At 40.8% G+C, this 186,555-nt stretch carries 179 protein-coding genes, 1 tRNA gene, 1 pseudogene and 1 riboswitch; of the genes and pseudogenes, 156 read left to right on the top strand and 25 right to left on the bottom strand.

The window, feature by feature from the left end:
- The coding region (locus G585_RS16950) for an IS3 family transposase (RefSeq protein WP_034481091.1) at window positions 1-288 on the top strand (288 nt) is incomplete at its 5' end.
- A 737-nt stretch (window positions 289-1,025) separates the two neighbouring features.
- Here G585_RS16950 and G585_RS0103050 read toward each other — a convergent pair.
- Genes G585_RS0103050 through G585_RS0103065 form a run of 4 tightly spaced genes read right to left on the bottom strand, consistent with a single transcriptional unit; the run spans window position 1,026 to window position 4,954 of the window.
- Window positions 1,026-1,829, bottom strand: a complete 804-nt coding sequence (locus G585_RS0103050) for an ABC transporter ATP-binding protein (RefSeq protein WP_022772894.1) — start codon at window positions 1,827-1,829, stop codon at window positions 1,026-1,028.
- Window positions 1,829-2,863: a FecCD family ABC transporter permease gene (locus tag G585_RS0103055; RefSeq protein ID WP_026663741.1), complete on the bottom strand. Its 1,035-nt coding sequence runs from the start codon at window positions 2,861-2,863 to the stop codon at window positions 1,829-1,831. The genes G585_RS0103050 and G585_RS0103055 overlap by 1 nt, the downstream gene beginning before the upstream one ends.
- Window positions 2,860-3,876: a FecCD family ABC transporter permease gene (locus G585_RS0103060; RefSeq protein ID WP_022772896.1), complete on the bottom strand. Its 1,017-nt coding sequence runs from the start codon at window positions 3,874-3,876 to the stop codon at window positions 2,860-2,862. Before G585_RS0103060 ends, G585_RS0103055 begins: the two co-directional genes overlap by 4 nt.
- The gene (locus G585_RS0103065; protein WP_022772898.1) at window positions 3,851-4,954 is read right to left on the bottom strand and encodes an ABC transporter substrate-binding protein; all 1,104 of its coding nucleotides are present in this window, start codon (window positions 4,952-4,954) and stop codon (window positions 3,851-3,853) included. Before G585_RS0103065 ends, G585_RS0103060 begins: the two co-directional genes overlap by 26 nt.
- Window positions 4,955-5,407: 453 nt before the next feature.
- On the opposite strand from G585_RS0103065, the gene G585_RS0103070 reads away from it, so the two are divergent.
- From G585_RS0103070 to G585_RS0103155, 18 genes are all read left to right on the top strand, one after another.
- The gene (locus G585_RS0103070) at window positions 5,408-6,109 is read left to right on the top strand and encodes an ABC transporter ATP-binding protein (RefSeq protein ID WP_022772899.1); all 702 of its coding nucleotides are present in this window, start codon (window positions 5,408-5,410) and stop codon (window positions 6,107-6,109) included.
- A 44-nt stretch (window positions 6,110-6,153) separates the two neighbouring features.
- Window positions 6,154-7,794 (top strand): efflux RND transporter periplasmic adaptor subunit, encoded by a 1,641-nt coding sequence (locus tag G585_RS0103075; protein WP_022772900.1) that lies wholly within the window; start codon window positions 6,154-6,156, stop codon window positions 7,792-7,794.
- A gap of 37 nt (window positions 7,795-7,831) precedes the next feature.
- Window positions 7,832-9,040, top strand: a complete 1,209-nt coding sequence (locus tag G585_RS0103080; RefSeq protein WP_022772902.1) for an ABC transporter permease — start codon at window positions 7,832-7,834, stop codon at window positions 9,038-9,040.
- 10 nt (window positions 9,041-9,050) lie between these two features.
- Window positions 9,051-10,262, top strand: a complete 1,212-nt coding sequence (locus tag G585_RS0103085) for an ABC transporter permease (RefSeq protein WP_022772903.1) — start codon at window positions 9,051-9,053, stop codon at window positions 10,260-10,262.
- 85 nt (window positions 10,263-10,347) lie between these two features.
- On the top strand, window positions 10,348-13,938 hold the full coding sequence (locus G585_RS0103090; RefSeq protein WP_022772904.1) for a DUF5717 family protein: 3,591 nt from the start codon (window positions 10,348-10,350) through the stop codon (window positions 13,936-13,938).
- A gap of 6 nt (window positions 13,939-13,944) precedes the next feature.
- Entirely contained in the window at window positions 13,945-15,246 is a 1,302-nt protein-coding gene (locus G585_RS0103095; protein ID WP_022772906.1) for a DUF5716 family protein, read from the top strand.
- A 12-nt stretch (window positions 15,247-15,258) separates the two neighbouring features.
- Entirely contained in the window at window positions 15,259-16,101 is an 843-nt protein-coding gene (locus tag G585_RS0103100) for a hypothetical protein (protein WP_022772907.1), read from the top strand.
- Window positions 16,102-16,117: 16 nt separating this feature from the next.
- The gene (locus tag G585_RS0103105; RefSeq protein ID WP_022772909.1) at window positions 16,118-17,311 is read left to right on the top strand and encodes a hypothetical protein; all 1,194 of its coding nucleotides are present in this window, start codon (window positions 16,118-16,120) and stop codon (window positions 17,309-17,311) included.
- Between the two features lie 97 nt (window positions 17,312-17,408).
- Window positions 17,409-18,854, top strand: coding sequence for an amidophosphoribosyltransferase (gene purF / locus G585_RS0103110; RefSeq protein WP_022772910.1), 1,446 nt, complete (start codon window positions 17,409-17,411; stop codon window positions 18,852-18,854).
- Window positions 18,855-18,883: 29 nt separating this feature from the next.
- Window positions 18,884-20,317, top strand: coding sequence for an adenylosuccinate lyase (purB, locus tag G585_RS0103115; RefSeq protein WP_022772911.1), 1,434 nt, complete (start codon window positions 18,884-18,886; stop codon window positions 20,315-20,317).
- 11 nt (window positions 20,318-20,328) lie between these two features.
- Window positions 20,329-21,192 carry a methylenetetrahydrofolate reductase [NAD(P)H] gene (gene metF / locus G585_RS0103120; RefSeq protein WP_022772913.1) on the top strand — a complete coding sequence of 288 codons (864 nt, stop codon included), beginning with the start codon at window positions 20,329-20,331 and terminating at the stop codon, window positions 21,190-21,192.
- Window positions 21,193-21,214: 22 nt separating this feature from the next.
- The gene (locus tag G585_RS0103125; protein WP_022772914.1) at window positions 21,215-22,210 is read left to right on the top strand and encodes an AAA family ATPase; all 996 of its coding nucleotides are present in this window, start codon (window positions 21,215-21,217) and stop codon (window positions 22,208-22,210) included.
- A 16-nt stretch (window positions 22,211-22,226) separates the two neighbouring features.
- On the top strand, window positions 22,227-23,126 hold the full coding sequence (locus tag G585_RS0103130; protein WP_022772915.1) for a DUF58 domain-containing protein: 900 nt from the start codon (window positions 22,227-22,229) through the stop codon (window positions 23,124-23,126).
- Window positions 23,092-23,592 (top strand): hypothetical protein, encoded by a 501-nt coding sequence (locus tag G585_RS16955; protein ID WP_026663743.1) that lies wholly within the window; start codon window positions 23,092-23,094, stop codon window positions 23,590-23,592. The genes G585_RS0103130 and G585_RS16955 overlap by 35 nt, the downstream gene beginning before the upstream one ends.
- Window positions 23,583-24,680 (top strand): VWA domain-containing protein, encoded by a 1,098-nt coding sequence (locus G585_RS0103140; RefSeq protein ID WP_022772918.1) that lies wholly within the window; start codon window positions 23,583-23,585, stop codon window positions 24,678-24,680. Before G585_RS16955 ends, G585_RS0103140 begins: the two co-directional genes overlap by 10 nt.
- Window positions 24,677-25,639 carry a vWA domain-containing protein gene (locus G585_RS0103145; RefSeq protein WP_022772919.1) on the top strand — a complete coding sequence of 321 codons (963 nt, stop codon included), beginning with the start codon at window positions 24,677-24,679 and terminating at the stop codon, window positions 25,637-25,639. Before G585_RS0103140 ends, G585_RS0103145 begins: the two co-directional genes overlap by 4 nt.
- Before the next feature lie 2 nt (window positions 25,640-25,641).
- Complete coding sequence (locus G585_RS0103150; RefSeq protein ID WP_022772921.1) at window positions 25,642-26,469, top strand: tetratricopeptide repeat protein; 828 nt, start codon at window positions 25,642-25,644, stop codon at window positions 26,467-26,469.
- Window positions 26,470-26,593: 124 nt separating this feature from the next.
- Window positions 26,594-27,643 carry a hypothetical protein gene (locus tag G585_RS0103155; RefSeq protein ID WP_022772922.1) on the top strand — a complete coding sequence of 350 codons (1,050 nt, stop codon included), beginning with the start codon at window positions 26,594-26,596 and terminating at the stop codon, window positions 27,641-27,643.
- Window positions 27,644-27,687: 44 nt separating this feature from the next.
- On the opposite strand, the gene G585_RS0103160 is transcribed toward G585_RS0103155, so the two are convergent.
- The gene (locus G585_RS0103160; RefSeq protein ID WP_022772923.1) at window positions 27,688-28,551 is read right to left on the bottom strand and encodes a class I SAM-dependent methyltransferase; all 864 of its coding nucleotides are present in this window, start codon (window positions 28,549-28,551) and stop codon (window positions 27,688-27,690) included.
- 546 nt (window positions 28,552-29,097) lie between these two features.
- On the opposite strand from G585_RS0103160, the gene rpsJ reads away from it, so the two are divergent.
- From rpsJ to G585_RS0103320, 32 genes are all read left to right on the top strand, one after another.
- Window positions 29,098-29,409 (top strand): 30S ribosomal protein S10, encoded by a 312-nt coding sequence (gene rpsJ / locus G585_RS0103165; protein ID WP_013279995.1) that lies wholly within the window; start codon window positions 29,098-29,100, stop codon window positions 29,407-29,409.
- 143 nt (window positions 29,410-29,552) lie between these two features.
- On the top strand, window positions 29,553-30,236 hold the full coding sequence (gene rplC / locus G585_RS0103170; protein ID WP_022772925.1) for a 50S ribosomal protein L3: 684 nt from the start codon (window positions 29,553-29,555) through the stop codon (window positions 30,234-30,236).
- 26 nt (window positions 30,237-30,262) lie between these two features.
- Window positions 30,263-30,886 (top strand): 50S ribosomal protein L4, encoded by a 624-nt coding sequence (gene rplD, locus G585_RS0103175; RefSeq protein WP_022772926.1) that lies wholly within the window; start codon window positions 30,263-30,265, stop codon window positions 30,884-30,886.
- Entirely contained in the window at window positions 30,886-31,185 is a 300-nt protein-coding gene (gene rplW / locus G585_RS0103180; RefSeq protein ID WP_022772927.1) for a 50S ribosomal protein L23, read from the top strand. The genes rplD and rplW overlap by 1 nt, the downstream gene beginning before the upstream one ends.
- A gap of 97 nt (window positions 31,186-31,282) precedes the next feature.
- Entirely contained in the window at window positions 31,283-32,125 is an 843-nt protein-coding gene (rplB, locus tag G585_RS0103185) for a 50S ribosomal protein L2 (RefSeq protein WP_022772929.1), read from the top strand.
- Window positions 32,126-32,136: 11 nt separating this feature from the next.
- Window positions 32,137-32,427 carry a 30S ribosomal protein S19 gene (gene rpsS, locus G585_RS0103190; protein WP_022772930.1) on the top strand — a complete coding sequence of 97 codons (291 nt, stop codon included), beginning with the start codon at window positions 32,137-32,139 and terminating at the stop codon, window positions 32,425-32,427.
- A gap of 36 nt (window positions 32,428-32,463) precedes the next feature.
- Window positions 32,464-32,853 (top strand): 50S ribosomal protein L22, encoded by a 390-nt coding sequence (gene rplV / locus G585_RS16960; RefSeq protein WP_026663744.1) that lies wholly within the window; start codon window positions 32,464-32,466, stop codon window positions 32,851-32,853.
- A gap of 19 nt (window positions 32,854-32,872) precedes the next feature.
- A complete protein-coding gene (gene rpsC / locus G585_RS0103200) occupies window positions 32,873-33,544 on the top strand; it encodes a 30S ribosomal protein S3 (protein ID WP_022772933.1) in 672 nt (223 codons plus the stop codon).
- Entirely contained in the window at window positions 33,544-33,981 is a 438-nt protein-coding gene (rplP, locus tag G585_RS0103205; RefSeq protein ID WP_022772934.1) for a 50S ribosomal protein L16, read from the top strand. The genes rpsC and rplP overlap by 1 nt, the downstream gene beginning before the upstream one ends.
- Complete coding sequence (rpmC, locus tag G585_RS0103210) at window positions 33,971-34,180, top strand: 50S ribosomal protein L29 (RefSeq protein WP_022772935.1); 210 nt, start codon at window positions 33,971-33,973, stop codon at window positions 34,178-34,180. Before rplP ends, rpmC begins: the two co-directional genes overlap by 11 nt.
- A 32-nt stretch (window positions 34,181-34,212) precedes the next feature.
- The gene (gene rpsQ / locus G585_RS0103215) at window positions 34,213-34,467 is read left to right on the top strand and encodes a 30S ribosomal protein S17 (protein ID WP_013280005.1); all 255 of its coding nucleotides are present in this window, start codon (window positions 34,213-34,215) and stop codon (window positions 34,465-34,467) included.
- A 21-nt stretch (window positions 34,468-34,488) separates the two neighbouring features.
- Window positions 34,489-34,857 carry a 50S ribosomal protein L14 gene (rplN, locus tag G585_RS0103220; RefSeq protein ID WP_013280006.1) on the top strand — a complete coding sequence of 123 codons (369 nt, stop codon included), beginning with the start codon at window positions 34,489-34,491 and terminating at the stop codon, window positions 34,855-34,857.
- Window positions 34,858-34,869: 12 nt separating this feature from the next.
- A complete protein-coding gene (gene rplX, locus G585_RS0103225; protein ID WP_022772937.1) occupies window positions 34,870-35,199 on the top strand; it encodes a 50S ribosomal protein L24 in 330 nt (109 codons plus the stop codon).
- Window positions 35,200-35,221: 22 nt separating this feature from the next.
- Window positions 35,222-35,761 (top strand): 50S ribosomal protein L5, encoded by a 540-nt coding sequence (rplE, locus tag G585_RS0103230; RefSeq protein WP_022772938.1) that lies wholly within the window; start codon window positions 35,222-35,224, stop codon window positions 35,759-35,761.
- Between the two features lie 21 nt (window positions 35,762-35,782).
- Window positions 35,783-35,968, top strand: coding sequence for a type Z 30S ribosomal protein S14 (locus G585_RS0103235; protein WP_022764364.1), 186 nt, complete (start codon window positions 35,783-35,785; stop codon window positions 35,966-35,968).
- A 132-nt stretch (window positions 35,969-36,100) separates the two neighbouring features.
- Window positions 36,101-36,502: a 30S ribosomal protein S8 gene (rpsH, locus tag G585_RS0103240; RefSeq protein WP_022772940.1), complete on the top strand. Its 402-nt coding sequence runs from the start codon at window positions 36,101-36,103 to the stop codon at window positions 36,500-36,502.
- A gap of 15 nt (window positions 36,503-36,517) precedes the next feature.
- The gene (rplF, locus tag G585_RS0103245; RefSeq protein WP_022772941.1) at window positions 36,518-37,057 is read left to right on the top strand and encodes a 50S ribosomal protein L6; all 540 of its coding nucleotides are present in this window, start codon (window positions 36,518-36,520) and stop codon (window positions 37,055-37,057) included.
- A gap of 21 nt (window positions 37,058-37,078) precedes the next feature.
- The gene (rplR, locus tag G585_RS0103250) at window positions 37,079-37,447 is read left to right on the top strand and encodes a 50S ribosomal protein L18 (RefSeq protein WP_022772942.1); all 369 of its coding nucleotides are present in this window, start codon (window positions 37,079-37,081) and stop codon (window positions 37,445-37,447) included.
- 18 nt (window positions 37,448-37,465) lie between these two features.
- Window positions 37,466-37,975: a 30S ribosomal protein S5 gene (gene rpsE / locus G585_RS0103255; RefSeq protein ID WP_022772944.1), complete on the top strand. Its 510-nt coding sequence runs from the start codon at window positions 37,466-37,468 to the stop codon at window positions 37,973-37,975.
- A gap of 14 nt (window positions 37,976-37,989) precedes the next feature.
- On the top strand, window positions 37,990-38,178 hold the full coding sequence (gene rpmD, locus G585_RS0103260) for a 50S ribosomal protein L30 (RefSeq protein ID WP_022764368.1): 189 nt from the start codon (window positions 37,990-37,992) through the stop codon (window positions 38,176-38,178).
- Window positions 38,179-38,295: 117 nt separating this feature from the next.
- A complete protein-coding gene (gene rplO, locus G585_RS0103265) occupies window positions 38,296-38,736 on the top strand; it encodes a 50S ribosomal protein L15 (RefSeq protein WP_022772945.1) in 441 nt (146 codons plus the stop codon).
- Window positions 38,736-40,055, top strand: a complete 1,320-nt coding sequence (gene secY, locus G585_RS0103270; protein ID WP_022772947.1) for a preprotein translocase subunit SecY — start codon at window positions 38,736-38,738, stop codon at window positions 40,053-40,055. The genes rplO and secY overlap by 1 nt, the downstream gene beginning before the upstream one ends.
- A gap of 108 nt (window positions 40,056-40,163) precedes the next feature.
- Window positions 40,164-40,808, top strand: coding sequence for an adenylate kinase (locus G585_RS0103275; protein WP_022772948.1), 645 nt, complete (start codon window positions 40,164-40,166; stop codon window positions 40,806-40,808).
- Complete coding sequence (gene map, locus G585_RS0103280; RefSeq protein WP_022772949.1) at window positions 40,801-41,559, top strand: type I methionyl aminopeptidase; 759 nt, start codon at window positions 40,801-40,803, stop codon at window positions 41,557-41,559. The genes G585_RS0103275 and map overlap by 8 nt, the downstream gene beginning before the upstream one ends.
- A gap of 23 nt (window positions 41,560-41,582) precedes the next feature.
- On the top strand, window positions 41,583-41,801 hold the full coding sequence (gene infA, locus G585_RS0103285; RefSeq protein ID WP_013280019.1) for a translation initiation factor IF-1: 219 nt from the start codon (window positions 41,583-41,585) through the stop codon (window positions 41,799-41,801).
- A 302-nt stretch (window positions 41,802-42,103) separates the two neighbouring features.
- Entirely contained in the window at window positions 42,104-43,189 is a 1,086-nt protein-coding gene (locus G585_RS0103290; RefSeq protein WP_022772951.1) for a TRAP transporter substrate-binding protein, read from the top strand.
- A gap of 18 nt (window positions 43,190-43,207) precedes the next feature.
- Window positions 43,208-43,732 (top strand): TRAP transporter small permease, encoded by a 525-nt coding sequence (locus tag G585_RS0103295; protein WP_022772952.1) that lies wholly within the window; start codon window positions 43,208-43,210, stop codon window positions 43,730-43,732.
- Complete coding sequence (locus G585_RS0103300) at window positions 43,732-45,027, top strand: TRAP transporter large permease (RefSeq protein WP_022772953.1); 1,296 nt, start codon at window positions 43,732-43,734, stop codon at window positions 45,025-45,027. The genes G585_RS0103295 and G585_RS0103300 overlap by 1 nt, the downstream gene beginning before the upstream one ends.
- A gap of 21 nt (window positions 45,028-45,048) precedes the next feature.
- Complete coding sequence (locus tag G585_RS0103305; protein WP_022772955.1) at window positions 45,049-45,519, top strand: YcxB family protein; 471 nt, start codon at window positions 45,049-45,051, stop codon at window positions 45,517-45,519.
- A 79-nt stretch (window positions 45,520-45,598) separates the two neighbouring features.
- Window positions 45,599-47,119 carry a sensor histidine kinase gene (locus G585_RS16965; RefSeq protein ID WP_022772956.1) on the top strand — a complete coding sequence of 507 codons (1,521 nt, stop codon included), beginning with the start codon at window positions 45,599-45,601 and terminating at the stop codon, window positions 47,117-47,119.
- Complete coding sequence (locus G585_RS0103315; protein WP_022772957.1) at window positions 47,112-47,897, top strand: response regulator transcription factor; 786 nt, start codon at window positions 47,112-47,114, stop codon at window positions 47,895-47,897. The genes G585_RS16965 and G585_RS0103315 overlap by 8 nt, the downstream gene beginning before the upstream one ends.
- Window positions 47,894-48,910, top strand: a complete 1,017-nt coding sequence (locus tag G585_RS0103320) for a TRAP transporter substrate-binding protein (protein WP_022772959.1) — start codon at window positions 47,894-47,896, stop codon at window positions 48,908-48,910. Before G585_RS0103315 ends, G585_RS0103320 begins: the two co-directional genes overlap by 4 nt.
- 30 nt (window positions 48,911-48,940) lie before the next feature.
- Here the strand turns inward: G585_RS0103320 and mgrA are convergent, their stop codons facing one another.
- Complete coding sequence (gene mgrA / locus G585_RS0103325; RefSeq protein ID WP_022772960.1) at window positions 48,941-49,930, bottom strand: L-glyceraldehyde 3-phosphate reductase; 990 nt, start codon at window positions 49,928-49,930, stop codon at window positions 48,941-48,943.
- A gap of 191 nt (window positions 49,931-50,121) precedes the next feature.
- On the opposite strand from mgrA, the gene G585_RS0103330 reads away from it, so the two are divergent.
- The 7 genes from G585_RS0103330 (at window position 50,122) to G585_RS0103360 (ending at window position 55,306) form a co-directional block, all read left to right on the top strand.
- Window positions 50,122-51,504 carry a uracil-xanthine permease family protein gene (locus tag G585_RS0103330; RefSeq protein ID WP_022772961.1) on the top strand — a complete coding sequence of 461 codons (1,383 nt, stop codon included), beginning with the start codon at window positions 50,122-50,124 and terminating at the stop codon, window positions 51,502-51,504.
- Window positions 51,505-51,689: 185 nt separating this feature from the next.
- Window positions 51,690-51,803 carry a 50S ribosomal protein L36 gene (gene rpmJ / locus G585_RS0103335; protein WP_013280022.1) on the top strand — a complete coding sequence of 38 codons (114 nt, stop codon included), beginning with the start codon at window positions 51,690-51,692 and terminating at the stop codon, window positions 51,801-51,803.
- Between the two features lie 188 nt (window positions 51,804-51,991).
- Window positions 51,992-52,360: a 30S ribosomal protein S13 gene (gene rpsM, locus G585_RS0103340; RefSeq protein ID WP_026663745.1), complete on the top strand. Its 369-nt coding sequence runs from the start codon at window positions 51,992-51,994 to the stop codon at window positions 52,358-52,360.
- A 100-nt stretch (window positions 52,361-52,460) separates the two neighbouring features.
- Window positions 52,461-52,871, top strand: a complete 411-nt coding sequence (rpsK, locus tag G585_RS0103345) for a 30S ribosomal protein S11 (protein WP_022772964.1) — start codon at window positions 52,461-52,463, stop codon at window positions 52,869-52,871.
- Window positions 52,872-53,011: 140 nt separating this feature from the next.
- Window positions 53,012-53,605 (top strand): 30S ribosomal protein S4, encoded by a 594-nt coding sequence (rpsD, locus tag G585_RS0103350; protein WP_022772965.1) that lies wholly within the window; start codon window positions 53,012-53,014, stop codon window positions 53,603-53,605.
- A gap of 45 nt (window positions 53,606-53,650) precedes the next feature.
- Window positions 53,651-54,607: a DNA-directed RNA polymerase subunit alpha gene (locus tag G585_RS0103355; RefSeq protein WP_022772967.1), complete on the top strand. Its 957-nt coding sequence runs from the start codon at window positions 53,651-53,653 to the stop codon at window positions 54,605-54,607.
- A gap of 162 nt (window positions 54,608-54,769) precedes the next feature.
- On the top strand, window positions 54,770-55,306 hold the full coding sequence (locus G585_RS0103360; RefSeq protein WP_022772968.1) for a bL17 family ribosomal protein: 537 nt from the start codon (window positions 54,770-54,772) through the stop codon (window positions 55,304-55,306).
- A gap of 98 nt (window positions 55,307-55,404) precedes the next feature.
- Here G585_RS0103360 and G585_RS16970 read toward each other — a convergent pair whose 3' ends face one another.
- The gene (locus G585_RS16970) at window positions 55,405-56,253 is read right to left on the bottom strand and encodes a M15 family metallopeptidase (RefSeq protein ID WP_022772969.1); all 849 of its coding nucleotides are present in this window, start codon (window positions 56,251-56,253) and stop codon (window positions 55,405-55,407) included.
- A 76-nt stretch (window positions 56,254-56,329) separates the two neighbouring features.
- Here G585_RS16970 and G585_RS0103370 point away from each other — a divergent pair, with 76 nt between their 5' ends.
- From G585_RS0103370 to G585_RS0103440, 15 genes are all read left to right on the top strand, one after another.
- Window positions 56,330-57,187, top strand: coding sequence for an energy-coupling factor transporter ATPase (locus tag G585_RS0103370; RefSeq protein ID WP_022772971.1), 858 nt, complete (start codon window positions 56,330-56,332; stop codon window positions 57,185-57,187).
- Between the two features lie 38 nt (window positions 57,188-57,225).
- Complete coding sequence (locus G585_RS0103375; protein WP_022772972.1) at window positions 57,226-58,077, top strand: energy-coupling factor transporter ATPase; 852 nt, start codon at window positions 57,226-57,228, stop codon at window positions 58,075-58,077.
- Window positions 58,071-58,877 carry an energy-coupling factor transporter transmembrane component T family protein gene (locus G585_RS0103380; RefSeq protein ID WP_022772974.1) on the top strand — a complete coding sequence of 269 codons (807 nt, stop codon included), beginning with the start codon at window positions 58,071-58,073 and terminating at the stop codon, window positions 58,875-58,877. The genes G585_RS0103375 and G585_RS0103380 overlap by 7 nt, the downstream gene beginning before the upstream one ends.
- A gap of 24 nt (window positions 58,878-58,901) precedes the next feature.
- On the top strand, window positions 58,902-59,684 hold the full coding sequence (gene truA, locus G585_RS16975) for a tRNA pseudouridine(38-40) synthase TruA (protein WP_022772975.1): 783 nt from the start codon (window positions 58,902-58,904) through the stop codon (window positions 59,682-59,684).
- A gap of 240 nt (window positions 59,685-59,924) precedes the next feature.
- Window positions 59,925-60,353, top strand: a complete 429-nt coding sequence (gene rplM / locus G585_RS0103390) for a 50S ribosomal protein L13 (protein ID WP_022772976.1) — start codon at window positions 59,925-59,927, stop codon at window positions 60,351-60,353.
- Between the two features lie 26 nt (window positions 60,354-60,379).
- Window positions 60,380-60,778, top strand: coding sequence for a 30S ribosomal protein S9 (gene rpsI / locus G585_RS0103395; protein WP_026663746.1), 399 nt, complete (start codon window positions 60,380-60,382; stop codon window positions 60,776-60,778).
- 209 nt (window positions 60,779-60,987) lie between these two features.
- Window positions 60,988-62,052, top strand: a complete 1,065-nt coding sequence (locus G585_RS20045; RefSeq protein WP_022772979.1) for a DUF3795 domain-containing protein — start codon at window positions 60,988-60,990, stop codon at window positions 62,050-62,052.
- Window positions 62,053-62,227: 175 nt separating this feature from the next.
- The gene (locus tag G585_RS0103405; protein WP_022772980.1) at window positions 62,228-62,674 is read left to right on the top strand and encodes a GNAT family N-acetyltransferase; all 447 of its coding nucleotides are present in this window, start codon (window positions 62,228-62,230) and stop codon (window positions 62,672-62,674) included.
- A gap of 85 nt (window positions 62,675-62,759) precedes the next feature.
- Window positions 62,760-63,203, top strand: coding sequence for a GNAT family N-acetyltransferase (locus G585_RS0103410; RefSeq protein WP_022772982.1), 444 nt, complete (start codon window positions 62,760-62,762; stop codon window positions 63,201-63,203).
- A gap of 61 nt (window positions 63,204-63,264) precedes the next feature.
- Window positions 63,265-64,059, top strand: a complete 795-nt coding sequence (locus G585_RS0103415; protein ID WP_022772983.1) for a class I SAM-dependent methyltransferase — start codon at window positions 63,265-63,267, stop codon at window positions 64,057-64,059.
- A gap of 95 nt (window positions 64,060-64,154) precedes the next feature.
- Window positions 64,155-64,628 (top strand): hypothetical protein, encoded by a 474-nt coding sequence (locus G585_RS0103420; RefSeq protein ID WP_022772985.1) that lies wholly within the window; start codon window positions 64,155-64,157, stop codon window positions 64,626-64,628.
- Window positions 64,625-64,864, top strand: coding sequence for a helix-turn-helix transcriptional regulator (locus G585_RS0103425; protein ID WP_022772986.1), 240 nt, complete (start codon window positions 64,625-64,627; stop codon window positions 64,862-64,864). The genes G585_RS0103420 and G585_RS0103425 overlap by 4 nt, the downstream gene beginning before the upstream one ends.
- Window positions 64,865-64,926: 62 nt before the next feature.
- Window positions 64,927-65,337 carry an ATP-binding cassette domain-containing protein gene (locus tag G585_RS0103430; protein ID WP_278246657.1) on the top strand — a complete coding sequence of 137 codons (411 nt, stop codon included), beginning with the start codon at window positions 64,927-64,929 and terminating at the stop codon, window positions 65,335-65,337.
- Between the two features lie 5 nt (window positions 65,338-65,342).
- Window positions 65,343-66,005: an alpha/beta hydrolase gene (locus G585_RS0103435; RefSeq protein ID WP_022772989.1), complete on the top strand. Its 663-nt coding sequence runs from the start codon at window positions 65,343-65,345 to the stop codon at window positions 66,003-66,005.
- A 50-nt stretch (window positions 66,006-66,055) separates the two neighbouring features.
- Entirely contained in the window at window positions 66,056-67,405 is a 1,350-nt protein-coding gene (locus G585_RS0103440) for an MATE family efflux transporter (protein ID WP_022772990.1), read from the top strand.
- A gap of 90 nt (window positions 67,406-67,495) precedes the next feature.
- On the opposite strand, the gene G585_RS0103445 is transcribed toward G585_RS0103440, so the two are convergent.
- Entirely contained in the window at window positions 67,496-68,548 is a 1,053-nt protein-coding gene (locus tag G585_RS0103445; protein ID WP_022772991.1) for a LacI family DNA-binding transcriptional regulator, read from the bottom strand.
- 198 nt (window positions 68,549-68,746) lie between these two features.
- On the opposite strand from G585_RS0103445, the gene G585_RS0103450 reads away from it, so the two are divergent.
- The 5 genes from G585_RS0103450 to G585_RS0103470 all read left to right on the top strand — a co-directional run bounded on the left by G585_RS0103450 (window position 68,747) and on the right by G585_RS0103470 (window position 75,023).
- On the top strand, window positions 68,747-69,667 hold the full coding sequence (locus G585_RS0103450) for an ABC transporter permease (protein ID WP_022772992.1): 921 nt from the start codon (window positions 68,747-68,749) through the stop codon (window positions 69,665-69,667).
- 12 nt (window positions 69,668-69,679) lie between these two features.
- The gene (locus G585_RS0103455; RefSeq protein ID WP_022772994.1) at window positions 69,680-70,597 is read left to right on the top strand and encodes a carbohydrate ABC transporter permease; all 918 of its coding nucleotides are present in this window, start codon (window positions 69,680-69,682) and stop codon (window positions 70,595-70,597) included.
- Between the two features lie 180 nt (window positions 70,598-70,777).
- Window positions 70,778-72,430: an ABC transporter substrate-binding protein gene (locus G585_RS0103460; RefSeq protein WP_022772995.1), complete on the top strand. Its 1,653-nt coding sequence runs from the start codon at window positions 70,778-70,780 to the stop codon at window positions 72,428-72,430.
- 141 nt (window positions 72,431-72,571) lie between these two features.
- The gene (locus tag G585_RS0103465) at window positions 72,572-74,062 is read left to right on the top strand and encodes a glycoside hydrolase family 32 protein (protein WP_022772996.1); all 1,491 of its coding nucleotides are present in this window, start codon (window positions 72,572-72,574) and stop codon (window positions 74,060-74,062) included.
- The gene (locus G585_RS0103470; RefSeq protein WP_022772998.1) at window positions 74,055-75,023 is read left to right on the top strand and encodes a carbohydrate kinase family protein; all 969 of its coding nucleotides are present in this window, start codon (window positions 74,055-74,057) and stop codon (window positions 75,021-75,023) included. Before G585_RS0103465 ends, G585_RS0103470 begins: the two co-directional genes overlap by 8 nt.
- Window positions 75,024-75,162: 139 nt before the next feature.
- On the opposite strand, the gene G585_RS0103475 is transcribed toward G585_RS0103470, so the two are convergent.
- On the bottom strand, window positions 75,163-76,878 hold the full coding sequence (locus G585_RS0103475; protein WP_022772999.1) for a methyl-accepting chemotaxis protein: 1,716 nt from the start codon (window positions 76,876-76,878) through the stop codon (window positions 75,163-75,165).
- A gap of 251 nt (window positions 76,879-77,129) precedes the next feature.
- Here G585_RS0103475 and G585_RS0103480 point away from each other — a divergent pair, with 251 nt between their 5' ends.
- Entirely contained in the window at window positions 77,130-78,416 is a 1,287-nt protein-coding gene (locus tag G585_RS0103480; RefSeq protein ID WP_022773000.1) for an adenylosuccinate synthase, read from the top strand.
- A gap of 8 nt (window positions 78,417-78,424) precedes the next feature.
- Window positions 78,425-79,309 (top strand): HAD family hydrolase, encoded by an 885-nt coding sequence (locus G585_RS0103485; protein ID WP_022773001.1) that lies wholly within the window; start codon window positions 78,425-78,427, stop codon window positions 79,307-79,309.
- A gap of 78 nt (window positions 79,310-79,387) precedes the next feature.
- On the opposite strand, the gene G585_RS0103490 is transcribed toward G585_RS0103485, so the two are convergent.
- Entirely contained in the window at window positions 79,388-80,287 is a 900-nt protein-coding gene (locus G585_RS0103490; protein WP_022773003.1) for a LysR family transcriptional regulator, read from the bottom strand.
- A gap of 190 nt (window positions 80,288-80,477) precedes the next feature.
- Here G585_RS0103490 and G585_RS0103495 point away from each other — a divergent pair, with 190 nt between their 5' ends.
- The 5 genes from G585_RS0103495 to carB all read left to right on the top strand — a co-directional run bounded on the left by G585_RS0103495 (window position 80,478) and on the right by carB (window position 90,119).
- Window positions 80,478-80,948 (top strand): hypothetical protein, encoded by a 471-nt coding sequence (locus tag G585_RS0103495; RefSeq protein WP_022773004.1) that lies wholly within the window; start codon window positions 80,478-80,480, stop codon window positions 80,946-80,948.
- A gap of 39 nt (window positions 80,949-80,987) precedes the next feature.
- Window positions 80,988-81,584, top strand: coding sequence for a TetR/AcrR family transcriptional regulator (locus G585_RS0103500; protein ID WP_022773005.1), 597 nt, complete (start codon window positions 80,988-80,990; stop codon window positions 81,582-81,584).
- Between the two features lie 77 nt (window positions 81,585-81,661).
- The gene (locus G585_RS0103505; RefSeq protein ID WP_022773007.1) at window positions 81,662-85,465 is read left to right on the top strand and encodes a phosphoribosylformylglycinamidine synthase; all 3,804 of its coding nucleotides are present in this window, start codon (window positions 81,662-81,664) and stop codon (window positions 85,463-85,465) included.
- Window positions 85,466-85,641: 176 nt separating this feature from the next.
- The gene (locus G585_RS0103510; protein WP_022773008.1) at window positions 85,642-86,853 is read left to right on the top strand and encodes a carbamoyl phosphate synthase small subunit; all 1,212 of its coding nucleotides are present in this window, start codon (window positions 85,642-85,644) and stop codon (window positions 86,851-86,853) included.
- Window positions 86,853-90,119 (top strand): carbamoyl-phosphate synthase large subunit, encoded by a 3,267-nt coding sequence (carB, locus tag G585_RS0103515; protein ID WP_022773009.1) that lies wholly within the window; start codon window positions 86,853-86,855, stop codon window positions 90,117-90,119. The genes G585_RS0103510 and carB overlap by 1 nt, the downstream gene beginning before the upstream one ends.
- A gap of 101 nt (window positions 90,120-90,220) precedes the next feature.
- On the opposite strand, the gene G585_RS0103520 is transcribed toward carB, so the two are convergent.
- The 3 genes from G585_RS0103520 to G585_RS0103530 form a co-directional block, all read right to left on the bottom strand.
- Window positions 90,221-90,880 (bottom strand): DUF1961 family protein, encoded by a 660-nt coding sequence (locus G585_RS0103520; RefSeq protein ID WP_022773010.1) that lies wholly within the window; start codon window positions 90,878-90,880, stop codon window positions 90,221-90,223.
- Between the two features lie 545 nt (window positions 90,881-91,425).
- The gene (locus tag G585_RS0103525; protein ID WP_022773012.1) at window positions 91,426-91,830 is read right to left on the bottom strand and encodes a PaaI family thioesterase; all 405 of its coding nucleotides are present in this window, start codon (window positions 91,828-91,830) and stop codon (window positions 91,426-91,428) included.
- A 75-nt stretch (window positions 91,831-91,905) separates the two neighbouring features.
- Complete coding sequence (locus G585_RS0103530; protein WP_022773013.1) at window positions 91,906-92,346, bottom strand: type II 3-dehydroquinate dehydratase; 441 nt, start codon at window positions 92,344-92,346, stop codon at window positions 91,906-91,908.
- A gap of 188 nt (window positions 92,347-92,534) precedes the next feature.
- A riboswitch (TPP riboswitch) is annotated at window positions 92,535-92,639 on the top strand.
- 121 nt (window positions 92,640-92,760) lie between these two features.
- Between G585_RS0103530 and thiW the strand changes: the two genes are divergently transcribed.
- The 13 genes from thiW (at window position 92,761) to G585_RS19465 (ending at window position 104,673) form a co-directional block, all read left to right on the top strand.
- Entirely contained in the window at window positions 92,761-93,294 is a 534-nt protein-coding gene (thiW, locus tag G585_RS0103540; protein WP_022773016.1) for an energy coupling factor transporter S component ThiW, read from the top strand.
- Window positions 93,294-94,127: a hydroxyethylthiazole kinase gene (gene thiM, locus G585_RS16985; RefSeq protein ID WP_022773017.1), complete on the top strand. Its 834-nt coding sequence runs from the start codon at window positions 93,294-93,296 to the stop codon at window positions 94,125-94,127. Before thiW ends, thiM begins: the two co-directional genes overlap by 1 nt.
- 26 nt (window positions 94,128-94,153) lie before the next feature.
- Window positions 94,154-94,795, top strand: a complete 642-nt coding sequence (gene thiE, locus G585_RS0103550; protein ID WP_022773019.1) for a thiamine phosphate synthase — start codon at window positions 94,154-94,156, stop codon at window positions 94,793-94,795.
- Window positions 94,792-95,577, top strand: coding sequence for a bifunctional hydroxymethylpyrimidine kinase/phosphomethylpyrimidine kinase (gene thiD, locus G585_RS0103555; RefSeq protein ID WP_022773020.1), 786 nt, complete (start codon window positions 94,792-94,794; stop codon window positions 95,575-95,577). The genes thiE and thiD overlap by 4 nt, the downstream gene beginning before the upstream one ends.
- Before the next feature lie 83 nt (window positions 95,578-95,660).
- Window positions 95,661-96,965 carry a phosphomethylpyrimidine synthase ThiC gene (gene thiC, locus G585_RS0103560; protein WP_022773021.1) on the top strand — a complete coding sequence of 435 codons (1,305 nt, stop codon included), beginning with the start codon at window positions 95,661-95,663 and terminating at the stop codon, window positions 96,963-96,965.
- A 135-nt stretch (window positions 96,966-97,100) separates the two neighbouring features.
- Complete coding sequence (gene efp / locus G585_RS0103565; protein ID WP_022773023.1) at window positions 97,101-97,658, top strand: elongation factor P; 558 nt, start codon at window positions 97,101-97,103, stop codon at window positions 97,656-97,658.
- Window positions 97,659-97,788: 130 nt separating this feature from the next.
- Entirely contained in the window at window positions 97,789-98,688 is a 900-nt protein-coding gene (locus G585_RS18710; RefSeq protein ID WP_022773024.1) for a DUF5688 family protein, read from the top strand.
- 45 nt (window positions 98,689-98,733) lie between these two features.
- Window positions 98,734-98,805 (top strand) — tRNA-Arg (locus G585_RS0103575).
- Between the two features lie 48 nt (window positions 98,806-98,853).
- A complete protein-coding gene (locus G585_RS0103580) occupies window positions 98,854-100,143 on the top strand; it encodes an SH3 domain-containing protein (RefSeq protein WP_022773026.1) in 1,290 nt (429 codons plus the stop codon).
- 27 nt (window positions 100,144-100,170) lie between these two features.
- On the top strand, window positions 100,171-101,316 hold the full coding sequence (locus G585_RS16995) for a Gfo/Idh/MocA family protein (protein WP_022773027.1): 1,146 nt from the start codon (window positions 100,171-100,173) through the stop codon (window positions 101,314-101,316).
- A gap of 12 nt (window positions 101,317-101,328) precedes the next feature.
- Entirely contained in the window at window positions 101,329-102,810 is a 1,482-nt protein-coding gene (locus tag G585_RS0103590) for a cell wall hydrolase (protein ID WP_022773028.1), read from the top strand.
- A 189-nt stretch (window positions 102,811-102,999) separates the two neighbouring features.
- On the top strand, window positions 103,000-104,346 hold the full coding sequence (gene gdhA / locus G585_RS0103595) for an NADP-specific glutamate dehydrogenase (protein ID WP_022773030.1): 1,347 nt from the start codon (window positions 103,000-103,002) through the stop codon (window positions 104,344-104,346).
- 168 nt (window positions 104,347-104,514) lie between these two features.
- On the top strand, window positions 104,515-104,673 hold the full coding sequence (locus tag G585_RS19465) for a hypothetical protein (RefSeq protein ID WP_022773031.1): 159 nt from the start codon (window positions 104,515-104,517) through the stop codon (window positions 104,671-104,673).
- 56 nt (window positions 104,674-104,729) lie between these two features.
- Here the strand turns inward: G585_RS19465 and G585_RS0103605 are convergent, their stop codons facing one another.
- Window positions 104,730-105,866 carry a DUF4317 domain-containing protein gene (locus G585_RS0103605; protein ID WP_022773033.1) on the bottom strand — a complete coding sequence of 379 codons (1,137 nt, stop codon included), beginning with the start codon at window positions 105,864-105,866 and terminating at the stop codon, window positions 104,730-104,732.
- Window positions 105,867-105,901: 35 nt separating this feature from the next.
- Window positions 105,902-106,447, bottom strand: a pseudogene (fliY, locus tag G585_RS0103610) (flagellar motor switch phosphatase FliY); the annotation flags it as partial.
- A 345-nt stretch (window positions 106,448-106,792) separates the two neighbouring features.
- On the opposite strand from fliY, the gene G585_RS0103615 reads away from it, so the two are divergent.
- The 9 genes from G585_RS0103615 to G585_RS0103655 all read left to right on the top strand — a co-directional run bounded on the left by G585_RS0103615 (window position 106,793) and on the right by G585_RS0103655 (window position 118,647).
- On the top strand, window positions 106,793-107,539 hold the full coding sequence (locus G585_RS0103615; RefSeq protein WP_022773035.1) for a DeoR/GlpR family DNA-binding transcription regulator: 747 nt from the start codon (window positions 106,793-106,795) through the stop codon (window positions 107,537-107,539).
- Between the two features lie 16 nt (window positions 107,540-107,555).
- Window positions 107,556-108,461 (top strand): 1-phosphofructokinase, encoded by a 906-nt coding sequence (pfkB, locus tag G585_RS0103620; RefSeq protein WP_022773037.1) that lies wholly within the window; start codon window positions 107,556-107,558, stop codon window positions 108,459-108,461.
- Window positions 108,462-108,479: 18 nt separating this feature from the next.
- Entirely contained in the window at window positions 108,480-110,399 is a 1,920-nt protein-coding gene (locus tag G585_RS0103625) for a PTS fructose transporter subunit IIABC (protein ID WP_022773038.1), read from the top strand.
- Between the two features lie 79 nt (window positions 110,400-110,478).
- Complete coding sequence (locus G585_RS0103630) at window positions 110,479-110,742, top strand: HPr family phosphocarrier protein (protein ID WP_022773040.1); 264 nt, start codon at window positions 110,479-110,481, stop codon at window positions 110,740-110,742.
- Window positions 110,743-110,838: 96 nt separating this feature from the next.
- A complete protein-coding gene (gene ptsP / locus G585_RS0103635) occupies window positions 110,839-112,545 on the top strand; it encodes a phosphoenolpyruvate--protein phosphotransferase (protein ID WP_022773041.1) in 1,707 nt (568 codons plus the stop codon).
- 116 nt (window positions 112,546-112,661) lie between these two features.
- Entirely contained in the window at window positions 112,662-114,281 is a 1,620-nt protein-coding gene (locus G585_RS0103640; RefSeq protein ID WP_022773043.1) for a clostripain-related cysteine peptidase, read from the top strand.
- A 142-nt stretch (window positions 114,282-114,423) separates the two neighbouring features.
- On the top strand, window positions 114,424-114,903 hold the full coding sequence (locus tag G585_RS0103645; RefSeq protein WP_022773044.1) for a MarR family winged helix-turn-helix transcriptional regulator: 480 nt from the start codon (window positions 114,424-114,426) through the stop codon (window positions 114,901-114,903).
- 46 nt (window positions 114,904-114,949) lie between these two features.
- Window positions 114,950-116,704 (top strand): ABC transporter ATP-binding protein, encoded by a 1,755-nt coding sequence (locus G585_RS0103650; protein ID WP_022773046.1) that lies wholly within the window; start codon window positions 114,950-114,952, stop codon window positions 116,702-116,704.
- 2 nt (window positions 116,705-116,706) lie between these two features.
- Complete coding sequence (locus G585_RS0103655) at window positions 116,707-118,647, top strand: ABC transporter ATP-binding protein (RefSeq protein WP_022773047.1); 1,941 nt, start codon at window positions 116,707-116,709, stop codon at window positions 118,645-118,647.
- A gap of 69 nt (window positions 118,648-118,716) precedes the next feature.
- Here G585_RS0103655 and G585_RS0103660 read toward each other — a convergent pair whose 3' ends face one another.
- The 8 genes from G585_RS0103660 to G585_RS0103695 all read right to left on the bottom strand — a co-directional run bounded on the left by G585_RS0103660 (window position 118,717) and on the right by G585_RS0103695 (window position 123,947).
- Window positions 118,717-119,079: a response regulator gene (locus tag G585_RS0103660; RefSeq protein ID WP_022773049.1), complete on the bottom strand. Its 363-nt coding sequence runs from the start codon at window positions 119,077-119,079 to the stop codon at window positions 118,717-118,719.
- 176 nt (window positions 119,080-119,255) lie between these two features.
- Entirely contained in the window at window positions 119,256-119,666 is a 411-nt protein-coding gene (locus tag G585_RS0103665; protein ID WP_022773050.1) for a hypothetical protein, read from the bottom strand.
- A 3-nt stretch (window positions 119,667-119,669) separates the two neighbouring features.
- Window positions 119,670-120,191, bottom strand: a complete 522-nt coding sequence (locus tag G585_RS18715; RefSeq protein WP_022773052.1) for a hypothetical protein — start codon at window positions 120,189-120,191, stop codon at window positions 119,670-119,672.
- Window positions 120,192-120,686 (bottom strand): DUF4860 domain-containing protein, encoded by a 495-nt coding sequence (locus G585_RS18720; RefSeq protein WP_022773053.1) that lies wholly within the window; start codon window positions 120,684-120,686, stop codon window positions 120,192-120,194.
- Window positions 120,687-120,699: 13 nt separating this feature from the next.
- Entirely contained in the window at window positions 120,700-121,041 is a 342-nt protein-coding gene (locus G585_RS0103680; RefSeq protein WP_022773055.1) for a hypothetical protein, read from the bottom strand.
- A gap of 4 nt (window positions 121,042-121,045) precedes the next feature.
- Window positions 121,046-122,101, bottom strand: coding sequence for a type II secretion system F family protein (locus tag G585_RS0103685; RefSeq protein ID WP_022773056.1), 1,056 nt, complete (start codon window positions 122,099-122,101; stop codon window positions 121,046-121,048).
- A 10-nt stretch (window positions 122,102-122,111) separates the two neighbouring features.
- The gene (locus tag G585_RS0103690) at window positions 122,112-123,104 is read right to left on the bottom strand and encodes a transglutaminase-like domain-containing protein (protein ID WP_022773058.1); all 993 of its coding nucleotides are present in this window, start codon (window positions 123,102-123,104) and stop codon (window positions 122,112-122,114) included.
- A 9-nt stretch (window positions 123,105-123,113) separates the two neighbouring features.
- Window positions 123,114-123,947, bottom strand: coding sequence for a histidinol-phosphatase HisJ family protein (locus G585_RS0103695; protein WP_022773059.1), 834 nt, complete (start codon window positions 123,945-123,947; stop codon window positions 123,114-123,116).
- Between the two features lie 197 nt (window positions 123,948-124,144).
- On the opposite strand from G585_RS0103695, the gene gap reads away from it, so the two are divergent.
- The 11 genes from gap (at window position 124,145) to G585_RS0103750 (ending at window position 137,051) form a co-directional block, all read left to right on the top strand.
- Window positions 124,145-125,170 (top strand): type I glyceraldehyde-3-phosphate dehydrogenase, encoded by a 1,026-nt coding sequence (gap, locus tag G585_RS0103700; protein WP_022773061.1) that lies wholly within the window; start codon window positions 124,145-124,147, stop codon window positions 125,168-125,170.
- Window positions 125,171-125,240: 70 nt separating this feature from the next.
- Entirely contained in the window at window positions 125,241-126,479 is a 1,239-nt protein-coding gene (locus G585_RS0103705) for a phosphoglycerate kinase (RefSeq protein ID WP_022773062.1), read from the top strand.
- A 177-nt stretch (window positions 126,480-126,656) separates the two neighbouring features.
- Complete coding sequence (gene tpiA / locus G585_RS0103710; protein ID WP_022773064.1) at window positions 126,657-127,403, top strand: triose-phosphate isomerase; 747 nt, start codon at window positions 126,657-126,659, stop codon at window positions 127,401-127,403.
- Window positions 127,404-127,465: 62 nt separating this feature from the next.
- Window positions 127,466-128,251, top strand: coding sequence for a histidine phosphatase family protein (locus G585_RS0103715; RefSeq protein WP_022773065.1), 786 nt, complete (start codon window positions 127,466-127,468; stop codon window positions 128,249-128,251).
- A gap of 129 nt (window positions 128,252-128,380) precedes the next feature.
- On the top strand, window positions 128,381-128,881 hold the full coding sequence (locus tag G585_RS0103720; protein WP_022773066.1) for a shikimate kinase: 501 nt from the start codon (window positions 128,381-128,383) through the stop codon (window positions 128,879-128,881).
- Between the two features lie 45 nt (window positions 128,882-128,926).
- Window positions 128,927-129,910: an acyltransferase family protein gene (locus G585_RS0103725; RefSeq protein WP_022773068.1), complete on the top strand. Its 984-nt coding sequence runs from the start codon at window positions 128,927-128,929 to the stop codon at window positions 129,908-129,910.
- A gap of 39 nt (window positions 129,911-129,949) precedes the next feature.
- Entirely contained in the window at window positions 129,950-133,024 is a 3,075-nt protein-coding gene (locus G585_RS17010) for a DEAD/DEAH box helicase (protein ID WP_022773069.1), read from the top strand.
- Window positions 133,025-133,154: 130 nt separating this feature from the next.
- A complete protein-coding gene (locus G585_RS0103735) occupies window positions 133,155-133,463 on the top strand; it encodes a hypothetical protein (protein WP_022773071.1) in 309 nt (102 codons plus the stop codon).
- A gap of 56 nt (window positions 133,464-133,519) precedes the next feature.
- Window positions 133,520-134,548 carry an extracellular solute-binding protein gene (locus G585_RS0103740; protein ID WP_022773072.1) on the top strand — a complete coding sequence of 343 codons (1,029 nt, stop codon included), beginning with the start codon at window positions 133,520-133,522 and terminating at the stop codon, window positions 134,546-134,548.
- The gene (locus G585_RS0103745) at window positions 134,541-136,250 is read left to right on the top strand and encodes a sensor histidine kinase (RefSeq protein WP_022773074.1); all 1,710 of its coding nucleotides are present in this window, start codon (window positions 134,541-134,543) and stop codon (window positions 136,248-136,250) included. The genes G585_RS0103740 and G585_RS0103745 overlap by 8 nt, the downstream gene beginning before the upstream one ends.
- A 48-nt stretch (window positions 136,251-136,298) precedes the next feature.
- A complete protein-coding gene (locus G585_RS0103750; RefSeq protein WP_022773075.1) occupies window positions 136,299-137,051 on the top strand; it encodes a response regulator transcription factor in 753 nt (250 codons plus the stop codon).
- Window positions 137,052-137,125: 74 nt separating this feature from the next.
- Here the strand turns inward: G585_RS0103750 and G585_RS18725 are convergent, their stop codons facing one another.
- On the bottom strand, window positions 137,126-139,693 hold the full coding sequence (locus G585_RS18725; protein WP_022773077.1) for a bifunctional diguanylate cyclase/phosphodiesterase: 2,568 nt from the start codon (window positions 139,691-139,693) through the stop codon (window positions 137,126-137,128).
- A 196-nt stretch (window positions 139,694-139,889) separates the two neighbouring features.
- On the opposite strand from G585_RS18725, the gene G585_RS0103760 reads away from it, so the two are divergent.
- The 17 genes from G585_RS0103760 to G585_RS0103840 all read left to right on the top strand — a co-directional run bounded on the left by G585_RS0103760 (window position 139,890) and on the right by G585_RS0103840 (window position 158,522).
- On the top strand, window positions 139,890-141,062 hold the full coding sequence (locus tag G585_RS0103760; protein WP_022773078.1) for an ABC transporter substrate-binding protein: 1,173 nt from the start codon (window positions 139,890-139,892) through the stop codon (window positions 141,060-141,062).
- 64 nt (window positions 141,063-141,126) lie between these two features.
- Complete coding sequence (locus tag G585_RS0103765) at window positions 141,127-142,833, top strand: ABC transporter permease (RefSeq protein ID WP_022773080.1); 1,707 nt, start codon at window positions 141,127-141,129, stop codon at window positions 142,831-142,833.
- Window positions 142,834-142,901: 68 nt separating this feature from the next.
- Window positions 142,902-143,963 carry an ABC transporter ATP-binding protein gene (locus tag G585_RS0103770; protein ID WP_022773081.1) on the top strand — a complete coding sequence of 354 codons (1,062 nt, stop codon included), beginning with the start codon at window positions 142,902-142,904 and terminating at the stop codon, window positions 143,961-143,963.
- 129 nt (window positions 143,964-144,092) lie between these two features.
- Window positions 144,093-144,791 (top strand): MgtC/SapB family protein, encoded by a 699-nt coding sequence (locus G585_RS0103775; protein WP_022773083.1) that lies wholly within the window; start codon window positions 144,093-144,095, stop codon window positions 144,789-144,791.
- Between the two features lie 154 nt (window positions 144,792-144,945).
- Window positions 144,946-145,497, top strand: a complete 552-nt coding sequence (locus tag G585_RS0103780; protein WP_022773084.1) for a TetR/AcrR family transcriptional regulator — start codon at window positions 144,946-144,948, stop codon at window positions 145,495-145,497.
- Window positions 145,494-146,432, top strand: a complete 939-nt coding sequence (locus tag G585_RS0103785) for a MurR/RpiR family transcriptional regulator (RefSeq protein WP_022773086.1) — start codon at window positions 145,494-145,496, stop codon at window positions 146,430-146,432. Before G585_RS0103780 ends, G585_RS0103785 begins: the two co-directional genes overlap by 4 nt.
- 11 nt (window positions 146,433-146,443) lie before the next feature.
- Window positions 146,444-147,700, top strand: a complete 1,257-nt coding sequence (locus G585_RS0103790; protein ID WP_022773087.1) for an NAD(P)/FAD-dependent oxidoreductase — start codon at window positions 146,444-146,446, stop codon at window positions 147,698-147,700.
- A 28-nt stretch (window positions 147,701-147,728) separates the two neighbouring features.
- Window positions 147,729-148,394 (top strand): (d)CMP kinase, encoded by a 666-nt coding sequence (cmk, locus tag G585_RS0103795; RefSeq protein ID WP_022773089.1) that lies wholly within the window; start codon window positions 147,729-147,731, stop codon window positions 148,392-148,394.
- Window positions 148,395-148,430: 36 nt separating this feature from the next.
- Window positions 148,431-149,285: a 4-hydroxy-3-methylbut-2-enyl diphosphate reductase gene (gene ispH, locus G585_RS0103800; RefSeq protein WP_022773090.1), complete on the top strand. Its 855-nt coding sequence runs from the start codon at window positions 148,431-148,433 to the stop codon at window positions 149,283-149,285.
- Window positions 149,266-150,405, top strand: coding sequence for a 30S ribosomal protein S1 (gene rpsA / locus G585_RS0103805; protein WP_022773092.1), 1,140 nt, complete (start codon window positions 149,266-149,268; stop codon window positions 150,403-150,405). The genes ispH and rpsA overlap by 20 nt, the downstream gene beginning before the upstream one ends.
- A gap of 161 nt (window positions 150,406-150,566) precedes the next feature.
- The gene (locus tag G585_RS0103810) at window positions 150,567-151,352 is read left to right on the top strand and encodes a CheR family methyltransferase (RefSeq protein WP_022773093.1); all 786 of its coding nucleotides are present in this window, start codon (window positions 150,567-150,569) and stop codon (window positions 151,350-151,352) included.
- Window positions 151,353-151,500: 148 nt separating this feature from the next.
- Complete coding sequence (locus G585_RS17020) at window positions 151,501-151,890, top strand: NusG domain II-containing protein (RefSeq protein ID WP_022773095.1); 390 nt, start codon at window positions 151,501-151,503, stop codon at window positions 151,888-151,890.
- A 31-nt stretch (window positions 151,891-151,921) separates the two neighbouring features.
- Window positions 151,922-152,416: a Gx transporter family protein gene (locus tag G585_RS0103820; protein ID WP_022773096.1), complete on the top strand. Its 495-nt coding sequence runs from the start codon at window positions 151,922-151,924 to the stop codon at window positions 152,414-152,416.
- Between the two features lie 220 nt (window positions 152,417-152,636).
- Entirely contained in the window at window positions 152,637-155,147 is a 2,511-nt protein-coding gene (locus tag G585_RS0103825; RefSeq protein ID WP_022773098.1) for a hypothetical protein, read from the top strand.
- A 106-nt stretch (window positions 155,148-155,253) separates the two neighbouring features.
- Window positions 155,254-156,543, top strand: coding sequence for a GTP-binding protein (locus tag G585_RS0103830; protein WP_022773099.1), 1,290 nt, complete (start codon window positions 155,254-155,256; stop codon window positions 156,541-156,543).
- A gap of 20 nt (window positions 156,544-156,563) precedes the next feature.
- The gene (locus G585_RS0103835) at window positions 156,564-157,523 is read left to right on the top strand and encodes a TIGR03943 family putative permease subunit (protein ID WP_022773101.1); all 960 of its coding nucleotides are present in this window, start codon (window positions 156,564-156,566) and stop codon (window positions 157,521-157,523) included.
- A gap of 21 nt (window positions 157,524-157,544) precedes the next feature.
- Entirely contained in the window at window positions 157,545-158,522 is a 978-nt protein-coding gene (locus G585_RS0103840; protein ID WP_022773102.1) for a putative ABC transporter permease, read from the top strand.
- A gap of 81 nt (window positions 158,523-158,603) precedes the next feature.
- Here G585_RS0103840 and rpsT read toward each other — a convergent pair whose 3' ends face one another.
- Window positions 158,604-158,867 (bottom strand): 30S ribosomal protein S20, encoded by a 264-nt coding sequence (gene rpsT, locus G585_RS0103845; RefSeq protein WP_022773104.1) that lies wholly within the window; start codon window positions 158,865-158,867, stop codon window positions 158,604-158,606.
- Window positions 158,868-159,146: 279 nt separating this feature from the next.
- On the opposite strand from rpsT, the gene lepA reads away from it, so the two are divergent.
- From lepA to msrA, 21 genes are all read left to right on the top strand, one after another.
- On the top strand, window positions 159,147-160,955 hold the full coding sequence (gene lepA / locus G585_RS0103850; RefSeq protein WP_022773105.1) for a translation elongation factor 4: 1,809 nt from the start codon (window positions 159,147-159,149) through the stop codon (window positions 160,953-160,955).
- Between the two features lies 1 nt (window position 160,956).
- Window positions 160,957-162,123 carry a radical SAM family heme chaperone HemW gene (hemW, locus tag G585_RS0103855; protein WP_026663755.1) on the top strand — a complete coding sequence of 389 codons (1,167 nt, stop codon included), beginning with the start codon at window positions 160,957-160,959 and terminating at the stop codon, window positions 162,121-162,123.
- A gap of 24 nt (window positions 162,124-162,147) precedes the next feature.
- Window positions 162,148-162,741 carry a 5'-deoxynucleotidase gene (yfbR, locus tag G585_RS0103860; RefSeq protein ID WP_022773108.1) on the top strand — a complete coding sequence of 198 codons (594 nt, stop codon included), beginning with the start codon at window positions 162,148-162,150 and terminating at the stop codon, window positions 162,739-162,741.
- A gap of 73 nt (window positions 162,742-162,814) precedes the next feature.
- Window positions 162,815-163,876, top strand: a complete 1,062-nt coding sequence (locus tag G585_RS0103865; RefSeq protein WP_022773110.1) for a type IV pilus twitching motility protein PilT — start codon at window positions 162,815-162,817, stop codon at window positions 163,874-163,876.
- 173 nt (window positions 163,877-164,049) lie between these two features.
- Complete coding sequence (locus tag G585_RS0103870; RefSeq protein WP_022773111.1) at window positions 164,050-165,618, top strand: YifB family Mg chelatase-like AAA ATPase; 1,569 nt, start codon at window positions 164,050-164,052, stop codon at window positions 165,616-165,618.
- 4 nt (window positions 165,619-165,622) lie between these two features.
- Complete coding sequence (dprA, locus tag G585_RS17025) at window positions 165,623-166,804, top strand: DNA-processing protein DprA (RefSeq protein WP_196802884.1); 1,182 nt, start codon at window positions 165,623-165,625, stop codon at window positions 166,802-166,804.
- Window positions 166,805-167,022: 218 nt separating this feature from the next.
- Window positions 167,023-168,354: an extracellular solute-binding protein gene (locus tag G585_RS0103880; protein ID WP_022773114.1), complete on the top strand. Its 1,332-nt coding sequence runs from the start codon at window positions 167,023-167,025 to the stop codon at window positions 168,352-168,354.
- A gap of 106 nt (window positions 168,355-168,460) precedes the next feature.
- A complete protein-coding gene (locus G585_RS0103885; protein WP_022773116.1) occupies window positions 168,461-169,858 on the top strand; it encodes a carbohydrate ABC transporter permease in 1,398 nt (465 codons plus the stop codon).
- Complete coding sequence (locus G585_RS0103890; protein WP_022773117.1) at window positions 169,858-170,721, top strand: sugar ABC transporter permease; 864 nt, start codon at window positions 169,858-169,860, stop codon at window positions 170,719-170,721. Before G585_RS0103885 ends, G585_RS0103890 begins: the two co-directional genes overlap by 1 nt.
- 147 nt (window positions 170,722-170,868) lie before the next feature.
- Window positions 170,869-171,867 carry a LacI family DNA-binding transcriptional regulator gene (locus tag G585_RS0103895; protein WP_022773118.1) on the top strand — a complete coding sequence of 333 codons (999 nt, stop codon included), beginning with the start codon at window positions 170,869-170,871 and terminating at the stop codon, window positions 171,865-171,867.
- A 16-nt stretch (window positions 171,868-171,883) separates the two neighbouring features.
- Entirely contained in the window at window positions 171,884-174,064 is a 2,181-nt protein-coding gene (locus G585_RS0103900) for a beta-galactosidase (protein WP_022773120.1), read from the top strand.
- A gap of 76 nt (window positions 174,065-174,140) precedes the next feature.
- Window positions 174,141-174,401, top strand: a complete 261-nt coding sequence (locus G585_RS0103905) for a hypothetical protein (protein ID WP_022773121.1) — start codon at window positions 174,141-174,143, stop codon at window positions 174,399-174,401.
- Between the two features lie 20 nt (window positions 174,402-174,421).
- Window positions 174,422-176,374 (top strand): EAL domain-containing protein, encoded by a 1,953-nt coding sequence (locus G585_RS0103910; RefSeq protein WP_022773122.1) that lies wholly within the window; start codon window positions 174,422-174,424, stop codon window positions 176,372-176,374.
- Window positions 176,375-176,376: 2 nt separating this feature from the next.
- The gene (locus tag G585_RS18730; protein ID WP_022773124.1) at window positions 176,377-178,332 is read left to right on the top strand and encodes an EAL domain-containing protein; all 1,956 of its coding nucleotides are present in this window, start codon (window positions 176,377-176,379) and stop codon (window positions 178,330-178,332) included.
- A gap of 78 nt (window positions 178,333-178,410) precedes the next feature.
- On the top strand, window positions 178,411-179,676 hold the full coding sequence (gene hisS / locus G585_RS0103920) for a histidine--tRNA ligase (protein WP_022773125.1): 1,266 nt from the start codon (window positions 178,411-178,413) through the stop codon (window positions 179,674-179,676).
- 65 nt (window positions 179,677-179,741) lie between these two features.
- Window positions 179,742-180,056 carry an L-rhamnose mutarotase gene (rhaM, locus tag G585_RS0103925; protein WP_022773127.1) on the top strand — a complete coding sequence of 105 codons (315 nt, stop codon included), beginning with the start codon at window positions 179,742-179,744 and terminating at the stop codon, window positions 180,054-180,056.
- Window positions 180,057-180,068: 12 nt separating this feature from the next.
- Window positions 180,069-181,349, top strand: a complete 1,281-nt coding sequence (locus G585_RS17035; RefSeq protein WP_022773128.1) for an HlyC/CorC family transporter — start codon at window positions 180,069-180,071, stop codon at window positions 181,347-181,349.
- A gap of 81 nt (window positions 181,350-181,430) precedes the next feature.
- Entirely contained in the window at window positions 181,431-181,577 is a 147-nt protein-coding gene (gene scfA / locus G585_RS17040; RefSeq protein WP_013281386.1) for a six-cysteine ranthipeptide SCIFF, read from the top strand.
- A 106-nt stretch (window positions 181,578-181,683) separates the two neighbouring features.
- The gene (gene scfB / locus G585_RS0103940) at window positions 181,684-183,114 is read left to right on the top strand and encodes a thioether cross-link-forming SCIFF peptide maturase (RefSeq protein ID WP_022773130.1); all 1,431 of its coding nucleotides are present in this window, start codon (window positions 181,684-181,686) and stop codon (window positions 183,112-183,114) included.
- Between the two features lie 31 nt (window positions 183,115-183,145).
- Entirely contained in the window at window positions 183,146-185,434 is a 2,289-nt protein-coding gene (locus tag G585_RS0103945) for a protein translocase subunit SecDF (protein ID WP_022773131.1), read from the top strand.
- 113 nt (window positions 185,435-185,547) lie between these two features.
- Complete coding sequence (gene msrA / locus G585_RS0103950; RefSeq protein ID WP_022773132.1) at window positions 185,548-186,033, top strand: peptide-methionine (S)-S-oxide reductase MsrA; 486 nt, start codon at window positions 185,548-185,550, stop codon at window positions 186,031-186,033.
- The last annotated feature ends 522 nt before the right edge of the window (window positions 186,034-186,555 follow it).

A 186,555-nucleotide genomic window follows, 5' to 3' on the forward strand; every position in this document is an offset into this window, starting at 1 on the left:
GTTCCATTTAGGAAAATAGTCAATGATTATGGTTTACGTCAATCAATGTCTCGCCGGGGTAACTGTTGGGATAACGCACCACAGGAAAGTTTTTTTGGACATATGAAACAGGAGCTTGGCATAAAATCACGTAAATGGAATTCTGTAAATGACATAAGAAACGCCATAGATGATTGGATTGACTACTACAACAATGACCGATATAAACTTAGTCTTAATAAACTATCACCAAATGAATACTACAGATACATAAAAACCGGAGAATATCCAAAGAAGATGCTGGTCTAAAAAATGGGTGTAAATTTCAAATACTGTCCTTGACATGGGTAGTAGTTTACTATGATGAGGGGTGGCTGCAAGCTCGATATCATGCTATATGCCCAAAGCCGGGTGGACGAGCTATCTAAACATGACCTAGGCTTATGAAATCTGTTGATTAGGTCATGGATTCTGTAATCGCGGGGCGATATCATGACAAAAAATATGACCTAGACTTATGAAATCCACTGATTAGGTCATGGATTCTGTAATAGCAGAGCGATTCCATGATAAAAAACATGACCTAGACTTATGAAATCCGTTGATTAGGTCATGAATTCTGTAATCGCAGGGCGTAGCATAATAAATTGTCACAGTGAAATGAGCATATAGCCCTGCACACTCTTGAAAGTAGCCGCCCCTACTGTTCTCGGAATTGGATCCTGAGGCATAAAAACCAGCCACACCGTAGGTGCTTGCCATTGACGGGTTCTGAGGAAAACGCTACAATACTGAATCCGACGGTGAGATAAGATCTACTGTTCCCATCATCCTCACCGTCGGCGAGGTATAGACGGCGTTTTCCTCAGGTTCAGTCAATGGTGGCGTACTCAGCCGCAATCTAAGCTTTTCTTATAATAATAGAATCGTCCCTCTGTCCACATTTACTTACGCATATACAAAAAGAGAGTATCCTGATGTATGCTTATCGTATTCAACAGAATACTCTCCCTAATCTCTTCAATTTAAATAACTTGGAGATACCCTTAACTTGCCTTGCTTCTTGGGATCACATAAGGATCACCGGTTTCAGGGTCAAGTATGATGGAACTGTCCATTCCGTATATTTCCTGCATGAGTTCAGGGGTTATGATATCTTTTGGGTTACCGCTTGCTACAAGCTTTCCCTTTTTCATAGCAAATATGTGATCAGCATATCTGATTGAGAGATTAATGTCGTGCAGTATTGCAACGATTGTAACTTTCTTTATCTCATTTAGCTTGGCAAGACAGTCAAGAATTTCTACCTGATATGCAATGTCAAGATATGTGGTAGGTTCGTCAAGCAGCAGTATATCTGTGTCCTGGGCAAGGGCAAGCGCAATCCATACACGCTGTCTTTGTCCACCTGAAAGAGAATCTACCTGTTTATCTGCAAGTTCTGTTATTCCCATTGCACACATTGCTGAGGAGATGGCTTCATAGTCAGCCTTGGTGAGCTGGCCAAAAAGATTCTGATAGGGAAATCTTCCTCTGGCAACAAGGTCAGCTACAGTTATTCCTGCAGGAACGATAGGTGACTGTGGTAGAAGACCAACTTTTTTAGCAAGCTGCTTTGTGGGGAGTTCGCAGATTGGATTTCCATCAAGAAGGATATTTCCCTTTGAAGGAGACAGAAGCCTTGCAAAACTCTTAAGCAGCGTGGATTTGCCGCATCCGTTGGGACCGATCAAAACGCTGAACTTTCCTGCGGGAATGCTCAAATTCATATCTTCTATAATTAGTTTATTGTCATAGCCTGCATATATCCCATTTGCAGTGAAAGTGTGACTTTGTGCGATCTTACTCATCAGATCTTTTCTCCTTTTTTATTGATATTAAGTAAAAGCAGTAGCAGGTATGGGGCTCCCAAAAGTCCTGTTACAACTCCCACAGGGTAGCTGGTTTCAAAAAGATTTTTGCCTATAAGCTCGGAAGCGTAAACAAGTATTACTCCAACAAATCCGGAAGTCAGCATTGCAATAGATCCATTCCTTGTTAGTTTTGTTGCTATAGGGCCTGATAAAAAAGCTACAGAAGCAATAGGACCTGTTGCGGCGGTTGCTACAGAGGATAAGAGCAAAGCGCAGATAAGGCAACATATCCTGATAATATTTATCGATGCACCAAGAGTAGTAGCATATTCGTCTCCAAGCTGCATGATCCTGAGTTCTTTGTTGCAGAATAGGAGAGCTCCACCTGCAAGAACAGTCATTATTGTTATAGCCGGAACATCAGACATCTGAACGGGATTGAGACTTCCACGCAGCCATCGAAGCGCTGTTCCTACATCGTATTCAGAACCAACAAGAAGCATCCAGGAAATAAGGGCATTCAAAACTGCTTGAAAACCGATTCCTATGAGGATCATTCTGCTGCTGAAGGCATTTCCTTTACCGGATAGTAAAAGAATAAGTCCGGTAACCAAAAGCCCTGCAACTACTGAGAATACCGAAGCAACGGCTCCACTGATACCAAGTATCAGAATGCAGAAGACTGCAGCGGCAGAGGAACCTGCGGTGACTCCGATAATGTCAGGAGACGCGAGAGGATTCCTTAAAAGGTTTTGAAAAGTGTAACCTGCAAGTCCAAAAGAAAAACCGGCAAGACCTCCAACAATAAGCTTTGGAAGCCTTAGACTTTTTATTGTGTAGGCAGCCCCTTTTGTCTCATTGCTTAGAAGTGCATTTATAACTTCGCTCAGTGAATAATTTGTATTTCCTATTGTCATCATGAGGACTGCGAGAATAGCAATGATAACAATGAAGAATAGAACACATGCGATATTTCTTTTTCGCTGCTTTGAATATATATTTTTTAAATCTGTTTCTAGTTTGGTCGTCATATATTTTTGGCCTTTGTCATCCATACAATTGCTACAAATACCGGTGCACCAAGGATGGCTGTGATGATTCCAACCTCAAGTTCTCCCGGACTTCCAAGAATCCTTCCTAAAACATCCGAAATTGTCAAAAGAGCTGCTCCACCTATTGCAGATAGCGGAACGATGATTCTCATGTCATTGTCAAAAAGCTGCCTTATAACATGGGGTAGCATGAGCCCCACAAATCCAATGGGCCCTGCAAGGGCGGTTACAGATGCACAGAGAAGAACTCCTGCAAATGCGGATACTATCCTTATCTGTCCGACTTTTACCCCCAGTGAGATAGCCATTTCATCGCCAAGTGACAATGCATTAAGTGGTGATGAACAAAATAAAGAGAGGATAAGTCCTGCCAAAAAGAAAGGAAGGAGCAGTTTTACATTTTCCCAGCTTCCACCACTGATGCTTCCAACCTGCCAGAAGCGAAATTCCTTCATGACCTGTGAGTCAGGGAGCATGATAGTATTAACAATGGCTCCAAGGGCAGTTGACACGGCTGTTCCAGCAAGGGCCAGCTTTAAAGAAGTTGCTCCGCCATAGCCTACGCTTGCAATTCCGTAGACAAAAAATGCAGTGGCCATAGCCCCTACGAAAGATAGCCCTATAAGCCCAATTCCGGAAGAAATATTAAGGTATGCAATGCCTATGACTACCATGAGAGAAGCGCCTGTGTTTACACCAAGAATGCTTGGGTCTGCTATTGGGTTCCTTGTGATAGACTGCATCATTGCACCGGAAACGCCAAGGCAGCCCCCGGCTATGAGGCCGAAGACTGTCCTTGGAACTCTGGCAGCAATTACAGCTGCAATGAACTTATCTGTTTCTTTTCCGGCAAAATAGCTGACTATATCAGCAATGGGTACGTTCTTACTGCCATATACTATTGAAAGAATGGCACCGGCAATTGTCAGAATGATCAGTATTATTGTTCCTATGATTAGTTTTGTATTACTGTATCTTTTTTGCTGCTTCATTTAACACTTCCAGATAGTCATCAATTGCATAAGGGATAGAAAGAACTGTTGGTGTGCTTGCTGCTGCAAGGGCGTCATTTGAGTCAAGTAAAACAAATGCGCCGTTGTTTACAGCAGGAATATTTGAAAATCTTCCATCGTTTTGCATAGCTGTAACTAAGGATTCTGTTCCATATGTGATGATGATATCAACGTCGCTAAGAACATCAGCATTTTCAGCACTTACTGTTATTGAAAAAGCATTTGGATCATCAATAAGTCCAGTTACGCTCTCTGGAGTTACAAATCCAAGATCTCCAAGAAATGCTGCTCTTGGATCATTGTTTGTATAAATATAGAAGGTTCCAAGGTCATCTTCTGAGAGCCAGAAAAATGCAACTCTTTTTCCATTGAGGTCAGGATACTGTGAAAGCTTGTCGGAAATAAGCTGTTCAACATCAGCAACAAGGGCTCTTCCTTCAGCTTCAAGGCCAAGGGCTGTAGCATCATTTATGGTCTCTTCCTGCCAAGTAGTTGTCCATGCGATTGTAGGATATGCAACAACAGGAGCAATTTCGCTGAGTCTGTCATATTCTTCCTGACTAAGTCCTGAGTAAGCTGCAAGGATTACATCAGGCTGGCAGTCTGAGATAGCTTCGTAGTCCCATCCGTCTGTATCATCAAATACATTAGGAGTAGCACCGAGATCTTCAAATGCTTTTGCTGTCCATGCAAGAAGGCTGTTTTCATCCCTTGGTCCGAAATTTGCTTCTGAAATTCCAACAGGTACAATTCCAAGAGCGAGAGGAACATCAGGATTTCCCCATGCAATTGCTACAACGTTTTCAGGCTTTTCCTCGATAACGGTCTCACCAAGTCCATGAGTGATCGTGAGTGGGAAAGTTGCATCGCTATTAGAAGCGCTGTCTTCAGAAACTGAAGAAGATCCTTCTGTTGATTCTGATCCGGAAACAGTTGCTGCTTCTGAACTGTCAGTTGCTACAGTATCTACTGTGGCAGTTTCGGATGTTGTTCCACAAGCCACAACGCTAAGGCCAAGGAGGCCTGCGAATAAAGCTGAAATAAGTTTGTTCTTCATAATTTTACTCCTCTAGTGTTATTATAATTAGCTGCTGCTAACGTAACGTTAGCAAGTGCTAACAATAATCTCATAGAAATCACGAGTTGTCAACAATTAAATCTAATAAAATCGATTAACCGGGATAAAAAATATTTGAGGAGTACGGCTCGCCAAGAATTTATTCAGGAAAAGATTGTAGGAAAAATGGATAGAGCAGAAAAGTACTGGAAAAAGATTTACAATAGCAACAAATAAAGTGTAAAACAGGCCTGATTAAGTGTAATCAGGCTTTTTTTTTAATTGTGTGGTATATTTCGAAAAGTGTTTCGACTTTATGTTTACTTTATTAAATTTTTATAATTTAAATTGTTAAAGCTTGATTTTAATTGGCAATTAGCGCATGATAAAGAGTGACGTGGGATTTAATTGTGCAAAAGAGGCGTAAGAAAGATTCTTACGTTGAGGGATGTTATGAAAAAACTAGTAGAGATCAAGGATGTATGTAAAATATATAATCCTGGTGAAAATGAGGTAAGGGCGCTTAATCATGTTAACCTTACTATCGGAGAGGGCGAATTTGTCGCCATAATAGGTCAATCCGGTTCCGGAAAATCTACCCTTATGAATATGCTTGGGTGTTTGGATACGCCAACCAGTGGGAAATATTATCTGCATGGTCAGGACGTTTCTCATATGACAGATGATGAGCAGTCTGACGTGCGTAACAGGGAAATTGGTTTCATATTTCAAGGGTTTAACCTGATACCATCTCTTACAGCTTTGGAAAATGTGGAGCTTCCACTTATCTACCGCGGAGTTGGTAAAAAAGAAAGAGACAGGCTTGCCAATGCTGCTTTAAACAGCGTCGGCCTTGAAAAAAGAAAGACTCATAAACCCAATGAAATGTCAGGTGGTCAGCAGCAGAGAGTTGCTATAGCCAGAGCTATTGCGCAGGCACCTCCGATTCTTTTGGCAGATGAGCCAACAGGTAACCTGGATACAGCTTCAACCAAAGAGATAATCAGTATTATCAAGAGGCTATATAAAGAAGGAAGAACTGTAATAATAATCACTCATGACCCGGGAATAGCAGAACAGGCAAAGAGAATAATCACAATCTCAGATGGTCAGATAAAGAGTGATGTGATCAATAAGAATTATAAGGATGATTGATCTGCTTTAATAAAAACCGATATTGAAAAGTATGGAGGAGAAAAATGTCAGAGAACAAGAAAGACAAAAATCTTGAAGAAAATAAAGAAGTTGTGACAAATGAAGCTGTTAAGGAAGATGCAGCTGAAACTGCAGTTATAAAGGAAACAACAGGAAGTACTGCAGCAGAGGTTTATGATGATTATGAGGAGGCAACACCTCCTGAAGAAGTTACAGGTAAAAAGAAATTCAAATTAAAGAAAAGATATATAGTTGGCGGCGTGGCAGCTGTTTTGATACTTGGCGCCATAGGAAGACAGTTCCTTGTTGGACAGAATCAGGTGACAATGGTTGAGACTTCACCTGTTGTACTTGGAAACATAGAAAATGTTATTTCTATTTCAGGAACTGTTCAGAGTGCTGAGACAAAGACTTACTTTTCAGAAGTAGCTGCACCAATTGAAACTCTTGATATCAAGGTTGGTGATAAGGTGTCAAGCGGCGATCTTTTGTATACATATGATACAGAGGCACTTGACCTTGCCGAGAAAACAGCGCAGCTTGCAATCACTCAGGCAAAGGGCAGTTATAGTGCGCTTTATTCAGCTGTTGGGGCTGCAGACAGAAAATATGCTGAGGGCATGACTGCTCAGCAGATCAACGACAGACTTGATGCTATCACTGCAGAAATTGATTCTCTTAATAACAAGATTACCGAGAAGACAAACAGGATCAATCAGACTCTCAAAGATATTCAGAATACTCAGTACGACATAAACCAGAACAGTATTGATGATAAATATGAGGGATACTTTGACGCCGGAAATAATACTTATATTACAAGAAATGAATCCGGAGATAAGAAGGATGGTGCGTATAAAGAGCCATCTGAGAGCGATAGACAGATGATCCTTGCTCTTGAGCAGACATACAATGATGTTTCATATGCTCTTAAGACTGATGCCGAGATCAAGTCATGGAATGACCAGATCACAGCCCTTAAAGAGGAACAAAGTCACCTTTCATCTGCTAAAGCGGCACAGGTAAATGGAGGATCTGCAGCACAGGCGAAGGCTTCATATGAGTCAACTCAGCTTACTCAGCAGGACACAATTGATAAGCTTGAAGCAGCAAAAGATGGCGTGAAGGCTGACTTTAATGGCGTAGTTACAGAGGTTGCTGTAGTAGAAGGCGCCACAGTTACTGCAGGAGCCAAGATGATCACAATGGCAAATCTTGAAGATGTTCAGGTTGCTCTTTCTGTTTCAAAGAGTGATCTTCCTAAGATTGCACTTGGCCAGAAGGTTGATATTACTATTAACGGAAAGTCATATAACGGCGAAGTTACCAAGATTTCAGGTAATGCTACAAAGAATAGCAATGGCGTAGCAGTAGTAGAGACAATCATAAAGGTTACCAATCCGGACAATGACATAATCCTTGGTGTTGAAGCAACAAATAAGATCCATGCTGAAAAGGCCGACAACACTATCGTTCTTCCATATGAATATATTCAGACAGATGCAGAAGGCGACTATGTATATGTTGTTGAAAATGGCGTAGTAACAAGAAAGAATGTAACAGTTGGTATTTCAACCAGCACAGAGGCACAGGTAATTGAAGGATTATCTGAGGGGGATGAAGTTATCTCATCAGATGTATCAATTCTCACAGAAGGCATGGCAGTAGCTGTTAATAATATGTAATAAGAATGTTTTAACAGAGATGTTTGGATAAAAGATAATGGGACAGTTTGGTGAATATTTTAAAAGTGCGATCAAGCAGATAATAGGCAACGGCTATCGCACTCTTATGACGATGCTTGGAATTGTCATAGGTATAGCAGCAGTAATTGCTGTTGTTGCTCTGGGAAATGGCATGACTGAGTTTGTACAAAGTCAGCTTAACGGAATAACGGGCAACTACGGAATAATCAGTATAAATACAAAGAAAACCTCTGATTTTTTTACCACAGAAGATATGAAAATTGTTGAGGATGAGCTTCCTGATATAAAGGGTGTATCTCCTGAGTTTTCCGGATATGGAAAGGTGAAGGCGAAAAAAGGTACTTTTGAAGCAAATGTAAGTGCCGGAACAGAAGCTTTTGAATATGCTCTTGGAAATGGAATTGTAAAGGGGTCTTATTTTACAAGGCAGCAGGTTGAAGGCGGACAAAGAGTGTGTGTCATGCTCATAGATGATGCTATAAAACTCTTTGGAACAGATGAGTGTATTGGCAATGAAATAGAGATAACCTTGTGGGGGAAGACTGCAACCTATACTGTTGTAGGGCTTCGTGATCACATGAATGAAATGTATACTTTTCTCATGGAGGGGCAGGACTACTACGCTCAGATAGAAGCTCCATATACAGCATTTTGCGCGGATTTTGATTATGAGGCAGATAAGCTTTATAGTCTGGTTCTTTTTGCTGATCAGGGGATACTAAATGACAGAGTTACAGAGGCCAAAAATATCCTTATGAACACTCATGGCCTTAGGGGAACTAATGCCATATCAGGATATAGTATGGCTGATTTTTCAAAACAGCTTGATCAGATTCTTGGCTATGCATCTTCGTTTCTTTTACTGGTTTCAGTTATTTCCCTGGTAGTTGGTGGAATTGGCGTAATGAACATTATGCTTGTTTCTGTAACGGAGAGAACAAGAGAAATAGGCATAAGAAAATCTATTGGTGCCAAGACTGCAGCTATCATGTCGCAGTTTCTGTTTGAGGCGTCTATCCTTACTTTCCTGGGAGGAATAGTTGGGATTATTTTGGGAATAATTCTTGCGCATATAATATGCACTGCTATAGGATTTAACGTTATCATTACACCTTCATCAGTACTTGGAGCAGCGTTTTTCTCTATTTTAGTGGGACTGTTTTTTGGACTGTACCCGGCAAGAAAAGCTGCCAAAATGAAGCCAATCGATGCGCTGAGATTATAAGGAATATGAAATGGGAACTTTTGGAGAATATATAAAAAGTGCGCTTTCAAGCATAAGGAATAATAAAGGAAGATCTTTTCTTACAATGCTTGGAATCATAATAGGAATTGCAGCTGTTTTGACCGTTCTGATCATCGGAGATGGTATGAAGGCTACGGTAAACAGTGAGATGGATTCTATTGGAGCTACCACAATAACTGTATCTTTGGATAACACAAAGACTGACAAGCTTTTTACAAAAGATGATTTAGACAGGATAGAAGCAGGACTTGATAATATTTATGGTGTATCTCCCAGCATCAGTATATGGGGAGAAACAATGGTACGTGGCGAGAGCTTTGACATGAATTTAAGCGGCGGAAGCCAGGCAATGGAATATGGTGCCGGTGTAAAAATGGTTCATGGCCGTTACTTCAATGCCGCAGATGTGGAAGATGGTAAAAAAGTCTGTGTACTTAGCCAGTCTGCTGCGAAAAAGCTTTTTGGATATGAAGAAGCAATAGGAGAGACTGTTACTATCACTGCTTATGATCTTACCGGAGAGTTTTTGGTAATAGGAATAAGAGAAGATACATCAATGGACATAGCTTATGCAAGTTTCGGTGATGAGCCTGTGTATATGGGGGATGTTCCCTATACTGCAGCTGCTGGTGTATACAGTCTGAATCTGGATACTCTGGAGAGCTTTACAATTTATCTTGACAGTGAGTACAAAAATGCTGTTTTGTCTCAGGCAAGGTCGGTTGTTGAAAATGTCATGGGACTTAGAGGCGAAGGTGCTGTAAAGGTGTCTTCCGGTTATGGATTTGATCAGACTACAGATACTATTCTTACGATCATCACCTCTGTTGTTGCCATAATTGCTGCCATATCTCTTTTGGTTGGAGGTATCGGCGTTATGAATATCATGACTGTTTCTGTTACAGAAAGGACAAGAGAGATCGGTATCAGAAAGTCTCTCGGAGCCCGCACATCATCAATACTTACACAGTTTTTGGCGGAGGCATCCATACTTACATTTACGGGTGGTATCATAGGCATTATCCTGGGACTTTCCCTGGCGTACCTTATCTGCACGGTGATAGGATTTGCGTTCTCTGTAAATCCGCTGTTGGTGCTGCTTGTAGTAGCTATTTCTACAGCTATAGGTCTTTTCTTTGGAATATATCCTGCAAAGCGCGCTGCTGCGCTTGATCCAATTGAAGCCCTTAGAACGGAGTAAAGTTAGTTTCACTGTCACTCCATGAGTACTAAAAACAGCCTTTGTGTGATATACTAGGTAGTAAGAATGTTTTTGGGGTGAGCTTGTGAGAGAGATAGTGGAGAGACTCCTTAAGGGGCAGTTTGAATATGATGATAAGAGCCTGGATTTTTCTGTGCCCAGAGTTGAGATCGCTTTGGGCCCGGATGAAGAAGTCGAAGGCTCTTTTACTATATTCGGACCTGAGAACAGGTTTGTCACCGGCAGGATCTCCTCTACAGATCTTAGGATGGAGGTCATAACTCCTGAATTTTCAGGTTCACCATATGAAGTTTCTTACAGGTATGATGCAAGAGGTCTTTCCAAGGGCGATGTTCACCAGGGGGATTTCAGGATCATATCCAATCAGGGAGAGTATGTTCTTCCGTTTGTAGTCACTGTAAAGCATGATCATATAGCATCAAGTCTTGGTGATATCAAAAATCTTTTCCATTTTGCAAATTTAGCCAAAACAGATTGGAAGGAGGCAGTTGACCTCTTTTATTCCAAGGATTTTATAAGCGTTTTTCAGGGGAATGACAGCCAGTACGAGAGTCTTTACAGAGGCCTTTCTGTGGGTGGGGTCAATGAGCAGAACGTAGAAGAGTTTCTCATAAGCATCAATAAAAAACAGCCTGTCGAATATATTATCGATCAGGAAGAGATACATATCGATTTTACAGGCACACTTCATGACTATGGAATCCTCATAACAAGAAATGGTTGGGGATATACTGATCTTCATGCAGATGTGGATGGGGATTTTATAAGCCTTGATAAAACAGATTTAAATGATGAGAGTTTTAGCGGAAGTTCATGCCATATAAAAATAAGGCTAAGGACTGAGATGCTCCATGAGGGCAATAATTTTGGCAGGATTACTTTCAGAAATGCCTTTTTTAAGACGGAACTTCCTGTAACTGTGGCAGTTGAACTTACCGGCAGGCACCCTACAGCGGACTACCAGGAAAAGAAACAGCTAAAGGTTGACCTTGTAAAGGCCTATGAGAATTACAGATGTAAAAAGATTACAGCCAGAGCCTGGGTTTCAGATACCGGCAAGATAATTGCCAAGATGAATGCGATCGATGATAAGGACCTGGAGTTCAGACTCTATACGGCCCATTACTATATTACGGCAGGAAGAGTTAATGAGGGCAAGTGGATCCTTGACAGAACGGAAAAAGAGGCCCTTGATTCGCCCGGAGATACACTATATAGCTACTTTCTCTATCTCTCTACTCTGTGTAGTAAGGAAGAGAGCTATCTGAATGATGTGGCTGAGAGACTTGAGGGGATCTTCAGGCGCAATCCAGACAACTGGCGTATTGCCTGGCTTATTCAGTATGTGGCTGATGAGTATGCGTCATCAAGCCCCAGAAAGTGGATGAGTATCGAAGAACAGTTTGCACTTGGATGCAGGAGTCCGATACTTTACCTCGAAGCAATGGGGCTGCTTAATGAGACGCCTTCAATCCTCACAAGACTTGAGGATTTTGAACTATATGTTCTTGAGTATGGCGCTAAAAAACAGATCATAAGCCTTAATCTGATAGACCAGATAGTATATCTTTCAACTCGCGTTCGCGGCTATAGCGACAGGCTCTACAGGATTTTGAAGGCCTGCTACGAGGTAAAAGAAAATGATCTTGTCCTTGAAGCTATCGTATCTCTTTTGATAAAGGGAGGTAAGACTTCAAAGACAGCTTTTGAGTGGTATGTTCTTGGTGTTGACAGACAGCTTCGCATAACAAGGCTCTATGAGTATTACATGATGTCCATCTATGTAACTGATGAGGGAACTCTTCCGTGTGAGATCAGCAAGATGGTGCTCATGTACTTCTCTTACCAGAGCGACCTTGAATATGATAAAAACGCTATTCTTTACAGATATATCCATGAGAGAAGGCAGGACTACCCTGAGCTCTACGAAACTTACCTGCCACAGATCGAGAAGTTTCTTATGGCTCAGCTTGACAGGGGCAGGGTCAATAAGGACCTTGGATATCTTTACAAGAATCTGCTCACAAAGCAGATGGTTGATGCAGCCAATGCACCAAAAGTTTTGTATGTCATCAACACTGCTGAGATAAAGACCGCAGATAAAAGAGTCAACAGCGTCTGCGTTATTTACGACAAGTGTGCAAAGGAAATGCGTTATCAGGTAACTGATGGCAGGGCTTATGTTCCTTTGTATGGCAATGATTACACAGTTCTTTTGACAGACAGGGATGATAACAGGTACGCGACTACAATTCCCTATACCAATATCAGAATGATGATACCCGGGAAGCTGACAGACTACGCGATTCCTTATATTCAGAAGGGAAAAGAGAACCTGGATCTGTTTTTGTGTGATCTTGGCAAGAATGCTTACACCATCGATATGGACAATGTGAGCAGATACAGAGATCTTGCTGATTCAGAGTATGTCAGAAAAAAGGTAAAGAATGAGATAAGAAATAATCTTATCAGGTTCTACTATGACAATGATTTTACAAGGCAGCTTACTGAGTATCTTGTGAATATCGATCCGCTTGATATAAGCACCACGGAGCGCGATGAGCTATTGGAGCTTATGGTAATGGCAGGACTTTACGATAAGGCCATGGAGTGGATAAAGACCTATGGAACCTATTCACTTGATCCTAAGGTTATCCTTCGCATGTGCTCAAGGATGCTTGACAGGGATATATATGACAATGGACCACAGGAAGTTGAGATAGCTTATTATGCCTTTTCCAAGGCAAAATATGATGAGCAGCTGTTAAAGTATCTGGTGGCAAACTTTAACGGTACCATCAAAGAGATGAGGGATGTGTTCAGGGCAGCGCAGTCTTTTGGCCTTGATACCTATCCACTTGCTGAGCGAATGCTTCTGCAGATGCTCTATAGCGGTTCCTTTGTAGGTGAAAAAATCGAGATCTTTAAATCCTATGTAAAGAGCGGAGCCAGCACTGATATTGAGGTTGCCTTCCTTTCACAGTGTGCATATGACAGTTTTGTTCGTGGAAAAGTCACCGACGGATTTGTCTATCAGAGGATAGAGAGTCTTGCTCTAATGGGAGTTCCACTTCTTGATGTGTGCAAGCTGGCATATCTTAGGTATTACGCCAACGAGAAAAAGACTGGCGAAGAATATAATCAGGATGTGGCTATAGCATTCCTCAGAGAACTTGTGGATAAAAATACATATTTCCCGTTCTTTACAGAGTATGAAGAGCTTCTTCCTGAAATGGTGCAGTTTACCGATAAGACCATGCTTGAATACAGGACATTGCCGCAGAAGCACTGCTATGTCCATTACAGACTTGCAGGGGATGAGGACAATGAGTACAAGAGCATGGAAATGCACGAGATGTATGAAGGAATATTCGTTGCTTCTTTTGTTCTTTTCTTTGGAGAACAGCTCCAGTACTACATCACAGAAGACTCAGAAAATGGAGAGGATGTTCTCACAGAGAGTGGAACCATTCAGAAGAGCGATATTATCAAGACTCATACAGGCAGCAGGTTCAGCTATATCAACGATATCATGATCGGAGAGACTCTCCAGGATTATGACACTGTGGATAAGCTTCTTTTGGAGCTTGGTAAAAAGAGATTTGTTTGTGACAGGCTGTTTACGGCCTTTTTAGATAATGGCGAAGAAGGATGATAGGATATGCTTTTTGGTAGTTCGGATGAAAAGCGCTTTGTGCTGGGATATGATTTGGGCGAGAAGGTTTCGCAGATAAGCTATCTGGCTTCTGACGCGGATATGCCTGAGACTCTCTCAGTACTGGCCGGAGCAGAACTGTATAATATTCCTACCGTGCTGTGCAAAAGAAATGATGTAAATCAGTGGTTTTATGGAAAAGAGGCAGTGCGCCATATTCAAGAGGGGGATGCAACTGCTGCTCCTGATCTTTTGGCATCGGCAAGGGCTGGTAAACCTGTTATGGTGGCAGGGGCTGAGTATGACCCCATAGCTCTTTTGACCCTGTTTGTCAAAAGGAGTTTGTCTCTTTTATCTATGGAGCTTTCACTTGATAATGTGGATGCCATAATGATAACAACAAGTAGCCTTGACCACAGAATGGTGCAGGTTCTAAATGCTGTTACCTCAGCTCTTGAGCTTAAGACAAAGAACATTTTTTATCAGAGTCACCAGGAGAGCTTTTATAATTACATGCTGTACCAGCCGGATGAACTGATGCATCATGTGATCCTTGCCTGCGACTACGACATGGAAAAACTTCGTGTCTATGAAATGACTCTAAACCACAATACAACGCCTATTGTGGCAACTATTGAAGACAGCTCTTTTGACAATTTAAGGATTGATCCGGCTGGATTTCCCAAGGAAGCTGCTTTGTACCACAAGACCTGCGAGAGGCTTGATGATGAGTTCCTTACGATAATGCAGAAGGTCTGCGGTGAAAAAATCATATCTACTGTGTTCCTGCTAGGGGACGGCTTCAGGGACAAATGGGCAAAAAGGTCTTTGGAGTTTTTGTGCAGGACAAGAAGGGTTTTCCAGGGCAATAATCTCTTTAGCAAGGGAGCCAGTATTGCAGCAAGAGAAAGGATAAAACCTTCGGAGCATTCCAAAAAATATGTATTCCTTGGAGAGGATAAATTAAAATCCAATCTCGGAATGAAGCTGATGAAATGCGGAACAGAAGTGTATTGTGCACTTCTTGATGCGGGAACCAACTGGTATGAAGCAGAGGTTTCTATCGAGATAATCATGGATCCAAGTGGAATACTTAATGTTGAAGTTACTCCGCTCACAGGAAAGATGCCCAAAATGGTGCAGCTTTATCTTGACGGTCTTGAAAAACGACCTGAAGGAACAACGAGACTTAGAATTTCCATGAAGATGAACTCTGTAAATGAGGTTGGCGTCAAGGTTCAGGATTTGGGCTTTGGAGAGCTGTTCCCATCTTCGGGAAAGACCTGGGAGCAGATAATTGAACTGTAATGAGGCTATGTTATGAGTAAACCAATTCTTTGTATCGGAACATATGCGAAGACTCCCTTTCATATAGAAAAGGTGGGCAAAAATGTCTACTGCATTGAGGAACTTTGCTACATACTTGTAAATAATGCTTTCCTTTTGGATGAGGACAGCTTTGGAAATGACCTTTTTGACTGGATCGAGAAGGAGTGTTCTCTTGAGAGGCTATCGGATGAGCTTCGGAGCATGTACATGAAGAAGTGCTCGATTGCTTCTCTTGCAGGAACCATTCTTGACTATGTTGGCTATAACAGCAAAAAGGAAGTTGACAGGACTGAAGAGATACTCAGAGCCAATGCAGGAATGGATGTCTACAGGAAAAAGATGGCCCGTGCGGATTATCTTTTGAAAAATAACCGCTATAGCATGGCATTCAAGGAATATGAATTTCTTTTAAATAATACGGACGAACTTGATAAGAAGACGAAAGCAAAGATAGAACACAATGAAGGCGTTATGTATGCTAGACTCTTCCTCTTTGAAAGAGCAGCGGATATGTTTCTAAAAGCCTACAGGGATGGTGGCGATGAGGCTTCGCTTATTCAGTATCTTGGTGCTGTGAGAATGAATCTTTCCGACAAGGAATATGTTTCATTTGTGGCGGATAATGAAGATATGTATGAGGCTTCAATGGTTCTTGAGAAAAGAGTAAATGAGCTTGAAGAACTGTTTGGAAGCAGCAAGTCCAATCTTGCGGTGGGAACTCTTTCTGTCTACAAGGCAGAGGGCAAGATGGGCGAGTATTATGATGTAGTGGGGAAGATCACAGATGAGCTGAAAACCGAGTACAGAGATCTCGTCAAAAGTAAAGTAGGATAAGCTGGGGGACTTACGTATGGGACTTTTGGATGACATTTTTGGAAGAAATAAACCAGATGACAGGGTGATGCAGGAAGAACTTCAGGACTGGAATGATATTGTCTATACCAGAAAAGACCTGGATATGGACGACCCGGTTCAGAGAAGAGAGTATATAGGGAGCTGTCTTCAGCAGATGGAAGAAGCATCCAGGCAGCTTGATGCCCTTGAAGTAGAATATGCAGATGTTACCAGCCATTTGAGGGATATGGAGGAAATTGATTCACTTCCGCCTGAACAGAGGGCTGAAGTCACTGATTGTGCCCAGAGAATAATCGAATCCCAGGAGCAGCAGGAAAAATTTGTAAAGCGCAAGAGCAAAATGAGCGATGAAGACTTTGAACATATGGAAAGGCTTCAGGCTCAGGCACAGATCGGAGCAGAGAAGCTCCTTGAAGCAGAAAGCTTTCAAAAGAAGATAAAGAATGATCTAAAGAGGCTTGATTCAGAGCATCAGGCATATCTTTTCAGAGAAGAGGAACTTGAGAAAACTATCGAGAGTTCCAAGACCCTTACTATAGTAATAGGAGTAACTCTCTGTCTTATAATTATTTTTTTACTGATATTACAGTTTGGACTTAAGCTTAATGTTACCTATGGCTTTATGATAAGCATTCTTTTATCTGCCATAGTGATAACTGTGCTGTATGTTCAGAGTACCGGAGCGGTGGTTGAATTAAAGGGCGTAAAAAAGTCTATTTCAAGGCTTATAATGCTTCAGAATTCAGTAAAGATAAGGTATGTAAACAATACCAATCTTATAGATTATCTCTGTATGAAGTACAGAGTTATGAATTCTTCAGAGCTCAGCGGCATGTACGATAAGTACCTTAAGGAGAAAAAAGAGCGCGAGAAATACGAGGACTCAAGAAGAAGCCTTGATGCCAACCAAAAGGATCTTATTTATATCCTCAGGCACTACCGGGTAAAAGATCCTGATATATGGGTTCATCAGGTGGAGGCTCTTATAAGCCACAATGAGGAGGTTGAAATAAGGCACAGCCTCAATGTACAAAGACAGTCACTTAGAAAGCGAATGGAATACAACAGAAATATCGTAGCAGGTAATGCCAAAAGAGAAATTGAAGACACTGCAAAGCTTTATCCGCAGTATGCTCAGGAAATACTTGATATGGTTTCAAGATACGAAGAAATGTACCCAAATGTGTAAACATTTGGGTATTTTTTTCATTGTCAGCAAAAAAGATAGATGGTATTATTTTGGTGTTTGAGCATTCATTACGTATTTAGTATTTGAGGAGAACCAAATGGTGGGAGAAAACAGATTGGAGAATTACAAACACCTCGGCGAAGAGTGCGGTGTCTTTGGCATGTACGATTTCGACGGTGGTGATGTAGCAGAATCTATCTACTATGGGCTCGTTTCGCTCCAGCACAGAGGACAGGAAAGCTGTGGTATTGCTGTGAGTCAGACAAATGGCCCCAAAGGCAAGGTTTCCAGCTATAAAGACATGGGACTTGTCAACGAAGCGTTTACGCCGGATATTTTAGATGGGCTAAAGGGTGATATTGGTGTAGGTCACGTCCGCTATTCTACAGCAGGAAGCAGCACCAGAGAAAATGCTCAGCCCTTAGTTCTTAATTATGTAAAAGGTACCCTGGCACTAGCCCATAATGGTAACCTAGTCAATGCACCGGAGCTGCGTCAAGAGCTCGCTTATACAGGTGCGATTTTCCAAACAACTATTGATTCAGAAGTAATTGCATATCATATTGCACGAGAGAGGCTTGTTTCAAACTCGGTAGAAGAGGCAGTGGGAAAGGCTATGCTCAAGATAAAAGGCGCATACAGTCTTGTTATCATGTCTCCGAGAAAGCTTATCGGCGCAAGAGATCCTTATGGATTTAAACCTCTTGTAATAGGAAGAAGAGATAACTGTTATGTACTGGCTTCTGAGACCTGTGCCCTTGACACAATAGGAGCTACATTTATCAGAGATGTTGAGCCGGGTGAGATAGTTACTATTTCTCCTGAAAAGGGAATTGTTTCTGACAAATCAATGTGCATCGAGAAGGAAAAACATGCCAGATGCATATTTGAATACATTTATTTCTCAAGACCTGACAGTTCAATAGATGGAATCAGCGTCTATGATGCCAGGATTGCAGCCGGAAGATTTTTGGCCAAGGATTCACCTGTTGACGCAGACATGGTTGTAGGCGTTCCTGAATCAGGTAACGTTGCGGCCCTTGGATATGCCATGGAATCAGGAATTCCATACGGACAGGCCTTCGTCAAAAACTCTTATATCGGAAGAACATTCATCAAACCAAAGCAGAAGAACAGAGAGTCCAGCGTTCAGGTTAAGCTCAATGCGCTGACAAGCGGAGTTAAGGGTAAGAGGATCATCATGATAGATGATTCAATCGTCAGAGGAACAACATCTGACAGGATTGTGAGAATGCTTCGCGATGCAGGAGCAAAAGAGGTACACATGAGAGTAAGCTCACCACCATTCTTGTGGCCGTGCTATTTTGGAACAGACGTACCTGCAAGAGATCAGCTTATAGCTTACAACAGGAATGTTGAGGATATCTGTAAGATAATCGGAGCAGATTCACTAGCTTACCTTAAGATTGAGAGATTAGAGGAGATGGTCGGCGGGAAGCTTGGCATCTGTAAGGGATGCTTTACAGGCAAATATCCAATAGAACCACCAAAAAATGATATTCGCGGAGACTACGAGCGATAAAAATACCAGGATTGATCAGGAGGAATAAAATGAATACAGACAGATACACAAGCCCATTATCAGAGCGTTATGCAAGTAAGGAAATGCAGTATATCTTTTCACAGGATATGAAGTTTAAGACATGGAGAAAACTGTGGATCGCTCTTGCGGAGATAGAGAAAGACCTGGGACTTAATATTACTCAGGAGCAGATAGATGAACTTAAAGAGCACCAGGATGACATCAACTATGATGTTGCAAGAGCAAGAGAAAAAGAAGTTCGTCATGATGTTATGAGCCATGTATATGCTTATGGTCAGCAGTGCCCAAAGGCTAAAGGAATCATTCACCTTGGCGCAACAAGCTGCTATGTTGGTGACAACACAGATGTTATTGTCATGACTGAGGCTTTAAAGCTCGTGCGCAAGAAGCTTGTAAATGTTATCTATGAGCTTTCTAAGTTTGCTGACAAGTACAAGGATCTTCCAACACTTGGATTTACTCATTTTCAGCCTGCACAGCCAACAACTGTAGGAAAAAGAGCTTCTCTCTGGCTTCAGGATTTTACAATTGATCTTGAGGATCTTGACTATGTCATTGATAATATGAAGCTTTTGGGGTCAAAAGGAACAACAGGTACACAGGCTTCTTTCCTTGAGCTCTTTGACGGAGACCTCACAAAGGTTGATAAGCTTGATCCTATGCTTGCTGAAAAGATGGGATTTAAGGGCTGCATGTCTGTTTCAGGTCAGACCTATAGCAGAAAGATAGACATGAAGGTTATAAATGTTCTTGCAGGTATTGCATCATCTGCAACAAAGATGGCACAGGACATCAGACTCCTTCAGCATTTAAAAGAAGTTGAGGAACCATTTGAAAAGAGCCAGATCGGTTCATCAGCTATGGCCTATAAGAGAAATCCTATGAGAAGTGAAAGGATATGTTCTCTCTCAAGATATGTTATAATAGATACTCTTAATCCTGCTATTACTGAAGTGTCACAGTGGTTTGAAAGAACACTTGACGATTCAGCAAATAAGAGACTTTCAATTCCTGAAGGATTCCTTGCAACAGACGGTATCCTTGACCTTTGCCTCAATGTAGTGGATGGTCTTGTAGTTTACCCTAAGGTTATTGAGAAGCATCTTTTGGCAGAGCTTCCATTCATGGCTACAGAGAATATCATGATGGATGCTGTTAAGGCAGGCGGAGACAGACAGGAACTCCATGAAAAGATCCGTGAGCTTTCTATGGAAGCCGGAAAGACAGTTAAGGTTGAGGGTAAGGAAAACAACCTCCTTGAGCTTATAGCTGCTGATCCTGCATTCCATCTTTCACTTGATGATCTCAAGGCATCAATGGATCCTAAGAAATATGTTGGATGCAGTGCACATCAGGTAGAGAAGTTCCTTGCAGAGGTAGTTAACCCTATCATCGAGGAAAACAAAGATCTTCTTGGAGTTACAGCTGAAATTAATGTATAAAGGGCGAAAATATGAAGATTACAGAAATTTTTAAAGAAAAGGAAGTGACCCTTTCATTCGAGGTATTTCCACCAAAGACAGATAATGGATATCCCGCTGTCGAGAAGGCTGCAGCTGAAATTGCAGCCCTCGGCCCGGATTTTATGAGCGTAACTTACGGAGCCGGCGGCGGAACAAGTAAAAACACAGCAAGTATTGCGGCAGATCTTCAGGATAAATATCATGTGCCGGTACTTGCTCATCTGACTTGCGTTTCATCGGACAAGGACCATGTGAGGTCAATGATCAATACTTATAAGGAAAAAGGTATTGAGAATATCATGGCGCTTCGAGGTGACATACCTAAAGAGGGAAGAACTCATTTTGATTACAACCATGCGACAGAGCTTATCTATGACATTAAGTCTATAGATCCGGATATCTGTATTGGAGGAGCGTGCTATCCTGAGGGACATGTGGAGTGCGCAAGACAGTCAGAGGATATTCAGCACCTGAAAGAAAAGGTTGAGGCCGGATGTGACTTTTTGACTACTCAGATGTTTTTTGACAACTCCACTCTTTATCAGTTTTTATATCGCATAAAGGATAAGGGCATTGATGTTCCTGTAATTCCTGGTATCATGCCTATCACTAATGAAAAACAGGTAGCCAGAAGTGTGGCTCTGTCAGGATCAACTATTCCACAGAAGATGAAGATCATGGTGGACAGATTTCAGGATAATCCTGAAAAGCTTAAAGAGGCGGGAATTATCTATGCATGTGATCAGATAATTGATCTTATTTCAAACGGCGTTAGCCATATTCATGTTTATTCCATGAATAAGCCGGACATTGCAGCAGGCATAATGCGCAATCTAGGGGCTATCATAAAGTAATATTGTTAGGGGAAAATAAAAAATGAACATTCAGAACAACATAAACCAAGAGGACTTTGACTATTCACAGGATGTAATAAAAAAGCTTTCTGACTATTTTGATTCAAAAGTTGTAGGTCAAAAGGGGCTTAAATTCTCACTTATCGCATCAATCATTGCGGACGGACATATTCTTGTAGAGTCAGTGCCTGGTCTTGCAAAGACTACAGCAGCAAAAGCTATTTCAGATGCTGTAGATGGCAAATTTGCAAGAATCCAGTGTACACCGGATCTTTTACCGGGTGATATTGTAGGTACTCAGATCTATAATCAGGCTACACAGAAGTTTGAAACAATCCTAGGACCTGTATTTGCTAACTTCGTTCTTCTTGATGAGGTAAACAGATCAAGTGCCAAGACACAGTCAGCCATGCTTGAAGCCATGCAGGAGAAGCAGGTCACTATCGGTGGCAAGGCTTATCACATGCCTGAGGATATCTTTATTGTAATTGCTACTCAGAACCCAATTGAGCAGGAAGGTACATATCCTCTATCAGAGGCTCAGACAGACAGATTCCTGATAAAAGAGGTGATCACATATCCTACAGCTGCTGAGGAAGTAGAGATACTTAGCAGGATCGAGTCAGGAACTATCTCAAGAGTTGATCCACCTGTTCTTACGATCAAAGATGTTGATAAGGTTCAGGATATTGTGGATAAGGTTTATGTAGACGATGCCATTAAGTGGTATATATCAAGTATTGTTGTTGCCAGCAGAAGAGCAAATCAGATCCCTGATTTTGAACTTGGTAAATATGTAAGAATCGGTGTCAGCCCTCGTGCTTCCATCGCTTTCCTTAAGATGTCCAAGGCAGCAGCACTTATGCAGGGAAGAACCTATGTTACTCCTGAAGATGTCAAGCTTGTTCGTCATCAGGTATTAAGACACAGAATTGGTCTTAACTATTCAGCAGTTGCGGACAATATTTCTGTTGAGATGGTAATTGACGGAATCGTTAATTCCGTAAAAACTCCATGATAGAGAGCTGACAAAAATGAACATAGATTATGAGTATTTATCAAGAATAAGAAGGGCGGTAGCTCTTTATACCACAAAGAAGACCTCCAATATTCTTGAGGGAGATTTCCACTCTATCCATAAAGGAAGAAGCATGGATTTTGAGGACCTTAAGGAGTACACTCCGGGCGATGAAGTCCATGATATAGACTGGAAGTCATCTTCTAGAATGGGGACAATCCTTGTGCGAAGATATATGACCGACAGAAGGCACAATATGATGTTTGTGTGCGACAGTGGTCTTAAAATGAAGGGCGATACTCCTTGTGGGGATTCAAAAAAGGAGATTGCCCTTATGACATTTGGAACTCTTGCATATATCGCCGGAAGAAACGGCTCTGATTTTGCCATGGCTTATTCTAAGGCAGATCAGCCAAGTATTAGTCTCTTTAAGTCGGGTCCTGACCATCTTGAGGGACTTTTGTATGAGTATGAAAAGCATATCTGCGAGGACAACCAAAGGACAATAAGCCAGACTCTGATGGACGTTGTAAGCATGGTCCATAAGAGGATGATCATCGTTCTTATTACAGATATGGAGGGGCTTGCCGGCATAAGCAAGGATACAGTCAGAGCAATAACGAAAGATCATGATCTCCTTGCTTTTGGAATTGAGGATGCGTCTTTATTTGGAGAGAACGTATATGATCTGGAGAGCAGCCGGTATGAGAGATTTTTCTTTTCCCACAGCAGGAAGTTAAAAGAGTTTGATAAAGAGCTGAGGAAAGAGCTGGGAGATCAGGTGCATGATACCTGTAAGCAGAGCCGCGTGGCAGCAGTATCCCTTAAGACCGAAAGTGAGATAATAGACAAGGCAATTGTTCTGTTTGAAAGGTATAGACATGGAAACTACGGTTACATTACAACCACCCTTTGAGTATGAAATATGGGTGCTTGTAGTTTTTAGCATCTTGTTAGTGGCAGGAATAGCAGGAGTCATTTTTGCCATTATTAAAATGAAAAACAAGGATACTGTCCGTGAAGTAACTTCTGAAGAAAAGGCTGTTTACAAGAAAGCCGGACAGATTACCCTTTATAATGCAAAAAGAAAGTATGTTTTGCAGACACAGCGCTTAATTGCTGATTATAAAGCAAAAAGAATCTCAAAGAGAGATGGCTATCAGAAGCTGAGCCTGATAATCAGGGGATTTGTGTTTGAGACAACTACGATAGATGTCACAAAATACACATTAAGAGATTTGAAAGAATTAAAGCTTTCTAAGCTGGATACTCTTATTGAGGAATATTATGTGCCTGAATTTGGTGAGGATGAGAGATCAAAGAATATGAATCTTGAAGCTTCATGCAACAGGGCAATGGGAGTGATCAAAACATGGAACTGATGTATGGAAAGGTGGTTGTCTTTGGCTTAATAGCCGTTGCACTTTTTGTAGCCGGGCTTTTCTATATAAAGAGGAAAACGAGTTTTATATATGCCACGGGGATCAAGGCAGCCAACACCAAAAGATTAAAGCAGTCAAAGATATATAAGAGACTTGAACAAAGGTATCTTGTGCTCAGATGCATTCTTATAGCGGGGATAATTGGAAGTATTGTTTCATCTTTGGTTCTTATAGCAAGACCTTACAAAAAAGATGATATATATAGTGGGGTAAAGAAAAGAGATATTATTCTTTGTTTGGACGTATCCTATTCTCTTTATGATCTTAACTATGAGATAACAGATTATCTTAAGGAAGTGGTTAAGGGACTTGAAGGAGACAGGATAGGAATAAACATCTTTAACACATCTACAGTCACATATGTCCCTTTAACTGATGATTATGAATATGTTCTTCAAAAGCTCGATGAGCTTAGTGAGTACTTTGCGCTTCAGAAGGAATATCAGGATAAGTACGGAGAGTACATGTATATTCCTGACGAGTTGTATGAGGAGTATAAAGAACTGGCTTTTAAGCTTGATTATTATGATGCGGGAACTCTTTACAATAATCAGAGCAAGGGTTCATCCCTTGTGGGTGAAGGCCTTGGAACAGCTCTGTATTCATTCCCTTATCTTGGAGAGTCTGACAGGACCAGAGTTATCATCATGTGCACGGACAATGAGTTAAATGCCAGAAAGCAGCAGATCATGGATCTTGATGACGCAGCTAAAGCCTGCGCTCAGAATAAGGTTACTGTGTTTGGAATATTCCCAAGTGAAGAAGCTTTCTATGCTCCTGATGAATATAATTATAATTCCTGTAAGGAAGAGTTCAAAGCAGCTGTTGAATCAACCGGCGGCAAGTTCTATGTCCGCACGCAGGATCAGGCTGTATCAGAGATTGTAAAAGATATACAGAAACAGGAAGCAATGCTGGTTAAGGTTGTTATGTCCAGGCAGTATGTGGATCTTCCTTACATTCCGTTTACTATTTTAATAATATGTCTGGCACTTGGATTGTCAGCAGGATTGGTGTTACAAAGATGAGTATTAGGCCTATATTTCCAGTTGTAGTTATGGTGTTTGTTCTTCTTGTGGTAGCAGCAGTTACAATAACCATAATTTCCAGGAATCCATTAAAACTAAAAGATAAGATATTGACCATTATCAGGCTTGGACTTATATATGCTTTGGTCTTTTGCATAGGGTTAAGGCCTGTAACTACGGATGATGAATATGAATTCTCAACAAAGAATCTCGATGTTCTTTTTGTTGTGGACACTACCATAAGTATGTGGGCTTGCGACTACAACGGGTCAAAAGAAAGAATGGATGGAGTTATTGCCGATGCCGGATTCATAATAGATGAACTTGCAGGCTCTAATTTTGCACTGGTCACCTTTGATGATCAGGCCCATGTACTTGCTCCGTTTACACAGGATTTTCAGTATATAGAGAATCTGTTTGAAACGTTTTCTTCTCCTGACAGCACAATGGCAACAGGAAGCGACCTTTCTCTTCCATATAAGGATATTGAGTCACTTCTTTTGTCATCATCAAGAAAAGAAAATAGAAAGACCATAGTCTTTTACATAAGCGATGGTGAGATAACAAACGGCACAAAACTTTCTTCATATAAAGATCTTGCCCAGTATGTGGATGGCGGTGCTGTCTTTGGATATGGTACAGAAGCCGGCGGCAAAATGAAGGACGGCAGTTGGGGTTATATCTATGATTATGATACTCATCAGGATGCAATATCCAAAATTGATGAGGCTAACCTGAAGCAGGTAGCAGAGGATCTGGGAATAAATTATTACAATGTAAATGATGGTAATGCTGCAATAAAGGGTGAGATAGAACTGATCAAGCAAAGCAGCAAGACTATTGTTGAAAAGGGTATGGGAGCTGAAGCTTTTCAGGATACATATTTTTACTTTGCTATAGCTTTGGCACTTGTTCTTCTTTGGGAGCTTTTTGTAATTATAAGGAAAGGGAGGCTCTGATCATGAAAAAGACACCTATAAAGTATCTTGCGATACTTATCGTATCAGTGGCTGTCGTGGTTATATCAGTTTCAGCTCTGGCCAGAGTCTTTGTGAATAAAGGGTTTGTTGTTTCCTATGAACAGGGAATATATGATACTTCAAAAGAAAAGACACTGTTTTTGATGAATTTTCCTCAGGGGTATATTCCTTATTATAATGTGGGAAATGCTGCATATCAGCAAAGTGATTACATTAGTGCCATAAGCTATTACTATGATGCTCTGAAATTTAATCCAAAGGAGCCATGGGACTGTCAGATAAGGATCAACCTTGCTCTTGCGCTCCTTCATATGATTGATTTTGAAAACCTTGATTCTGAAGAAAAAGTACAGAATGCTCTTTCTGTTTTGTATCAGGCAAGAGGTGTGCTGATAGAACATGGCTGTGCTGAAGATAAGGGTGAGAATGGCCACAATAAAGATGCGCAGCAGTTAAAAGACGATATCGACAAGATGATCGAAAAACTTCAAAAGAATGGTTCTGGTGATGGAGAAGGTGAACAGGACCAAAATGAATCAGAAGGCGAAGATAAAAAAGAACAGTCTGGTGGTTCATCTGATTCCAATAAGCAGAAGCAGCAACAACAGGCTCTTGAGCAGAATAAAAAGAATGCTATGCAGGAGAGACAGGAAGAAATAGATCAGCTAGAGGAGCATGAAAAGTATTCTGGCAAAAATTCAGGTAGTGGAGAGTCAGGAGACGGCGACGCGGAGAATGGTGATGGCAACGGCGGTTCAGAAGAAGGAGATGGAGACGGCTCTTCTTCAGGACCCAAGCACCCTTGGTAACTCAAAATCTTTGAAAATTCTGTTAAATCTGAGGCTTTGACGCTTGAAGATACTTTGAATTGCATACAAGATGATGTATAATATATCTTGAAAAAGTGAATATATTGTGTGAAAGGGGAAAACTATGAAAAAAAGTTTGTCAGCTACTTTAGGCGTGCTGCTTACAATGATGCTTGTAGCTATCATGGGGCTTTTAGTTCCTAGTGTTTCAATGGCTGCTGAGACTACATTTTCTGGTACTGTTTCCGATAAAACAACAACAGATCTGCTATATTTGTCCACTAGCGGTGGAACAATGGAAGTAAAGATAGACAGCAATACTACGATCAGTGGCACAAAGCTTATTCTTCCGGGAACTACAATTAGTTGTTCCTGTTATAGAGGAAGCGATGAGTATTGGCATGCATCTTCTATCTCTGGAACGAGCCAGGTTGGAAAAGTAACTTTGGATGCTTCTACAAAGGCAACTGTCACAGGAAGTATTGCGAAGGGCACTTCAGAGAGCCTTTTATACCTTGTCACTGACAATGGAACAATGCAGATAAAGATGGATGATGATACTGACCTTAGTGGTGTTACGATGCTTATAATTGGCCAAAAGGTAAAAGTTGTTGTTGAGAGAGGATCTGATGCTTATATGCATGCAATTTCCATTACGGATACTTCAAACGGTTCATCTTCAACAACATCTACAGTGACAACTACGAGTACTTCTTCAGGAAACAGCGTAACGGGAACTGTTGAAAAAGGAACAACATCTTCAATACTATATCTGACAACTTCAGCTGGAACAATGGAGTTTGTCCTGGATCTTGGAACTGATGCCAGTGCATGCAGAGTACTGGTACCCGGGCAGAAGATAACAGTAAGCTTTTATAGGGGCAGTGATGCGTGGAACCATACATCAAAGCTGGTTAATAATACAGATAGCGCATCTGCTACAGCAACTTTGGACTCATCAACTCAGGCTACTATTACAGGTACAGTTGATGGTGACACTGATGAGGGAATGCTGTTTTTGGATACTAACGATGGTTTGATGGAAATCAAGCTTGATTCCAATACTAATTTTTCAAAGTGTCCGGTACTTTTACTTGATAAGAAAGTTACAGTAGTTGCCCAACGTGGTAATGATGCATATTATCATGCAGTAACAATAACAGCGAATTATTAAATAAAAAAGCAATGATCAGAAGATCATTGCTTTTTTTTTTTTTATTATTTAGCAGTCCAGCGTCCGCTTGCACCGCAAGGAAGGACGAGACCATTTCCTTTTACAGGAAGACCAATTTCATTTGCCTCTACAGTACCTTTGTGAATAGGATCAAGAACTGTGTGGAGCATATAAGAAAGAACCGCTGGCTGTAACCCTGTTGTATAAGAATTAATAAGGAAGAAAAGAGGATCATCTGAAAGAAGTTTTGATGAAAGCTGTATAAATGGAAAAACAGATTCTTCAATCTTCCATATTTCTCCCTTTGGACCTCTTCCATATGAAGGAGGATCCATTATGATTCCGTCGTACTTGTTACCTCTTCTTATTTCTCTTTCTACAAACTTAACGCAGTCATCAACAAGGTATCTGATAGGTGCATTAGCAAGACCTGAAGAAGCAGCATTTTCTTTTGCCCATGCGACCATACCCTTCGCAGCATCTACGTGTGTTACGCTTGCTCCAGCCTTAGCTGCTGAAATAGTAGCGCCACCTGTATAAGCAAAAAGATTGAGAACTTTAATCGGTCTGTTTGCGTTCTCTATTAATGAAGAGAACCAGTCCCAGTTAGTAGCCTGCTCAGGGAAAAGACCTGTGTGCTTGAAACTAAATGGCTTAAGATTAAATGTAAGTTCATTATAATTAATGGTCCATTCTTCCGGAAGCTTATGAAACTCCCATTCGCCACCACCTTTATTACTTCTATGATAATGTCCGTTTGGCTTTTTCCATCCAAAGTGTTTTTTCTCTGTATTCCAGATAACCTGAGGATCAGGACGAACAAGGAGGTAGTCTCCCCATCTTTCAAGCTTCTCGCCGCTTGAAGTGTCCAGAACTTCATAGTCTTTCCAACCATCTGCAATCCACATATTATTATGCCTTTCTTCTATATATTAATTTGTAATGCATAAAACATGCATTTATAGTTCACTTTTTTACGCAGCCCAGCAGCACAGTGCTGGCTGCTGAATGAATAGTAATCATTGTACTACAGCAATCAGTTTTTCGTCATCATAATAGCATAAGAGATTAAAAAACATCAAGAAAAACAGTTGAAAAAGGCTGATTTCACGATAAAAGTGATTAATTTTAAAAAAGTGGTTGCATTATAAAATAAAATGCTTTATAGTAACATATGCTGTGACATGATAGCTATGAAGCGTGAGGTTGCTGCTTTATCCAGTTAAGCAGGTTTTCCGTGGAGCGAATGTCTAGAGGCCAGTTGCTTTGGCCAACCAAACTGACGACAAGTCACTGTACAGTTAATTCAATGTCTGCCGACTAACCCAAGGCAGAAACGACGTGTAGAGATCCAGGACCTTATTATGTATTTGAGGTTAGGACACACACGGGAGAGTGTACAGTCACCGCTTGTCGTACTTCATTAAAAGTGCGAAAAGGAGGCGACTTTTTTTATGGCAAATCAGGTAATGAGAATTACACTTAAGGCATATGATCATCAGCTCGTTGATGCATCTGCCAAGAAGATTATCGAGACAGTCAAGAAGAACGGTTCTCAGGTAAGTGGACCAGTACCTCTTCCTACAAAGAAGGAAGTTGTTACTATTCTTAGAGCGGTTCACAAGTACAAAGATTCTAGAGAACAGTTCGAGCAGAGAACACACAAGAGACTTATCGATATCATCACACCTACATCAAAGACAGTTGAGGCTCTTCAGAGACTCGAGATGCCAGCAGGTGTAAACATAAACATCAAGATGAAATAATTAAAATTGATTCACCTCTACTAGTATGATGCGAGACGCATGATGCCGTGACTAACTGGATAATTGACACAAAGGTGCAATTTAAGCGACATTGCGAACGAAACAAGCATCCGCTGTAGACGTAATAAGGAGGTAAAACAAACATGAAGAAGGCTATTTTAGCTACAAAAGTTGGAATGACTCAGATCTTCAAGGAAGACGGTTCATTAGTACCTGTAACTGTTCTTCAGGCAGGTCCATGCGTAGTAACACAGGTTAAGACTGTTGAGAACGATGGTTACAGCGCTGTTCAGGTTGGTTTTGTTGACAAGAAGGAAAAAGTTGTTAACAAGGACAAGAACGGAAGCAAGACAATTTACCACCGTCACGGTGCTACAAAGGCTGAGCAGGGACATTTCAAAAAGGCTGGAGTTTCTTGCAAGAGATATGTAAGAGAGTTCAAGCTTGAGAACGCAGCTGAGTATGCACTTGGTGCTGAGATCAAGGCTGATATCTTTGCTGAAGGCGACAAGATTGATGCTACAGCAATATCAAAGGGAAAAGGATTCCAGGGTGCTATTAAGAAAAACGGTCAGCACAGAGGACCTATGGCACACGGTTCTAAGTTCCACCGTCATCAGGGTTCTAATGGTTCAAGTTCAGATCCTAGCCGCGTATTTAAGGGCAAGGGAATGCCTGGTCACATGGGCAGCGTAAAGGTAACAGTTCAGAATCTTGAGGTAGTAAGAGTAGATGCTGACAAGAATCTTATTCTTGTTAAGGGTGCTATTCCAGGACCTAAGAAGGGACTTGTTACTATCAAGGAAACAGTTAAAGTGGTAGGCTAATAGAACGCGAAAGGAGGACCATACAGATGGCTAATGTATCTGTTTATAATATGGAAGGCAAAGAAGTTGGCAAGATCGATTTAAGCGATGCTATCTTCGGAGTTGAAGTAAATGAACATCTCGTACACATGGCAGTTCTTCAGCAGCTCGCTGACAAGCGCCAGGGTACACAGAAAGCAAAAACACGTTCTGAAGTTTCCGGAGGCGGAAGAAAGCCTTGGAGACAGAAAGGAACCGGTCATGCAAGACAGGGTTCTATCAGAGCTCCTCAGTGGAAGGGCGGCGGAGTTGTATTCGCTCCAGTTCCAAGAGATTATTCTTTCAAGATGAACAAGAAGGAAAAGAGAGCTGCTCTTAAGTCTGCACTTACAGACAAGGCTCAGGCAGGCAACATCATCGTTGTTGATGAGCTCAAGTTTGATGAGATCAAGACAAAGAGATTCGCAGAGGTTATGAACAACCTTAAGGCAACACGTAAGGCTCTTGTAGTACTTGCTGATAACGACAAGAACGTAGTTCTTTCAGCTAGAAATCTTGTTGAGGCAAATACAACACTTACAAATACACTTAATGTATATGATATCGTAAACGCTAGAACACTCGTCCTTACAAAGGATGCAGTTGCTAAGATAGAGGAGGTGTATTGCTAATGGCAGCATTACAGTATTATGACGTAATCCTTAAGCCAGTTCTTACAGAGAAGAGCATGGCAGGCATGAGCGAGAAGAAGTACACTTTCCTTGTTAATCCTGAAGCTAACAAGACACAGATCAAGGAAGCTGTAGAGAAGATGTTCGAAGGTGCTAAGGTTGCTAAAGTTAACACAATCAACGCAGCTGGCAAGATGAAGAGACGTGGAATGACAGTCGGATTCACAGCTAAGACAAAGAAAGCAATCGTACAGCTTACAGAAGATAGCAAGGACATCGAGATCTTCCAGGGACTCTAATTTAGATAATGATGATTATACGTGCGAATCCAATACAGAGTCCGGGATTCAAGTGAAAGTTCACTAGTCACGTGATAAAGAAAAAGGAGAAAAAATCATGGGAATTAAGAAATACGGCCCATATACCCCATCCAGAAGAAACATGACTGGATCTGATTTCTCAGAGATTACGAAAGCAACTCCAGAGAAGTCACTTGTTGTTTCAAAGAACAGCAAAGCTGGTCGTAACAACCAGGGTAAGATCACTGTTAGACATCGTGGATGCGGCGGCAGAGTTAAGTACAGAATCATTGATTTCAAGAGAAATAAGGACGATATGCCTGCAAAGGTTATCGGAATTGAGTATGATCCTAACAGATCAGCTAATATTGCACTTATTCAGTACGAGGATGGCACAAAGGCTTATATCCTTGCACCTAACGGTTTAACTGATGGAATGACAGTTATGAACGGAGCAGGCGCTGAAATTCGTGTTGGTAACTGCCTCCCACTTTCAGAGATTCCTGTCGGTGAAAACGTACACAACATTGAGCTTTATCCTGGAAAGGGCGGCCAGATGGTTCGTTCAGCAGGAAACGCTGCACAGCTCATGGCTAAAGAAGGAAAGTATGCAACACTTCGTCTTCCTTCAGGTGAAATGAGAATGGTTCCTATCGAGTGCAGAGCAACAATCGGTGTTGTAGGAAATGGTGATCACAACCTTATTAACTATGGTAAGGCCGGAAGAATTCGTCACATGGGTATCCGCCCAACAGTTCGTGGTTCTGTTATGAACCCTAATGACCATCCACACGGTGGTGGTGAAGGTAGAGCTCCTATCGGACGTTCTGGTCCTAGCACACCTTGGGGTAAGCCAGCTCTTGGTTATAAGACACGTAAGGCTAAGAAGGCTTCTAACAAGCTCATCGTAAGAAGAAGAAACGGTAAAGCCATCAAATAAGGAGGAATAAAATGTCTAGATCACTTAAAAAGGGACCTTTTGCAGACGCAAGCCTGCTTAAGAAGATAGATGCTATGAACGCTGAGGGCCAGAAGCAGATAGTTAAGACATGGTCACGTCGTTCTACAATTTTCCCGTCTTTTGTTGGACACACAATCGCTGTTCATGACGGAAGAAAGCATATTCCTGTATATGTTACTGAAGATATGGTTGGACACAAGCTCGGTGAGTTTGTTCCTACAAGAACATTCAGAGGACATGCTGGAAATTCTCCCGCTGAGAGAAAGAGCAGCATAAACTAATTATTCGTTCGATGAAAGGAGGAAATTTCCATGGAAATGGAGATCAAGCATAGATCAAAGATTAAAAGAGAAAGAAATCGTGACAATAAAGAAACAAGACCTTTTGCAAAGTTATCTTACGCAAGAATACCAGTTCAGAAGGCATGCTTTGTCATGGATGCTATCAGAGGAAAGGATGTTGAGACTGCACTTGCAATCCTTCAGTACAATCCTAGATATGCTTCAAGCGTAATCTACAAGCTCCTCAACAGTGCTGTAGCAAACGCTGAGAACAACAAAGGTATGAACAGATCAAACCTCTACATTGCTGAGTGTACAGCTAGCAACGGCCCTATTATGAAGAGAATTCAGCCTAGAGCACAGGGCAGAGCGTACAGAATCAACAAGAGAATGAGTCATCTGACTGTTATTTTGGACGAAAGATAATTGAAAGGAGAACCTAAGAATGGGACAGAAAGTTAATCCTCATGGCCTCAGAGTTGGTGTTATCGCTGACTGGGATTCCAAGTGGTATGCTGAATCTGGCGATTTCGCCAATAATCTTGTAGAAGATTATAATATCAGAAAATTTCTGAAGAAGAAGTTATATGCAGCTGGTGTTTCAAAGATTGAGATCGAGAGAGCATCAGATAGAGTTAAGGTTATCGTTTACACAGCTAAGCCTGGTGTTGTAATTGGTAAGGGCGGCGCTGAAATCGAGGTAACTAAGAAAGAGCTTTCAAAGCTTACAGACAAGAAAGTTCTTGTTGATATTAAAGAAATCAAGAAGCCTGATAAGGATGCACAGCTTGTTGCAGAGAATATCGCTCAGCAGCTTGAGAACCGTGTATCATTCAGAAGAGCTATGAAGTCATGCATGAGCAGAACAATGAAGACAGATGCACTTGGTATCAAGGCATGCTGCTCAGGTCGTCTTGGCGGCGCTGATATCGCTCGTTCAGAGTTCTACAGCGAGGGAACTATTCCTCTTCAGACACTCAGAGCAGATATCGATTACGGTTTTGCTGAAGCAGATACAACCTACGGTAAGGTTGGTGTAAAGGTATGGATCTACAAGGGTGAAGTACTTCCAACTAAAGCAGGTGAGAGTTCAGATAAGGAAGGGAGCGATAAATAATGTTAATGCCAAAGAGAGTTAAGCACCGCAAGCAGTTCCGCGGTTCAATGGCTCATAAAATTACTCGTGGTACCACAATCACTTATGGTGAGTATGGAATTGTTGCGCTTGAGCCTTGCTGGATCAATTCAAACCAGATTGAGGCAGCCCGTGTAGCTATGACACGTTTCATCAAGCGTGGTGGTCAGGTTTGGATCAAAATCTTCCCTGACAAGCCTATCACTTTGAAGCCACTTGGAACTCGTATGGGTTCTGGTAAGGGCGCAGTTGATAGATGGGTAGCTGTTGTTAAGCCAGGTCGTGTAATGTTCGAAATCGGCGGAGTTGCCGAGGCCGATGCAAGAGAAGCACTTCGTCTTGCAACACATAAACTTCCTTGCAAGTGCAAGATCGTTTCAAAGGCTGATTTGGAAGGCGGTGTATCTAATGAAAACTAATAAGTATGTAGAAGAGCTTCTGGCAAAGTCTGCTGATGAACTTCAGACAGAGCTTGTTTCAGCTAAAAAGGAACTTTTCAACTTAAAATTCCAGAACGCTACAAACCAGTTGGATAATACAGCAAGAATTAAAGAAGTAAGAAGAAATATTGCAAGAATCCAGACTGTAATCACACAGAATGCAAAGGCAGCTAACTAAGCACTTTGTTTAATCTAAAAGGAGAAAAGATCGTGGAAAGAAATTTAAGAAAAACGCGTGTTGGTAAAGTAACAAGCGATAAGATGGACAAGACCATCACAGTTTCCATTGAGGACCATGTTAAGCATCCTCTTTACAAGAAGATCGTAAAGAGAACATATAAGCTTAAGGCTCATGACGAGAACAATGAGTGCCGTATTGGTGACACAGTTAAGGTCATGGAGACAAAGCCTATCTCCAAAGATAAGAGATGGAGACTTGTATCCATTATTGAACGTGCAAAGTAATTCGAAAAAAGGAGAAATATCATGATTCAGCAGGAAAGTAGACTGAAGGTCGCTGATAACACTGGTGCTAAAGAGCTCCTTACAATTCGTGTTATGGGTGGATCTACAAGAAGATATGCGAGAATCGGCGACACAATCGTTGCTTCTGTTAAAGAAGCAACACCCGGTGGAGTTGTAAAGAAGGGTGATGTAGTTAAGGCTGTTGTCGTTCGTACAGTAAAAGAGACACGTCGTAAGGACGGTTCCTACATCAGATTTGATGAGAACGCTGCTGTTGTTATCAATGAAGATGGTACGCCTAAGGGAACACGTATTTTTGGACCCGTAGCTAGAGAGCTTCGTGAGAAGAAATTCATGAAGATCCTTTCTCTTGCTCCGGAAGTATTATAAGGAGGCGCCCAGATGTCAACAAGTAAGATTAAGAAGGGTGATATGGTTAAAGTTATCGCCGGAAGAGAAATCGATAAAGAAGGAAAGGTTCTTTCTGTTGATACTAAGAACGGAAAGGTCGTTGTTGAGGGCCTTAACAAGGTTACAAAGCACGAGAAGCCTTCTGCTAAGAATCCTAATGGCGGTATTGTAGAGCGCGAAGCTGCTCTTGATATCTCAAACGTTGTGTATCTTCATAACGGACAGCCTACCAAGATCGGATTCAAGGTTGAAAAGGATGAGAATGGTAAGGTTGTAAAGAAAAACCGCATCGCTAAAAAGACTGGTGAGGTTATCGACTAATTTAGGAAGGAGGTATTAAGCGTTGAGTAGATATAAAGATTTATACAAGAACGAGATCGTTGATGCAATGACAAAGAAGTTCGGTTATAAGAATGTAATGGAAGTTCCAAAGCTTGACAAGATCGTTATCAATATGGCAGTTGGTGAAGCAAAAGAGAATGCTAAGCTTCTTGAGAATGCTGCTAACGATATGGCTATTATTTCAGGTCAGAAGCCTGTTTACACAAAGGCTAAGAAGTCAATCGCTAACTTCAAATTAAGAGAGGGTATGCCAATCGGATGTAAGGTTACTCTTCGTGGCGACAAGATGTACGATTTCCTTGATCGTCTCGTAAACCTTGCTCTTCCTCGTGTACGTGACTTCAGAGGAATCAACCCTAACTCTTTCGATGGAAGAGGAAACTATGCTCTTGGTATCAAAGAGCAGCTTATCTTCCCTGAAATCGAGTATGATAAGATTGACAAGACAAGAGGTATGGACATTATTTTCACAACAACAGCAAAGACAGATGAAGAGGCTCGTGAGCTTCTTACACTGTTCAATATGCCTTTTGCAAAGTAATTAAGGAGGGAATAGGACAAAATGGCTAAATTATCCATGAAGTTAAAACAGCAGATGAAACCAAAGTTCTCTACACGTGCATACAATCGTTGTAAGATCTGTGGTCGTCCTCATGCTTACCTTAGAAAATACGGAATCTGCAGAATTTGCTTCCGTGAACTTGCATATAAGGGCGAAATCCCAGGTGTTCGTAAGGCATCTTGGTAAACATCGTTTGCTGATAAGTGGTCCGGGATGGGGGCCACGAAATATTAAAATGATTCCATTGCGGCTTCGTGTCTCTGCTCAATTTGGGGAGTAGTAAGGCGAAGCAAGAATAATTAAGGAGGCAATTATAAAATGGCAATGAATGATCCTATTGCAGATATGCTTACAAGAATTCGTAATGCAAATACTGCTAAGCATGACACAGTTGATGTTCCTTCATCAAAGATGAAGCTTGCAATCGCAAACATTCTTCTTGAAGAAGGTTATATTAAGAAGCTTGATGTTGTAGAAGATGGTGTATTCAAGACTCTTCACATCACTCTTAAGTACGGTGCTGACAGAAATGATAAAGTTATCACAGGTCTTAAGAGAATCTCAAAGCCTGGTCTTCGTGTATACGCAGGCAAGGATGAGCTTCCTAGAGTATTAGGCGGTCTTGGTATTGCAATCATTTCTACAAACCAGGGCGTTGTAACTGATAAAAAAGCAAGAGAGCTCCAGGTTGGTGGCGAAGTTCTTGCATTCATTTGGTAAATTGGAGGTACGGGCATGTCACGAATCGGAAAAATGCCAATCGCAATTCCTGCAGGCGTAACTGTAGAGGTTGCAGAAAATAATAAGGTGACTGTAAAGGGACCTAAGGGCACTCTTACAAGAGTTTTCCCAGCTGAGATTATCTTCTCACAGGAAAACGGACAGATCGAGGTTAAGAGACCTGACGATCAGAAGAAGACTAGAGCTTTACATGGTCTTTCAAGAAGCCTTCTTAACAACATGGTTATTGGTGTTACAGATGGCTATGAAAAGAAGCTTGAGGTTAACGGTGTAGGTTACAGAGCTGCTAAGAATGGTAAGACACTCTCTCTGACACTTGGTTATTCACACCCTGTAGAACTTGTTGATCCAGAAGGAATCGAGACAGTTGTTGAGGGTCAGGTAATTACAGTTAAGGGAATTGATAAGGAAGCAGTTGGACAGCACGCTGCAATCATCAGAGAAAAGAGAGCTCCAGAGCCATATAAGGGCAAGGGTATCAAGTACGCTGATGAGGTTATCAGACGTAAAGTTGGTAAGACTGGTAAGAAATAATTAAGATAAGGAGAGTGCAAAATGGTTAGTAAGGAATCAAGATCAAAAATTCGTGCTAAAAAGCACATGAGGATTCGTAATCGTTTCAGCGGCACAGCTGAAAGACCACGTCTCGCAGTTTTTAGAAGCAATAATCATGTATATGCACAGGTTATTGATGATGTAGCCGGCAAAACAATTGTATCTGCTTCAACTCTTGAGAAAGATATCAAGGCTGAGCTTAAAAATACAGATGACATTGATGCTGCTTCAAAGGTAGGAAGCGTTGTTGCTCAGAGAGCAATGGAAAAGGGTATCAAAGCCGTTGTATTTGACAGAGGTGGATATATCTACCACGGCAAGGTAAAAGCACTTGCTGATGCTGCCAGAGAAGCTGGCCTGGAATTCTAAGAAGGGAGAAAACACATAATGAAGCGTACAATCGTAGATGCTAGTCAGCTCGAATTGACAGATAAAGTTGTAACCATCAAACGTGTTACAAAGGTTGTTAAGGGTGGACGTAACATGAAGTTCACAGCACTTGTTGTAGTTGGTGACAACAATGGACACGTTGGTGTTGGTCTGGGCAAATCAACAGAAATCCCAGATGCTATCCGTAAGGGTAAGGAAGATGCTACAAAGAACCTTATTACTGTTCCTCTTGATGAGAACAACAGTATTACACATGATTTCGTAGGTAAGTTCGGTTCAGCCGAAGTATTACTTAAGAGATCTCCAGAAGGTACTGGTATCATCGCTGGTGGTCCTGCTCGTTCCGTATGTGAGCTTGCTGGAATCAGAAATATCAGAACTAAGTCACTTGGTTCAAACAACAAGCAGAACGTTGTTTATGCTACAATCAATGGTCTTGCTCAGTTAAAGACACCTGAAGAAGTTGCAGCAAAGCGCGGTAAGTCAGTTTCAGAAGTAACCGCATAATAGGAGGAAGAGTGATGGCAAGCGAGAAGAAACTTAAAATCACATTGGTTAAGTCCACAATCGGTGCTGTACCTAAGCAGGTAGCAACAGTAAAATCAATGGGATTCAAGAAACTTAACAGTTCTGTTGAACTTCCTGACAACTCAGCTACTAGAGGTCAGATTCAGCAGATCAGACACCTTGTTAAGGTTGAAGAAATCTAATAAGGAAAACGAAACATAAAATGTAACTGGAGCTGTATTACGTACGCGCGAGTGGTGTATAATGATTATATGCTGCGCATAGCGGTATAAGCTCCAGTATTTATAAGGAGGAATATCATGGAATTATCCAACTTAAGACCTGCTGAAGGTTCAGTTCAGAGCGATAATTTTAGAAGAGGCCGTGGTCATGGTTCAGGAAACGGCAAGACTGCTGGTAAGGGACACAAGGGTCAGAAGGCTCGTTCAGGAGCTCCAAGACTTGGTTTCGAAGGTGGTCAGATGCCACTTTTCAGAAGACTTCCTAAGAGAGGCTTCAAGAACATCAATCGTAAGAATATCGTAGGTATCAACGTAAGCGTACTTGAAGTATTCGACAACGGAGCAGTTGTTGATGTTCAGGCACTTAAGGATATGGGCATCATTAAGAAAGAGCTTGATGGTGTAAAGATTCTTGGAAATGGTGAATTTACTAAGAAGCTTACGGTTAAGGCTAATGCTTTCAGTGCATCAGCTAAAGAAAAAATCGAGGCACTTGGTGGAACAACAGAGGTGATCTAATGTTTAAGTCCCTAATGAATGCATTAAAAGTAAAAGAAATTCGTTTGAAAATTCTATTTACTCTTGCAATGCTAGCCCTGATCAGACTTGGTTCTGCAATTCCAGTACCTGGAATGAATACATCAGTATTTAGAAATTGGTTTCAGGGTTTGACAGAGAGTGATGCATTTGGCTTTATGGATCGATTTACCGGTGGATCATTTGAGAACATGTCAATTTTGGCACTCAATATCACACCATACATTACATCTTCTATCATTATTCAGCTTCTCACAATTGCTATTCCTAAGTTTGAGGAGTGGCAGAGAGATGGTGAAGATGGAAGAAAGAAGCTTACAGCTCTTACAAGATATATAACTGTAGCTTTAGCACTTATCGAATCCATCGCAATGTCAATCGGATTCTACAGAAATACAGGCTTCTTAACATCACAGTCTATTTTCCTTGTAGTTCAGATTGTAGCAGCACTCACAGCTGGTAGTGCATTCCTGATGTGGATTGGTGAAAGAATCACAGAAAATGGGGTTGGAAACGGTATATCAATAGTTCTGACTATCAACATTCTTTCAAGAATGCCGTCAGATATTAGCTCACTTTTCGGTCAGTTTGTGAGCGGAAAGCCTATTGCAAGGGGAGTAGTATCAGCAATTGTTATTATTGCAGTTATTATTGCAATGGTAGTATTGGTCGTTCTTCTTAATGGTGCTGAGCGCAGAATTCCTGTTCAGTATGCTAAGAAGATCCAGGGAAGAAAAACTTACGGTGGAAGCCGTTCAGAGATTCCTCTCAAGGTCAATACAGCAGGCGTTATGCCTATCATTTTTGCAATGTCACTCTTCCAGTTCCCTATCATTATTAGTCAGCTCGTTGGCTATAATGGCTCAGGATTCTGGGGACAGTTTATTGCATATTTAAACCAGAGTAACTGGTGCAATCCTAACCATTGGAATTATTCAATTGGTTTGGTTGTTTACATTTTACTGCTTATCTTTTTTGCATATTTCTACACATCAATCACATTTAATCCGATTGAGATTGCAGATAATATGAAAAAGCAGGGCGGCTTTATTCCTGGAATCAGACCAGGTAAGCCTACAAGTGATTACCTTACAAGCATTCTGAACTATATCATTTTTATTGGAGCATGTGGTCTTACAATCATTGGTGTATTACCTATCTTCTTTAATGGTATGTTCGGTGCAAGTGTTTCATTTGGTGGAACAAGCCTTATCATCGTGGTAAGCGTTATCTTAGAGACAATCAAGCAGATTGAATCTCAGATGCTTGTACGTAATTACAAAGGATTCCTGGAAGATTAATTGGTAACTTAAAAGAGGTCGCAGGGGAGCATATGCGCCCTTGCTGCCTCTTATTTGTCTTTAATCAGAAAATAATGATATCATTTAACATAAAAAGAGGGTCATGGTATGAAGATAATAATGTTGGGCGCACCAGGCGCAGGAAAAGGCACACAGGCTCAGATGATTGCGGATAAGTTCAATATTCCACACATCTCAACCGGTGACATTTTTAGGGCAAATATTAAAAATGGAACAGAACTTGGCAAGAAAGCAAAAGAGTTCATGGATAAGGGACAGCTTGTTCCGGATGAACTTACAGTTCAGCTTCTTCTTGACAGAGTAGCAAATGATGATTGCAAGAATGGTTATGTACTTGATGGTTTTCCACGTACAATTCCTCAGGCAGATGTACTTGACAGTGAACTTACAAAGCTTGGTGATAAAGTTGATTTTGCAATTAACGTAGATGTTCCAGATGAGAACATTGTTCGCAGAATGTCAGGCAGAAGAGCTTGCCTTAAGTGCGGTGCTACTTATCATATTGAGCATATACCTCCAAAGAAAGAAGGAATATGTGATAAATGTGGAAGTGAGTTAGTTCAGAGAGAAGATGACAAGCCTGAGACAGTACAGAACAGATTGTCAGTTTACCATGAGCAGACTCAGCCTCTTATCGATTACTATGATAAGAAGAATATTCTTAAGACTGTTGACGGTACAAAGGATATGCAGGAAGTATTTAGCAATATCGTAGGTATTTTGAATGCGTAAAGTTATTACAATTAAGACTGATGAAGAAATTGAGCTTATGAGGCAGTCGGGACAGCGACTTGCAAAAGTGCATGAGGCACTTCATGATGCGCTTAAACCCGGAATTTCTACATTGGAACTTGATCAGATTGGAGAAGATACTATCCGTTCTCTTGGTGGAATACCGAATTGCAAGAATTATGAAGGTTTTCCAGCTTCCGTGTGTATTTCCGTGAATGATGAAGTCGTTCATGGAATTCCTAGTGCTGATAGGATCCTGCAGGAGGGTGACATTGTTACCTTTGATACAGGGCTTATATATAAAGGGTATCATTCTGATGCTGCCAGAACATGGGGCGTTGGTAAGATAAGTGATGAAGCACAAAAACTTATTGATGTTACAAGAGAGAGCTTCTTTGAAGGGATAAAAAAGGCCAAAGCCGGACATAGGCTGCATGAGATATCAAGAGCAATTGATGACTATATAAAACCATATGGATATGGTATAGTAAGAGAGCTTACAGGTCATGGAATTGGCACTAGCCTTCATGAAGAACCAATGGTACCTAATTATAAAAAGTTGTTGCCCGGGGTAAAACTAAAGAAAGGCATGACAATATGTGTTGAACCTATGATAACCATGGGGGAAAGATATGTTGGTTGGCTTGATGATGATTGGACAGTGGTAACTGTAGACGGTTCCCTGGCTGCACATTATGAAAACACTATCGCTATAACAGATGGCGAACCAGAGATATTAACTATTATTTGATAGTAAAGGATAGGAGGAAAGAAATGTCTAAGGCTGATGTAATTGAAATTGAAGGAAAGGTTATTGAGAAGCTTCCTAACACAATGTTCCAGGTTGAGCTTGAGAATGGTCATGTTGTTCTTGCTCATATCAGTGGAAAGCTTCGTCAGAACTTCATCAGAATCTTACCTGGTGATAAGGTAACTCTTGAACTTTCACCATATGACCTTACAAAAGGAAGAATTATTTGGAGAGACAAATAATTTTGAAATCGTCCGTGGCAAATTTGCCACGGATTTTTTTTGCCACATGTTTTTCTCCTTCGTATAAATAATCAGAAAACAAAAATCACTCATGAAAAGGAGGATAACAATATGGTAAGTTTAATGGCAAAAGCATTTATAATTGCAACGTTAGTATGTGAGGTTATCCTCGTGTTAAAAATATGCTAGTCAATGATAATAATGTCCGATTTTACTGCCTCCCGCGGTAACATATAATGGCATTGTCGAAAAGACAATGCCATTTTTTTAGTTGATTTTCAAGAAAACGGGAGGTTACACAAATGAAAAAAAGAGTTGTATCAGTATTTATGGCACTGGCAATGGGGCTTTCTATTGTTGCATGTGGAGTAACAGCGCCAGAGGCACCTGCTGCAGAACCAGCAGCTGAGCAGAAAGAAGAAACTGCAGCTGAGCAGACTAAGGCACCTGAAGCAGTTACACCTGATGCAGATGCTATCACACTTGTTATGGCAGAGGTAAACCCTCTTGATACCATAGTAGGTATGACAGATCAGAAGTTTAAAGAAGAAGTAGAAGCTAGATCTAACGGATCAATCATTATTGATCTTCAGGCTAGTGGTGTTCTTGGCTCAGAGAACGATGTTCTTGACACAATGCTTGGTGGTGGCGGAACAATTGATATGTCCAGAATCTCAGCTTTCGCTCTTACAAGCTATGGCGGACAGAAGTCAATGCTTCTTTCACTTCCTTATATCTTTACAAGCCGTGATCATTTTTGGAATTTTGCTACATCAGACCTTGCACAGGAATTCCTTCAGGAGCCTTCAGAGAACGGTAGTGGTGTAAGAGGTCTTTTCTACGGAGAAGAAGGATTCCGTCATTTCTTTACAGTTAATGAAATCTCAGATATCAATTCATTCAAGGGAATGAAACTTCGTGTTTCAAATGACCCTATCATGAATGGTCTTGTAGAAGGACTTGGAGCATCTCCTACAGTAGTAAGCTTTGGTGAACTTTATTCAGCACTTCAGACAGGAGTTGTAGATGGCGCTGAACAGCCAATTGCAAACTATAAGTCAAATGCATTCCCTGAGGTTGCTCCTTATATGATCCTTGATGGACATACTCTTGGTGCTATCCAGGTAATCATCACAGATGAAGCTTGGAATAAGCTTTCTGCTGAACAGCAGCAGGTTCTTGTCGACGCAGGTAAGGCTGCTTCTGAGTACAACCGCTCAATCTCAGAAGAAAAAGAGAATGCTGTATTAGAAGAACTTAAGGCTGATGGAGTTACAATCATTGAGGTTGAAGATATCACACCTTGGCAGGAAGCAGTTAAGCCTGTAATTGAGGAAAACATTAAAGGTCTTGAAGATTATTACCAGAAGTTAGTTGATATGAAGTAATAAATATAAAGGGGAAATATGGAATCATTTTTTAAAACAGTTGATAGTATTAAGCCTTTATATGATGTGACATACAAGATTATGCTTGTGATATGTAAGATTCTTCTTGTGGCAGACATCATTATCACAAGTATGAGCGTTTTTGGCAGATATATCCCTTTTATCCCGGATCCATCCTGGACAGAAGAAATAGTTCTTACCCTGATGGCATATATGGCAGTGTTATCTGCAGCCCTTGCCATCAGGAGGGGCGCTCATATCAGAATGACAGCCCTTGACAGATATCTTCCAACTAAACTCATTAAAATATTAGATCTGTTATCTGATGTATGCATCATGTTTTTGGCTTTTGTAATGCTTATAGTTGGTTGGCAGTATGCTTCTACCATTGGAAGTAAGGGTGTATATGTATCTCTTCCTAAATTATCAAGATTTTGGATGTATTTTCCAATTCCTGTGGCTGGTCTTGCTATGATCATTTTTGAACTTGAAGCAATATACAACCACATCAAAGGATTTTTTGTAAAGGAGGAGAAAAACTGATGACTGCTAATTCTACAGCAATTGCTATATTGCTAATTAGCTTTCTGGTCATGATCTTTTTGAGATTCCAGATAGCGTATGCAGTAGCATTATCCTCAATCCTTTGCCTTTTGTATCAGGGACTTCCTCTTACAACTGTTTGTCAGCAGATGGTAAAGGGAATAAGTTCTTTTTCACTCATGGCAGTACCGTTCTTTATAACCATGGGATGTATCATGGGAAGTGGAGGAATTTCTGAAAAGCTGATTGCTTTGGCCGATGCCTGCGTAGGCTGGATGACCGGCGGTATGGCCATGGTAAACATAGTTGCTTCCTATTTCTTTGGAGGAATTTCTGGTTCTGCAGCAGCAGATACTGCCTCTCTTGGAAGTATTTTGATCCCTATGATGGTTGATCAGGGATATGACGATGACTTTTCAACTGCGGTAACAATTACTTCATCTTGCGAAGGTTTGCTGGTTCCTCCCAGTCATAATATGGTCATTTATGCGATGAGTGCAGGTGGAGTCTCCGTAGGAAGCCTGTTTTTGGCAGGTTACATTCCCGGAGCACTTCTTGCAGCTTCACTTATGATAGGCTCTTACATTATTTCAAAAAGACGCCACTATCCAAAAGGTGAGGCATTTAGCATAAAGAAATTTGGAAAACAGCTCGGAATATCTTTCTGGGCCCTTGCCGCAGTAGTTATCGTTGTAATTGGTGTTGTTGGAGGTCTTTTCACAGCTACTGAGTCTGCAGCTGTCGCAGTAATCTACAGCCTTATAGTCAGCGTATTTATCTATAAGGGCCTTGACCTTAAAGGAGTATGGAAAACTCTTGAGCAGTGCGTAGACACACTTTCAATAGTTCTTATCCTTATTTCAACATCAAGCATTTTTGGTTACTGCCTTACAACCCTTCATGTACCTGATCTTGCAGCTAATGCAATCATAGGACTTACAAGAAACCCAATACTGATCGCGCTTTTATTGAACTTAATCCTGCTGGTACTTGGATGTATCATGGATATGGCGCCGATCATTTTGATTGCAACACCAATTCTTTTACCTATTGCTACATCAATTGGAATCAATCCGATACAGTTCGGTATAATGATCATCTTAAACTGCGGTATTGGACTTCTGACACCACCTGTTGGAGCAGTTCTTTTCATAGGCTCTGCGGTTGGCAAGGTAAAGATGGAAAAAGTAGTAAAGGCTACATTGCCATTCTATCTCTGCATGATATTAGTTCTTTTACTGCTTACCTTTATTCCAGAGATCAGTATGTTCCTGCCGAACCTGCTTATGAAATGATCGTTATTTGAAAGGCTTTTTATGGAGTATAGATATAATTGTGATGTTAAAACTTCAGACATATGGAAAATGGCTATGCGTCGTACTTACAAGTCATTTGTTGGCATTATAAACGTTGTGTTTACGGTTGCAATGATCCTTTTGACTATCAGATTCTGGGGTGCTTCTTCAGGATTTATAAAAAGTCTCATGATCTTTGGATGCACTCTTTTTCCTGTGATCCAGCCTCTTGCAACATATGGCATGAGCGCAAAGCAGCTTGAAAATCTGCCCAAGGACATGGTACTAACATTTAATGATAAGGGCGTTTTGGTGGAAACCGGAGGCAGATTTGAGAACATTAAGTGGAAAAATATATCAAATGCCATAAAAAGAAATAATATGATCATTGTTATGTCAGATGACAGACATGGTTATATGATCACTGACAGAGTATTGGGCAAGGAAAAAGACTTATTTTTTGATTATCTTTGCTCAAAAATAACAGCTTAGTTTGAATAGTTTTTTTAAAGAGGCGGCGCTATAATTATAACAATAACTATAACGAAGCCTCTTTATTTTTTACCCATTTATGAATAAAATTAGACAATTCTGGAATAATCTCAAGATCATAAACAAAATAAAAGTTTTTACAGGCAGCGTATTTTTTGCTATTTTGGCAATTCTTCTTTTTGATGTCTGGATCATTAAGCTCTTTATGATGGATTTCAATGACATTATGGAGGATAACTCCAAAAGCGGTGAGGTAATAAGCGCTCTGAATAAGGAAATAGAAACATTTGATATGTACGTTCACAGTGCAGATCCTTCCAATAAAACGGAATGGACCACGTGTGTCAACGAAAGCGAAAAGACTCTGAATAAAGTACCACTTGATTATGGGCGACTTGGGCAAGAGCGCTATGCGCTTATGTTTTCCTTTAAGACTGCTTATGGCGAATATAGCGTGGAAAGAGATAAGGTCATAGAGGATTTTCAGGATGGAAACGTTCTGATAGCAGATCTTTACAGGGTATATGGAATGCAAAAGTATCTGCTTCAGTACGCGCAGCATTTTGTTGACGTGACAATGAAGGAAGGCAATGCCAATTACCAAAAGCTCATGCCCGTCATCATAAGTGTCCCATTTTTGGTTTCAGCTATCGGCATCGTGGTATTTTTTATAATATTTGAAATCTCAAAGATCGTGAACGCGTCAATTACCACTCCTGTGCTGACTCTTGCAAACGCTTCACGTAAAATTGCTGCAAATGACTTTTTTATTGATGACATTGAAGTCAGCAGCCAGGATGAGATTGGCGAGCTCGTAACTGCTTTTAACAAAATGAAATTTGCTACAGGCGAGTATATAAAGGCATTGGAAGACAAGCGAGTAGCGCTTGATCAGCTTCATGAGCAGGAGATGGAAAACCTAAAGATTGAAAAGCAGCTTGAGACAATGAACCTTGAGCTTTTGAAGAGCCAGATAAACCCGCATTTTCTTTTTAATACACTCAATGCTATAGCGGGAACCGCGAATCTGGAGGATGCGCCTACCACAGAGCAGATGATAGAAGCCTTAAGCTCATTGTTTAGATATAACCTAAAGACCCAGGCAAAAGAAACTTTGCTTTCGCAGGAACTAAAAATATCAAAAGATTATATGTATCTTCAGAAAATGAGATTTGGTGAGAGAGTTCAATTTGAAATTGACTCAGAGGTGGATGAAAATGCAGTTATAGTGCCAACTTTCACCTTTCAGCCTCTTTTGGAAAATGCAATTATTCATGGCATATCCAAGAAAGTTGAGGGAGGAAAAGTGACCATAAAGATACGGCATGTAGGTGGAAGGCTGCATATAAATGTGGAAGATACCGGAGTTGGCATGGATGAGATAACTCTGTGGAATATAAATAAGCAGCTCTATGATCAGGAACGTGATAAGAATCATGAAAAATCAGTGGGAATTGGACTTGGTAATATATGTAAGCGCATCAGAGCGATGTACAGCGATGGACATTTCGAGATTACCAGTAAAGAAGGAGAGGGAACAGTGATCTTCATAGACATTCCTTTCTTATACCCTCAGATGCAGGTGGATAGCAATGTATAGAATATTAGTGGCAGACGATGAACCAATTGAACGACAGGTTATTAATAAGAAGATAAAAGCTTTTTTTCCGAATCTGGTTGAAGTTTTTGTGGCTGAGAATGGAATTGAGGCTGTGAAGAAATATACCGAGAATATGTGCAATATAGCTGTTCTTGACATTGAGATGCCTGGAATGAACGGACTTGAAGCAGCAACGCAGATCAGAAACCTTGATAAAGACTGTAGCATTATCTTTCTCACGGCATTTGATGAATTCAGCTATGCCAAAAGAGCTATTGAAGTAAGGGCCCTGGATTATCTTTTAAAACCTGGTTCTGATGAGGAACTGATCAATATTTTGGAAGAGGCCTTCAGAATTTGCGATAGTAACAGCAAAGCCCCCAAAGCAGAGGTTTCTCAAAAGGATTCAGAATCAACGCCTTCCTTGGAATATAGCGAAGTTGATATACATAGCAATACTCTCATCAGGGATATTACCGGGTATATAGAAAGCCATTATATGGAAGACATAGCTCTTCAGGATATCGCAGGATATCTGAATTATTCCGACGTTTATTTCTGTAAACTTTTCAAACAGAACTTTGGTAAGAATTTTATTACTTACCTGAATGAGTTCAGAATGGCCCGGGCAAAAGATCTTTTGGCTGATCCAGGAATCAATATAAAAGATGTCGGATATAAGGCGGGATTTAGAGATCCCAACTATTTTACCAGGATATTTAAGCGGATGGTTGGGATGACACCAAGCGAGTATAGGAGCGGAGCTTTGGAAAAATGACAAAGAGATGGATATATGGCCTAGTGCTGTCTGTTTTGGGAATCATAGCTGCTGTTGCAGGCTTAAGGCTATTGCTTGTGCTTAGCAGTGATCATATGAATAAAGAGCCGGAGTTTGTTCTTTTGTATGCGGAAAATCAGACTGAGGATTATCCCACTACCCTGGGGGCCTGGAAGTTTGCGGATCTTGTTTACGAGCGGACAGATGGAAGGATAAAAATACTTGTTAAGTATGATGCTGAACTTGGAAGTGAGATGCAGGTTATAGAGCAGATGAAGTTTGGAGGAATTGCATTTGCAAGAGTGTCTCTGTCACAGCTTGCTGAGTTTGCTCCGGCGCTTAATGCTCTGCAACTTCCTTACTTGTACAGCGACTCGCAACATATGTGGAGAGTCCTGGATGGAAGTATCGGCGATGAATTCCTTAATAGCGTTGAACCTCGGGGAATTGTCGGGTTATCCTGGTATGATGCTGGGGCAAGGAATTTCTATAGTACAACTCCTATAAGAAAGCTGGAAGATCTTCAGAATATGAATATAAGAGTGCAGGAGTCAGATATGATGGCTGATATGGTTTCAGCTCTGGGCGGCAATCCTGTAAAGATAGTTTATTCTGATGTGTATTCGGCTTTTGAACAGAAAATAGTGGATTGCGCAGAAAACAACTGGCCTTCCTTTGAGGCAATGAAGCATTATGATGTGGCAAGGTATTATACATTGGATGAACATACACGAGTGCCGGAACTACAGATATGTTCAAAGGTTATCTGGGACAAGATAGATGAAAGAGACAGAGATATAATCCGTGACTGTGCGAAAGCGTCAGCAATTTATGAAAGACAGCTCTGGCAGGAAAGAGAAAAGTCATCAAGGGAAGTTGCTGAAAAAAGAGGGGTCACAGTGATAGAACTTTCGGCAAACGAAAAAATAAGATTCAGGGAAGCTGTTTCTTCGGTATATGAAAAATATGGCGGAGATCAGATGGATATCATTAAGAGAATAATGGAGTACTAAAAAAGGGAGGTTTGATCCTCCCTTTTTGAATTATATTGAATATTTATCTATTTCTTTTAACTCATCTTCTGTAAATGTGGTGTTCTCGATGGCTTTTATATTATCAAGAATCTGAGAAGATCTGGATGCGCCGATGATTACGGAAGTTATATAGTCATCCTTAAGGTTCCATGCAAGCGCCATTTCAGCAAGTGTCTGACCACGCCTTTTGGCAATTTCATTTAAAGCCTTTATATTGGCGAGCTTTTCTTCTGTGAGCTGACCTTCCTTAAGGAAACGGCCATCAGTGCGGATTCTGCTGTCCTCTGGAATACCATTTAGATATCTGTCTGTTAAAAGACCCTGCGCAAGAGGAGAGAAGCAGATGATTCCGGTTCCCACTTCCCTGGACTTTTCTTTCAGACCGTTTTTCTCAATTGTTCTGTCAAAAATATTGTAGCGGTTCTGATTGATGATGAATGGAACATGAAGCTCTTTTAATATAGCGTGAGCTCTTTCAAGAGTAGGTCCATCATAATTGGAAATACCAACATAAAGAGCCTTGCCGCTTCTTACAATCTGGGCAAGAGCCTCCATTGTCTCTTCTAAAGGTGTCTCGGGATCCATTCTGTGATGGTAAAAGATATCCACATATTCAAGTCCCATTCTCTTAAGTGACTGGTCAAGGCTTGCAATAAGATACTTGCGGCTGCCCCAGTCACCATAAGGGCCTGGCCACATATAGTATCCGGCTTTTGTTGAGATGACCATTTCATCTCTATAGCTCTTAAAGTTTTCTTTAAGTATTTTACCGAAGTTTTGCTCAGCAGCTCCGTCTGCCGGTCCATAGTTATTGGCAAGATCAAAATGTGTGATGCCGTTGTCAAATGCGGTCTTACACATGTCCACCATGTTGTTGTAATCGGAGTTATCACCGAAGTTGTGCCATAGTCCAAGAGATACGGCAGGAAGCTTCAGACCGCTTTTTCCACAACGATTGTATGTCATGCTTTCGTAACGAGTAGTATTTGCAGTGTACATATAACCCTCCCTAGATAAAACTTTGTTATAGTTTAATACATTTTTAGGAAAAAAGCACAGAAAAAAAGCGCGATTTCTGTTAAAAAACAATCATATTTTTTAGTGAAAAATTAATGCACATAATGTGACATCATGCTATAATTCACTTTGGTAAAAAACAACCTTTCAGGTTAATAAAACGGAGGAGAAAAATGGGAGAAAAACGACAGGCTATCTATGATGCCACGACTCTGGGGAAACCCAAAATGGCGCTCTTGGGATTGCAGCATATGTTTGCAATGTTTGGGGCGACGATCTTAGTTCCAATTTTAGTTAATGGTTATTTTAATGGGGAAGGACTTTCCGTTCAGGTCACACTTTTCTTTGCAGGTATTGGTACACTTCTTTTTCATCTTTTTTCTAAATTCAAGGTTCCCGCATTTCTGGGATCATCATTCGCATTCCTTGGTGGCTTTGCTACCGTAGCTAATTTAAATTCAGGTAAGTACGCTGATATGACATATGGAGAAAAACTTCCTTATGCTTGCGGTGGTATTGTTGTTGCAGGACTTCTTTATCTTATCCTTGCAGTAGTCATAAAGCTTGTAGGAGTAAAGAAGGTTATGCATTTCCTTCCTCCTGTAGTAACAGGACCTATTATTATCTGCATTGGTCTTTCACTTGCACCATCTGCTGTTTCTAATGCTTCAGCGAACTGGTTCCTTGCTCTTGTAGCACTTTCAGTAGTTGTTATCTTTAATATCTGGGGCAAAGGAATGTTCAAGATCATTCCTATCCTTATGGGAGTAGTTATTTCATACTGTGTTGCCCTTATTATGAATGCGATAGGCTTTACAAATGCAGATGGCAGTGCAATCCTTGATTTTGCGCCTGTTGCTGCAGCTAATTGGGTTGGACTTCCTCCTTTCCAGTTCGCAAAATTTGATCTTACAGCGATTCTTGTTATGGCTCCTATAGCAATTGCAACTATGATGGAGCATGTTGGTGATATCTCAGCTATTTCAGCTACTACAGACAAAAACTTTATCGAAGATCCGGGTCTTCACAGAACACTCTTTGGAGATGGACTTGCAACAGCAGTTGCAGGACTTTTCGGAGGACCTGCAAATACAACTTACGGAGAGAACACCGGTGTTCTTGAGCTCTCTAAGGTATATGATCCAAAGGTTGTTGAAATCGCAGCTGTATATGCTATCGTAGTAAGCTTCATTCCTAAGATTTCAGACATCATTGGCACAATGCCAACAGCTATCATCGGTGGTATAAGCTTCATATTATATGGAATGATCTCAGCAATTGGTGTTAGAAATGTAGTAGAGAACAATGTTGATTTCACAAAATCAAGAAATCTTATTGTTGCAGCAGTTATCCTTGTATCAGGACTTGGATTCTCTGATGGTATTACATTTACAATTGGAAATACTCCTGTAACTCTTACATCTCTTGCTATAGCAGCTCTTCTTGGAATCGTGCTTAATGCAGTATTACCTGGAAATGATTATGACTTCGGTGTTAATCATAAGGGCGACATCAATAGGGGCGTAAGCTTCAATAATCACGAAGAAGCAGGCTGATAAACGTGTAATATCCTACCAGGATTTCGGTAAAAGATTTTATCGAAATCCTGGTATTTTTTTTGTAAAAACCTGTTGATTATTGATTTGATATATGCTATGATGTTAAATGGTCTTTTTAGGAAAAGGGATATTTGTGCCCTTTTTCAGGCATTATTCTGTTACCATGCAGGAAAGGAGAAACAATGAAAGTTAGGTCTTCTGTTAAGCCTATGTGCGAAAAGTGCAAGGTTATTAAGAGAAAGGGCGTTATCAGAGTAATCTGTGACAACCCTAAGCACAAACAGAGACAGGGTTAATTCGAGCCGTTTCGGATTACTTTTTGATACCAATAATGAATTGAGTATTGGAAAGATCGGATTAAGTACTGTCCGATTGGGCGTTAGATGCCCCAATCAAACAAGTAACAGCTCTGGCAAAAGTCTGGAGCAAGAGGAGTAAAGCTTCTCATTAAACTATTATTTATTTGTTAAATGGAGGAATTAAAATGGCTCGTATTGCAGGTGTAGATTTACCTAGAGATAAGCGAGTAGAGATCGGTTTGACATACATCTACGGTATCGGTAGAACAAGCTCAAACAAGATTCTTGAAGCAGCAAAAGTAAATCCGGACACACGTGTTCGCGATCTTACAGACGAAGAAGTAAAGAGAATTGCCGAGATCATCGGTAACGACTACGAAGTAGAGGGTGACCTTAGAAGAGAAGTTGCTATGAACATCAAGAGACTCACTGAGATCGGATGCTTCAGAGGAATGCGTCACAGAAGAGGACTTCCTTGCCGTGGTCAGAGAACTAAGACAAATGCAAGAACAAGAAAAGGACCAAAGAGAACAATCGCTAATAAGAAGAAGTAATTCTTTCCAGAGGCTATTGGGACCAGTTGAATTTGTGCATGGCGAATTCATAAGTAACATTATAACTAGTATTTATAGGAAGAAAGTAGGTTAGTTTAAAATGGCAAATCAGAAATCAGCTACAGCTGCAAAGAAGGCAGCTGCAAAAAAGCGTGTCAAGAAAAACGTTGAACACGGACAGGCACATATCCAGTCATCTTTCAATAACACAATCGTTACATTGACAGATGCTGCAGGAAACGCTCTTAGCTGGGCAAGTGCCGGCGGTCTGGGATTTAAGGGTTCAAGGAAATCTACTCCTTATGCTGCACAGGTAGCTGCAGAGACAGCAACTAAGGCTGCACTTGTACATGGCCTTAAGACTGTTGATGTATTCGTTAAGGGACCAGGATCAGGAAGAGAAGCTGCTATCAGAGCTCTTGCTGCAAGCGGTCTTACAGTTACATCTATCACAGACGTAACACCTGTACCACATAACGGATGCCGCCCACCTAAGCGTCGTAGAGTATAATCGCTGGTCTAAGATCACGATTATAAGCAGTTATTTGTGCATATATAAATGTAAACAATAACTCGTTGGACGAAGGTGCTTAACACTGTAAACAACATCAGAATGTGAAAACAATCTGAGAATAAGAAAGGAGCCAAAAAATGGCAGTAAACAGAGTTCCCGTATTAAAGAGATGCAGATCACTTGATTTGGATCCAACATTCCTTGGATATGACAAGAAGTCCAAGAGAACATCAGCTAGAGCTGGTAAGAAAATGAGTGAGTATGGACTTCAGCTCCGTGAGAAGCAGAAGGCTAAGTTTATCTATGGCGTTCTTGAGAAGCCTTTCAGAAATTATTATGTTCGTGCTGATAGAATGAAGGGTCAGACAGGTTCAAACCTTATGACAATTCTTGAGAGCAGACTTGACAACGTAATCTTCAGAATGGGATTCGCTAGAACAAGAAGAGAAGCTAGACAGGTTGTTCTTCATAAGTTCATCACAGTTAATGGAAAGATGATCAACATCCCTTCATATCTTATCAAGGCTGGCGATGTAATCGAAGTTAAAGAAGCAGCTAAGAATATCCAGAGATTCAAGGATATTTCAGAGATCACAGCAGGAAGACTTGTTCCTGAATGGCTTGATGTTAACAAGGAAGGCCTTAAGGGTACAGTTAAAGAACTTCCTTCAAGAGAAGTTATTGATGTACCAGTTGACGAAATGCTTATCGTCGAGTTGTACTCAAAATAATGATATAATTAACTTGTTAACAAACCACTTAAGGAGGGTATATCAGTGTTTGATTTTGAAAGACCAAATATTGAAGTTGCTGAAATCTCAGATGATAAGAAGTATGGTAAATTCGTAGTAGAGCCTCTTGAGAGAGGATACGGTATTACACTGGGCAATTCCCTTCGCAGGATTATGCTCTCTTCATTACCTGGAGCAGCAGTGAGCCAGGTTAAGATTGAAGGCGTTCTGCATGAGTTCAGTTCTATTCCTGGTGTTAAGGAAGATGTAACTGAGATCATTATGAATATCAAGAATCTTTCAATTAAGAATTCTTCTGACACAAACGAACCAAAGACTGCTTACATAGAGTTCAATGGTGAAGGTGTTGTGAAAGCTTCTGATATTCAGGTAGATCAGGATATCGAGATCATGAATCCTGATCAGGTAATCGCTACACTTTCCGGAAAAGATGCTAAGCTTTACATGGAGCTTACTATCACAAAGGGAAGAGGTTATGTAAGCTCAGACAAGAATAAGACTGGCGATCTTCCAATCGGAGTTATCGCTATCGATTCTATCTACACACCTGTAGAGAGAGTAAACGTAACTGTTGAGAATACTCGTGTAGGTCAGGTTACTGATTTTGATAAGCTTACACTTGATGTTCACACTGATGGAACACTTGCTCCAGACGAGGCTGTAAGCCTTGCTGCAAAGGTTCTTTCAGAGCATCTTAGCCTCTTCATCGATCTTTCAGAGAATGCCAAGACTGCAGAAGTTATGGTAGAGAAGGAAGATGATGAGAAGGGTAAGGTTCTTGAGATGTCAATTGATGAACTTGAGCTTTCAGTTCGTTCATTCAACTGCCTCAAGAGAGCTGGAATCAATACAGTTCAGGAACTTGCTAACAAGACTCCTGATGATATGATGAAGGTTCGTAATCTTGGCCGTAAGTCACTTGAGGAAGTTCTTGCAAAGCTTGACGAGCTTGGACTTTCACTGAGAGCAGATGGCGAATAATTACTAATATCATTCAAATGAATATCCGGATCAGGTAAAGCCGATGTGTACTGATCCGGGTTCTCATATGTAACATTTACAGCATCTGGAAAGTAAGACCGATGGGCATTTCCTCATGTTAACTGGCAGGGGAATCCTGCAGATGAGAAAGGAATTAAAACAATGGCAATGTACAGAAAGCTTGGAAAAGCAACAAAACCTAGAAGAGCACTTCTTCGTAACCAGGTAACAGCACTTCTTTACAATGGTAAGATCATTACTACAGAAGCAAGAGCAAAAGAAATCAAGAAGATCGTAGAACCTATGATCACTCTTGCAGCTAAAGAGAAGGACAACTTCGAGACACTTACAGTTGACTGCAAAGTTCCTGAGAAGGACAAAGACGGCAGAAGAGTAAAAGAAGTTGTTGATGGCAAGAAGGTTACAAAGTATACAACAGTTAAGAAGGAAATCAAGAAAGATATGCCTTCACGTATGCACGCAAGAAGACAGCTTCTCAAGACTCTTTATCCTGTAGTTGAAGTTCCACAGGAGAACAAGGGAAGAAAGAGAAACACAAAGGAAATCGATCTTGTAGCAAAACTTTTCGATGAGTATGGTCCTAAGTATGCAGACCGTAAGGGTGGATACACAAGAATCATCAAGATTGGTCAGAGAAAAGGCGATGCAGCAATGATGGTTGTTCTTGAGTTAGTATAATTCAGAGCTTTTTAAAAGGGATTAGCATTTTGCTAATCCCTTTTATATTGCTTATGGCTACGCCATGCGTTCCACTCGAAATTTTTATTGCGCATGGCTCATTTTGAACGCTCAAAGTGCTGATAATCTTTTACTGAATTCCAATTGCCGCCCCATGTAAAACCATGCTCTTTAAAAAGTTTATAGGCAAGGTCATTTTCATCAATCTTATATGGAAAACTGGAACTTCTGTCTGCAAAGGCTTCACTTCCTTTGGGTGAGATATTTATAGAACCGTCTTTGTTGTATGTAATATAAGGGTTGTAAAATGGGTTTAGATCAATAGCGAGCCCTTTTGCGTGATTTGAAAGTCTTGTTGTGCCCTCAACGACGCGGTAATTGAAACAGGAAGTGTTGTTGGCAAGCATTGATGCTGTATCATCTCCGTTATACTCGTCAATGAGCTTAATGCTCTCAATCTGGTAACCGTTTTGATATAATTCGCAGAATATTTCCAATAAATCCTCTGCTATGGTCTTGTTACAGATTATCTCACCTGTCTGCGTATCACCGTTAAAGTCATTGTATAAGAGGCTGAGATACATGAGATCATCTAATGGTACTGAACAGTCTACAGGATAAGAAATCCCGGAAATTCTTTGGAAAATCTCATTTGAAATTGGTTCGTAGTAGAAACCATCCTTATATACAAATCTGTCTGCGGAGTCATCTGACAGAGCCTGCGTATCTTCCTGCGATGATGCTAAAGATGCTTCCTTATTAGAATTTTTAGAAGAAATGACTGAGTCCGCATCTGATGAAGCTACTGCGGAAACTTCAGGCAATTTATCATTTTTTTGTGCATATTCTTCCAAAGTTTCACCTCCGGCAAGGATTCGCGCAGCAATTGCGCAGAATATAATTACGCCGCCTAAAAAAGCAAAATCTTTTAAATATTTCTTGTTCATTTGAATAAACCTCGCATATAATACATAAATGATATCACATTTGTGATATACTGTTGCAGTATGGTAGGTAAAAAACATGATACGTACTGATAATCTTGTATTTGAATATATTAGAAGAGATGAAGAAGGCAATGTAGAGGGCATTACAAGGGCGATTGATAACGTTAACCTTGATATAAAGCCCGGACAGTTCATTGCCATTCTCGGACATAACGGCTCAGGTAAGTCTACTTTGGCCAAGCATTTTAATGCGCTTTTATATCCTACTGAAGGACAGGTATTCGTGGATGGCATGAATACTGAGGATGAGTCACATCTTTGGGACATCAGGCAGGAAGCTGGAATGGTATTCCAAAATCCTGATAACCAGATAATCGGGCAGGTCGTGGAAGAGGATGTTGGATTCGGACCTGAAAATATGGGCGTTCCGACTGATGAGATATGGGAAAGAGTGGAAGAGAGTCTTCGCACTGTGGGGATGCTCAAGTTTAGAAAATCATCGCCCAATCATCTCTCTGGCGGTCAGAAGCAGCGAGTGTCCATAGCAGGTGTAATAGCGATGCATCCGAAGTGTATTATTTTCGACGAGCCCACAGCCATGCTTGATCCTAATGGCCGTAAGGATGTTATCAGGGCTGCAAGAGCGCTTAATAGTGTTGAAGGAATAACCATAATACTTATTACACACTATATGGAAGAAGTAATATATGCCGACAAGGTCTTTGTTATGGATGGCGGCCATATAGAAATGCAGGGAACACCAAGAGAGATCTTTTCACAGGTTGATAAGTTAAAAGAACTTCGATTGGGGGTTCCGCAGGTTACTCTTTTGGCACATGAACTTAAAAAGAGCGGTTTGCCACTTCCTGATGGAATACTTTCAAGAGAAGAACTTGTTGATGAATTGAAAAAACTGAAACTTCAGCAGGGATAACTTTTTCATCAATAAGAGAATGAGAGAAACATATAACTATGTCGATAATACTTGATCATGTTAATTACATATATGATGAAGACACTGCCATGGCTCATGCAGCGCTGATAGACGTCAATCTTGAAATCCCTAAGGGGCAGTTTATCGGCCTTATTGGTCATACAGGGTCAGGAAAGTCTACACTTATCCAGCACATGAATGGACTTGTTAAGCCAACAAGCGGCAATGTTTATTTTGATGGAAAAGACATTTTTGATGCTGATTTTGATAAAAAAGCTTTAAGAGCCAAGGTTGGTCTTGTGTTTCAATATCCTGAACATCAGCTTTTTGAGATGGATTGCTTTAAGGATGTGTGTTTTGGGCCTAAGAACCTGGGACTTCCGCAAAAAGAGGTAGAGCTTAGAGCTTACGAGGCTTTAAAACAGGTTGGCTTTGATGATGAGTATTTTTATCAGTCACCATTTGACCTCTCTGGTGGACAAAAGAGGCGTGTGGCAATTGCAGGAGTACTTGCAATGAAGCCTGAAGTGCTTATCCTGGATGAGCCGACAGCGGGACTTGATCCAAAAGGCCGTGAAGATATACTTGGACTTATTTCAAAGCTGCATAAAGAGATGGGAATTACAGTTATTCTTGTAAGCCACAGTATGGATGATGTGGCGGATTATGTTCAGCGAATAATCGTAATGAACAAGGGAAAAGTAACCTTTGACGGTGAACCCAAGGCAGTATTTAAGCACTACAAAGAACTTGAAGAAATAGGCCTGTCAGCCCCTACTGTTACTTATGTGATGCAGGAATTAAAAGCGGCAGGATTTGATGTTGATACAGAGGCTACCACCATTGAGGAAGCCAAAAATGAGATACTTAAGGTGTTTGGAAAATGTTAAGAGACATTACGCTTGGACAATATTATAGAACAGACTCGGTGATACACAGACTTGATCCAAGGGTTAAGCTGGTGGCGACATTTGCGTTTATCATATCTCTTTTTCTGGTGAAAAATGTGTGGGGATATGTTATCGCTGCAATATTTTTAGGAGCATGCATTGCGCTTTCAAATGTCCCTGTAAAGTTCATGTTCAGAGGAATGAAGACTATCTTTTTCCTTTTGATCATAACTATGGTGTTTAACCTGATTTTGACACCAGGAACGCCGATTGTGAGCATTTGGAAAATAAAGATCACCTACGAGGGACTAAGGCTTGCAATTTTGATGGCTATAAGGCTTGTTTTTCTTATAACTGGCTCATCAATAATGACACTTACAACTACGCCAAATAATCTTACAGATGGCTTGGAAAGCGTGTTAAAACCTCTTAAGGTTCTTCATGTTCCGGTACACGAGATAGCAATGATGATGTCTATTGCCCTCAGATTTATACCGATTCTTTTGGAAGAGACAGATAAGATCATGAAGGCACAGATGGCAAGAGGTGCTGACTTTGAGAGCGGCTCGCTTATAAACAGAGCTAAGAGTCTGGTGCCCTTACTTGTTCCTCTTTTTATATCTGCATTCAGAAGAGCTCTTGACCTTGCTATGGCTATGGAGGCAAGGTGCTACCGTGGCGGCGAGGGAAGAACCAAGATGAAGCCGCTTATCTATCAGAACAGAGACAGAATTGCTTATGCGATTTTGGTTATATATCTTGTGGCTATAATTGTGTTTGGCAGACTACTGTTTAGGTAATAATTTGGTTTTTAGGAGAGATAGTTGAAAAAACGCAGGATAATGCTGGTTGTTTCCTATGATGGAACAACTTATAACGGATGGGCGCTTCAAAAAAGTACCCATAATACAATTGAAGAAATGCTTAACAGGGCAATTCATGGACTGACCGGTGAGGAAGTGGAAGTTATCGGTGCAAGCCGCACGGATGCAGGAGTTCATGCCTATGGAAATATCGCGGTTTTTGATACTTCATCGTCAATTCCCGGGGACAGGTTCTCGTATGCGCTTAATCATATTCTTCCGCAGGATATATGCGTTACTGAGTCAAGAGAGGTACATCCGGATTTTCATCCAAGGCACTGTGATACCCTTAAAACATATGAGTACAGGGTGATGAATTCTAAGATGCCTGTTCCGACAAGGCGCTTTTATACTTATCATTTTAGTATGCCTCTAGATATTGATGTTATGAACGAGGCAGCTCATTACCTCGAAGGAGAGCATGATTTTACCAGCTTTTGTAATGTTGAATCGCAGGCAGTCAGTCATGTTCGTACCATAAAAAAAGTTGAGGTATTTCGTCATGGTGATGAGGTGGTTATAAGGGTTATCGGAAATGGTTTTCTTTATAACATGGTAAGGATAATTGCAGGTACTCTTTTACAGATTGGACGAGGAAAAGGGAAACCATCAGATATTAAGGAAATGATCGATAAAAAGGATAGAAAAGCAGCAGGGCCTACTGCTCCGGCATGTGGCCTTTTCCTGATAAAATATGAGTTTTTGGACGGGATTCCCGGACCGGAAACAACTGAAGATGACTGAATAAAAAATATAGATGTTTTATTCGAAAAAGAGGCAAAACATCTTGACAAATCTTTTGTTTGCGTCCTATAATATCTTACTGTGTGACAAAGTTTATTCTATAACTATGCCCACAAAATTGTAAGTGACATATTGATGTCCCGGTAAGCTTCAATATGTTCATATATATACTGCAGGATCAGGTGAAGGGTTTTGCAGAGGTTACAAATTAAGTATTAGTTTTAATTTGGAGGAAACATAATGAAAACTTATATGCCTAGTGCAACTACAGTAGAGAAAAAGTGGTATGTAGTTGATGCTACAGATATGACACTTGGACGTCTTGCTTCTAACGTTGCAAACGTACTTAGAGGAAAGAACAAGCCTATTTACACACCTAACATCGACACAGGTGATTATGTAATCGTAATCAATGCAGAGAAGATCAAAGTTTCTGGTAAGAAGCTTGATCAGAAGATGTATTGGCACCACACAGATTATGTTGGACATCACAAGGAGTTCTCACTTCGTCAGATGCTCAACGATAAGCCAGAGAGAGTTATCGAGCATGCTGTAAAGGGAATGCTTCCTAAGGGATCTCTTGGTAGAGAAATGTACACAAAGCTTCACGTATATGCTGGTTCAGAGCATCCACACGCAGCTCAGAAGCCTGAAGTATTAACATTTTAATCTGGTAAGTGAAGGAGAATAATAAAATGGCAAAGTCAGCTAATTACTATGGAACAGGTAGAAGAAAGAAATCAATCGCTAGAGTATACCTTGTTTCTGGAAATGGAAATATAACAATCAATAAGAGACCTATCGATGAGTATTTCGGACTTGAGACACTCAAGGTTATCGTTAGACAGCCTCTTGTAGCTACAGAGACAGCAGATAAGTTTGATGTAGTTGTTACTGTAAGAGGTGGCGGCACAACAGGTCAGGCTGGTGCTATCAGACACGGTATTTCAAGAGCTCTTCTTCAGGCTGATTCAGATGAGTACAGACCTGTACTTAAGAAGGCTGGATACCTTACAAGAGATCCTCGTATGAAGGAAAGAAAGAAGTACGGCTTAAAGAAAGCTCGTCGTGCTCCACAGTTCTCAAAGAGATAATCATCTGCAGTTGCAGATTTCAGAAGACTCGGTACATTGTACCGGGTCTTTTTTGCGCCCGAAAGTGGACTAGGGGGACGGGGTTAGTGGTCCACTTTTGGGCTTAAAGATTAAGGATAAGGCTTGCCTATTTTGATATGACTTTATTAAAATGTAAGAAAGCAATATGGAATAATAATGCCGGATTAACCGATGAGAGAAGATAGATTATGGACAAATCATGGTCAGAAAACAATAAAGAAATACAGAAATTGCTGACGAAGGAAGCAACCTTTAAAGATGCTATTCAGAAGCTTTTGGCTTTCCGCGAGGAAATGTTTGAGCAGATTACTCAGATTGTGAGTGGATACCCGGATGAGGCCTTTGCCAAAATGCCTTTTGCGGGTGCAGATGGATATCACAGTAAAACCCTTGCCTATTCTATCTGGCATATTTTCAGGATTGAAGATATAGTTGCCCATGAGATGATAGCAGGGGATAGTCAAATCCTTTTTACACATGACTTTCATAATCGCATTGGCGCACCTATTATTACTACGGGTAATGAACTTCAGGGAAACGAGATTGCAGAGTTTTCAGAAAAACTGAATATTAAAGAACTATATCTGTATGTAAAAGCTGTAAAGGAGTCTACGGATCAGATTCTTGGAGATCTGACATACAAGGATTTAAAGCAAAAATTCGGCGACGATGTAAAGGAAAAACTTATCCGGAGTAAATGTGTCAGTGAGAATGAGAATGCCTTTTGGCTGATTGATTACTGGTGCGGTAAGGATATAAAAGGACTGATTCAGATGCCATTTAGCCGTCACTGGATCATGCATATCGAAGCCATGCGCCGCATCAAGAATAAACTCTGCAAGATAGCACGAAAGGGTGTTGATCCTGTTGCTTATTGTGGCTTTTCCTGTAATCACTGTTTCCTTTCAGAGTGGTGCGGATCCTGCAGAACGGAGTACAATGTCTGCTCTTTTGCCACCTGTGCTGAGGACAGAATATGTCCGAATGTGAAATGTTGTAAGGAAAAAGATTTTGACGGATGTTATGAGTGTGATGAGCTCGAAAATTGCAATAAAGGATTCTATATTCCATCAAATGACGGAGCAAATGCAGCAAAGGCTCAGGCAATATATATAAGGAAATACGGAAAGAAAGAGTTCTTAAAGGTTCATGACAGACTACATGAGAAGTATGACTTCCAAAAGACACAGGAAGTTTTGGGACAGGATTATAAGGAAGGACTGAGAATTCTGGAGGAAAGCTATATGGAATAAGGAATGTGGAAAAGGAGTTAAGATAATTAACGTTCAGGATAAATGACTGAGGAGATAAAATGACAAAAATATACTTTGTTTGGCATGCAGCAAGGAAACTGCAAAAAAACTGTTACAAAGAAAAATTAAAGTATTTATTACGATGACAAAATGATGTTGACAGAGGAGACTGGACATGAATATAAGGCAAGCTAAGCCATCGGATGCTTCTAGAATTGCAGAAATGATTGTTACAAATTATAGAAAGAATTTCTTTCCGATATTTAAAAATGAGCAATTTTATTTTGGGGAGTTAAATGTTGTTGATGTAGCTAAAGAGTACATTGATAACAAGAAAATACTGCAGGATACGTATGTATATGATGATGGTGCTGTTAAAGGAGTTATTCGATTAAATCATGATGAAATAGTAAAGCTTTATGTTGAACCCCAGTTTCAAGGGGAGAAGATTGGCAGTAAATTACTAAACTTTGCAATCTTAGACAAAGGAGCAAAATGGCTGTGGGTTTTAGAACAAAATGAGCGAGGCATTAAGTTTTATAAGAAAAATGGATTTGATTTTACTGGCGATACAATGATAGAGGACGAATGGATCCCATTAAAGAAAATGTCGATTGAATGAAAACTATGTATTTGTAGGGTAATGCGATATGAAGATTTATAATGGCATTAGGAAAATGATTGAGATTTAAGGCGGATATAGAAACGTGATAAGAAAAGCAGAACCGAAAGATATATCTAGAATTGCTGAAATCCTGGTGTTTACAAAAAGAATGAAGTACAGAGCAATATTTCACAATGATGATTACTCTTTTAACGAATTGCAGGTAGTAAAGGTCGCCAATGAATTCAAGGATCCTGAACTTCTCAATAAAGTTTGGGTATATGATGATGGTATAGTTAAGGGAATGATGCATCTGGAGGGAAAAGAAATTTCGGAATTATATGTAGATTACTTCTTTTGGAACCAAGGCATAGGAGCCCAATTGATAGAGTTCGCAAAAGAAAAATATGATTGCAGATTTCTATGGACTCTGGAGAAGAACAAAGAAGCTATTCAATTTTATAATACACATGGTTTTAAGCTCAACGGAAAAAGACAATTAGAAGAAGGCACACCTGAATATATCGTGATGCTAGAGCGAGACTGAAACTAGGATCTTTTGATTCGATACATTGAATGAGAGATTATATATAAGGAGAAAATTTAGTATGAAAATGGGTAGCAGTAACGATAAAGAGGCAGTAAAGGCACAGTATGCATCATCCAAAAGCCTTGATACCAGAATCAACTTCCATAATATGTATTCAACAAACAAGATGGGGTTTGGCCCCTGGCTTATATCTAATTATGAGATTAAAGAGGGCATGAAAGTACTTGAGATTGGATGCGGAACAGGCGATATGTGGAAAGGGCACGGCGATCTCATCGTAAAGTGTGATAAGCTTGTTCTATCTGATTTTTCTGAAGCTATGCTTGACGCTGCAAGGAAGAACGTTGGAGAGTTTTCAAACATAGAATACAAGCAAATCGATGTTCAGAATATACCTTTTGAAGACAGCTCTTTTGACATAGTAATTGCAAACATGATGCTCTATCATGTGCCGGATATAGATAAAGCAATCAGTGAGGTCAGAAGAGTACTTAAGGATGATGGTGTTTTTTACAGCGCTACATACGGTGAGCACAATTTCAATGATGTTATTGCTGAATGGTTTGGACTTGTTGGCAAGAACTATGATCCTAACCATCTATTTACCCTTCAGCACGGAGGAGATGTTCTGGGAAAAGAGTTTGCGGATATAGAGGTGCGCCGATACGAGGATTCTCTTCATGTTACAAATATAGATGATCTTGCAGATTACCTTCAGAGTCTGAAGGCTCTTCATGGCATTGGAACTATGGAAAGAGAAGAGATTCTTAATATGCTGCTACCTCATGTAGAAGGTGGCGCCATCAATCTTCAGAAGGAATATGGAACTTTCATAGCACAGGGGATAAAGTAAGTGGACCTGGGAGCAAAAGGTACTATATCTTTTCTGACAAGTTTGTGGTAGGGTCAAAGTAGGTAAAGTTATTCGCATTTGAAAGGAGACCTGCCATGAAGAATATAAGACTGGTTCTAATCGGTGAATTGCTACTGTTCATTGCGGTATTTATGATGACTGTATTAGGGGGAAGCTGGGGGATGTCTGCTGTCTTATGGTTCCTTGACTTGCCATCGATACTGCTTATAGTACTAATCTTTGTTCCGGGATTACTTATCATGGGGGAATGGAAGAATTTCTTAAAAGCATTTTCAGTTGGCATCAGGCCATTTAGTCTGTTGGAACTGAAAAATATAATAGGCGCTGTCGATGCGGCACAGAAGCTTACTATATATGCAGCTCTTTTTGCAATAATCATATCAGGGGTTCTGTTGATGGGGCGATTAGACGATCCATATACGATAGGTCCCAATTTGGCAGTCTGTTTTCTGGCCGGATTATATGCAGTTATTATTGAGTTTTTGCTTCTTCCACTGAGGCTGAATGCAGAGCGGAAGATGAATGAAGAAATGGATCTGGGAGAATGACGAAAAATGAGATAACAAAACAGCAGTATCTCAAAGTTGCTCAGAAATACAGCTTTACTAGACGTGAACTGGAGCTGGGCTTTCTGAAGGTCTCCGGTTTTTCAAATAGAAGAATAGCATTTATGCTTGGAATTTCGGAGCAGACTGTTAAGAATCATTTTACGCATATTTATGAGAAAGCGTGGGTTCCGGGAAGAAAGGAATTCCATGAATTGTTTGTAAATAATCAGGACTAAAGATCACTGAAAATGGAAATAGATATGAGGGTAAGAAACGTATCGGACTGTGCTACATGGTGATGCAGGATGTGAATCATCAGCTGTTTACTGATAGTGTTGAGGCGGAAGTACTTCTTTCAATGAAGGACGAGGATAAAGAAAAATGTTCTGAAATACTTGATTCATTGGGACTGCTTAAGTATAAGGATAAACACCCGATGGATTTGTCTGGGAGCCAGAAACAACGTGTTGCTATAGCATCCGCTATAGCTGCAGATGCTAAGATTCTTTTGTTTGATGAACCAACGTCCGGACTTGACTATTCACATATGGTGAAAGTATCTGAGCTTTTGAAGTCTCTTGCAGAGGCTGGAAGAACAGTGTTTGTTTCTACACATGATCCGGAATTGATTGAGCTTTGTTGTGATCATGTGCTGACTATTAGTAATGGAAAGGTATTTAGTCTGGTAGACAAGACTGGAGCGGTATAACGAACATGATAGTTGAAGGAAAGCATATCTATATACATGGAGACAGAGAGAAATCTGCGCCACTTATTGTCATGAATACATTTCAGGGTGATGGAAGTAATGTTTATAGTGCGCTTTGTACCATAACGGAAAAAGAGCTGAATCTTGCTGTTATTAGTGATATCAACTGGAATGATGAGATGTCTCCCTGGGAATGTGCACCTTTGTATAAAAATGACAGTCCTTACACGGGCGGAGCCGACAGATATCTTGAGAAGCTGACTGGGAGCATAATCCCTGCGATAAAAGATGAGCTTGGCGCAGAACCTGAATATACGGCCATTGCAGGCTATTCACTTGGGGGATTGTTCGCCATTTACAGCTTGTACAGGACTGATGTGTTCTCAAGAGCAGTAAGTGCATCAGGTTCCATGTGGTATCCATCATTTTCAGAATATGTAGAAAAAAATGATTTTTGTAAAATGCCTTCAAAAGTATATTTTTCCCTTGGTGATAAAGAGGCGCGCACTCGCAACGCGCTTCTTAGTACAGTTGAAGATAAGACCGGAAAAGTTTATGATCAATACAAAAATAAGGGCATAGAAACTACGTTTGAAATGAATCCGGGAAATCATTTCAAAGATGCAGATTTGCGTCTTGCAAAGGGAATAGCCTGGATACTTAAATGATCTTAACTATTAAATAATTAACATCAAGAGAAAGACTAAAGAGAGCGGCCATGAAAAATACAGAACAGACCACACAAAATATGACCTCAGGAAACAGTATGAAACAGATCATACTGTTCTTTTTGCCCTTATTATGGGGAAATCTTTTCCAACAACTATATAGTCTTGTGGATAGCATTATAGTTGGCAAAGGAATCTCGGATCAGGCGCTGGCTGCTGTTGGGGCAACCGGGACACTTAACTTCCTTATACTTGGATTTGTTGTAGGAATGACAAGAGGATTTGGCATAACCTTTGCACAGAGCTTTGGAAAAAATGATATGGCTATGCTAAATGCATACATCAGAGCTGCCAAGAAGCTCAGTATCACGTTTGGAATTGTCTTTACTGTTGTATGCGTTTCTTTGCTCAATAAGATGCTGACGTTCTTGAACACTCCTGAAGATATCTATGACGATTCATATAGATATTTTGCGGTGATCTTACTGGGAATTGTAATGACGGTTATGAATAACCTTGAGATCACAATTCTCCAGTCAATGGGAGATTCCAAAACGCCCCTTACTGCTATGATCTGTTCCTCACTTGTGAACATCATGCTTGATATTATTTTCATAATGGCCTTTGGAACAGGTGTGGCCGGGGCGGCAGTGGCAACAGTGGTTTCTCAGTTTGTATCATACCTTTTGTGCCTTAAAAAGCTTAGAACCATCAATTTTATGATGCTGGGAAAAGATACATTAGAAATAGCAGATGAAAAGAATTTACTGGTTGAACTGATGAAAATAGGACTTCCTGTGGCACTTATGAATTCGGTCACAGCTGCAGGTGCTATGGTTCTGCAGTACTTTGTAAATCTTATGGGAAGCGCATATGTAGCGGCGTATTCAGCCTGCATGAAATTTGCATCTCTTTTTGAGCAGTTCGGAATGTCTGTGGGCCTATCGATGATGACCTTTGTGGGACAAAATCAGGGCGCCGGCAAATATGACAGGATACGCACCGGTGTAAGGCAGGGCCTTATGCTTTCCACGGTGGTGAATGTGCCTATATCGCTCCTTATGATATTTGTGCCCGGAAGCCTGGCAAGGATGCTGCTGACTGACAACATGATAATCGGTTATTGTACCGATTTCATGCCGATCATGGGAATAAGCTTTTTTGCCCTGGGCTGGCTTTTTGTATACAGATACTCTGTGCAGGGATTGGGCAATACCTTTATACCAATGCTCTCAGGCGGCCTGGAAGTTATTATGAGACTGATCTTTGGCTTTTTGGTAGGAAGGAACGGATTTAAGGGCATTGCCGTTTCTGAAGTATCTGCATGGATAGGCGCTTTTCTGATGCTCATGGTGACATACTATTGTTTAATTGGTAAAAGAACTAAAGCAATAGCCTAAAGTGGTAAGAAAAAGAGTCCCTGGATTTTATCCAAGGACTCCTTTTTTAGCATTGGAAAGAACGAGAACATCTGACTCCCAATTATTCTTTTACATTTTTGTAGATTCTCTATAGATCAGATCTGTTTCTGTATAAGTGATGCGGTAGTTAAGATCAGGCTGTTCAATCCTTGACATGACCATGTTGGCAGCAGAATAGCCTATTATTTGGCTGTGTATATGGCTGGTTGAAAGAGATGGTGTCATTATCTTTGACTCAGGTGAGTCGTCAAATCCAAACAGTTTAATGTCCCTTGGACACTCAATGTTTAGCTTTCTAAGCCCGTATAAAAGATCCAGTGCAACGAAGTCGTTGGCACAAATAAACATCTCCGGAAGTTCTTCCATGTTCTGAAGAGCCTTGAATAAATAATCTTTATAATGAGAATCATGACTGTGAACTTCTGAAAGACAGTATTTTTCATTGAATTCCAGGTTATTGATGTACAGTGCTTCCCTAAAGGCAGTAAATCTCTCATAGAATGAACGACAGTGAGTCACCTGGCCTACGAAGCCTATTTTTGTCATACCCTTTTTGCTCATATCGTTTATTACTGTGTAAATGCTTGTAGAATTGTCCATAAGCAGGATATCTGCATTCAGCGGCTTCCAGTAGCTTGCAACTGGAGCATCGATCATAAGTACCGGAATATCAAGTCCGCACAGCATCTCGCAGTAGGGATGATTGAACATCTCAATACATACGATAGCCTTAGTGTTGTCAGGATTAAATGAAAGCGGGAGACTGAGCTCTGCCAGATTGTTCTCGTCTACTCTGTGCATTGTAAGGCTGTATCCAAGAATCGATATCTCATTCTGAAACTTGTCGATCATAGTGGAAGCAAAGTGAGAGTTATTAAGAAGTCCTCCTGTGAAAAGAGCTATCTCTCCGGCAGCTTTATTTCTGGTAAAAGAAGGATTCTTGATATCAGCTACAGAGTTTGCGTATGAAAACTGCTTGTATCCCATAGCTATAGCTTTTTCTAAAACCTTTTGCCTCGTTGACTCAGCTAAAACACCTGTATTATTGATCGCTTTTGAAACTGTATTTCTGGATACTCCAAGAGCATCTGCTATATCCTGAAGTGTAACTTTGGTTGCCATTGTAATCTCCGTCCTTTAGTGCTTTTTCTTATGCATAATACCCATATCATTATAAAATGTAAAAACCATTGTGTCAAATGTAAAAAGAAAATGTTGCAAATGTAAAAGTAATATATTGACAGTGGATTTTACCTATGTTATATTTTACATACGCAAAAGATAATGTTACAAATGTAAAACAAATGGGGAGGAAGCGTTATGAATGCAAAAGCAAAGGACAACAGCTTACACAATACATTCATATACATTAAGCAGCATTGGCAACTGTACGTATTCTTTTTGGGGCCTGCACTAATCCTTACAATCGTGTTCAGGTATGTTCCTATGGGAGGCATTCTTATCGCATTCCAGAAATATAACCCTTTCAAAGGAATATTGGGGAGCGAGTGGGTTGGTTTTAAATATTTCAGGCAGTTTTTATCTTCGCCTGACTTCTTCCAATATCTTACCAATACATTAAAACTTAGTATTTTCGGTCTTCTTTGGGGCTTCCCAATGCCGATCATATTGGCACTCTTACTTAACAGAGTAACAAGTAGCAGTATCAAGCAGAAAATCCAGCTGGTTCTCTACATGCCAAACTTTATCTCAGTCATCGTTCTCTGCGGTATGGTCAGAATTCTTCTTTCAGTAACAGGACCACTTAACCTTTTGCTTGGAACGAGCATAAACTTCCTTACGATCCCGGCAGCTTTCAGACCGATCTACATCATAAGCGGGATCTGGCAGGGAGCAGGTTGGGCATCGATCATGTACACAGCGGCTTTATCCAATGCCAGCAAGGAGTTAAAAGAGGCAGCGCAGATCGACGGAGCTAATATCTGGCAGCAGATAAAGGCAGTTGAGTGGCCTGCGATCAAGGATATGGTTGTTATCCAGTTCATACTTCAGGCCGGAAATATCATGAGCATAGGCTTTGAGAAAGCTTATGCATTACAGTCAGATATGAACCTTGCTTCATCTGAGATCATAGCAACTTATGTTTACAAAAAAGGTTTGCTTAATGGTGATTACAGTTATTCCACAGCGGTAGGTCTTTTCAATACTATCGTCAATGTCATTCTTCTTATCACAGTTAATAAAGTAGTAGAGAAGCTCAATGACGGACAGGGATTATAAGGAGATATCAAAATGGAAAAATCACTTTCAATCAGGAAAAAGAGCGAATTCGCAAGGGCTTCTCTTGGAGATAAGACATTTCTTCTTGTTGGATATATTATCCTTGCAGCATTTGTACTGGCTATTATAGGCCCCATGATCTATATCATAATTGCTTCATTCATGGATCCTATAACACTTCAGAATAAAGGAATAGTCTTTGATCTTAGCAAGTGGACACTCACAGCTTACGAGAGAGTAATGACAAACCCACAGATCTGGACAGGATTTTTCAACGCAGTACTTTATTCAGTATTGTTCGCATTCATATCAGTTTTCGTTACACTGCTGTGTGCGTATCCAATGTCACGAGATGATTTTAAGGGTAAAAAAATCTTCAACACAATTTTTATCATAACAATGTTCTTTGGAGGCGGCCTTATTCCTACATACCTTCTTGTCAGCAACTTAGGACTTCTAGACAGCATGTGGGCAGTAATCCTTCCTGGATCATTTAGTGTTTGGAACATGATAATTGCAAGAACCTATTACAAAGGAATTCCAAGTGAACTCAGAGAGGCAGCAGACGTTGATGGAGCCAATGAGCTTGTATTCTTCTTCAGAATACTTCTTCCTGTCTGCACACCACTTATTGCAGTTCTTATTCTCTGGCAGTTTGTTGGAATGTGGAACAGCTACTTTGACGCAATGATCTATCTTAACTCTGCAAACAAGCAGCCGCTTCAGCTGGTGCTCAGAGCAATCCTGATCCAGAATGAGCCTGATCCAGGAATGATCGCAGACATGCAGAGCACAGCCCAGAGAGCACAGCTTGCAGAACTTTTAAAATATGCAACCATCATAGTTTCAAGCTTACCACTTATAGTTATGTACCCATTCTTCCAGAAATACTTTGATTCAGGAATTATGGTGGGTTCGGTGAAGGGTTGAGCAGAGCACTTGCTGAGGTATTATCGAAGCTAGTGCGAGCCATGGGTGAACACTTGACGAGGTATTTTCGAGTCTAGTGAGAATCCCAGAGAGCGAGAGCAGAACTTCCTTATGAGATCAGAACTCCCTTAAAAAGGAGTTTATAAATAATGTAATGTTAGAGGGAAAAGGAGAGGAAAAATGAAAAAGAAAGCATCAAAATTTTTAAGTGCTGCACTTGTACTTGCACTGACTGCAGGCATAGCTACAGGTTGTGGTAACGGGGCATCAGGCAGCGGATCAGCCAGTGTATCAGCAGATGATCTTAGCTTCCCACTTGAGAACAAGGTAACAATCACAGGTATGATCAGCTATCCATCAGGAACTGAGTCAGAACCTAACAACAGAACAATCTTCAAAAGACTTGAAGAAGAAACCAATGTACATGTTGACTGGACCGCTATTTCAAGCGATCAGTGGGGCGATAAGATCCAGCTTAGCATGGCAAACAAGAACACTCTTACAGATTTCGTTTTCAATGCAGGATTCAGCAACTCTGATCTTATCAGATATGCAGATCAGGGCGTGATCATTCCTGTGGAAGAGTACATCGATAACTACATGCCTAATCTTAAGGCCGTATTTGACAAGTATCCTGAATACCGCACAATGTGTGAGGATTCAGAGGGACATATCTGGGCACTTCCTTGGATCGAGCAGCTTGGTTCAAACAAGACAGCTATCCAGACAGTAGGTAACAACTTCACATACATCAACAAGAAATGGCTTGATTTCCTTGGACTTCAGACACCTACAACAGTTGATGAGTTTGAAGAAGTACTTAAGCAGTTTAAGGATCACGCAGCAGACCTTCAGAAAGAATTTGGTATCGAAGGCGATATCATTCCTATGTCATGCATCATGAACGATCAGGATCCAAGCCTTCTTATCAACGGTTTTGGCGAGGGCTACGGCGATAACGACATAGGACAGCACATTGCAGTTACTGATGACAAGAAGGTCATCTGCACAGCTACTCAGGAAGGCTTTAAGTCTGGTATGCAGTGGCTCCATAAGCTCTATGAAGAGGGCCTTATCGATCCTGAGTGCTTTACACAGGACTGGTCTACATATGTAGCAAAAGGAAAATCCCACAGATACGGCGTATGCTTCACATGGGATGTTGCCAACATCGATAACCTTGAAGACTTCGTTCCACTTGCAGCTCTTCAGGCAGATACCAAGAACGTAACACCTTTAAATGCTTCATTCACATCAGGTTTTGACCGCGGCAGATGCGTTGTAACATCAAAGTGCGCTAACCCTGCATTCGTATGTGCTTGGCTTGATCTTATGTATGATCCATTCCAGTCACCACAGAACAACTGGGGAACATATGGCGAAGACGATGAATTCGATATCTTCGAGCTTTCAACAAATGCAAATGGTGAAAAGATGCTTAAGCACGCACCTCTTGGAGATGCATCACCTGTAGAAGTTCGTGAAGCTGAGTGCGTAGGCGGACCTCTTGCAATCCTTGATGAGTACTATGGCGTATACGTAACATGTCCTGATGATGCACAGTATCGTCTTGACTGGATAAAAGAGTACTACACAGATGACATGCACTGCCAGTACGTATATCCTAACGTATTCATGACAGCAGATGACACAGAAAAGCTTACAACTATCCAGACAGATCTTATCAGCTACATCAACTCAAGCAGAAGTAACTTCGTAATGAACGGCCTTACAGATGCTGACTGGGATGAGTACATCAAGCAGGTCAATGCATATGGTCTTGATGAGTACCTTTCAATCTATCAGAAGTATTTTGATGAGTTCTACAAGTAATTAAGAATGTTTTTTGCATTATGAAAGGCGAGGGGGAGGAGAATTAATTTATCCTCCCTCTTTTATGGAAAAAAACTGTTTACCAGATCTTTCATCAGCCGGAAAAAGAAATACAGGATTTATTTAAGTGAGGAACAAAGAATGAGTGATAAATTAAACAAAGCCAGAGAATATGAAGTAAAGAAGGAAAAGATGATCCCGGAGGAGCAAAGGCCTCTTTTTCATCTTACTCCCAGATGTGGCTGGATGAATGATCCAAACGGTTTTAGTATCTATAAAGGGGAGTATCATCTCTTTTACCAGTATTATCCATATGATACAGTATGGGGACCTATGCACTGGGGACATGCAAAGAGCACTGACCTTATAACATGGCAGTACCTTCCTTGCGCAATAGCGCCTGATGAGGAGCATGATAAAGATGGATGCTTTTCAGGAAGTGCTATTGAGATGGAAGATGGCAAGCAGCTCCTTGTCTATACAGGTGTTGAAAAGAAAGAAGATGAAGAGGGTAATATCAGAGAAGTTCAGACTCAGTGCATTGCTCTTGGAGATGGAACAGATTACAAAAAGTATGAAAATAACCCTGTAATTGACAGCACCACCTTGCCTGAGGGGGCAGGAAAGTACGATTTCAGAGACCCTAAGGTTTGGAGAGAAAATGGCAAGTACTATCTTGTAGTAGGTAATAAGACAGAAGATAAAGATGGACAAATTCTAAAGTATGTGAGCGAGGATGGAATCCATTGGGAATATGACAAACTTGTCATAAAGAACAACCGCAGATTCGGTGTAATGTGGGAATGTCCTGACTATTTTGAACTTGATGGCAAACAGCTTCTTATGACAAGCCCACAGGATATGCTTCCTGAGGAACTTGAATTCCACAATGGTAATGGAACTTTGTGCGTGATTGGCCATTTGGATGAAAATGGCGATTACTGCGAAGAAAATTTCCAGGCAATAGACTACGGAATTGATTTTTATGCACCACAGACAATTCTTGCTGCTGACGGCAGAAGAATCATGATCGGCTGGATGCAGAACTGGGACACATGCGGGATCAGACGCGATGATTTCCCATGGTTTGGACAGATGAGCTTCCCAAGGGAAATCTGGCTTGATAACAACAGACTTATGCAGAGACCTGCAAGAGAAATAGAGAATTACTACGGAAAAAGAATAAGCAGACAGAATGTTCTTATATCTGACAGCGCATCGCTTTCAAGCATTGAGGGGAGATGCATAGATATGACAGTAAAGGTCAGACCAACAGCGGACGACCTTTCATATAAAAAGTTTGAGATAAGATTTGCAGATAACGGCAAAGCATTTTCAACAATTGAATACGATCCGGAAATGAACATTGTTAAGATCGACAGAAAACATTCCGGCAGCAGAAGAGCTATAGTTCATCAGAGAAGATGCAAAGTGGCTAATAATAAGGGACAGATCACACTGCGCCTTGTTCTGGACAGATACAGCATGGAGCTGTTCATAAATGACGGCGAGCAGGCTATGTCAATGGTCATTCTTACAGATGTGAAGGCTGAAGGAATCAGCTTTAAAGCTCAAGGGGAGCTATTGATGGACGTTACAATGCACGAACTTGTGAGGGGAAAAGATGAATAAAAAAATAGATGTTGTTGCTCTTGGGGAGCTTTTGATTGATTTTACAGGCAGTGGAGAGAGCGACCAGGGAAATCCTTTATTTGAGGCCAACCCTGGCGGAGCGCCATGCAATGTCCTTTCAATGCTTCAGAATCTTGGAAACAGTACTGCTTTTATAGGAAAAGTTGGAGATGACTTCTTTGGAAGACTTCTTGCTGAGAGGATAAGCAAGCAGGGCATAAGCACAAAGGGACTTACCTTTGATAAGGAAATACACACTACACTTGCCTTTGTAAATAAGCTTCCAAACGGCGACAGGGATTTTTCTTTTTACAGAAAACCCGGTGCTGATATGATGCTGAGTATTGATGATGTTCTGGCAAACAGAGCGATTATTGAGAGCGCAGATGTATTTCATTTTGGGACTCTTTCAATGACAGATGAGACTGTGCGAAAGGCAACAGAGCTTGCTGTTGATATAGCTAAAAAAGCGGGATGCCTCATTTCTTTTGACCCCAATTACAGAGCACCCCTGTGGGAGTCGGAAGAAAAGGCGTTAAAAGCCATTGAATATGGACTAAGTAACTGCGATATCCTTAAAATATCAGATAATGAAGTGGAGCTTGTTACGGGAATATCTGATATCCAGGCAGGTGCTGAGAAGATAAAAAGAGATTTTTGCATTTCTCTTGTCTTTGCAACTCTTGGGCCCAATGGCAGCATGGCCTTGTATAAAGATATGGTTGTTAAAAAGGAAGGATATCTGAATCCTGACACTATAGAAACCACAGGTGCCGGAGATACCTTCTGTGCCTGCGCAATTGACTATGTACACAAAAAAGGCATAAACAGTCTTACAAAAGAGGAACTTTTTGAGTGTCTTGATTTTGCGAATGCTGCAGCTTCAATAATCACAACGCGCAAAGGAGCGCTTTCCGTAATGCCTTCAAAAGAGGAGGTTGAAGCCTTCTTGTGTAGGTGAGCTAGGGGGACGGGGTTTGTGGGCCATTTTGGCTGGCCCAAATGGCCCACAAACCCCGTCCCTATGGTTCATTTTGGCAAAAAATAAAGCCCCTCACGCAGGATCTTGCCTACGCAAAGGGCTTATTAGCTAAAATGTATTATTCGTTAATTGTAAACTGTCCAATGAGATTATTAAGCGATTCAGACTGCTCCGAAAGCTCCTGGGAAACAGCACTTGATTCTTCAGCGGTAGCGGAGTTGTTCTGAACTACATTAGATATCATCTCAATTCCCTTATCTATCTCATCCATGCTCTGAGCCTGCTGTTCAGCAAGGTCACCTGTCTGGATGATCATTTCTGTGATCTCTTCTACGCTGTTTTGCATAGCGTCAAGAGCTTCTGTTGTTTCAGCAACTACTGAGTTACCATTGTTGATCTCATCCATAGTATCAGCAATAAGCTGGTGAGTGTTCTTGGCAGCTTCACTTGACTGATCTGCAAGTTTTCCAATTTGATCGGCTACGACTGCAAAGCCTTTTCCTGTTTCACCTGCTCTTGCAGCTTCGATAGAAGCGTTGAGGGCAAGGAGTGAAGTCTGTTTTGCAATGGCTTCGATGGAGTTCGTTACCTGCTCAATTTCAGCGGAAGCCTCTGTGATCCTTGTCATGGCGTCTGTAACAAGATGCATCTTTCTGGCACTTGCTTCAGCATTATCTCTGACTTCTGTAGCCATTTCCTTACTCTTTTCAGCCACTTCTGCAAGCTGCTTGGTCTGCTCGTTAATGGAATTAACTGAAGCTGTGAGCTCTTCAACTGCAGCAGCCTGATCTGTAGAACCTTCTGCAAGGTCGTTAGCGCCCTGTGACATGTTAACAGCGCCCTGAGAAACCTGCTGTGAAGAATTCTTAACTTCCGAAAGAGTACTTGAAAGGTTGTCGGAAATATCAGCAAAAGCTCTTCTGATTGCTTCATAGTCGCCTATATAAAGCTTTTCGTTCTGTGAACCAGATGAGAAATCACCTGATGACATTCTCTTAAGAGTTTCATCAATATCTCTAACAATATTCTCAATAACGTCTGTGGCTTCTGTGATATCATCAGCAAGTCTTCCCAGTTCATCTTCTGAATCTGTTTCAACTTTGATCTCAATTTCACCTTTGGCCATTTTGTCTGCTGCTTCGGCAATAGCATTTATCGGCTGCAGGATGCTGTCTGTAAGAGCTTTTCTTGCTTTTAATGAGTACATAATCGCATAAACAACAACTATGAGAGAGATTAAAGTCATTACAAGTACGCTGATAAGAGCGAGGATGTATGCGGAAGATGCCTGAGCTTTTGCTGAGATTCCAATTTCCTTAAAGTCTTTTACAACGACTTTGATAGCTTCGTTTACAGTTCCTACATAGTAATCATATAACTCCTGGTTTGTTGCACCATTTGAGAACATCTGAATAAGGGTATCATCGGCCTTGTCTATGTCACTTATATGCTGATAAGCAGTGGACAGATCACCTTTATATACTTTACTAAGTGTATCAAGACCATCATTCAGCTCCTGGATCTTTTCCTGAGCACCTTCAATCTGTGTCTTGATGTCATCAGCATCCTTAGCAGCAAGTGCCCACAGATAATATTTCGCCAGAGCCTGAATAGTTATTCGTACTTCACCCTGTTGAGTGTTCTGCTCGTAGTAAACCGCATATATGTTATGCAGGTTAAATAGAGCAACAACATCGATCAGAATGATAACTACGAATATTACGATAAGATTAGTCTGGAATTTATTAAAAACCTTTTTGAATTTGTCAGCTACGGGAAGCTTCTTAAATGAGCCAGACGTAAATTCATTGTTAACTGCCGCTTTCTTAGCCATGATAACCTCCTATCATTTTCCATACCTAAAAAGGCACAAACCTTATTCTGAATGTTTTATCGACAAGATATATATATTATTTTAGTGTTAAGGCGTAAAAAAATACATATTTATACGTAAATTTATAAATATTTCAGATATAAGTGCTACTTATGACAAATATAAAAAATATTGATTTTACTTATGTATGCCATAAGAGTACTATGAATATGCATTGAAAATGCTATTAAGAAAAAAGTGAGGGTTAAAAAATGGTTAAAGCAGTAGTAGGCGCAAACTGGGGAGACGAAGGAAAAGGCAAGATCACAGATACTCTTGCAGATAATGCCGATGTTGTTATTCGCTTTCAGGGAGGCGCTAACGCAGGCCACACTATAGTTAATGATTATGGCAAGTTTGCACTTCACACTATGCCATCAGGTGTTTTTCATTCACATATAATGAACATCATCGGAAACGGTGTAGCTTTTGATATAACAAAGTTCATGAAAGAACTTAATGAGATCACTTCAAAGGGTGTTCCAATGCCACAGATAATGATCTCAGACAGAGTTCAGGTAATGATGCCTTATCATGTACTTTTCGATACTCTTGAGGAAGCTCGTCTTGCAGGAAAGAGCTTTGGCTCAACAAAGTCTGGTATTGCTCCTTTCTATTCAGATAAGTTTGCCAAGATTGGCTGGCAGATCAACGAGTTTTACCAGGATGATGAGGTTATTAAGGAGAAGATCGCCAGAATAGCTGAGATAAAAGACGTGATCTTAAAAAATCTTTATCACGCAGATCCAATCGATCAGGAAGCGCTCTTTGAGCAGATTGTAAGTTGGAGAGAGCAGGTTAAACCATATATTGGAAATGTAGCTCTTTATCTTGATCAGGCAATCAAGGAAGGAAAGACAATTCTCTTAGAGGGGCAGCTTGGAACAATGAAGGATCCTGACCACGGAATCTATCCTATGGTTACATCTTCATCACCTCTTGCTGCTTATGGTGCTATTGGAGCAGGCATTCCTCCATATGAAATCAAGCAGATTGTTACAGTATCCAAAGCTTATTCTTCAGCAGTAGGTGCAGGAGCATTTGTTTCAGAGCTCTTTGGAGATGAGGCAGAAGAACTCAGAAGACGCGGTGGTGACGGCGGGGAGTACGGCGCTACTACAGGAAGACCAAGAAGAGTTGGCTGGTATGACTGCGTAGCAAGTAAATATGGCTGCAGACTTCAGGGTACAACTGATGTTGCATTCACAGTACTTGATGTGTTAGGATACCTTGATGAAATACCTGTTTGCGTAGGATATGACATTGACGGTGAAGTGACAACGGAGTTCCCTGTTACACACCTTCTTGAAAAGGCTAAGCCTGTATACGAGGTACTTCCTGGCTGGAAGTGCGATATCAGAGGAATAAAGAACTACGAAGACCTTCCTGAGAACTGCAGAAAATATATTGAGTTTATCGAGGAGCACATCGGATATCCAATCACTATGGTCAGCAACGGTCCTGCAAGAACAGATATAATATATCGTAAAAAAGGATGATATTTATTATGGAAAAAACTCCTAAGTTTAAGAGAGTTCTTGCACTTGCAGCACTTGTTCTGATTGCTGTTTTGATAGTGGCATTTTTACTTGTGGCTTTGTTTGGCGGTCCTGAGTCAAAAGATCTTTTTATGGGCCTTGCGGGAGCTGTAGTAGCGGTGCCGATTTTGACTTGGCTTTTGATATGGTCGATCGGAGCTATCACAGGTAGACATACAATTGCTTCACTTGATGCTATGAGCAGCAATAAAAAGCACGACAAATACGGGAATGTTATTCCTGACGGCGAAGTCGACACAGTAGTATTTGATATAGGTAATGTCCTTACAGATTTTGCTTGGGATAAGTTCCTTGTATTCAAAGGCTATGATGACAAAATGGTAGAGCGTATCGCCAAGGCAACTGTTTACAGTGATGACTGGGTGGAATACGACAAGGGAAACCTTACTAATGAAGAGATAATTGCAAGATTTGTGGAAAATGATCCTGAGATCAGGTCAGATATAGAGGATTCTTTCAAAAATATCGATGGAATCATCTTAAAGCGTGAAAAGACAATTCCATGGATAAGAGCCCTAAAGGCAGCAGGTTACAAGGTTTTATATCTTTCAAATTTCTCAAAACAGGCTCTTGAAGGATGTCCTGATGCTATGGCCTTCTTGGATGAAACAGACGGTGGAATCTTAAGCTACCGCGAGCATGTAGTAAAGCCTGACCCGGCAATCTACAACTTATTGGTAAGCCGTTATAACCTGACTCCATCCAAAACAGTATTTATCGACGATACACCGATTAACATCGAAGCAGCCCAAAACCTTGGCTGGAAAGGAATAATCTACCGCGATTACAATCAGGTAGTTGATGAACTTGCAACTATTGGTGTGAAGTTCTGATAAAAAGTCACAGAAGTCACAGGGACGGTTCTTTTGACTTATTGTTCACAATAAGTCAAAAGAACCATCCCTGTGACTTTAGGCTTGGGAAAAATTGTTTTTGATCAATTGAATGAGCTTGTCTGCAGCTATGGACAGGGAGCGTGATGTGTCGGTGACGACGCAGATCTGGCGTTTTGGGATCATCTTGTTAAAGCGAAGTTCGAATAGAACGCCGCTGTCCAGATACTCTTTTGCAAAGTCTCTTACGACGCAGCCAACGCCCAGGCTTCGAAGGGCAAACTGGACTATCATATCGCTGGTTGCAAGCTCAAATTCCGGATGAAGAGTAGTATTGTGCTTTTCGAGGAATGAGTGGATATAGTCCGTTGTGCTGGTTTTGCCTTCAAGGAAAATCAGGGGCATTGATTGTAGGTCTGAGAAATCAAGCATCCTGTTCTTATACGGGATAAACTTTCTTCCCGCCACAAAGGTGTCCTGAATGTCTGAGACAGGGAAAAAAGACAAATTGCTATCTTCTGTAAATGGGCTTGAAACCACGCCGAAATCAATTCGATCATCTCTTAAGTAAGAGAGCGTCTCAGGGGTCGGGCCGTTTGTTACAGTTACTTTTATACCGGGATAGAGTTCATGGAATTTTTCAAGGTAGGGCAAAAGAAAGAATCTGAGGGTCATGTCACTGGCACCAATCCTTACCTCTCCTGCATCAAGATGAAGGAGCTGTTTTAATCTTTGCTCTCCGAGGTCAATCTGCTCATAGCCTTTTTCAACATATCTATATAGAAGACTTCCTTCAGATGTGAGTTTCATTCCCTTTGAAGTCCTTTGGAACAGTGTACATCCAAGTATGGATTCCAACTGATGTATGGACTGGCTCACGGCAGGTTGCGATATTGACAGCTCTTTTGCCGCAGCGGTTATACCATTATATTTGCCCACATAGTAAAAGACTTTGTAGTATTCGAGATTACTTATCATTGCATGCTCCTTCATAAGTATTGCTTATATCACGAGATATTATATCATCTTTTATTTTCATAATAAATTCTCATAAAATATTCTGTACTTTTTATGACAGCCTTGCTATAATTTATCAAGGAATTTGGTAAAAGATTATTGAGTTTAGGCAGAGGGATGACCTTCAAAGCCTTTAAAGGAGCGCCTTTCAATGGATATTCAAAATGACGGAAGTGTCAATGAGAACAGTGTTGAGGACATCGTTTCCAGATACCGTCCGGAAGTGGATAAGTTATTACCATATGTCAGATGGCTGCAGGACAATGCTAAGTCAGAGGTTGCCCAGAGCTATTCTAATAGCGACCTTAAATCTATGCCATTTCCAGTTTACGATTCAAATTTGCTTATGTTTGTAAAAGCGGCTCAGAATACTAATCTTATTGACCGCAATTATGTCTATGTTTATTCCAGGAATCATTTAAATAGTGCTAAAGATGAGCTTATGTTTATCAGGGAAGCTCAGATAATGGATATGGATGACCTTGCAGGTATTCTTTCCAAGTACATTCTTACTGGAATGACAAAAGGAACAGTGTGGGCAGAGGGAGTCTACAACGGAGTACTGTTCCAGGTAGTCAGCAAAATGGACGAGCTTTTGAATTATTGGTCTTCCAAGGCCTGATAGCTGAACTACTTTATTAAATGTTGGTAGGAGTGGAGAATGGGAGAGAAGTCTGCCAAGAAGAAACAGTATATTCTTGACAAAGCCAGAGTGGTTTTTTCTGAAAAAGGTTTTAAGAATGTAACTATGAAAGACATTGTAGATGCCTGTGACATAAGTCGTGGGGGTCTTTATCTCTATTTTTCCAGTACCGAAGATATTTTTCTTGAAGTTCTTTCAACTGAGTCCGATGAGGACGATGACGAGGCTATTGGTGCAGCGTTATCGGGTGATGCATCTGCAGGTGATATGCTTGCTCTTTTCCTCAAGGAACAGAAAAAAGACATCCTTAGAAAAAAGAACAATCTGACTGTCGCTACATATGAGTATTTTTCCGTTAAAAAACAGTCGGCAAAAGATAATCCTTTAAAGGTTAAGTTTGATACATCTGTAAGAATTGTTGAAAAGCTCATTGAAAATGGCGTTGAAAATGGTGAATTTGTTTGTGAGAACCCTTTAGGCTGTGCTCGCAATCTTATGTACGTGGTGGAAGGTCTTAAGATTTCTTCCAAGACTATTGGTATTTCCGAAGAAGCCATTGATAGAGAATTAATGTACGTTCTTGAGGGATTAGTGTCTGATGAATTAAATAGTTAGTTTTAAATAAAGAGTGCTTTCCTTAGCACTCTTTATTTTTAAACAATAAACAATATTTTTTTGAACGAGGAGATATTATGAGCAGTGTAAGACGAATCTATGTTGAGAAAAAGCAGCCCTTTGCTGGAAAAGCAAGAGAACTCAGGCATGAGATTAAGAGTTATCTTGGAATTGAAAGCGTATCAGATGTAAGAATCTTCATCCGCTATGATGTAGAGAATATTTCTGATGAGGTTTTTGAGAAGGCCTGCAGAACTGTTTTCTCAGAGCCTCCTGTAGATATTTTATACAGAGAGAATATTGAAGTGCCAAGTGGAGCTGTAGTATTCAGCATCGAAGCACTTCCGGGACAGTTTGATCAGAGAGCTGATTCCGCAGAACAGTGCGTTCGTTTTATAAAAGGTGATGAAGAGCCTGTTATTAAAACAGCAGTTACCTATATGCTCATTGGAAATATGACTTCTGAGGAAGTTTCAAAGATCAAGGAATACACAATGAACCCTGTGGATTCAAGGATTGCAGATGAGACTAAGCCAGAGACTTTGGTAACAAATTATGACGAGCCTGAAGATGTGGCAGTTCTTGATAACTTCTGCACAATGTCAGATGAGAACTTTGAAAACCTCTACAAGTCACTTGGTCTTGCAATGACACTTAATGATTTCAAGTGGATCAGACAGTACTTTAATGATGACGAGCATAGAAATCCTACAATGACTGAGATCAGAGTTCTTGATACATACTGGTCAGACCACTGCCGTCATACAACATTCGGAACAGAGCTCAAGAACGTTGAGTTTGGTGAGGGTGACTACAGAGCACCTATCGAGAATGCTTATAACGACTACCTTGCTGCAAGAGATTCACTTTATCAGACAGAAGAAAAAAAGAAAGAGAAATTCATTTCCCTCATGGATATCGCCCTTATGGGAATGAAGAAGCTTAAAAAAGACGGAAAACTCACAGATATGGAGGAGTCAGAGGAAAACAATGCCTGCACGGTTGTAGTTCCTATCGATGTAGACTATGGCGAGGGTGTAAAGAGAGAAAACTGGCTTGTGTTCTTCAAGAACGAGACTCACAACCATCCTACAGAGATCGAACCATTCGGTGGCGCTGCAACATGTCTTGGTGGTGCTATCAGAGATCCTCTTTCAGGAAGAGGCTATGTTTACCAGGCTATGCGTGTAACAGGTGCAGCTGATCCTACAGTTCCTGTAGCTGAGACCATGAAGGGCAAGCTTTCACAGAAAAAGCTCGTAAGAGGCGCTGCTTCAGGATATTCATCATACGGTAACCAGATCGGACTTGCTACAGGTTATGTAAAAGAAATCTATCATCCGGGCTATGTAGCTAAGAGAATGGAAATTGGTGCGGTTATGGGAGCTGCTCCTCAGGAGCATGTTATCCGTGAGAGCGCTGATCCAGGAGACATCATTGTGCTTCTTGGTGGAAGAACAGGAAGAGATGGCTGCGGCGGAGCAACAGGTTCATCCAAGGCTCATGATTCAAAATCTCTTACAAGCTGCGGAGCAGAAGTTCAGAAAGGTAATGCACCTACAGAGAGAAAGCTTCAGCGACTCTTTAGACGTCCTGAAGTTAGTGAACTTATAAAGAAATGTAATGACTTTGGCGCTGGCGGAGTTTCAGTTGCTATTGGTGAGCTTGCGCCTGGTCTTGATATCAATCTTGATCTTGTACCTAAAAAGTACGCAGGTCTTGATGGAACAGAGCTTGCCATTTCAGAGTCACAGGAGAGAATGGCAGTAGTTGTAGCTCCTAAGGATGTGGACAAGTTCCTTGGATATGCGGGAGAGGAGAACCTTGAGGCAGTTAAGGTTGCCGTAGTTACTGAGGAGCCAAGACTTGTACTTAACTGGAGAGGTAAGAAGATCGTAAATCTTAAGAGAGCATTCCTTGATACCAACGGAGCTCACCAGGAGACAAACGTTAAGGTTGAGATTCCTTCAAAGGCTGACAACTATCTTGAGCAGACAGCTTCAGAGGGCGTAAAAGAAGCTCTTTCAAAGGGAGATGTAAAGAAAGCATGGCTTTCAGTATTAAATGACCTCAATGTATGTTCTCAAAAAGGTCTTGTTGAGATGTTCGACTCATCAATCGGAGCAGGTTCAGTCCTCATGCCTTATGGTGGAAAGAGACAGCTCTCTGAGACACAGACTATGATCGCAAAACTTCCTGTTTTATCAGGAAAGACAGATACAGTAACAATGATGAGCTATGGTTTTGATCCATATCTTTCAAGCTGGAGTCCATACCACGGTGCTGCCTTTGCTGTTACAGAGTCTGTATCAAGGATTGTTGCAAGCGGCGGAGATTACAAAAAGCTCCACTTCACATTCCAGGAGTACTTTAAGAGAATGACAGAAGATGCAAGCCGTTGGAGCCAGCCATTCACAGCTCTTTTGGGAGCATATGAAGCTCAGATGAAGTTTGGTCTTGCTTCTATCGGTGGAAAAGACTCTATGTCAGGCTCATTTAACGAGATAAACGTACCACCTACACTTGTTTCTTTTGCAGTAGATGTTGCACAGCTTTCAGATGTAGTAACACCTGAACTTAAGAAGGCAGGAAATAAGCTTGTTCAGTTCAAGCTTCCAAGAGACAGCTACGATCTTCCTGATTATGAAAAGATCATGGCTCTTTACGAGAAGATAAATGCTCTTATGAAGAAGAAAGCAATCGTTTCAGCATATGCTGAGGACGCATACGGAATCGCTGCTTCAGTTTCCAAGATGGCCTTTGGTAACGGTCTTGGAGTTAAGATTGATGACAGCATCAGTGCAAAAGAGCTCTTTGCAAACGATATTGCAGATATCATCGCAGAAGTTCCTGCAGAGTTTGTTTCAGATGCAGTAAATGCAGGAGCAAGAGTTATCGGTGAAGTTACAGATGATAGCACATTCACAGCTTGCGGCGTAAGCTTCTCAGAAGAAGAGGCCCTTGAGAGCTGGAAGGAAAAACTTGAGAAAGTATTCCACTCAACAGTTAACGAGGAGAAAAAAGCTGTAGACACAGGTCTTTTCAAGGCTGACGGCATATATGTATGCAAGAACAAGGTTGCAAAGCCTACAGTATTTATTCCGGTATTCCCTGGAACAAACTGCGAGTATGACAGTGCACAGGCCTTTGAAAGAGCCGGTGCAAATACAAATATTAAGATATTCAGAAACAGAGATGCTCAGGATATCAGAGAATCAGTTGAAGAGTTCAAAAAAGCTATTGAGCAGGCTCAGATCATCATGTTCCCTGGCGGATTCTCAGCCGGTGACGAACCTGACGGAAGTGCTAAGTTCTTTGCTACAGCCTTCCAGAATGAGGAGATCAAGGCAGCAGTTGAAGACCTCTTACAGAACAGAGACGGACTTGCACTTGGTATCTGTAACGGTTTCCAGGCTATGATCAAGCTCGGCCTTGTACCAAACGGCAGAATTACAGGACAGGATGAGAACGCACCTACACTGACATTTAACACAATTGGAAGACATATTTCCAAGATGGCTACAATAAAGGTTGTTTCCAACAATTCACCTTGGCTTCAGAATGCAAAGCTTGGCGGAGTATACACAAACCCTGCTTCACACGGTGAAGGAAGATTTGTTGCACCTGAAGATGTACTTGATAAGCTCTTTGCAAACGGACAGATTGCAACACAGTACTGCGACCTTGATGGAAACATCACAATGGATGACGAGTGGAACATCAACGGCTCCTACAGAGCAGTTGAAGGTATCCTTTCACCTGATGGAAGATGCCTTGGTAAGATGGCTCACTCAGAGAGACGCGGCGACGGCGTTGCGATCAACATCTACGGCGAGCAGGATATGAAGATATTCGAATCAGGAGTACAGTACTTTAAGTGATATAGCAGACCAAAGTCAACTTGTCATGTGTTTACACAAATGACAAGTTGACCTTGGGATGCGAACATACATGAGGGAAAAAGCACGAAGTGCGATTTCCGAATGTATGTAGGATTGCGAGAGTGAAGCGGAGCAATCCGTATATCACTCAAGCCACATGTACAGAGGAGTAATTCATGAAAGCATTTTTAATATTGGAAGACGGAACCGTCTTTGAAGGAAAGCATATTGGTGCTGATAAAGATGTAGTAAGCGAGATCGTTTTTAACACATCAATGGCAGGATATACAGAAGTTTTTACAGACCCATCCTACGCAGGACAGTCTGTTTGTATGACATATCCTCTTATAGGAAATTATGGCGTGTGCCTGGATGACATGGAATCAGATAAGATCTGGGTTGACGCAGTTATAGTAAGAGAGCTTTCTCATATTCCTTCCAATTTCAGATGTGATATGTCAATTCAGGAATTTCTTGAAAAGTATGATATTCCTGGAATTGAGGGTATAGATACCAGAAAGCTTGTAAGGATCCTTAGAGAAAAAGGAACTATGAACGGTTTTATTACAACCAACGAAAGTCTCAAGTATGAGGATGTAAAAGATAAGCTTCACGCCTATACAACAGGGGATGTGGTAAGCAAAGTATCCTGCAAGGAAAAGAAGTTTCTTAAGGGAGTGGCAGATATTTCTGAGAACGGACCACTTTCAGGCAGTGCTTCTTTTAACGAGGATGATTACAAGGAGAGCCTTAAAGGTGACCTTTCAAAGAGAGAAAAGAAGCCTGCTATCGTAAAAGAGCTTAACGGAAAAGGCCTTAAGATCGCGCTTCTTGACTTTGGTGCAAAAAGAAACATTGCAGCATCACTGGCCTCCAGAGGGTGCGACGTAACAATCTATCCTTCAGATACAACAGCAGAAGAAATTCTTAAGGATGCGCCGGATGGAATCATGCTTTCCAACGGCCCTGGAGATCCAAAAGAGTGCACACAGATCATTAAAGAGATCAAAAAACTCTATGATTCAGAGTTGCCTATTTTTGCCATCTGTCTTGGACATCAGCTCATGGCACTTGCAACGGGAGCTGATACCTTCAAGATGAAGTATGGACACAGAGGTGGTAACCACCCTGTAAAAGACCTGTCAAATAACAGGGTTTATATCTCATCACAGAACCATGGATATGTGGTTGATATGGATAAGCTCGATCCAAATGTGGCAAAGCCTGCATTTATAAATGTTAACGATGGAACAAACGAGGGACTTGCCTATGTTGGAAAGAATATCTTTACAGTTCAGTTCCATCCTGAAGCATGCCCTGGGCCACAGGACAGCAGCTATCTGTTTGACAGATTCATTTCAATGATAAGGGAAGGAGGCAGAGACTAATGCCAAAGAATAAAGATGTAAAAAAGGTACTGGTCATCGGCTCCGGTCCTATAGTAATTGGTCAGGCTGCAGAGTTTGACTATGCCGGAACTCAGGCCTGCCGCTCACTTAAAGAAGAGGGAATTGAGGTTGTACTTGTAAACTCAAACCCTGCTACGATCATGACTGATAAGGACATTGCTGACGAGGTTTACATTGAGCCTCTTACAGTGAAGACCCTTGAGCAGATCATAGAAAAAGAAAAGCCGGATTCAATCCTTCCAACTCTTGGTGGACAGGCCGGACTTAATCTTGGAATGGAGCTTGATGAGTCAGGATTTTTGAAATCCCATAACGTTAAGCTTCTTGGAACTACAGCTGAGACTATCAGAAAAGCTGAGGACCGCCAGGAATTCAAAGATACAATGGAAAAAATCGGTGAGCCTTGTGCGGCTTCACTTGTTGTACATAACGTAAAAGACGGTGTGGATTTTGCAAACAAGATCGGATACCCGGTAGTTCTTCGTCCTGCATTTACACTTGGCGGATCAGGCGGCGGAATAGCCTACAACCAGGTACAGTGCGAAGAAATCCTCGAGAACGGACTCAGACTTTCAAGAGCCAGTGAGGTTTTGGTTGAAAGATGTATCGCTGGTTGGAAAGAAATCGAGTACGAAGTAATGCGTGACAGTGCAGGAAACTGCATCACAGTCTGCAACATGGAAAACATCGACCCTGTTGGTGTTCACACTGGTGACTCAATAGTTGTGGCTCCATCACAGACTCTTTCTGATAAAGAATACCAGATGCTCAGAAGCGCAGCTCTTAATATCATCGATGAGCTTCAGATCACAGGTGGCTGTAACGTACAGTTCGCCCTTCATCCAACAAGCTTTGAGTACTGTGTAATTGAGGTTAACCCACGTGTAAGCCGTTCTTCTGCGCTTGCATCAAAGGCTACAGGATATCCTATAGCAAAAGTTGCAGCAAAGATCGCCCTTGGATATACCCTCGATGAGATAAAGAATGCGATCACAGGAAAGACCTATGCAAGTTTTGAGCCTACTTTGGACTACTGCGTAGTTAAGTTCCCAAGGCTTCCATTTGATAAATTCATTACAGCCAAGAGAACACTTACAACACAGATGAAGGCAACAGGCGAAGTTATGAGTATCTGCACTAACTTTGAAGGTGCAATGATGAAGGCTATCAGATCTCTGGAACAGCACGTTGACTGCCTTACAAGCTACGATTTTTCAGAGCTTGATGACGATGAGCTTTTAGAGAGACTCAAAGTAGTAGATGACCAGAGAATATGGGTAATTGCTGAGGCTCTTCGCCGCGGTATAAGTCATGATCAGATCCATGACATCACAAAGATCGATCTTTGGTTTATAGATAAGCTCCACACCCTTGTAAAGATGGAACTTAAGCTCCTTAGGATAGGTGAAAAGAATACAGAAGGTAAGCAGGGAACAGTGGAAGATGCTAAGAAGATCATTTCTTTTGACACACTTCTCGAAGCTAAGCGCCTTGAGTATCCTGACACAGTTATCAGCAGACTTACAAGATTCTCAGTTGATGTTTTAAAGCAGCTCCGTGAAGAACTTGGCATCAAGGCCACATTTAAGATTGTTGATACCTGCGCCGCTGAGTTTGAAGCTGCAACGCCTTATTACTACTCAGTTTACAACGGTCCTGACTCTGAGGATGAAGCTGCGCTGTCAGCAAATAATGGCAAGAAAAAGATTTTGGTTCTTGGTTCAGGTCCTATCAGGATCGGCCAGGGTATCGAGTTTGACTACTGCTCAGTTCATGCTACATGGGCGTTTAAGAAGGCAGGTTATGAAACAATCATCATAAATAACAACCCTGAGACAGTAAGTACTGACTTTGATATTGCTGATAAGCTTTATTTTGAGCCACTTACTCCTGAAGATGTTGAGAATATTGTTAAACTTGAAAAGCCTGACGGAGCAGTAGTTCAGTTCGGTGGACAGACTGCCATCAAGCTCACTCAGGACCTGATGAAGATGGGCGTTAAGATCTACGGAACTGATGCAAAAGACGTAGACGCTGCAGAGGATAGAGAAATCTTTGACCAGATCCTTGAAGAGACTCAGATTAAGCGTGCTCAGGGAGCAACAGTTTATACAGCAGAAGAGGCAAAAGAGGTTGCTAACCGCCTTGGATATCCTGTGCTTGTTCGCCCTTCATATGTTCTTGGTGGACAGGGCATGCAGATAGCTCTTTCTGACCAGGAGATCGAGGAGTTCATGAACATTATCAACAGATATGCTCAGGATCATCCTATCCTTGTTGATAAGTACCTTCAGGGAATTGAGACAGAAGTTGATGCTGTGTGTGACGGCGATGACATCGTTATCCCTGGAATCATGGAGCATATTGAGAGATCAGGTATCCACTCAGGAGATTCAATCTCCGTTTATCCTGCACAGTCTCTTTCTGACAAGGTAAAAGAGACAATTGCTGAATATACAAAGAGGCTTGCAAAGGCACTTCATGTAATAGGCCTTATCAATGTTCAGTTTATCGCTGTAGGTGATGAGGTTTACATCATCGAGGCTAACCCAAGATCTTCAAGAACAGTTCCTTACATCAGTAAGGTTACAGGTATTCCTATCGTTGATCTTGCAGCTAAGGTTATGATGGGACATAAGTTAAAAGACCTTGGATATACACCGGGACTTCAGCCTGAAGCAGGTTACGTTGCTATCAAGATGCCGGTATTCTCTTTTGAAAAGATCAGAGGAGCTGAGATCAGCCTTGGACCTGAAATGAAGAGTACAGGTGAGTGCCTTGGAATAAGTAAGAGCTTTAATGAAGCCCTTTACAAAGCCTTCCTTGGAGCTGGCGTAAACCTTCCTAAGTACAAGCAGATGATCATTACTGTTAAGGATTCAGATAAGGGAGAAGTTATTGAGATAGCACGTCGCTACGAAAAGCTTGGATACATTATCTACGCGACCCGCTCAACAGCTGATACTCTCAATGAGAACGGCGTTAAGGCCAGAAAGATAAACCGTATCAATCAGGAATCTCCTACAGTCATCGACCTTATCCTTGGTCATAAGATCGACCTTGTAATTGATACTCCTACACAGGGAAGAGATAAATCAAGAGACGGATTCCTTATCCGCAGAACTGCCATAGAGACAGGTGTTAATGTCATTACAGCACTTGATACAGCAAGAGCGCTTGTAACAAGCCTTGAGACAAAGGCAACTGAAGAAAATCTTGAACTTGTAGATATTGCAAAATTGTAAAAGGCAAAGAACTAAGGGGACGTGGGTGGACCTTGGGGACGGGGTTGTAGGGCCATTTTCAGAAAATGGCCCTACAACCCCGTCCCCCTAGTCTCTTTTTTTCAAATCCATGTTGCCCGAAGGTTTCTGTATTCTGCGACCATAGGAGCCAATTGTCTGAATCCAATGTGTCCGCCTGTCAACAGGTCGCCATAAGTGTGACCGTCATCAACGAATTCAAATATCTGTAAGTCGTTAACATAGAAATTGACTTTATTCTTATTCTTTATCACTTTTATTTTGTACCATTCAGATTCCACTGATGCATCAGGAATAGGATCTGCTCCCTGAGCTACCAGGTGGAAACCATAGCTTTTTCTTAGATTACAGGTGTGGAAGGCCCTTTCATCAGGCTCTTTTCTCCTGAAATAAGAAACGTGAAAAGCATTTATGTCGCCACTGTGATACTGCTTGTATTCACCGGTTCTTTTGCTTAAAGACTCATCGAATATGCTTCCGCCACTTCTGGCTTTTGCAGCAAAGAACATAATGGCCAGTCCCGGCTCTTTTAATGGGCGGAATTCCCATTCAATCTTCACATCAGAAGGAAAAGCTTCAGGACACCATAAAACGTAGTTTGCCTTCTGGCCTTCACTGGCAGACAAGGCATTCTCAAGCCTCATTGCCCCATCAGGAAAACTGATCTTGGCACTGCCTTCAAGGATGAACTTTGAAATGTCCTCCTGACATGCAAGCGGATTTTCATAAATTAACTTGCTCATTTTGTAACCCCCAACGAATGTTTAATACACTACATTGCCTATTATAGCAGATGGGTAGGCGGTTTGGACCTTTGTTTTTTATCTGAATATGATTTTCATCAGGAAAAAGAAATAGTGAAAAACACATTCTAAAAACCATTAATTTAATAATGTTTTAATAGTTTGCTAGAGCTATATGCCCAGATCAACATTTTTACACCATTATATGTTCTGTATCTTTTTGCTGATATCTTTTGGGGAGAAAACATCGAATAAAGATGTATGTCTAAAAAAAATCCGGTACTTTTGGGGGTACTTTTGGCGATGTACGGATAAGAATGCCGATAAAGTGCAATCTTATCCGTACAATCTGTCATTAGACACTTCATATTTCGCGTGACATACGGATAAGACAGCATACAACATGCAATCTTATCCGTAAAAGGAAAGATCATTGAGCAAAAAATGACCATATTGTACGGATAAAAATAAAGAATAGTGCTGAAGTTATCCGTACGATGGGATGAAAAGGAGAAAATCTACAAGTATCACTTTAAATGAGTGGTTTATTTAAATGGCACATGAGCGCCAGTGAATGAAACTACTGCGACTAGTTTGTCGAGGTCGTCTGTCACAGTGACTTCGAAGAAGCTGTTCCTTTTGCCGTCTTTTAAGAGCCTGGCTTCTGCAAAAAGCTTGTTTCCTTTGGTTGCTGACATAAAGTTTGCCTGACCTACAAGGCTGACAGTAGCATATTCTTTTTCATAGTTGGATGCAACCGCAAAAGCAAAATCAGCCAGTGTATAGATGGCGCCGCCCATTATGCCACCATAGGCATTCTTGTGTTTTGGAGTAAGCTCCATACTGCATTTGGAATAGTTTTCACCTATTTCATCTATTACTGCACCGGAAAGCTCTGTGGCATACAGATCTTTTGAAAAAACTTCTCTTGCATCTTCAAGTGTTCCCATGTTATATCCCCAATTAGTTGTTGATTATCAAGTAAAATTGCCTGGGGCAATTTTAAGTGTAAATCAATATTAGTATTATTTTGAAAGAGTTTCTTTTATATAATCCATGGCTTCAAGGTATCCATTTAGCCCGTGTCCATATATTTGTTTGTCGCAGGCCGGAGCAGTTACAGAAATCTTTCGGAATTCTTCTCTGGACTGGATATCTGAAATATGTACTTCTACCTTTACGATTTGCTCGATGCTCTTTAGTGCATCATGGATAGCGTAGCTGTAATGTGTATAAGCTCCAGGATTAATTACGATTCCCTGAGTGCCATCGCTATAGGCTTCCTGTATTCTGTCTATAATAGCGCCTTCATGATTGGACTGGAATATTATGACTTCATCACCGTCTGCTGCAGCTTTTTCTCTTATCATGTTGCAGAGATATGCATAATCCTGATTTCCATATATAGCCTTTTCTCTTATTCCAAGGAAATTGAGATTTGGTCCGTTGATTACAAGAATTTTCATGTTCTTTCTGCTCCTGTTTCCAAATTTATCATGTTAAAAAAGATTATAAATAATGAGAAGGCAGAATAAAAGGAAAAAATACTCATTCAGAAAAAACAAATGTGAAAATAGGGGTCAGAAAAATGCAAAATAAAAACAAAATTCCCCTTGCACCTGCTATTGAATTGGTGTATAAAGAGAAAGGAAAATTTAACAGACGGGAGCTTGTATTACAGGCTGAGAGGAAGGTGTGACCTTCGACCGAGAACCTGATTTGGATAATGCCAACGTAGGGATGCCTGATACATAGGAGAATATTCGCGGAAGCAACCAAACAAGGTTACTTCCGCTTTGTGCGTTTATGGGAAAAACGCAGAGCGGATAGGAACCTTGTGAATATTATGAGCAAAACCGTCTGAGAAAAGGAGAAAAGGTATGAAAAAAAGTAACTGGTTATTAAGGATGGTAATGCTTGCAATGTTCGTTGCACTCGGGGTGGTAATATCACCGATCCTGAGGATTGAGGGAATGTGCCCAATGGCGCATCTTATCAACATCACCTGTGCTGTGTTTATGGGACCTGCCTATGCATTTTTGTGTGCAATCCTGATCGGAGTCATCAGAATGATGATCATGGGCATCCCTCCGCTTGCTCTTACAGGAGCTGTGTTTGGAGCAGCGCTTTCCGGTATTTTCTACAAACTTTCTAAAGGAAAGATCATCGCAGCTGTTCTTGGGGAAATCATTGGAACAGGAATCATAGGCGCAATTGTTTCTTACCCGGTAATGACATATATCTGGGGAAAACAGGGACTTACATGGTTCTTCTATGTACCATCATTTATCTGCGGAACCCTCATTGGAGGAAGCATAGCATTTTTGCTTCTTAACAGATTGGAGGCAGCAGGTGCTCTTTCAAAGATCCAGAACAGTTTAAAAGACATTGAAACAAAGGAAAAGGCGGCATAATGGCTGATTTGATCCATTGTATTACCAATCCAATATCTATGATGCAGTGTGCCAATGCGGTTTTGGCTCTCGGTGATAAGCCCATAATGGCTGAGCATCCATTGGAGGTAAAAGAAATAACAGATGATGCATCAGCGCTTCTATTAAATCTTGGGAATATATCTGATTCAAGGATGGAAGCTATGAAAATATCATTTGAGGCAGCTCTTTTTAAAGAGCTGCCTATTGTGCTTGATGCGGTTGGAGTTGCGTGCTCGGAGCTTAGAAGGAAATTTGCTTTGGAACTTATTAAGGAAAGAGAAGCTCTAATGCGCGATGAGAGCAGGGACTTCAAAGGATTCTTTTTGATAAAGGGCAACAATTCAGAGATAAAGGCGCTTCTTGATGAAAACTATAGGGGGCTTGGCGTTGATGCTGATGAACGCTTAAAAAAAGAAGACTCAATCAGTGCTTCAATAAAGCTTGCTGCAAGTTTAAATGCAACTGTTTTGTGCAGTGGCGAAACAGACATGATAACTGATGGGGAAAAGACATTCCTTATATCGAACGGAGTCTCGGAAATGGGGAATATAACCGGTACAGGCTGTATGCTTGGAGCTGTGTGTGCAAGTTTTCTGGCCCATGAAAAGAGTATTCATCAGGTTGTAAAAGCTTGCGCGTTTTTTGGAATTGCAGGCGAGATTGCAAGGGAAGAACTATTAAAGAATCAAAAGGATATGAATGAAAGAGTCAGCCCAATAGGCTGTGGAAGTTTCCTTATAAAACTTTTGGATGAATTATCAGTTGTAAACGAAGATATCATAGAAAAACGGATTAATTTAGATTACATATAACATATGAAAGAAGCAGGAAAAATTAAATGAGCAGAATAGACAGAGAGCAAATGAAGCTGTATCTGGTGACAGATAGTACTAACCTGCCTGAAGAGATTTTTTTAAAGAAGGTAGAAGATGCCCTGCGAGGCGGGGTGACCATGCTTCAGATAAGGGAAAAAGACAAGACTACAAGAGATTACATTGAACTTGCCGCAAAAACTCATGACATAGCTAAAAAATACAATGTGCCTCTTATTATCGATGACAGAGTGGATGTTGCCATGGCTGTAGACGCCGAGGGAGTTCATCTTGGACAGAGCGATATGCAGGTGGATAAAGCAAGAGAAATCCTGGGTGAAAAGAAAATAATAGGCGCCACCACAAAGACTGTACCCCAGGCTCTTGAGGCATACCAAAACGGTGCAGATTATCTGGGAGTTGGAGCAATTTATCCGACAACTACCAAGGTAAAAACGGTTCTCACCTCTGTGGAGACTCTGACTGACATCTGCAATAGCGTGCCTATTCCTGCTAATGCCATAGGTGGTCTTAACAAAGGCAATATTGATGTGTTGAAAGATGCTCCCATCGCTGGAATATGCGTGGTTTCTGCAATCATGAAGGCAGAAGACTCATACCAGGCAGCAAAAGAGCTGCTTAAGGCATACGAGGAACTAAAAGCATGAAAACAGTACTTACAATAGCGGGAAGCGACTGTTCAGGCGGAGCCGGGATCCAGGCGGATCTTAAGACGATTGAAGCTCATGGACTGTACGGCATGAGCGTTATCACGGCTCTGACTGCACAGAACACACTTGGAATAAGCGGAATCATGGTGGTGGGAGCTGAATTTGTAAAAATGCAGCTTGAGGCAATATTTGATGACATAAGGCCTGATGCCATAAAAATTGGAATGCTTCCTGATGCAGATGTTATGAAGGCTGTAAGGGACGTGCTTGTTGCTTATAAGGCATCAAATATCGTACTTGACCCTGTTCTTGGCTCAACATCAGGGACAGAGCTTTCTAAAAAGGCAGCGAGAGAGTTCCTTAAAAATGAGCTCTTTTGCCTGTGTGATCTGGTAACCCCTAACATTCCGGAAGCAGAGATACTCAGCGGAAGGAAGATAGGCTCAAAGAAAGATATGGAAGATGTAGCTGCGGCTTTATCTAAAGAATATGGCTGCAGCTTTTTGATAAAAGGTGGACACAGCTCTTTTGGCAGAGAGGATGAAGCTTGTGATTGCCTGTATCAAAAAGAAGCTGCTTTTATAGAAGGTAAGCGAATAGACAATCCTAACACTCATGGAACAGGATGCACCTTGTCGAGCGCTATTGCCTGTAATCTGGCTTGCGGCCTTACCATGGAAGAGTCAGTAAAAAGAGCTAAAGAATATATTGGAAAGTGCATATCGGCCAGGCTTGATATCGGCAGAGGCAGAGGCCCACTTTTACATAATTTGAGGTGACTGTTCAGAGCCGGAACCCGGAAACATAAATGTTTTCGCTTGACTCTGAATATTTACAAAATAAAAACTTGAGGAGAAAAGGTATGACAAATTACACAACACAGATGGATGCTGCGAGGAAGGGGATCATAACACCTCAGATGGAGGCTGTTGCAAAGGACGAGTACAGATCAGCAGAAGAAATAAGAGATCTTGTAGCAAGGGGACAGGTAGCAATCTGTGCTAACAAGAACCATAAGTGCCTAAAACCTAAGGGAGTAGGCTCTATGCTAAAAACAAAGATAAATGTAAATCTTGGAGTTTCAAGAGACTGCAAGGATTATGATGTTGAGATGGAAAAAGTGATGGCGGCTGTAAACATGGGTGCTGATGCCATTATGGATCTGTCTTCTCACGGAAACACACAGCCTTTTAGAAAAAAGCTTGTTGAAGAATGCCCTGTAATGCTGGGAACAGTGCCGGTTTATGACAGTGTGATCCACTATCAGAGGGACCTTTCCGAACTTACAGCCAAAGATTTCATCGATGTTATAAGGCTCCATGCTGAGGATGGTGTTGATTTCGTGACACTTCACTGCGGAATAACCAGAAAGACCATTGATCAGATAAAAAGACATAAGAGAAAAATGAATATTGTATCAAGGGGCGGTTCGCTTGTTTTTGCATGGATGAGCATGACGGGAGAAGAGAATCCTTTTTATGAGTACTTTGACGAAATCCTTGAAATATGCAGAGAACATGATGTGACAATCTCACTTGGAGATGCCTGCAGACCGGGATGTCTTGCGGATGCAAGCGATGTGTGCCAGATAGAAGAGCTGGTAAGACTTGGAGAACTGACAAAGAGAGCCTGGGAAAAGGACGTTCAGGTTATGGTTGAAGGACCGGGACATGTGCCAATGGATCAGATCGAGGCAAACATGAAGATGCAGCAGACAATCTGCATGGGAGCTCCTTTCTATGTACTTGGACCTCTTGTTACAGACATTGCTCCCGGATATGACCATATTACATCTGCAATCGGTGGTGCGATCGCAGGGGCGGCAGGTGCAGCTTTCCTTTGCTATGTGACACCGGCTGAGCACCTTGCTCTTCCAAACGTAGACGATGTTAAACAGGGTATAATCGCTTCTAAGATTGCAGCACATGCTGCTGATATAGCAAAAAAGATCCCGCATGCCATGGATATCGACAATGCGATGGCGGATGCCAGAAAGAATTTTGACTGGGACAAACAGTGGGAGTGTGCCATCGACCCTGAAACTGCGAAGGCTATAAGGGCCGACAGAGCACCTGAATTTGATGATACCTGCTCTATGTGCGGTAAATTTTGCGCTGTCAGGAGCATGAACAAAGCACTTGCTGGAGAACATATTGACATATTATAATTAGATAGACTATCCCGTAAAAAAATAGTTGAAAAAAACAAGTCTATAGTTTAAACTATACTAGTTGTTTGATGTAAAAATTTATATTGTTACTTTCTTAAACGCAGATAGTGACGTTTTTTAGGAGGATTTTTTATGATTTCTGCAAGTGATTTCAGAAATGGTATGACCATCGAAATCGATGGCAACGTATGTCAGATTATTGAATTCCAGCACGTTAAGCCTGGTAAGGGCGCTGCTTTCGTAAGAACAAAGCTTAAGGATATCATCAATGGCGGTGTTAAAGAGACAACATTCCGTCCTACTGAGAAGTTCCCAGCAGCTCGTATTGACAGAAAAGATATGCAGTATCTCTATCAGGATGGCGATATTTACAACTTCATGGATTCAGAGACTTATGAGCAGATCGGACTTACATCTGAGCAGGTTGGCGATTCTCTTAAGTTCGTAAAAGAGAATGAAGTTTGTAAGATCAATTCTTATAATGGAAATGTATTCGCAGTTGAGCCTCCAATGTTCGTAGAGCTTGCAATCTCTGAGACAGAGCCTGGATTCAAGGGCGATACAGCAACAGGTGCTACAAAGCCTGCAACTGTTGAGACTGGTGCAACTGTTTATGTTCCTCTCTTCGTTAACGAAGGAGATGTTATCAAGATTGATACAAGAACAGGTGAGTACCTTTCAAGAGTTTAATCTGTATACAACCGTATCTGATTCATTTAGATCATAATTTTATAGAAACGAATGTAAGACAATAGTTTATTTGAGCTATTGTCTTATTTTTTTACTTTTATCAAAAAATTGAAATGGAGAGGATATGAAAATGAATATATTAGAATTTGGAAAGATAATGACAGAGGAAGTAAAGGATGCGCTTGGAAATGCTGTAGATGTAGAATTTAAGGAGATTACCAAGAATAATGGTATAGTCAATCACGCACTTATTATCAGAAAACAGGCAGAAAATGTAGCTCCTACAATCTACATCGATGATCTCTATGATAAATTTAAGGATGGGAAGGTAATCATGAGTATTGTGAATGAGATTGTTGAGCTGTATAACCAGTATGCCCCAGGGGAAAGCGTTGATGTGTCATTCTTTACTGACTTTTCGAAAGTGGCAGGTCTTTTGGCATTTAAGGTTGTTAATTACTACAAGAATGAAGAAGTCCTTAGAGATATTCCTTATAAGAGATTTGCAGACCTTGCCATGATTCCGTTTTGCCTTGTTCACGATGAAAGGCTTGGAAGGGGAATCATTACTATAAAAAATGAGCACTTGAAGGAGTGGGAGGTATCCTTTGATGAGCTATGGGAGAATGTCTATGAGAATGCACCCAAAATTCTGCCGCTTACTTTCGGTAATATGGCAGAGTATGTACCTGCTCTGAAAGAAATGCCCCTTGAAGGAGTCCTTCCTGAAATGTTCGTCTTTTCCAACAGTTCAAAGATTAACGGAGCAGGAGTCTTTTTGTATCCGGGGGTAATGGAGGCGACTTCCAAAGCCCTGCAAAGCAGTTTGATCGTAATCCCTTCATCTGTGCATGAGGTGATAGTTATTCCTTCTGAGAAGATGGCAGTAGATCCGGAATATCTTTATAAAATGGTAAAAGAAGTAAATCGTACTGTTGTGGAGGATGGAGAAGTGCTAAGTGACAACGTTTATTATTATGACAAAAACACAGGTAAAATGGGGATCTTACAAGAGGAGATGGCTATTTAAATTGGACTTTAAGGTGCGCATATGATATTATATTCGGGTATGTATGCACCCGTAGTCTAATGGATAAAACGTAGGCCTCCGACGCCTTTGTTGCTGGTTCGAGTCCAGTCGGGTGCATGTTTACTAGTATAGTGGGGACTATTACTTATTCAGAGGTTTTTTATAATGAAAAAGAAAAATGACTTTAATTCATGGAGAAATGAAAAAAAGGATATATTTGCAATTCTAGGCGACAATAAAAAGATTCTCATGCCTGTTATCTTGGTACTTGCTGTTGCTATTACTGTCGGTATTGCTATCAGTGCAAACCGCAGGGCTGCGATGCTTGCTGAAGCTCCGGCCGATTCTGACGTGGCAGCGACTTTTGAAATTCAGGATGTAACTATGGAAGAGAATGCATATCCTGATGTGAATGCTCTTGTTGATACTTATTACACTGCAATGGCTGAGGGTGATTCAGAGACTATCAAGTCTATCTACAAGGGACTTGATGAGACAGAAGCTCTTAAGGCAGTTGCAGCTGCAGATTATATAGAGGATTTCGAGAATATCATTGTATATACAAAACCCGGTCCATTGACCGGAAGCTATGTGGCTTACGTATATAACGAGGTTAAGCTATATGAGTATGAAAAAGCCATTCCCGGACTTGAGACTATGTACATCTGTACTGATGAGAATGGTAGTCTTTATATCAATGGAGACATTGCTGATGCCAACGAGATTGAGTATATAAAGAACGTGAATGTGCAGGCTGATGTTATTGACTTAAACAACAAGGTAGCATCAAGCTATAATGAGATGGTCAATTCTGATGAAGCGCTTGCAGAGCTTTTGACCAAGATGAGATCTGGAATTCAGGTATCAGTAGGAGAGGCTCTTGCATCTTCTGAGGCAAGCTCATCAACTGCAGATGATGCAGAGGCAAGTGATGAGAGCTCAGAAGAAGTCAGCGAGGCAGCACAGGAGACAGAGCCTGAGACAACGACGGTTCGCACTATTAAGGCAACAGACGTAATAAACATCAGAAAGTCTGATAGTGAAACAGCAGATGTCCTTGCCAAGACTTCAAAGGGAGAGGAATTTAAGGAGCTTGAAGCTCTTGCGAACGGATGGAGCAAGATAGAATATAATGGCGGAGTTGCTTACGTAAAGACTGAGTTTTTTGAGGTTGTAAGTGAAGAAACTGTCACAGTTGATAATAAAGAGACTGAAACAGAAACTGAGACAACAACAGAGGAGGCAACTTCAACAAAGGACACTTCTGCCAAGACTGGCAAGATGACTGTAAAGGATTCAGTAAGACTTCGTAAGTCTGAGAGCACAGAGGCTGAGATCATATCAATGATATATGCTGGTTCAACAGTCAATGTAGTGGAACAATACGCTAACGGCTGGGCAAAAGTAGAGTATAATGGAAATACAGGATATATCAAATCTGAATTTTTAGAGTAATCAGACCCGAATAAGGAGGCAAGCTATATGTTTGGACGAACAAGAGTTGCTATTATGGGGACTGGCAAAATTGCAGGAGTTATGGCCAAAACCCTTAAAAATACCAAGGGAGTTGTCTGCTATGCAGTTGGTTCAAGGACTGAAGAGAAGGCTAAAGCATTTGCATCCCAATATGGAATAAAGAGATATTATGGATCTTATGAAAGTCTTGTGGCGGATCCAAAGATTGACCTTGTTTATATTGCAACTCCGCATTCTGAGCATTTTGATAATGTGAAGCTGGCCCTTTTAAATGGCAAGCATGTTTTATGTGAAAAGGCTTTTATGCTGAATGAACAGCAGGCTAAAACCATATTTGATCTGGCTGAAGAGAAAAATCTCCTTGTAGTAGAAGCTATGTGGGTAAGATTTATGCCTATGAGAAATAAGCTCATGGAGGTTCTGGCCGGAGGTGTTATTGGCGAGCCTACGATGCTTACAGCCAATTTAGGGTATAACATCGCGAATAAAGAGAGAATTGCCAAGCCTGAGCTTGGTGGTGGGGTTCTCCTTGATCTTGGCGTATATGTTCTTAATTTTGCGTCAATGGTATTTGGAAATGATGTGACAGATATTGTTTCCATGTGCTCTTTTAACAATTTTGGGATGGACCTTCATGACAGTATTACGCTTAGGTACAGAGATGGCAAAATGGCCGTGCTTAATGCGTCAGGTCTTTCTGTAAGTGACAGAAGCGGTGTTATCTATGGAACAAAAGGATATATTGTTGTAGATAATATAAATAATTTTGAGGGAATCACGGTTTACGACTCTGACCACAAAAAGACTGCTTATTATAAACGGCCTAAGCAGAAGACGGGTTATGAGTATGAGGTTGAGGCATGTGTGAGAGCGCTTAATGAGAAGTGGATTGAGTGTCCTGAAATGCCACATTCTGAGAGTCTTAAGATCCTTAATATGATGGATTTTATCAGAAAGACTAATGGAATAGTATTTCCTATAGAGAAGGAAACAGATGTTACAGTTACAGATGCGATAGAAACGGCTATTACTACGGAAGAAGTTGAGGGAACTTCTGAAGAAAAACAAATTGAGGGAACTTCTGAAGGAACGCAAGTAGCGGTAGCTTCTGAAGAAAAACAGGATGAGAATGCGGGGGCTGTAGAAGAGTAAGACGAGGAGTTTATGCAAAAGAAGTATTTATTGGGAATTTTGCTCATAGCGATAATAGCAGGAAATATTCCGTTCATCAGTTATGCTGATGAATATGAAGATACTATCGCTGCAATGCAGCAGCAGGAAGCACAAACTCAGGCGGAAATTTCTGATCTTGAAAAGCAGACTAAGGAAACACAGGATGCTATCAGCGCTCTTCAGGGACAGAAAGCTCAGACTCAGAACAACGTATCTAACCTGGAAACTCAGAGTAGTGCGTTGCAGAGTACAATTAATGGATATTCCAATAAACTTAATTCGCTTAACGAAGAGATTTCTGAAGCAGAAGTGGCAATGGCTGAAGTGTCTTCAGAAATCGTTAAGCTTAATTCTGAACTTCAGCAAGCTAAGGCTGAGGAACAGGACAGATATAATCTTTTAAAGAAACGACTTAAGTCCACCTACGAAAAAGGGTCAGGTGCCGGACTTCTTCAAATTCTTTTGGAATCAGGTTCAATCCAGGAATTTCTTACAAAATTTGAATATTTAAATGCCATCATCGAATATGATCAGAGAAAGATCAGTGAATATCAGGAATTGCAGGCTGATATTGAGAGTAAAAAAGCTGTGGTGGAAGAAAAAGAAGCAGAACTTGATGAGTATCAGACACAACTTGATGAGAAACATGATGAACTGGCTGATCTTACAGATACAGTAAGAGGACAGCTTAGCAATACCAAGAGTACTCTTTCTTCTGAGAAAAACAAACTTGCTGATTATGACAAACAGCTTACTGAGCTTGATGCCAAGATGAAAGCCCTGGAGGCTAAAACGGCAGCGGCACAGGCAGCTCTTGCTAAACAGATAGCCGAGAGACTTGCAATGACTAAGGAAGATACTTCAGGTTCTTACGCTGCAAGTGCGGATGAGCTTACCTGGCTGGCGGCAACAATACAGGCCGAGGCAGATGGAGAATCCTATACAGGTAAGCTGGCAGTAGGCTCTGTGATCATGAACAGAGTTAAGAGTTCTGCTTTCCCGAGCACAGTTGTGGGTGTAATAACGCAGAATATGCAGTTTGCATCCTATCGTTCCGGTAAGGTTGAGCTTATTATATCAAACGGTCCCAATTCCACATGTATACGTGCGGCTCAGGAGGTTTTGGATGGAGCCCGTGTAGGTGATTATCTCTTTTTCATGACCAGATACTGGGCAGATTATTATGGAATTGCCGAATATGAGATGATTGGTAATCATGCATTCTTCTATCGCTGGATCGTAAAAGAGAAAGAAGAGGAAGAGGAGCAGGAAGTCGAGGAATCTGACAGCAGCTCTGAAAACAATGAAAGCGAATCATCTTCAGAATCTGAAAATGAGGAGAATTCTGAAGAATCCGAGGAGAATTCAGAGGAGTCAGAAGATAATTCAGAAGACAATTCTGAGGAAAACTCTGAGGAAAATTCCGAGGAAAACTCTGAGAATAGTGGAGATTCAGGTGAAGGCGGCGAGTAAGGCTATCTGAAAGACTATTTCAAATAGTTGAAAAATAATTAGATTTTACTATTGCACTTTAAATTACTAAAATGTATAATCGTATACATGCAGTGATGTCTGCGCAATGGGGCGTAGAGACCTTTGGTTTCTTACGCCCCTTTTTATTACATTGTTTTTATGTGCCAAGGCACAGGAAGGAGAATGAAAATGTCATACGTTGATGAGATCTACGATTATGTCGTAGAAAAGAACCCAGCTCAGCCAGAATTCCATCAGGCAGTTAAGGAGGTACTTGAGTCACTCCGTGTTGTTATTGAAGCTAACGAAGAAGAATACCGCAAGGATGCTCTTTTAGAGAGACTTGTTACTCCTGAAAGACAGATTCTTTTCAGAGTTCCTTGGGTTGATGATAAAGGACAGGTTCAGGTTAACAATGGCTTCCGTGTTCAGTTCAATTCAGCAATCGGACCATACAAGGGTGGTCTTCGTTTTCACCCTTCAGTAAACCTTGGAATTATTAAGTTCCTTGGATTTGAGCAGATCTTCAAGAATTCTCTTACAAGCCTTCCTATCGGCGGTGGTAAGGGTGGTTCTGACTTTGATCCTAAGGGCAAGTCAGACAGAGAAGTTATGGCTTTCTGCCAGAGCTTCATGACAGAGCTGTTCAGACACATCGGTGCTGACACAGACGTTCCTGCCGGAGATATCGGTGTAGGTGGACGTGAGATCGGTTATCTTTATGGCCAGTACAAGAGAATCAGAGACGTATATGAAGGAGTTCTTACAGGTAAGGGACTTACATACGGCGGATCACTTGCTCGTACACAGGCTACAGGTTATGGACTCGTATATATCACAGAAGAACTTTTGAAGGATCATGGCAAGGATATGGCTGGTAAGACAGTTGTTGTATCCGGTGCAGGAAACGTAGCAATCTACGCTATTGAGAAGGCTCAGCAGCTCGGTGCAAAGGTTGTAACATGTTCTGATTCTACAGGTTGGATTTATGATCCGGAAGGAATTGATGTTGCTCTTCTTAAGGAAGTAAAAGAGGTTAAGAGAGCTCGTCTTTCTGAGTATGCCGCTGCCAGAAAGTCTGCAGAATATCATGAGAAGAAGAACGGTGAGCATGGCGTATGGAACGTTAAGTGTGATGTAGCTCTTCCTTGTGCAACACAGAACGAGCTTGATCTTGATGATGCTAAGGCTCTTGTAGCAAATGGCGTAATCGCTGTTTGTGAGGGTGCTAACATGCCTTCAACAATTGAAGCTACAAAGTACCTTCAGGACAATGGAGTTCTCTTTATCTGTGGTAAGGCTTCTAATGCCGGTGGTGTTGCAACATCAGCTCTTGAGATGAGCCAGAATAGTGAGAGACTTTCATGGACATTCGAAGAAGTTGATAATAAGCTCCAGGGCATCATGGTCAACATCTATAAGAGCATTTCTGAAGCAGCAAAGAAGTATGGCAAGGAAGGCGACTATGTTGCAGGTGCAAATATTGCCGGATTCCTTAAGGTTGCTGAAGCTATGAAGGCTCAGGGTATTGTTTGATAATTACAGGTGAATAAAAGATTCATTATTCTGGTCGAAGACTGTTTTTGTTTTTCGAGGACACACTTATTTCACACTTTTTTGTGTAAAATGACATTGCAAAGATTATGAAAAACAGATAATATAAATCACGCTACTGTTGTTGGTCTTTTATACGGAGGCGACGATATGGGTGAATGGAAACAGGTCTTTGACCGAGTGATGGATCAGTTATATAACCATCCTGAAGAGATGCGTGCCAGACTTCTTAATAAGTATGATAATAATAAATATAAAACTGAGGAACGTCCTCAAACTGCTATTGAGATGCTTCGAGGTATGCACTGATTAAAATAGTAAAATAAAGGCGATGAAATGATCTTCATTTCATCGCCTTTTGTTCTTTATTTATTCATAAATGTTCTAACATTGATCCCGTTTACTTCAATATGATCATCTACCGCGATAACAAGGCACTGTCTGCCGTCAACTATTTTGGATTCTACAAGATCTGTGCGGTCTGGTTTAACCTTGATAACTACGTCAGGTGTTTCAATGTCGAATTTCTTGGTATTGGCAATGTTGCTTGCAAGAAGAGGGAAGTCCTCATCACCTGCGCATTTTGTGTAGTTCTCCTCGAAATATCCAAGTCGCTCTTCAGATACGCCACTATCCTGAAGGAGCTGCTTGACGTCTTTTTTGGAAAGCTCAAGTGGTTCAGGGTCTTCAGCGTGATCTTCGATCATATCGTTTAAGTTATCATGAATGTTCTTCATGATGTCATAGTCAGCATCCTCGCCGATAGTGTTCTGGACAACCGCATCGAAGATGTCCTTCTGCTCCGGAGCGGATATAGGAGCTCTTCCACCGAACATGGCCTCCACAAATTCTGGCTGAAGATCATCAGGTTTTTTGGTGAAGTAGAGCATATTGTGGATATCCATATCTCTTTCTATGAAAGCAGGGAAAAGAAATCCCTTTGTAGGACCCTCTACAATCCAATCGCGGTATCTGTCCTCTATAACATTCTTGGATTCATTGTAGCCAAGACCTGCCTTTGAAAGCTTTACAGGGCAGATGCTGCAAAGAATGTAGTCATAGATCTTGTCGGAAGCATCTTCCATTTCGATTCCGTCATTTGTGACACCGGGAATATCGTAAACTGCGTGAACTACGATTATGTAATAGTTTTCTCCGTTGATGTAATTGGCTATGATCTTGTCGTAGAATTCCTCTAAGAGCTCATCATCTTCAAGCCTTGAATTACGGAGAGTCAAAAGAAAGTCCTGAGTTCCTCCCGGCTGTTCCTGGTCAAGAGGAAACTCAAGACTGATCAGATTCTTGCCAAATGTTCCTGCAAGTGTGTGCTGGAAAATATCCAGATATTTAAACATTTCTTCCTCTGGGATCTGTCCAAAGGCCTTTCTGAAAGTAAGTCGCTTGTTTTTTTCATGATCAACATAGCATCCGCAAATGTGATCGATAGTGCATCTGTCTGGTGTGAACTGCTTCTTGATTTCTAGTGTTTCTGCCTTATTCATTATAAATATTATTTTCCTTTATCCATAAATTTTTGGCACATATCCTCAGCAAACTGTACCGGATATAATTGTACCATAACGGAATCAATAAGGTCACCTATCGTCATCCTAAATGCTATTTTAACAAATTTATCGTAGGTAGTATCAAACATTTTTTCAAAAACTTTTATGCTCTCTACGTCAATCTGATTGACGATAGGAGTACTGATATCAGTTGCAATTCCCAGCATTGAGGACAGACTTGTGGCGCTTGTACCCATCATCTGGTTCATTGCTTCAGAAGCGGCTGACAAATGAAGCTCTGTGATCTCACCTGAGGTATTTGTTCCATCGCCGCCCATCATAAGGTCGGTCATGACTTTAACATCGTGTTCTTTCAAAACGAGCACGTTATTGCCCTGAAGGCCTTTTACATAATGGATCTGTACAAATATACAGGTCTTTTCGTAGTCATCAAGGGCTTCACTTCTCTTAATGACTTTAACATTCGGGGTAGTGATATCTACCTTTTTATTTACCATCATACTCAGAGTGGTAGCGGAATTTCCCATGCTTATATTGGCAATCTCACCTAAGATATCAACCTGCTCATTAGTTAAGCTCATTCCTTCCAAGACAGTTACCTCCATGATTTAATATGAAATCTACTAATATTTTAGTTTATTTAACGCATTTTTGTAAAGGAAGATTTACGTAATAACCTTAAGGTTTATTCTTTTTTAAGAATATATTTATAACCTTTAGTTTATAATATAAGAAGTGGAAGTATTTGTTCAGATTTGGTCACAAAAATTACATATTTTGATCGTTTGTGCTTATTTTGTGAGTATCTTACAATATTAGCGGTGATTAATTGTGATTAATATTGATTGAAATTGATTGAGTATGATGATATTATTTATTCAATAAAAAACAAAGAGGGCAATATGCTTACACAAGAGCGTCGTGATCTTATAGTTTCATATGTTAATGATAACAATGCAGTTACAGTAGCAGAGCTTATGGAGAAATTTGATGCTTCCGCTGCTACGATTCGTCGTGATCTTTCTGTCCTTCATGATGAAAAAAAGATACTTAAGGTATTCGGTGGTGCAACATCTGTTATGTCCGGTGATGTGACAACTTTTGAGCCGCCAGTATCAGCTAAGGCCTCCCTTAACAGGGAAGAAAAAGATGCGATAAGTAAATATGCAGCATCTTTAATATATGATGATGACTTTGTTTATATAGATTCAGGAACAACGACACTTGAGATGATCAAGTATATAGAAAACAGCAAGGCCAAGTACATTACAAACGGAATTGTACATGCCAAGAAGCTTTTGGAAAAAGGCCTTAATACCATGATCATCGGTGGAAGATGCAAGGCTTCAACAGAAGCGATCATCGGTCCTGATTGTATCGAGGGCATCAGTAAATATCATTTTACTAAGGCTTTTATGGGAACAAACGGCATTTCAATCCCGGCAGGCTTTACAACTCCTGATGTGGATGAAGCCCTGGTAAAGCAGGAAGCTGTCAAACATGCGTATATCTCCTATATTCTGGCAGATCATACCAAATTTGGTCAGGTTAGTTCAGTTACTTTTGCAGACATAACAAGCTGCTGCATTATAACGGATAAAGAGCCCAGTAAGAACTATAGTAGTAAAACAATCGTGAAGGTTGTATGAAGTAAGGAGGAAACACATGATCTATACGGTTACTTTTAATCCGGCAATTGATTATGTAGTCAGAATGAGCGATTCTCTTTTACCTGGAATGACAAACCGCTCAGATTCTGAGGAATGTTACTTTGGTGGAAAGGGAATCAATGTATCAACTATTCTTAAGAACTTGGGAATAGACAATACAGCTCTTGGTTTCGTTGCAGGTTTCACCGGAGAAGCAATCGAAAAGAGTGTAAATGAGAGAGGAATTAAAGCTGACTTCATAAAGCTGAGCGATGGAATCTCAAGAATCAATGTAAAGATAAAAGGACAGGCTGAAACAGAGATAAATGCCCAGGGTCCCAAGATTCCGGCAGATGCTCTGGACAAGCTTTTCTCCCAGATAAAAGAGCTTAAGGATGGCGACATTCTTATTCTTGCAGGAAGTATTCCAAATTCACTTCCAAGTGACGTTTATGAAAGAATTATTTCTTTTGTCTGCGATAAGAAGATCGAAGTTGTTGTTGATGCCACAAAGGACCTTTTAAAGAACGTCCTTAAGTATCATCCATTTTTAATAAAGCCAAACAATCACGAACTTGGTGAGATGTTTGGAACGGTTCTTAAGACCGATGATGAGATTGAGGAACATGCTAGAAAACTTCAGGAGATGGGCGCCAGAAATGTTCTTATTTCCATGGCTGGTGACGGTTCAATGCTCATTACTGAGACCGGTGAGAAATACCGCGTAGGTGTTCCAAAGGGGAAGGTTAGAAATTCGGTAGGTGCAGGCGATTCAATGGTCGCTGGCTTCATCGCCGGATATCTAAATAAAGGGAGCTACGAAGAGGCTCTCAAAATGGGTACTGCTGCTGGAAGCGCCACAGCTTTTTCAGACGATCTGGCAACAGGAGAAGCAATACACGAACTATATAATAGCCTATAAGGCATACAAGGAGGGACTATGAAAATCACAGATTTACTAAAGAAAGAGGGTATACTCTTGAATTGCCCTGCTACTGACAGGGAAAGCGCGATTGATGCACTCATCGACCTGCATTCAAAGGTTGGTAATCTTAATGATGCAGCAGCATTTAAAGAAGCAATTCTTGCGCGTGAAGAGAAGGGGTCAACTGCAATTGGTATGGGAATTGCTGTTCCTCATGGAAAGTCAGCAGCAGTAAAGACAGCAGGACTTACAGCTATCACAATTCCAAGCGGAATTGATTACAAATCACTTGATGGAAACCCAAGTAATCTTTTCTTCATGATCGCTGCACCTGATACAGCAGCTGATACACACTTGGAAGTTCTTTCAAAGCTCATGACTCTACTTATGGACCAGTCATTTGCTAAAAAGCTTGTTGAAGCAAAAACAGCTGATGAATTCCTTAAAGTAATCGACGATAAGGAAGCAGAAAAAGACAAAGAGACAAGCGCAAAGGCTGCACCTGCAGCAAAACCTTCTGTAAAGAAGCTTGTTGGTGTTACAGCTTGTCCTACAGGTATCGCGCATACATTTATGGCTGCTGAAGCTTTAGAGCTTAAGGCAAAAGAGCTTGGAATTGATATCAAGGTTGAAAAAGACGGTTCAGCCGGAGCAAAAGATGTTCTTACTGCAAAAGAGATCGAAGAAGCAGACGCAGTTATCGTAGCATGTGATAAGAATATTGATATGGGCAGATTCAATGGAAAGCCTGTTATCATCACATCTACTAAAGAAGCTATACACAACCCTGAAAACCTCATTAAGAGGGCAACTGACGGGGATGTTTCAATTTATCATCACTCAGGAAAGATCTCAGCTTCATCAGAAGCTACTAATGAATCAGCAGGCCGTCAGGCTTACAAGCACCTTATGAATGGTGTATCACATATGCTTCCATTCGTTATTGGTGGTGGTATCCTTATCGCTATCGCTTTCCTTTTGGATGATTTCTCAATTGACCCAAGTAACTTTGGTAGCAACACTCCTGTAGCTGCATGGTTTAAGTCAATTGGTGGTACAGCATTTGGATTTATGCTTCCAATTCTTGCCGGATTTATTGCACAGAGTATTGCAGACCGCCCAGGTCTTGCAGTTGGTTTTGTAGGTGGTGCACTTGCAAGCACAGGTGCTACTTTCGTTTCACCTGGCGGAGATGTTCCTTCAGCTTTCCTTGGCGCTTTGGTTGCTGGTTTTGCAGCTGGTTACCTTGTACGCTTCATGGAAAAGATCTGTGAGAAACTTCCACAGGCACTTGAAGGTATCAAACCTGTACTTATCTATCCTCTTTGCGGTATCTTCATCATCGGTATTGTTATGTGTGCGATCAACCCTATCGTTGGTGCTCTTAACGCATGGATAACAGCTCTTCTTGAAGGAATGGGAACAGGTTCTATGGTAGTTCTTGGTATCCTCCTTGGAGCAATGATGGCAACAGATATGGGTGGCCCTCTTAATAAGGCTGCTTACGCATTTGGACTTGCAAGTCTTGCTAACCAGAATGAGACAGGTCATATGATCATGGCTGCAATCATGGTTGGTGGTATGGTTCCTCCAATTGCAATCGCTCTTGCAACTATTTTCTTTAAGAATAAGTTCACTCCAGCAGAGAGAAAGTCAGGACCTGTTAACTTTATCATGGGTCTTTGCTTCATCACAGAGGGTGCTATCCCATTTGCAGCAGCTGATCCTATCAGAGTAATACCATCTCTTATGGTTGGTTCAGGTGTTGCCGGAGCTCTTTCAATGGCATTTAAGTGCACACTTAGAGCACCTCACGGTGGAATCTTCGTATTCCCTGTAGTTGGTAACGTAGCAATGTATCTTGTAGCTCTTTTGATTGGATCTGTTGCAGGATGCTTTATGCTTGGTCTTCTTAAAAAGAATATTGAAGACTGATATAACACAAATTGATGATGTACAGCTGCTTCTTTAAGTGGCTGTACATCAGGTTTTCATTTTAGAAAGGATTTAAAAAATGGTATCACAGGTAGTAAAAGTAACAAATGAACAGGGAATGCACATGCGTCCGGCAAGTCTTTTTTGTCAGACAGTAACTCCTTTTAGCAGCGACGTTAAGGTTGTTTTCAACGGAACAGCTTATGATGCTAAGAGCGTTATGATGCTTATGAGCGCTTGCATCAAGTGCGGTGCCGAGATCGAGATCCAGTGCGATGGTCCTGATGAAGCAGAAGCTTTAAAGAAGGCTGTTGAACTTGTTGAGAGTGGATTAGGAGATTGACCATGACTACTTAACGAGGTTTTATCGAGTTTAGTAGGCATGGTCGTTCTGGCGAGGATTGAAAATCCGAGAGCAGAACTTCATTAGGAGGTACGCATGTATAAAGGAATCGCCGCATCACGCGGTATAGGAATCGGAAGTGTCTGCGTTATTGTTGAGCACGATCTTAAATTTGAAGCGAAAAAGATTGAAGATATACAAGCTGAAAAAGAACGTTTTAATAAAGCTGTAGAGGAATTCATAACCGAAACAACTGCTCAGGCTGAAGACATCAGGAAAAAGATTGGCTCAAAAGAAGCTGAAATCCTCGAGGGCCATATAGTTATGATTTCCGATCCCTCCATGGCCGGAGAGATGACCAAAATGATCGATTCAGGCCAGTGTGCCGAGTCTGCTGTAGAAGCAGTTTGTGACATGTTTATTGGCATGTTCTCAAAGATGGACGATGACATGATGCGTCAGAGAGCTTCAGACATCAGCGATGTTAAGATCTCTATGCTCAAAATTCTCCTTGGTATAAAGGACATAGATATAAGTAAGGTGGCTCCGGGAACAGTTCTTGTGGCTAAGGATCTTACTCCATCAATGACATCTCAGATCAACAAGGAAAACGTTGTTGGTATTCTCACAGAGGTGGGTGGAAAGACTTCTCATTCAGCTATTTTGGCAAGGGCGTTGGAAATACCAGCAGTTCTTTCTGTTCCTGATATTACAAAGCTTGTTAAGGATAAAGACACTGCAATAGTAGATGGTACAGAGGGCAATGTATATATTAATCCTGAGGGAGATGTACTTTCACAGTACATTTTGAAGAGAGAAGAGTTCATCAAAAAACAGTCTGAGCTCAAGGGTTTCCTTGGAAAAGAAACTAAGACTCTTGATGGTGACACTGTTGAACTTTTCTGTAATATCGGTACTCCAAAGGATGCTAAAAAAGCCATTGAATGTGATGGCGAAGGAATAGGTCTTTTCCGTTCAGAGTTCTTGTTCATGGATAACAATCACATGCCTACTGAGGATGAGCAGTTTGCTGCTTATAAAGAGGCGGCTGAGACCATGGGTGGAAAGCCTGTGATCATCAGAACTCTGGACATCGGTGGAGATAAAGATATTCCTTATCTCAACATGAAAAAAGAAGAGAATCCATTTCTTGGTTACAGAGCTGTAAGATACTGCCTTGGAAACAAGGACAGCTATATGATCCAGCTCCGCGCAATAGTCAGAGCAAGTGCATATGGTAAAGTTAAGATCATGATCCCTCTTGTAACCTGCGTTGATGAACTTAGAGCGGTTAAAGAGCTGGTAGAAGAGATTAAAAAGGATTTCGATGAGCAGGGAGTTGCCTATGACAAGGACATTGAAGTGGGCTGCATGATCGAGACTCCTGCTGCTTCACTTATAGCTGATATTCTTGCTAAGGAGGCAGATTTCTTCTCAATCGGAACTAATGATCTTACTCAGTACACAATGAGTGTTGACAGAGGAAATGCTGATGTTGCATACCTTTATTCAACCTTCCAGCCATCTGTGCTGCGTTCAATAAAGAACATTATAGAATGCGGGAGAAAGGCAGGAATTCCTGTAGGAATGTGTGGAGAAGCTGCAGCTGATCCTATGCTGATTCCTCTTCTTATATCATTTGGACTTACAGAGTTCAGCGTTAATCCTGTTCTTGTTCTTACTGCAAGATGTGTTATCTCTAAGTGGAGCAAGGAAGAGGCCGATAAATTGGCTGAAAAGGTCATGGCCCTTGATAACGAAAAAGAAATCGCAGCTCTTTTGAAAGAGTCTGCAAAAGAATGATGGTATTAGATTATTTATATAATTAGATAACATAAATATATGGTAAAATGAAACTGCCAGGATACAGAGCGTATTCTGGCAGTTTTTCAGTTATGTTGAAGTGTGGGGAGGACTTGATGTTTAAAAAGATAGGAAAAACTATACTGATACTTCTGGCAATACTGGGAATCTTGTTTATTGTTATCATGCTAATACCTACAGGAGATGAAAAAACTGATACGGTACAGACAGGTAATGATTTGACAGAACAGCCACAGGAAAGCAGTTACACGAATCCTTATGCTGATATCGATGTGGTATCTGTGGATACTGACGCAAAATCAGCCACAATAATGATCTACATGAATGGATCAGACCTTGAGTCAGAGGCAGGGGAGGCTTGTGAAGACTTAGAGGAGATGCTTGCCTCCGGCATAGGGAAAAATGTAAATGTCATTATTCAGACCATGGGGACAAAAAAGTGGCATGGTTTTGGGATATCTTCACAAACGGCACAGACATACAAAGTAGATAACGGAAAACTTGTTTTGGTGAGAGATAATCTGGGACAGCTTGACTGCACAGCAAAAGATACGTTATCGGAATTTGTGGGCTTTTGTAAAACAAAGTATCCTGCTGACAGATATCTTTTTGTATTTTGGAATCATGGCGGCGGCCCGGTTTATGGATTTGGCTATGATGAGTGGCAGGATGAGGAAGAAAGTCTCACCATTGATGAGATGGCGATGGCTTTTTCCGAAAATAGTGACATTCAATTTGACATGATCGGAATGGACTGCTGTATTATGGCCAGCATGGAAACCTGTTATGCCCTTTCGCCTTATTGCAAATATGCTCTTCTTTCAGAGGATTTTGAATCAGGACTTGGTTGGAACTACAGCAGGTGGATGAAGTCTTTTGAAGAAAATCCCGGAATGGCAACACCTCTTTTGGGAAAATACATTATTGATGACATTATAACAGACAACGAAAATGAAGATGGCGGTGATTCAGCCTGTCTTGCTCTTTTTAACGTATCGGTTGCCACAGATCTGTTCAATGCCTGGAAAAATTATGCATATAAAAATGAATATAAGCTTCTTGACAAGAATTACAGCAGGAGCCATAAGGCTAAAGGAAGAGCAATAGAAGATTGGGACCTTTGGGAATCTGATGGTAGCGATGTAACTCTTTCAGATTATTACATAAGCGACATACTGGCCCTTATGGAAAGTGTGGATAACAACAGTGATGAGGCCAAAAAACTTATGTCTGTGCTTAAGGCTTCTGTGGCATATTATGGGCACACTTCAGACAAAAATGAGCTTACAGGCCTTTCAGTTTCGCTACCTTATGGAGACTCTGACTTTTATGACAAGTTGAAAGATGTCTTTAAAGGCATATCTTTAGACAATGAGTATATCGAATGGCTGGGATCATTTGTTTCAAGCGACGGATATGATGACTACTACGATTATGGTGGTTTTGAGGATGATTGGAGCGGCTGGGGATCCTACGAAAGCGATTATGGTTTTAACTACAGCAGCGGTGGCTCGGGGCAGTATTTCTTTGATGGCGATGATTATGAAAATGACTGGGTATATGATCACGAAGAAAAAATCTGGTACATGTATGAAGGAGATGTCCTTTATCTATATGATGACGAGACCAATACTCTGTTCTATTACGATGACTATGAGGACAAATACTACTATTATGATGAAGATCAGGATGACTGGTTTGAAGTAGAGGAATAAGTAAATATGAAAGTTTTATGAAGTTGGTTTTGACTTATTGACAACATGTAGCTAGCTACGTATTATATAACATGTAGCTAACTACATGTTTTCTTTTTGTGGAAAATCATTCCATCGAAAAGCACTGAAAAGAGAGGAATAAATGAGCTGCACAGACGAACAAAATGAATTTTTTAGGGATCGTGAACATGAACCTATAGGTTTTAAGTTCAAACTTATCCATGAGGGCTTTGTTGCAATGTTCAATAGAGAACTTAAGGAAGATGATATAACTTTTTCTCAGGTTATGGTGATCTCGTATCTTGATGAACACAAAGATAAAAAGGTAACTCAAAAGGATATCTCTGAAGCCCTTCATATTAAGCATCCGACTACGATAGGTCTTTTGAAGAGGCTGGAAGAAAAAGGCATGATCACAAATGTGACAGATCCTGACAATCGCAGGTGCCGAAATGTCACTCTTTCAGAAAAGGGCCTTAAGTTTGTTGATAAACGAAGGGAACGAAGGAAGAACACGGACTATTATCTGGTAAATGGAATGACAGAAGATGAGATTGCATCATTGAGAAAGCTTTTGGATAAAGTTATCGATAATATGGGCTCGATTAATACCAGATGTTAATTATGGGGTTTTTACCCTGATTATTTTATAAAGTAGGGAGAATTTTATGGTTAAGACATTACTAAAAGAAATAAAGGAATTTAAATTTCCTTCCATAATGACTCCGATCTGTATGATTGGAGAAGTTATCTGCGAAATGGTAATTCCGATCCTGATGGCCAGAATTGTCGACTTAGGTATATATGGCGGCGATATGGCGCTTATCTTTAGAACAGGTGGCATGATGGTCGTGATCGCAATATTGGGACTTCTTGCCGGCCTTGGTGGAGCCTATTTTGGAGCTAAGGCATCAGCAGGTTTTGCCAGAAACTTAAGAAAGGCTATGTTCGATAATATTCAGACATTTTCATTCTCGAATATAGATAAGTTCTCAACTTCAGGTCTTGTAACAAGACTTACGACAGATGTAACAAATATCCAGAATGCCTATATGATGACACTCAGAATGGCTATGAGAGCACCTTCATCTCTTATTATTGCCATGATCGCAGCATTTACCATAAATGCTGAGCTTGCTTCTATTTATCTGGTTGCAGTGGCTGTTCTTTCAGTCATCATGGTATATATCATGAACAGAGCAACTAAATATTTCAAAGAAGTATTTGAAAAGTATGATGCTCTTAATGAGAGTGTTCAGGAAAATGTATCTGCTATCAGAGTAGTAAAGGCCTATGTAAGAGAAGATTACGAGAACAATAAGTTCAAAAAAGCTGCTCTGAATATTTACAACATGTTCGTAAAAGCTGAGTCCAATGTTGTTTTCATGAGCCCTATCATGACAGGAACAGTATATGTATGCATTCTTCTTATCAGCTGGCTTGGTGCACATATGATAGTCGGTGGAAGCCTCACAACAGGTAATCTGATGAGTCTTTTGACCTATTGTATGACAATCCTTATGAACCTTATGATGCTTGCTATGATCTTTGTTATGCTTACAATGGCTTCAGCAAGCGGCAAGCGAATCGCAGAAGTTATTGAAGAGAAGACAGATATCACAAATAATGACAAGGCTATTAGAGAGGTACCTGACGGAAGCATTTCTTTTAATCATGTAAACTTTGCTTACAATCAGACTTCAGAGGAGCCTGTGCTTAAAGACATCAATCTTGAGATAAAGTCCGGCGAGACAATAGGTATCATAGGAGGAACAGGTTCTGCCAAATCTTCTTTGGTAAACCTGATAAGCAGACTCTATGATGTTACAGGCGGATCTGTGAAGGTTGGCGGCATTGATGTAAGAGATTATGATCTTGAGACTTTAAGAGATCAGGTTTCTGTAGTTCTTCAAAAGAATGTGCTGTTCTCTGGAACAATCCTTGACAACCTCAGATGGGGTAATAAGGATGCAACTTTGGAAGAATGCCAGAGAGCCTGCAAAATGGCCTGCGCTGATGAATTTATAGAAAAAATGCCGCAAGGCTATAACACAGAGATCGAGCAGGGAGGAACCAATGTTTCCGGCGGACAGAGACAGAGACTTTGTATTGCAAGAGCTCTTTTAAAGAAACCAAGGATCCTTATCCTTGACGATTCAACAAGTGCTGTTGATACAGCTACAGATGCCAGGATAAGAAAAGCTTTTGCAGAGGAAATACCAGGAACAACAAAGCTTATCATTGCTCAGCGTATAAGCTCAGTTCAGGGATGTGACAGAATAATTGTTATGGACGATGGTAAGGTGAACGGATTTGGAACACACGATGAACTTCTTAAGTCCAATGATATTTATAGAGAAGTATATGAGTCACAGACAGGAATGAGCGGCGACGCAGATTTTGATGAAAATAGAGAGGTATAAAGATGGCAGATACAAAACAGGTTAAAACAGGTCCCGGCGGTGGAAACAGACGTGGAATGCCAAGACCTAAGGTGCAAAACCCCGGTGCTTTATTTAAGAGAATTATGGGATATGTTTTTAAATACTATCCTTTACATATGATAACAGTGCTTGTTTGCATACTGTTAACAGTATTTTCAAGCGTTCAGGGAACTCTTTTTACAAAGACACTTATTGATTCCTATATCCAGCCTATGCTTGATAGCGGAAATAGTGACTACGGTCCACTTCTTGCTGCGATGGGAAGAGTTGCAATATTCTATGGAATAGGTGTGATCGCAGCTTTCGTTCAGGCGAAGGTTATGATCTACATTAACCAGGGAACATTAAAAAAACTCCGTGAAGAGCTCTTTGTCCATATGGAGAGTCTTCCTATAAAGTACTTTGATACAAATGCCCATGGCGACATCATGTCAATCTACACCAATGATATTGACACATTAAGACAGATGATAAGCCAGAGTATTCCACAGATGCTCAGCAGTGCGATCACAATCGTGAGTGTTCTGATCTCTATGGTCGTGCTCAGTATTCCATTGACTCTGATTACTCTTTTGATGGTTGGAATTATGCTGTTTTGCTCAGCTAAGGCCACAAAAGCTTCAGGTAAAAACTTCGTAGCTCAGCAGAAGAACATTGGCTCATTAAATGGTTATATCGAAGAAATGATGACTGGTCAGAAGGTAATCAAAGTATTCAATCATGAGCAGGAAGCAATCGAAAAATTCGATGAGCTAAATCACCAGCTTTATGAGAGTTCATTTAAGGCTAACGGCTTTTCAGGTGCTCTTGGACCTATTAATGCCCAGCTTGGTAATACCAGCTATGTTATCTGCGCTATGATAGGTGGAGCGATAGCTCTTTCTGACTCAGTTGCGGTAGGCTTCACTGTTGGTGGTCTTGCAAGTTTCCTTACTTTCAATAAGAGCTTTTCAATGCCTATCAACCAGGTGAGCATGCAGTTCAACTCAATAATCATGGCTCTTGCAGGTGCAGAGCGTATCTTCAGACTCCTTGATGAAAAGCCTGAGACAGATGAAGGATACGTAACCTTGGTTGATGCAGAAATCAAGGAAGGACAGGTTGTTGAAGCAGATCATCACACAGGTCACTGGGCTTGGAAGCATTATCACAAGGCTGACAACACTACAACCTATCAGCCAATGGAAGGCGATGTTACATTTAATGGCGTTGACTTTGGTTATACAGATGAAAAGATGGTTCTTCATGATATCGTCCTTCACGCAAAGCCTGGTCAGAAGATCGCATTTGTTGGTTCAACAGGTGCAGGAAAGACAACGATCACAAACCTTATCAACAGATTTTATGATATCCAGGATGGTAAGATCAGATACGACAACATCAATATCAACAAGATAAAAAAAGCTGATCTTCGCCGTTCACTTGGAATAGTACTTCAGGATACACATCTTTTCACAGGAACTGTAAGAGACAATATCCGCTATGGAAAGCTTGATGCCACAGACGAAGAAGTAATTGCAGCAGCTAAGCTTGCAAATGCTCACAGCTTTATAAAAAGACTTCCTGAAGGATACGACACAATGCTCACAGGTGATGGAGCAAACCTTTCACAAGGCCAGCGTCAGCTCCTTGCTATTGCCAGAGCTGCCATAGCAGATCCGCCTGTACTTATTCTTGATGAAGCTACTTCATCAATCGACACACGAACAGAGAAGATTGTTCAGGATGGTATGGATAAACTCATGAAGGGCAGAACTACCTTTGTTATTGCCCACAGACTTTCAACTGTTAAAAACAGTGACTGTATCGTAGTCCTTGAACAGGGCCGTATCGTAGAGCAGGGAACTCACGATGAACTCATTGCCAAGAAGCAGCGTTACTACCAGCTTTATACAGGAAATAAGGCAGAAGAGACTGCATAAAAGAAAAATGTGAAAAAAATCCAGTAATGACAAAGTCATTACTGGATTTTTTAATTCGCAAAAGTATTATTATCCGATGGCTTTTTTAACGGCCTCAAGAACACGGTCAGCCTGGAAAGGCTTAACGATGAAGTCCTTGGCACCAGCCTGAATAGATTCTATAACCATTGCTTGCTGACCCATAGCAGAGCACATAATACAAACCGCATTAGGATCTGCAGCCTTAATTCCCTTTAGGGCTCCAATACCATCAAGCTCGGGCATTGTGATATCGAGAGTTACAAGGTCGGGTTTCAACTCATTATATTTTTCGATTGCGATCTTTCCGTTCTCTGCTTCGCCAGCAATCTCATATCCATTCTTGGAAAGGATATCCTTAAGCATCATACGCATGAAAGCGGCGTCATCAGTAATGAGTATTCTTTTTCCCATATTGAACCTCCAATAAGTAATTTAGTATGAGACAATTAAAACAATTTCTTTTTAAAATTTAATGTAGTTCAGTACATAATCTATTGTATCACAACATTTTAAAAATAAGCGTTAAATCGTTATGCAAATAATTAAAATTTGATAAAGTCTCTGAGAAAATTGTTTTAACAAATAAATTAGTTTTGCTTAACGGGAAGTGAGTAATCATACTCGAAATCCTCGTGGTTAACGATTTGCCACTGCTTTATGCTGTAGAAATTGTTTGAAATGCTCAAATTGTTTGCAGTATTCACGGTTAACGTAATATCAAGAGATTGGTTATCGGTAATTGGTATACTTTCTTTTATTATACCATCAACCATTCCCAAATCATACCCTGAATTTACTGCCGCAAGAAAAGCATTTCCTTGGTGACAAGCATTATAGTATATTCGTTCGCGTTCTGCAAGTTTATTGCTTAAAGTGTAGTCTGCTCTTGAGTTTACAAGGGAAAGGCAGGCGAACGATATGAGACTTAGAACTGTAAAAATAAGTAGAATGGAGGCACTTCCTACATGGGCGCCCGGTGGTCTTTGACTTCCTGCCATTATTTATCCTCCTATGTATGTGTCAACAGATATGCTGTGGATAACATTTGGATCGTCATCAGAGGCTTCAAGGAGTGGTTCAGAAAGCTTCCTGACATCTATGATCTTGATTGTGCCACAGATGGCGTTTCCTTTGAGCTTTACATTATATTTTGTAACATCCGAGTATGCTTCACCTGCAGGTATCTCTTTGGTACTCAGTATTGCCTCAAAAGAAGCTTTTGCTGAATTGCCATCCATATATTCCCAGTTATCATCAAAAAAGATTATGAGATTTTTGTCTGAAAGAAATGCAGAAGGGTAGGATCTTCCGATTTCATGTATATCGCCTTTTGCGCTGACAAAGCTTTCTGCAAGGGACTGGGACCATGTGACAGCATGATTTAAATTTACTGTTCTGTCAGCCATCTCATGGGATGCCACAAAAAGTTTTACGCATACTGCTGCAGAAAGTGAAAAGAAAAAAACTGCAACTATAAGCTCCATAAGGAAAAGGCTTGTTCTTGAATTATTTCTCTGGTTCATTTAGTTTTCCTCTGTGCTTCTTTTGGCTATATAGACGTCTTCGTTCTCGCCATCAGCTAATACGATATTTACAGATAAAAGAGCTTCCGACGCATAGGAAACATCAAAAGAGTGGATTTCTAGGATCTTCTGACCTGATTGCGGATAGAAGCTTGTCAGGTCTGCTCTTGCATAAAGCTCCATAAGATATCCGTTGTAGTCATAAATATAAGTGTTATATAAAGTTCCATTGACTTCCTCTTGCAAAACAAGAGTGTTCTGACCGAAGAGGTTTGTGACAAAGATTGCGCCATTGTTATCAGATTGTCTGACTTTTTCAGTGATATAAGCACAGGCGGTCCTGTGATCATAGTTGCTTCCCATGGTTTCCACGTTCTTTTTGTAGATACCGGCGCCCAAAGAAATAACGGAAAGAGCAGACAGTATAAACAAAAGCATGAGACACAGTATGAATGTCACATCTACAATATGATGTTTGTTCTTCACATATTCCATATGTTTTTCCTGCTTAATTGTTTATTTTGATGACTGTTACATCGGGATAAAGATTCGAGGCAATGGGCTGATAATCCACAAAAAAAGTGGTTTTGTCGTAGGTAAGTCCATAATGATTTTCAAGATATGACAGATCCGGTGGATACATTCCCTCGATCGCATAGCACTGCACAATATCCCTGGCTAAAGCGCTCTCCAGTGACTCCTGCTGTTTTTCAATAGTGTTTTTTCCTGATGCGTCAACAGCAAAGTAAAATAACAGGATGATAGCAGCAAAAATGACTGCAGAAAGAATCCTGTATACGCTATCTGATATGTTTAAAAATCTGCTTTTCTTTTCAAACCTGTTTGTCATTTGCTTATCCTATAGATGTCATGATGCCCATAAGAGGCATGATCACTGATAAAAGAATCATTCCTACTATTATGGAGAGTATTATTACCAAAGTCGGTTCTATGATAGAGATTATTGATGAGATCTTTCTCTGGGTCTCACGCTCAAATCTGTCAGCAATCTGCTTCATTGCCTTATCCATTGATCCGGATTTGAATCCAACATCTACCATCTGTGCATAAAATGATGTGAATATTTTTGAAGCTAAAAGAGCTTCAGGGAAAGAGCTTCCGTCGATGAGCATTTCTTTGCACTTATCGATTTTCTCTTTCATCTCATTTGATTCCACAAGCTTTTTTACCAGGGCGAGACCTTCAAAGGTGTCCATGCCACTTGAAAGAGTCAGGACCATTCCACTGGCAAAACGCTCGCTTTCAAGCTCCTGCATAAGCTTTTTGGTCGGCGCAAATCTGCCGATGAATTTTCTGAATGCCTGGCGGCCTGAGACTGTATAAGTGATATAGAAAAATAAAATTGCCAAAAGAACCAAAAAAGCTACGAGTATAAAGGAGTATCTGTTGAGAATACTTCCCAGATTTAAAAGTGACTGGGAAAAACCGCTCATTGCTGTTCCAAGCTGAGCAAAGACCTGCTCAAAAATAGGAAGGACCTTTAAGACAAGCACCAGCACAACAACAAGCATCATAAACACCATGACAAGAGGGTAGCTTATGGCACTTTTTATGCTGGATTGTATGCTGTCTTCTCTTTCGTAGTAGTCAGCAAGAGAGTCCATGACTACATCTATGTTTCCGGATTCTTCACCAATTGTTACCATGTGAGAGACATAGTCCGGAAAAACTCCGCTCATAGTCAGGGCAACATGGAATTTTTCGCCGCTCCTTAAAACCTGACTGATGGAGCCAAGAATCTCTTTTATGGAAGGATCATCAGTGTCCTGAGTTAATATCTCAATGCTGTCAGACGGAGCAATACCGGCCCTTAAAAGAAGAGCGAGCTGCCTGCAAAAACTTGATATTTCGTAGCTGTTTAGCTGTTTGATTTTTCTTTTTGTTTTCATAATCCATTCCCTAATAGATGTATTTTACGGAGTAATTTGATCCGTCTCCAATAAAGCTCTTTAGCTCTTTTTCATTGACGTTGGATGCAAAAGTTGGATCCATGAGTGACCACTTTGTTCCGTCAAACTCAATGATTCCGTTCACCCAGCCAACATCTGTTATGTAGGTGCTTATCCATGCGTGATAAGCAGTTCCTGCGTAGCCGACTTCCATTCTGGTAGGAATCCTTTGACTTCGCAGCATGCTGCTCATAAGAACTGCGTAATCAAGACATATTCCCTTTTTTGTTGAAAGAACTTCATCAATATCAGGAATATAACCGCTTTGAACCGTTTCGGCTTCATTGTAGTCATAGGTGATGTTGTCAATCATAAAGTTGTAAACTGAAGAGACAACTTCAAGATCGTTGTTGCAGGAGTAACTGAGCTCCTGCCCCTTGGAAATAGCCGCATCATCTTTTGTGAAATTGACGTATTGATTGGGATATAAAAAAGGTGAAAATTCATTGGAAATATTCACTTCGAGCATTTGGGAAAAGACCATGGAATATTGGGTCTTTTCTATATTCTCATAAACATTTACAAGGTATTCACCATTGCCTGACTGAAGAGGGAACACTTCATCAGTGGGAGTTTGTGAATTTAGATTATAAGTATATGTAGTCTCATCAGGCCCTGTGATCTGCAGCTTAACTTTGGGCGATTCTCCGGTATAGCGGACAATTACGTATCCTTCAGAAGAGTTGGAAGCATCGAGATGAGCAAATTCATTCTCATAAGTAACTGTTCCGCTGGCTTCAGGAACAAGGCAAACAGGCGTATTATCCCTGGCGCCCTTTACGGGAGCAGAAGCTGCGCTCACATCCTCTGATCCGGAACTGGTGTCAGAGGGAATAGTGCGAGATTCAGAAACAGTTTCACTGCTTCCACACCCTGAAAGAATAAACAGGATCATGCCTGAAACTATAAATATTTTTTTATCAAAAAAACGATTAATCTTCATTATTATATTTTACAATAGTTTGTGTGCTGTGGGGATTCTTTTTTTGAAGGTGTAGTATTCAGTGAATCCACAGTCTTTGACAATATCTGTCATAACATCAAAATGAGTTGCAACTCTGTCGGGGGTGTGGGCATCAGAACCGAAAGTAATAATCTTTCCGCCCATTTCTTTATATCTTTTTATTATTTCAGGGCATGGATTGGGCAAAAGATTCAGATCTGTATATGCAAGGACTTTTGAGTTCAGATCAAGTCCCTTATCTTTTCTTATAAGATGCTCAAGGATCGCATCGATCTGTTCACTGTATCTTTTGTAGGAATAGGTATCATCGCCCTCGGGAACATAGCGGGATATATAATCAAGGTGTCCAAGAACGTCAAAGTCAGTAAAGCTCCTGATGTTTTCCAGGGTTGCATCGAAATATTTTTTAAAAATATTATCCACGGTATCAGCTTCCCAAAAATCGCTGTAGAAAGGATCTCTTTTCTCTAAAAGATGCTGTGAAGCTATAACGAAATCAAAATCATGCTCTTTGACAAATTCAAGATTTTCTTTTACGCAGTCATCCTGCATTCCTACTTCAACGCCAAATTTGATAGTTATCTGGTTCTTATATTTATCACTGTAGTATGAATATTCTTTATAATAAGCATCAACATCGAGCATAAAGGGATCTGGTGGGAGATCCGGTAAAAGAGGGTAATTCAGGTCCAGATGCTCTGTGAAACAGATCTCGCTAAGTCCCTGCTTTATGGAAGATAAGATCATTTCTTCCATAGGCGCCTGACTGTCGCCTGAATTGTGGGTGTGCATGTGATAGTCCGGTGGAAGTAATTTATTCATAATATCCCTGCTCCAAAGTTATCAATATTGAGAAGTACATGTTTAGTATTTTTTAAGCATATTCTAGCATAAAATTTTACAATCTTACTTGATTTATGCATAAAAGTTTATTAGAATAAGAGTTGCTGATAAAAATTTATCAAATATGATATTGTAACAGCAACTAAATATATAATTCATTTTAGGAGGAACTTAAAATGGCAGTTAAAGTAGCAATCAATGGTTTTGGCCGTATCGGTCGTCTTGCATTCAGACAGATGTTTGAGCACGAAGGAACAGAGATCGTAGCAATCAACGATCTTACAGCTCCTAAGATGCTTGCACACCTTCTTAAGTATGATTCATCACAGGGCAAGTACAAATACGCTGATAAGGTATCTTACGGTGAGGATTCCATTACTGTAAACGGTAAGGAAATCAAAATCTACAAGGAAGCTGATGCTAATAACCTTCCTTGGGGAGAAATCGGAGTAGACGTTGTTCTTGAGTGTACAGGTTTCTACACATCAAAGGACAAGGCTCAGGCTCACATCAACGCTGGTGCAAAGAAGGTTGTTATTTCTGCTCCTGCAGGAAATGATCTTCCTACAATCGTATATAACGTTAACCACGAGACACTTACAGCAGATGACAACATCATTTCAGCTGCATCTTGCACAACAAACTGCTTAGCACCTATGGCTAAGGCTCTTAACGATTTCGCACCTATCCAGTCTGGTATCATGGCTACAATCCATGCTTACACAGGTGATCAGATGATCCTTGATGGACCACAGAGAAAGGGTGACCTTAGAAGAGCACGTGCAGGCGCTGTTAACATCGTTCCTAACTCAACAGGTGCTGCAAAGGCTATCGGTCTTGTTATCCCTGAACTTAACGGCAAGCTCATCGGAGCTGCTCAGAGAGTTCCTGTTCCAACAGGTTCAACAACACTTCTTTTCGCAGTTGTTAAGTCTGACAAGGAACTTACAAAGGAAGCAATCAACGAAGCTATGAAGAAAGCTTCAGATCCTGAGACATTCGGATACAACGAGGATGAGATCGTATCTTCAGATATCGTTGGAATGACATATGGTTCACTCTTCGATGCTACACAGACAATGGTTACAGCAATCGGCGATGGCCTCTATGAAGTTCAGGTTGTTTCATGGTATGACAACGAGAACTCATACACATCACAGATGGTTCGTACAATCAAATATTTTGAAAAGTTTGTTAAATAATTGAGGATTAACTAAAAGGTCCGGTCCAAATGGACCGGGCCTTTTTTAAAACGAAAAGGAGACAAAAAAGATGAGTCTTAACAAAAAGTCAGTTGATGACATCAACGTAAAGGGCAGACGCGTACTTGTTCGTTGCGATTTCAACGTACCTCTTAAGAACGGCGAGATCACAGACGAGACAAGAATCGTTGCAGCTCTTCCTACAATCAAAAAGCTTATAAAGGATGGCGGCAAGGTTATTCTTTGCTCACACCTTGGAAAAGTAAAAAATGGCCCTAACGAGGGTGAGTCACTTGCTCCTGTAGCTAAGAGACTTTCAGAGAAGCTTGGCAAGGACGTTAAGTTTGTTGATGATTACAACGTAACAGGCGCTGCAGCAACAGGTGCTGTAGAGGCTATGAAAGAGGGAGATGTTGTTCTTCTTCAGAATACTCGTTTCAGAGGCAAGGAAGAGACAAAGCCTGAAGAGGCTGGTGAGGCTTTTGCAAAAGAGCTTGCTGATCTTGCTGATGATTATGTTTGTGATGCATTCGGTTCAGCTCACAGAGCACACGCTTCTGTAGCAGTTGTAACAAAGTACATCAAAGAAAAAGGCGGAAATAACGCTGTTGGATATCTTATGCAGAAGGAAATTGACTTCCTTGGAAATGCAGTAGAGAATCCTGTAAGACCTTTCGTAGCTATCCTTGGTGGTGCTAAGGTTGCTGATAAGCTCAACGTTATCAACACTCTTCTTGAGAAGTGCGATACACTTATCATCGGTGGTGGTATGGCTTACACATTCCTTAAGGCTAAGGGATATGAGATTGGTAACTCTCTTCTTGACGACAGCAAGATCGACTATTGTAAAGAGATGATGGAAAAGGCTGAGAAGTCAGGCAAGAAGCTTCTTCTTCCTATCGACACAGTTTGCATCGATGAGTTCCCTAACCCTATCGACAACCCATCAATCAATACAACAATCGTTGATTCAGATAAGATTCCTTCAAACAAGGAAGGTGCTGATATCGGACCTAAGACTATCGAGCTTTACTCAGAAGCTGTTAAGTCTGCTAAGACAGTAGTTTGGAACGGACCTATGGGTGTATTCGAAAACCCTGTTCTTGCAAATGGTACTAAGGAAGTTGCTAAGGCTCTTTCTGAGACAGAAGCTACAACAATCATCGGTGGTGGTGATAGTGCAGCAGCTGTTAACCAGCTTGGTTTTGCAGACAAGATGAGCCACATCTCAACAGGTGGTGGAGCTTCTCTTGAATTCCTTGAAGGCAAGAAGCTTCCTGGCGTATACGCTGCTGACGACAGAGCGTAATAAATGAGTCAAAGATACGGCATTTCTGCTTGCAGAAAATGCCGTATAATTGACGAATAAACCGGGTGAGCAATATCCCATGTGAAGCATGGAATAGATATTGCGAAGCCGGGTAGGATTTCGAGAGCGAAGCGAAGAAATCCGCATTCGCTCTGGTAATGTAAAGGAGAATACACAATGGCACGTAGAAGAATTATCGCAGGCAACTGGAAGATGAACAAGACTCCTAGCGAGGCTGTTGCACTTGTTGCTGAGCTTAAAGATTTAGTAAAGAATGATGCTGTAGACGTAGTTTACTGCGTTCCAGCTATCGATATCGTACCTGTAGCAGAGGCTGTTAAGGGTACAAACGTACATGTAGGTGCAGAGAACTTCTACATCGTAGACAATGGTGCATTTACAGGTGAGATTTCAGCTCCTATGCTTAAGGATGCAGGTGTTGAGTATGTTATTATCGGACACTCAGAGAGAAGAGATATCTTCGGTGAGAACGATATCCTTATTAACCAGAAGGTTAAGAAGGCATTTGCATCAGGTCTTACACCTATCCTTTGCTGTGGTGAGTCACTTGCACTTCGTAAGGCTGACACATACAAGGAATGGATCGAGAGACAGATCACATGGGATCTTGATGGCGTAACAGCTGATCAGGTTAAGAAACTCGTTATCGCTTACGAGCCTATTTGGGCTATCGGAACAGGCGAGACAGCTACAGCAGATCAGGCTGAAGAAGTTTGCGGACTTATCCGTAAGCTCATCGCTAAGCTTTATGATCAGGCTACAGCTGATGAAGTTCGTATCCAGTATGGCGGATCAATGAACGCTGGCAACGCTGCTGAGCTTCTTTCTAAGGAGAACATCGATGGTGGTCTCATTGGTGGAGCTTCACTTAAGCCAGACTTCGGTAAGATTGTCAACGCATAATAAGTGATATAAAGAGCGGGCATCACAGATGCCCGTTTTTTTATATCATAGGAGATGGAATAATGAGACTGATATTTATAAGGCACGGAGACCCAAATTACGAGATTGACGGATTAACAGATAAGGGCAAAGTGGAAGCTCAGCTCTTGGCAAAACAGATTAAAAACTTAGACATAGATGAAGTTTTTGTCTCACCTCTTGGCAGGGCGAGGGCTACAGCAGATTATTCGTTAAAAGAGCTCAATATGCCAGCTACAACCTGCGACTGGCTAAGAGAGTTTCCTGCTGAATTTGATGCGAATATTGCTGATGATGAGACAAAAAGGGCATATAAAACAGAACTTAGAAAAGACGAAAACAACGGGATATATCATAAACGAATTCTGTGGGATATGCTTCCTTCATATTATGGTGATCATCCTGAACTTTTTGATGTTATTGGATGGCGTGATTCAGACCTTGTAAAGGCATCTGATATGCTCCCTAAATACGATAATGTCATACAAAATTTTGACGCGCTGCTTTCAGACCATGGGTATAAAAGAGATGGCCTTATATATAAAACTGGTGACAACAACGACAAGACACTGGCCTTTTTCTGCCACTTCGGTATAACCGGTGTATTGTTATCACATCTATGGAATGTATCACCATTTATTCCGCTTCAGTTCCTTGCAACAGCTCCTACGTCAGTTACTGAAGTTGTAACTGAGGAGCGCGAAAAGGGCATTGTAACCTTCAGAACACTTCGGGTTGGCGATACAACGCATTTATCAATGGGCGGCGAAAAAGCTTCATTCTCCGCAAGATTCTGCGAAAAGTATGAGAATATGGATGAACGACACTGATAATAAGTTTTTCACATGCAATCGAGTTGGTTTAATTGCCTTAAGTGTGATATAGTTAGCTGGTATGCGTGGTAGTAGGGAGATAAATTTTTTGACCTGCTGTCAATATGCTGGAAAAATGGAGTGATTATGAAAAAAAACAATATAATACTGATAGGTATGCCTGCTTCCGGAAAGAGCACGGTAGGTGTAATTCTTGCGAAGATTCTTGGATATAACTTTATAGATGCGGATATAGTGATCCAGGAGAAAGATGGAAGAAAGCTTTCTGAGATTATCGAAGCAGAGGGAATAGACGGATTTGTGGATCTGGAAAACAGGATCAATTCTGAGATCGAAACTGAAAAGACTGTCATTTCCACCGGTGGTAGTGTGGTGTATGGAAAAGAAGCCATGGAGCACTACAAAAATATAGGAAAAGTTGTGTATCTTAAAGTCTCTATGGATGTCCTTACCAAGCGATTAAATGATGTTAAACAGCGCGGAGTTGTTATGAGAGAGGGACAGTCTTTAGTCTCACTTTACAACGAAAGAACTCCTCTATACGAGAAATATGCTGATTACACCATTGATGAAGGAACTCATACAATGGAAGAAGTAATCGCTGATATTCTCTCAGCAATCAGCTAAAGAGTTTTATTTTATCTGGCTTTTTTGGCAGATAAGGAGTTTTTAATGGAACGCGATCATAAATTTGATAATATTAAGGCTCTGTTGATATTTCTGGTGGTTCTGGGACATTCACTGGAATATTTATATGGAGTTAAGGGCACATATGGAGCAATTAGAGCAGTTATCTATTCCTTCCATATGCCGGCATTTGTTTTTATTTCAGGGTATTTTGCCAGCAGATCAAAAAGCTCTGTATCAGAAGTTGTTGTCAAATACCTTGTAACATATCTGATATTTAACACGCTTTTTGCAATATCACCATGGCATGAGGACTCTCCGTTTAACTTCCTGTTTCCACAGCTTATTTACTGGTATCTCTTGTGCCTGTGTTTTTGGAGAATATCTGTAGGAGCGATTGCCGGTATAAGGTTTGCAGTACCTCTTTCGATTCTTTTTACACTTTACATCGGGACATGTCCGAAGGCTGACAGATTCATGTCTATATCAAGGGCTGTGTGCTTTTTTACATTTTTCCTGATAGGATACAAGTTTTCTTTTAAATGGATAGAGAAGATAAAAAAGCTATATATGGCCTGTGCACTGGTCGGAAGTATGGTACTGACTGTAGTGTTATACTACAGACATATCATCCCGGTTAAGATGTATGAGTATATCCAGTCTTATTCATCAACTAAGGTTAGCAATGTGGCTGGAATCGAGATGAGAATTGTCATGATGGTTCTGGCATTTATCATTACTCTTAGCCTCATAGGTCTTATGCCTTCAAAAGAGTTCTTTTTTACAATATTGGGTAGAAACAGCCTTTGTATCTATCTTGTCCACATTTTTGTTATCAAGGCTGTAGCTCAGAGCAAGGTATTATCTTTTTCAAACATCTGGAGCAACGTGGCTGCCGCAACTATGCTGTCCCTAGCCATATGCTTCTGTTTATCACTGCAGGTACTAAATACAGCCTATAACAGGATTGTCAGTAAAATATCCGGTGTGCTCATTATTCAAAAAGACTTACATATTAGCCCTACTTGAGGAAAGTAGGGCTTTGCTGTGCTATAATAAAGTATTGATATGAATACTAATGATAAAGATGACAATTTAAGAAGCACCTTTGTCACCGCCTCAGGGAGACGGTTTATTTCTGATGCTCCAAAAGAGTACCATTACACTTCATTTGAGACCAAGAAACTTCTAAAGGCATATTCGCCTGAAAGCGTTTCGCCTGCTATGTACAAAAAGACTGCACTGGTTGAACTTGAACCTCATGTTTCCTATAACAGGGACAAGATGCAGCTTAGTTTTAACATTTTAAGTGCAGGTGGAGTAAGCTATGTATTAAAAGATATTTCAGATTTCGTTACTGCTGTGGCTGAAAGAGAGACAGTAAGCTATGGCAAGCATCTTACCTTTACCCATGATATGGCAGCATTTTCAGATAAAACTCAGAGGATAATTGAGTTTTTAAATGATTATTTCAGAGAAAAAAATGCATCCTTGTATCCATATGGTAAAGGGCACAGCAAGCAGATCGAACTGTCCGGAGTCCAGATAGATGAGTTCATGAATTCTGTCGACGAACTCTATTTTGTTAATGCGGATTTCAGAGCCCATTTCACAGAAGAAAGACTCCTTCAAAAAGCCATAGTATTCCCTGAAATTGACTTAAATATTGAGAAGACTACAACCGGAGTGAATTTTGAGACCAGCTCTTTTACCATGTTTGAAGGGCACTCCAATATTTATTTTGAGAGGCGCAAAAAGATCCATGTGATTCCCAGAAAGGATGTGGCGCAGATCCTGCCGTTTTTAAACTTCCTTTCTGCCAGAAGAACAGACAATGAGCTGTTTATCGCGGAAAAAGATCTGACGCTTTTCACTACAGGTCTTTTACCGGTTCTCCAGGAATATATGAACGTGAGTTTTGACGGATTTGATCCATCAAGATATTCCCCTGATGTGCCTAAGTTCAGGATATATGTGGATATGCCGGATTCTCTTACGATTTCCTGTGATGTTCAGGCGGTATATAATGCCGATACCATAAATGAAGAGATCTATCATATATTTGCGATGGATTATTCTGAGAGTGCTTCAGATAAGGAATCAGAAAAAGAAATAAAGATAAAAAGAGACCTGTATCAGGAGAATCAGACAGCCAGAAGTATAAGCCCGTTCTTTGATGAACTTGATAGCAAAAAAGGCCTTCTTTTGCTAAAGGCTGATGATCACAGCGAAGATAAAATATACGGTTTTCTGACTGAGAGCCTTCCGCAACTTGAAAGGCTCTGCGAGGTATATCTTTCTGATGCCATTCACAAGATAAATATAAAAGCTGCGCCAAAGGTGAATTTCGGCGTTTCTTTTGTTTCAGATCTTTTGGAAGTATCTATAAATCCAGAGGATATTTCGGTAAAAGAACTGGATGAGATACTTCATAAGTATGACAGAAAAAGAAAGTTCTTTAAGCTTAAAAACGGAGATGTAATTGACCTTGCCAGCAAGGAAATGGGAATTATCTATTCTCTTTCCGACGGTCTAATGCTATCCAAAAAGGATCTTGAGGAGGGGCATGTTGCTGTCCCCAGGTTCAGGGCGTTGTTTTTGGAGGAACTCTCTGATCAGAGCAGGGATTTTGACTATAGCTATATCAGTAAGAGCAGGGACTTTAAGGACCTCGTTAATTCGTTTGCCGGTGATTATGAAAAAGAGTTTACGGTACCTGAAAGTCTTAAGGGAGTGCTTAGAGATTATCAAAAGACAGGATTTTTCTGGCTTAAGGCTTTAAAAAGGAATGCCTTTGGAGGAATACTTGCCGATGATATGGGCCTTGGAAAGACTCTGCAGATATTGTCACTTCTTTTGTCCATAAAAGAAGACAATGAAAAGAGCGGCGGTAAACATCGTTGCAGCATCATAGTGTGCCCGGCATCTCTTGTCTATAACTGGCAGCATGAGATACATAAATTTACGCCTCAACTAAAGTGTGAGCTTGCCGTAGGAATAAAGCCTGACAGGGAGCGGGTTACATCTGAGATTGACGAGGAAAAGACTGATATTATAATAACTTCCTATGACCTTTTAAGACGCGATGCAGAGCTTTATAAATATCTGTCTTTTGAGTGCATGATAATTGACGAGGCTCAGTTCATCAAAAATCCAACAACCCAGGTAGCAAAGACTGTAAAAGGCATAAAGGCGTCATTTAAGGCGGCGCTTACCGGAACACCGATTGAGAACAGATTGAGCGAGCTTTGGAGCATATTTGATTACTGCATGCCGGGATACCTCTTTAATTACAAGAGCTTTAAAGAACGCATTGAGATACCGGTTACAGTTGATGGTGACAGTGAAGAGATGGAGCATCTAAAGAGGATGATCTCTCCGTTTGTTTTAAGGCGTCTTAAAAAGGATGTGCTAAAAGACCTTCCGGATAAGCTTGAGGAGACACTTGTTGCGCAGATGACAAAGCCTCAGGAAGAGCTCTACAGAGCCCATGTTCAGAGGGTGAAGCTTTTAGTTAATTCTAAAGATGAAAAAGAAGTTACAAGAGACAGGATTGCAATCTTGGCTGAGCTTACAAGGCTTAGGCAGCTTTGCTGCGATCCGGGGCTTATCTATGACAACTACGATGGCGGTGCAGCTAAAGTGGATCTTGTGATCGAGATGATAAAGAGTGCGGCAGAAAGTGGGCATAAGGTACTTTTATTCTCACAGTTCACTTCCATGCTTGACAGACTGGTGCAGAGACTTTCAAAAGAGGATATAAAGCATTATCTTTTGACGGGATCGACTAAAAAAGAAGACAGAATAAAGATGGTTGATGCCTTCCAGGAAGATGATACTCCTGTGTTCTGCATATCGCTGAAGGCGGGTGGAACAGGACTTAATCTCACAGCAGCCGATATAGTTATCCACTATGACCACTGGTGGAATGTGGCAGTTCAGAATCAGGCTACGGACAGAGCCCACAGAATAGGACAAAAGAATGTGGTCACTGTGTATAAGCTTGTTATGAAAGATACAATTGAAGAGCGGATCATAAATCTCCAGAACAGGAAGAAGGAACTTGCTGATCAGCTCCTTGATTCTGATGCTTTGAGTACACCGAAACTCTCAAAGGAAGAACTGCTTGAACTACTTGGCTAGAGTGCAATACATTAATCTAAATTTTACTTTTTTTTATTAATGGCATACGTGGTATTGAGTTATAATATAATTACTTTTTTAGAGAAAAAATGGTTTTATATTAAGTAATCAAAAGCAGGAGGGGATATCGATGTCAGGAAGAGAAGACCTTATAAATCAGCTTGCAGCAAGCATGGGTGCTGGAGATTTTGCTCAGACCAAATATAAAGAATCAAAATATGATGCCCAGACAGGAACGCTGTATTGCGATGGAATAATGATCACAAAGCCTGTCATTGAGAAGGCTGAGCAGCATTTTAAAACTCTTAAGTCTAAATGTAGCTACAATGACCCTGCTTCCCGTGAGATGGCTATGATCTATCAGGTCGCCATTGAAGGAATCAACATGATCAGAAACAGTGGTCAGCAGACTATGAAGGAAGACAGAAGTGGCGATTAAATAATTTATCTAAGTGGGGGATTGTTGTTTGATTTTTGGGGAGACAAAGTAGATACATGACCAGATTTAGATTACTCGTGGGAGCTGCTTTATTCATAGCGGTAATAGGGGTGTGCCTTTTGTTTTTTAATACAAGGCAGGCGGATGAACCGGTGGCACAGGAGCGACTTGTCGTGGTTTCACCCCATCCTACGGAATTCATTATCCCTCTTGTTCAGGAGTTTGAGAATGAGACCGGGATTTCTGTTGAAATAATCAGTAGCGGCACTTCAGCTGCAATTTCAGATATTATTTTCGGAGATGATATAGACCTTCTTTGGGGAGGGTCTATTCTTTCTGTGGGCCCATATAAAGATCTTTTTTATGCCTATAATACCCTGAATAAATCGGTGTTTTCTGAAGAGTGTAAGAACGTAAGCGATGAGTTTACGTGTTTTTCTGATGTTCCAAGCATCATAATGGTAAATAATGACATTATTGGAGACATTGAAGTTAATGGCTACGAAGATCTTTTAGACGAGAGACTTAAAGGGAAAATAGCCTTTGCAAATCCCTATAAATCCTCATCTTCATTTGAACAGCTGGTAAATATGCTCTATGCCATGGGAAATGGAGATCCTGATGAAGGCTGGGACTATGTTAAAAAACTGATCGGGCAACTTGATGGAAACATGCTCGATAGCTCATCTGAGGTGTATAAAGGTGTTGCGGATGGAAGGTTCCTGGTGGGGCTTACTTTTGAAGAAGCTGCAGTGACCATGCTAAAAAGTGGAAAGCATATAGGAATCATATACATGAAAGAGGGCGTAGTTTCAACGCCTGACGGAATATACATAAATAAAAATTCAAAAAGAATTGAGCAGGCAAAGAGGCTTGTTGATTTTCTCACATCAAAAGATGCCCAGATGTTCATGGCCAAAAATCTGGGAAGACGCTCTGTCCGCAAGGATGTAGAGCCATCAAACATGGTCATATCCTATGATGAGATGAAAAAGATAACTGTGGACAAAGAGAAGGTTATCGCAAATAAAGACAAATGGACAGATAAGTTTTTAGGGCTTTATGAGGAGGCTGCAAATGAGTAAAAATGTAGGCTCCTTTCAGGAAAACATAAGAAAGACTTTCATAAGATTTTCCATTGCTCCTGTAGCGGCTATAGTAATGGCTGTTTTTGTCCTGTTTGCAGTAGTATGGATAAATTTCATGGAGGATTCCAATAAATCCGATAACGCTGCATCATGTAACGAGATAAAAAGAATCATGAATATCTACTATGAAATGATGGATGATGTAAGTGACATTCTTGTGGAAGAAAGTGGGGATGATGCTTTACAGGATACGGAGAAGAATAGCATTGATGCGACCAATGTGACACTTCCGGTTGGTGAGATATTTTCTGCGCTCTATAACAGAACCGCTCCTTTCGGGGATATCGGAAATCTTATTATCCTCTCGGGTGACAGAAAAGTTCTTTTCTCAAGTAAAAAGAATACGCCTAAGTTCTTGATCGCTGAAGAATACGCTAATTGGGGTGTTTGGAAAAGTATAAAGACGAATGAAGGGAAAACTGCAACCGTTTTATACGGTAAAAATCTCTGCATAGGAAAAGGTGTTTATGAAGGAAATACCTTGAAATATGCTATTTGCTATATTGTCCCGAATGAAGTTATTTCAGGTGCCATAGTTGTTCAGGACAGATTTGTTATTTTAACTGACAATAGTGGATGGGTTTACGCCAGCAACACCAAGATGATGCAGGATGCGTACGGCCAGATAGACAGCTCTTTTTACAATAAAACAGGATATGTGAGGCAGGCCGGGAAACTGTACTACGCCTTTTCAAATAAGACTGACAAAGGCCTTGTGCTCTACACGATCAATGATATTTCAAGGAGCATTGAGCTTATCTGGGTAATGGTTGCCATAGTAATAATTATTTTTATTGCCATTGCTCTTATTACCATACGCAGTACATCCAAAAGCTCAAAGGAGTACACAAAGGACATAAAGAAGATTGAAGATGCCTTTGAAGAAGTGCAGAACGGTAATTTTGATGTGAGCCTTGATATAGACAGCAGCACAGAGTTCATGGTAATTGGAAATGACTTTAACAAGATGCTTCAGGGTCTTAAGGATCAGATAGAGCAAAATAAAGAACTGGCAGAAAACGCTGCTTTTTCCCAGGTAAAGCAGCTTGAAAGTCAGTTTAATCCGCATTTTCTTTTTAACACTTTGGATAATATCAGATTCATGGCAAAGATTGATGCAGCAGCTGCCGACAAGATGATCGTTTCTTTGTCAGGTCTTTTACGCTATAGTATCAGGGAAGTCCGTGAAGAGGTTACGGTAAAAGAGGACCTGGATAATCTCCAGTATTATCTGAATATCCTGCAAATAAGGTTTAACAAGCGTTTTGCATATGAACTGGATGTGGCAGAGGATATAATGGAATGCCTCATTCCAAAGCTCCTCATACAGCCACTTTTGGAGAATGCGATTAAATACGGCTTTGGCACAAAGGAAAAGCTGTGCGTCAGCATCAGGGGTTATCAGATGCAGGAAATGCTGGTGTTTATATGTGAGGACGATGGCGCGGGAATAGAAGAAAAGCAGCTAAAAGAAATCCGGGATAACCTAAAGGAAGACAGCAATACAACCATGCATTATGGTCTTTACAATATCCACCGAAGGATACGACTGATGTATAAAGGTGATTACGGCCTTGATATCTCTAGTGTTAAGGATAAGGGGACAATAGTAAGGCTCACCATTCCAAAGCACATCTGATGATAGTGGAAGGCTTTTGGCGGAGTAAAAAACACAGAATGAGGGATTATGTACAGAGTATTAATTGTTGAGGATGAAGATATCATAAGAAAAGGCATAGCCTATACCATGGACTGGTTAGGCATGGGCTGTACCATAGTCGGGGAAGCTGCAAACGGCAGGGAAGGGCTTGATAAGATAAAAGAGCTTACTCCTGACATAGTGCTTGTAGACATTATGATGCCTGTAATGGACGGCATAGAGATGATAAGAAGGGCAGGGGAGGATGATGGTATAAGTGACCTTAAAACAATCATTCTTACCAGCTACGCAGATTTTGATTATGCTAAAAAGGCCATAAATCTTGGGGTTTCAGCCTACCTTATGAAACCTGTAGATGAAGAGGAACTAAAGGTCAGCATAGCCAAAGTAATCTCTGAAATAGAAAAAGAGCATCGCCTTGAGCAGATAGAGCAAAAGAGCTCAGATGTATTCATAAAAACTGACAAAGAAAATGATTATATCCAGCAGATCCTTGATGAAACCAAACTCCATTATTCGGAAAAGATCAGTATAGAAATTTTTTCGGACAAATTTGGAGTATCTTCAAGCTATCTGTCTCGCAAATTCAAGGAATCCACAGGAACCAGCTATCTCGATTTTCTGAATAAATACCGGGTCCAGCAGGCAGTAAAGCTTCTTGAAACCGGTAAATACAAAGTTTATGAAGTATCCGATCTTACGGGTTTTTCCGACTACAAACACTTCAATACAGTATTTAAGCGCTACACAGGTTCTTCGCCTTCTGAATTTGTGAAGTGATACATGGGGACGGGGTTGCAGGGCCATTTTACAAAATGGCCCTGCAACCCCGTCCCCATGTGCCACCCCAGGCATCATTTATTGTGCTGCTTGATTTCATTTTTGTTTTTGTACATTTCTTTGTCGGCACGCTCAAAAATCTGAGACAGTGTTCTGTCGCCTTTCGTATATTTAGAGAGGCCGGCAGCGACAACAACGTCACCTTTGTATTGGTTTTTGATGTTGTGTTTTTTGAGCTTTGTCATGATGGATGAACTGTTAAGGTAATCGAGGCCTTGGATTATTGCTACGAATTCATCACCACCAATTCTAAATACAGGGCTGTGCTTGAAAAAGCTACAAATGGTGGAGCAGCCTTTTTGGATGTATTCGTCACCGGCCTGATGACCTAAAGTATCATTTACCTGTTTGAGACCATTTAAGTCAAATACCGCAAGGGCAAAATCCTCGACGGTACCATCTGAGATCATTTTATTCATCATGAGCTCAGTTTCGACATATGCATGTTTGTTCTTTACGCCTGTTAGCTCATCAATGATGGCCTTGGTCTCTGCAGCATAAAGGTTTTCGTTGTATTCCTGTTCGCGTCTTACAATTTCGTCAATATCAAGAACGCCAACGATAAGTTTTTCATCATCCGCCTTGTTATCCATAACAGCTCTGAGGGAAACGTATATAAATGAATTGCCATATATAAGTCTGTGATGGTGTTCAAAAACACCGGCAGACCGTACATGTTTCATCACCTTTTCTTTGGTAAAAGCAGATAATACATCATCCACGTCATCCGGATAGACAATTTTAGGAGTGATTTTTATCATATTCCCAAAGAAATCATTGCCTTCTTCAGGAAGCTCTGAGGCAACACGTTTGTTTGTTGGAATATATTTCTTATAGTGACCTGTAACAGGATCAACAGAGAAAATATATATGTAATTGCCTGATAGAGCGCCAATCCTGGAGTATATTATTTCTTCTTCTTTTGCATGCTCAAGGACTTCACGGGCTTTTATTTGAGTATCAACATTGTTAATGCCGATAATTACATGGTTTCCTTTTCCCTTAACTTTTACCGCTTTAACAGTGACAAAGGTCGGGACACCCTTAATAAGCATTCTTGTAACAACGGAATATATTCCACTCTTTTCAAGTTCGCTTGCTACTATTTCTTTTGTGAACAATTTTTTGAACTGTTCTTTATCCTCTTCAATGATCGGAGGATCAATGCCGTCCTTGTCCAGGTCAAAGAACTTAGAACCTTTTCTTTCAAAAGATATATCACGGCTCTCACCATGGGAAGAATACTCGGTGAAAGAATCATTATCCATATCCACAAAGAACAGTGTTATATAATCCTCGCTGAGTGCTCTTGCAATGTAGTTGTAAGTCAGTGAGTCCTTACTGTCGGGCTCAGAAACAGACAAAATGACCGTGGCAACAGCTGCATCACCGGTAACAGGATTTACTGCAATCCTGAACATGAGCAGCTGAACGACTCTTCCGTCATTCATTCTGTCATCGATTATCACTCTTCTTCCGTCCGCTGCGCACTGCCTGGCGGCATTAAAAGAGTAGTAACCAACTCCCGGATTTATTGAAGAGTAGTCAATCTCATTTATTTCTTTGAACTCAGGAAATTTTTTTAATATAAAATTTCGAAAGCTCTTATTGCATCTGACAAATGTTGCTTTATCCTTACCAATGGAAAAAATTACCATAGGAGTAGCATCGAAATAATCGGAAAGGGGCTTATCATCATTCTGAGAAAGTGACAGGTCATAAAGGTTTATTTTTCCTACCTGTTCAAAGTAAGAGGACTCTTCGGGATTCTCAAAACCGATCTGTATGCCTTTTTCATTTCTTTCGACAATCTCTGCCAGTGATACCGGGTGAATGTAGTAGTAGCCCTGAAGCTTGGTGCATCCTATCTCTGTCAGAAAGTCTGCCTGTTCTTTTGTTTCAATTCCCTCAGCAACAGTATCTGTTCCAAGTGAAAGAGCTGTCTTTACAACCTCGGTGAGAAGTATCTGGCCGGCTTCGTCTTTGCCAATCAGATGAGTAAAAGCATCGTTTATTTTAAGCAGGTCAAAATGAATCTTTAACAGGATCAGAAGAGAAGCATAGCCACTTCCGTAGTTATCCATCCATACTTTGATTCCGGCTGACCTGAAGCGGTCTATTATATCTTTGTAATAATCCATGTCTGAAGAAATATCTTTTTCAGACAGTTCAATGCAGAGCTTTTCCCTTGAAAGCCCTGACTTATCAACAAGTTTTATGATCTCAGATACCATGTCGCAGCATTTAAAATCTGTTCCGGACAGATTTACTGATTCGGGAACAATAAAAAGATCATGGGATGCCTGGCCTTTTAGTTTTTCTAAAACCCTGTTCACCATGTAGAGATCAAGTTTATAGGTCAGATTATGTTTTTCAAGTATAGGGACAAAAAGAGAAGCTGAATAGACATCGCCGTCAGGTGTTTCCCATCGTGCAAAAGCTTCTTCATCGGAAACTCTGCCGTTTGCAGCGCGAATCAAGGGCTGATGGTAAGCTTTTATCCATTCTTCTTCCAAAGCCCTGTCCAGGTTATCCAAAATGTATTTTTCAAAATCAGAATTATTGCCTTTACTTGATTCCAACGTGGTCTCCTGAATATTTTGAAAGATAAACATATAACATAAAACCATATTAATATTATCACAAAAAAGACAACAATACAGAAAAAATTGGTTCAGAAAATCGGATATAAAAACAGAAATTTAGGTATAGAGGAAATCTTAAATGATTTATGCTTTTTTTATCAAATGTTTATTTCATTTGGAAAGGAGAAGGAAAATGAAAAAGAAATTAGCGTTGGTATTGGCAGGACTTATGACGTTAGGCCTGATGGGCTGTGGCTCTCAGAGTCAGCCTGCAGCTACAGAGACTCCTGCAGCTGAGACTAAGACTGAGGAGACAGCTCCTGCAGAGACACAGGCAGAAGCACCTGCAGAAGAGGCAGCTGGCCTTGATGCGATCATTGAGGCTGCAAAGGCAGAGGGGGAACTTATTGTCTACGGTTCTTGTGAGGAAGAATATTTAGCAGCTGCATGTGAACATTTCCAGGAACTTTATGGAATTAAAGTTCAGTATCAGAGATTATCAACAGGTGAAGTACAAAGTAAGATTGAAGAGGAGAACGGAAATCCTTCAGGAGACGTATGGTTTGGAGGAACAACAGATCCTTATAACGTAGCTGCTTCAGAAGGACTTTTGGAGCCATATGAGGCACAAAATGCAAGCCATCTTTTGAGCGATAAGTACCGCGATGCTCAGGGTCAGTGGTATGGAATCTACAAAGGAATCCTTGGATTCATGGTAAACAAGGATGAGCTTTCACGTATGGGCATTGATGAGCCCGCTGATTGGAAGGACCTTCTTGATGAGAAGTATAAAGGTCTCATCTGGCTTTCAAACTACAATACAGCAGGAACAGCAAAGCTTGTTATCAATACTATGATCCAGAAATATGGACATGACGAAGGTATTCAGTATCTTGTTGATCTTGATAAGAATATCGAAGTTTATACAAAGTCAGGTTCAGGCCCATCAAAGAACGTTGGTACAGGTGAGTGCGTTGTAGGTATTGGCTTCCTTCACGATGGAATCACACAGATCGTTGACAATGGATATGGCAATGTAGGACTTATCATTCCTTCATCAGGAACATCCTTCGAAGTTGGTGCAACTGCAATATTTAAGGGATGTGCACATCCTAATGCTGCAAAGCTTTGGATTGAATATGCTCTTAGCCCTGACTGCGTAGAGCTTGCTGCACAGAACGGCTCATATCAGTTCCTCGTAATTGATAATGCAAAACAGCCTGAAGTAGCAGCAGAGTTTGGCCTTGATCCTGAAAATGTTATGGATTACGACTTTGAAGATGCTAAACAGAATACAACTACTTATGTAGAAGAAGTTATGACTGCACTTGGAAGTGCTGCAGACGATCGTTTCAAGACAGAATAATGTGTTTATTTGGGGCGGATGTCATACATCCGCTCCATTTTGTTATAACAAGGAGGACATAACAATGGCAAAAAGTCAAAGTGCCAGCCTTGACAGGAAAAAGCTTATGGCAGACCCAATCATGGTCTCAACCATTGTGCTTTTGATTGTTTTTTTGACTGTGTTTATTTTGTATCCGCTGGCAATACTGTTGGTGGATAGCTTTATTTCTGAATCGGGATTTACCTTAGACACATTTAAAAGAGTTATGGAACTGGCAAATTTTAGAAGGGCCATAACCAATACTTTAAAAGTAGGATTTTTAGTGGGCATTGCATCTGCCCTTATCGGACTTTTATTTGCATATGTGGAGGTCTATGTAAAGCTCCGCACAAGATTCATGGAAGGACTCTTTAAGGTGGTATCAATGCTTCCTGTTGTTTCACCGCCATTTGTTCTTTCACTTTCAATGATCATGCTTTTTGGAAAAGCAGGAATCATAACACGATTTCTTTTGAAAATTTATGACAACAGCGTGTATGGCTTTTGGGGAATTGCAATAGTACAGACACTTACCTTTTTCCCTGTCTGCTATATGATGCTGAAAGGTCTTTTGAAAAATATCGATCCATCCCTGGAAGAAGCTGCAAGGGACATGGGAGCTTCAAGATTTAAAGTATTTATGACAGTGACACTGCCTCTTATCCTTCCGGGCCTTGGAAATGCGTTTTTAGTAACATTCATTGAGTCAATAGCAGATTTCGCCAACCCAATGATCATCGGCGGATCATATGATACTCTTGCAACAACCATATATCTTCAGATAACAGGTGCGTATGATAAGCAGGGAGCTGCAGCGATGGCGGTAGTTCTTTTAGCAATAACACTTGTAATGTTCATTGTCCAGAAGTATTACCTTGAGGCTAAGAGTACCGCCACACTTTCAGGAAAGGCTTCAAGAGAAAGAATGCTCATCACTGATAAGAGTGTAACCGTTCCTTTGACGATCCTCTGCTCAGCACTGGCGATCTTCGTTATCATCATGTACATCTGTGTTCCTTTTGGGGCAATGTTCCGTACATGGGGATACGATTTCCACCTGACATTTAAGTGGTTTGGACTTGTCTTTACCAAGTATAAGGGCCTTAAGGCCTTTAAAGACAGTTTCGTCCTGTCACTTATCTCTGCGCCGATCACAGCTCTTTTATCCATGATCATTTCTTATCTTGTTGTAAAAAGAAAATTCAAGGCAAAGGGATTTATCGAAGCTGTTTCAATGCTTGCCATGGCTGTTCCCGGTACTGTTCTTGGTATTGGATACATAAGAGGTTTCTCCGGGGGCCTTTTTGGAACCGGAATCCTTCAGGGGCTTTACGGAACAGGTGCTATTCTTGTTATCGTATTTATTGTTCGTAGTCTTCCCACAGGAACGCGAAGCGGAATATCAGCTCTTCGGCAGATTGACAAGAGCATAGAAGAATCAGCTTATGACATGGGAGCAGACAGTTTTAAAGTATTTATGACTGTGACACTTCCACTTATCAAGGATAGTTTCCTGAGCGGCTTTGTAACATCATTTGTCCGTAGTATTACAGCTATCAGTGCGATCATACTTCTTGTTACACCGTCTTATCTGCTTATTACGGTTCAGATCAATGAGTTTGCAGAAAAAGGATCTTATGGCATTGCCTGTGCTTTTGCCACAATTCTTATCTGCATAACCTATGGAGCTGTTTTGATAATGAATATGATCATTAAGCGATTTGGAACAAGTAAAAGAGTGATGGAATGAAACCCTGGTGGACCATGGGGACGGGGTTCGTGGTCCATTTTTCGAAAACATAGATGGAGAGGAATATTATGGCAAAAGAGAAAAAAGGCGTACGCCTTGAACATATTTCAAAAATATATAAAGACCCAAAGACCGGAAAAGATTTCTATGCAGTAAAGGATGCAAATATAGAGATAGAACCTGGAAGCTTTGTGACACTGCTTGGACCTTCAGGCTGTGGAAAAACTACAACCCTTCGAATGATTGCAGGATTTGAGAGCCCGGATGAGGGAGAGATATACCTTGGAAATGAGGCTATCAATGCCTTAACACCTAATAAAAGAGATACTGCAATGGTTTTCCAAAGCTATGCGCTCCTTCCTCACTACAACATTTTTGACAACGTAGCTTATGGACTTAAGCTTCGCAAGATGGACAAAGATGTTATAAAGAAAAAAGTTACTGACATATTGGCACTTGTGGGACTTGAAGGTATGGAAAACCGAATGACAAATCAGCTTTCTGGTGGACAGCAGCAGAGAGTAGCCCTTGCAAGAGCGCTTGTTATTGAACCGGGAGTTCTTTTGTTTGATGAGCCCTTATCAAACCTTGATGCCAAGCTCCGTGTATCCATGCGTACCGAGATCCGCAGAATCCAGCAGGAGGCAGGAATTACCGCTATTTATGTAACTCATGACCAAAGTGAGGCCATGGCTATTTCTGATAAAGTAATCATTATGAACAAAGGCCTTGTTGAGCAGATATCAACTCCACAGGAAGCTTACTATTATCCAAACAACAAGTTTGTTGCCGACTTTATCGGCGAAGCTAATTTCATGAGTGCCACCGTGAAAGCACAGGATACAGTTGTTATTGATGGGGCAGAAGTTAAGTGCGCAACAGGAAATATGGAGATCGGGGCATCCTGCAGTGTTGTACTGAGACCTGAAGGAGCATATCTTGGCGATACAGGTGCTATTAAGGGAAAAGTTATGTATTCCTGCTTTATGGGTGCATATCAGGATTATCACATCCAGGTTGCAGATGCTCTTGTTAAGATCCAGGAGTACAATCCAAAGAACCGCAAGATTTACAATGTAGGTGATGAGGCTTATCTAAACTTCCAGGAAAACACACTTTACGCACTGTAAAACAAAAAGTGAGAGCAATTATTATAAATACAGCAAGGAATGAAATAGATTCTGTCATTCCCTGAATGTATTATAATAACTATCACAATATCTTTTGGATATTATTTTATGGGGAATGGAGTGAGTTTTATGAACGGAATGACTATACTTGAGTTTTTAGAAGGGACCAGCGATATTGCTGTAGCAATAAGGCTTATTTTGGCGACGCTCTTTGGATGCCTTGTGGGCTGGGAGAGAGTAGTCAAAAGACATAGCGCAGGTATTAAGACCTTTGCACTTGTGAGCCTTGGAAGTGCTGTTACTACGGCGCTTAATATATACCTGGCTATGCTTCCCGGGCTTTCGGCTGATACCAGCAGAATCCCGGCGGGTGTTGTAAGCGGCATCGGCTTTTTGGGAGCAGGGACTATCCTTGTTACAGGCCGTAAGCAGATCAAGGGACTTACAACTGCAGCAACCCTCTGGGTCACAGCCTGCATGGGAATGGCCATTGGTGGAGGATACCTGGTAGTTGGCACTGTCTGCTTCGTACTCATAATGATAGCTAACGTTATCCTTATGCAGCTTAGCAAAGTGGTTGAGGAATACAGTAAGTACCTGAGTCTTTACATTGAAGTCAATAAGAACGCAGGTGTAAAAAAGCTGTCAAAATGGATATCAGATCAGGGCTTTGAAGTCAGCAGTATGACAAAGAGCAAAGAAAAGACTCTTCTTTCATCTGATGCTGCACTTATTGTAGACATTGATTTTGATAGAAAGAGATCCCATCGGGAAGTAATAAATGCTCTAAATGAGCTTGATTTTGTGAGTTACGTTGAAGAAATCTGATCATCAGATGTGGTTTTTATGAGTGGGATAAGCGCTGGCAAAACAGCGAAAGATCAGGAAAAGGCTGTGATTGACACAGCCTTTTTCATTTTGTAAAATAATAACGCATGCTCTTTTAAATAACATAATTATTTTACTGTTGGGGAGGGATATCATGTCCAGAAAAGCAACCATAACTCAAAAAGAAATCGTAAATGCGGCATTTAAGATCACAAGGAAAGAGGGCTTTGAGCAGATCACATCGAGAAAACTAGCTGCGCAGGCAGGATGCTCTACACAGCCTATTTTCCGTATCTACGAGAATATGGATGCACTTAAGATAGACGTTTATAATAAAGCGGCAGCTTATTATGAAGACTACTACAATGACAGTGCCAAGACTCACGACACACCATTCGTTGATCTTGGACTTGCTTATATTGGTTTTGCACAGAAATATCCACATCTTTTCAGACTTCTTTTTCTCTCTGAAAAAGACAAGGATACAAAGAGTATGTATGATCTTGTAAATGGATCAGCTGAGAATGTTGTAAAGGAGATCAGCAAGGCTCAGAGCATGGGGGTAAAAAATGCACAGCAGCTGTTTATGCAGATGTGGGTATTTATCCATGGTGCAGGATGCATGGCAGTAACAGGTGATTTCGATCTTGATGAAGCTGCTTCAGTAGAGATGCTTGAGTCTGCGTATAAGGCATTTAGTCTATGAAGTTCGAAAATGATGTTGATGTGATCACCCGAATAAATGAATGCTATCCCAAGATGAGCAAAGGCAAGAAATCAATTGCTCTTTACATCTGCGATCACTATGAACAGGCAGTATTTATGACAGCAGCAGAGGTTGGCAAGATTGTTGGCATGAGCGAATCTACAGTAGTAAGATTTGCCATGAGCCTTGGATATGATGGATATCCTCAGTTCCAAAAAGCTCTCTCTGTCTGGGTTAGCGACAAATTTGGTTCAGTTGAGAAGGTTGGGCGTAAGTTTGGAAAAAGCAGTGACGGAGAAATTCTGCAGACCATCCTCAGGTCAGATATATCCAACATTGAGCAGACTATAAATAATATTGATGTTGCGGCATTTAAGACAGCTGTTGATATTATTTTAAAGGCCAAGACTGTTTATATCGTGGGACTTAGAAGCTGCGAGCCTTTGGCGGATTTTTTACATTTTTATCTGAACATTATCAGGGGCAACAATGTTCTTATAAAGACTACAAGTGTTTCTGAAATGTTTGAGCAGATGATAAGGATCAACGACAGGGATTGTATAATAGGTATAAGCTTTCCAAGGTACTCCATGAGAACCTTAAAGTGCATGGAGTTTGCCAATGACAGAAATGCCAAGGTTATAACTATTACAGATTCTGTTCATTCACCGATGAATCTGTATTCTTCCTGCAATCTTTTGGCAAAAAGTGAGATGGCATCAATTGTTGACTCACTTGTGGCACCACTTAGCGTTATAAACGCTTTGGTTGTCGCTCTTTGCATGAGAAGACCTGCTGATGTAAAGGCAGATCTGAAAATGCTGGAAGAGGCCTGGAACAATTATCAGGTATATTTAAACGATGAAATAGACTTTGCTTCTGATGCACCTATGATAGGACTTCCGCTTCAGAACAGGCCTAAAGAGTCAGAGTAAGAGGATTTTTAATGAAGAAAATTGCAATAATTGGCTGCGGGGCAGCCGGTATGATGGCGGCGCTTTCTGCAGCTTCTGGCGGCAGCAGCGTCACTATTTTTGAAAAAAATGAAAAGCCCGGAAAGAAGATCTACATAACAGGAAAAGGCAGATGTAATGTTACAAATGCCTGTGCTGTAGAGGACTACTTTGGCTTTGTGCGCAGGAATGCGAGATTTTTATACAGCGCTGTTTATGGCTTTGATAATAGTGCAGTTATGGACTTTTTTGAGAATAACAATTGTCATCTGAAAATAGAGAGGGGAGAGAGGGTTTTCCCTGTATCTGACCACTCTTCAGATATTATAAGAGCCTTGTTTGATGCTGTTAAAAAGGCAGGAGTACAGGTGTTATTTGATACAACTGTTTTATCTGTTGAGGCATCAGGAGGAAGAGTGAGCGCAGTCACCTATTCATCTGGCGATGACCCGATTACAAGAGAAGAGTTTGACGCTGTGATCGTGTGCACTGGTGGAATGTCTTATCCTTCAACTGGTTCTACAGGAGATGGGTACAGATTTGCAAAAGACTTGGGACACAGCATCGTTACGCCTGCTCCTTCACTTGTTCCTTTTGAGATAAAGGAAAGCTGGTGCAAGGACCTTCAGGGATTGTCACTTAAAAATGTCGGACTTAAGATGTTCACCATTGACAGCAGGTCTGCCAAAAAGAGAAAACCTGTATATGACGGCTTTGGCGAGATGCTCTTTACCCACTTTGGGATCAGCGGTCCCCTTGTTCTTACAGCAAGCTGCTATTATGATAAAGAAAAAGAATATGAGCTCTTCCTTGATCTGAAGCCTGCGCTTAATGAAGAACAGCTTGATAAAAGAGTTTTGAGGGATTTTGAGGAAGGCCTTAATAAGAGCTTTAAAAATATTTTGGGAGGTCTTTTCCCTTCAAAAATGATTCCTGTTATGATAAAGTTGTCAGGAATTGATTCTGAAAAGAAGGTTAATGAGATCACCAAAGAGGAAAGACTTGCCTTTGTAAAGCTAATAAAGAGCGTTCCTATGACGATAACCGGTACAAGGGGCTTTAATGAAGCTATCATTACAAAGGGCGGAGTTAATGTAAAAGAGATAAATCCTTCCACTATGGAATCCAAGATTGTCTCAGGCCTTTACTTTGCAGGAGAAGTTATTGACGTAGATACTGAAACCGGAGGCTACAATCTTCAGGTTGCCTGGTCTACGGGACATCTTGCGGGCGAAAGCGCGGCAATGTAAGATATTTTTATAAGGAGTTTTTAGATTTATGAGTAAGCAGATTGCAATAGACGGACCTGCAGGAGCAGGAAAAAGCACAATAGCCAAAAAAGTGGCTGCAGAGCTTGGTTTTATCTATGTTGATACAGGTGCTATGTACAGAGCCATGGCTTTATATATGATAAAAAACGGTATCAGAGCAGATGAGCCGGAAAAGATAAGTGCTACCTGTGAAAGTGCCGATATTACTATCAGACACGAGAACGGTGAACAGGTTGTTTTGTTAAACGGAGAAAATGTCAATGGTCTTATCAGAACAGAAGAAGTGGGGAATATGGCTTCCGCAAGCTCTGTAAACGGTGATGTCAGAAGAAAGCTTGTAGAGCTTCAGCAGAAGCTTGCTAGTGAAGCTGACGTTGTAATGGATGGCCGTGATATAGGAACAGTAGTGCTTCCAAATGCTGATGTTAAGGTATATCTAACAGCAAGCTCTAAAGTAAGAGCTGAACGCAGATTCAAAGAACTCACTGCGAAGGGAGAAAACTGTGACATTGATGTGATCGAAAAAGATATTATTGAGAGAGATTACAGAGACATGCACAGGGAGATATCCCCGCTTAAACAGGCTGATGATGCAACACTGGTAGATTCTTCAGATATGACAATTGATGAAGTTGCAAAGACAATTGTTGACCTTTATAGGAAAAGTATCTGAGAATTTGTGTAATTGATATAGGAAGGCAGTAAGTAAATGGAAGTAATAGTTGCTGAGCATGCCGGCTTTTGTTTTGGAGTTACAAAAGCTGTTGAAACTGTATATGATCAGATAAAGAACTCATCTGATGTGAATATTTATACATACGGACCTATTATCCACAATGAGATAGTTGTCAGCGACCTTGAGAAAAAAGGCGTAAAAGTGATAAACTCAGTAGAGGAGCTTGAGGGTATCTCAGAGGGAACTATAGTGATAAGATCCCACGGGGTTACCAAGGAAGTTCATCAGAAAATTGAGGAAACCGGACTGAATATCATTGATGCTACATGTCCTTTTGTAAAAAGAATCCATAAAATTGTGGATGAGGAGAGCAAAGCCGGAAAAAGTATCATAGTAGTAGGCAGTGCAAATCATCCTGAAGTCGAAGGAATCGTTAGTTATGCAAGAGGTCCTGTATTTGTGATCGACTCACCAAAAGAGGCAGAAAATTTCAACGAAAACAGGGAACTGGAATACACATTAGTGTCCCAGACTACATTTAACAGGAATAAATTTCAAGAAACCGTTGAAATCTTTGAAAATAACGGTTACAATATTAATATTGTGAATACTATATGCAATGCAACCGACGAACGTCAGTCAGAAGCTGAGGAAATTGCAACCAAAGCGGATGCCATGATAGTCATTGGTGGCGCCCACAGTTCTAATTCCAGGAAACTGTATGACATATGCAGTCAGAAATGTGAGCAGACATATTTTATTCAAACCCTGGAAGACTTGCATTTTAATAAAAATAATGACATCAAGCTTGTAGGGATTACCGCCGGGGCATCAACCCCAAAGAACATTATCGAGGAGGTTCAGAATTATGTCAGAACAAACTTTTGAACAGATGCTTAACGAATCGTTCAAAACAATTCACACAGGGGAGGTTGTTGAGGGAACTGTTATTGACGTTAAGCCTGACGAGATAATCCTTAACATTGGTTACAAGTCCGACGGTATCTTAACAAAGAGCGAATACAGCAACGACAACAGTATTGACCTTACAACCGCCGTTAAAGTTGGTGACACAATGGACGTTAAGGTTCTTAAGACCAACGACGCAGACGGACAGGTTATTCTTTCATACAAGAGACTTGCCATCGACAGAGGCAACAAGAGAATTGAGGAAGCCTTCAATAATAAAGAGGTACTTACAGCTAAGGTTGTTCAGGTACTTGAGGGTGGACTTACAGTAGTAGTTGATGAAGTTAGAATCTTCATTCCTGCAAGCCTTGTTTCTGATAGCTATGAGAAAGATCTTTCAAAGTATCAGGATCAGGAAATTCAGTTCGTTGTAACTGAGTACAACCCTAAGAGAAGAAGATATATCGGAAACAGAAGAATGCTTGTTACAGCTGAGAAGGCTGAAGCAGCTAAGAAACTCTTTGATTCTATCAAGGCTGGCGATGTTGTTGACGGTATCGTTAAGAATGTTACAGATTTCGGTGCTTTCATCGATCTTGGTGGAGCAGACGGACTTCTTCATATTTCAGAGATGAGTTGGGGACGTGTTGAGAGCCCTAAGAAAGTATTCAAGGTTGGCGACACAGTTAAAGTTCTTGTTAAGTCAATTGATGGCAGCAAGATTGCTCTTTCAAGAAAGTTCGACAACGAGAATCCTTGGAAGGATGCTACAGAGAAATATGCTGTAGGCAACATCGTAAAGGGTAAAGTTGCAAGAATGACAGACTTTGGTGCTTTCGTAGAGCTTGAGCCTGGTATTGATGCACTTCTTCATGTTTCTCAGATCGCTAAAGAGCATGTTGAGAAGCCAGCTGATGTACTTAAGGTAGGTCAGGAAGTTGAAGCTAAGATTGTGGACTTCAACGAGGAGGAGAAGAAGATCAGCCTTTCAATCAAGGCTATGTTCGCTCCAGAGCCTAGCGAAGAAGCAGCTGAAGACGGAGACGTTGTTTCAGTTGATATCGATAAAGTAATCGCTGAGCAGAACGAAGAGAACTAATCAGATTTGATTTCTTTAGAGACTGTGATGTTTATCACAGTCTCTTTTTTATTTTATTCAGGCTTTAGAATAATTTAATTTTACATAAAATTGTATCTAATATAGAATTTAATAAGAGACGTTTTAACGAACACAAATATTTGTTAGGAGGAAATCTACCTATGGAATACGATTACGAGTGGTTTAAAAAGGGTGTTTATGATTTGACCAAGATTGACCTTAACGCATATAAAGAAAAACAGATGAAGAGAAGAATTGATACTCTTATCGGAAAGTATGAGGTTAAGGGCTATGATGGTTTCCTGGCACTTATAAAGAAGGACAGAGAAGCGCTTGATTCTTTTGTTACTTACCTTACTATCAATGTTTCTGAGTTTTTCAGAAACATGGATCAGTGGAATCTTATGGATAAAGAAATGGTTCCGGAACTTATGGGTAAATTTGGTAAGAACTTAAAGATATGGAGTGCTGCTTGTTCTACAGGCGATGAGCCTTATACGATTGTTATGCTCCTTTCAAAGCATGTGCCTCTTAATCAGATCAATGTTTATGCTACAGACCTTGATGCTGTAGTTCTTGCGAAGGCTAAGGCTGCTATTTACGATAAAAAGGAAATAGCTAATGTTCCTGAGGAGTTTAAGAAGAAATACTTCACAGAGACTCCTGACGGAAAAATGAAGGTTTCAAGTGAGATCACATCAAGAGTTACATTTAAACAGGCAGATCTTTTAAGAGATCCATATCCAAAGGATTGTAACCTTATTGTATGTAGAAATGTGCTGATCTACTTCACAGAAGAAGCAAAGGATGACATTTTCAGAAAGTATTATGCCAACCTTACACCGGGAGGAATCCTCTTTATCGGAAGTACAGAGCAGATCGTAAACTATAAGGATATTGGATTTATCCGTAAGAACTCATTCTATTACGAAAAACCTAAAGCATAAAGATTCGATATTGCATACATAAATGTATAAGCTGCCCCTTGTCATACTTGCGTATGGCCAAGGGCAGCTTTTTTGACATGTGAAAAATAAATTGCTAAAGTTTAATTGTGAGAAAATATAGGGAAATTGGGCAAGTTGGGAATCTGTGATGAAAAATAAAAGCAAAATTCGCTATGACATCATACTTATAATCGGACTTTTAGTTATTACAGCTATCATAGCACTGGGGGTCAGGCTAACGGAAAAGACCGGAAAGACAGTTGTGGTATCTGTAGATGGTGTAGAAAAATATACTTTCCCTTTGGATGAAGATATTGAGTTTAAGATAGAAGGGTATGAAGGTGGGAGTAACTACCTTGTTATTAAAGACGGAGAGGCTTATCTTACTGAAGCTTCATGTCCGGATCTTTTATGTGTTCACATGGGGAAAATAAGTAGTCAGGGCCAGTCAATCATATGCCTTCCAAACAGAGTTGTTGTGGAAATAAGAGACGGCAACGAAAATGATTCAAAAGAATTCGATGCAATAGTTGGCTAAATCAGAAATTAAGTGCTGTTAGGGGATAAAGATGGATAAAACTAAAAAAATAGCTACATATGGTGTTATGGCTGCGCTTGCGATGATACTCAGTTATGTAGAAATGCAGCTTCCGGCCTTTGTAGCCATTCCTGGAGTTAAGCTGGGGCTTACTAACATAGTTGTACTTGTTGCACTTTACAAATTGGGATATAAAAGCGCCCTGTTTATCAATATTGTACGAATCATTGCAGTTTCATTATTATTTGGTACTCTTATGAGCTTTGCCTTTTCTTTTACGGGAGGAATGCTCAGTACATTAGTAATGATAATCTTAAAAAAATCTGATAAATTCAGTGCAGTTGGAGTAAGTGTGGCTGGCGGTATTACCCATAATATAGGTCAGATCCTTGCTGCGATGCTTCTTTTAAACACCAAGGCAATCATCTGGTATCTTCCGGTTCTCTGGCTTTCGGGAATCCTCAGTGGCCTCATGATAGGACTTATCGGAGCCCTGATCGTCAAAAGGATAAAATTCATACAGTAACTTTCATATGTACAACTCCTACTCCTTTATAAATGTTTTTTGTGCAAATAAAAAATGTTCTTGCATTCTGATTTGATTTGTGTATAATGTCTTCTTGTCGGCATTCAGCTGACATAAATCACGGAAATTCTTCCGGTGATTTTCCACTTTTTTTATTAACGACGCTTGCATTGGGCGTATCTGTGCCTTTTTGCGAGCAATTTCAGAAAGGGACATTGTTATGAATATTAGAGGAAAATGGGACAAACAAAACAATTCGGTTAAGCTTTTGCTAAAAAAGCTTAAGAGGCACGACACGCTTGTAGTGGCAATTGCGGTCATTATAGCGCTGGTGCTCTGCGGAGGCCTGATCTACATCAGTACTCCTGTGGCTATGGCTACAGCAAAAGAAGAGTTTGCTGAAAGCGAAAAAGAGAGCAAAGAAGCAACAAATGAAAAGCTTGATGAACTCCATGAATATCTGACAGAGCTTGATAAGAGCATAGTAGACAGTAAAAATGGTCTTGATTCTTTTTATGAGCTTACGAAAGAAGATAAGACAAATGAGCATATAACTGAGAAAGTTACTACTCTTGGCGGTAACTTAAAAGAACTCCATAGCGAGGTAGTTCAGACAGATAGCCAGATCCAGAATATGAAGGAGCTTATCGAGAAAAACGGAGGAGAAAATAAGGATAAGCTCAATCAGGAATTTAGCCAGGTTTCTGAGAGGTTTAATCAGATAGAAAATAATTATTCAAAGGCCCAGTCTGACAATAAGGAGCTTATGGACTCAATTAAAAATCTTATTAAGAGTAACGATACTAAGATGACCGGAGAAAATCTAAAGCAGTACACGGATCTGGTTACAAAGCTCTCTGATCTTGATAAGAATTTTACGACGGATATGGGCAAGTCTGTAGATCTTTTGGAGAAAAACATAAAAGAGCTTAACGAGGCCACAGAAAAGAGAATGGCAGAGATGGAAACATCCACAAAAAATAAGCTTGATGAGATGAATACCTCTACCCAAAATAAGCTTGATGAGATGAATATCTCTACCAAAAACAAACTTGATGAGATGGATACAACTACCAGGAATAAACTTGATGAGATGAATACATCTACAAATAATAAACTTGATGAGATGAATACATCCACAAATAACAAGCTGAATGAAATGAATAATTCGACGAATAATAAGCTGGACGAGATGAATGAGTCTACAAACAGCAAACTTAGTGAGATGAACGCATCTACAAACAGCAAGCTTGACGAAATTGGAAATTCTACTAACAGCAGAATTGACGAGCTGGACAAAGAAACTGGCAGCAAATTGGATGAACTTGGTAAAAACACTAATAATAAACTTGAGGCAATGGATAAAGCAACAAGCGACAGGCTTGATTCGCTGGATAAATCAACCAACAGTAAGATAGACGCAATAGGCAAGTCCACAAGCAGTAAGCTGGATGCAATGGATAAAACTACAAACAGTAAGCTTGACGGTATGAATGCGGCAACCACAAATAAATTTAAAGAGCTTAACACATCGATCAATAATAATTTTAAGAACATTACTACTACTTCTTTAAATAATACAAATGGATTAAAAAATTACATTGCCAGTGAGTTGAGTAAAACAAATGGAAAACTTGATAAGGTTTTTCAGCGTGTGAGTGATGGCAAAAAGCTTCTGGCATCCACATTACTCACTAAGGGCGTTAAAGTCAGACAGGATGCCACTTTTAAAGAACTTAGCGATGCAATAAATAGGATCCCGCAGCAAATTGTACTTGGAAATGGTGATGTGGCGGGCAAAGTAGAGTATGAATATCATTACCATAAGGATGGAAAAGAAAAAGTATGTGATGAAGAGTACGTTTCGATAGACAGAAAAGGCGGATGCTATACCATAGCGGAAACCCATAAGCATTCAGCAGGATGTTACAAAACTAATACCTCATATTATTATCTGACTGATATGGATACTGATCGTTTGCACCATGTCAGAGATACTGATACCGGAGTGCCTATATTTATGTTTCACTGTAATTATTGTGGCAGTAGCTTTGAGTCGGACGATGCCAATCATTATGAGAGAACCGGGGATGAGTCAACATATAGAAATAGAGCAAAAGGTGATGCGCATTCTGAGACCAGCAGTGAACTTATATGCAAGTACAAAGAGGGACAACTATTGGGATATCGTACATCCTGTGGATACGCTCATGGTCAGATACTAAAAGCCCATATCACCTTTGGTGAAAAATATAAAGACTATAATAGTACTGTAAATGTACCGAGCCCAAGAAATACGGATTTAAGGACATCACACATTATGATGCCAAGTCAGTCGATTGATATAGACAGTCTCATGAAAGAATTTGATATGTCTGAATATAATTCGGAGAAAGCATCCTTGGATCATTCATCAGAAAGCTCCACTGAAATGTCAGCTGCAGCAGTATCTGATGAGAGCATACTAGAATCATCAATAGATGAAGAATTACAAGAAACTGCGACTTGGGAAACAGAGAAGGACATTGATGGCAGCAATAGTGACAGCGATGGTGAATCATCTGTTCAGGCTTCATCTACAGAAAATATCATCTCTGAAGAAAGCGCTTCAAGTAACAGCTCGTTGGCAGTTATTGAGTCTGAAGGCAATAGCGAACAAGCAGAAGATATAAAGGAAAATGATTCTGCTTCTTCTGAAAGTGCCACACAGGATGGCGATGATACTATGTAATCTGGCTTGGTTACCACTTTCTTGACATTCATTTATGGGCTGCTATAGAATAGACCTTGTTGTAGTAGTTATAGCACAGATAATGAGTGTGCAGATTGGAGATATAATGACCAAGATAGATATTATTTCAGGATTTTTGGGAGCTGGTAAGACAACTCTTATAAAAAAGCTTTTAAAGGAAGCACTTGCAGGAACTAAGGTAGTTCTTATTGAAAATGAATTTGGTGAGATCGGAATTGACGGCGGATTTTTAAAGGAAGCCGGAATTGAGATCACAGAGATGAACTCAGGTTGTATCTGCTGTTCACTTGTAGGTGATTTTGAGACTTCACTTAAGCAAGTTATGGATCAGTACGCACCTGAGCGTATCCTTATCGAGCCTTCAGGTGTAGGTAAGCTTTCAGATGTTATGAGAGCTATTCAGAATATTGCAGATACTTCTGATGAGATGGAACTTAACAGCGCTGTTACTGTTGTTGATGTTTCAAAGGCAAAGGTTTATATCAAGAACTTCGGTGAGTTCTTCATTAATCAGATTGAGAATGCAGGAACAATTATTCTTACAAGAACAGACAAGGCTGATCAGAAAAAGATCGAAGAGGCAGTAGAACTTATTCGTAAGCACAACGAAAAGGCTACTATCATCACAACTCCACTTAATGAGATCACTGGAAAAGAGATCCTTGATACTTTTGAGGGCAACAATGACCTCGAGGCAGAGCTTCTAAAGATGGTAATGGAGCAGGAACAGGAGCATCATCACCACCATCATCACCATGGAAGCCACAAGACTGTTGCTGAGGATGGCTCAGTAGTTTACAGTGCACACCACGATGATGACGATGAAGATGAGTGTTGCTGCCACCATCACCACGATGATGATGAAGATGAGCACGAGTGCTGTCATCATCACCATGATCACGATGAGGAAGAGCATGAGCACCACCATCACCACGATCATGACGAGGATGAGCATGAACATGAGCACCACCATCACCACGATGATGACGAAGATGAGCATGAGGAAGTTCCGCACTCACATGGTTCGGCGGAACACGCTCACACTAGCCTCGAAGAGACCTCGGCAAGTGCTCACAGCCATCACCATCACGACGCAGCTGATGTATTTGTAAGCTGGGGAATGGAGACACCTCTTAAATATACAGAGGATGAGATAAAGGAAATGCTGGGCCAGCTTGAGGATGATGAGAGATTCGGTATTGTCCTTCGTACAAAGGGCGTTGTTCCAAGCACAGACGGATCATGGATTGAGTTTGACTATGTACCTGGTGAAGCTGATGTTCGTAAGGGAGCAGCAGATGTAACAGGTAAGTTCTGCGTAATCGGATCTGAACTTAAAGAGGAGAACCTTGAGAAGCTCTTCCGCAGACTTTGATAGATAAAAGTTAAGCGATTATGATAAGGAGAATTAATTTGAAACCAGTATATATAATCAATGGCTTTCTCGACAGTGGAAAGACAGATTTCTTCAGATATACAATTGCACAGCCTTACTTTAGAACAAAAGGCAAGACTCTTTTGATCGTCTGTGAGGATGGCGAGAATGACTACGAAGAAAAACTTCTAAAATCTACAAACACTGTTATTGAGAAAATAGAAGACGAGGAAGATTTCAATCCGGATGCACTTATAGCACTTGATGCCAAGCACAATCCTGAGAGAATCCTTGTTGAGTATAACGGAATGTGGAACTTTAAGAACTTAAAGCTCCCTGTAATGTGGAATCTTGAGCAGCAGATAACTGTAATAGACGCTTCAAGTTTTGAACTGTATTTCAACAACATGAAGTCTCTTCTTGCAGAGCAGATCAGAAACTCTGACCTTATTTTGTTCAACCGCTGCGATGGAATTGAGGACCTTGCTTCTTACAAGAGAAATGTTAAGGCGATCAACCAGAAGGCTGATATTATCTTTGAAGATAGAAATGGTGAAGTAGACGTAACTCTGGATGAGGATCTTCCTTTTGATCTTAATGCCAATCCTATCGATCTCAACAACTATGGTTATGGAATGTTCTATCTTGATGCTCTTGACCATGTTGACAGATATGAAGGCAAAACGGTCAGATTTAAAGGTATGGTGCTTAAACCAACAGAGTTCCCAAAGAACCGCTTTGTTCCGGGAAGAATGGCAATGACATGCTGCGCACAGGATATGCAGTTTTTGGGCTTTGCATGTGAGTATGACAAGGTGGCTGATCTTAATGAAAAGGATTGGGTCCTTGTTACTGCCAAGGTCGAGAAGCAGTATGTTGAGGAGTATCAGGGCGAAGGACCTGTTCTTAAGGCTATATCAGTCGAAAAGACAACAGAACCTGATAATCCGGTAATAGATTTTTCAAATCCGGAGCAATAAAAAGTTTTTGGGGGGATTCTTGTGTTTAATTACTTACCACATCAGTGGCTATTCTTATTTTATCTCTACAGCTTTTTTGGGTGGTGCTTTGAATCCACTTATGTATCTATATTAAATAAAAGATTTGTAAACAGGGGCTTTATGCGAGGCCCCTTTTTACCTTTATATGGCAGTGGTGGGATAATGATGCTTGTTGTATCAAAGCCATTTTATTCCAATATACTCCTGGTCTACCTGGCAGGATGCGTTGGTGCTACAGCCCTTGAGTACGTTGTGGGCGTTTTGATGGAACTGCTTTTTAAGGTTAGATACTGGGACTATTCGGATAAGTTCCTTAATATCAATGGGCATGTATGTCTTGAATCCACACTTGTCTGGGGATTTTTCACTGTTGTTTTCACGCATTATCTTCAGATTCCTGTGGAAAACTTCATAATGTCCATACCTTACAATTTTCTCACTATCTTTACGATGGTGCTAACTGTTTATGTGAGCTGTGATTTTATGGTGGCGTTTAAGACAGCTATAGATCTTAGAGATTTCCTTGTTTATATGGAAAAAGCTAAAGAAGAAATGGGAAAAATGCAGAAGAGACTCGATGTTATCATTGCCTTTAAGGGCGAGGATGTTCGTGAGACCATTGGTCAGAGAGTAGATGGCATAAGCTCAGGAATTGGTAGTAGAGTAGAAGTTTTGAGCTCTGGAATTGGCAGCAGAGTAGATGTACTTAGTGGAAAATTGGAAAAAACTTTCGCTGGATTAAAGGAAAAGCTCTATCATGACCCTACTCCAAGCATGTTAAATGTAAGGGAAGAGGTTGGCGAAATGTATGCAAAGTACCGTATCCTTATGGACAGGCTTGCTCCAAAGCCAATAAGAGGCTTCTTTGAATGGTATAGAAACAGGACTATTCTTGGTAACCCCGGAATGGTTTCAGGTAAGTTCAAGACTAGCTTGGAAGAGATAAAAGAAAAAGCTGCAAGCTTTAGAAAGAAATGATCAATAGAAAAGTAAAAAAATAAAACCACATGTCGGTGAGAAGACATGTGGTTTTTAATTTATATATTCTTATAAAAAAGATTAAGCCATCTTGTTTACAGCCTGAGCAAGACGAGAAACTTTTCTTGATGCTGTGTTCTTCTTGAATACACCCTTTGACTCAGCCTTGTCAATTGCAGATGTAGCGTTAAGAAGTGCCTTAGCAGCCTCGTCCTTGTTGCCAGCTTCGATAGCAGCACGAACCTTCTTGATCTCTGTCTTTACAGCTGATTTGATGATCTGATTTCTCTCAGCCTTTTTCTTATTAACTAAAACTCTCTTCTTGGCGGATTTAATATTTGCCATAATTACCTCCGAATATTATAACTATTTGTATTTTTAGTGATGATAATGACTGAGGCTAGACACGGAAAGCCTTTTGTCACATACTCTAGAATATATTAGATGAAATATCGCAAACTGTCAATAGATTTTTGGTTTTAAGAGTTTTTTCGAGGACCGAATTGTGGTATATTATGATGACAGGGTCGAAAGTTATTTATGACGGAGCAATTCGTGTCATCAGTTAGGGGCAAGATTTACTTTGGCCCTTTCATTATCTAATTTTAGAAAGAGGATTTTTGCGTGGATCAGAGTAAGATTAGGAATTTTTGTATAGTAGCACATATAGACCATGGTAAGTCAACTCTTGCTGACAGAATGATCGAGAAAACCGGCGTTCTTACCAGCAGAGAAATGCAGAACCAGGTCCTTGATAATATGGATATAGAGCGTGAGAGAGGAATCACTATCAAGTCTCAGGCTGTCAGAATGATTTATAAGGCAAAAGATGGTGAGGAATACACCTTTAACATGATAGACACTCCGGGCCATGTAGACTTTGGATATGAAGTATCCAGAAGTCTTGCAGCCTGTGATGGTGCTATTTTGGTAGTCGATGCAACACAGGGAGTTGAAGCCCAGACACTTGCTAACGTGTATATGGCACTTGATCATGACCTTGATGTTTTCCCCGTAATTAATAAAATTGACCTTCCAAGTGCACAGCCGCAGGAGGTTAAGGACGAAATAGAGGATGTTATTGGAATTGAGGCGCAGGATGCACCTCTTATTTCAGCTAAAAACGGAATTGGAATAGAGGATGTATTAGAGGCGGTTGTTCACAAGATTCCTGCTCCCAATGGTGATTCCACCAAGCCATTGACAGCTCTTATCTTTGACAGTATCTATGACTCCTACAGAGGCGTTATCGTATTTATCCGAGTAAGAGATGGTGTTATCAAAAAAGGCATGAAGGTGAAGTTCATGGCAACAGGTGCTGAGGCCGAGGTTGTAGAAGTAGGATATTTTGGCCCCGGAAGATTTATTGCCAGCGATGAGCTTACTGCCGGAGATGTAGGTTACTTTACTGCATCAATTAAGAATATTCAGGATACACGTGTTGGTGATACAGTTACTGATTTTGTAAGTCCATGTGCAGAGGCACTTCCCGGATACAAAAAGGTTATGCCTATGGTTTACTGCGGACTTTATCCTGCAGATTCTGCGCACTATTCCGACCTTCGTGATGCCCTTGAAAAGCTTCAGCTTAATGATGCATCTCTTTTCTACGAACCTGAAACATCTCAGGCTCTTGGATTTGGCTTCAGAGCAGGCTTTTTGGGACTCCTTCATTTGGAAGTTATTCAGGAAAGACTTGAAAGAGAGTATGATCTGAATCTTGTAACTACTGCCCCCGGCGTTGTTTACAAGGTCCATAAGACAGATGGAACAGTATTTGACCTTACTAACCCTACTAATCTTCCTGATCCATCTGAAATAGAATATATGGAAGAGCCTATCGTAAATGGCGAGATCATGGTTACAACTGATTACGTGGGCGCTATCATGCAGCTTTGCCAGGAAAGACGTGGTAAGTACCTTAGTACTGATTACATTGAACAGACAAGGGCAATCCTTAAGTATGAGCTTCCACTTAACGAAATCATCTATGATTTCTTTGACGCCCTTAAGTCAAGATCAAGAGGATATGCATCTTTTGACTATGAACTTAAAGGTTACGAGAGGTCTGAACTTGTTAAGCTCGATATTCTGATTAACAGAGAAGAGGTCGATGCACTTTCATTTATTGTCCACAAAGACGGAGCCTATGAGAGAGGCCGTAAGATGTGCGAGAAGCTTAAAGAGGAGATTCCAAGGCATCTGTTCGAGATACCTATTCAGGCGGCTGTCGGTGGAAAGATAATCGCAAGAGAAACAGTTAAGGCTTATCGCAAGGACGTTCTTGCCAAGTGCTATGGCGGTGATATAACACGTAAAAAGAAACTTCTTGAGAAGCAGAAGGAAGGTAAGAGAAAAATGCGCCAGATTGGTAATGTTGAAGTGCCACAGGCAGCTTTCCTTTCAGTTCTTAAGCTTGATAATACCGATTAAGATGAAAAATAATCTATCACTATATGTTCATATTCCTTTTTGTGTAAAAAAGTGCCTGTACTGCGACTTTTTATCTTTTCCTGCAAATGACGATCTGATAAAAAGCTACTTTGAGGCACTTAGGAGGGAAATTGCTATTTCTTCACCGGAATTTGTGGATTACGATGTCAGATCCATATTTTTTGGTGGAGGAACACCTTCGTTTGTTGATGCAAAAGAGATATGTGACACGCAGCGCCTTTTGAAACAACGCTTTAATGTGTCCGCGGACGCAGAAATAAGTATTGAAGCCAATCCTGCTTCTGCAATGAGGGAAAAGCTCTTTTCATACAGGGAGGCTGGATTTAACAGGCTTAGCATTGGAGCTCAGTCGCTGAATGATGATGAACTACAAAAACTCGGAAGAGCCCATGACAGCAGGATGTTCTTTGAGACCTATGATAATGCAAGGAGCGTCGGCTTTGACAATATCAACATAGATATTATGAGCGCACTTCCTGACCAGAGCCTTGAATCATACCTTGATACAGTAAAAAAAGTGATCAGTTTAAAACCTGAGCATATTTCAGCTTACAGTCTGATAGTGGAAGAAGGGACTCCCTTTTATGATATGGAGCTCAGTCTTCCATCTGAAGAACTGGACAGGGAAATGTACCATGAGACAAAGAGTCTTTTGGCTGAAAATGGATACCACAGGTATGAGATATCCAACTATGCTATAAGTGAAAAGACAGAGTGTTTTCACAATAAGGTTTATTGGAAACGCGGTAACTACCTTGGGTTAGGCCTTGGAGCTTCCTCCATGATAAAAAACACCAGGTGGAATAATATTACTGACATGGGGCAGTATCAAAGGGCCTTTGAGAGTGATGCTGTTTTGAATTATAAGGAGAATATGCAGGCACTCTCTAAAGAGGAACAGATGGAAGAGTTCATGTTCCTGGGACTAAGGCTTGTTGAAGGCGTTGACGTTGGCTGTTTCAGAGACTGTTTTGAGCGCGACATTAATGATGTGTATTCTGAAACGATTGAAAAGTATATCGGGATGGGACTATTGGAAACATATGATTCTCTTAATGAGGATGGAAACATGGCCCATAAACTGCGTTTGACTGACAGGGGACTTGACGTAAGCAATACAGTAATGGCTGATTTTTTACTGACTTAATTTTTTTTAGAGGAGAATGTGGGGATGAATTACAATTTTTTTGCACTTATTTCCAGAATGAAATACATTGACAGATGGGCACTTATGCGAAATACAAGGGCAGAAAATCTCTGTGAGCATTCAATGGAGGTTGCAATTATAGCCCATGCTCTTTGCACCATTGGAAATGTACGTTACGGCAGGAATCTTGATGCTGACAAGGCTGCACTTATTGGCCTTTACCATGATGCGTCAGAAATCATTACAGGTGATATGCCTACTCCTGTAAAATATTTTAATGCAGATCTTAAAACTGCCTATAAGCAGGTGGAGACCATAGCAGATAATAAGCTTTTGGAAAAGCTTCCGGAAGATTTGAGACCTGTGTACGAAGAAATCTTCAAATCTTCTGAAGATGAAAATGAAGTTTATATGAGAAAGCTTGTAAAGGCAGCAGATAAGTTGTCTGCTCTTATCAAGTGTATAAATGAATTAAATGCAGGTAACAGCGAATTCAGGACTGCAAAAGAGAGTACCGGCAAAGCAATAAGAAGCTTATACCAGGAGCTTCCTGAGGTTTTGGATTTTGTAAATGAGTTTTTGGCTTCATATGGAAGTACGCTTGATGAACTCACATGATATGGATATTAATTGCTTTTTAGTTTAATTAGATTCATAATTATAGACATAACAATAATGAGGGGCTTTTTATATGTCAAAAATTGAGGATATCTTAAGAGAAGCAAAGGAAAATGGTGCATCTGACGTACATATTACTGTAGGTCTTCCTCCTAAGATGCGATTAAATGGCAAGCTTATCGCAATGGACAATTACGATAAGATGATGCCTGCAGATACTAAGCTTATTGCTGACGAAGTGATGAATGACAAGCAAAAAGAAAAGCTTGAAGAAAATGGTCAGCACGACATGTCTTTTTCTATTCCGGGAATAGGACGTTACCGTCTAAATATTTTCAAACAGCGTGGTTCCATAGCTATGGCCTTTAGAGTTGTTGCGACTCAGATCCCCACAGCAGAGAGCCTTGGCATACCGGAAACAGTGGTAGACCTCTATCAGAAACAAAGAGGCCTTGTTCTTGTAACTGGCCCAACAGGAAGCGGTAAATCAACTACATTGGCTTCTATCATTGATATGATCAACAACAACAGAGAGGCGCATGTTATCACTCTTGAGGATCCTATTGAGTTTACCTATCAGCACAGAATGTCAATTGTAAACCAGAGAGAAATCGGAACTGATTCAAACAGCTATGCCAACGCACTTAGGGCAGCTCTTCGAGAAGATCCTGACGTAATCCTTGTGGGAGAGATGCGTGATCTTGAGACCATAAGCACTGCCATAACTGCAGCTGAGACCGGACATCTTGTGCTTTCAACAGTACATACTATAGGTGCTTCAAATACAGTGGACAGGCTCATCGATGTATTCCCTTCTCATCAGCAGCAACAGATACGAATTCAGCTGGCAGGAGTTTTAGAAGCCGTTATTTCCCAGCAGCTGATTCCTTCAACTGATGGTGTTTCACGTTCTGCAGCCTTTGAAGTTCTCCACGTAAACAGCGCTGTCAGAAACCTCATCCGCGAAGGAAAGTCCCATCAGCTCATAACTTACATGCAAACATACCGCAAGCAGGGTATGATGACCATGGATGACGCTATTCTTGAACTCTACCGCGCTCAAAAGATATCCCGCGAGAGTGCTCTTCAATTTGCTCAGGACCCTGACACCATGCAAAACAAAATGCTAAGATAAGAAATTGGCTACGTATGTAGCCATTTTTTTGCGTAGATTTTTGACTTGCACGAGGGGAGTTTTTGTTGTATAGTATGCAAGTTGGTTTAAATTGTTAATGCTCATTAGAGGTTTGCAAAGTTCTTTTGCAGACTGATTACCCATATTTAATTTAATAGTAAGAGAGGAAGTTTATGTTTAGTACAGTTACTTCGGGAGCTGTCAGGGGCATTTTGTCTTACCTTATTGAGGTTGAGGTGGATGTTTCGACGGGACTCCCTGGTTTTAGCATGGTCGGCTTTATGAGCGGCGATGTAAGAGAAGCTGGTGACAGAGTTAAGGTGGCGCTTAAAAATATAGGTGTGAAGATACCGGCTTCTAAGATCACGGTCAACCTGTCGCCTGCAGATATCAGAAAAGAAGGCATTGTGATAGATCTTCCAATGGCTGTTGCGATACTTATTGCCATGGGCGAGCTGGAAGAGAAATGTGTTAAGGATATGGTTATTTTAGGGGAACTTGGACTTGATGGAGAAGTTAAGCCGGTGAAGGGAATTCTTCCAATCGTTACTAAGGCCAAAGAGATGGGCATAAAGACAGTTCTTTTGCCCAAAGAAAATGCAATGGAGGGGGCAGTTGTCGATAATATCAGGATCATTGGAGTAGGGTCACTTCAGGAAGCAATCTGTTATCTTGCTGCGCCTGGAAACGACAGAGATGGTCTCATAAAGCCCACAACTGTGAATGTCAGAGAAATATTTGAAAGGGATTTAGGCAGAGAAGAAGACCTTGATTTTGCAGATATCAACGGTCAGGCTGCGGTTAAAAGAGCAGTAGAGGTTGCGGCAGCGGGCTTTCATCATCTACTCCTTGTGGGACCGCCGGGATCAGGAAAGAGTATGGTGGCCAAAAGAATCCCCTCCATAATGCCAAAGCTTTCTTTGGAGGAGAGCCTTGAAGTGTCAACAATCTATTCGGTTGCCGGAGAACTTGAGGAAAATCAGGCACTTATAACCAGAAGGCCCTTTATGAGTCCCCATCACTCCATAACTGAGACGGCTCTTACGGGAGGGGGCAATGTGCCACGCCCCGGCGTAATATCCCTGGCCCATCGAGGAATTCTGTTTCTTGATGAAATGGCAGAATTTCCAAGGGCTAAGCTTGATATGCTGCGCCAGCCAATGGAGGATAAGTTTATACATATAGCAAGAAGCAGAGGAACTTTTTCCTATCCTGCGGATTTTCAATTAGTTGGGGCTCTGAATCCTTGCCCCTGCGGGTATTATCCGGACAGAAACAAGTGTAAATGCACATCTAACGAGATCAAAAGATATCTTGGCCATATTTCAGGACCAATTCTTGACAGGATCGATATATGCGTAGAAGCGCCAAGGGTAGATATATCCGATCTTTCTCAGAAATCCAGAAGTTTAAATGAATCAAGTGAAACCATAAGGCAAAGGGTGATGGCGGCCAGAAAAAGACAGGAAGAGCGATTTAGGGGAACAAATCTTAAGTTCAATTCTGAAATGTCACCCGGAGACATCCAAAAGTATTGTCCACTTGGGAATATTGAACAGTCGTATCTTGAGAGCGTCTTTTCAAAGATGGAGCTGAGCGCCAGAGCCTATCACAAAATACTTAGGATCGCCAGAACCATTGCGGATCTTGAAAACAGCGAAAAGATAACAAGGCTGCATATTATGGAGGCAGTAAGCTATCGAATGACAGATGGCAAATACTGGAGCCAAAGAGAGGAGTGAGCTAATGACAGAAAACGAATATGCCTATTTTTTATACAACATCCCGGGACTTGGGAATAAAGGTATTTATAGTATTTTGGGGACTGGTGTTACCTGCAGGGATATTTTTAACATGGATGAAAAGAATTTGAGTCTCCTCGTAAAAGAAAAGACTTCAAAAATAAAGCCTGCAAAAGAAATAATCGAAAGAAGAAAAAACTGGAATTTTGAAAAAGAGTCAGAAAAACTAAGAGCCCAGGGGATAAGGTTTATTTCTGCCTGCTCTGATGAGTTTCCGGAGCGATTAAGGCATATCCCTGATCCGCCATTTGCAATCTATGTAAAGGGAAGGCTTCCAAAACCGGAGATCCCTTCAGTATCTATTGTTGGGGCACGTATGTGCTCTGATTATGGGAGGTTTATGTCAAGAGAATTCGGTAAGGGACTTGCACTTGCAGGAGTTCAGGTTATAAGCGGAATGGCAAGAGGAGTCGATGGCATAAGCCAGAAGGCGGCAATCGAGGCGGGAGGAAGTTCCTTCGGGATTTTGGGCTGCGGTGTAGACATTTGTTACCCGGAAGAAAACAGGGATATATATAGCAGAATATGCGTAAATGGCGGCCTGATTTCAGAGTATCATCCCGGTACTGAGCCAAAACCTAATCTTTTTCCTATGCGCAACAGGATCATAAGCGCGCTGGCCGATATAGTGCTTGTGGTTGAGGCCAGGCAGAAGTCCGGAACTCAGATAACTGTGGACCAGGCTCTTGAGCAGGGAAAAGAGGTCCTGGCAGTTCCCGGAAGAGTCACTGACAGATTAAGCGATGGCTGCAACTTTTTGATCAGTCAGGGAGCAGGAGTTGCTCTTTCTGTGGGAGACGTTCTGGACAGACTTTGGAGTGGCGACAGGATCAAAGATAAAAATGCAGATGAAACCGAAGAAAAAAGCATTGTTTGTGGTGAAAAGTGTAGGAATGATCAGAATGATAATGAGGATGACTTTGGATTGGAAGAGCCAAGATCAATAGAAGATGAGATCGTCGATGTTGTGGATATCATCCCTGTTTCCGCTTCATCTATCATGGAGAGATTGTATGAAAAAGAAATTACCATTTCCGTTCCGGAACTTATGGGGAAACTAATGGATCTGACTTATAAAGGATTGATCATCCAGGACGGCGTTTATTACAGAAAACGCATAGGATGAGCTTTTGTGGCACCGATTGCGCAAAACGTTTCCGGCAACGATGCCGAAAACGTTTCCGATGAAAAAGTCAATGTGCAATCTGTATAAAAGTGTAAACGTTTTATCATAAAAAATGCTTTATTGACAAAAAAGTGCACAAGACCTAAACTTTTTTACAGAGCAACCGATTGCGCGATAGTGTGCAATGTGGAAAGGTACGAAAAAACGGAGGGATAAAAATGAAAAAGAAATTGGTTTCTGTTTTATTGTCAGCAGCAATGGGCGCTACACTCCTTGTTGGATGTGGACAGCAGGCTGCTGAGACTGCAACTGAAACAGCTCAGGAAACAGCTGAGACTGTAACCGAAGCAGCTCAGGAGGCAACTGAGGCTCCTGCGGAAGCTGCAGAAGAGATTACAGATTATGGCACAGGCGAAGTTAAGGTTTGGGTTGCTGATGCTGTAGTTGATTTTACAAATCAGCAGATCGCTAAATTCCAGGAAGCACACCCTGAAATGTCAGGTTACACATTCACAGTTGAGGCAACTGGTGAAGGTGATGCTGCCGGAAACATGATTACAGACGTTGAGGCTGGTGCTGATGTATATGTATTTGCACAGGATCAGATCGCAAGACTTGTTTCTGCAGGTGCTCTTGAAGAGGTTGAGCCAGCTAACGCAGAGATGGTTAAGGCTCAGAACGATGCAGGTGCTGTTGGCGCTGCTACAGTAGGTAACACACTTTATGCTTATCCTCTTACATCAGATAACGGATATTTCCTTTACTATGATAAGAGTGTTGTAACAGATCCTTCTTCTCTTGAGAAGATCGTTGCAGATTGCGAAGCAGCAGGAAAGAACTTCTACTTCGAGATCAACTCAGGTTGGTATCAGACAGCATTCTTCTTCGGAACAGGTGCAGAGCTTACTTATGACACAGATGATGCTGGTAACTTCACAAAGTGCAATTCAACATATGCAAGTGATGCAGGTGTAGTTGCTCTTAAAGAGATCATTGAACTTGCTCAGTCAAAGTCATTCCAGAATGGTTCATCAGTTTCTAACGCAACAAACTGCGCAGCAATCGTTGATGGAACATGGGATTCAGAGGCAGCTAAGGCTATGTTTGGTGACAACTATGCATGTGCTAAGCTTCCTTCATTCGAAGGTTCTGATGGAAAGACATATCAGATGAGCGGCTTCGGTGGATTCAAGCTTCTTGGTGTTAAGCCTCAGGAAGATGAGCTTAAGCTTGCTGTATGTGATGCTCTTGCTGCATACCTTTCAAGCGAGGAAGTTCAGCTTGCAAGATTTGAAGCAGTAGGCTGGGGTCCTTCAAACTTAAATGCACAGCAGTCTGATGCAGTTAAGGCTGACGAAGCTCTTTCAGCTCTTGCTGATCAGCTTCAGTACACAATTCCTCAGGGTCAGTATCCTGGTGATTACTGGTCACTTGCTACATCACTTGGTGATTCTGTGATTTCTGGTGAGATTGCAGCAACTGCAAGCGATGAGGATGTATTAAAGGCTCTTACAGATTTCCAGACAACTTGCGAAAGCTATGCAAAATAATTAGCTGAAAATTGCATTAAAGCTATGATTTCAAGGCTCGGAATACCTATTATTCCGAGCCTATATTTTCAGTAGAGCACTTAAAGTTAAGAAGGGAGGTCCAGGCATGGCAGGAAGTACTGGAAAAAAGAAAACTAAAAACGTGGGCTCTGGTCTTGAATCTGTTAAGCAGGTATTTAAGAATATTGGGGTGACATTTGTTGAGGGGGATTTTAAGACCAAATTATCATATTTGATCTTTGGTTTTGGTCCTATGCTTAGGGGACAAATTCTTATAGGAGCAGTACTTCTTTTACTGGAAGTTCTATTTTTCTGGTACATGACCGGATTTGGCTGGCAGTACCTTTCTAAAATTTCAACTCTTGGAACAGTGGCAACTCAGAAAGTAGGAAGAAAGACTGTTTATGGTGATAACAGCTTCCTTATCCTTTTGTTCGGTGTACTTAGTGCATTCGCAGTAATTGCGTTTTTTGTAGTGTGGTATCTGAACATCAGAGAAAACAGAAAAGAAGAGATGCTGCTTAAGGCAGGAAAAAAGCTTCCTTCAAACAAGGATACATTCTTATCTCTTTTTGATAAGAACTTTGATAAGACACTTCTTTTCTTACCTGTTACAGGAATATTTGTATTCACGGTTTTGCCTATCGTTTTCATGATATGTGTCGCTTTTACAAATTACGATGCAAATCATCAGGCACCATCCAATCTTTTTACATGGGTTGGACTTGAAAACTTTAAAAACCTTGTTTCATTCGGAACAGAGGGCTTTGGACCCACATTTTTACAGGTTCTTTTGTGGACACTTTTGTGGGCTTTTCTTGCTACATTTATAGACTATTTCCTTGGCCTTGGAGTAGCAATTCTTATCAATAAAAAAGGAGTCAGATTCAAAAAGCTCTGGAGAACCATCCTGGTTATGACAATTGCGGTTCCTCAGTTCGTATCACTTCTTTATATCATGAAAATGTTCGCTAATGACGGACTTATCAATGGATACCTTATAAAGTGGGGCATCATTAAAACAGCTATTCCTTTCTGGACTGATCCCTTACTTGCCAAGATAACGATCATTGTTGTCAATATCTGGATTGGTATTCCATATCTTATGCTGATTGCAACGGGACTGCTCATGAACATTCCTGAGGACCTTTACGAAAGTGCCAGAATTGATGGTGCAAACGGATGGCAGATGTTTAAGAGTATCACCCTTCCATATATGTTATTTGTGACAGGACCATTTATCCTGACTCAGTTTACCGGAAACCTCAATAATTTTAATGTTATTTACCTTTTGACTCAGGGTAAACCTCAGTCAATGAATCTTGCCGGCAATGCCGGAAACACAGACCTTTTGGTAACGTGGCTTTACAAGATGACTGTAAATGACACTAACTACAAGATGGCAGCAGTAATAGGTATCATGGTATTTATTGTAACTGCTATATTCGCACTTGGCGTATATGGTCTGCTTCCATCAGTAAAGGATGAGGAGGGCTTCCAATAATGAATAAATCATATAAAACAAAAAGAGCAATAGGAAATGTGATCGCATATATTGTTCTTATACTCATCAGTATTATTTGGCTGTTCCCTTTTGTGGGACTTGTTCTTCAGAGTTTTAGATCATATGCAACAGAATATGGCGGAATGGTAGATTACCTTCTTCCAAAAGCTTTTTCACTTGATAATTACAAGTTCCTGTTTTCTGGTGAGACCAACTATGTAAGATGGTATAGCAACACTCTTATAATCGCCTTTTTTGTTACTGCTTTCCAGACTGCCATCATACTCTGTGTAAGCTATGCACTTTCAAGAATGAGATTTGCAGGAAGAGAACTTCTTATGCGCTTCTGGCTTATTTTAGGTCTTTTCCCAGGATTCCTTACTATGATCTGTCTGTACTTCCTTTTAAAACAGTTCGGACTTACTCAGGCAGGTGCTATCCCAGGACTTATCCTTGTATCAGTAGCAAGCTCAGGTATGGGCTACTACGTATGTAAAGGATATTTTGACACAATCCCTAAGGCTCTTGATGAAGCAGCAAGAATCGACGGCGCTACAAGAGCAAGAATATTCTTAACAATGATCATTCCTATGTCAAAGCCTATCATCATTTACACAGCACTTGTTGCCTTCATGGCACCATGGTGTGACTATGTATTTGCTTCTTATGTTGCTTTTGGCCACGATCAAAGTTACAATGTAGCGGTTGCCATGACCAGATGGGTATGGACAAACGACTACCAGGGCTACTTTACAAGGTTCTGTGCAGGCGGCGTTCTCATTGCCATTCCTGTAACATTACTGTTCATGTTCCTTCAGAAATATTACGTTGAAGGTGTAACCGGTGGAGCAGTGAAGGGCTGATTTTACTAGATTTTTAAAGCGCAAGCGCATAAAAATCTTAGTAAAATCGTGTTAAGGCTCACATGCTTGCATGTGAGAGCTTAACTTCCTTGTGAAAAACTCGCGCACAAAAATTGAATTTAGCGAGCGAAGCGAGAAAAGAGTGTTATGAACAATCCAAAACTCACAATCGATGATGTTGCCAAAGCTCTTGGAATTTCCAAGACCACCGTATCCAGGGCTATTTCCGGAAAAGGCAGAGTTGGAAATTCCACCAAGAGCAAGGTAATGGAATATATTGAAAAGCATAATTACAGACCAAATGTCATGGCAAGAGCTCTGGCAAAACAGAGAACCTATAACATAGGGGTAGTATGGCCTGATGACTATAATGCTGTTGACCTGCCTTTTTTTCAGAGATGTATGGTTGGCATGAGTGAAATAACCTCATCCTATGGCTATGATATAGTGGTCTCGCTTATTGCCGGTGATGACATTTCGGGTCTTAAAAGAGTTGTTGAGAACCATAAGGTAGATGGCATCATTCTTACCAGAACTTTAGTGAATGATAAGCCGGCTGCTTACCTCAAGGAATGCGGAATTCCCTTTGTGGCTATAGGCAGTTCAACGGATCCTGATATCATTTGTGTAGATAATGCCAACTATGAAGCATGTAAGGAGCTCACATCTGTTCTTATTGCCAAGGGCCTTAAAAAACTTGCACTTATCGGTGGCTCTACAGAGCATATCATCACAAGGACAAGACATAATGGCTTTGTGTCTGCTTTTGTGGATGCGGGTCTTGAAATGGATCCGGCTCTTGTTTACCTTGACATTGAAAAGCCGGCTAAAGTGGGTGGAATATTAAAAGAACTGCTTAAGAAAAATATAGATGGAGTCATCTGTATGGACGACAATCTTGCTGGTGAAGTTATAGCAAGGTGCAGGGAAGAACATATTCTTGTTCCGGAAAAGCTTAAAGTTGCTTCTTTTTACAACAGCTCCATTTTGGAAAGTTCAGTTCCTTCAGTTACGTCGCTTAATTTTGACGATAGAAACTTAGGAGCAACGGCGGCTAAAAAGCTGCTTGAGCTCATAGATGGACAGGATGTTTCAAACACTGTCCTTACTAACTACGAAGTAATACTAAAAGAAAGTACTAAATAAGAAACGGGGAGTTTTTATGAAGATATTGTCAGATTCAAAGGTTGGATTCGACCCGATCAGTCTGATTGTTGATGGGAAGAGAGTATTCCCAATGATGGGAGAGATGCACTTTAGCAGATATCCCCATCAGTACTGGGAAGAAGAACTCTGCAAAATGAAAGCAGGGGGAATTGATATAGTTTCTCTCTATGTCATCTGGATCCACCATGAAGAAATCCATGGCGATTTTGATTTTAGCGGAGACAGAAATTTAAGACTGTTTTTGGAAACAGTTAAAAAATGCGGCTTATATGCAATTTTGAGAATTGGCCCATGGGCACATGGAGAGGCAAGAAACGGTGGATTTCCTGACTGGCTTTTGAAAGATTCAGTGGATAATGGCTACGAAGTCAGGACTGATGCGCCGCGCTATCTTGACCATGTAAGAAAATTTTATGAAAAGACATTTGAACAGGCGAAAGGTCTTTTCATAAAAGACGGCGGCCCCGTGATCGGAGTACAGATTGAAAATGAATACGGTCACTGTGGTGGAAAAAATGGTGAAGAGGGCGAGCAGCACATGAAAAATCTTCTGGCCATGGCAAAAGAGATCGGCTTTGAAGTGCCGATTTACACAGCTACAGGCTGGGGCGGAGCAGTTACAGGCGGAATGATCCCTGTTATGGGTGGTTACTGCGAGGCTCCCTGGGACCAGAGAACTACAGAGATCGAGCCAAGTGGCAACTATATTTTTACCAGAGAAAGAAATGATCACAATATTGGATCAGATCATGGTCTTGGCGATGGAATTACCTTCGATATGAATAAGTTCCCCTTCCTTACTGCTGAACTTGGAGGAGGACTTCAGGTTACAAAACATAGACGACCAATAGCAACAGGACTTGATACAGCGGCTATGACCATGACCAAGCTTGGAAGCGGTGCTAATCTCCTTGGCTATTATATGTACCATGGAGGAACCAATCCTGAAGGCAAACTGACTACCCTTCAGGAGACAAAAGAGACAGGCTATCCAAATGACCTTCCTGTATTGTCCTATGATTTTAATGCGCCTCTCCGTGAATATGGACAGATGGAGGATACTTACAGACAGGTGCGCCTCCTTGCTTCATTTATTCACGATTTTGGAAGTGATCTTTGCGACATGGCTTATGTGGAGCAGCCTGGCAATCCATTAAAACCTGACAATTTTAATGACCTTAGAAGCGCTGTAAGATGCAAGGAGAGAGTTCTTCCAAATGGTGAAAAAGTAAAGTCGGGGTACCTTTTTGTTAATAACTATCAGCGCAGATATACGATGGCTGACCATAAAGACACTACACTGAAAGCCTATGATGAAGATGGAAAGAGCATTCTTGCAAGTTTTGATAGCAGGGACGTGGTAAACGGAGACTTTTTCTTTTACCCATTTAATATGCCGCTTGGGGACAAGGCAGTTATCACAACTGATGCTACTCCTGTTTGCTGTATTGCTGACTTTGATGGAAATGGGCATGATGCTTACATTTTCTATAAAGATTCAGAAAAAGAGCCGTCTTTTTCAGTAAAGGGAGATCTTGACGGCAACAAAGTGGTATTTATTACCAGGGAAGAAGCTGTTCATGGAAGCAAGGTTACAATAAATGGAAAAGAACACTTTGTCATAAGCAGTGGAGATGTTGTAACAAATGCGGATGGAAAGCCTGAGCTTTATTTCGAGGTTTCGGATAATGAGACTAAGCATGCTGTATTCAAGGCATTTCCGGAGCTGCGAGTTACACAAGGTGGCTTTGATACTTTGAAAAAAGATGACGAGCTCTTTACGGTCTATAAGAGCAAAAACAGTTATGAAAACAAGGCTGCAGCTCTTTTGACTAAAGATGAGCAGGGCGGTGTGCTAAAAGCATCATTAAAAGTAACAGATATGCCTTCCGGTAGAAATGAAATGCTCCTTAGCATAGATTATGAAGGCGATACAGCTCAGATGTACCTTGATGGCAAAATGATCGCAGACAGCTTCTACACAGGCCAGACATGGGAAGTTGGACTTAAGCGTTTTTGCGGTAATGAATCCGGTGAATTTGGCTGTGAAATGTCTGTTAATCCGCTAAAAGAAGATACAAAGCTGTATCTTCAGGAATGGCCGGCCATGAAAGACGGAAAAGCCTGCAGAATCAACGGCGTACATTTAATAGCGCAATTTAAAACAGAAATATAAAAATATGTGTTAAAATAGTGTTATCGAGATGATAAAATTTCGATAACACTTTTTTATTTTTACTTATGGTGAATATATGTCTGATGAAGAGATGAGAATGACTTATTCTGCGATTGTTACCGGAAAAGATAACAAGAAAATGGTAAGAGTTTCATTTGAACGGAATGGTAAAAACGGGAAAGAGATTGCAGAAGGCGTTATTCCTGGTGGTAAGATAGTTAAAAATAACGGGTATTCTCAGGATGAAATTGCAGGCCTTGAGGTATATCTTAAAGCTAATGCCGATGACATTATTACTAAAGCAAAAGTCATCAGTAATCCGCTTAAATGGTTATAAAATAAAGCTGGAGTCTGTGGATGCAATATAATATTTATTTCGATATTTGCGCATTATTTATATTGATTACTATCGCTGTTACTTCTATGTCGAGAAGAGCTGTGCCTTCTTATCGGCAGCGAGCTTACAGCGCGCTTTATTTTGCCATTTTCATGGCGACTTTGTGCGAAAGAATAGAAACTTATCTGCAGATGCATCCTCTGACCTTTTCTGAGTACGGTATTCTTGAGAAAATTGCCGGAAGTGCTTTTTTCTTTTTCCATCTTGGTTCAGCAGTTTTTTACCTTTTATATATCATGTCTGTTTTAGATATTTATGTGCCTATAACCACCTGGAAAGGCTTTTGGTATCTGTGGTTCGGGTATATTATCTGTATAGCTCTTTTAGTGGTCAACTGGTTTGTTCCGATCATGTTCAGCTACTCTGTAGACGGTATCTATCACAGAGGTAAGTACCTTTTCCTCTTTTATATCATCGCAACATACTACCTGGTTGTCAGTCTTGTTTTGCTACTAAGGTACAACAATCTTATGCGCAGAAGGACAAAAGTGGTCGTGGCATCATATGTTCTTTTTGTTCTTGCAGGAATACTGATCCAGTACTTTTATCCTACTCTGCTTATCGAAAATTTCTGTAATACCATCAGTGTGACCTTTATTTATATCACACTTCAAAATCCCAGTGAGATGGTAGATGAAGTCCTTGATATCCTCAATAAGAAAGCATTTCTTGAAGGACATGACCTTAAGACAAAAAGAAAAGGAGAGCATTTTACTATCTTTCTGACCATAAAAAATATCCGTACTCTCAGTGATGAGATTGGCTATGGAAATGGACAGGATGCTCTTAAGACCATAGCAAAGTATTTAAAGAGTGTAGGCCGTAAGGAATTACACCTTATTACCTATGCTTACAGATATTCTGAGTATGTATTTGCCCTGACAGTTCATACGGATGATGCAGATAAAGCAAAGGCTTTGATGTATAAGATTTCTTACAGGATGCGTGAACCCTGGAGTTTTGGCAACATGAAGCTGAAAGTAGACGGGCAGCTCTTTTTGTTTCATTATCCTGTACATTACAAGACTACAGTTGATCTCATAAACAAGATAGAGATGATGGTTGAGCATGCAAATGATGACCATAATCTTATCATTGACGTTGATAAGGTTGATTTTGAAACCATCAGAAGAGAAAGCGACTATGATAATCTCGCGAGGGTCAATCTCGACAGCAAGCTGGCGACAATAAAGTTCCAGCCATTTTTATCCAAGATCTATAAGATCAATTATAGTGCTGATGTACTTTGTTTCCTTCATGATGCAGCCGGAAACGAAATTGATATGAGGGGAAAGATTCCTGATATTAAAATTACTCAGGCACTTATGGACGCGGATGAGTTTGTTTTCAGAAGGGCTTGCAGGGCGCTTTCATTTTGGAATGCCGGCGACAAAAACGGCAAATACAGGGCTGTTGTCGCAATGTCTCAGGGTGAAATATCAAAGAATGATTTCATAAAGCGTATAAAGAAAATACTGCGCGAAGAGAATGCTGTAGCATCATGGATCAGCATCAAGCTCACTGAGACAACAATTTCTACCATGAACTCCATCGCTGAGCGCAATATAAAAATGCTTGGCGATTTAAAGAGCTCTATTATTGTTGATAAATTTGGAAGCGGCTATGGAGACCTCAACAGAGTACTCTCACTCCCAGTTTCCCAAATTAACTTAGACAGCTCAATCCTTCACTCTGCCATGGAATCTGAGAAGATGATGCTGGTCGTACAGGGCATTGTCAATCTTTTCCATGACATAAGCATATTTGTTTGTGCCACAGATATTGAGAATGAGACAGACAAAAAAATGGCTGAAGAGCTGGGATGCGACTATCTTATCGGAGATTATATGGGAGCTCCGATGAAGGATAGTTCTTACGTTAAGTTTATTGATGCATATTTTGAGGAAAATTGATTATGACTCTTTTAACAAATCCACAAAACTACGAAATATGCTTTGCTATATGCTCAATGGTGGTTTTGCTTATCACTGTCTTTGTGCATCTTTTTGGAGAGCATTACTACAGCAGGCAAAATGACATATTTGGCGGGTTGCTTTTTAATGCTTTTTGCATGAATTTATTGGGGCTAATACACAAGGTCTGGATACAGTCTGATTTTGTGAAAATGTCCCTCAGCTACCAGGCGGCCTGCGTCTTTGTAATGCTTGAAAAAGTGTGTATTTATGTAATGCCTCTTTTATCGGTCCTCTATGGGATGGCTATTTTCCACATTGAGTACCAGAGCTTTGTCAAAAAGATCCTTATTGGTATTCCTACTATCTGCTCGCAGGTTGTTATCTTCAGCGTTATTTTTACCGGATTCTTTTACAGGTTTGATGAAAATGCTGAAACCAGGTACATTTATCCGCAGGCTGTCACCATATATCTGAGTGTCTGGTTCTATCTCATTGTTGCAGCTTACATGATCATTAAGTACAAAAAGTCTTTGAGCACTGAGAAGCAGATGGCCCTTGTGGTCTATTATCTTTTGATGGCAGCAGGGGTTCCTATCAGAATACTGACAAGGTCCAGCTCAATCTTTGAGTTTTCGGTTTCGATAGCTCTTTTGCTGTGCGTCTATACATTCCAGAATCCAAGTGAGTTTGTGGACTTAACTTCCGGTGCGGGAACAAAGAAAGCTCTGGATTTCACCATTTCTACCAATCTTTTACAGAAAAAGACATTTTCACTTTTGGGAATATATGTGGATAAGCTTGATGTGTTCCTGAGCGAAGAATCCATTGAGAACTCCTCAGAGCTCCTTAGACACATATCGGATTATCTAAAGAAAATGTGTCCGGAAGGAGGATTGTTTTATCCGTTTGACAGCACGTTTATTCTAATGTTTCCCGGGGCAGACCCAGATGAAACAGTGATAGAAAAAACTGTAGAACAGATAAAGATAAGGTTTAAAGATCCATGGGTACTAAAAAATGAGGAAATAAAATTATTCCAGAGCCCGTGTGTTTTGGGCTTCCCTACAGAAGTAGATTCTCTTGAGAGATTTAATGAGATATGGAATGTAATGCAGAAGGCTTTCCTTAGGCGCAACAGGGATGTTTTAAGGCTTTCTGATCTGAATCTTAAATATGTTGAACATGACAAGAAGATTGATGGGATAGTGAAAAGAGCTCTTGAAGACGGACTTTTGGATGTTTACTATCAGCCGATATATTCTCCTGCAGACGGCAAATATACATCCTGTGAAGCACTTGTGCGTCTTAAAGACCCTAAGCTTGGGTTTATCTCGCCAGCAGTATTTATGCCCGTTGCTGAGAGGAACGGAAGCGTTCTTGAAATAGACAGATATGTGCTGGACAGGGTATGCGAAATGATATCTTCATCGCAGATCATGGACTATGGAATAGAATACGTGGAGGTTAATCTTTCTATAGTAGACTGCATACAGACTAACCTTGCAGAGAATGTACTTGGGACGCTTGAAAAATATAACGTTGATCCCAAGATGATAAACCTTGAGATAACAGAGACCTGGGAAAAGAATATTACTGATGTAATGGACATGAATCTGGGAAGACTGTTAAAATCAGGAATTACTTTTTCTATGGATGACTTTGGAACGGGGTATTCCAATCTTGCAAGGATTGCCATGCTTCCTTTAAAGCTCTTTAAACTTGACAAGAGCATTGTCCAGTCTGTATTTGATTCAGAGACATCCTATATGGTGATGCTCAATATGATCAAGATAATCAAGTCCCTTGGAAAAGAAATTGTTGCCGAGGGAGTGGAAACTGCAGAGCAGGCAAAGCAGATCATAAGGCTTGGCTGTGACCACGTGCAGGGCTTCTTTTACGCAAGGCCCATGTCAAAAGAAAGCTTCATAGAGTTCATTAAAGAACACAACACTTAAAGCCATTGCAAAGAAAATGCGGTAAGTGTAAAATATTTCGTGTTTATTATTTATTTCAAGAATTAAGGATGGTTATTTATGGCACTTATTAAGAAACCGGTTACCGGAATGAAGGATATTCTGCCTTCAGAAATGCAGCTTAGAGATTACTGCATCGGGGTTATAAAAAAGACTTATGCAGAATTTGGTTTTACTTCTATAGAGACACCTTGTGTTGAATCACTTGCCAATCTTAACAGCAAGCAGGGTGGAGAAAATGAAAAGCTTATCTTCAAAGTTATGAAAAGAGGAGAAAAGCTGAATTTAGAAACTGCCAAGGAGGAAAATGATCTTACAGATTCAGGTCTTCGCTATGACCTTACTGTTCCTCTTGTTCGTTTTTATGCAAATCATGCAAGCGAACTTCCTTCTCCATTTAAGGCACTTCAGATGGGCAACGTTTGGAGAGCTGACAGACCACAGAAGGGCAGATATCGTCAGTTCATGCAGTGCGATATCGATATTCTCGGAGAAGCAACCAATCTTGCTGAGATAGAGCTTATCCTTGCAACAACAACAACTCTTGGAAGACTTGGATTCAAGGATTTTAAGATAAGAATAAACGAGCGCCGTATTCTTAAGGCTATGGCTGCTTACAGTGGATTCCCTGAAGAGAGCTACGATGATGTGTTCATAACTCTCGACAAAATGGACAAGATCGGTATCGATGGTGTTTCCGAAGAACTTGAAAAAGAGGGCTTTGAAAGAGCATCAATAGACAAATATCTTGATCTTTTCAGAAGTGTTGAAGGTAAGACTGATATCTCAGGTCTTAAGATAATCGCTGATAAATTAGGTGACTTCCTTGACGCAGAGGTAAGAGAGAGCCTTGAAGAGATCATCACAAGTGTTGATGCTACCAAGACAGCTCAGTTTGAAATGGTATTTGATCCTACACTTGTAAGAGGAATGTCCTATTATACCGGCACTATTTTCGAAGTATCAATGCCTCAGTACGGCGGAAGCTGCGGTGGCGGCGGACGATATGACAAGATGGTTGGAAAGTTCCTTGGACAGGATACTCCTGCATGTGGATTCTCAATCGGTTTTGAGCGTATCATCATGATCATGATGGATGAAGGCTTTAAGATCCCTGGGGAGGGAAAGAGAAAGGCTTACCTCATCGAGAAAGGAATCAAGGGAGAGAGACTTTCCGAGATCATCTCAGAAGCTCAGAAAGAAAGACTTGAAGGCAATCAGGTTCTTGTTGTTCGCATGAACAAGAATAAAAAGTTCCAGAAACAGCAGCTTTCAGAGCAGGGTTACGAAGATGTTAAGGAGTTCTATCTCAATCCGCTTAACTGACAGGTCTTTTGCTAAAAACAGCCATTGGCTGTATGAATAAGAGAATAAAAGGGGAGTAAGAAGGTATGATCAGAAAAGGTTTTAAAATGAAGCTTTATAAGGGGATGGAAAAGGAGTATGAGAAGAGACACAATGAGTTGTGGCCTGAGATGCAGGAAATGATCCACGAGCATGGCGGACGCAACTACAGCATATTCCTTGATGAAGAGACAGATGTTCTCTATGGCTATATCGAAATAGAGGATGAAGAACTTTGGGCTAAAGGAGCTGATACAGCTATCAACCGCAAGTGGTGGGATTTTATGGCCGACATTATGGAGACCAATCCGGACAATAGCCCTGTAGCTATCGATCTTCACCCGGTATTTCATTTGGATTGATAGGAGGAAGTTTTGGACACTCACGCGATACAGCTCGCAGTATTAATTGTACTTGTTTTGTTATCTGCGTTTTTTTCATCTGCTGAAACAGCCTTTATGACTGTTAACAAGGTGAAAATGAAATCCCTTTCTGACGAAGGGAACAAGCGGGCAAAAAGAGTTCTTTCAATTTGTGAAGATACTCAGAAAATATTGTCTGCAATCCTGATTGGTAACAATATCGTCAACCTCAGTGCATCTGCTTTGATGACAGTTTATGTTACGGATGTATTTGGAAGCTTTGCGATAGGCATTGGTACCGGTGTACTTACTTTAGTGGTTCTTATATTTGGAGAGATCATTCCCAAAACTGTAGCGACTGCCTATGCTGAGAAAATGTCACTGTGGTATGTAAATGTTATATTGTTTATCATGGCCATAATACATCCTATAAGCTTTATCATAAACGGTATTGCAACACTGATCCTAAGGCTCTTCAGGGTTGATACCAAGAACAAGCAGACTATGACGGAGACAGAGCTTAAGACTTATGTGGATGTCAGCCATGAGGATGGTGTTATTGAAACCGGAGAAAAAGAGATCATCTACAACGTATTTGATTTCAGTGATGCTCATGCAAAAGACATTATGATACCCAGGATCGATATGTGTTGTGTCAGCTCAGATGCTGATTACAATGAGGTAATGAGAGTCTTCCGCGAGGATATGTACACAAGAATCCCTGTCTATGAAGGCGGAGAGCAGGACAATATCATTGGACTTATAAATGTAAAAGACCTGGTGCTTATTCAGGATAAGGACAATTTCAAGATAAAGGACTGTCTCAGAAAAGCTTATTATACCTATGAGTATAAAAAGACTGCCGATCTTCTCATGGAAATGAGAGAAAGAAGCCAGAATGTTGCTTTCGTCTTATCAGAATACGGAACTACAGTCGGAATGATCACGCTTGAGGATCTTCTTGAAGAAATCGTAGGTGAGATCAGAGATGAGTATGATTCCGACGAGGAAGAACTCATAAGGCATGTAGGCGGCAATAAGTATCTCGTTGAAGGAAACATGAAGCTGGACGACATAAATGATGCTCTTGGAACAGAACTTGATTCAGAGGATTATGATTCCATAGGCGGACTTATGATTGAAAAGCTTGACAGATTACCGGGGTATGGTGAGACCGTTACACTTGATAATGGAATTACGCTAACAGCCCGTGGAATAAAGCGAAACAGAATTACCAAAGTTCTGTTAACTGCTAATACTGTCGCAAAAGAGGATGAAAAAGAAACACTTTAATAATTTACCAATATATGGTATACTAGGTCGATGTAAAAACTCGAAAGTGGAACAGTTCACATTTCAAGTAGGAGGCAATTTATGAAGCACGTAAAGTCATTAGTAACAAGAAATCTTAAAGAGTCAATGAAAAAGGGCGGATGTGGCGAGTGCCAGACATCATGCCAGTCAGCATGCAAGACATCTTGCACAGTAGGAAACCAGAGCTGCGAGCAGCTTAGCAAGTAATCTAACTGGAAGAATATTGGTTTTTGTAGGATTAAGTTATCGGGCAGCGGCCGAGGCCGCTGCCTAGTTTTTGCACAACTCGCAGAGTTTAGTTTTAGGAGATTTTATGATTCACGCTTATAAGAACAACGGTTATAACATTGTTCTGGATGTTAACAGCGGTTCAGTACACGTTGTTGATGATGTTGTTTTTGATTTAGTAAATATTGTAGAGGAGAAGCTTGCTGCCAAGTATGGTACTGCAGCAGTTTCAGACGGACAGGAAGAGGCTTCAAAAGAGGATTTTGGATGGCTGTTTGATGAAGTTAAAAAGCTTTCAGAGATAACAGACAAATACTCTGTAGAAGATATCAAAGAAGCAGTAGAGGAGCTTTTAGAGCTCAGAGCTGCGCAGGTTCTTTATACTGATGATGTATATGAGAACTATGTAGATGAATTCCAGAACAGAGAGACAGTTATCAAGGCTCTTTGCCTTAACATAGCACATGACTGTAATCTCAGATGTAAATATTGCTTTGCCGATGAGGGAGAGTATCATGGAAGAAGAGCTCTCATGACAGAAGAGGTCGGTAAGGCAGCACTTGATTTCCTTGTTAAGAATTCAGGAAATCGCAGAAATCTCGAAGTAGATTTCTTTGGCGGTGAGCCACTTATGAACTGGGAGGTCGTTAAAAAGATCGTTGAGTACGGCCGCCAGATTGAAAAAGAACACAATAAGAATTTCCGTTTCACAATCACAACAAACGGAACTCTTTTAAACGATGAGATCCTTGAGTATGTAAATAAGGAAATGGGCAATATTGTCCTTTCTATTGACGGACGTAAGGAAGTTCACGATGCAATGCGTCCTAAGCGCGGCGGACAGGGAAGCTATGATGAGATAGTTCCTAAGTTCCAGAAAGTTGCAGAGAGCCGTCATCAGCTCAGATACTTTGTAAGAGGAACATTTACTCATAATAATCTTGATTTCTCAGAGGATGTTAAGCATCTTGCAGATCTTGGATTTAAGCAGATTTCTGTTGAGCCTGTAGTTGCCAAACCTGAGGACTGGTACTCATTAAAGGATGAGGACATTCCAAAGCTTTGCGAAGAGTATGACAAGCTTGCCAAGTTCTATCTTGAGAGACAGAAAGAAGGAAAGGGATTTAATTTCTTCCACTTCAACATCGATCTTGAGGGTGGCCCTTGCGTAGCCAAGAGACTTTCGGGATGTGGTTCAGGATGTGAGTATTTGGGAGTTACACCATGGGGTGATCTTTATCCTTGCCATCAGTTCGTTGGTAATGAAGACTTCATCATGGGTAACGTATTTGAAGGTATTACCAGACCTGATATTCAGGAAACATTCAAAAAGAGCAATGTTTATTCAAGACCTGAATGTGAGAAATGTTTTGCCAGATATTATTGCAGCGGTGGATGTGCTGCAAACGCCTATAATTTCAACGGCAATATCAATACGACATATAAGCACGGTTGTGAGCTTCAGAGAAAGCGTATCGAGTGTGCGATTATGATAAAGGCGGCTATGGCCGAATAAGTTAATAAGCTATATGGGAGGATGTATTACAATGAAACGCTTAAAGTCAGTTTTAGCGCTTATCATCGTTCTGTTACTGCTGGGGGGAGTTGGATATTCAGCAGTGTACGGACTTGGTGAAGACAAGTCAGGTTCTTTATCCAGTATCAATTTAGGACTTGATCTTGCAGGTGGTGTCAGCATCACTTATGAAGTTGTTGGAGATGAGAATCCTGATAAGGAGGATATGTCTGATACAATTTACAAGCTTCAGCAGCGTGTAGATCAGTACAGCACAGAGGCTCTTGTTTATCAGGAAGGTTCTAACAGAATCAATATAGAGATTCCTGGTGTCTCAGATGCCAATGCAATCTTAGAGGATCTCGGACAGCCCGGTAACCTTTACTTTATTGCCCAGACTGATGCAGAAGGCAATGAAAACTACACATACCACTCAGGATTTACAGCAGAAGGCAGTCTTGAGACTGATGAAGATGGCAACATTCTTTTTGGTTATGTTCTCAACAAGACACTTGAAGAGCTTCAGGCTGATGGTTCTATAGTTCTTTCAGGTGATCAGGTATCAGTTGCTCAGGCTGCAGCTCAGCAGGATTCATATGGTTCACAGGAACCTGTTGTTTCTCTTGAGTTTACAGAAGAGGGCAAGACAGCATTTGCTGAGGCTACCAAGAAGGCATATGCAGCTGGAGAGACAATCGGTATCTACTATGATGGACAGTTCATTTCTGTTCCTAAGGTTCAGGCAGAGATTACTGATGGTAAGGCCGTTATCACTGGAATGAGCTCATTTGAAGAGGCTCAGAACCTTGCTTCTATGATCAGAATCGGTGGACTTAAGCTTCAGCTTAACGAACTTAGATCAAATGTTGTAGGTGCTCAGCTTGGTTCAGATGCTATCAGAACATCACTTATTGCAGCAGCTGTAGGCTTCGCTCTTATAGCAGTTCTGATGATCATATTCTTCAGACTCCTTGGTTTTTCAGCTACACTTGCACTTGCATTCTACTGCGGACTTATGGTATTCCTTCTTTCCGCATTTGATATGACACTTACTCTTCCTGGTATAGCAGGTATCATTCTTTCAATCGGTATGGCGGTTGATGCTAACGTACTTGTTTTCTCCAGAATCAAAGAAGAGCTTGCTGTTGGCAAGACAGTTGATGAAGCTAGAAAGAACGGTTACAACAAGGCTCTTTCATCAATCCTTGATGGTAACATCACAACTCTTATCGTAGCTATCGTTCTTAGAATTGGTGGAACAGGTTCAATCAAGGGATTTGCTGAGACTCTTATGCTTGGTATCATCCTTTCAATGTTCACAGCTCTTGTAGTTACAAGACTTATTACTTCAATACTTTATGGTCTTGGACTTGAGAATCCTGTTCTCTACGGTAAGGCAAAGGCAGTTAAGAAATTTGATTTCGTTGGAAAGAGAAGAATATTCTATCTCGTTTCATGTGCAGTACTTGTAGTTGGTATCATTACAATGGCAGTTAACGCATCAGCAGGAAAGGGTGCATTCAACTACAGCCTTGACTTCGTTGGTGGTACATCAACAACAGTTACTTTTGACAGATCTTATGAGCTTGCTGAGCTTGAGAGCACAGTAGCAAATGATATCAAGAGCGCTGCAGGAATCAATGAGATTCAGATTCAGACAGTATCTGGCACAAATCAGGTAATCTTTAAGACATCAACTCTTAATGTTTCTCAGAGAGAGGCAGTAGAGGATGTACTTGAGAGCAATTACGGAGTATCTGCTGATAATGTTGCAGCTGAGACAATCAGTTCAACAATCAGTGGTGAGATGAGATCAAGCGCCATCAAGGCTCTCCTTGTAGCCCTTATCCTTATGCTTATCTACATTTGGATCAGATTCAAGGATATCAAGTTTGGTGCAGCTGCTATCATCGCCCTTGCACACGATACACTTATTGTAATTACAGCTTATGCACTTACAAGACTTTCAGTTGGTAATACATTCATCGCTGTAATCCTTACAATCATCGGTTACTCAATCAACGATACAATCGTTACATTCGATCGTATCCGTGAGAACCTTCACAATGCAACAAACAGAAAAGAAGAGGCAGAGCTTGTTAATAATAGTGTAGCTCAGACAGTTACAAGAAGTATCTTTACTTCAGCAACAACATTCTTCACTGTAGCTGCCCTTTATGTATTTGGTGTAGCAGATATTAAGGCATTTGCACTTCCGCTTATGGTTGGTGTTGTTTGTGGTACATATTCATCAATCTTTATTGCATCACCAATGTGGTATGATCTTAAGACAAAGTTCAAAACATTGTTTGCAAAGTAATTTAAATAGTATAAACTGTTGGAGATATGGCTTAGCCATATCTCCATTTTTTTATGTAATAGAAAAATGAATCGCAAGCGACATTCTAATTAAACTAGAAAGGATTTCAGATTATGAAAGAGGCATATTTTGCAGGGGGATGTTTTTGGTGCGTGACACCTATCTATAAGATGTACGGCGTTGATAAGGTTATTTGCGGCTACGCAGGTGGTGATGAAGAGAATCCAACATACGAGCAGGTTAAGCATCAGGAGACTGGCCATCGTGAAACCATAAAGCTTGTATATGATCCTGAGAAGGTATCATATGATAAGTTACTGGATATTTATTTTGCAAATGTAGATCCATTTGATGCTGAGGGACAGTTTATCGACAAGGGATTTTCTTATACTCTGGCAATCTTCTATGGTGATGAAGAGGAAAAGGCTATTGCCAAGTCCAAACTTGACAAAATAGCAGCAGATTCAGGTAAGGAAACCTTCGTTGAACTGTTGCCTTATAAAAACTTCTATGAAGCAGAAGAGTATCACCAGGATTACTATCTGAAAAATCCTGAGGCCTTTGAAAAGGAACTCATCGAATCAGGAAGAAAGAAGTAACTTCTACTTCGAAAGCAGTGCCAATAAAGGTTGCAGTGCATACGCCACCATTGACTGAGCCTGAGTAAAACGCCTTGGTCTGCAAGCCGACGGTGAGGATGATGGGAACAGTAGATTTTATCTCACCGTCGGATTCAGCATTGTAGCGTTTTCCTCAGAACCCGTCAATGGCAAGCACCTGCGGTGTGGCTAGGTATAAGGGCCTCTGGCTCTGATTCCGAGAACAGTAGGGGCGTATGAAATTGAAGCAGCTCGAGACTTGGGATATTGAAAACATAAAGATTTACCTGGCTATAGCATGCTGCGAGAGATTTTTCTCGATTTTCATGCCTTGTGCATAGGCTTCTGACATGATTTGGAGATTTTTTGCAAGTATCACATGCTTTGTATAGTGGTTCAGACATGTTGTTAGTGATTTTGATTTTGACTCAGATACCATGTCTTTGCTTAGTAATTCGACATGCTGTGTCAGATTTTTCTCATAATTTCATGCCTTGAATAGAATCGTTTGGCATGATATCT

The organism is Butyrivibrio sp. AE2015, assembly GCF_000420825.1.
In the GTDB taxonomy this organism is placed as follows: Bacteria; Bacillota; Clostridia; order Lachnospirales; family Lachnospiraceae; genus Butyrivibrio.

Excerpts from the sequence above, each read along its gene's own strand:
- G585_RS0103050 (WP_022772894.1), bottom strand. The coding sequence starts at position 1,829 with ATGAGTAAGATCGCACAAAGTCACACTTTCACTGCAAATGGGATATAT.
- G585_RS0103055 (WP_026663741.1), bottom strand. The coding sequence starts at position 2,863 with ATGACGACCAAACTAGAAACAGATTTAAAAAATATATATTCAAAGCAG.
- G585_RS0103060 (WP_022772896.1), bottom strand. The coding sequence starts at position 3,876 with ATGAAGCAGCAAAAAAGATACAGTAATACAAAACTAATCATAGGAACA.
- G585_RS0103065 (WP_022772898.1), bottom strand. The coding sequence starts at position 4,954 with ATGAAGAACAAACTTATTTCAGCTTTATTCGCAGGCCTCCTTGGCCTT.
- G585_RS0103070 (WP_022772899.1), top strand. The coding sequence starts at position 5,408 with ATGAAAAAACTAGTAGAGATCAAGGATGTATGTAAAATATATAATCCT.
- G585_RS0103075 (WP_022772900.1), top strand. The coding sequence starts at position 6,154 with ATGTCAGAGAACAAGAAAGACAAAAATCTTGAAGAAAATAAAGAAGTT.
- G585_RS0103080 (WP_022772902.1), top strand. The coding sequence starts at position 7,832 with ATGGGACAGTTTGGTGAATATTTTAAAAGTGCGATCAAGCAGATAATA.
- G585_RS0103085 (WP_022772903.1), top strand. The coding sequence starts at position 9,051 with ATGGGAACTTTTGGAGAATATATAAAAAGTGCGCTTTCAAGCATAAGG.
- G585_RS0103095 (WP_022772906.1), top strand. The coding sequence starts at position 13,945 with ATGCTTTTTGGTAGTTCGGATGAAAAGCGCTTTGTGCTGGGATATGAT.
- G585_RS0103100 (WP_022772907.1), top strand. The coding sequence starts at position 15,259 with ATGAGTAAACCAATTCTTTGTATCGGAACATATGCGAAGACTCCCTTT.
- G585_RS0103105 (WP_022772909.1), top strand. The coding sequence starts at position 16,118 with ATGGGACTTTTGGATGACATTTTTGGAAGAAATAAACCAGATGACAGG.
- purF (WP_022772910.1), top strand. The coding sequence starts at position 17,409 with ATGGTGGGAGAAAACAGATTGGAGAATTACAAACACCTCGGCGAAGAG.
- purB (WP_022772911.1), top strand. The coding sequence starts at position 18,884 with ATGAATACAGACAGATACACAAGCCCATTATCAGAGCGTTATGCAAGT.
- metF (WP_022772913.1), top strand. The coding sequence starts at position 20,329 with ATGAAGATTACAGAAATTTTTAAAGAAAAGGAAGTGACCCTTTCATTC.
- G585_RS0103125 (WP_022772914.1), top strand. The coding sequence starts at position 21,215 with ATGAACATTCAGAACAACATAAACCAAGAGGACTTTGACTATTCACAG.
- G585_RS0103130 (WP_022772915.1), top strand. The coding sequence starts at position 22,227 with ATGAACATAGATTATGAGTATTTATCAAGAATAAGAAGGGCGGTAGCT.
- G585_RS16955 (WP_026663743.1), top strand. The coding sequence starts at position 23,092 with ATGGAAACTACGGTTACATTACAACCACCCTTTGAGTATGAAATATGG.
- G585_RS0103140 (WP_022772918.1), top strand. The coding sequence starts at position 23,583 with ATGGAACTGATGTATGGAAAGGTGGTTGTCTTTGGCTTAATAGCCGTT.
- G585_RS0103145 (WP_022772919.1), top strand. The coding sequence starts at position 24,677 with ATGAGTATTAGGCCTATATTTCCAGTTGTAGTTATGGTGTTTGTTCTT.
- G585_RS0103150 (WP_022772921.1), top strand. The coding sequence starts at position 25,642 with ATGAAAAAGACACCTATAAAGTATCTTGCGATACTTATCGTATCAGTG.
- G585_RS0103155 (WP_022772922.1), top strand. The coding sequence starts at position 26,594 with ATGAAAAAAAGTTTGTCAGCTACTTTAGGCGTGCTGCTTACAATGATG.
- G585_RS0103160 (WP_022772923.1), bottom strand. The coding sequence starts at position 28,551 with ATGTGGATTGCAGATGGTTGGAAAGACTATGAAGTTCTGGACACTTCA.
- rpsJ (WP_013279995.1), top strand. The coding sequence starts at position 29,098 with ATGGCAAATCAGGTAATGAGAATTACACTTAAGGCATATGATCATCAG.
- rplC (WP_022772925.1), top strand. The coding sequence starts at position 29,553 with ATGAAGAAGGCTATTTTAGCTACAAAAGTTGGAATGACTCAGATCTTC.
- rplD (WP_022772926.1), top strand. The coding sequence starts at position 30,263 with ATGGCTAATGTATCTGTTTATAATATGGAAGGCAAAGAAGTTGGCAAG.
- rplW (WP_022772927.1), top strand. The coding sequence starts at position 30,886 with ATGGCAGCATTACAGTATTATGACGTAATCCTTAAGCCAGTTCTTACA.
- rplB (WP_022772929.1), top strand. The coding sequence starts at position 31,283 with ATGGGAATTAAGAAATACGGCCCATATACCCCATCCAGAAGAAACATG.
- rpsS (WP_022772930.1), top strand. The coding sequence starts at position 32,137 with ATGTCTAGATCACTTAAAAAGGGACCTTTTGCAGACGCAAGCCTGCTT.
- rplV (WP_026663744.1), top strand. The coding sequence starts at position 32,464 with ATGGAGATCAAGCATAGATCAAAGATTAAAAGAGAAAGAAATCGTGAC.
- rpsC (WP_022772933.1), top strand. The coding sequence starts at position 32,873 with ATGGGACAGAAAGTTAATCCTCATGGCCTCAGAGTTGGTGTTATCGCT.
- rplP (WP_022772934.1), top strand. The coding sequence starts at position 33,544 with ATGTTAATGCCAAAGAGAGTTAAGCACCGCAAGCAGTTCCGCGGTTCA.
- rpmC (WP_022772935.1), top strand. The coding sequence starts at position 33,971 with ATGAAAACTAATAAGTATGTAGAAGAGCTTCTGGCAAAGTCTGCTGAT.
- rplN (WP_013280006.1), top strand. The coding sequence starts at position 34,489 with ATGATTCAGCAGGAAAGTAGACTGAAGGTCGCTGATAACACTGGTGCT.
- rplX (WP_022772937.1), top strand. The coding sequence starts at position 34,870 with ATGTCAACAAGTAAGATTAAGAAGGGTGATATGGTTAAAGTTATCGCC.
- G585_RS0103235 (WP_022764364.1), top strand. The coding sequence starts at position 35,783 with ATGGCTAAATTATCCATGAAGTTAAAACAGCAGATGAAACCAAAGTTC.
- rpsH (WP_022772940.1), top strand. The coding sequence starts at position 36,101 with ATGGCAATGAATGATCCTATTGCAGATATGCTTACAAGAATTCGTAAT.
- rplF (WP_022772941.1), top strand. The coding sequence starts at position 36,518 with ATGTCACGAATCGGAAAAATGCCAATCGCAATTCCTGCAGGCGTAACT.
- rplR (WP_022772942.1), top strand. The coding sequence starts at position 37,079 with ATGGTTAGTAAGGAATCAAGATCAAAAATTCGTGCTAAAAAGCACATG.
- rpsE (WP_022772944.1), top strand. The coding sequence starts at position 37,466 with ATGAAGCGTACAATCGTAGATGCTAGTCAGCTCGAATTGACAGATAAA.
- rpmD (WP_022764368.1), top strand. The coding sequence starts at position 37,990 with ATGGCAAGCGAGAAGAAACTTAAAATCACATTGGTTAAGTCCACAATC.
- rplO (WP_022772945.1), top strand. The coding sequence starts at position 38,296 with ATGGAATTATCCAACTTAAGACCTGCTGAAGGTTCAGTTCAGAGCGAT.
- secY (WP_022772947.1), top strand. The coding sequence starts at position 38,736 with ATGTTTAAGTCCCTAATGAATGCATTAAAAGTAAAAGAAATTCGTTTG.
- G585_RS0103275 (WP_022772948.1), top strand. The coding sequence starts at position 40,164 with ATGAAGATAATAATGTTGGGCGCACCAGGCGCAGGAAAAGGCACACAG.
- map (WP_022772949.1), top strand. The coding sequence starts at position 40,801 with ATGCGTAAAGTTATTACAATTAAGACTGATGAAGAAATTGAGCTTATG.
- infA (WP_013280019.1), top strand. The coding sequence starts at position 41,583 with ATGTCTAAGGCTGATGTAATTGAAATTGAAGGAAAGGTTATTGAGAAG.
- G585_RS0103290 (WP_022772951.1), top strand. The coding sequence starts at position 42,104 with ATGAAAAAAAGAGTTGTATCAGTATTTATGGCACTGGCAATGGGGCTT.
- G585_RS0103295 (WP_022772952.1), top strand. The coding sequence starts at position 43,208 with ATGGAATCATTTTTTAAAACAGTTGATAGTATTAAGCCTTTATATGAT.
- G585_RS0103300 (WP_022772953.1), top strand. The coding sequence starts at position 43,732 with ATGACTGCTAATTCTACAGCAATTGCTATATTGCTAATTAGCTTTCTG.
- G585_RS0103305 (WP_022772955.1), top strand. The coding sequence starts at position 45,049 with ATGGAGTATAGATATAATTGTGATGTTAAAACTTCAGACATATGGAAA.
- G585_RS16965 (WP_022772956.1), top strand. The coding sequence starts at position 45,599 with ATGAATAAAATTAGACAATTCTGGAATAATCTCAAGATCATAAACAAA.
- G585_RS0103315 (WP_022772957.1), top strand. The coding sequence starts at position 47,112 with ATGTATAGAATATTAGTGGCAGACGATGAACCAATTGAACGACAGGTT.
- G585_RS0103320 (WP_022772959.1), top strand. The coding sequence starts at position 47,894 with ATGACAAAGAGATGGATATATGGCCTAGTGCTGTCTGTTTTGGGAATC.
- mgrA (WP_022772960.1), bottom strand. The coding sequence starts at position 49,930 with ATGTACACTGCAAATACTACTCGTTACGAAAGCATGACATACAATCGT.
- G585_RS0103330 (WP_022772961.1), top strand. The coding sequence starts at position 50,122 with ATGGGAGAAAAACGACAGGCTATCTATGATGCCACGACTCTGGGGAAA.
- rpmJ (WP_013280022.1), top strand. The coding sequence starts at position 51,690 with ATGAAAGTTAGGTCTTCTGTTAAGCCTATGTGCGAAAAGTGCAAGGTT.
- rpsM (WP_026663745.1), top strand. The coding sequence starts at position 51,992 with ATGGCTCGTATTGCAGGTGTAGATTTACCTAGAGATAAGCGAGTAGAG.
- rpsK (WP_022772964.1), top strand. The coding sequence starts at position 52,461 with ATGGCAAATCAGAAATCAGCTACAGCTGCAAAGAAGGCAGCTGCAAAA.
- rpsD (WP_022772965.1), top strand. The coding sequence starts at position 53,012 with ATGGCAGTAAACAGAGTTCCCGTATTAAAGAGATGCAGATCACTTGAT.
- G585_RS0103360 (WP_022772968.1), top strand. The coding sequence starts at position 54,770 with ATGGCAATGTACAGAAAGCTTGGAAAAGCAACAAAACCTAGAAGAGCA.
- G585_RS16970 (WP_022772969.1), bottom strand. The coding sequence starts at position 56,253 with ATGAACAAGAAATATTTAAAAGATTTTGCTTTTTTAGGCGGCGTAATT.
- G585_RS0103370 (WP_022772971.1), top strand. The coding sequence starts at position 56,330 with ATGATACGTACTGATAATCTTGTATTTGAATATATTAGAAGAGATGAA.
- G585_RS0103375 (WP_022772972.1), top strand. The coding sequence starts at position 57,226 with ATGTCGATAATACTTGATCATGTTAATTACATATATGATGAAGACACT.
- G585_RS0103380 (WP_022772974.1), top strand. The coding sequence starts at position 58,071 with ATGTTAAGAGACATTACGCTTGGACAATATTATAGAACAGACTCGGTG.
- rplM (WP_022772976.1), top strand. The coding sequence starts at position 59,925 with ATGAAAACTTATATGCCTAGTGCAACTACAGTAGAGAAAAAGTGGTAT.
- rpsI (WP_026663746.1), top strand. The coding sequence starts at position 60,380 with ATGGCAAAGTCAGCTAATTACTATGGAACAGGTAGAAGAAAGAAATCA.
- G585_RS20045 (WP_022772979.1), top strand. The coding sequence starts at position 60,988 with ATGGACAAATCATGGTCAGAAAACAATAAAGAAATACAGAAATTGCTG.
- G585_RS0103405 (WP_022772980.1), top strand. The coding sequence starts at position 62,228 with ATGAATATAAGGCAAGCTAAGCCATCGGATGCTTCTAGAATTGCAGAA.
- G585_RS0103415 (WP_022772983.1), top strand. The coding sequence starts at position 63,265 with ATGAAAATGGGTAGCAGTAACGATAAAGAGGCAGTAAAGGCACAGTAT.
- G585_RS0103420 (WP_022772985.1), top strand. The coding sequence starts at position 64,155 with ATGAAGAATATAAGACTGGTTCTAATCGGTGAATTGCTACTGTTCATT.
- G585_RS0103425 (WP_022772986.1), top strand. The coding sequence starts at position 64,625 with ATGACGAAAAATGAGATAACAAAACAGCAGTATCTCAAAGTTGCTCAG.
- G585_RS0103430 (WP_278246657.1), top strand. The coding sequence starts at position 64,927 with ATGCAGGATGTGAATCATCAGCTGTTTACTGATAGTGTTGAGGCGGAA.
- G585_RS0103435 (WP_022772989.1), top strand. The coding sequence starts at position 65,343 with ATGATAGTTGAAGGAAAGCATATCTATATACATGGAGACAGAGAGAAA.
- G585_RS0103440 (WP_022772990.1), top strand. The coding sequence starts at position 66,056 with ATGAAAAATACAGAACAGACCACACAAAATATGACCTCAGGAAACAGT.
- G585_RS0103445 (WP_022772991.1), bottom strand. The coding sequence starts at position 68,548 with ATGGCAACCAAAGTTACACTTCAGGATATAGCAGATGCTCTTGGAGTA.
- G585_RS0103450 (WP_022772992.1), top strand. The coding sequence starts at position 68,747 with ATGAATGCAAAAGCAAAGGACAACAGCTTACACAATACATTCATATAC.
- G585_RS0103455 (WP_022772994.1), top strand. The coding sequence starts at position 69,680 with ATGGAAAAATCACTTTCAATCAGGAAAAAGAGCGAATTCGCAAGGGCT.
- G585_RS0103460 (WP_022772995.1), top strand. The coding sequence starts at position 70,778 with ATGAAAAAGAAAGCATCAAAATTTTTAAGTGCTGCACTTGTACTTGCA.
- G585_RS0103465 (WP_022772996.1), top strand. The coding sequence starts at position 72,572 with ATGAGTGATAAATTAAACAAAGCCAGAGAATATGAAGTAAAGAAGGAA.
- G585_RS0103470 (WP_022772998.1), top strand. The coding sequence starts at position 74,055 with ATGAATAAAAAAATAGATGTTGTTGCTCTTGGGGAGCTTTTGATTGAT.
- G585_RS0103475 (WP_022772999.1), bottom strand. The coding sequence starts at position 76,878 with ATGGCTAAGAAAGCGGCAGTTAACAATGAATTTACGTCTGGCTCATTT.
- G585_RS0103480 (WP_022773000.1), top strand. The coding sequence starts at position 77,130 with ATGGTTAAAGCAGTAGTAGGCGCAAACTGGGGAGACGAAGGAAAAGGC.
- G585_RS0103485 (WP_022773001.1), top strand. The coding sequence starts at position 78,425 with ATGGAAAAAACTCCTAAGTTTAAGAGAGTTCTTGCACTTGCAGCACTT.
- G585_RS0103490 (WP_022773003.1), bottom strand. The coding sequence starts at position 80,287 with ATGATAAGTAATCTCGAATACTACAAAGTCTTTTACTATGTGGGCAAA.
- G585_RS0103495 (WP_022773004.1), top strand. The coding sequence starts at position 80,478 with ATGGATATTCAAAATGACGGAAGTGTCAATGAGAACAGTGTTGAGGAC.
- G585_RS0103500 (WP_022773005.1), top strand. The coding sequence starts at position 80,988 with ATGGGAGAGAAGTCTGCCAAGAAGAAACAGTATATTCTTGACAAAGCC.
- G585_RS0103505 (WP_022773007.1), top strand. The coding sequence starts at position 81,662 with ATGAGCAGTGTAAGACGAATCTATGTTGAGAAAAAGCAGCCCTTTGCT.
- G585_RS0103510 (WP_022773008.1), top strand. The coding sequence starts at position 85,642 with ATGAAAGCATTTTTAATATTGGAAGACGGAACCGTCTTTGAAGGAAAG.
- carB (WP_022773009.1), top strand. The coding sequence starts at position 86,853 with ATGCCAAAGAATAAAGATGTAAAAAAGGTACTGGTCATCGGCTCCGGT.
- G585_RS0103520 (WP_022773010.1), bottom strand. The coding sequence starts at position 90,880 with ATGAGCAAGTTAATTTATGAAAATCCGCTTGCATGTCAGGAGGACATT.
- G585_RS0103525 (WP_022773012.1), bottom strand. The coding sequence starts at position 91,830 with ATGGGAACACTTGAAGATGCAAGAGAAGTTTTTTCAAAAGATCTGTAT.
- G585_RS0103530 (WP_022773013.1), bottom strand. The coding sequence starts at position 92,346 with ATGAAAATTCTTGTAATCAACGGACCAAATCTCAATTTCCTTGGAATA.
- thiW (WP_022773016.1), top strand. The coding sequence starts at position 92,761 with ATGAAAAAAAGTAACTGGTTATTAAGGATGGTAATGCTTGCAATGTTC.
- thiM (WP_022773017.1), top strand. The coding sequence starts at position 93,294 with ATGGCTGATTTGATCCATTGTATTACCAATCCAATATCTATGATGCAG.
- thiE (WP_022773019.1), top strand. The coding sequence starts at position 94,154 with ATGAGCAGAATAGACAGAGAGCAAATGAAGCTGTATCTGGTGACAGAT.
- thiD (WP_022773020.1), top strand. The coding sequence starts at position 94,792 with ATGAAAACAGTACTTACAATAGCGGGAAGCGACTGTTCAGGCGGAGCC.
- thiC (WP_022773021.1), top strand. The coding sequence starts at position 95,661 with ATGACAAATTACACAACACAGATGGATGCTGCGAGGAAGGGGATCATA.
- efp (WP_022773023.1), top strand. The coding sequence starts at position 97,101 with ATGATTTCTGCAAGTGATTTCAGAAATGGTATGACCATCGAAATCGAT.
- G585_RS18710 (WP_022773024.1), top strand. The coding sequence starts at position 97,789 with ATGAATATATTAGAATTTGGAAAGATAATGACAGAGGAAGTAAAGGAT.
- G585_RS0103580 (WP_022773026.1), top strand. The coding sequence starts at position 98,854 with ATGAAAAAGAAAAATGACTTTAATTCATGGAGAAATGAAAAAAAGGAT.
- G585_RS16995 (WP_022773027.1), top strand. The coding sequence starts at position 100,171 with ATGTTTGGACGAACAAGAGTTGCTATTATGGGGACTGGCAAAATTGCA.
- G585_RS0103590 (WP_022773028.1), top strand. The coding sequence starts at position 101,329 with ATGCAAAAGAAGTATTTATTGGGAATTTTGCTCATAGCGATAATAGCA.
- gdhA (WP_022773030.1), top strand. The coding sequence starts at position 103,000 with ATGTCATACGTTGATGAGATCTACGATTATGTCGTAGAAAAGAACCCA.
- G585_RS19465 (WP_022773031.1), top strand. The coding sequence starts at position 104,515 with ATGGGTGAATGGAAACAGGTCTTTGACCGAGTGATGGATCAGTTATAT.
- G585_RS0103605 (WP_022773033.1), bottom strand. The coding sequence starts at position 105,866 with ATGAATAAGGCAGAAACACTAGAAATCAAGAAGCAGTTCACACCAGAC.
- G585_RS0103615 (WP_022773035.1), top strand. The coding sequence starts at position 106,793 with ATGCTTACACAAGAGCGTCGTGATCTTATAGTTTCATATGTTAATGAT.
- pfkB (WP_022773037.1), top strand. The coding sequence starts at position 107,556 with ATGATCTATACGGTTACTTTTAATCCGGCAATTGATTATGTAGTCAGA.
- G585_RS0103625 (WP_022773038.1), top strand. The coding sequence starts at position 108,480 with ATGAAAATCACAGATTTACTAAAGAAAGAGGGTATACTCTTGAATTGC.
- G585_RS0103630 (WP_022773040.1), top strand. The coding sequence starts at position 110,479 with ATGGTATCACAGGTAGTAAAAGTAACAAATGAACAGGGAATGCACATG.
- ptsP (WP_022773041.1), top strand. The coding sequence starts at position 110,839 with ATGTATAAAGGAATCGCCGCATCACGCGGTATAGGAATCGGAAGTGTC.
- G585_RS0103640 (WP_022773043.1), top strand. The coding sequence starts at position 112,662 with ATGTTTAAAAAGATAGGAAAAACTATACTGATACTTCTGGCAATACTG.
- G585_RS0103645 (WP_022773044.1), top strand. The coding sequence starts at position 114,424 with ATGAGCTGCACAGACGAACAAAATGAATTTTTTAGGGATCGTGAACAT.
- G585_RS0103650 (WP_022773046.1), top strand. The coding sequence starts at position 114,950 with ATGGTTAAGACATTACTAAAAGAAATAAAGGAATTTAAATTTCCTTCC.
- G585_RS0103655 (WP_022773047.1), top strand. The coding sequence starts at position 116,707 with ATGGCAGATACAAAACAGGTTAAAACAGGTCCCGGCGGTGGAAACAGA.
- G585_RS0103660 (WP_022773049.1), bottom strand. The coding sequence starts at position 119,079 with ATGGGAAAAAGAATACTCATTACTGATGACGCCGCTTTCATGCGTATG.
- G585_RS0103665 (WP_022773050.1), bottom strand. The coding sequence starts at position 119,666 with ATGGCAGGAAGTCAAAGACCACCGGGCGCCCATGTAGGAAGTGCCTCC.
- G585_RS18715 (WP_022773052.1), bottom strand. The coding sequence starts at position 120,191 with ATGAACCAGAGAAATAATTCAAGAACAAGCCTTTTCCTTATGGAGCTT.
- G585_RS18720 (WP_022773053.1), bottom strand. The coding sequence starts at position 120,686 with ATGGAATATGTGAAGAACAAACATCATATTGTAGATGTGACATTCATA.
- G585_RS0103680 (WP_022773055.1), bottom strand. The coding sequence starts at position 121,041 with ATGACAAACAGGTTTGAAAAGAAAAGCAGATTTTTAAACATATCAGAT.
- G585_RS0103685 (WP_022773056.1), bottom strand. The coding sequence starts at position 122,101 with ATGAAAACAAAAAGAAAAATCAAACAGCTAAACAGCTACGAAATATCA.
- G585_RS0103690 (WP_022773058.1), bottom strand. The coding sequence starts at position 123,104 with ATGAAGATTAATCGTTTTTTTGATAAAAAAATATTTATAGTTTCAGGC.
- G585_RS0103695 (WP_022773059.1), bottom strand. The coding sequence starts at position 123,947 with ATGAATAAATTACTTCCACCGGACTATCACATGCACACCCACAATTCA.
- gap (WP_022773061.1), top strand. The coding sequence starts at position 124,145 with ATGGCAGTTAAAGTAGCAATCAATGGTTTTGGCCGTATCGGTCGTCTT.
- G585_RS0103705 (WP_022773062.1), top strand. The coding sequence starts at position 125,241 with ATGAGTCTTAACAAAAAGTCAGTTGATGACATCAACGTAAAGGGCAGA.
- tpiA (WP_022773064.1), top strand. The coding sequence starts at position 126,657 with ATGGCACGTAGAAGAATTATCGCAGGCAACTGGAAGATGAACAAGACT.
- G585_RS0103715 (WP_022773065.1), top strand. The coding sequence starts at position 127,466 with ATGAGACTGATATTTATAAGGCACGGAGACCCAAATTACGAGATTGAC.
- G585_RS0103720 (WP_022773066.1), top strand. The coding sequence starts at position 128,381 with ATGAAAAAAAACAATATAATACTGATAGGTATGCCTGCTTCCGGAAAG.
- G585_RS0103725 (WP_022773068.1), top strand. The coding sequence starts at position 128,927 with ATGGAACGCGATCATAAATTTGATAATATTAAGGCTCTGTTGATATTT.
- G585_RS17010 (WP_022773069.1), top strand. The coding sequence starts at position 129,950 with ATGAATACTAATGATAAAGATGACAATTTAAGAAGCACCTTTGTCACC.
- G585_RS0103735 (WP_022773071.1), top strand. The coding sequence starts at position 133,155 with ATGTCAGGAAGAGAAGACCTTATAAATCAGCTTGCAGCAAGCATGGGT.
- G585_RS0103740 (WP_022773072.1), top strand. The coding sequence starts at position 133,520 with ATGACCAGATTTAGATTACTCGTGGGAGCTGCTTTATTCATAGCGGTA.
- G585_RS0103745 (WP_022773074.1), top strand. The coding sequence starts at position 134,541 with ATGAGTAAAAATGTAGGCTCCTTTCAGGAAAACATAAGAAAGACTTTC.
- G585_RS0103750 (WP_022773075.1), top strand. The coding sequence starts at position 136,299 with ATGTACAGAGTATTAATTGTTGAGGATGAAGATATCATAAGAAAAGGC.
- G585_RS0103760 (WP_022773078.1), top strand. The coding sequence starts at position 139,890 with ATGAAAAAGAAATTAGCGTTGGTATTGGCAGGACTTATGACGTTAGGC.
- G585_RS0103765 (WP_022773080.1), top strand. The coding sequence starts at position 141,127 with ATGGCAAAAAGTCAAAGTGCCAGCCTTGACAGGAAAAAGCTTATGGCA.
- G585_RS0103770 (WP_022773081.1), top strand. The coding sequence starts at position 142,902 with ATGGCAAAAGAGAAAAAAGGCGTACGCCTTGAACATATTTCAAAAATA.
- G585_RS0103775 (WP_022773083.1), top strand. The coding sequence starts at position 144,093 with ATGAACGGAATGACTATACTTGAGTTTTTAGAAGGGACCAGCGATATT.
- G585_RS0103780 (WP_022773084.1), top strand. The coding sequence starts at position 144,946 with ATGTCCAGAAAAGCAACCATAACTCAAAAAGAAATCGTAAATGCGGCA.
- G585_RS0103785 (WP_022773086.1), top strand. The coding sequence starts at position 145,494 with ATGAAGTTCGAAAATGATGTTGATGTGATCACCCGAATAAATGAATGC.
- G585_RS0103790 (WP_022773087.1), top strand. The coding sequence starts at position 146,444 with ATGAAGAAAATTGCAATAATTGGCTGCGGGGCAGCCGGTATGATGGCG.
- cmk (WP_022773089.1), top strand. The coding sequence starts at position 147,729 with ATGAGTAAGCAGATTGCAATAGACGGACCTGCAGGAGCAGGAAAAAGC.
- ispH (WP_022773090.1), top strand. The coding sequence starts at position 148,431 with ATGGAAGTAATAGTTGCTGAGCATGCCGGCTTTTGTTTTGGAGTTACA.
- rpsA (WP_022773092.1), top strand. The coding sequence starts at position 149,266 with ATGTCAGAACAAACTTTTGAACAGATGCTTAACGAATCGTTCAAAACA.
- G585_RS0103810 (WP_022773093.1), top strand. The coding sequence starts at position 150,567 with ATGGAATACGATTACGAGTGGTTTAAAAAGGGTGTTTATGATTTGACC.
- G585_RS17020 (WP_022773095.1), top strand. The coding sequence starts at position 151,501 with ATGAAAAATAAAAGCAAAATTCGCTATGACATCATACTTATAATCGGA.
- G585_RS0103820 (WP_022773096.1), top strand. The coding sequence starts at position 151,922 with ATGGATAAAACTAAAAAAATAGCTACATATGGTGTTATGGCTGCGCTT.
- G585_RS0103825 (WP_022773098.1), top strand. The coding sequence starts at position 152,637 with ATGAATATTAGAGGAAAATGGGACAAACAAAACAATTCGGTTAAGCTT.
- G585_RS0103830 (WP_022773099.1), top strand. The coding sequence starts at position 155,254 with ATGACCAAGATAGATATTATTTCAGGATTTTTGGGAGCTGGTAAGACA.
- G585_RS0103835 (WP_022773101.1), top strand. The coding sequence starts at position 156,564 with ATGATAAGGAGAATTAATTTGAAACCAGTATATATAATCAATGGCTTT.
- rpsT (WP_022773104.1), bottom strand. The coding sequence starts at position 158,867 with ATGGCAAATATTAAATCCGCCAAGAAGAGAGTTTTAGTTAATAAGAAA.
- hemW (WP_026663755.1), top strand. The coding sequence starts at position 160,957 with ATGAAAAATAATCTATCACTATATGTTCATATTCCTTTTTGTGTAAAA.
- yfbR (WP_022773108.1), top strand. The coding sequence starts at position 162,148 with ATGAATTACAATTTTTTTGCACTTATTTCCAGAATGAAATACATTGAC.
- G585_RS0103865 (WP_022773110.1), top strand. The coding sequence starts at position 162,815 with ATGTCAAAAATTGAGGATATCTTAAGAGAAGCAAAGGAAAATGGTGCA.
- G585_RS0103870 (WP_022773111.1), top strand. The coding sequence starts at position 164,050 with ATGTTTAGTACAGTTACTTCGGGAGCTGTCAGGGGCATTTTGTCTTAC.
- dprA (WP_196802884.1), top strand. The coding sequence starts at position 165,623 with ATGACAGAAAACGAATATGCCTATTTTTTATACAACATCCCGGGACTT.
- G585_RS0103880 (WP_022773114.1), top strand. The coding sequence starts at position 167,023 with ATGAAAAAGAAATTGGTTTCTGTTTTATTGTCAGCAGCAATGGGCGCT.
- G585_RS0103885 (WP_022773116.1), top strand. The coding sequence starts at position 168,461 with ATGGCAGGAAGTACTGGAAAAAAGAAAACTAAAAACGTGGGCTCTGGT.
- G585_RS0103890 (WP_022773117.1), top strand. The coding sequence starts at position 169,858 with ATGAATAAATCATATAAAACAAAAAGAGCAATAGGAAATGTGATCGCA.
- G585_RS0103895 (WP_022773118.1), top strand. The coding sequence starts at position 170,869 with ATGAACAATCCAAAACTCACAATCGATGATGTTGCCAAAGCTCTTGGA.
- G585_RS0103900 (WP_022773120.1), top strand. The coding sequence starts at position 171,884 with ATGAAGATATTGTCAGATTCAAAGGTTGGATTCGACCCGATCAGTCTG.
- G585_RS0103905 (WP_022773121.1), top strand. The coding sequence starts at position 174,141 with ATGTCTGATGAAGAGATGAGAATGACTTATTCTGCGATTGTTACCGGA.
- G585_RS0103910 (WP_022773122.1), top strand. The coding sequence starts at position 174,422 with ATGCAATATAATATTTATTTCGATATTTGCGCATTATTTATATTGATT.
- G585_RS18730 (WP_022773124.1), top strand. The coding sequence starts at position 176,377 with ATGACTCTTTTAACAAATCCACAAAACTACGAAATATGCTTTGCTATA.
- hisS (WP_022773125.1), top strand. The coding sequence starts at position 178,411 with ATGGCACTTATTAAGAAACCGGTTACCGGAATGAAGGATATTCTGCCT.
- rhaM (WP_022773127.1), top strand. The coding sequence starts at position 179,742 with ATGATCAGAAAAGGTTTTAAAATGAAGCTTTATAAGGGGATGGAAAAG.
- scfA (WP_013281386.1), top strand. The coding sequence starts at position 181,431 with ATGAAGCACGTAAAGTCATTAGTAACAAGAAATCTTAAAGAGTCAATG.
- scfB (WP_022773130.1), top strand. The coding sequence starts at position 181,684 with ATGATTCACGCTTATAAGAACAACGGTTATAACATTGTTCTGGATGTT.
- G585_RS0103945 (WP_022773131.1), top strand. The coding sequence starts at position 183,146 with ATGAAACGCTTAAAGTCAGTTTTAGCGCTTATCATCGTTCTGTTACTG.
- msrA (WP_022773132.1), top strand. The coding sequence starts at position 185,548 with ATGAAAGAGGCATATTTTGCAGGGGGATGTTTTTGGTGCGTGACACCT.